The 230686-nt window shown below is 60.6% G+C and carries 198 protein-coding genes and 4 pseudogenes (2 of these 202 cut by a window edge); 116 read left to right on the top strand and 86 right to left on the bottom strand.

Going from position 1 to position 230686, the window contains the following annotated elements; genetic code table 11:
* Both RCCGE510_RS27210 and RCCGE510_RS27205 read right to left on the bottom strand, forming a co-directional pair.
* Positions 1-59 carry the beginning of an SDR family oxidoreductase gene (locus tag RCCGE510_RS27210; RefSeq protein ID WP_007635494.1) on the bottom strand. Its footprint begins 688 nt before the window's first position, so 59 of the gene's 747 nt are visible here — the first part of the coding sequence; the start codon lies at positions 57-59; its stop codon lies beyond the left edge, outside the window.
* Complete coding sequence (locus tag RCCGE510_RS27205; RefSeq protein ID WP_007635493.1) at positions 52-492, bottom strand: DoxX family protein; 441 nt, start codon at positions 490-492, stop codon at positions 52-54. The genes RCCGE510_RS27210 and RCCGE510_RS27205 overlap by 8 nt, the downstream gene beginning before the upstream one ends.
* A gap of 158 nt (positions 493-650) precedes the next feature.
* Here RCCGE510_RS27205 and RCCGE510_RS27200 point away from each other — a divergent pair, with 158 nt between their 5' ends.
* Positions 651-1022, top strand: coding sequence for a helix-turn-helix domain-containing protein (locus RCCGE510_RS27200; protein WP_037079814.1), 372 nt, complete (start codon positions 651-653; stop codon positions 1020-1022).
* 169 nt (positions 1023-1191) lie between these two features.
* On the opposite strand, the gene RCCGE510_RS27195 is transcribed toward RCCGE510_RS27200, so the two are convergent.
* Complete coding sequence (locus tag RCCGE510_RS27195; protein ID WP_007635489.1) at positions 1192-1686, bottom strand: Lrp/AsnC ligand binding domain-containing protein; 495 nt, start codon at positions 1684-1686, stop codon at positions 1192-1194.
* A 175-nt stretch (positions 1687-1861) separates the two neighbouring features.
* Between RCCGE510_RS27195 and RCCGE510_RS27190 the strand changes: the two genes are divergently transcribed.
* The 3 genes from RCCGE510_RS27190 (at position 1862) to RCCGE510_RS27180 (ending at position 8556) form a co-directional block, all read left to right on the top strand.
* On the top strand, positions 1862-2065 hold the full coding sequence (locus tag RCCGE510_RS27190) for a hypothetical protein (RefSeq protein ID WP_007635487.1): 204 nt from the start codon (positions 1862-1864) through the stop codon (positions 2063-2065).
* Between the two features lie 28 nt (positions 2066-2093).
* Positions 2094-5801, top strand: a complete 3708-nt coding sequence (putA, locus tag RCCGE510_RS27185; protein ID WP_007635485.1) for a trifunctional transcriptional regulator/proline dehydrogenase/L-glutamate gamma-semialdehyde dehydrogenase — start codon at positions 2094-2096, stop codon at positions 5799-5801.
* Between the two features lie 217 nt (positions 5802-6018).
* The gene (locus tag RCCGE510_RS27180; RefSeq protein WP_007635482.1) at positions 6019-8556 is read left to right on the top strand and encodes a methyl-accepting chemotaxis protein; all 2538 of its coding nucleotides are present in this window, start codon (positions 6019-6021) and stop codon (positions 8554-8556) included.
* 38 nt (positions 8557-8594) lie between these two features.
* Here the strand turns inward: RCCGE510_RS27180 and RCCGE510_RS27175 are convergent, their stop codons facing one another.
* The 9 genes from RCCGE510_RS27175 to ltnD form a co-directional block, all read right to left on the bottom strand.
* Entirely contained in the window at positions 8595-9920 is a 1326-nt protein-coding gene (locus RCCGE510_RS27175) for an FAD-binding oxidoreductase (protein ID WP_007635480.1), read from the bottom strand.
* Positions 9921-9999: 79 nt separating this feature from the next.
* Positions 10000-11655 (bottom strand): ABC transporter ATP-binding protein, encoded by a 1656-nt coding sequence (locus RCCGE510_RS27170; protein ID WP_007635478.1) that lies wholly within the window; start codon positions 11653-11655, stop codon positions 10000-10002.
* Positions 11652-12518: an ABC transporter permease gene (locus RCCGE510_RS27165; protein WP_007635476.1), complete on the bottom strand. Its 867-nt coding sequence runs from the start codon at positions 12516-12518 to the stop codon at positions 11652-11654. The genes RCCGE510_RS27170 and RCCGE510_RS27165 overlap by 4 nt, the downstream gene beginning before the upstream one ends.
* The gene (locus tag RCCGE510_RS27160) at positions 12515-13465 is read right to left on the bottom strand and encodes an ABC transporter permease (RefSeq protein ID WP_007635474.1); all 951 of its coding nucleotides are present in this window, start codon (positions 13463-13465) and stop codon (positions 12515-12517) included. The genes RCCGE510_RS27165 and RCCGE510_RS27160 overlap by 4 nt, the downstream gene beginning before the upstream one ends.
* Positions 13466-13548: 83 nt before the next feature.
* Positions 13549-15159 (bottom strand): ABC transporter substrate-binding protein, encoded by a 1611-nt coding sequence (locus tag RCCGE510_RS27155; RefSeq protein WP_007635472.1) that lies wholly within the window; start codon positions 15157-15159, stop codon positions 13549-13551.
* A gap of 34 nt (positions 15160-15193) precedes the next feature.
* Positions 15194-15907: an HAD-IA family hydrolase gene (locus RCCGE510_RS27150; protein WP_007635470.1), complete on the bottom strand. Its 714-nt coding sequence runs from the start codon at positions 15905-15907 to the stop codon at positions 15194-15196.
* A 464-nt stretch (positions 15908-16371) separates the two neighbouring features.
* Positions 16372-17652 (bottom strand): 3-oxo-tetronate kinase, encoded by a 1281-nt coding sequence (otnK, locus tag RCCGE510_RS27145; RefSeq protein WP_007635463.1) that lies wholly within the window; start codon positions 17650-17652, stop codon positions 16372-16374.
* A 3-nt stretch (positions 17653-17655) separates the two neighbouring features.
* A complete protein-coding gene (gene otnI / locus RCCGE510_RS27140) occupies positions 17656-18432 on the bottom strand; it encodes a 2-oxo-tetronate isomerase (protein ID WP_007635461.1) in 777 nt (258 codons plus the stop codon).
* Positions 18433-18446: 14 nt separating this feature from the next.
* Positions 18447-19391 (bottom strand): L-threonate dehydrogenase, encoded by a 945-nt coding sequence (gene ltnD, locus RCCGE510_RS27135; RefSeq protein WP_007635455.1) that lies wholly within the window; start codon positions 19389-19391, stop codon positions 18447-18449.
* A gap of 241 nt (positions 19392-19632) precedes the next feature.
* Between ltnD and RCCGE510_RS27130 the strand changes: the two genes are divergently transcribed.
* Together RCCGE510_RS27130 and RCCGE510_RS27125 are read left to right on the top strand one after the other, a co-directional pair.
* Positions 19633-20631 (top strand): LacI family DNA-binding transcriptional regulator, encoded by a 999-nt coding sequence (locus RCCGE510_RS27130; RefSeq protein ID WP_007635453.1) that lies wholly within the window; start codon positions 19633-19635, stop codon positions 20629-20631.
* A 16-nt stretch (positions 20632-20647) separates the two neighbouring features.
* Positions 20648-21316 (top strand): aldolase, encoded by a 669-nt coding sequence (locus tag RCCGE510_RS27125; RefSeq protein ID WP_007635451.1) that lies wholly within the window; start codon positions 20648-20650, stop codon positions 21314-21316.
* Between the two features lie 59 nt (positions 21317-21375).
* On the opposite strand, the gene RCCGE510_RS27120 is transcribed toward RCCGE510_RS27125, so the two are convergent.
* Positions 21376-22419: a tartrate dehydrogenase gene (locus RCCGE510_RS27120; RefSeq protein ID WP_007635449.1), complete on the bottom strand. Its 1044-nt coding sequence runs from the start codon at positions 22417-22419 to the stop codon at positions 21376-21378.
* A gap of 609 nt (positions 22420-23028) precedes the next feature.
* Positions 23029-23340 (bottom strand): hypothetical protein, encoded by a 312-nt coding sequence (locus RCCGE510_RS27115; protein WP_037079996.1) that lies wholly within the window; start codon positions 23338-23340, stop codon positions 23029-23031.
* Between the two features lie 255 nt (positions 23341-23595).
* Between RCCGE510_RS27115 and RCCGE510_RS27110 the strand changes: the two genes are divergently transcribed.
* The 8 genes and pseudogenes from RCCGE510_RS27110 to RCCGE510_RS35700 all read left to right on the top strand — a co-directional run bounded on the left by RCCGE510_RS27110 (position 23596) and on the right by RCCGE510_RS35700 (position 27827).
* A complete protein-coding gene (locus RCCGE510_RS27110; protein WP_007635447.1) occupies positions 23596-24498 on the top strand; it encodes a LysR family transcriptional regulator in 903 nt (300 codons plus the stop codon).
* 49 nt (positions 24499-24547) lie between these two features.
* A complete protein-coding gene (locus RCCGE510_RS27105; RefSeq protein ID WP_037079807.1) occupies positions 24548-25675 on the top strand; it encodes an HPP family protein in 1128 nt (375 codons plus the stop codon).
* Positions 25676-25716: 41 nt separating this feature from the next.
* A complete protein-coding gene (locus RCCGE510_RS27100) occupies positions 25717-25995 on the top strand; it encodes a DUF6522 family protein (RefSeq protein WP_037079804.1) in 279 nt (92 codons plus the stop codon).
* Between the two features lie 29 nt (positions 25996-26024).
* Complete coding sequence (locus tag RCCGE510_RS34885) at positions 26025-26252, top strand: hypothetical protein (protein WP_157179940.1); 228 nt, start codon at positions 26025-26027, stop codon at positions 26250-26252.
* Between the two features lie 64 nt (positions 26253-26316).
* On the top strand, positions 26317-26607 hold the full coding sequence (locus RCCGE510_RS27095) for a hypothetical protein (protein WP_007635444.1): 291 nt from the start codon (positions 26317-26319) through the stop codon (positions 26605-26607).
* Between the two features lie 129 nt (positions 26608-26736).
* Complete coding sequence (locus RCCGE510_RS27090; protein WP_007635442.1) at positions 26737-27090, top strand: hypothetical protein; 354 nt, start codon at positions 26737-26739, stop codon at positions 27088-27090.
* Positions 27091-27143: 53 nt separating this feature from the next.
* Positions 27144-27470 carry a DUF2934 domain-containing protein gene (locus RCCGE510_RS27085; RefSeq protein WP_007635440.1) on the top strand — a complete coding sequence of 109 codons (327 nt, stop codon included), beginning with the start codon at positions 27144-27146 and terminating at the stop codon, positions 27468-27470.
* 4 nt (positions 27471-27474) lie between these two features.
* A pseudogene (locus RCCGE510_RS35700) lies at positions 27475-27827 on the top strand (hypothetical protein).
* On the opposite strand, the gene RCCGE510_RS27080 reads toward RCCGE510_RS35700, so the two are convergent.
* Together RCCGE510_RS27080 and RCCGE510_RS27075 are read right to left on the bottom strand one after the other, a co-directional pair.
* Positions 27811-28080 (bottom strand): hypothetical protein, encoded by a 270-nt coding sequence (locus RCCGE510_RS27080; protein WP_007635438.1) that lies wholly within the window; start codon positions 28078-28080, stop codon positions 27811-27813. The pseudogene RCCGE510_RS35700 and the gene RCCGE510_RS27080 overlap by 17 nt on opposite strands.
* 45 nt (positions 28081-28125) lie before the next feature.
* Positions 28126-28389 carry a hypothetical protein gene (locus RCCGE510_RS27075; RefSeq protein WP_007635436.1) on the bottom strand — a complete coding sequence of 88 codons (264 nt, stop codon included), beginning with the start codon at positions 28387-28389 and terminating at the stop codon, positions 28126-28128.
* Positions 28390-28639: 250 nt separating this feature from the next.
* Here RCCGE510_RS27075 and RCCGE510_RS27070 point away from each other — a divergent pair, with 250 nt between their 5' ends.
* Positions 28640-29149 carry an HIT family protein gene (locus RCCGE510_RS27070; protein ID WP_007635434.1) on the top strand — a complete coding sequence of 170 codons (510 nt, stop codon included), beginning with the start codon at positions 28640-28642 and terminating at the stop codon, positions 29147-29149.
* Here RCCGE510_RS27070 and RCCGE510_RS27065 read toward each other — a convergent pair.
* The 9 genes from RCCGE510_RS27065 to RCCGE510_RS27025 all read right to left on the bottom strand — a co-directional run bounded on the left by RCCGE510_RS27065 (position 29146) and on the right by RCCGE510_RS27025 (position 38088).
* Positions 29146-29568, bottom strand: coding sequence for a type II toxin-antitoxin system VapC family toxin (locus RCCGE510_RS27065; protein ID WP_007635432.1), 423 nt, complete (start codon positions 29566-29568; stop codon positions 29146-29148). The two genes, RCCGE510_RS27070 and RCCGE510_RS27065, sit on opposite strands and share 4 nt — an antisense overlap.
* Entirely contained in the window at positions 29568-29810 is a 243-nt protein-coding gene (locus tag RCCGE510_RS27060; RefSeq protein WP_007635429.1) for a type II toxin-antitoxin system prevent-host-death family antitoxin, read from the bottom strand. Before RCCGE510_RS27060 ends, RCCGE510_RS27065 begins: the two co-directional genes overlap by 1 nt.
* 168 nt (positions 29811-29978) lie before the next feature.
* Positions 29979-31829, bottom strand: a complete 1851-nt coding sequence (locus RCCGE510_RS27055) for a DUF2264 domain-containing protein (RefSeq protein ID WP_007635422.1) — start codon at positions 31827-31829, stop codon at positions 29979-29981.
* Positions 31830-31906: 77 nt separating this feature from the next.
* Positions 31907-33181 (bottom strand): sugar ABC transporter substrate-binding protein, encoded by a 1275-nt coding sequence (locus RCCGE510_RS27050; protein ID WP_007635420.1) that lies wholly within the window; start codon positions 33179-33181, stop codon positions 31907-31909.
* 31 nt (positions 33182-33212) lie between these two features.
* The gene (locus RCCGE510_RS27045; protein WP_007635418.1) at positions 33213-33947 is read right to left on the bottom strand and encodes a YesL family protein; all 735 of its coding nucleotides are present in this window, start codon (positions 33945-33947) and stop codon (positions 33213-33215) included.
* A 20-nt stretch (positions 33948-33967) separates the two neighbouring features.
* A complete protein-coding gene (gene ugpC / locus RCCGE510_RS27040; RefSeq protein WP_007635416.1) occupies positions 33968-35077 on the bottom strand; it encodes a sn-glycerol-3-phosphate ABC transporter ATP-binding protein UgpC in 1110 nt (369 codons plus the stop codon).
* 15 nt (positions 35078-35092) lie between these two features.
* Positions 35093-36265: a glycoside hydrolase family 88 protein gene (locus RCCGE510_RS27035; protein WP_007635414.1), complete on the bottom strand. Its 1173-nt coding sequence runs from the start codon at positions 36263-36265 to the stop codon at positions 35093-35095.
* A 3-nt stretch (positions 36266-36268) separates the two neighbouring features.
* Complete coding sequence (locus tag RCCGE510_RS27030; protein WP_007635412.1) at positions 36269-37105, bottom strand: carbohydrate ABC transporter permease; 837 nt, start codon at positions 37103-37105, stop codon at positions 36269-36271.
* Entirely contained in the window at positions 37102-38088 is a 987-nt protein-coding gene (locus tag RCCGE510_RS27025; RefSeq protein ID WP_007635402.1) for a sugar ABC transporter permease, read from the bottom strand. Before RCCGE510_RS27025 ends, RCCGE510_RS27030 begins: the two co-directional genes overlap by 4 nt.
* Before the next feature lie 130 nt (positions 38089-38218).
* On the opposite strand from RCCGE510_RS27025, the gene RCCGE510_RS27020 reads away from it, so the two are divergent.
* The 4 genes from RCCGE510_RS27020 to RCCGE510_RS27005 all read left to right on the top strand — a co-directional run bounded on the left by RCCGE510_RS27020 (position 38219) and on the right by RCCGE510_RS27005 (position 43103).
* Entirely contained in the window at positions 38219-40012 is a 1794-nt protein-coding gene (locus tag RCCGE510_RS27020; protein ID WP_007635400.1) for a heparinase II/III family protein, read from the top strand.
* A 124-nt stretch (positions 40013-40136) separates the two neighbouring features.
* On the top strand, positions 40137-40985 hold the full coding sequence (locus RCCGE510_RS27015) for a hypothetical protein (protein ID WP_007635398.1): 849 nt from the start codon (positions 40137-40139) through the stop codon (positions 40983-40985).
* Positions 40986-41044: 59 nt separating this feature from the next.
* The gene (locus tag RCCGE510_RS27010; RefSeq protein WP_007635395.1) at positions 41045-41713 is read left to right on the top strand and encodes a response regulator; all 669 of its coding nucleotides are present in this window, start codon (positions 41045-41047) and stop codon (positions 41711-41713) included.
* Positions 41703-43103 carry a sensor histidine kinase gene (locus tag RCCGE510_RS27005; RefSeq protein ID WP_037079799.1) on the top strand — a complete coding sequence of 467 codons (1401 nt, stop codon included), beginning with the start codon at positions 41703-41705 and terminating at the stop codon, positions 43101-43103. Before RCCGE510_RS27010 ends, RCCGE510_RS27005 begins: the two co-directional genes overlap by 11 nt.
* A 101-nt stretch (positions 43104-43204) precedes the next feature.
* On the opposite strand, the gene RCCGE510_RS27000 is transcribed toward RCCGE510_RS27005, so the two are convergent.
* The 5 genes from RCCGE510_RS27000 to RCCGE510_RS26980 all read right to left on the bottom strand — a co-directional run bounded on the left by RCCGE510_RS27000 (position 43205) and on the right by RCCGE510_RS26980 (position 48343).
* A complete protein-coding gene (locus RCCGE510_RS27000; protein WP_007635393.1) occupies positions 43205-44086 on the bottom strand; it encodes an ABC transporter permease in 882 nt (293 codons plus the stop codon).
* Positions 44087-44097: 11 nt separating this feature from the next.
* A complete protein-coding gene (locus RCCGE510_RS26995) occupies positions 44098-44916 on the bottom strand; it encodes an ABC transporter ATP-binding protein (RefSeq protein WP_007635392.1) in 819 nt (272 codons plus the stop codon).
* Between the two features lie 96 nt (positions 44917-45012).
* The gene (locus RCCGE510_RS26990) at positions 45013-46026 is read right to left on the bottom strand and encodes an ABC transporter substrate-binding protein (RefSeq protein ID WP_007635391.1); all 1014 of its coding nucleotides are present in this window, start codon (positions 46024-46026) and stop codon (positions 45013-45015) included.
* A gap of 203 nt (positions 46027-46229) precedes the next feature.
* Positions 46230-46964: a FadR/GntR family transcriptional regulator gene (locus RCCGE510_RS26985; RefSeq protein WP_240539686.1), complete on the bottom strand. Its 735-nt coding sequence runs from the start codon at positions 46962-46964 to the stop codon at positions 46230-46232.
* Positions 46965-47335: 371 nt separating this feature from the next.
* Positions 47336-48343: a LacI family DNA-binding transcriptional regulator gene (locus RCCGE510_RS26980; protein WP_007635383.1), complete on the bottom strand. Its 1008-nt coding sequence runs from the start codon at positions 48341-48343 to the stop codon at positions 47336-47338.
* Between the two features lie 204 nt (positions 48344-48547).
* Between RCCGE510_RS26980 and RCCGE510_RS26975 the strand changes: the two genes are divergently transcribed.
* The 6 genes from RCCGE510_RS26975 (at position 48548) to RCCGE510_RS26950 (ending at position 56349) form a co-directional block, all read left to right on the top strand.
* Positions 48548-49861 (top strand): alpha-L-fucosidase, encoded by a 1314-nt coding sequence (locus tag RCCGE510_RS26975; protein ID WP_007635382.1) that lies wholly within the window; start codon positions 48548-48550, stop codon positions 49859-49861.
* A gap of 49 nt (positions 49862-49910) precedes the next feature.
* On the top strand, positions 49911-51131 hold the full coding sequence (locus tag RCCGE510_RS26970; RefSeq protein WP_007635381.1) for a sugar ABC transporter substrate-binding protein: 1221 nt from the start codon (positions 49911-49913) through the stop codon (positions 51129-51131).
* A gap of 129 nt (positions 51132-51260) precedes the next feature.
* Positions 51261-52187: a sugar ABC transporter permease gene (locus tag RCCGE510_RS26965; RefSeq protein ID WP_037079796.1), complete on the top strand. Its 927-nt coding sequence runs from the start codon at positions 51261-51263 to the stop codon at positions 52185-52187.
* A complete protein-coding gene (locus RCCGE510_RS26960; protein ID WP_007635375.1) occupies positions 52177-53061 on the top strand; it encodes a carbohydrate ABC transporter permease in 885 nt (294 codons plus the stop codon). The genes RCCGE510_RS26965 and RCCGE510_RS26960 overlap by 11 nt, the downstream gene beginning before the upstream one ends.
* A 197-nt stretch (positions 53062-53258) precedes the next feature.
* The gene (locus RCCGE510_RS26955; protein ID WP_007635373.1) at positions 53259-54188 is read left to right on the top strand and encodes a substrate-binding domain-containing protein; all 930 of its coding nucleotides are present in this window, start codon (positions 53259-53261) and stop codon (positions 54186-54188) included.
* A 16-nt stretch (positions 54189-54204) separates the two neighbouring features.
* Positions 54205-56349, top strand: coding sequence for a methyl-accepting chemotaxis protein (locus RCCGE510_RS26950; RefSeq protein ID WP_007635371.1), 2145 nt, complete (start codon positions 54205-54207; stop codon positions 56347-56349).
* Between the two features lie 90 nt (positions 56350-56439).
* On the opposite strand, the gene RCCGE510_RS26945 is transcribed toward RCCGE510_RS26950, so the two are convergent.
* Together RCCGE510_RS26945 and RCCGE510_RS26940 are read right to left on the bottom strand one after the other, a co-directional pair.
* Positions 56440-57702 (bottom strand): DUF3422 domain-containing protein, encoded by a 1263-nt coding sequence (locus RCCGE510_RS26945; RefSeq protein ID WP_007635369.1) that lies wholly within the window; start codon positions 57700-57702, stop codon positions 56440-56442.
* A gap of 410 nt (positions 57703-58112) precedes the next feature.
* Positions 58113-59399 (bottom strand): ABC transporter substrate-binding protein, encoded by a 1287-nt coding sequence (locus tag RCCGE510_RS26940; RefSeq protein ID WP_007635367.1) that lies wholly within the window; start codon positions 59397-59399, stop codon positions 58113-58115.
* A 191-nt stretch (positions 59400-59590) separates the two neighbouring features.
* On the opposite strand from RCCGE510_RS26940, the gene RCCGE510_RS26935 reads away from it, so the two are divergent.
* The 8 genes from RCCGE510_RS26935 (at position 59591) to RCCGE510_RS26900 (ending at position 71638) form a co-directional block, all read left to right on the top strand.
* On the top strand, positions 59591-62113 hold the full coding sequence (locus RCCGE510_RS26935) for a hypothetical protein (protein ID WP_007635356.1): 2523 nt from the start codon (positions 59591-59593) through the stop codon (positions 62111-62113).
* 18 nt (positions 62114-62131) lie between these two features.
* Positions 62132-63226, top strand: coding sequence for a glycoside hydrolase family 88 protein (locus RCCGE510_RS26930; RefSeq protein WP_007635347.1), 1095 nt, complete (start codon positions 62132-62134; stop codon positions 63224-63226).
* The gene (locus RCCGE510_RS26925; RefSeq protein WP_007635346.1) at positions 63223-64587 is read left to right on the top strand and encodes a glycoside hydrolase family 28 protein; all 1365 of its coding nucleotides are present in this window, start codon (positions 63223-63225) and stop codon (positions 64585-64587) included. Before RCCGE510_RS26930 ends, RCCGE510_RS26925 begins: the two co-directional genes overlap by 4 nt.
* A complete protein-coding gene (ugpC, locus tag RCCGE510_RS26920; protein ID WP_007635344.1) occupies positions 64575-65681 on the top strand; it encodes a sn-glycerol-3-phosphate ABC transporter ATP-binding protein UgpC in 1107 nt (368 codons plus the stop codon). Before RCCGE510_RS26925 ends, ugpC (RCCGE510_RS26920) begins: the two co-directional genes overlap by 13 nt.
* Before the next feature lies 1 nt (position 65682).
* A complete protein-coding gene (locus tag RCCGE510_RS26915; RefSeq protein ID WP_007635342.1) occupies positions 65683-66678 on the top strand; it encodes a sugar ABC transporter permease in 996 nt (331 codons plus the stop codon).
* Between the two features lie 13 nt (positions 66679-66691).
* Complete coding sequence (locus tag RCCGE510_RS26910; protein WP_007635340.1) at positions 66692-67738, top strand: carbohydrate ABC transporter permease; 1047 nt, start codon at positions 66692-66694, stop codon at positions 67736-67738.
* A gap of 589 nt (positions 67739-68327) precedes the next feature.
* Positions 68328-70250 (top strand): methyl-accepting chemotaxis protein, encoded by a 1923-nt coding sequence (locus RCCGE510_RS26905; protein ID WP_007635331.1) that lies wholly within the window; start codon positions 68328-68330, stop codon positions 70248-70250.
* Positions 70251-71074: 824 nt separating this feature from the next.
* Positions 71075-71638: a hypothetical protein gene (locus RCCGE510_RS26900; protein WP_007635329.1), complete on the top strand. Its 564-nt coding sequence runs from the start codon at positions 71075-71077 to the stop codon at positions 71636-71638.
* Here the strand turns inward: RCCGE510_RS26900 and RCCGE510_RS26895 are convergent.
* On the bottom strand, positions 71627-72577 hold the full coding sequence (locus RCCGE510_RS26895) for an IS481-like element ISRel12 family transposase (protein WP_007635327.1): 951 nt from the start codon (positions 72575-72577) through the stop codon (positions 71627-71629). The two genes, RCCGE510_RS26900 and RCCGE510_RS26895, sit on opposite strands and share 12 nt — an antisense overlap.
* On the opposite strand from RCCGE510_RS26895, the gene RCCGE510_RS26890 reads away from it, so the two are divergent.
* Entirely contained in the window at positions 72569-75778 is a 3210-nt protein-coding gene (locus RCCGE510_RS26890) for an EAL domain-containing protein (protein WP_346426507.1), read from the top strand. The two genes, RCCGE510_RS26895 and RCCGE510_RS26890, sit on opposite strands and share 9 nt — an antisense overlap.
* 537 nt (positions 75779-76315) lie before the next feature.
* Here RCCGE510_RS26890 and RCCGE510_RS26885 read toward each other — a convergent pair.
* Complete coding sequence (locus RCCGE510_RS26885) at positions 76316-77467, bottom strand: ROK family transcriptional regulator (RefSeq protein WP_007635324.1); 1152 nt, start codon at positions 77465-77467, stop codon at positions 76316-76318.
* A 266-nt stretch (positions 77468-77733) separates the two neighbouring features.
* Here RCCGE510_RS26885 and RCCGE510_RS26880 point away from each other — a divergent pair, with 266 nt between their 5' ends.
* Complete coding sequence (locus RCCGE510_RS26880) at positions 77734-78762, top strand: AraC family transcriptional regulator (RefSeq protein ID WP_007635322.1); 1029 nt, start codon at positions 77734-77736, stop codon at positions 78760-78762.
* 142 nt (positions 78763-78904) lie between these two features.
* Here the strand turns inward: RCCGE510_RS26880 and RCCGE510_RS26875 are convergent, their stop codons facing one another.
* Positions 78905-79942: a LacI family DNA-binding transcriptional regulator gene (locus tag RCCGE510_RS26875; RefSeq protein ID WP_007635314.1), complete on the bottom strand. Its 1038-nt coding sequence runs from the start codon at positions 79940-79942 to the stop codon at positions 78905-78907.
* A 175-nt stretch (positions 79943-80117) separates the two neighbouring features.
* Positions 80118-80750, bottom strand: coding sequence for a TetR/AcrR family transcriptional regulator (locus tag RCCGE510_RS26870; protein WP_007635312.1), 633 nt, complete (start codon positions 80748-80750; stop codon positions 80118-80120).
* A 111-nt stretch (positions 80751-80861) separates the two neighbouring features.
* Here RCCGE510_RS26870 and RCCGE510_RS26865 point away from each other — a divergent pair, with 111 nt between their 5' ends.
* The 5 genes and pseudogenes from RCCGE510_RS26865 to RCCGE510_RS26845 all read left to right on the top strand — a co-directional run bounded on the left by RCCGE510_RS26865 (position 80862) and on the right by RCCGE510_RS26845 (position 89063).
* The gene (locus tag RCCGE510_RS26865) at positions 80862-81935 is read left to right on the top strand and encodes an efflux RND transporter periplasmic adaptor subunit (protein WP_007635309.1); all 1074 of its coding nucleotides are present in this window, start codon (positions 80862-80864) and stop codon (positions 81933-81935) included.
* Entirely contained in the window at positions 81932-83017 is a 1086-nt protein-coding gene (locus RCCGE510_RS26860; RefSeq protein ID WP_007635308.1) for an efflux RND transporter periplasmic adaptor subunit, read from the top strand. Before RCCGE510_RS26865 ends, RCCGE510_RS26860 begins: the two co-directional genes overlap by 4 nt.
* Positions 83014-86085 carry an efflux RND transporter permease subunit gene (locus RCCGE510_RS26855; RefSeq protein ID WP_007635306.1) on the top strand — a complete coding sequence of 1024 codons (3072 nt, stop codon included), beginning with the start codon at positions 83014-83016 and terminating at the stop codon, positions 86083-86085. Before RCCGE510_RS26860 ends, RCCGE510_RS26855 begins: the two co-directional genes overlap by 4 nt.
* 264 nt (positions 86086-86349) lie before the next feature.
* Positions 86350-87452 (top strand): annotated as a pseudogene (locus RCCGE510_RS26850) (alpha/beta fold hydrolase).
* Positions 87453-87611: 159 nt separating this feature from the next.
* Positions 87612-89063, top strand: coding sequence for an NCS1 family nucleobase:cation symporter-1 (locus RCCGE510_RS26845; RefSeq protein WP_007635290.1), 1452 nt, complete (start codon positions 87612-87614; stop codon positions 89061-89063).
* A gap of 58 nt (positions 89064-89121) precedes the next feature.
* Here RCCGE510_RS26845 and RCCGE510_RS26840 read toward each other — a convergent pair whose 3' ends face one another.
* Positions 89122-91005 carry a methyl-accepting chemotaxis protein gene (locus tag RCCGE510_RS26840; protein WP_007635289.1) on the bottom strand — a complete coding sequence of 628 codons (1884 nt, stop codon included), beginning with the start codon at positions 91003-91005 and terminating at the stop codon, positions 89122-89124.
* Between the two features lie 459 nt (positions 91006-91464).
* On the opposite strand from RCCGE510_RS26840, the gene corA reads away from it, so the two are divergent.
* Positions 91465-92508, top strand: a complete 1044-nt coding sequence (gene corA, locus RCCGE510_RS26835; RefSeq protein ID WP_007635287.1) for a magnesium/cobalt transporter CorA — start codon at positions 91465-91467, stop codon at positions 92506-92508.
* 14 nt (positions 92509-92522) lie between these two features.
* Here the strand turns inward: corA and RCCGE510_RS26830 are convergent, their stop codons facing one another.
* The 3 genes from RCCGE510_RS26830 to RCCGE510_RS26820 all read right to left on the bottom strand — a co-directional run bounded on the left by RCCGE510_RS26830 (position 92523) and on the right by RCCGE510_RS26820 (position 94632).
* Positions 92523-93296 (bottom strand): aminoglycoside phosphotransferase family protein, encoded by a 774-nt coding sequence (locus RCCGE510_RS26830; protein WP_037079787.1) that lies wholly within the window; start codon positions 93294-93296, stop codon positions 92523-92525.
* A gap of 25 nt (positions 93297-93321) precedes the next feature.
* A complete protein-coding gene (locus RCCGE510_RS26825; protein WP_007635285.1) occupies positions 93322-94200 on the bottom strand; it encodes an MBL fold metallo-hydrolase in 879 nt (292 codons plus the stop codon).
* A gap of 69 nt (positions 94201-94269) precedes the next feature.
* The gene (locus RCCGE510_RS26820) at positions 94270-94632 is read right to left on the bottom strand and encodes a hypothetical protein (protein WP_037079987.1); all 363 of its coding nucleotides are present in this window, start codon (positions 94630-94632) and stop codon (positions 94270-94272) included.
* Positions 94633-94849: 217 nt separating this feature from the next.
* Between RCCGE510_RS26820 and RCCGE510_RS26815 the strand changes: the two genes are divergently transcribed.
* Genes RCCGE510_RS26815 through glgB form a run of 3 tightly spaced genes read left to right on the top strand, consistent with a single transcriptional unit; the run spans position 94850 to position 103563 of the window.
* On the top strand, positions 94850-98074 hold the full coding sequence (locus RCCGE510_RS26815; RefSeq protein WP_037079984.1) for an alpha-1,4-glucan--maltose-1-phosphate maltosyltransferase: 3225 nt from the start codon (positions 94850-94852) through the stop codon (positions 98072-98074).
* Complete coding sequence (gene treS / locus RCCGE510_RS26810) at positions 98075-101356, top strand: maltose alpha-D-glucosyltransferase (RefSeq protein WP_007635281.1); 3282 nt, start codon at positions 98075-98077, stop codon at positions 101354-101356.
* Positions 101353-103563, top strand: a complete 2211-nt coding sequence (gene glgB, locus RCCGE510_RS26805; RefSeq protein WP_007635280.1) for a 1,4-alpha-glucan branching protein GlgB — start codon at positions 101353-101355, stop codon at positions 103561-103563. Before treS ends, glgB begins: the two co-directional genes overlap by 4 nt.
* Positions 103564-103583: 20 nt before the next feature.
* On the opposite strand, the gene RCCGE510_RS26800 is transcribed toward glgB, so the two are convergent.
* On the bottom strand, positions 103584-105212 hold the full coding sequence (locus tag RCCGE510_RS26800) for a thiamine pyrophosphate-dependent enzyme (RefSeq protein ID WP_007635279.1): 1629 nt from the start codon (positions 105210-105212) through the stop codon (positions 103584-103586).
* Positions 105213-105240: 28 nt separating this feature from the next.
* Positions 105241-106431 (bottom strand): amino acid aminotransferase, encoded by a 1191-nt coding sequence (locus RCCGE510_RS26795; protein WP_007635278.1) that lies wholly within the window; start codon positions 106429-106431, stop codon positions 105241-105243.
* Between the two features lie 154 nt (positions 106432-106585).
* Between RCCGE510_RS26795 and RCCGE510_RS26790 the strand changes: the two genes are divergently transcribed.
* Positions 106586-107053, top strand: coding sequence for an Lrp/AsnC family transcriptional regulator (locus RCCGE510_RS26790; RefSeq protein WP_007635277.1), 468 nt, complete (start codon positions 106586-106588; stop codon positions 107051-107053).
* Between the two features lie 18 nt (positions 107054-107071).
* On the opposite strand, the gene RCCGE510_RS26785 is transcribed toward RCCGE510_RS26790, so the two are convergent.
* The 6 genes from RCCGE510_RS26785 to RCCGE510_RS26760 all read right to left on the bottom strand — a co-directional run bounded on the left by RCCGE510_RS26785 (position 107072) and on the right by RCCGE510_RS26760 (position 111668).
* On the bottom strand, positions 107072-107833 hold the full coding sequence (locus RCCGE510_RS26785; protein ID WP_007635276.1) for an ABC transporter ATP-binding protein: 762 nt from the start codon (positions 107831-107833) through the stop codon (positions 107072-107074).
* The gene (locus tag RCCGE510_RS26780; RefSeq protein WP_007635274.1) at positions 107830-108870 is read right to left on the bottom strand and encodes an iron chelate uptake ABC transporter family permease subunit; all 1041 of its coding nucleotides are present in this window, start codon (positions 108868-108870) and stop codon (positions 107830-107832) included. Before RCCGE510_RS26780 ends, RCCGE510_RS26785 begins: the two co-directional genes overlap by 4 nt.
* Complete coding sequence (locus tag RCCGE510_RS26775; protein WP_007635273.1) at positions 108867-109892, bottom strand: ABC transporter substrate-binding protein; 1026 nt, start codon at positions 109890-109892, stop codon at positions 108867-108869. Before RCCGE510_RS26775 ends, RCCGE510_RS26780 begins: the two co-directional genes overlap by 4 nt.
* Positions 109893-110029: 137 nt before the next feature.
* A complete protein-coding gene (locus RCCGE510_RS26770; RefSeq protein WP_007635272.1) occupies positions 110030-110893 on the bottom strand; it encodes an alpha/beta hydrolase in 864 nt (287 codons plus the stop codon).
* Positions 110894-110895: 2 nt separating this feature from the next.
* Entirely contained in the window at positions 110896-111177 is a 282-nt protein-coding gene (locus RCCGE510_RS26765) for a hypothetical protein (protein ID WP_007635271.1), read from the bottom strand.
* A gap of 26 nt (positions 111178-111203) precedes the next feature.
* Positions 111204-111668, bottom strand: a complete 465-nt coding sequence (locus RCCGE510_RS26760) for a hypothetical protein (protein ID WP_192815358.1) — start codon at positions 111666-111668, stop codon at positions 111204-111206.
* A gap of 157 nt (positions 111669-111825) precedes the next feature.
* Here RCCGE510_RS26760 and RCCGE510_RS26755 point away from each other — a divergent pair, with 157 nt between their 5' ends.
* From RCCGE510_RS26755 to RCCGE510_RS26705, 12 genes are all read left to right on the top strand, one after another.
* Positions 111826-117849: a HAMP domain-containing protein gene (locus tag RCCGE510_RS26755; protein WP_007635266.1), complete on the top strand. Its 6024-nt coding sequence runs from the start codon at positions 111826-111828 to the stop codon at positions 117847-117849.
* A 10-nt stretch (positions 117850-117859) separates the two neighbouring features.
* Complete coding sequence (locus RCCGE510_RS26750) at positions 117860-119536, top strand: response regulator (protein WP_007635260.1); 1677 nt, start codon at positions 117860-117862, stop codon at positions 119534-119536.
* 94 nt (positions 119537-119630) lie between these two features.
* Complete coding sequence (locus RCCGE510_RS33785; RefSeq protein ID WP_007635258.1) at positions 119631-119888, top strand: type II toxin-antitoxin system ParD family antitoxin; 258 nt, start codon at positions 119631-119633, stop codon at positions 119886-119888.
* The gene (locus RCCGE510_RS26740; RefSeq protein ID WP_037079779.1) at positions 119881-120171 is read left to right on the top strand and encodes a type II toxin-antitoxin system RelE/ParE family toxin; all 291 of its coding nucleotides are present in this window, start codon (positions 119881-119883) and stop codon (positions 120169-120171) included. Before RCCGE510_RS33785 ends, RCCGE510_RS26740 begins: the two co-directional genes overlap by 8 nt.
* 133 nt (positions 120172-120304) lie before the next feature.
* The gene (gene treZ, locus RCCGE510_RS26735; protein ID WP_007635255.1) at positions 120305-122077 is read left to right on the top strand and encodes a malto-oligosyltrehalose trehalohydrolase; all 1773 of its coding nucleotides are present in this window, start codon (positions 120305-120307) and stop codon (positions 122075-122077) included.
* Positions 122078-122103: 26 nt separating this feature from the next.
* A complete protein-coding gene (malQ, locus tag RCCGE510_RS26730) occupies positions 122104-123969 on the top strand; it encodes a 4-alpha-glucanotransferase (RefSeq protein ID WP_007635253.1) in 1866 nt (621 codons plus the stop codon).
* A gap of 192 nt (positions 123970-124161) precedes the next feature.
* Entirely contained in the window at positions 124162-124323 is a 162-nt protein-coding gene (locus RCCGE510_RS35275) for a hypothetical protein (RefSeq protein ID WP_192815353.1), read from the top strand.
* 248 nt (positions 124324-124571) lie between these two features.
* The gene (locus tag RCCGE510_RS26725) at positions 124572-125447 is read left to right on the top strand and encodes a DMT family transporter (protein ID WP_007635248.1); all 876 of its coding nucleotides are present in this window, start codon (positions 124572-124574) and stop codon (positions 125445-125447) included.
* 130 nt (positions 125448-125577) lie between these two features.
* Positions 125578-126492 carry an ABC transporter permease gene (locus RCCGE510_RS26720; protein WP_007635246.1) on the top strand — a complete coding sequence of 305 codons (915 nt, stop codon included), beginning with the start codon at positions 125578-125580 and terminating at the stop codon, positions 126490-126492.
* 3 nt (positions 126493-126495) lie between these two features.
* The gene (locus tag RCCGE510_RS26715; RefSeq protein WP_192815352.1) at positions 126496-127422 is read left to right on the top strand and encodes an ABC transporter permease; all 927 of its coding nucleotides are present in this window, start codon (positions 126496-126498) and stop codon (positions 127420-127422) included.
* Positions 127415-129049 carry an ABC transporter ATP-binding protein gene (locus tag RCCGE510_RS26710; protein ID WP_007635242.1) on the top strand — a complete coding sequence of 545 codons (1635 nt, stop codon included), beginning with the start codon at positions 127415-127417 and terminating at the stop codon, positions 129047-129049. Before RCCGE510_RS26715 ends, RCCGE510_RS26710 begins: the two co-directional genes overlap by 8 nt.
* A complete protein-coding gene (locus RCCGE510_RS26705) occupies positions 129046-129993 on the top strand; it encodes a 2-hydroxyacid dehydrogenase (RefSeq protein WP_007635240.1) in 948 nt (315 codons plus the stop codon). The genes RCCGE510_RS26710 and RCCGE510_RS26705 overlap by 4 nt, the downstream gene beginning before the upstream one ends.
* 29 nt (positions 129994-130022) lie before the next feature.
* Here RCCGE510_RS26705 and RCCGE510_RS26700 read toward each other — a convergent pair whose 3' ends face one another.
* Positions 130023-130742: a GntR family transcriptional regulator gene (locus RCCGE510_RS26700; protein ID WP_007635238.1), complete on the bottom strand. Its 720-nt coding sequence runs from the start codon at positions 130740-130742 to the stop codon at positions 130023-130025.
* A 142-nt stretch (positions 130743-130884) separates the two neighbouring features.
* On the opposite strand from RCCGE510_RS26700, the gene araD reads away from it, so the two are divergent.
* The 12 genes from araD to RCCGE510_RS26640 all read left to right on the top strand — a co-directional run bounded on the left by araD (position 130885) and on the right by RCCGE510_RS26640 (position 142005).
* Positions 130885-132621 carry an L-arabinonate dehydratase gene (gene araD / locus RCCGE510_RS26695; protein WP_037079775.1) on the top strand — a complete coding sequence of 579 codons (1737 nt, stop codon included), beginning with the start codon at positions 130885-130887 and terminating at the stop codon, positions 132619-132621.
* A 9-nt stretch (positions 132622-132630) separates the two neighbouring features.
* Complete coding sequence (locus RCCGE510_RS26690) at positions 132631-133821, top strand: mandelate racemase/muconate lactonizing enzyme family protein (RefSeq protein WP_007635234.1); 1191 nt, start codon at positions 132631-132633, stop codon at positions 133819-133821.
* 22 nt (positions 133822-133843) lie between these two features.
* The gene (locus RCCGE510_RS26685) at positions 133844-134554 is read left to right on the top strand and encodes a ribonuclease activity regulator RraA (protein ID WP_007635232.1); all 711 of its coding nucleotides are present in this window, start codon (positions 133844-133846) and stop codon (positions 134552-134554) included.
* A gap of 65 nt (positions 134555-134619) precedes the next feature.
* A complete protein-coding gene (locus tag RCCGE510_RS26680; protein WP_007635230.1) occupies positions 134620-136137 on the top strand; it encodes an aldehyde dehydrogenase (NADP(+)) in 1518 nt (505 codons plus the stop codon).
* 17 nt (positions 136138-136154) lie between these two features.
* On the top strand, positions 136155-137060 hold the full coding sequence (locus RCCGE510_RS26675; RefSeq protein WP_007635228.1) for a 5-dehydro-4-deoxyglucarate dehydratase: 906 nt from the start codon (positions 136155-136157) through the stop codon (positions 137058-137060).
* 189 nt (positions 137061-137249) lie between these two features.
* Positions 137250-138770, top strand: coding sequence for an ABC transporter substrate-binding protein (locus RCCGE510_RS26670; RefSeq protein ID WP_007635226.1), 1521 nt, complete (start codon positions 137250-137252; stop codon positions 138768-138770).
* Positions 138771-138839: 69 nt separating this feature from the next.
* The gene (locus RCCGE510_RS26665) at positions 138840-139901 is read left to right on the top strand and encodes an Ldh family oxidoreductase (RefSeq protein ID WP_192815351.1); all 1062 of its coding nucleotides are present in this window, start codon (positions 138840-138842) and stop codon (positions 139899-139901) included.
* Positions 139902-140017: 116 nt separating this feature from the next.
* Positions 140018-140308 carry a hypothetical protein gene (locus RCCGE510_RS26660; protein WP_007635223.1) on the top strand — a complete coding sequence of 97 codons (291 nt, stop codon included), beginning with the start codon at positions 140018-140020 and terminating at the stop codon, positions 140306-140308.
* A 25-nt stretch (positions 140309-140333) separates the two neighbouring features.
* Positions 140334-140741 (top strand): hypothetical protein, encoded by a 408-nt coding sequence (locus tag RCCGE510_RS26655; RefSeq protein WP_007635222.1) that lies wholly within the window; start codon positions 140334-140336, stop codon positions 140739-140741.
* 67 nt (positions 140742-140808) lie between these two features.
* The gene (locus RCCGE510_RS26650; RefSeq protein ID WP_037079762.1) at positions 140809-141057 is read left to right on the top strand and encodes a hypothetical protein; all 249 of its coding nucleotides are present in this window, start codon (positions 140809-140811) and stop codon (positions 141055-141057) included.
* Between the two features lie 325 nt (positions 141058-141382).
* Positions 141383-141613 (top strand): hypothetical protein, encoded by a 231-nt coding sequence (locus RCCGE510_RS26645; protein WP_037079980.1) that lies wholly within the window; start codon positions 141383-141385, stop codon positions 141611-141613.
* Positions 141614-141741: 128 nt separating this feature from the next.
* Positions 141742-142005: a hypothetical protein gene (locus tag RCCGE510_RS26640; protein WP_037079977.1), complete on the top strand. Its 264-nt coding sequence runs from the start codon at positions 141742-141744 to the stop codon at positions 142003-142005.
* On the opposite strand, the gene RCCGE510_RS26635 is transcribed toward RCCGE510_RS26640, so the two are convergent.
* A complete protein-coding gene (locus RCCGE510_RS26635; protein WP_007635217.1) occupies positions 142002-143084 on the bottom strand; it encodes a LacI family DNA-binding transcriptional regulator in 1083 nt (360 codons plus the stop codon). The two genes, RCCGE510_RS26640 and RCCGE510_RS26635, sit on opposite strands and share 4 nt — an antisense overlap.
* 178 nt (positions 143085-143262) lie before the next feature.
* Here RCCGE510_RS26635 and RCCGE510_RS26630 point away from each other — a divergent pair, with 178 nt between their 5' ends.
* From RCCGE510_RS26630 to RCCGE510_RS26615, 4 genes are all read left to right on the top strand, one after another.
* Positions 143263-144090 carry an ABC transporter substrate-binding protein gene (locus RCCGE510_RS26630; protein ID WP_007635202.1) on the top strand — a complete coding sequence of 276 codons (828 nt, stop codon included), beginning with the start codon at positions 143263-143265 and terminating at the stop codon, positions 144088-144090.
* A gap of 64 nt (positions 144091-144154) precedes the next feature.
* The gene (locus RCCGE510_RS36000; RefSeq protein WP_007635200.1) at positions 144155-145690 is read left to right on the top strand and encodes an amino acid ABC transporter permease/ATP-binding protein; all 1536 of its coding nucleotides are present in this window, start codon (positions 144155-144157) and stop codon (positions 145688-145690) included.
* An 84-nt stretch (positions 145691-145774) separates the two neighbouring features.
* Positions 145775-146911 (top strand): FAD-binding oxidoreductase, encoded by a 1137-nt coding sequence (locus RCCGE510_RS26620; protein WP_007635198.1) that lies wholly within the window; start codon positions 145775-145777, stop codon positions 146909-146911.
* A 114-nt stretch (positions 146912-147025) separates the two neighbouring features.
* Positions 147026-147532 carry a hypothetical protein gene (locus RCCGE510_RS26615; protein WP_007635189.1) on the top strand — a complete coding sequence of 169 codons (507 nt, stop codon included), beginning with the start codon at positions 147026-147028 and terminating at the stop codon, positions 147530-147532.
* A gap of 69 nt (positions 147533-147601) precedes the next feature.
* Here RCCGE510_RS26615 and RCCGE510_RS26610 read toward each other — a convergent pair whose 3' ends face one another.
* Entirely contained in the window at positions 147602-148330 is a 729-nt protein-coding gene (locus RCCGE510_RS26610) for an endonuclease/exonuclease/phosphatase family protein (protein WP_007635180.1), read from the bottom strand.
* Between the two features lie 116 nt (positions 148331-148446).
* On the opposite strand from RCCGE510_RS26610, the gene RCCGE510_RS26605 reads away from it, so the two are divergent.
* Positions 148447-149409, top strand: coding sequence for a lysylphosphatidylglycerol synthase domain-containing protein (locus RCCGE510_RS26605; protein WP_007635178.1), 963 nt, complete (start codon positions 148447-148449; stop codon positions 149407-149409).
* Here RCCGE510_RS26605 and RCCGE510_RS26600 read toward each other — a convergent pair.
* Entirely contained in the window at positions 149356-150900 is a 1545-nt protein-coding gene (locus RCCGE510_RS26600; protein ID WP_007635175.1) for a phospholipase D-like domain-containing protein, read from the bottom strand. The genes RCCGE510_RS26605 and RCCGE510_RS26600 overlap by 54 nt on opposite strands.
* Positions 150901-151019: 119 nt before the next feature.
* On the opposite strand from RCCGE510_RS26600, the gene RCCGE510_RS26595 reads away from it, so the two are divergent.
* Entirely contained in the window at positions 151020-152321 is a 1302-nt protein-coding gene (locus RCCGE510_RS26595; RefSeq protein WP_052029499.1) for a DUF763 domain-containing protein, read from the top strand.
* A gap of 73 nt (positions 152322-152394) precedes the next feature.
* Here the strand turns inward: RCCGE510_RS26595 and RCCGE510_RS26590 are convergent, their stop codons facing one another.
* Together RCCGE510_RS26590 and RCCGE510_RS26585 are read right to left on the bottom strand one after the other, a co-directional pair.
* The gene (locus RCCGE510_RS26590; protein WP_007635171.1) at positions 152395-152844 is read right to left on the bottom strand and encodes a pyridoxamine 5'-phosphate oxidase family protein; all 450 of its coding nucleotides are present in this window, start codon (positions 152842-152844) and stop codon (positions 152395-152397) included.
* A 188-nt stretch (positions 152845-153032) separates the two neighbouring features.
* The gene (locus RCCGE510_RS26585) at positions 153033-153950 is read right to left on the bottom strand and encodes a DMT family transporter (protein WP_007635169.1); all 918 of its coding nucleotides are present in this window, start codon (positions 153948-153950) and stop codon (positions 153033-153035) included.
* 358 nt (positions 153951-154308) lie between these two features.
* Here RCCGE510_RS26585 and RCCGE510_RS26580 point away from each other — a divergent pair, with 358 nt between their 5' ends.
* Positions 154309-155520, top strand: a complete 1212-nt coding sequence (locus tag RCCGE510_RS26580) for an epoxide hydrolase (protein ID WP_081525794.1) — start codon at positions 154309-154311, stop codon at positions 155518-155520.
* Between the two features lie 135 nt (positions 155521-155655).
* Positions 155656-155973, top strand: a complete 318-nt coding sequence (locus RCCGE510_RS33780; RefSeq protein WP_007635165.1) for a YkgJ family cysteine cluster protein — start codon at positions 155656-155658, stop codon at positions 155971-155973.
* 101 nt (positions 155974-156074) lie between these two features.
* Here RCCGE510_RS33780 and RCCGE510_RS26575 read toward each other — a convergent pair whose 3' ends face one another.
* The gene (locus RCCGE510_RS26575) at positions 156075-156644 is read right to left on the bottom strand and encodes a nucleoside 2-deoxyribosyltransferase (RefSeq protein ID WP_007635163.1); all 570 of its coding nucleotides are present in this window, start codon (positions 156642-156644) and stop codon (positions 156075-156077) included.
* 248 nt (positions 156645-156892) lie between these two features.
* On the opposite strand from RCCGE510_RS26575, the gene RCCGE510_RS26570 reads away from it, so the two are divergent.
* Together RCCGE510_RS26570 and RCCGE510_RS33775 are read left to right on the top strand one after the other, a co-directional pair.
* A complete protein-coding gene (locus RCCGE510_RS26570) occupies positions 156893-157135 on the top strand; it encodes a DUF982 domain-containing protein (protein ID WP_037079755.1) in 243 nt (80 codons plus the stop codon).
* Positions 157132-157469, top strand: a pseudogene (locus RCCGE510_RS33775) (GMC oxidoreductase); the annotation flags it as partial. The gene RCCGE510_RS26570 and the pseudogene RCCGE510_RS33775, both read left to right, overlap by 4 nt.
* Before the next feature lie 178 nt (positions 157470-157647).
* On the opposite strand, the gene RCCGE510_RS26565 reads toward RCCGE510_RS33775, so the two are convergent.
* A complete protein-coding gene (locus tag RCCGE510_RS26565) occupies positions 157648-157851 on the bottom strand; it encodes a cold-shock protein (RefSeq protein ID WP_003572688.1) in 204 nt (67 codons plus the stop codon).
* Positions 157852-157961: 110 nt separating this feature from the next.
* Positions 157962-158474: a hypothetical protein gene (locus tag RCCGE510_RS26560; RefSeq protein WP_037079754.1), complete on the bottom strand. Its 513-nt coding sequence runs from the start codon at positions 158472-158474 to the stop codon at positions 157962-157964.
* A gap of 359 nt (positions 158475-158833) precedes the next feature.
* Here RCCGE510_RS26560 and RCCGE510_RS26555 point away from each other — a divergent pair, with 359 nt between their 5' ends.
* Positions 158834-159928 carry a hypothetical protein gene (locus RCCGE510_RS26555; protein ID WP_007635122.1) on the top strand — a complete coding sequence of 365 codons (1095 nt, stop codon included), beginning with the start codon at positions 158834-158836 and terminating at the stop codon, positions 159926-159928.
* Between the two features lie 62 nt (positions 159929-159990).
* Here RCCGE510_RS26555 and RCCGE510_RS26550 read toward each other — a convergent pair whose 3' ends face one another.
* Together RCCGE510_RS26550 and RCCGE510_RS35995 are read right to left on the bottom strand one after the other, a co-directional pair.
* Positions 159991-160599 (bottom strand): class I SAM-dependent methyltransferase, encoded by a 609-nt coding sequence (locus tag RCCGE510_RS26550; RefSeq protein ID WP_007635119.1) that lies wholly within the window; start codon positions 160597-160599, stop codon positions 159991-159993.
* A gap of 181 nt (positions 160600-160780) precedes the next feature.
* Positions 160781-163660 carry an AAA family ATPase gene (locus RCCGE510_RS35995; RefSeq protein WP_037079751.1) on the bottom strand — a complete coding sequence of 960 codons (2880 nt, stop codon included), beginning with the start codon at positions 163658-163660 and terminating at the stop codon, positions 160781-160783.
* 279 nt (positions 163661-163939) lie between these two features.
* Between RCCGE510_RS35995 and RCCGE510_RS26540 the strand changes: the two genes are divergently transcribed.
* Complete coding sequence (locus tag RCCGE510_RS26540) at positions 163940-164782, top strand: alpha/beta hydrolase (protein ID WP_007635115.1); 843 nt, start codon at positions 163940-163942, stop codon at positions 164780-164782.
* A gap of 31 nt (positions 164783-164813) precedes the next feature.
* Here RCCGE510_RS26540 and RCCGE510_RS26535 read toward each other — a convergent pair whose 3' ends face one another.
* Genes RCCGE510_RS26535 through RCCGE510_RS26495 form a run of 9 tightly spaced genes read right to left on the bottom strand, consistent with a single transcriptional unit; the run spans position 164814 to position 173505 of the window.
* Entirely contained in the window at positions 164814-165557 is a 744-nt protein-coding gene (locus RCCGE510_RS26535) for an ABC transporter ATP-binding protein (RefSeq protein ID WP_007635113.1), read from the bottom strand.
* Positions 165554-166411, bottom strand: a complete 858-nt coding sequence (locus RCCGE510_RS26530) for an ABC transporter ATP-binding protein (protein ID WP_007635111.1) — start codon at positions 166409-166411, stop codon at positions 165554-165556. Before RCCGE510_RS26530 ends, RCCGE510_RS26535 begins: the two co-directional genes overlap by 4 nt.
* Complete coding sequence (locus tag RCCGE510_RS26525; RefSeq protein WP_007635110.1) at positions 166408-167343, bottom strand: ABC transporter permease; 936 nt, start codon at positions 167341-167343, stop codon at positions 166408-166410. The genes RCCGE510_RS26530 and RCCGE510_RS26525 overlap by 4 nt, the downstream gene beginning before the upstream one ends.
* A gap of 4 nt (positions 167344-167347) precedes the next feature.
* On the bottom strand, positions 167348-168445 hold the full coding sequence (locus RCCGE510_RS26520) for an ABC transporter permease (RefSeq protein WP_007635109.1): 1098 nt from the start codon (positions 168443-168445) through the stop codon (positions 167348-167350).
* Between the two features lie 5 nt (positions 168446-168450).
* Positions 168451-170037, bottom strand: a complete 1587-nt coding sequence (locus RCCGE510_RS26515) for an ABC transporter substrate-binding protein (protein WP_007635108.1) — start codon at positions 170035-170037, stop codon at positions 168451-168453.
* A 42-nt stretch (positions 170038-170079) separates the two neighbouring features.
* The gene (locus RCCGE510_RS26510; RefSeq protein ID WP_007635107.1) at positions 170080-171033 is read right to left on the bottom strand and encodes a dihydrodipicolinate synthase family protein; all 954 of its coding nucleotides are present in this window, start codon (positions 171031-171033) and stop codon (positions 170080-170082) included.
* Between the two features lie 34 nt (positions 171034-171067).
* Positions 171068-171943, bottom strand: a complete 876-nt coding sequence (locus RCCGE510_RS26505; protein WP_007635106.1) for an SMP-30/gluconolactonase/LRE family protein — start codon at positions 171941-171943, stop codon at positions 171068-171070.
* Complete coding sequence (locus RCCGE510_RS26500) at positions 171940-172770, bottom strand: NAD(P)-dependent oxidoreductase (RefSeq protein WP_007635105.1); 831 nt, start codon at positions 172768-172770, stop codon at positions 171940-171942. The genes RCCGE510_RS26505 and RCCGE510_RS26500 overlap by 4 nt, the downstream gene beginning before the upstream one ends.
* A gap of 21 nt (positions 172771-172791) precedes the next feature.
* Positions 172792-173505 (bottom strand): FadR/GntR family transcriptional regulator, encoded by a 714-nt coding sequence (locus tag RCCGE510_RS26495; RefSeq protein ID WP_007635103.1) that lies wholly within the window; start codon positions 173503-173505, stop codon positions 172792-172794.
* Positions 173506-173806: 301 nt separating this feature from the next.
* On the opposite strand from RCCGE510_RS26495, the gene RCCGE510_RS26490 reads away from it, so the two are divergent.
* The 6 genes from RCCGE510_RS26490 to RCCGE510_RS26465 all read left to right on the top strand — a co-directional run bounded on the left by RCCGE510_RS26490 (position 173807) and on the right by RCCGE510_RS26465 (position 182143).
* A complete protein-coding gene (locus tag RCCGE510_RS26490) occupies positions 173807-175747 on the top strand; it encodes an ABC transporter substrate-binding protein (protein ID WP_007635102.1) in 1941 nt (646 codons plus the stop codon).
* Between the two features lie 126 nt (positions 175748-175873).
* The gene (locus tag RCCGE510_RS26485; RefSeq protein ID WP_007635101.1) at positions 175874-176860 is read left to right on the top strand and encodes an ABC transporter permease; all 987 of its coding nucleotides are present in this window, start codon (positions 175874-175876) and stop codon (positions 176858-176860) included.
* 9 nt (positions 176861-176869) lie between these two features.
* Complete coding sequence (locus RCCGE510_RS26480) at positions 176870-177991, top strand: ABC transporter permease (protein ID WP_007635100.1); 1122 nt, start codon at positions 176870-176872, stop codon at positions 177989-177991.
* A gap of 7 nt (positions 177992-177998) precedes the next feature.
* Entirely contained in the window at positions 177999-179735 is a 1737-nt protein-coding gene (locus RCCGE510_RS26475) for an ABC transporter ATP-binding protein (RefSeq protein ID WP_007635099.1), read from the top strand.
* Positions 179732-180943, top strand: coding sequence for a mandelate racemase/muconate lactonizing enzyme family protein (locus tag RCCGE510_RS26470; protein ID WP_007635098.1), 1212 nt, complete (start codon positions 179732-179734; stop codon positions 180941-180943). Before RCCGE510_RS26475 ends, RCCGE510_RS26470 begins: the two co-directional genes overlap by 4 nt.
* Positions 180944-180955: 12 nt before the next feature.
* Positions 180956-182143 (top strand): galactarate dehydratase, encoded by a 1188-nt coding sequence (locus tag RCCGE510_RS26465; RefSeq protein ID WP_007635097.1) that lies wholly within the window; start codon positions 180956-180958, stop codon positions 182141-182143.
* A 376-nt stretch (positions 182144-182519) separates the two neighbouring features.
* Here RCCGE510_RS26465 and RCCGE510_RS33770 read toward each other — a convergent pair.
* The 8 genes from RCCGE510_RS33770 to RCCGE510_RS26420 form a co-directional block, all read right to left on the bottom strand.
* Positions 182520-183465, bottom strand: a protein-coding gene (locus RCCGE510_RS33770) for an IS630 family transposase (protein WP_192815357.1) whose coding sequence is annotated in 2 segments (ribosomal slippage) — positions 182520-183125 and positions 183127-183465 — 945 coding nt in all. Because the reading frame shifts where the segments join, the coding sequence is not laid out codon by codon here.
* 320 nt (positions 183466-183785) lie between these two features.
* A complete protein-coding gene (locus tag RCCGE510_RS26450; protein ID WP_007635094.1) occupies positions 183786-184358 on the bottom strand; it encodes an NADPH-dependent FMN reductase in 573 nt (190 codons plus the stop codon).
* A gap of 85 nt (positions 184359-184443) precedes the next feature.
* Complete coding sequence (locus RCCGE510_RS26445; protein ID WP_007635093.1) at positions 184444-185109, bottom strand: nitroreductase; 666 nt, start codon at positions 185107-185109, stop codon at positions 184444-184446.
* 245 nt (positions 185110-185354) lie between these two features.
* A complete protein-coding gene (locus RCCGE510_RS26440) occupies positions 185355-185705 on the bottom strand; it encodes a metalloregulator ArsR/SmtB family transcription factor (protein ID WP_037079971.1) in 351 nt (116 codons plus the stop codon).
* A gap of 207 nt (positions 185706-185912) precedes the next feature.
* A complete protein-coding gene (locus RCCGE510_RS26435) occupies positions 185913-186605 on the bottom strand; it encodes a response regulator transcription factor (protein WP_007635091.1) in 693 nt (230 codons plus the stop codon).
* 1 nt (position 186606) lies between these two features.
* Positions 186607-186984, bottom strand: coding sequence for a response regulator (locus tag RCCGE510_RS26430; protein WP_007635090.1), 378 nt, complete (start codon positions 186982-186984; stop codon positions 186607-186609).
* Between the two features lie 2 nt (positions 186985-186986).
* Positions 186987-187628, bottom strand: coding sequence for a response regulator (locus tag RCCGE510_RS26425; RefSeq protein ID WP_007635088.1), 642 nt, complete (start codon positions 187626-187628; stop codon positions 186987-186989).
* Positions 187625-191260, bottom strand: a complete 3636-nt coding sequence (locus RCCGE510_RS26420; protein ID WP_007635086.1) for a PAS domain-containing protein — start codon at positions 191258-191260, stop codon at positions 187625-187627. Before RCCGE510_RS26420 ends, RCCGE510_RS26425 begins: the two co-directional genes overlap by 4 nt.
* Positions 191261-191600: 340 nt before the next feature.
* Here RCCGE510_RS26420 and RCCGE510_RS26415 point away from each other — a divergent pair, with 340 nt between their 5' ends.
* The 12 genes from RCCGE510_RS26415 to RCCGE510_RS26360 all read left to right on the top strand — a co-directional run bounded on the left by RCCGE510_RS26415 (position 191601) and on the right by RCCGE510_RS26360 (position 204299).
* Positions 191601-192353, top strand: coding sequence for an SDR family oxidoreductase (locus RCCGE510_RS26415; protein WP_007635084.1), 753 nt, complete (start codon positions 191601-191603; stop codon positions 192351-192353).
* Between the two features lie 262 nt (positions 192354-192615).
* On the top strand, positions 192616-193386 hold the full coding sequence (locus RCCGE510_RS26410) for an alpha/beta hydrolase (RefSeq protein WP_007635082.1): 771 nt from the start codon (positions 192616-192618) through the stop codon (positions 193384-193386).
* 195 nt (positions 193387-193581) lie between these two features.
* A complete protein-coding gene (locus RCCGE510_RS26405; protein ID WP_037079739.1) occupies positions 193582-194463 on the top strand; it encodes a DUF72 domain-containing protein in 882 nt (293 codons plus the stop codon).
* Positions 194464-194708: 245 nt separating this feature from the next.
* Positions 194709-195902: a plasmid partitioning protein RepA gene (repA, locus tag RCCGE510_RS26400; RefSeq protein ID WP_007635077.1), complete on the top strand. Its 1194-nt coding sequence runs from the start codon at positions 194709-194711 to the stop codon at positions 195900-195902.
* A 3-nt stretch (positions 195903-195905) separates the two neighbouring features.
* A complete protein-coding gene (gene repB, locus RCCGE510_RS26395; protein WP_007635075.1) occupies positions 195906-196922 on the top strand; it encodes a plasmid partitioning protein RepB in 1017 nt (338 codons plus the stop codon).
* A gap of 154 nt (positions 196923-197076) precedes the next feature.
* A complete protein-coding gene (gene repC / locus RCCGE510_RS26390) occupies positions 197077-198381 on the top strand; it encodes a plasmid replication protein RepC (protein ID WP_007635074.1) in 1305 nt (434 codons plus the stop codon).
* A gap of 107 nt (positions 198382-198488) precedes the next feature.
* Positions 198489-199373 carry a dihydrodipicolinate synthase family protein gene (locus RCCGE510_RS26385; RefSeq protein ID WP_007635072.1) on the top strand — a complete coding sequence of 295 codons (885 nt, stop codon included), beginning with the start codon at positions 198489-198491 and terminating at the stop codon, positions 199371-199373.
* A 7-nt stretch (positions 199374-199380) separates the two neighbouring features.
* Complete coding sequence (locus tag RCCGE510_RS26380) at positions 199381-200058, top strand: GntR family transcriptional regulator (protein ID WP_192815350.1); 678 nt, start codon at positions 199381-199383, stop codon at positions 200056-200058.
* 56 nt (positions 200059-200114) lie between these two features.
* Entirely contained in the window at positions 200115-201443 is a 1329-nt protein-coding gene (locus RCCGE510_RS26375) for a sugar ABC transporter substrate-binding protein (protein ID WP_007635068.1), read from the top strand.
* Positions 201443-202384 carry a sugar ABC transporter permease gene (locus RCCGE510_RS26370; RefSeq protein ID WP_007635066.1) on the top strand — a complete coding sequence of 314 codons (942 nt, stop codon included), beginning with the start codon at positions 201443-201445 and terminating at the stop codon, positions 202382-202384. Before RCCGE510_RS26375 ends, RCCGE510_RS26370 begins: the two co-directional genes overlap by 1 nt.
* Complete coding sequence (locus tag RCCGE510_RS26365; protein WP_007635064.1) at positions 202384-203199, top strand: carbohydrate ABC transporter permease; 816 nt, start codon at positions 202384-202386, stop codon at positions 203197-203199. Before RCCGE510_RS26370 ends, RCCGE510_RS26365 begins: the two co-directional genes overlap by 1 nt.
* Positions 203200-203315: 116 nt before the next feature.
* Positions 203316-204299 carry a sugar kinase gene (locus RCCGE510_RS26360; RefSeq protein ID WP_037079968.1) on the top strand — a complete coding sequence of 328 codons (984 nt, stop codon included), beginning with the start codon at positions 203316-203318 and terminating at the stop codon, positions 204297-204299.
* Between the two features lie 172 nt (positions 204300-204471).
* Here RCCGE510_RS26360 and RCCGE510_RS34880 read toward each other — a convergent pair.
* A pseudogene (locus tag RCCGE510_RS34880) lies at positions 204472-204628 on the bottom strand (inorganic phosphate transporter); the annotation flags it as partial.
* Between the two features lie 174 nt (positions 204629-204802).
* On the opposite strand from RCCGE510_RS34880, the gene ugpB reads away from it, so the two are divergent.
* From ugpB to RCCGE510_RS26325, 7 genes are all read left to right on the top strand, one after another.
* Positions 204803-206125, top strand: a complete 1323-nt coding sequence (gene ugpB / locus RCCGE510_RS26355) for a sn-glycerol-3-phosphate ABC transporter substrate-binding protein UgpB (RefSeq protein WP_037079735.1) — start codon at positions 204803-204805, stop codon at positions 206123-206125.
* Positions 206126-206189: 64 nt separating this feature from the next.
* Positions 206190-207074 carry a sn-glycerol-3-phosphate ABC transporter permease UgpA gene (ugpA, locus tag RCCGE510_RS26350; RefSeq protein ID WP_007635059.1) on the top strand — a complete coding sequence of 295 codons (885 nt, stop codon included), beginning with the start codon at positions 206190-206192 and terminating at the stop codon, positions 207072-207074.
* 12 nt (positions 207075-207086) lie between these two features.
* The gene (gene ugpE / locus RCCGE510_RS26345) at positions 207087-207935 is read left to right on the top strand and encodes a sn-glycerol-3-phosphate ABC transporter permease UgpE (RefSeq protein WP_007635058.1); all 849 of its coding nucleotides are present in this window, start codon (positions 207087-207089) and stop codon (positions 207933-207935) included.
* Between the two features lies 1 nt (position 207936).
* Entirely contained in the window at positions 207937-208983 is a 1047-nt protein-coding gene (locus RCCGE510_RS26340) for a sn-glycerol-3-phosphate import ATP-binding protein UgpC (protein WP_007635057.1), read from the top strand.
* Positions 208984-209038: 55 nt separating this feature from the next.
* The gene (locus RCCGE510_RS26335) at positions 209039-209788 is read left to right on the top strand and encodes a glycerophosphoryl diester phosphodiesterase (protein WP_007635056.1); all 750 of its coding nucleotides are present in this window, start codon (positions 209039-209041) and stop codon (positions 209786-209788) included.
* Positions 209789-209797: 9 nt separating this feature from the next.
* A complete protein-coding gene (locus RCCGE510_RS26330; protein ID WP_007635055.1) occupies positions 209798-210583 on the top strand; it encodes a DeoR/GlpR family DNA-binding transcription regulator in 786 nt (261 codons plus the stop codon).
* The gene (locus RCCGE510_RS26325) at positions 210580-211401 is read left to right on the top strand and encodes an HAD-IIB family hydrolase (RefSeq protein WP_007635054.1); all 822 of its coding nucleotides are present in this window, start codon (positions 210580-210582) and stop codon (positions 211399-211401) included. The genes RCCGE510_RS26330 and RCCGE510_RS26325 overlap by 4 nt, the downstream gene beginning before the upstream one ends.
* Positions 211402-211489: 88 nt before the next feature.
* Here the strand turns inward: RCCGE510_RS26325 and RCCGE510_RS26320 are convergent, their stop codons facing one another.
* The 3 genes from RCCGE510_RS26320 to RCCGE510_RS26310 form a co-directional block, all read right to left on the bottom strand.
* Positions 211490-212335: a carbohydrate ABC transporter permease gene (locus RCCGE510_RS26320; protein ID WP_007635052.1), complete on the bottom strand. Its 846-nt coding sequence runs from the start codon at positions 212333-212335 to the stop codon at positions 211490-211492.
* Positions 212336-212340: 5 nt separating this feature from the next.
* The gene (locus RCCGE510_RS26315) at positions 212341-213279 is read right to left on the bottom strand and encodes a sugar ABC transporter permease (protein WP_007635051.1); all 939 of its coding nucleotides are present in this window, start codon (positions 213277-213279) and stop codon (positions 212341-212343) included.
* A 103-nt stretch (positions 213280-213382) separates the two neighbouring features.
* Positions 213383-214630 (bottom strand): sugar ABC transporter substrate-binding protein, encoded by a 1248-nt coding sequence (locus tag RCCGE510_RS26310; protein WP_007635049.1) that lies wholly within the window; start codon positions 214628-214630, stop codon positions 213383-213385.
* A 566-nt stretch (positions 214631-215196) separates the two neighbouring features.
* Here RCCGE510_RS26310 and RCCGE510_RS26300 point away from each other — a divergent pair.
* Positions 215197-216231 (top strand): LacI family DNA-binding transcriptional regulator, encoded by a 1035-nt coding sequence (locus tag RCCGE510_RS26300; RefSeq protein WP_007635048.1) that lies wholly within the window; start codon positions 215197-215199, stop codon positions 216229-216231.
* Between the two features lie 19 nt (positions 216232-216250).
* Here the strand turns inward: RCCGE510_RS26300 and RCCGE510_RS26295 are convergent, their stop codons facing one another.
* Positions 216251-217186 carry an alpha/beta hydrolase gene (locus RCCGE510_RS26295; protein WP_007635047.1) on the bottom strand — a complete coding sequence of 312 codons (936 nt, stop codon included), beginning with the start codon at positions 217184-217186 and terminating at the stop codon, positions 216251-216253.
* Entirely contained in the window at positions 217183-218331 is a 1149-nt protein-coding gene (locus RCCGE510_RS26290) for a Gfo/Idh/MocA family oxidoreductase (protein WP_007635046.1), read from the bottom strand. The genes RCCGE510_RS26295 and RCCGE510_RS26290 overlap by 4 nt, the downstream gene beginning before the upstream one ends.
* A 271-nt stretch (positions 218332-218602) precedes the next feature.
* Here RCCGE510_RS26290 and RCCGE510_RS26285 point away from each other — a divergent pair, with 271 nt between their 5' ends.
* Entirely contained in the window at positions 218603-219421 is an 819-nt protein-coding gene (locus RCCGE510_RS26285) for a sugar phosphate isomerase/epimerase (protein WP_007635045.1), read from the top strand.
* Between the two features lie 92 nt (positions 219422-219513).
* Here RCCGE510_RS26285 and RCCGE510_RS26280 read toward each other — a convergent pair whose 3' ends face one another.
* Positions 219514-220275 (bottom strand): DeoR/GlpR family DNA-binding transcription regulator, encoded by a 762-nt coding sequence (locus tag RCCGE510_RS26280; RefSeq protein WP_007635044.1) that lies wholly within the window; start codon positions 220273-220275, stop codon positions 219514-219516.
* A gap of 251 nt (positions 220276-220526) precedes the next feature.
* Here RCCGE510_RS26280 and RCCGE510_RS26275 point away from each other — a divergent pair, with 251 nt between their 5' ends.
* The 8 genes from RCCGE510_RS26275 to RCCGE510_RS26240 all read left to right on the top strand — a co-directional run bounded on the left by RCCGE510_RS26275 (position 220527) and on the right by RCCGE510_RS26240 (position 228276).
* Positions 220527-221327, top strand: a complete 801-nt coding sequence (locus RCCGE510_RS26275) for a class I fructose-bisphosphate aldolase (RefSeq protein ID WP_007635043.1) — start codon at positions 220527-220529, stop codon at positions 221325-221327.
* Positions 221328-221330: 3 nt separating this feature from the next.
* Complete coding sequence (locus RCCGE510_RS26270; RefSeq protein ID WP_007635042.1) at positions 221331-222272, top strand: PfkB family carbohydrate kinase; 942 nt, start codon at positions 221331-221333, stop codon at positions 222270-222272.
* 327 nt (positions 222273-222599) lie between these two features.
* Positions 222600-223748 carry a sn-glycerol-3-phosphate ABC transporter ATP-binding protein UgpC gene (ugpC, locus tag RCCGE510_RS26265; RefSeq protein ID WP_007635040.1) on the top strand — a complete coding sequence of 383 codons (1149 nt, stop codon included), beginning with the start codon at positions 222600-222602 and terminating at the stop codon, positions 223746-223748.
* Positions 223749-223880: 132 nt separating this feature from the next.
* Entirely contained in the window at positions 223881-224957 is a 1077-nt protein-coding gene (locus RCCGE510_RS26260) for a Gfo/Idh/MocA family oxidoreductase (RefSeq protein ID WP_007635039.1), read from the top strand.
* Complete coding sequence (locus RCCGE510_RS26255; protein WP_007635038.1) at positions 224957-225802, top strand: sugar phosphate isomerase/epimerase; 846 nt, start codon at positions 224957-224959, stop codon at positions 225800-225802. The genes RCCGE510_RS26260 and RCCGE510_RS26255 overlap by 1 nt, the downstream gene beginning before the upstream one ends.
* Positions 225799-226608 carry an alpha/beta hydrolase gene (locus RCCGE510_RS26250; protein WP_007635037.1) on the top strand — a complete coding sequence of 270 codons (810 nt, stop codon included), beginning with the start codon at positions 225799-225801 and terminating at the stop codon, positions 226606-226608. The genes RCCGE510_RS26255 and RCCGE510_RS26250 overlap by 4 nt, the downstream gene beginning before the upstream one ends.
* 4 nt (positions 226609-226612) lie before the next feature.
* On the top strand, positions 226613-227314 hold the full coding sequence (locus RCCGE510_RS26245; RefSeq protein WP_007635035.1) for a ribulose-phosphate 3-epimerase: 702 nt from the start codon (positions 226613-226615) through the stop codon (positions 227312-227314).
* A gap of 14 nt (positions 227315-227328) precedes the next feature.
* Complete coding sequence (locus RCCGE510_RS26240; RefSeq protein ID WP_007635033.1) at positions 227329-228276, top strand: ROK family protein; 948 nt, start codon at positions 227329-227331, stop codon at positions 228274-228276.
* 25 nt (positions 228277-228301) lie between these two features.
* On the opposite strand, the gene RCCGE510_RS26235 is transcribed toward RCCGE510_RS26240, so the two are convergent.
* The 3 genes in view from RCCGE510_RS26235 to RCCGE510_RS26225 are tightly spaced (at most 57 nt apart) and all read right to left on the bottom strand, a layout consistent with a single transcriptional unit that may run on beyond the window.
* The gene (locus tag RCCGE510_RS26235; protein WP_037079727.1) at positions 228302-228694 is read right to left on the bottom strand and encodes a DUF4112 domain-containing protein; all 393 of its coding nucleotides are present in this window, start codon (positions 228692-228694) and stop codon (positions 228302-228304) included.
* Between the two features lie 57 nt (positions 228695-228751).
* Positions 228752-229825 (bottom strand): alcohol dehydrogenase family protein, encoded by a 1074-nt coding sequence (locus tag RCCGE510_RS26230; protein ID WP_007635029.1) that lies wholly within the window; start codon positions 229823-229825, stop codon positions 228752-228754.
* Between the two features lie 14 nt (positions 229826-229839).
* Positions 229840-230686, bottom strand: partial view of an aspartate aminotransferase family protein gene (locus RCCGE510_RS26225; protein ID WP_007635027.1) — the 3' portion only. 533 nt of this gene lie beyond the right edge of the window; 847 of the gene's 1380 nt are visible here — the last part of the coding sequence; the start codon falls outside the window, past its right edge; its stop codon occupies positions 229840-229842.

The following is a 230686-nucleotide window of genomic DNA, read 5'->3' as shown; positions in this document are numbered from 1 at the left end:
CGGCCGATGCCGCGGCTTGCGCCGGTGACGATGGCAACTTTTCCATTGAGTCTACCCATGTACATCTCCATTCGATAGTGTTTGGGATTCATCGAGACAGCGCGCGACCGCGGCCTGAACGTAAGGGGAGGGAAGGTCGCGTGCGTCGTTCTGCGTGGTGAACGAGGCGACCAGTAGTGCCAGGCCGATCGCCGCCGGCAAAGCGCCGAAAGGTTTTCGAGCGCCGATATGCGCGAGGCCCGACAGCAGTAGGTGAAAAAAGATGCCGGCATAGGCGAGATCGCTGAGCGGCACGCTGACGCGCGAAAGGATCGCAATCGGGCCGAGAACCTTGATGGCGATCATGAGTGGAATGAGATAGGGAGCCTTGAATCCAAGGTCCGTCAGAGCCCCACGAACCCAGTCTCCCTTTGTTGCATACAGGTAGGCTGAAGCAAGGTAGAGCGCGGATAGAAGTGTCGTGCTGATCCAGTACACGTAAAATTCAAGCATAAGCTTATCCCTGTCGCTGCTAGCGCAGCAACATTCCTCTCGTCGATTCTGTCGGTTGCTATGTTGAGAGCGCTATTTCGCTGCGCCCCCTGATGCACGGATGGAAAATATTGTCTAAGGTTTAATTTTCCAAGTAGGATGAATTATTTGCAGTTAGTATGGAAAAGCAGACTATGGCCGAAGATATGCATGAGGAAATGAGGCGCGCATTCTCGCTGCTCTCTGGCAAATGGAAGCTGGAAATCATGTGGCTGCTCAATCAGCGGATCTACCGGTTTGGCGAATTGAGAAAGGCTATTCCGGGCATCACGCAGCACATGCTGACGGTGCAACTCCGCGAGCTTGAGGCGGACGGCCTCGTGTCGCGCACCATCTTTGCGGAGGTTCCTCCGCGTGTCGAATATGAGATCACACCAAAAGCGCGGGGCCTCGCACCCACGATGGAAGCCTTAGCGGCATGGTGGAACGAGCATGGCAAAAGCGTACCGGTGAGACCAAGCGCACGCGGTCGGAAAGCGAAAGGCGGCTGAACTGCCGGTGGCTCGATTGCTACCATTCCCGCACCCGATGTTCGGATGACAAACAGCCGCTTCGGGCCACCAATCGACGGCAAATGACCGGATTATGCGTCGCTCGAATGTGGCCGCGTTGATTCGGTGCTGATAGCCGTCCGGTGACCATAATCTCCGCGGATGGCCTTCAGGAAAGACTAGAGCCGAACTTGTCCCAGCTTTCCTTGACCGTCTCCATCGCGACATTTGTCGACGTGCTGGCAACGTGAGGCAGTGTCGAGATCCGCTCGCCGAGAACGCGGCGGTAGCGGCCGATATCGCGGGTGCGGATCTTCAGGAGATAGTCGAACCTGCCGGCGATCATATGGCACTCTTCGACTTCCCTGATCTTCTTGATGGCGTCGTTGAAGCTTTTCAGCGCATCCTCGCGGGTATCGGAGAGCTTCACCTCGACGAAGGCGATGTGGTCGAGCTGCATTTTTGACGGATTGAGAACGGCCTTGAAGCCTTCGATGTAGCCGTCGCTGATCAACCTTTTGAAACGGATCTGGCACGGCGTCTTCGATAGCCCGACACGTGCCGCGAGATCCGTGATCGACAGCCTGCCGTCCTCGGCGAGTTCGGAGAGAATCTTCCTGTCGAACTGGTCCAATTCACTAAAGATGTCGGTATCGATAGCCATTTGAACTTTCTCTGGTGAGTTAATAAGTTCATACAGCCTTAAAAACGAAAAAATCAAGTGAGATCGCGATTTGCGACTGTGATAGATTGTGCAGCGGCAATCGGAGGAAGGGCACAACCACCTGGCATATAGTCAGATCGGCATTGGCTCGGCCCTCGAAAAAGGGGGATTATGCATGCACGGAGGTGAACCGGATGACGATCAAAAGCCGGACCTGCTCGTTCATTACCGGCCGCTGGCGATAAGGGTCGTGGCGGCGGCATTCACCGTCAAGCGCGACAAGCCGGATGTGCGCCCGCTTCGCGAGACGGAATATTCCGGCCCAGTTTTCACGGATGATGCCTGGGACGATGAGCCCAGTGTTCCATTTATCCGTTAGATCAGACACCGATTTGATAGGGACTCCCATGTTGAACGCAGCGATCGACCCCGCATCCTCCAATGATCCCGCCAATGGTGCGCCGTTCTCCGGTTTCGCCCCGCCGATCCGGCCGCAATCCGAGCTCCGCCAGGCAATTACGGCGGCCTATCGCCGCCCGGAAACCGAATGCCTGCCGCCACTCGTTACCGCCGCGCGCGTCTCCGAGGCGAAACGCTATGACATTCGCAGCACGGCCCGCACGCTGATCGAGGCCTTGCGCGCCAAGCATAAGGGCACCGGTGTCGAAGGTCTGGTACAGGAATATTCGCTCTCCAGCCAGGAAGGCGTGGCGCTCATGTGTCTTGCCGAAGCGCTGCTGCGCATTCCCGATACGGACACCCGCGATGCGCTGATCCGCGATAAGATTGCCGAGGGCAACTGGACCTCGCATATCGGCGGCGGCAAATCCATGTTCGTCAACGCCGCCACCTGGGGCCTCGTCGTCACCGGCAAGCTGACGTCGACGGTCAACGACCGCAGCCTTTCGGCAGCGCTGACGCGGCTGATCGCGCGCGCCGGCGAGCCGGTCATCCGCCGCGGCGTCGATATGGCGATGCGCATGATGGGCGAGCAGTTCGTTACCGGCGAAACGATCGAGGAGGCGCTGAAACGCGCTCGGCCGCTCGAAGCGCGCGGTTTTCGCTATTCCTACGACATGCTGGGCGAGGCCGCGACGACGGCCGCCGACGCCGAACGTTATTTCAAGGATTATGAAAAGGCGATTCACGCCATCGGCAAGGCCTCGGACGGGCGCGGCATTTATGACGGCCCTGGTATTTCGATCAAGCTTTCGGCCCTGCATCCCCGCTACGTGAGGGCGCAGGCCGGCCGGGTGATGGGCGAGTTGCTGCCAAAGGTCAAGGCGCTGGCCGTTCTCGCCAAGAGCTACGATATCGGCCTCAATATCGATGCCGAGGAGGCCGACCGGCTGGAGCTTTCGCTCGATCTGCTCGAAGAACTCTGCTTTGCCCCCAATCTCGCCGGTTGGAACGGGCTGGGCTTCGTCGTCCAGGCCTATGGCAAACGTTGCCCCTTCGTGCTCGATTATGTCATCGATCTGGCGCGCCGTTCGGGGCGCCGGGTCATGGTGCGTCTGGTCAAGGGCGCCTATTGGGATGCGGAGATCAAGCGCGCCCAGCTGGACGGTCTTAACGACTATCCGGTCTATACCCGCAAGATCTACACCGACGTTGCCTATATCGCCTGCGCGCGCAAGCTGCTGAACGCCTCCGACGCCGTCTTCCCGCAGTTTGCTAGCCACAATGCGCAGACGCTGGCGACGATCTATCATCTGGCCGGTCCCGATTTCGCAGTCGGCAAATACGAGTTCCAATGTCTGCACGGCATGGGCGAACCGCTCTACGACGAGGTCGTCGGCAAGGGAAAGCTCGACCGGCCCTGCCGCATCTATGCGCCGGTGGGAACACATGAGACGCTGCTTGCCTATCTCGTACGCCGGCTTCTGGAAAACGGCGCCAATTCCTCCTTCGTGCACCGCATCTCCGATCCGCACGTCTCCGTCGAGGCGCTGATTGCCGATCCCGCAGAGACCGTTGCCGCCATGCCGGTCGTCGGCGCCCCGCACGCGCAGATCGCCTCGCCGAAGGCGCTTTACGGCAGCGCCCGTGCCAATTCCGACGGTCTCGATCTATCGAACGAGGCGACCCTTTCCGATCTGGCGCAGACGCTTGTATCCTCGGCTGCGAGCCCATGGCATGCGGGTCCGATTCTTGCCGATGGCTCCACGGACGGGGTGACGCGTGACGTCCTTAATCCTGCCGATCACCGTGACGTCGTCGGAACCGTCACCGAATTGAAGGTCGAGGCAGCAGCCCGGATCGTTGCCATGGCGGCCGAGCATGCGCCGCAATGGGCGGCCGTGCCGCCGGCCGAACGTGCGGCTTGCCTGGAACGGGCGGCCGACATCATGCAGGCCCGCATCAAGACGCTGATGGGCATCATCATGCGCGAGGCCGGCAAATCAGCCGCCAATGCCGTCGGCGAGGTGCGTGAGGCGATCGACTTCCTGCGTTATTATGCCGAACAGGCGCGCAAGACCCTCGGGCCGTCGCATGCGCCTCTCGGCCCGATCGTCTGCATCAGCCCGTGGAATTTCCCGTTGGCGATTTTCACCGGGCAGGTTGCGGCAGCCTTGGTGGCCGGAAATCCCGTGCTGGCGAAGCCCGCTGGCGTCACGCCGATCATCGCTTCGGAGAGCGTCAAGATCCTCCACGAGGCGGGCGTTCCTGTGGCCGCCTTGCAGTTCGTGCCCGGCAGCGGGCGCCTCGGCGCCGGCATGGTCGGGGCACCGGAAACGGCGGGTGTGATGTTTACCGGATCGACGGAAGTCGCCCGGATGATCCAGGCGCAGCTGGCAGAACGCCTGTCTTCGACCGGCAAGCCGATCCCGCTAATTGCCGAAACCGGCGGCCAGAACGGCATGATCGTCGATTCCTCGGCTCTGGCCGAACAGGTGGTGGCCGATGTCATCGCGTCGGCTTTCGACAGCGCCGGCCAGCGGTGCTCGGCGCTCCGCGTCCTCTGCCTGCAGGACGATGTCGCCGACCGGACCCTCGCCATGCTGAAGGGCGCCTTCCGCGAGTTGACGATCGGCCGCACCGATCGGCTGAGTGTCGACGTCGGACCGGTCATCAACGATGGCGCAAAAGCGGAGATTGACCAGCATATCGAGCAGATGCGTGGCATCGGCCGCAAGGTGGATCAGCTGCTGCTGCCCGAAAGTGCCGCGGCCGGCACCTTCGTTCCGCCAACGATCATCGAAATCAAGTCGCTGTCGGATCTGACGAGGGAGATCTTCGGCCCGGTCCTGCATGTCGTTCGCTTCAAGCGAAACGGGCTCGACCGCCTGATCGACGACATCAATGCATCGGGTTACGGCCTCACCTTCGGGCTTCACACCCGGCTTGACGAAACGATCGCGCATGTGACCAGCCGTATCAAGGCCGGTAACCTCTATGTCAACCGCAACATCATCGGCGCTGTCGTCGGCGTGCAGCCTTTCGGCGGCCGTGGCCTGTCGGGCACCGGTCCGAAGGCCGGCGGTCCGCTCTATATCGGCCGGCTGGTGCAGCGTGCTCCGGTGCCGCCGCAGCAGGATTCGGTTCATACGGATCTTGCCCTTCGCGATTATATCGTCTGGCTCGACAAGAAGGGCTTGCCGGGCGAAGGGGAAGCAGCCCGTGGCTATGCGAGCCGTTCAGCGCTCGGGCTCGAACGTGAGCTCACCGGCCCGGTCGGCGAACTCAATCTCTATGCGCTCCATCCCCGCGGCCGCATTCTTGCCGTGCCGCAAACGGAAAGCGGGCTCTATCGCCAGATCGCCGCCGCCCTGTCGACCGGCAACCACATCGTCGTGGATGCGGGCTCCCTATCGAAATCGGCCCTGGCGGATCTGCCGGCGGCTGTCGCCGGCCGGATTACCTGGACGTCGGATTGGGAAAAAGACGGGCCGTTCTCGGGCGCACTCGTAGAAGGGGATCGCGACAGGGTTCTGGTCGTCAACCGGAGGATTGCGGCCCTGCCCGGTCCGCTTCTCCTTGTCCAGGCCGCGACCAGCGAGGAATTGGCGGGCGATCCCGAGGCCTATTGCCTGAATTGGCTGCTGGAGGAGGTGTCGACCTCGATCAACACTGCCGCGGCCGGCGGCAATGCCAGCCTGATGGCCATCGGATAACTGAACGGCGGAGGGCGCTGAAGCGTCCGCCGCCGGGGCTCCAAAAAAACTCGACACCATTGACCATTTTTTTAGCAGTTATCACTAGCGTGGTCATCAGGCGCCACTCTCGCAAGTCCAGCATAGTCATCGCTCCCCATATAGAGGTTTTGATGCTTGCGGAGGCGAGGGATCCGCGCCGGTAAAAGTGCCTATTTCCTGGCGCGGGGGCTTGCTTATGGCGTTGATTGATCGACTGTTGCAGCGTATGCGGATCGTGACGAAGGTCCTCTTTTTCGTGGTGCCGCTGATCGTCCTCATCGCCGGCATCGGGCTTTTCGGCTATTTCACCGCCGGTACGCTGAACGGGCAGATGACCCTGACCCGGCAGACGATCGAAGCCCTTTCCAGCTTTCAGCAGCTGCGATCCGCTCTGACCGCCTTTGCCGATCTTCCGAGTGCCGCCGCCCGCGATCGTCTGATCGCCAGCATCTCCGATCAGAAAAAGGGCGCTGCGACGCTCGATGCGATGTTGATCGATCCCGCGCAGAAGCAGCAGATTGCTGCGGTGCGCGAACTCGGGGCCAAGATGCAGGGCGGCGCCGACGCGCTCTGGGCGGTGGCGCAGGAGCGCGCCGGCAACGAACAGGCGATCGACGATGCGGTCACCCAGCTGATCAAGGAAAGCCAGACCGCCCGCAAACAGCTCGACGTTCTCCAGGATCAGGCGAATGGCAAGGAGGCCTTTGTCCGCGCGCTTCTTCTCGACGCCTCGGCCTATAAGAACCTCGCGGGACGCATTGCCAAACTGCGCAAGGCGACCGCAGGGGCGGCCGATCCGCAGAAGCTCGCCCAGGCCATCGGCAGCCTCCTGCCGCCGCTCGTCAAGGAGATGGGCGACAGCGGGGCGCTTGCGTCGGAGAAAGCCCAAAGCCAGATGTCAGCTCTAAAGCCGATGCTGGACAAGCTTGCGGTCATGGCCGAGGACAGCGGCCTGTCGCTCGAAAGTTACGCTCCCGTCGACCAGGACCTGCAGGGCCTTCGGGAGCAATATGCAAAACTCGCCTCCGGCAATGCGGACACCGCGATCGAGCGCTTCGCCGGCATGGATGCGAGCATATCAACGCTTCGCTCGATGGTGACGATCGTCAACGCCGCTTTCAAATCGATCGACGATCTGCGCCTGCATCTCAGCGAACTGAACAGACGCGTCGATGCCGCGGCGCGGGATGCGGCTCTCGCCGATCTCAAGGCGCTGCGCGAAAACGCCGCGAAGCTTGCACCTTTGAGCGGACGAAACGCCGCGCTGCAGGATCTCGCGAAAAAAATCGAGCCGTCGCTTGCGGCGATCGAAAAGGATACGTCGCTTCTGATTTCGATCGCGGATCGGTGGCGAGCAGAGAAGGGAGCGGCCACCGAGCTCGTAGCCTCGGCAAGCCACACGCTCGAGCAGTTCGTCAGCACAGCGCAGGAGAGCGGCAAGGAAATCAGCCAGCGCTCGGCGACGATGTCGCTCGCGGCGATGATTGCCGGCACCGTGCTTGCGATCATCGGCGGTCTCATGCTGATCGAAACCCTGCGCGGACCGCTGAAGCGGATCACCCAGACGATGATGCGGCTGGCTGACGGCGATCTGAACGTGCCGATCGGCGACGGCAAGCGCGGCGACGAGATCGGCGACATGATCCGATCGGTCACCGTCTTCCGCGATCAGGCACTCGAAAAGACCAGGCTGGAAGAGCTCGCCGAAGCAAACCGGTCGCGGGACGAATTGGAGCAGGCCCGCCGCGCGGCCGAGCAGGCGCGTGTCGAGGCTGAACAGAGCGAGGCTCTCAATGCTCTGTCGGACATGCTCGGCAAACTTGCGAGTGGCAACCTTGCCGCCGAGATGAGCGAGGATCTGGCCGCAGATTATGTCGCCATGGCGAAAACCTACAATCACGCCATCGATGCGCTGCGCCTGACACTCGCCGAGGTCCGCAACACGACCTACGAGATTGCCGAGGGCAGCACCAACCTTTCGGGAGCCGCCGACGATCTGGCGCGGCGCACGGAACAGCAGGCCGCGTCTCTCGAAGAAAGTTCGCGGGTACTGGGCGAACTGACCGTCAGCGTGCGGACGACAGCCGAAAACGCCCGTCAGACTTCGCTTTCGGTTGGCGAAGCCCACCGCCAGGCGGAGCATTCCGCAGCCGTCGTCGCCAAGGCGGTCGACGCCATGGGCGCCATCAATCGGTCATCCGAAAAAGTCAGCAGCATCATCGGTGTAATCGACGAGATCGCCTTCCAAACCAATCTTCTTGCGTTGAATGCGGGCGTGGAAGCGGCGCGCGCAGGGGAGGCCGGCAGAGGTTTTGCCGTCGTCGCCCAGGAGGTGCGCGAGCTTGCGCAGCGCTGCGCCAAGGCTGCCCGCGAGATCAAGGATCTGATCTCCACCAGCGCATCGCAGGTCGGCGCCGGCGTCAAGCTCGTCGAGGAGACCGGCCAGGCGCTTTCCTCGATCATGGAGCACTTCACCTCGATCAACGGGTTGGTGCAGGTCATCTCGACTGCCACGACCACGCAATATAAGGGGATCGACGAGGTGAACAACGCCGTTCGAGACGTCGAGCACATCACCCAGCACAACGCCGCCATGGTCGAGGAAAATACCGCGGAAATTCATCGGCTTCGGCAGCAGGTGGAAGTATTGAACGAAAGAATCTCCCACTTTCAAACGGCCGACGGTCGCAGGCCCTCGCCTGCGAGCAGCCAGCGGATGTCCCTGGCCTCCTGAGTGGTATATCTTTGCCTGTCCTGCGGACCGGGCCCTATTTAGAAATCGGCGACTTTGCCCCAGGCCGACGCCCCGAAGCGGTCGGGATGGTAGGGCCGGGGATCGACGATCGGCTCGTCGCCTGTGACGATATCGGCAATCAGGTGACCGGCGCCCGGCCCGATGCCGAAGCCGTGGCCGCTGAAGCCCGCGGCGAGGATGAAACCCGGAAGCGTGGCGATCTCGCCGATCCCCGGCACGCCGTCCGGCGTGCTGTCGATATAGCCCGCCCAGGCCGCGCTGATGCTCGTTTTCTTCAAGGCGGGCAGAAGCTCGAGTGCTCGCGCATGCGTGAGGGCAATGGTGGCCTGGTTGACCGCCGGGTCGAGGATGCGCATGCGCTCCATCGGCGTCGGCCTGTCGAGCCGCCAGCGTGCCAGAGACTCGTGACCGGAACGAAACCCCTCCAAGCCCCCGGGTGCGAGACTGCGCCAGCGCCGGGCGAACATCGGCAGGAACTGCGGCGCGAAGCGGAACTGTTGCGCGGTGGGATCGACGCGGCCGCGGCCGCTGATCGCCAGCGTGTAGCCGCCATCGCTGCGACGCGTGACCGAGACCGCAGCTGTGTGCAGCGCGTCCGGCAGGCCCGTGGCACCCGGTGCAACGGAAAGGATCGACGAACGGATCGATGCCTGCGGAAATCGAATGTCCATCTGGCGGCAGAAGGAGGAGGCCCAGGCGCCGCCGGCGAGGATCGCGATTTTTGTCCGGATGGTGCCATGCTCGGTGACGACGCCCGAGAGCCTGCCGCCTTCGATGTCGATGCCGCGGGCCGCACAGGACTGATGCACCGTGCCGCCGAGCTTCAGGATTGCTCGTGCGACGGCCGGCGCGGCACGTGCCGGATCGGCGGTGCCGTCGGTCGGCGAAAACACCCCGCCTTTCCACGCATTGCCGGTGGCGCGCCCGCGTTCGGTGGCCTCCGCGCCGCTCAGCATATGCGTCGTGACGCCGACCGAGCGCGCGAAATCCCGCCAGCGTGCCCAGCCGGACAGTTCCTCGTCGCTATTGCTGAGATAGAAGAGGCCGCAGCGGCGAAAGCCGGTGTCCTCCCCGGTCTCAGCGGCGAAGCGCTCCCACAGATCGAGGCTCTTCGTCGACATCGGCAGTTCACGAGCGTCGCGGTTCTGCTGGCGGCACCAGCCCCAGTTGCGGCTCGATTGTTCCGCACCGACAAGGCCCTTCTCGACAAGGGCGACTTTCAATCCGCGCCGGGCCAAATAATAGGCCGCGAAAACACCGACGATGCCGCCGCCGATCACCACCGCATCGGCGGTAGTGGGCAGCTCCGGCGTAGTGTCGATGCGATCGAGCGGTGCAGGCATGGCAGGGTCTCCGTTTATATTCTAGGTGGGCCGGTCACGAAGGCGAACGCTGCCGGACAAAACGATCGCTCGCCGACCCTTATTGCCGACAATAGGCCCGCACCAGTTCAGGATCCTGCTGGAGCCCATCAAGCCAGGCCGGATCGAGCGTCGGCACCGACGAGAACAGCAGTTGCGAATAGGGGTGCGTCGGCGCCTTCACCGTCGAGTGGGTGATTTCCTCGACCTTCCGGCCCCCATACATCACCACGATCTCGTCGCAGATTGCTTCCACGACTGAGAGATCGTGGCTGATGAAGATGTAGGAGAGGCCGAGTTCGCGCTGCAATTCCTTGAGCAGGTCGATGACCGCCGCGGCAACCACCGTGTCGAGCGCCGAGGTAATCTCGTCGCAGAGGATCAGCTTCGGATCGGCGGCGAGTGCCCGGGCGAAGTTGACGCGCTGCTTCTGCCCGCCCGAAAGTTCTCCAGGCCGGCGATGGCGGAGGCTGCGGGGCAGGCGAACCATGTCGAGCAGTTGATCGATCCGGGCGTTTCGGGCCCGCCGATCCATGCGGTGGTAAAAAACCAGGGGCCTGGCGAGGATGTCCTCAACCGATTTTGCCGGGTTGAGAGCGGTATCGGCATATTGGAAGACGATCTGCATCTCCCGCAGCTGGTCGCGCGAGCGCTCGCGAGCGTTGCGGCGCAGTTCCGTTCCGTCGAACACGATCTTGCCGACTGCGGCCGGCAGGATGCCGGCGATGGTGCGGGCGAGCGTCGACTTGCCGCAACCGGATTCTCCGATGATGCCGAGATTGCGCCCTTTTTCCACCTTCAGGCTTACGTGCTCGACCGCACGAATGAGGGGCAGGCCGTCGGCCTGGCGCTGTCCATAGCCCGCAACGAGATCGTCGATCTTCAGAAGCGGCGCCGTCGCACTTGCGACCAGTCCTGCTGCGCCGCGCGATTTCGGCTCGAAGGCTGCGAGCAGCTCTCTGGTATAGGGGTGCTTTGCATTGTTGAGGATTTCCTTGGTGGTGCCGGTTTCCTGGGTCTCTCCGCCTTTCAACACGACGATGCGATCGGCGATCTGCGCGACGACGGCAAGGTCGTGCGAGACATAGACACCTGATATGCCGCCCTTCTTCATGACCGACTTGAAAGCGCGCAGCACTTCGATCTGGGTGGTCACGTCGAGTGCCGTCGTCGGCTCATCGAAGATGACCAGGCTCGGGTCGCCGATCAGCGCCATGGCCGCCGCCAGACGCTGCAGCTGGCCGCCGGAAACCTGGTGCGGATAACGGCTGCCGATCGTTTCGGGTTCAGGCAGCGACAGCGCCCGAAAGAGCTCGACTGCCCGGGCACGCGCATCGTCCGGCGACATCAGTTGGTGAATGCGCGTGACTTCGATCACCTGGTCCATGATCGATATGGCCGGGTTGAAGGCGGCGGCGGCGGATTGCGGGACATAGGCGACTTCGGTTCCGCGCACCTTGGCGCGCTGCTTCTCGCTGAGCGTGACCATGTCCTTGCCGCCGACCGAAACACTGCCGCCGCTGATGCGACAGCCCGCGCGGGTATGGCCCATCAGGGTCAGGGCGATGGTTGTCTTGCCCGAGCCGCTCTCGCCGATCAGCGCGACGATCTCGCCTTCGGCAACGTCGAGGCTGACACCCTTGATGATCTCGACGCGTCGGCCGGAATCGGTGGTGGCCTCGATATTCAGGTCACGGATTTCAATGAAATTGCTCATGACACGCTCCGGTCGCGAATTTTATGCGGCAGGTTGTCTATCAGCAGGTTGACGCTGATCGTCAGGCTGGCGATCGCAAGGGAGGGAAACATCACCGCCGGCGCGCCGAACGGCAGGCCGCCGATGTTCTCGCGCACCAGCGCACCCCAATCGGCATAGGGCGGCTGGACGCCAAGGCCCAGGAAAGAAAGCCCGGAAAGCAGCAGAACGATGAACACAAAGCGGATCCCGAGATCGGCAAGCACCGGTCCGACGATGTTGGGCAGGATTTCGGAGCGAATGAGATAGAGGGTGCTTTCTCCGCGGATGCGCGCAACCGTGATAAAATCCATCGCATTGATGTTGACGGCGAGCGCCCGCGCGAAGCGGTAGGAACCGGGGATGTAGATCACTGATAGCGTCATGACCAGAACCGGGACCGAGGAACCGACGGCCGCGACGACCACCAGGCCGAACAGCTTGCTCGGGATGGAATTGAGGGCGTCGAGGAAGCGGCTGAGGATCGTGTCCAGCCAGCCGCCGGCAACCGCCGCGATCATGCCGAGTACGACGCCGCTGAAGCAGGCGATCGTTACCGCCGCCAGCGAGATGCCGACCGTGTACCGCGCGCCCATCAGGATCCGCGAGAGCATGTCGCGGCCGAGATAGTCGGAGCCGAGCCAGAGGTCCCGGCTCATCGGGCCGAAATAGTCGAGATCGATAATCTCACCGACGGGGTAGGGGATGATCAAGGGCGCGAAGATCGCGATGAGCGCCCAGGAAAGGATGACGGCAAGGCCGATCGCTCCGACGATATTGAAGCGATAGCCAAGCCGGGTTCCGGACAGCCGGCCGGACGTGGTTTCGGAACTGGTCATGGTCATCGGAGCCTCGGATTTGAAAGGATGGCGATGATGTCGGCGATGGTGATCAGCAGCAGATAGCCTAGGCAGAAAATCATCGCGCAGCTCTGGATCAGCGGCAGGTCGCGGGTGGCTACGGCATCCAGCATCAGCTTGGCGATGCCGGGATAATTGAAAATGGTTTCGACGATGATGACGCCTCCGAGCAGATAGGACAGGGAAAGTGCAACGGCATTGACGATCGGACCCAGCGCATTGGGCAGTGCATGGCGAAAGACGATGCGTGGCCGCGAGGCCCCCTTGAGCAACGCCATCTCGACGTAGGGTGTGTTGAGCGTCTCGATGACGGCCGCGCGCGTCATGCGGATCATCTGCGCCGAGACCACGAAGGTGAGGGTGATCACCGGCATGGCATAGACGCGCAACATGTCGGCCAGGCTGTGAATTTCATTGGCGAATGACAGCGCCGGCAGCCATTTCAGATAGACGGCGAAGATCAGCGCGGCGGAGGTCGCGACCATGAATTCCGGCACGGAGATGACGCCGATGGTGATTACGGTGACGATCCGGTCGTAAACGGTGCCGCGCAGCATCGCCGCGGTGATCCCGAGCGTCAGAGCAATCGGCACGGAGAAGAGCGCGGTGACGCCGGCGAGTTTCAACGTGTTGACGAAGCGGCCGACAATGAGGTCGGCGATCGGCATTTGGTTGGCATAGGACGTGCCAAGGTCGCCCTGTAGCAGTCCAACGGACCAGCGCAGGAAACGAAAGAGCGCCGGCTCGTCGAGATGCATGGCCGTGCGAAGGCCTTTGATGGCTTCCGGCGTGGCCGCCTGGCCAAGCAGGATCGTCGCCGTGTCTCCCGGCAAGAGCGTTGTCGCGAAGAACACGGCGAAGGAGACGATCACCAGGGTGATCAGGGCGATGAGCAATCTGCTCAGCACAAGGGATAAGACCTGGTTGTTCACGCGCGGCTCCCTTTTGGTGTTCAAAGTTCAAGTCAATGAAATGGAAGCCGGGCGCGCGATTGCAGCCCGGCCCCCGTGTTTTATCAGGCCTCGAGCCAGACATATTCGGCAAACGCGTATCCCATCTGACCGCCAAGCGGGCTGGGTTCCAACCCCTTGAGCTTGGCCGTGGTGGCGTCGACATTCGATATATAGGCTGGAATGATGGTGCCGGCTTCCTGGGCGACCATAGCCTGCATCTCATTGTAGATCGTCTTACGCTTCTCCTGGTCGAGCGAGCCGCGCGCCTCGATCAGCATCTTGTCGAACTTCTCCGACTTGTACTGGCTTTCGTTCCACGGAGCATCGGAAGAGTAGAGCAAGGAAAACAGGATGTCAGGGGTTGGCCGTGGGTTGATATTTCCGAAGTGGATCGGCGCCTTGAGCCAGTAATTGTCCCAGTAACCGTCGGAAGGCACGCGCTGGACATCCAGTTTCATGCCGATTTCAGCGCCGGCGGCCTGAATGATCATCGCCATATCAATCGACGAGTTCGCCGCGTCCGAAGCGATGATCGGAATGGATTGGCCGAGGACGCCTGCCTTTTCGAAGTGGAACTTCGCCTTTTCGGGATCGAAGCCCCGCGCTTTCAGGTTCGCGTCGTGATAGAAGTTCGCCGGTGAAATGGGTTGGTCGTTGCCAACCTCGCCGAGACCGCGCAGCGCCGACTTGACGATCTGTTCGCGGTTGACGAGGGACTTCATGCCTTCGATGAAGTCCCGCTTGTTGCCGGGCTCCATATCCATCCGCATATTGAGGTTAGTATAGTTGCCGGAGGTTGTCTTCGACAATGTAAATCCATCTCCCTGAGCCTCGATGAGGCGCATCGAGCGCGGATTGATCGATGCTGCGAGGTGGATATCGCCGGCAAGCAGGGCGTTGACGCGGGCATTGTCGTCGCTGATCGCGAAATATTCGAAGGAATCGATGTTCGGTCCGGATTTCCAGTAGTTCTTGTTCTTGATCCCGACCGAGCGCACGCCGGGTTCGAAGACTTCCTTGACGAAGGCGCCGGTGCCATTCGCCTTCGAAAAGTCGGTCGTCCCGTCGGCAACGATCATGAAGTGATGGATCGCCAAGATGGTCGGCAAGTCACCATTTGCGCTGGCGAGCGTAATTTCGACAGTCTGTTTGTCGATCGCCTTGAAGCCCGTCATTTGGGCGGCGATCTTGGCGACCTTCGAGCCGACGGAGGGGTCGAGATGGCGCTTCAGAGAGAAGATCACGTCGTCTGATGTCAGCGGCTTACCGTCGTGAAATGTGACGCCGCTCTTCAGCTTCACCGTCCAGGTCTTCGCATCCTTGGATTCGATCGCCTCGGCAAGCTCCATCTGCGGCTTGCCGCTCTGGTCGAGGATGGTGAGGCGGTTGTAGAAGGAGCAGCACCGGACATAGTCGGTCGAGAGCGACGCCTTGGCGGGGTCGAGCGTATCGGCTGTGGAGGACGACCAGCCGGCCGCCTTGAGCGTGCCGCCTGAAACGGGCGTCGCCGCGAGCGCCTTGCCGGCGCGGCCAAGTACCAGCCCGCCGGCGGACATGGCTACGCCACCCGCGAGCATCATATGCAATAGCTCGCGACGGGTCGCGCCACGACGGATGGCGGTTTCGACCATGGCGTCGTCGGAGCTGGTCCAATTGGTAATCTTGTTGTTCATCTCATTCCCCTTTTCTTCTGTGGCGGTTTTAACGTCAGGCGCGTGCAGCAGCCACGGCATCCGTAAGGCCTGCCATGGACGTGAAATGGAAATCGGGCTTGGTGAACTCGACCGGCTCGATCGTACCGCCGTATCCCTTTTGGGCATGTCGCCGCTCGATCCAGCAATTGGCCAGCCCCAGTTCCCTGGAAATCCCGATGTCGTGGTATTGACTCTGGGCGACATGCAGGATGTCGTCCTTCGAATGGCCTTCCGCGGCAACGTAGGCGAAGACCGTCTCGAAGAATGCGGGATCGGGTTTTTCGGTGCCGGTATCGTCGGCCGTGAAGGCGGCATAAAAGGGATTGCCGAGTTCCTTCTCGAACAAATCGAATGCCCAGCGGCGGGCATTGGTCATCGCAACGAGGCGGTAACTCTTCGCAAGTTTGGCCAGCGCCGCGGCGCTGTCTGCAAAACCCTTCCAGCTCTTGGCCGAGTCCCGTAGCCGTTCGCCATATTTTTGTTCGGCGGGCAGACCGAGCTTCGGCGCGATCGCGAGGTAGACACGTACGAGGTCGTCGGGAAAGAGGCCGGCATCCTCGGCGTAGCGGGCTGCGCGATAGAGGTTAAGCGCCTGCTCGCCGTCGATGGTGCCTCCCGCCTCGGCCGCGATCTCGGCGAGGCAGGTTTTGAGGCCGCTCTCGAAGTCGATCAGCGTGCCGACGACATCGAATGTCATGTATTTGAATTCCGGAAGGCTCTTGCTCACGTGAATTCCCCAGTGTTCGGCTCCCAGTGGGAGCGCGTTTCTCGAAGAAGAATATTCTGGTCCCGCAGGCAGGATCATTGTCCCGCTCTTCTTTGGAAGGCCCCGCATTTGCCGGGATCCGAGCCCTTCAGTGATTGTAGTTTGTCACCTGCACCGCGCCGGATTCTCCTGAAAGGCGCCATATGGCGGCACAAAATACCGAATCTGACCGTTTCTCGATATTCCGAGGCCTGCATCGCCCACGCGTCTGTCGGTATTGTTCCTGTTTTGTTCTGATGAAACGCCGGAGCGCTCGACGATCGTGTCTATCGTTTCGGCGCAGCACGCGGCAGCGCATGGCAAAGACGCCATGGCCGAATGCGGGGAATGACGAGGTCAAAGGCCGCGCGATCAAGCGACGTGATGGTAGAGGGGATCGTCGGTGGGTTCCGCTTCCGCCGGCGCTTCTGCAATCTGGAGATACGTCAGTGCATCATCGCCAGCGCTGCCGCAAAGAAATCCTCGCCTCCGAAGTTGCCTGACTTCAAAGCCAGAAGCATGTCGCCCTGAGTATTGCCGACCGTGCGCAGCACCGGCACGCCGGGCGCAATCTCCGGTCCGATCAGAAATGCCGGAATGGCGAGCCTATCGACCGCCGCCCCCGAGGTTTCGCCGCCTGCGACCACGAGCCGCCGCACGCCTTTTGCCACCAGTTCGGCGGCGATGAGCGATGTCGCGGTCTCGATCGCATGACCGGATGCCTCTCGTCCATAAAGGGATTGCAGCCGGGACACGGTTTCGGGTGCGGCGCTCGCAGCGACCACGACGGGGCCGGCGGCGATGCGGTCTCCGGCCCAGGAAAGCGCCGCGGCGATCTCATCTGGACCGGCAAGCAGCCGCTCCGGGTCGAGCCGCAGGACGGGCATCGAACGTTCGGCGATGTCCAGCTGGCGCAGCGTTGCCTTGGAACAACTGCCGGCAACGATCGCGGAAAGCCCGCCCACGGGGCGAATGGCATCCACCGGCGTTGCGCCACTGGGCGATATCCGACCGGAGCGGACGAGCGCGCGGGCAAGGCCGAGGCCGAGCCCGGATGCGCCGGTGGAGACCGGTGTTTCCAATGCGATCTCGCCGAGCGTTTCCAGATCCCGCTCGAAAATTGCATCGGCGATCGCTGCGGTGACGCCTGCCGCGCGCAAGGCCTCAAGCCTTGCTTTGACGGCGCCGGGTCCGGTCGCGATGGTCGCGAGATCAATCAGCCCGACAGAGCCATGCGATTGCCGGGTGAGAACCCGCACGAGATTGGCGTCGTGCATGGGATTGAGGGGATGGTCTTTGAGCGGACTTTCGTTCAACGGCTGTCCGCCGACGAAGAGATGGCCGAGATAGACGGTGCGTCCCGTTTCCGGGAAAGCGGGTGTAACCAGCACGATGCCGCCGCCCGCCGCGTGGCTCAATGCCTCGGTGACCGGGCCGATATTGCCGGCATCGGTGGAATCGAAGGTCGAGCAGATCTTGTAAAGCACGTGGCCCGCACCCCGCTGGCGCAGCCATTGCTGAGCACTGGTCGCGGCCGTCACCGCGTCCGCCGCCGGGACGGAGCGGATCTTCAGGGAAACGACGACGGCGTCGACATCCGGCAGCGCCAGCGACGGATCGGGAATGCCGACCGTCTGCACCGTGCGCAGACCGTTCTTCGTCAGCGTATTGGCGAGGTCGGAGGCGCCCGTATAGTCGTCAGCGATTGATCCGAGCAAAATAGCCATCGTCTAGCTCCGTGCAAAAGGTCTGAACCAGGCAAGGCCGTCCAGTGTGTGGCCGCGCGGGACGTATTCGCAACCGATGAAACCGTTGTAATCCAGGCGGTCGATTTCGCTGAACAGATAGGGATAGTTCAGTTCCTCCCCGTCCGGCTCGTTGCGGGACGGCACGCTGGCGATCTGGATATGGCCGATGATCGGCAGCAGGTGTCGCAACGCCATGGAAATGTCGCCATGGATGATCTGACGGTGATAGATGTCGAACTGGAGCTTCAGGTTGGGCAGGCCGCATTCGGCAATCAGGCTTTCCGCCGCGGCGAAGTCGTTGAGGAAATATCCCGGCATGTTCCGCCCGTTGATCGGCTCGAGCAGCAGATCGATGCCTTTCTCCGAAAGCCGCCCGGCAGCGTAGGTGATGGAACGCCGGTAAGAGGAGGAGGCGTCTTGATCACGAGGGTCGGCGATGCCTGCCATCAGGTGCAGCCGCTTGACGCCGGTCGCCGCCGCATAGTCCAATGCCCGCTCGACATCCGCCTTCAGCGCATCGAACCGTCCGGGAAGAGCCGCGATGCCGCGCTCGCCTGCTGCCCAGTCGCCAGGCGGCAGGTTGAACAAGGCTTGCTGCAGATTGTTACGAGCAAGCCGTTCGGCGATTGCCTCCGGCGCAGCTTCGTAGGGAAAGAGATATTCGACGGCCGAAAAACCGGCGTCGGCTGCGGCGTCGAAGCGGTCGAGGAATGCCCATTCGTTGAACATCATCGTCAGGTTGGCGGCGAAAACCGGCATGATCGGCGTTCCTTTTACAGGCTCTGCGGGTCTTTGTTGGAACCGGGCAATTCAGTGCCGGAAAGCTGGGCATAGAGCCGCGCGAGCGAGGAATCATCATCACGGCCCATGCCGGCGCCGGCGGCGGCCAGATACATTTGCAGGGCTGCTGCCGCCAGTGGCACTGGATAACGCTCGGAGCGGGCCATGTCTTGGACGATACCAAGATCCTTGACGAAAATCTCGATGCTGCTGAGCGGCGTATAGTCTCCGGCCAGCACATGCGGCACGCGGTTTTCGAACATCCACGAATTGCCGGCCGAGGCCGTTATCACCTCATAGACCTTGTCCAGGTCGAGGCCCTGCTTGGCGGCAAACGTTATCGCTTCACAGGCGGCTGCGATGTGCACCCCGGCGAGAAGCTGGTTGATCATCTTGAAGGCCGCGCCTTTTCCGGCCGCATCGCCGAGTTCGTAGACCTTGCCGGCCATGGCGTCGAGACCCGGACGGGCGGTGTCGAAGGCCTGTCTGGAGCCGGAAGCCATGATCGTCAACGCGCCCTGCGCCGCCTTCGCCGCGCCGCCCGAAATCGGTGCGTCGAGATAATGCAGGCCGAGGGCCTCAACCCTTTGCGCCAAATCGCGTGCGACGGCCGGATCCATGGTTGCTGACGAGATGAACACGGCCCCGGGCTTCATCATCCTCGCGACGCCGTCAGGCCCGAACAACACGGCCTCGGTCTGCGCGCCGTTGACGACGACGGAGACGACGATGTCGGCCTCTTTCGCCGCGCCGGCGGGGGTCGCAGCACCTCGTCCGCCATCGGCGATGAACCGGTCCACCGCTGCCGGCGTGATGTCATATCCAATGACATCGAGCCCTGCACGCTTCATCGACCGGGCCATTCCGAGCCCCATGGAACCGAGACCGATGACGGCCGCTACCACGGTGGAGCCCGAGTTTTCAGCAAGCGATGACATGAGCAAGTTCTCCAGTCTTGTGCGAAGATCGACGCCTCCGGATGCTCTCGCGGAGCGCTGTGCTGCTATGTTTGGCAGCGCTGCCATTTTAATTAGCGCATTTTGGCAGCGCTGCCAACAATAGATTGGTAGCGCTGCCAAAAAAACGTTGCTTCTTGGCGGGAGCAGTGAAAATAGTAACGGCCGGTCGGGAAGCGGGCGAACGCGCAACCACCTGAAAAACTGGATTTCAGACGTGACGATGGAATTGAAGCAGCCGGCGACCGTAACGCTTGCCGAGGTCGCGGAAGCGGCCGGTGTTGGCGAGAGTACGGTGTCGCGTGTGCTGCGCAATCACGGCTCGTTTTCCGGCAAGACGCGGGAGCGGGTAATGGCCGCGGTCGAGAGGTTGGGCTATGTGCCGAACCGGATCGCCGGGACGTTGGCCTCAACGGGTTCGCGTCTCGTTGCCTTCGTCATTCCCTCGTTGTCCAACATCGTCTTCCCCGATGTGTTGCGCGGCGCCAGCGCCGTCCTGGAGGAAAACCGCTATCAGGCGGTGTTTTCCGTCACCGACTATGATCCCGGCAAGGAGGAGGCGCTCGTCGCCGCGATGCTCGCCTGGCGGCCGGCGGCCGTTATGCTGGCGGGATACGAGCATAGTGACGGGACGGTGAAGATGCTACGCGCCAGCGGATGCCGGGTCGTGGAACTGCTCGATCTGGACGGAGATGCGCTCGATATCGCGGTCGGCTTCTCGAACCGCGCTGCCGGTCGGGAGAGCGCTGCCTTCCTCCTCAAGCGGGGCTACCGCCGGATCGGCTATGTCGGTCATGACCTCAATCGTGATACCCGCGCCGGCAAGCGGTTTTCAAGTTTTTGCGAAACGCTCGATGCCCGTGGCGCGCCCCTCGTCGCCCGTGAAATTCTCGTCGGCGCTTCATCAGTGGAAAATGGCAGGCTGGGGCTGGAGCGACTGCTTGCCCGGACGGCCGATCTCGATGCAGTTTATTTCTCCAACGACGATATGGCGCTAGGCGGCTATTTTCACTGTCTGGCTGAGGGGATCGCCATCCCCTCGAAGCTCGCCATTTTCGGCTATAACGGCCTCGATATCGGCCGGGCGATACCGCAGCCCTTGTCGACCGTCCGGACGCCGCGCGTGGCGACGGGAGAGATAGCCGCAAAACTGGTCGTCGCCAACGCGCCGTCCCAGGCCGTTGATCTCGGTTTTGAACTGATCGAGGGGGCAACCGCGTAATCTTGGAGGAAGTGTCATGTCCGACGCGCGCCAGCGTGAAGAAATTTGCCGATACGGCCGCTCGCTGTTCGAGCGCGGGCTGACGCCCGGTTCGTCGGGCAACATATCGTTACGGCTGGAGGACGGCGGTTGGCTGGTCACGCCGACCAACGCCTCGCTCGGTTTTCTCGATCCGGCACGGATCTCCAGGCTTGACGCCGAAGGCCGGCTCTTGTCCGGCGACAAGCCGACCAAGGAAATTCCGCTGCACACGGCTCTCTACGATACACGCGGCAGCGCCCGCGCCATCGTTCATCTTCACTCCACCCACGCGGTGGCGCTGACCATGCTGCCGGAGATCGATCCGCGCGCCGCCCTGCCGCCGATGACGCCCTATTATCTGATGCGCGCCGGCGAAACTGCCTTGGTGCCGTATTATCGCCCCGGAGATCCGGCGGTGGCCGACGCCATCCGTGGGCTGGCGGGCAAGTATTCGTCGGTGCTACTTGCCAACCACGGACCTGTCGTTGCCGGTGACAGTCTGGAGGCGGCGGTCTTTGCGACCGAGGAACTGGAGGAAACGGCGAAGCTCTATCTGCTGTTGCGCAACCTCAATCCCCGTTACCTCAGCCCGGGGCAGGTGGCCGATTTGGTCGACACGTTTGGCCTCGACCTTCCATCGCATCACGATCACGACGACCACTGAACGGCCAAACAGGATCCAGGTCGGGCGGCCAAACCCGCTCACTTTGTCGGCGTCATGTCCTAATCGAGCGCCGACAGCACCGATGCCGTGATCGCGTCCGTCTTGTCTTTGCCGGGAATTGCGCCGATGCCGCGTGCCGTCGTCGCCTCGATTGCGGCCATCACCTCTCCGGCAGCAGCCGTTTCTCCCAGATGCTCCAGCATCATTGCGCCCGACCAGATGGCGGCAATCGGATTGGCGATGCCGAGATGGGCGATATCCGGCGCCGAGCCGTGCACCGGTTCGAACATCGACGGCGCCGAGCGATCGGGATTAATGTTGGCGGAAGCCGCAAAGCCGAGCCCGCCCTGAATGGCGGCGCCAAGGTCTGTCAGGATGTCGCCGAACAGGTTGGAAGCGACGACCACATCGAGGCTTTCCGGCGCCATGACCATGCGGGCAGCCATGGCGTCGATGTGATAGCTGGTCACCTCGACATCGGGATATTCCGCGGAAAGCCTATGGGTAATCTCGTCCCAGAAAACCATCGAATATTTCTGTGCGTTGGACTTTGTCACCGAGGCAAGCTTGCCGCGGCGTACACGCGCTTGTTCGAAACCGAACCGCAGGATGCGCTCGACCCCCTTGCGGGTGAAGATCGATGTCTCTACAGCCACCTCGCTGTCGGTGCCCTGATGAACGCGGCCGCCGGCGCCGGAATATTCGCCTTCGGTATTTTCGCGAATGCAAAGGATGTCGAAGTTCTCCGACCGCAACGGTCCCTGCACGCCCGGCAACAGTCGGTGCGGACGGATATTGGCATATTGCACGAAAGCCTTGCGGATTGGCAGCAGAAGTCCATGCAGCGACACGGAATCGGGCACTTTACGGGGCCATCCGACGGCGCCGAGCAGGATGGCATCGAAGGGTCTCAACGTTTCGATGCCATCGCCGGGCATCATGCTGCCGTGCGCCAGATAGTAGTCACAGGACCAGGGATAACTTGTCGTCGCGAGCGAAAATCCGTTGCGTGCAGCCGCCTTTTCGAGCACTGCCATGGCTGCTTCCGTGACATCGCGGCCAATGCCATCTCCTGGCAGAAGGGCGATCTTGTAGGTCTTCATGGCAGGTCCTCACAGGCTGATGATAACTCTTCTGTTTGCGGTTTGGATAGGCCTTGCGTCCGAAGCTTGTCGACGCAGGACTGCGTATTGCGCCGCGCGGCAATGACTGTAGAGGGAGGCTCAGGCTTTATTTGCTGAAAGCGGCCAGGATTTGATCGATTGTTGTGTCTGCGCCGGCCTCACCAGTGAATTGTATCGAGCGATCTGTTCCGATCCAGGCGAACCCGTCGATATCGAAAAAATGCACCGATCCTCGTCGTCTGGTTATATCGCGCCAAGCCTTGAAAGATCCCGCTCAAGGCATACTGAATATATCGTGATACGATATATTCAGTATGCCCCAGTTGTTGGGAGCGAGTTCCATGGAAAACCGATGGCATTCGGAATCGCACTGCCCCGCGCCTTATCCTCCAAATAAGGCGTTCGAAGATCTGCGGCAAAGAGTTCGCGCCTAGCTGGGCAAGGAGGAAGCAAGTGGCTGGGAGCTTTTGCTCGGAGTGGCTATACGATGTAGCTCTGCCGGCGAATTATTTTTGTCTCTGGATGCAGCGTCTCGACCGGCTTCGATACCGTCAATAAGGCTGCAATGTCCCGTGGAAGCTGGACGGCTCAGATAATCGAACGCAGCCCAAGATAGCTCGCCAAACTGACGGCGGAGAGGGCAATTGTCAGCCTGGGCCTTGCATCGTCGAACATGGCCGCCAATAAAAGGCCGAGCATCACGATGACGGATATTGCCCAAAGATCCTGATCGGAGACAGTGAAAGCGATCGCCGCCAGGAAGACGGCGCTTGCGACGATCGTCACGGGCGCAGATTTGTCGGCGAGATTGCCGCCCGGGAAGTATGGCAGAAGAAAACGCCGCATGCTCAAGCCTGAAGCGACACTTAGAAGAAGACAGGTCAAGACAAGATGCAACATGGGGCCGTCGCCGATCGATCTGCAGATGGAATTGCAGACGCAAACGTCGTGCCAGCCGTAAGCCTTCAAATTACCGTCCGATAACGACAATGCCGGGCTCTGTGTGGCTATTTCCTCGGCGTCGCGTTGATTTTTTCGGCAACTGCTCCCCTTCGCTTGAACGGATGAATTATATCGCAATACGACTTGAGTGGCGGCGATGATTTTTGTATGGAGAATTATCTTCCTCTTTAATTCCGGAAATGAGATCGTTCATTGGACCTTTCGTCGATCGAAATATTCCTCGCTGTCGCCGGTGATCGCAGCGTTACAAAGGCTGCCAAGGCCGTCGGGCGGGTGCCGTCCAATGTGACGACGCGTGTCCGGCAGCTGGAGGACGACCTCGGTGTTTCCCTCTTCAGCCGCGACGGCAAGAAGATGACATTGACGCGGGAGGGGGAGACGTTCCTAACCTACGCCAACCGGCTGATGGCACTTGCGCTCGAAGCGCGCCAGGCGGTGCGACCTCTCGCCCCTTCGGGAACATTGCGGGTCGGTACGATGGAGAGCACGGCGGCAAGCAGGCTGCCGGCGGCGCTGAGGCAGTTCAACCAGATGTGGCCCGACGTGTCGCTTCATTTGACGATGGGGGCGTCCCGCGACCTAGCCCGCGACGTTTTATCCGACGTGCTCGATTGCGCGCTTATTGCCCGGCCGCCGAAGACGATGCGCTCGGAAGACGCAGGTTTCGATACCGAACTCAAGGCGCTCGAGATGGAGCCGGTCTTTGTCGAAGACCTGTTGATCGTCTTGCCATCCGGGCATCCCGCGATCAAATCCGCTGCCGACCTCCGCGTCGGCGCGCTCGCCGCTCTGGAGCCTGGCTGCACCTATCGCAGGATCGCCGAAAACTGGGCGCGCAAATCGAGCGCCCTGCCGACGAGCGAGCATGGCTCCTACCATGCGATCATGGCGAGCGTCGCGACCGGCAACACTGCCGGCGTCATGCCGAGATCGGTTCTCGAACTGATGCACTGGCCGACATCCGTCCAGACCCATCAGTTGGGGCTCGTGGAGACACTACTGGTCTACCGCAAGAACGATCGTCCCCGCGCTTTCAACGCATTCCACGAAGTCCTCAGCGCGACGAAAGGCAGGGATGTCAGGCTGGCAAACTAGCCCGCCCATCGTCTTCCCTCAGCCCTCCTCGCTTAAAATTGGTCTTGTCATGCCGTACCCCGTTTCCCCGAAGGTGGGATTAAGCCGCCTCCGCCGCTTCCGGTTGTTTTCACCGATCCTGGCCGGCGCGACCTTACGCGAGCGTTTGATTGCATGCCTCGGCGCTTTGCTGGCCATTGGTTTCACCGGCGTCATCAGCGGCTATCTGTTCGGGCAGGGGCCGCATCTTCCTCTGATCGTCGCGCCGATGGGAGCGTCCGCGGTGCTGCTTTTCGCGGTGCCTGCAAGCCCGCTTGCGCAGCCTTGGTCGATCATCGGCGGCAATACGATTTCCGCCCTGATGGGAATCGTTGCCGCTCACTTCATCCGCGATCCAATTATCGCGACCGGCGTCGGCGTTTCGCTTGCCATCGGCGCGATGTCCTTTACGCGCTGCCTTCATCCGCCTGGCGGAGCGGCGGCGCTGACCGCGGTGCTCGGCGGTCCGGTCGTTGCCGGCTGGGGGTTTTTCTTTCCCTTCGTGCCCGTCGCTTTGAACTCCTGCATCCTTGTCGGCCTTGGTCTGCTGTTCCACAAGCTTTCCAAGCGGAATTATCCGCACGTCGTTCCAAAGCCGGCGGAGAATACCCATCAGACGATCGACCTGCCATCAGCGGTGCGGGTGGGTTTTCGTGAGGAGGATGTCGATGCAGCCCTCGAAGCGCTCAACGAAACTTTCGATATCGACCGGGCAGACCTCGGCCGGCTGTTGCAGCAGGTCGAGCTGCAGGCGACCATCCGCTCGAACGACAAGATCAGTTGTGCCGATATTATGTCGCGTGACGTGATCGCCATTGGCGAAGCTGCAGGACCGGCTGCCGCGCGGCAACTTCTGTTGAAACATAATATCCGTACCCTGCCGGTGAAGGATCCCGAGGGTCGCCTCGTCGGTACCGTCGGCTTGCGGGAATTATCCGAGGGCAAGGAGACCATCGCGCACGCGATCTCGAGACCGGCGGTAGCGAGACCTTCGGATGCCGCTTTGTCGCTATTGCCCGTTCTGACCGACGGCCGTACGCATGCCGTCATCATTGTCGATGACGACTACCGCATCCTTGGCCTGATATCGCAGACGGACCTGTTGAGCGCAGTGGCGCGGCTGTTGCCGAACGACAGCACCCTGATCTCAGTGGCCTGAGCGGTGGTCGTGGATTGTCACGCAGCGGGGAAAATGAGCCGGTGTTGATCGAGCGCGATCCGAATGGGGATTTTATCCTGGAGTCATCCGAACTGGCGGAACGGTTCGGTTTGTCGCTTGTCGAACTCCGCCGCCACATGCGGCATGGCTCCGTCGTCAGCACCGTGGAAATCGGCACCGCTGAACACGAGGGTACCAAGCGGGTATCGCTTCGGCTTGGCAACAGGCTTTGGCGAGCCGTTGTGAATGATAGAAATGAAGTGCAGCAGGAGCAAATGACCGTTCTTCGGGGTAAATCCTCCGGACGGCACCCGCGCTGACACCGGTATGCGTCGTGCATGACGCGTGGATGTCCGAGCACTATTCGGATCCGACCTGCTTCACCGCGTCCGCTGGTCGAAACAGTCATGCGGCATCAAGGGAACCGATCATCGACTCCGGCGTTCGAAATAAAGATGATAGTTTAGTTGCCCCGGCCCAGGCGAATGGTGCCGTGTTGAAAGGCGAGTTCAAGCTGCGCTCAAGCTCGAATCCACATTTCAGCGTTCTTATCTCCGAAGTAATCGAGGCTGGATGAACTCGGTTACCGACCCATGTCTTTTGGCCCAAGTCTTTTGACACATGTTTTTGGAGTGCGCGATATGGAAGAGAAGACCAATATAATCAAAGGCCTCAGCATTGAGGAACGCGAGGAAGTCTTCGTCGATATCGCTCGCACGCTGGAAGACACGGCACGTGAGGCCCTTGTCGAGGGCGATGCGCAGTTTGCAGAACTTTCCATCAACATGGCCGAAGCGATCTGGGTCAATGCCGATGAACTGGCCCGTGACGATTCCGAGAATGCCGAGCGCGTGCTGTTGCAGGCAACGGCGATGATCTCGCAGTTCGAGGCCGTGCACCCCCATCGGATGGTGAGCATGGCCGTTCATTGATGGCTGGGATTACCAGCCGTGTGCTCCCGCTCGATTCTCCGCTTAAAACATTGCCGTAGGCGGAACTCTCGCTAACCGCGAGGGTTATCGGATTGCAACATCCTTTGAATGAACGGAAGGACAAGTAATATGATATCCAGATCCGCCGTGCCGCCGGAAAGCGGCACTGACGACGCGCGCTCCGCCGATACGCAGCAGGCCGCGAACGATCGTCGCAGGACGTTGGAGAATGCCCGCAGCAATGTAAGCGCGGTGATAAACGAAGACAGCGACACCGAAACCCCAAGCCTGAAACTTGCGAAGAAATATCTCAGCCTCGGCGGTCGCCGCCGGTCAAAAATTGACGACAATATCACCGATGTCCGCCAGTGGGATGAGGATCCGCCGGAGGCTGAGCGTTTCTGGAAGGACAGGGTGGAGACTCTTTCAAAGGATGAGCGCAAACAGGTGGAGGATTTTCTTCCTACCATCAATACGCCCTGAGCGGCAGTCCGGCCGTTATTCAAACGGCTCGCTGAATGCGCTTGGAGGAAGTCATGGCTACAGACAAGCATGAGCAGATACGTCGCCGCGCCTACGAGATCTGGGAGGCCGAGGGCCGGCCAGATGGCGCCGACCAGCGCCACTGGCTGCAAGCCTGGGACGAACTGGCCGGCGAGGATGAGCATGAGACGCTCCAGGACCTGCTTGATGAAGATGACAGGGATGATGCGGCGCTGCTTCAAGGCGCCGGTGAGAGCGGCGATCTCTATCCTCAACCCCCTAAGCCCAGCCGGGTCGCTGAGACTATCCTTCCCGATATCGAGATGACGACAGGTGAAAAGCCGTCTCAACGGAAGATCAGGAAGACCGAAGGGCCGTAATTCCATGCAGCATCTCGACCACGCCATCCATCGCTCTCGGGGCGCATGGAGGGCAGGCTGATAAGACCGCAAGGCTTCCCGCCGGCGATTATCTCGCCGGAGGACGCTTTGACGCGGCGGACGGACGAGCCGGATGACGACTTCGTCAGACGTGCGGCATCAAACCCGCTGGCCCTGCCGGTCAAACAGGCCGACCTCGAAGACAATCTCCGGCAGGCCGAACAGGCCGGAAAGAACACGGAAAAATACCAGCGCGGCCTGGATCTCCTGCGCGACCTGAGGGGCAATAAATTGGCCCGGTTCGTTGGCGATCATCACCGAGCTCGGCAATCGGCTGATTTCACGCTTTGTTGGTAAACCAAACCGTCGGGGCGCCGAGCACGCCTCCTGTACGCATCGCCGTTTTCAGCTCGTCAAGCTTGCTGAATGCCTGAGCCGCTTCCAGCGTGGCAAACTCGTGGGTGACGGTAATATCGTTCGGATTGTCGATCGCGCGATAAACGGCTTGCGCCATCACCCCGTTGGCCTTCTGCACCGGAGAAAACCCATCATATATCTTGCGCCAAGCGGCGTAGTCGGAGACCTCGTGCCGCACGAACAATGTTGTCATATCATCCTCCCGCGTTGAATTTTTCAGGTTTGGTCGGGACGCGTGTCACGATTGAACGAGTAAAACCAGGGTCTCGGGCAAGACGCCGTCATGCGCCATCGCGTCGGCCGCTGCCTTGGTCTGCATGAAGGCCATCAACTTTTCCATATCGGCGACGTCCATGACCAGGCCGACGCGGTTAGACGTTTGCGGGTCTATAAACGTGCGAATGTTGGTGACGCCGATCGGTTCGAATACCTGTTTTCGCATAGGTGAAGCGAGCCAGTGTTTTGTGTTCTTGACTTTGTGATAGGCCATTATTGTAGGCATTGCCTCCTCCTCTGGATTGGAAAATGAAAGCCGAGTACATCACTACGCTTTACTAAGTTGCGGTTCAACAATATTGCGTTGAGCGGACGTTTACGATCGGTGCGTCAATTATATAAATATAATTATCCGGAGTAATCCAAATATACTATAGTCCGCGGGTTTGGCCGCTGTGTTCGTTTCCCGAGAACGGCTTTTGTGATAGTTCCGGGGTTCGCGACCGCAGCCGCAGGTGAGATGGCAGAGGTTCAGAATGGTCGAACGCGAAGCATTTGATCTCAAAGCCTATGTGGACGACATCGGAACAAGGCCATGCTTTATCTGCGGCTTGGTCAGGAACGACCCCGCTTTTTTTCACCATCGCGTTTTTGAAGACGATGAGACGATCATTTTCCTGAGCAAGTACCCCACTTTACCTGGCTATTGCCTTGTCTGTCCGAGGGAGCATCGTGAGGATCTGGCGCGAGACATGTCGACCGATGAATACCTGCGACTACAGGAGAAGGTGCATATCTTGTCTCGTGCCCTCAAAAGGGTGTTCGATGCCGAGCGAATTTATGTCCTTTCGCTCGGCAGTCAGCAAGCCAATAGCCATTTACATTTTTACGTCGTTCCCTTGCCTTCGGGCGTGCCGCTTGGGGAGCAGCAATACCACGCGTTGATGGGCGAACATGGCGTTCTGCAGATACCCGACGATCAAATGGCAGAACTGGCGCAGCAGATCGCTGAAGCTTACTATTCCGATCTGACTAATCGCAGTTAGGCCTCACGACCGTCGAGTGGTCCGAGGATGGTGATGCCTTCCCTACGTGCGGCGTCCGCCATCTTTCGGTCGGCCGTCGCCAGAGGCAGGTCCCGTGTTTTCGCCAAGGCGACGTAACTCGCGTTATATCCCGTCAGTCCGTAGTGGCTCGCCAGATCAAGTATCAGGCTGTCGCCTCCCGATCCGGCGTCCTCCAGGGACAGTCCGCGTAATTGCGTCATGAGCAGGAGCGCCTCGCCGGATCGAAGCCGCCCCCGACGCTCGGCCATCAGAAATAGACTGCGGGTTTCGAACCAGAACAACGTCGGCACCAATCCAACCGTAGTGCTGAGATCGGACATCAGTCGGTCGGCTGCCTCGTGCTGTTCGTCTGGAAGAAACCAGGCGGCGGCGATGGAAGCGTCGAGGACAAAGGACATCAGTAGCGTCGGCCTTCGTCGCGCCACTCGCGGATTTCTTCCTGAGTCGTGAGATGACGGCCGGCGCGCTGCGCCTTGATCTCGGCGATCAGCGCGTCGATGTCGTTTTCGCGGCGAATGCGCGAAAGCCGGGCAACGGGTTTGTTGCCGCGAGAGATGATGACCTCTTCACCGGCTTCGACCTTGGCCAGCAATTCGGACAGATGGGTCTTTGCTTCGGCGACCTTGACTGTAACCGCCATGACGGTTCTCTCGTTGTTTGATCTATTATGCGCGGACAGCACTGGAGCGACCCTGCGAAATCTCAGTGATGATAAGCTTCAAACTGCAAGTTGGTCAACCGCTAACCAACTTGCAGTGGCGCGATCCATGATGTGATGCGCGAAAGCGCAATGAGGTGGGGGGTGCAGCTACATCAGCAGCGCAAAGGCCGGCACGCGCACGCCATTTTCGCGAAAGTGCCGCTCCAGTTCGTCAAGATGCGGGCAAACCGGCGGAACGGCGAGCGCCTCTGCCCAGTTCTCCTCGCTGGGCAAAGCCATCGCCGCGGTGACGAGTACGGTTGTCCCCGCGCCGATTTCGCCGCGCAACTGCGGCAGCAGGGTCTTGGCGTGGATGAGGTTGGTGTTTGGGATCGGGCTCATCGCGTGGCCGGCCCTCGGATGTGGAGACAGATCCACGATGGCGCTGACGTCGGTCTGGCCGTACCAGACAGCTCGGCCTTTTGCCTGTTCGGATCGATCGGCATTGAAATCCGCGCGTTCGATCGCAAAGCCGCCCTCGACTGTGCTCAGCGCCCGCGGCGTGGCGATGCGGTGGATGCGAATGTGCCAGGGTTTTGCGGGAACGAGCCAGGTCTCGATGGGGACATCGTTCCAGGGGCGCCAGCGCGAGTAGAGCCGGTCGCCTGCTATCAGCGCCTCTTCGAGGGTTTCCCGCATCCGGAAATGAACGCCGTCGTCGGAGAGGCCGAGCATGCCGTCGAAGCTTGCGGCCGAAAAATTCCGGTCGTCGGCTTCGATGTTGAAGGCGTAGCGCGTGGAGTAGACGAATTTCGAATATTTCTCGTTGGCGCCGCGCATCTTGTCGTGCTGCTGGCCGGAGGAGAGCACGACCACGTTTCCCGGCGTGTGCATGGCGACCATTCCCGCTTGCGTCAACGTAACCGGCTCCGGAAATTCGGGCTGCGGCGCTTCCTCGGCGGTCCAGAACGGATGATCCCCCGCAAGTGCGAGCGGCAGGAAGAATTTCAGCGCCCAATAGGGCGAGCCTGGAGAATTGTAGCTCTCGCTCATCAAGAGGTTCGGATAGCCGTAGCCGATGGAGAGCACGCCGTCGCGATCGGCAATCGGCATGGCCGACCACCAGCGGATATGGCGCATGTAGTAGCCCTTGATTTCGGCCCACGGCAACGCTTCGACGCCGGCAAGCGCAAGTGCGCCCCAGAAGCCGCCGGCTGCGAAGCGGTAGGCCTGGCTGCGGCCAAAGGCAAGTGCTGGGCCATCGGGGCCGAACCAATGGCGGATATCCCCGGCGAAGGTCCGGGCGCGCTCGCGGAAACGGTCCTTGCGCGCCTCGTCGCCACGCGCCAGCACGGCATAGATCAGGCCATAGAAATGCATGGCGAAGGGGATGTAATGATCGACCCGCCGCACTGGGCCGTCGCGATACCAGCCTTCGCCGAGATCGAAAGCCTCGAGCTCGTCGAGATAGGTCAGCGTTTTCGCACGGTCGAACGCGACACCCACGCGCTCCAGCCCGAGATCGATGAGGACGCGGAAGAACTTCCAATTGTTGTCGATGAATTCCAGCTCTCGTGCCGCGACGAGATAGGCGGCGACCGTCTTCTTCTGACTATCGCTCAGCGGCTCCCAGATATGTTCGGGAACCAGCGCCAATGCGAAGCCGACGGCAGCCAGCTCGACCAGCCGCTGATTGCGGTCGGCAAGATCGCCCCAATATTCAGGATGATTAGGATTGGTCCCGTTCGACAGCCCGCGCCGATAGAGATCCCAATGCGGGAAATGGCCACCGCCGGCCGCCAGCGGGACGATGCCCCACAGTGGCCGCGCAAATCCTTCCATATCCGCTGCCGCCCGGTCGAAGATCGCGCCGGTGGCACCCAGGCGGACACGCGCGCCGCCTTCGGAAAAATAGGGTAGAAGCGGCTCGACGAGGTCGTTGACTGCCTTTGCCAGATCATCGCGCGTCTTCAGGGGATTGCCGAAAAGCGGGTTGGCCCTGGTGGGATCATATATCATCGTCAGCTCGATTTTTCCTGAAATAGGATCGGCCGCGGGGCATGTGATGATCCGCGGCCGTTGACATTTTGCGAGGTCTACTTGATGGCCTTCACGCCTTCGGTCATTTCCTTCAAGCCGTCGTCGATTGAGGTGTTGTCGGTCATCATCGCGTCATGGACGCGGTTGAGCACAACCTCGATCTTGGCGGCATTCGGGTTGACCGCCATCTCCAGATAGGCTTTCGACGGTATCAACGCCTCCTTGCTGGCCGCGTCCTCAGGGAAGCCTGGCGTCGCGGCGATCTTTGCGCTGACGTCAGCGGTCTTGAGGGCCGGGAAGGTGCCCGTCGATGCGATGACTGCCGCGCCCTCGGGGCCGGTGACGAACTTGATGAAGTCGAGCGCGGCAGCCTTGTGGTCGGAATTGGCGTTGACCGCCAGCCCCGAGATCTGCGCAGCCGTGGTACCGGCCGCCACGCCGTCCGGATGCGGGAATTTCACGATTCCCCAGTTCTTGCTCTTCGATTCACCCGATTTCACCTTGGCGATCTGGGTGCCGACGAACCATGTGCCCATTGGCAGCATGCCGATCGTGCCGTTGAAGAAGAGCGCCGAATAGTGGGTGTTCGACGTCTTCAGGAAGGCATAGGAGGGAATGGCGCCGTCTTTCTGCAGGGTGAGTGCTCGCTCGTACCAAGGCTTCAGGAAGGCGTAGTCGCCATCGACGAGCGTGTGTTTCCCGTCGAGGATACCGGGCAGCTGGACCGTCGAACGCCAGGTGTGCAGCAGCGCGCCATAGGTCTTGTTGGCGCCCATGCCGCCGGAAAGCTTCTCGGCGGTCGCGTCGAACTGCGCCCAGGTCATGTCATTGGTGGGGTAGGGGACGCCTGATTTGTCGAAGATGTCTTTGTTGTAATAGACGATCCAGAAGTCGGATCGGAACGGCAGGGAATAGAGCTTGCCGTCGATGGTCAGTTCCTCGATCAGGCCGCCATAGGGCGCCGGATCGATTTTCTGTTCGGTGACGAAGCTGCTGAGATCGGCGATGTTACCGGCACGCACCAGATTGGTATAGCCTGGTACATCCTTGATGGTGACGATGTCGATATCTTTCGAGCCGCCGGTTAGCTGCGTCGAGATCATCTGCTGGTAGTCCTGCGAGCCGAGATCCATCGGCTCGAATTTCACGTTCGGATGCTTGGCCTGATAGGTCTCGATCAGCGGTTTGTAATAGGCGGTCTTGTCCCAGTCCCACAAAGCCCATTTCAGCGTCACCGCGTCTTCAGCAAGTGCAGCGCCGGCCGTTGCTGCTGCCAGCGTGAAGCCTGCCACGGCAAGTTTCACCGTCCTCCCGAATTTATCCATATACATTGCTGTTCTCCTTCCCTGGATCGTTTCTGCATCAGTTATCGTATGAAGCGTCTTGTGCATGCGGTTTACGGCGCGGCTGCGTCGCCTCCGGCAAGTCCAGCACCAACACCGCCGCCCGATGGACGCCGAAGGCGACGGCGAACATTCCGAGTGAAAAATTGAAGGTCGCCGGCATGAACACCGAAACCGGATAGAAGAGGATATGCGTCAGCCACAGGACCGAGGCGAAGGCGAGCGCTGCAAGCGCCGGGAACGGACGGATGACGGAGGCAAGCGCCGCGAGCCGCAGCAGTCGGAGAGCCGGCAAATCGCGCATCACCATCAAAACGATGAGATGGCAGGCGAATACCGCGACGAAGGCGGCGGCGGCGAGCCCGATCGTCAGCGGGGCGCTCAGCAGGAGGTTGCCCCGCGCGCCGGCGGCATAGGTCACGATCGCATATGTGCAGATTGCAAGAGCGCCCGTCAGTGTCAGGCCCCAGGCGGTGGCGCGCCAGAAGTAGCGCAGAAAAGCTTCCGTGAACTCCCTGAGGAGATAGGTGTTCCGATCCTCCACGAAGGCCACGGAGACGCGGGCCATGGCGGCGAGCGCGGCCGGCAGCGTTACGACGAAGAGCGAAGCCAGGATGAACAGGATGTTCAGCTTGACCATCTCCCACCATTCGCGGGCGAGGATCTCGGCAAACAGCGCAACACCGGTCCTCTTCGGAGCATCCTTTGGAATGCCCGGCCCCTCCCTCGTCCACATGTCCCGCAACCGCTGCATAGCCCTCTCCCGCAGGCGCCTCAGTAAAGAATCGAGCGTTCCGTTTCCTTGTCGAACAGCTGCGCATTGCTCATGTCGGCGACGAGCCTTGCCGTCTCGCCGATCGCCGGACGGAAACGCGGCGAGACCCGGGCGATGAGATTGCGGCCGCCCGCTACCATGTTCAGGTGCACTTCCGAGCCCATCGGTTCGGCAAGTTCCACGACCGCATCCAGCGGCGCCAGGTTCTCGGCGGAGATGTCGGCCGGCGGCAGTTCGTGAAAATTCTCAGGCCGGATGCCGAGCACCAGCTCGCGTCCCTCATAGGGTGCGATCCTGCCCTTGTCGAAATGATCAGGCAGCGGCAGTTCCCGGCCATCGAAGACGGCGATATAGCCGTCGCCCTGGCGCTGGATGGTCGATGGCAGCATGTTCATCTGCGGCGCGCCGATGAAGCCGGCGACGAACATGTTGACGGGACGGTCGTAGAGGTTCTGCGGCGTGTCGACCTGCTGGATGTGTCCGTCTTTCATGACGACGATCCGGTCGGCCATGGTCATGGCTTCCACTTGGTCGTGGGTGACGTAGATGAAGGTAGCGTTGAGCCGCTTGTGCAGCTTGGTGATTTCAGAGCGCATCGTGCCGCGCAGCTTGGCGTCGAGATTGGAAAGCGGCTCGTCGAGAAGGAAGACGGCCGGATTGCGCACCATGGCGCGGCCGAGCGCCACGCGCTGGCGCTGTCCGCCCGAAAGCGCCTTCGGCTTGCGGTTCAGCAGATGGCTGATGTCGAGGATCTTGGCGGCGTCCTGCACTTTGATATCGATGAAGTCGCGCGATACCCTTCTGAGCTGCAGGCCGAAGGCCATGTTCTTGTAGACGGTCATATGCGGATAGAGCGCATAGTTCTGGAAGACCATGGCGATATCCCGATCCTTGGAGGGGACGTCGTTCATGAGGTCGCCGCCGATCTTCAATTCTCCTCCCGAGATCTCCTCGAGGCCGGCGATCATCCTGAGCGTCGTCGACTTTCCGCAGCCGGAGGGGCCGACCAGAATGATGAATTCCTTGTCGGCGATCTCCAGGTCGATATCGTGGACGACGGTGAGCGCGCCGTAGGATTTGTTCAGCGCGTTAAGCGAAATGCTGGCCATCGGTTCCTCCTGAATTCACCAATAGGAAGACCAGCGACGCGAGAGGCGTGTCAAAGCTTCCATGTAATAATAATCTCCCCAGGAGACGCATTCATCGACGCCCTCGCCGCGGCAGGTGTTGAACGGCGATTTCTTCGAATAGGTGGCGTGCAGAACCAGGCCGTTGGAGACCGTGGGATCCTTGACCGCATAGTGGTCGGCCAGGCTCTTCATCATCCGCCGCGCCAGAGTGCGATAACGCTCGGCGGCTTCGGCTTCGACGAGATCGGCCATTTCAAGAAGGCCGCAGGCGGTGATCGACGCCGACGAGCTGTCGCGCGGCTCGCCGTCTGCGTCAGAAAAGACGAGATCCCAATAGGGCACCATGTCGGCCGGAAGACGGTCGAGATAGAAGGCGAGCAGCCGGTCGAAGGTCTGGCGATATTCCTCGATGCGCTCATAGCGATAGGAGAGCGCCATGCCTGAAATTCCCCAGGCCTGTCCGCGCGCCCAGGCGCTGTCGTCCCGGTACCCCTGTTTGGTGGCACCGCGCACTGGCGCTCCGGTGACCGGGTCCATGTAAAAGGTGTGATAGGTGGAATCGTCTGGCCGCACCGAATTGGCGAGGGTGGTGCGGGCGTGGATAAGCGCGATCTCGCGGTATTTCGGATCGCCAGTCTCGCGGCTTGCCCAATAGAGAAGCGGCAGGTTCAAAAGGCAATCGATGATATAGCGATATTCTTCTGCTTTACCCTTGCGGCCCCAGGCCTGGATGAACTGACCGATCGGCTGAAAACGCTCGATCAACTGGTCGGCGGCGAGGATCGCGGCTTGGCGGCCATCCTCGTCTCCGACGAGCTTCCAGGCAGCGATGCAGGAGGGCGAATAGAGAAAGCCCATGTCGTGATGGTCGGTCTCGATGCGGTTGACGATCCGATGCAGGAACGATTGGACCTGGATCCGCGCGGCATCCCGGAACACCGCCTCGCCGCTGTGCTCGAAGGCGAGCCACAGCTCTCCCGGCCAGAAGCCTGCGGTCCATTGGTCGTTGGCGACGGCGGGATAGAAATTGTTGACGCTCGAATGGTTCTGCGCGGCATGGGTGAAATCGGGAAGGTTGCGCCGGACCTGATCGACGGCGAGATCGAGCGCGGCTTTCACCTCCTCGTCGGTGATCGGCTGCGGCGCGACTGAGGAAACGGCGTTCATGGCTTAACCCTTCAACCCGGTCGAGGCGATGCCCTCGACGAAGAAGCGCTGAAGAGCAAGGAAGACAACGAGAACCGGGACGAGCGCGACGACGGAGGCCGCCATAATCAGCCCGTACTCAGCCGAATACTGCGAGATGAACATGCGCAGGCCGATCTGGACCGTTTTCAGCTCGGTCTTGGTCAGATAAATCATCGGGCCGAGAAAGTCGTTCCAGGTGGTGACGAAGGTGAAGATCGTCAGGGTCGAGAGCGCGGGCTTCGACAGCGGCAGCATGATGCGCGCCCAGATCTGGTACTCGTTCATGCCGTCGATGCGAGCCGCTTCGCAAAGTTCGGTCGGGATCGACATGTAGAACTGCCGCATCAGGAAGACGCCGAAGGCGGTGAAGGCCTGCAGGCAGATCAGCGCCAGATGGGTGTTGTTGAGGCCGAATTCGCGCATCAGCAGGAATTGCGGCACCATATAGACCTGCCAGGGCATGGCGATGGTGGCGATGTAGCCGAGGAACAGCGTGTTCTTATAGGGGAAATTCAGCTTGGCGAAGGCGTAGGCCGCAAAGCTGGAGGTCAGGAGCTGCAGCAGCGTGACGATGATCGTCAGCTTCGAGGTGTTGTAGATGAAGAGGGCGAGCGGGATCTTCGTCCAGATATCGACGTAGTTTTGCCACTGCGGCACGGACGGTATCCACTCGATCGGGAAAGCGAACACGTCGCGGCTGAGCTTCAGCGATGCCGAAATCATCCAGGCGAAGGGCATCAGCATGATCAGCGTGACGGCGATGACGATGGCATAAATCGCGATCGTCCCGACGGTCACCCTGCGTCCGGCGATCCTCATGCCTCGTCCTCCCTCTGGCGCCGGAATTGGAAGACGGTGACAGCGAGAACGAGGAAGAACAGCACCAGCGAAACCATGCTGGAATAGCCGAGATCCCAGGAAATGAAGGCCTCGTTGTAGATGTGGTAGACGAGGACCAGCGTCGAGGTGCCGGGTCCGCCCTGGGTGATCATGTAGATCTGATCGAATACCTTGAAGGACTGGATGGTCAGCATGACGGTGACGAAGAAGGTCGTCGGGCCGAGCTGCGGCACCGTGACATGGATGAATTTCTGCCAGGAATTGGCGCCATCGAGATCGGCGGCCTCATAGAGTTCGGCATTGATGCCCTGCAGGCCGGCCAGATAGATGACCATGTAGTAACCCATGTTCTTCCAGATGCCGAAGAGGATTACCGTCACCATCGCCCAGTGGCGATCGGCCGCCCATCCCGGCATGTTCTTCGGGTCGAGGCCGAGCGTGTAGAGGACCATGTTCACCGGTCCCATCTCGGGATTGAAGATCATGTTCCAGACGACGGCAACGGCGACCAGCGAGGCGACATAAGGGAAGAACATCGCCGTGCGGAAGAAATCGCGCCCGACGATCTTCTGGTTGAGGAGGACGGCGAGGCCGAGCGCGCAGACGAGCGTCGCCGGCACGGAGGCGACCGTGTAGATAACCGTGTTCCAGAACGCCGAGATGAAGGCCTTGTCCTCGAACAGCCGCCAGAAATTGTCGAGGCCCGCGAATGTGATCGCGTTCGAGCCGTCCCAATGCATGAAGGCGAGCGCGAAGGCGAACAGGATCGGGCCGAGCGTGAAGATGGCGAAGCCGAGGAAATTCGGCGCAATAAAGGAGTAGGCGACAAGCGCGTTGCGTATCCTGCGCTGGCGCTTGGACAGGACCGTGACCTTTCGGCCGGAGGCTGCCGGAGCGCCATCCACTATGATGACCGAATTCGATAGGGACACAGATGCCTCCTCTTCCTCTCGCACCGGCATAGCACATATCCCACATTGGTCAAACAAGTTCTGGACATGTCATATGAATGTTGTGGAAATGGAAAAATACATATGATAGGTGAGTAGGAAAGCAAACGCCCGTTGGTGCTTTTCCGGTACGGGGAGAGACATGTTCAGCCCAATTTCAGGAGAGCTGCCGGATGTGCTGGGCGATTTCACGCCCGGGGCGATCTGCTCCGATCGCGCCAGATGGAATTCCGTGCCCCAGGCGACACGCGAACTGGTCGTTCGGGAGGCCGAAGAGACTTTGGCGCGGGCCTGGCCTGTTATCACCGCGTCGGATTACCGGGAGTTCACCGCGACGGGTAACCGTTCGCGCTTCGAGGAGCTCTATTTCACACGGCGCCGGATGCTCAACAATCTGGTACTCGGCGAACTCACCCAAGGCGCAGCCCGGTTCCTGCCGAAGATCGTTGACGGCATCTTCCTGATCGCCGAGGAAAGCGGCTGGCAGCTTCCGGCGCATAATGCCTATGAACGCAGCGGTGCGCGTTTGCCGCTGCCCGACAGTTCGCAGCCCGTCGTCGATCTCTTCGCCGCCGAAACGGCCGCCCTGCTTGCCACCGCCGTCGCATTACTCGGCGATGAACTCGACGGCATCAGCCCCGAGATTGCGGCACGGGTGGAACGCGAGATCGAGGCCCGCATCCTTGCGCCTTATCTCGGCCGGCATTTCTGGTGGATGGGCCGCGGCGATGAGCAGATGAACAACTGGACGGCATGGATCACCCAGAACGTCCTCTTGACCGTCTTTTCGCTGAAGACAGATCAGGCTACGCGCCATGCCGTTGTCAGAAAGGCGCTCGGCAGTCTTGATGCTTTCCTGAAGGACTATGCCGCGGACGGCGCCTGCGAGGAGGGCGTCGTCTACTACCGCCACGCAGCACTCTGCCTCCATGGTGCGTTGAACATCCTCGATTCGGTGGCGCCGGGCCTGTTTGCCAGGTTCTGGCAGCAGCCGAAGATCCGCAACATGGCCGAATATATCGCCAACATGCATGTTGCCGGCCGCTACTATTTCAACTTTGCCGATTCTTCCGCGGTGGTCGAACCCTGCAGCGCGCGGGAACGCCTGTTCGGACAGGCGGTCGGCTCGCCGATGCTGTCCGAGTTCGCAGCAGCCGACCGGGCAGCGGCCGACAAACCGCACCTGCCCGGGGAATGGAACCTCTGGTATCGCGTACAGGAACTGCTGGTCGGTCATACGATCCCGGCTGCCGAACTGGAGCCGGCATCCGCGCGCGATATTTTCTACCCCGGCATCGGTCTGTTCATCGCTCGAGACGAGCAGTTTGCGCTTGCCGTCAAGGGCGGCAACAACGGTGAGGGCCACAATCACAACGATGTCGGAAGCGTGACGCTCTATAAGAACGGCCGGCCGTTGCTCATCGATGTCGGTGTCGAGACCTATACCGCAAAGACCTTTTCGGCGCGGCGCTATGAAATATGGACGATGCAGTCGGCTTTCCACAATCTGCCGACCTTCGCAGGCGTCATGCAGTCCGCCGGCGAAGCGTTTGGCGCGCGCGACGTCGAGGTCGGGTTTGACGAAGTGAGCGCACGCATCTCTCTCGATATATCTGGCGCCTATCCGGCCGAAGCGCAGCTGCACAGCTACCATCGCTTCGTTTCCCTGTTGCGCGGCCGCCATGTGGAGATCGTCGACACCTATGACGGCGGCAGGGCGGCCGTCCTGTCGCTGATGACATGCCTAGCACCGACCGTCATCTCGGACAGGATCGATCTCGCCGATCTCGGTAGCATTTTCGCCGACGGCACTGGGCCGATCGAAATCGATGAGATCGAAGTTGATGACATCAGGCTGAGATCGGCTTGGCCCGAAAAAATCTACCGGCTGCGCCTGCCGTTTGCCGGCAGGCTCCTGAGATTGCGCATTGTCTAGAAGAGGACGGTTTTAGGCCGGGTCGGCCTGAAATCCAAATCCTGTTCGAAATTAAACAGTTAGAGCATGATGTCGTCCGAAAACCGCTCATACTTTTCGGCATCATGTTCTGGAGAGGGCGAGCATGGAATTGACGCTAAAGATCACGGACGCCGATGGCTTCGTGCTGGCAAGCGCCACAGGGCAGGACGAGACGTTTTTGGTCTTTCGCCAGACCTATCGCGATGGCGACTGTGTCGTCGTGGAAGCTTCAGAGCCCGGGCATGTCTTCCTGGCGTTGGACAGCGCGATCCACCCCGGCCTCGTCTATATCAGGGAGAGCGACTATTGCCTCGCCGTGCCCTTCGGCGACAAGCGAAAGTCCTATTCGCCGAATGCCTTTAAGGGAGATATCCATCGGCTTTCAGCAAAAAGCGCCCGGCCCGACGAAATCGCCCCGCGGCGCAATCTCGCCCTGAATCCCTGGGACGATCACGCCAATCGGGCACTTTTTCCGCATGCGCGCGCCAACGTCGAAACCCGAGGCGAAGCGGTCTTTGCGGCGCGTAACGCGATCGACGGCGAAAAGGCCAACGACGATCATGGCTTTTGGCCTTACACCAGCTGGGGCATCAATCGCGATCCTGAAGCCGCGCTGACGGTGGAATTCGGCAGGCCCGTCCGGATCGACGAGATCGTCTTCTACCTCCGGGCCGACTTCCCGCATGATTCCTGGTGGGAGAAAGCCAGCGTCACCTTCTCGAACGGCAGAACCTCTTCTTTTCCGCTGGTGAAATCCGGCGCCGCGCAAGGTTTTTCCATCGAGCCATGCATCGTCGAATGGGTCGAGATGCACGGCCTGATCAAGGCGGAGGACGGCTCGCCCTATCCGGCGCTGACGCAGATCGAAATCTGGGGAACGGAGGCGCCGGGCGCCGGAGACCGGGACGTCGCAGCCGTTGCTATCAAGGGTGAGGCAGAGCACGGCCGATAGGGGCTCAGGGGAAACCGCGTCGCTTCCGTCAGAGCATGTGCCCATGCTAAGGAGGTCGGATGCGACTGCTTGTGGTGGAGGACAACAAGGATCTGGCGGCCTGGCTGGGGAAAGCCCTGCGACAGGCGCAATATGCTATCGATATCGCTCATGACGGCGAGGACGCCGAGCATATGCTCAAGGTGGCCGAGTATTCGGCAATGATCCTCGACCTTGCGCTGCCCAAGCTCGACGGATTGACGCTTTTGAAGCGATTGAGGCAGTCGGGAAGCAAGCTGCCGGTCATCATCTTGACCGCGAATGCGAGCCTGGATGGGCGTGTGGCGGGACTCGACAGCGGCGCCGACGATTATCTCGCCAAGCCTTTCGAAATCGCCGAGCTCGAAGCGAGAATCCGCGCTGTGGTGCGCCGCGGGCAGGATCGCGCATCGTCGGAAATCACCGTCGGCAACCTGCGTTTTTCCGGTGGGACGCGGCAGTTTTTCGTCGCGGACGAGCTGCTGCAACTGACGCCGCGCGAATATGCTGTCCTTGAGCAGCTCGTCATGAAGCTTGGCACCACGGTCTCGAAAGCCACGCTTTCTGAAAGCGTGTTCGGTTTCGACGACGAGGCGGATCCGAGCGCCATCGAAATCTACGTTCACAGGCTGCGAAAGAAGCTCGAGAGCAGCTCGGTTCAGATCGCCACGTTGCGTGGTCTCGGTTATCTCCTCAGACATGTCCAGTAGCCTCGTTACAAAAGTGGGGGCGACGATCGCGCGGCTCAGCCGGAGCCTGAGGGTGCAACTGCTATGCTGGGTGCTGCTGACCCTGCTCGGCGCCATCGGCTTCAATCTTTACGACAGCTTCTGGACGGCGGACGCGACGGCAAAGCTGGTGACGGATCGAACGCTTCTGGCATCGGCCCGGGTCATCGCCGAGGCCGTCCGCGTCGACGAGGGCGGCAATGTTCAAGTGGACGTGCCGCCGTCCGCGCTGGAGATGTTCGATACAGGCTTCGGCGACCGGGTGTCCTATCGGGTGATCACTGCGTGGGGCAGTCTTGTGAGCGGAGTTCCCGACTTGCCGTTGCCGGCCATCCATCGCGCAGGCGAGGATCGCGCGTTTCATGGCGCCGATGTGCGCGTCATGATGCTCGACCATCCTGTCGTCGGGCTGCCCGATGACGGCACCATCTCCGTGACCGTCGCCGTGACCCATAACAGCCAGTACGCGATGCGACGGCAGCTGTGGCTCTCGGACTTTTCGAAGCAGTTCGTGCTCCTCTTCGTCGCAAGCCTGGTGACCATCCTCGGGCTTCAACGGGGCCTGGCGCCGGCTCTGCGACTGCGGGACGCTGTGCGACAGCGCGGTCGAAACCGTCTCGATCCGCTGCCGCCGGAGATGGTGCAGAGCGAACTGCAACCGCTCGTTCACGCACTTAACGACTATATGGAGCGCGTCCAGAACCAGATGGCCGCGCAGCGACGGTTCGTATCGAATGCGGCCCATCAGCTGCGAACGCCCCTAGCGCTGATTTCGACCCAGGCGAGCGTGGCGGCACGCGAAGACGATGCGGCTCGCCGCGACGAGGCGCTATTTGCGCTCCGCACCAGCACGAAGCAGATTTCGCGTCTGGCCAGCCAACTCCTTACCTTGTCACGCGCCGAGCCCGGAAGCCGGCGCCCGCGCAGCGACGCCGCCGACCTCAGCAAGGCAGCCCGTGAGATCCTGGAGGCGCATGCCGAAGAGGCGCTGAGGCGCAACATCGACGTCGGTCTGGAAGCGGATGGTCCGGTCATCGTCGAAGGCGACGGGACGATGTTGCGCGAGATGCTGGTCAACCTCATAGACAACGCGATCCGCTATACCTGCACGAATGGACGGGTGACCGTCACGGTCGGGCAGGCGGACGGCAACGCCGTCGTTACCGTCGAGGACAACGGCCCGGGAATTCCCGAGGGGGAGCGCGAACAGGTTTTCGAACGGTTCTACCGGATCATGGGGACCGAAGCGGAGGGCAGCGGCCTGGGTCTGGCGATCGTCCGGGAGGTCGTCGAAGGTGCGGGAGGTTCAGTCTCGCTCGATGATGCGGATGGCGGCGGTCTTGTCGTCACCGTGCGGCTTCCGCTTACCTGAACCCGAGGCGAGGTTCCTTTCAAGATTGACTGCATCGATGAAAGAAGGCCGGGCATGGGGCCTGGCCTTCAGTACGATCTGCCCTGGGAGGATCGATCTGATTACTGCGTGTCGAGGTGCTGTTGCGGCCTCCATTTCGCCAGACGGTTCTCGACCAGCGTCATGATGTATTCCGCAATAAGCGTGACGACCATGACGAGGAGGATCGCGGCGAACATGCCGGCCGCGTCGAACGTGCCCTTGGCGATCGAGATCAGCTGGCCGATGCCATATCGGGCGCCGACGAATTCACCGACGATTGCGCCGATGATCGCAAAGCCAAAGGAGACGTGCAGGCTGGCGAAGATCCAGCTCATCGCCGAAGGAATGACCACGGTGCGGGTCACCTGCCAGTCCGAGGCACCGAGGATGCGGGCATTGGCAATCATATTGCGGTCGGCCTCGCGCACGCCCTGGAAGGCGTTTGCAAACACGACGAAGAATACCATGATAAAGGCAAGCGCCACCTTGGAGGGCAGGCCGAGGCCCATGATCATGATAAAAATCGGGGCGAGAACGACGCGCGGTATTGAGTTGATCGCCTTGATGTAGACCGAGAAGATGTCGGAGAGGAATCGATTGCGGCCAAGGCCGATGCCGACGAAAACGCCGGTGATCGAGCCTGCGAAGAAGCCGATCAGCGCCTCTTCCATCGTCACCCAGAGATTATACCAGAGCGACCCTTCGGTGGTGCCTTCCGTTGCCCATTCGTAGAGACGCTGAACGACGCCACTTGGGCTCGAATAGAAGAACGGGTCGATCCACTGCATGCTGGATGAAAGTTCCCACATGCCGATCGCGAAGACCAGGATGGCGATCTGCCAGAAACGCACCAGTAATTTGCGCCGCCGTATCGCCTTCAGCGCCGACGCCTCGATTTCTGTATCAGACGTACCCGGCCGAAACATGGTGGCCGAACCGGCCTCAAGAATGGTGTGTGCCATGATATCCTCCCTCAGGCCGCTTCGCTTGCGCGGCGGTAGCTGGTCTCGACCTCTTCGCGCAGGTCCTCCCAGATCGTCTTGCAATAGTCGATGAAGCTCTGCTCGTAGCGGATTTCCGACACGACGCGCGGACGGGGAAGATCGATCGTGTAGACCGATTTGACCGTCGCCGGGCCGGCTGTGAGCACATAGACCTTGTCGGCGAGCGCGACAGCCTCTTCGAGATCGTGGGTCACGAACACCACCGAGGCCTTTCGCTCCGCCCACAGCTTCAAGAGTTCTTCGTGCATGACGGTGCGGGTCTGTACGTCGAGCGCCGAAAACGGCTCGTCCATCAGCAGGATTTCCGGTTCGTTGATGAAGGTCTGCGCCAGCGAGACGCGCTTGCGCATGCCGCCTGAAAGCTGGTGGGGATAGTGATGGAGAAATTTCGAAAGACCGACACGGGCGATCCAGTCGCGGGCGCTCTTTTCCGCCTCGGCGCGCGACTTGCCGCGGAACAGTGGACCGGCCATGACATTGTCGATGACGTTCTTCCAGGGAAAGAGCGCGTCGGTCTGGAATGCGAAGCCGACACGCGGGTCAATGCCGGTGATTGGCCCGCCCATCAGCCGGACTTCGCCGGCACTTGGGCGTGCGAGGCCCGTCACGAGGTTGAGCGTCGTCGACTTCCCGCATCCGGTAGGGCCGACGACGGCGACAAACTCTCCGCGGTCAACCGTCATATTGAAATCGCGCAATGCTGTGAGCGATTTTCCGGTCGGCGAGACAAAGCGCCGGCTGACGTTGATCAGCTCGATCGCCGGGATCTGCTTGTTGTCATGTTGCATGATGATACCTGAGGCGTGCCTTGAGGGCGCGTGCACGCAATGCCCATGGATCGATCGGAGGCCGCTTCCGGCTGAAGCCGGAAGCGATTTCACCCGTTACCTGACGTTCTTGACGAATTCCGTCGTATAGGTCTTGGAAAGGTCGATCTGCTTGCCTTTGACGTTCTTGGAGAACTCCGAGAGCACGGCAAGCACGGTCTTCGGACCGTCTTCCGGCATGACGCCATCAGTGGTGAACATACCCTTGCCGTCGTTCAAAGCCTTGATGTAGCCGTCCTTGTCGCCGACGTAAAAGTCCTTCGGCATCTTGTCTGCGATCTCGGCGGCAGAATGCGTGTTGATGAAGCGCAGCGTCTTGACGAAAGCGCTGGCGAGCTTTTGGGCCTCGTCCTTATGCGCGTCGACCCAGGAGGCTTCCATGTAGAGCGAGGCTGCGGGATAGGTGCCGCCGAGCGCCTTTCGGGTCGATTCGACCGTGCGCATGTCGACGAGAACGCTGGCTTCGCCGGTTTTGACCAAGCGCGAGATCGTCGGTTCGGTCGTCATGCCGGCCTGGATCTGATCCTGTTGCATGGCAGCGATGAAGGTGCCGCCGGCGCCGACCGGAACCGTGACGACGTCGCCGGGCTTCAAGCCGGCCTTGGATGCCATGAAGAGGGTCAGGAAATTCGTGGACGAGCCGAGACCGGTGACGCCGAGGGTCTTGCCCTTGAAATCGGCCGGCGATTTGATGTCAGGATGCTTGCTCGAGACCATCTCGACTTCACCCGGCGCCTGGCTGAACTGGACGATGGATTCGACGAATTTGCCCTTGGCCTGCAGGTCCACGCAGTGGTCGTAGAAGCCGACCACGCCCTGGACCGCGCCGGCCAGGAGCTGGTTTTCGGCATCGACGCCGGCAGCTTCGTTCAGGAGTTCGACGTCGAGACCCTCGTCCTTGAAGTACCCGAGCGATTCGGCAAGCTTGGCCGGCAGATAGATCTGCTTTTCATAGCCGCCGACCATGATGGTGATCTTGTCGGCTGCGTTTGCGGCGCTCGCGGCGAAAGATGCTGCAGCGAAAAGCGTGGAAAGGGCTGCGGTTTGAAAAAGGCTGCGTGAAGAACGCATGGAAATCTCCTCCTGGTGCTTGCATCGTTGTCTGGCCACCTTGACCGTGCTCCTCCACGATGCTGCCCTTTCCTATGACGTCGAAGCTTTCAACTAGCTTTCAGCCGCGGAAGGGTCAAAATAGCGCGTCCAATCCATGCGTCACGCCCGAAAAGGCGCTGCGCGCGCTTCCCTACACCGTGCGGCGGAGCTTCTCGTTGGACTCAGGTCGCAAAACTCCGCAGGTCCTTCAGCAGGTTGCGGTACCTGGTCTGACTGCCGACCAGGTGCTCGCGCATGGCGTTGCGGGCAGCCTGGTCGTCCCTGTCGGAGATCGCAACGATGATTGCTTCATGTTCCCTGTGAATCAGCTTTCGGTAGGCGGTCTGCTCGGCCGTCCTTGTTTCCGGGACAAGCCTCGATTGCGGGATGATCGCTGACCCCTGGGATTGAAGGAAGTGCTTGAACAGTGGATTGTTGGTCGCCTCGGCGATCGCCACATGGAGTTCGAGATCCGCCTCGCGGATGGATTGATCCGACTCGATGCACTGGAGGATCTTCCGGTGGCATTCGAAGATTGCTTCTTCCTGCGCCGGCGAGCGGCGCAGGGCGGCAAGTCCGGCCGCCTCGATTTCGACAGGCGTCCGGATCTCCAGCACTTCCAGGTCGGAGGCGACGCGGGCCTTGTCCACCTTCCGACCAGATAGTGTCGGGTCAGGGCCGATCACGAAAATTCCTGCGCCTTGGCGCACCTCGACTAGTCCGTCGGAACGAAGTGCGGCGACCGCCTCGCGCACCACGGTTCGGCTGACACTATGCGTCTCGGTCAGCTCATGCTCGCTTGGAAGCTTGTCGCCGGCGGAATACTGGCCGCTGAGGATCGCTTGCCGAAGGCTTTCGCCAACTCGTGAGACCAGCGAACCCGAGCTTCTGCTGCGATCCTTCATATGAATAGCCACGCCTTGACCCCCGCATCGGCTTTGATCCGGATGCTGCCAAGATTGGCGGCATGCGAAATCTTCGATTCATCACACATGTATGACAAATCTCTCCATGTTTCAATGAAGTCCACAACTGCTTCTTTCCTATAACCTGTTTTGTCGACTGGAGCTGTGGTTGCGTATGACCGGAATTAATGGCTATGATCGCTAAAAATCGAGTGGGAGGTTTCGATGGACGTCGTTGCTTTCGCAGAAAGAGAAGCGTCGGCACTTGACGGTGGAGGCGCTGGTGAGCGTTGACGAGGGCAATACTGTCGACCATCGGTTTGTACGGGCTTGGGCCGATAGCCTCGATGGCGATAAGCCGGTTGTTGCCTCCGTGATAGAAGTCAGAGCCGCCTGGTCGACTCCCCGCGCACGAATCTTGGCGTCAGAATAAAATCCCGCGGCGGCTCGGCGGCGGCCTCGGGGCTGGCTATTCTTGCCAACAGACGCTGTGCCGCAAGTTCGCCGAGCTTTTGGGCATCCTGCACGACCATGGTGATGCGCGGCGTGATGACGTTGCTCCAGGGCACATCGTCGACCATCGCCAGCGACACGTCGTCGGGACAGCGAAAACCCATTTCCTGCATCACCTGCAGGGCAGCCAGCCCCGTCATGTTGTTGGCGCCGATGATGGCGGTCGGCCGGTCGCGGCGGGTTAAGAGACGCATCGCCTGCGCATGGCCGCCGGTCCTGGTGTAGCCGCCCTCGACGACGAGCGAGGGGTCGATGTCCGCGCCAGCGCCGGCCATCGTGTCCATGAAACCTTTCAGGCGTTCGTCGGCGGTGTGCAGACCGCTTGGACCGGAGATGAAGCCGATGCGACGATGTCCGAGCTGCAGCAGATGTTCGGTCAGGATAGTTGTCGTCAACGGATTGTCGGAGCCGACGAAATCGCGTCCCGCCCCCTCGACCTTCTGGTCGAACATCACGATCGGCGTCTTGAAATCGCGCAAGAATACGGCGTATTCCTCGCCGCGCCCGTTGGCTGCCAAAGCAATGCCGGCGATCTTCTGTGCCTCCAGCCGCTCCAGCAGCGCCCGTTCGAGATCGGCCCTGCCGGAGGAGTCGGCGATCAGGACGAAATAGCCGTGATCGAGCGCCTGGTGTTCGATTTCGCGGCGGATGTCTCCGAAGAACATGTTACCGAGATTGGCCGAAACAAAACCGATCAGCGAACTACGCCCACGCGCCAGCGTCTGGGCTACCGGATCGATACGGTAGCCGGTCGATTTTATCGCCTGCTGGATGCGATCGAGCGTCTCGGCGCCGACCCGCTTCGGGCTGTTGAGCGCGAGCGAGACGGTGGAGATCGAAACCCCCGCAAGGCGCGCTACATCTCGTATGGTCGTCATTCTTATCGAACCGGTTCTATAAATTGTTTATGCCAGATTTTATTTGCAGGTGCAACACGTTGCCGGAAAATGCCAGAGGTGCAGGCTTAGAACCAGACTGGAACGAGACGGATTCCGGCTTGACAGGCGAAAACTCGAGGCGGATGATCGCGCTACCGAACCGGTTCGATGGTGTAACGAACCGGAAACAGGGAGGAGAAACCTGTGACGATTGCGGCACGTCAGCTGGAAAATTCGGCATCGGACAGGCACGCTTGGTTCAGCCAGGACCGTTTGGGCATGTTCATCCATTGGGGCCTCTATGCGCTCGGAGCTCGCCATGAGTGGCTGAAAAACCGCGAGGAGCTGAGCGACGAGCACTACCAGCGCTATTTCGACAATTTCGATCCCGATCTCTACGATCCCAAGGAATGGGCTCGCCGGGCGCGTCTGGCCGGCATGAAATACGTGGTGGTCACGACTAAGCATCACGAGGGTTTCTGCCTCTGGGACAGCAAGGTCACCGACTACAAGGCCACCAACACACCTTGCGGCAAGGACCTGCTGACGCCTCTGGTCGAGGCCTTCCGCGCCGAGGGATTGAAGATCGGCTTCTATTATTCGCTGCTCGACTGGCATCACCCGGACTTTCCGATCGACGTCCACCATCCCTTGCGCAACCATCCTGACGCCGAGGCGCTGAATGCCGACCGCAAGATCGCCAACTACGCCGCCTATATGCGCGAACAGGTGCGCGAGCTTCTGACCGGGTTCGGCCGCGTCGACATCATCTGGTTCGATTTCAGCTATCCCGGCCGCAAATATCACGGCCTGCTAGGCAAGGGGCGCGCCGATTGGGAGAGCGAGCGGCTGATCGAGTTGGTGCGCGAGTTGCAGCCCGAAATCATCGTCAACAACCGTCTCGATCTGCCGCCGGGCGAGCTGCCCGATGTGACGACCCCAGAGCAATATACGCCGCGCGTGGCGCCAGCTATCGCAAGCCAGGGCGTACTCTGGGAGGCCTGCCATACCTTCAGCGGCTCCTGGGGTTATCACCGTGACGAGGATACTTGGAAGAGCCCGGAACAGATCATCCAACTGCTGATCGATTCCGTTGCTCTCGGCGGCAACCTGCTGATGAATGTCGGTCCTACCGGGCGCGGCACGCTCGATGCGCGCGCCATCGATGCGCTGCAGGTTTACCAGAACTGGATGGCCGTCAACGGGCGCTCCATTTATGGGGCCGGGCCATCAGAGCTGCCGGTGCCGGCCGGCTGCCGCTACACCCAGCGCGGCAACCGCCTTTATCTGCATGTCTACAACTGGCCCTACCGCCACGTTCATATCGAAGGCCTCGCCGACAGGATCGCCTATGCGCAGTTCCTGCACGATGCCAGCGAAGTGCGCTGGTTCAGCCACGCGAGGGATGTGGATTCCAATATCGGCGTGATGGTGCCGGAAGGGATGATCATGCTCGAACTGCCGGTCCGGCGACCTGATGTTATCGTCCCGGTGATCGAGATCGTGCTCAAGGCGTGAACTCGGTCGTACTCGCGTGTTCATTGCGTCATGGAGGGAGGAGAAACCCATGAAGGTTCTGAAGAAAACGCTTATGCTTGCCGCAATCGGCAGCAGCCTTTTTGCTGCAGCCGCATCGGCCGAACAGGTCAACCTGACCTGGCAGATGTGGACCGGCTCCGAGGCCGACACCAAGAGTTGGCAGCACCTGGCAGAGATGGTGACCGCCAAATATCCCGATATCAAGGTGACGCTGACGACGACGGGCTGGGTCGATTACTGGACGCGGTTGCCGGTGCTGGCGGCATCGGGACAACTCGCCGACATTGTTTCGATGCAGTCGCTGCGTATGCCGAATTTTGTTTCGCTGCTCGAGCCTCTGAATGACCGGATCGCGGCCGACAAGTTCGACGTTGGCGCTTTTACGCCATCGATCATCGGTGGCATGTCCGTCGACAAGCAGCTTTACGGCCTTCCCTATGACGTCGGTCCTTGGGTCATCTATTATAACCAGGACGCGCTCGAAGCCGTCGGCATTCCGCTGCCGAAGCCGGGCTGGACGCTTGCCGAGTTTACCGACGCTGCCAAGAAGCTGACGAAGGACGGCAAGTACGGTTTCGGCATCACGCCGCAGAACTATTCGGTTCTCGCCTCGGCCTGGGGCGACAAATACGTCAACGACGCCGGCGAGCTCGACCTCACCAATCCAGGCGCCATTGCCGCTGCCGACAGGGTGATCGGCTTTGCCGCCAAGGACAAGGTCGCGCCGCTGGTGCCGTCGAGCGCCGATGCCGGCACGGTCATCCAGGGCCGGTTCTACTCGGGCAATGTGGCTATGTATGTCGATGGTCCCTGGTCGATCATCGGCATGAAGGACAAGGTCAAGTTCAAAATTGGCTCCACCACCCTTCCGCGCGGAGAGGGAGAGCTTACCGCCGTCACGGCGGGCTCAGGTTTCGGTATCGCCACGACGAGCAAGAACAAGGACGCGGCCTGGAAGGCGATCCAGGTACTGACCAGTCCGGAGGCACTGCAATATCTCGCCGAACAGGGCCGTGCGCTCCCGGCGCGCACGGCCTCGCAAGCCTCCTGGTACAAGGTGGCGGCCAAGGACATTACCAATGGCGGCGAGGCCATCGACTATTCCCTGGCGCATTCCGTGCCCTACGTGATCACCAACAACTGGGCCGCAGTGGAAAATCTGTTCAATCAGTATTTTCCGCCGGCTTTCGGCGGCAGTGCCGACGCCAAGCAGACGATGGAGTCCATCCAGAGCCTTGCGCAACAATAGAGTGCCCGCGCGTCTGAGATGACGCGCCGTTGCTTTGGATCTGCGCATGATCGTTCGGACAATTGATTTCGATTCACGGGTCATGCGCCAGCTCTCGCCGCGGCAGGATTGCCACGCATGGAGGAAGACATGTCGCAAAGCGCCGTCGCCGAAATTCCGCTGCAGCCCGGTCAGCCGCGGCGCTTTCTGAAACCCGAGACGCAGACCGCCATGCTGTTCCTGCTGCCGAGCTTCCTCGGCTTCATGATCTTCATGGCTCTGCCGATCCTGGCGTCGCTGGCGCTGAGCTTCACCAATTGGCAACTGATCTCGACGCCGTCCTTCGTTGGCTTTCAGAATTACATCAAGCTCTTCACCGTCGATCCGGCGTTTTACACCATCTTGCGCAACACGCTGTTCTTCGCCGTCGAATATCTGGCGCTGAACATCGCCGTCTCGCTGACGCTTGCGGTGTGGATATCGAGCCTGAAGCGCGGTAAGGCGATCTTCCGGGTGATTTTCTTTCTGCCGACTTTCACCCCGACGATCGCCGCATCGGTAGTGTGGCTGCTGATCTTCACGCCGGACGGATTGGCTGACGCCGTCATCCGCTCCCTCGGCCTCGGCCTGCCGAATTTCCTGCTGAACCCAACCTGGGCCATGCAGGCGATCATCCTAGTCACGCTCTGGGCGAACGTCGGTTATAACGTCGTAATGTTCAATGCCGCCCTCGACCTGGTGCCGAAGCACTATCTCGAGGCGGCGACGATCGACGGCGCCAATGCCTGGCAGCGCTTCTGGCGAATCCGCCTGCCGCTGATCTCGCCGACCGTCTTCTTCGCCACCGTGATGACGGCGATCACTTCGCTGCAGGTCTTCGACGAGATCTTTGCGATGACGCGCGGCGGCCCGGGCTCGGCGACGGCCACACTCGGCTTCGCCATCTACCAGAAGGGCTTCACCAACTTCCAGATGGGCTATGCCTCTGCTCTTGCCTGGGTGATGTTCGTCATGATCATGGCGCTCACCGTCCTGCAGTTCCGCATTCAGCGCAAATGGGTGCATTATGACGACTGACCCGACCTCACGGCATCCGCATTCCGTTTCGGCGAACCGGCATCGCCTGTTGCGGCGCATCGGCCCGTTCGCCAGCTACGCCGGACTTTCGCTGGTCGCGCTGCTTTTCCTCTTTCCCTTCTTCTGGATGGTGTCGAACGCGGTGCGTTCCAATGCCGAGGTCATGGCTGTGCCGGTCCGCATCTTTCCTGAGGAGTATCAATGGGGCAACTTCGTCGAGGCGTTGGTTTCGCTGCCGTTTGGAACCTTCCTGTTGAATTCCATTATTGTCGCCTGCGGGGTGACGGCGATCGTGATCGTGGTGTCCTGCCTCTCCGCCTACGCTTTCGCCCGGCTGAAATTCCCCGGTCGCGAAGGGATGCTGCTCACCTATCTCAGTACGCTGATGATCCCGCAGGTGATGCTGGTGATCCCGCTCTTCCTCGTCGTCAGCAAACTCGGCTGGATCAACACCTATCACGGCATGATCCTGCCGGTCGCCTTCTCTTCCTTGGGCACCTTCCTGCTGCGCCAGTTCATCCTCGGCATTCCCAAAGATCTCGATGAGGCTGCAATGATGGACGGGGCCTCCCGCCTGCGCATTCTGGTCACGGTCATTGTTCCCCTTGCCATGCCGGCGATCGGCCTCCTGTCGCTCTTTACCTTCATCGCCCAGTGGAAAAGCTTCCTCTGGCCGCTGATCGCCACCAGTGGCATCGAAAAAGCCACGCTGCCGCTCGGCCTCACCCTATTCCAGACGCAGCAAGGCACGGCCTGGAACTACATCATGGCCGGCGCGACGATTTCCATGCTGCCGGGCGTCATCCTGGCGATCGTGCTGCAGAAGGTGATCTACAAGGGCATCAGCGTCAGCTCCGGCTTCGGCGGACGATAATTTATATAAACAGAGATTAAAGCGTGCCGCGCCAAGTTCGACGCGAAGCTGGTCAAGTTCGGCTGGTAGCCACCGAAGATGGCCCTCCCGCGCCGCAAGATCATACCCTCGCGCTTAACTTTTGCTTCGCGTCGAAAAGTAAAATTTAACCAAAATTTGAAATAACGCATTCATGTCCGAATTGCGCAGGGGAATTCATGAAAACGGCCACGCTTGCATCCATCGCCTTGGCGATATCGGTCTCTGTTGCCAATGCACAGACGATCGGGGTTTCGATGACCAATCTCGACAAATTCAGAGAGATGCTTCTGAACGGCGTCGTCTCGCACGGGAAGACGATATCAGGCCTCAAGCTTGTCACCGAGAATGCCAAGGGCGACAACGAACTTCAGAAGAAGCAGGTTCAGCAGTTCGTTGCCGACAAGGTCGATGCCATTATCATGATGCTGTCTGATGGTGATTTCGGGCCGCAAATGACCAAGATCGCAGCGGATGCCGGCATTCCGCTGATCTACATCAACACGACGCCCTCCAATCTCTCGGACTTGCCGGACAACCAAGTGGTTGTCGCCTCCGATGAGAAAGACTCCGGTACGCTGGAGACGAAGCAAGTGTGCTCTCTCCTCAAGGGCAAGGGCCGTGTCGTCGTGCTGATGGGGGAGGTCTTCCATGTGGCCGCCCGCACCCGCACCCAGGACATCGCCGATGTCATCGCGACGCCGGAATGCAAGGGCCTTGAGATCGTCGAGCAGCAAGCGGCCTATTGGTCACGCGATTATGCCGATCAGCAAATGCAGGAATGGCTGGCGGCCGGCGTCAAGTTCGATGCTGTTATCGCCAACAATGACGAGATGGCGCTCGGTGCGATCCGCGCCATGAAGAAGGCCAATATCCCGATGAAGGACGTCGTCGTCGCCGGCGTCGACGCCACCGACGATGCACTGGCCGCGATGGTCGCCGGCGATCTCGATGTGACCATTCTGCAAAGCGCCACTGGGCAGGGGGCGGCTGCCGTCGACGCTGCCGTCAAGCTCATCGGCAAGGAAAAGGTGCCGCGCGAAAACAACGTGCCCTTCGAACTCGTCACACCTGAGAATATTGCCCAATACCTGCCGAAGAGCCAGTGAGCAAAAGAGGCCTATGATGTTGCATTTCTGGAATAAATTCGGTATTCGCGCGCAGATCACCGCAGGCTTCGTGCCGTTGATCCTGCTGATGAGCCTGCTCACCGTCAGCGCGATCTCCGGCATGAACGGGCTCGCCTCGATTTTCGCGTCCTATCGCGCCACGGCAGGCCAGAGCCTTGCCATATCGGACTACAGCGACCAGCTGAACGAGATTCAGATGTCGGCTGAAGCTTTCCGCTCCACGCCGACGCAGGATGTCGTCGACCGCTTCCGTGCCGGCGTGAAGGCGTTCGACGCCGACGACCCGCGTTTTGCCGGCAACAAGGACCTGCAATCCGGCCTTGCGGCGATCCGCCAGGACATTGCCGCCTATGGCAAGGCCTTCGAGCAGATCGTTTCCCTCCAGGCCCGCCGTGACGCCTTGATCTCCAAGGTCACCGAGTTCGGCCCCTGGACCAGCATCGCTCTTAACGACGTCGTGCGAAGCGCCTGGCGCCAGAACGATGTGGCCGTATTGCAGATGACGGCGGCGACGCTGGAGGCGTTGAACCGCAGCCTCTATTTCTCCGAGCGCTTCGTGCATTCCAACGATTTTGCGGCCTATGACACGGCGCAGGCAGCGCTCGCCGAAGCGGTAAGCCTCAATGAGGCCGCCGCCAAGGCCGCGAAGAACGAGCTGCAGAAGAAGCGCCTGATGGGCGCCGGCCAGCTCATGCAGAACTACACCGCCCGTCTCGGCGACATGAAAGACGTCCTGCAGGCCTCGGGCAACATCCGCCAGACACAGCTCAGCGTGCTTGCGCCGAAAATATCAGGCGGTTTCAGGGACCTGCAGACAACTGTCACGGGTGCACAGAAGACCCTGGATGGTTCGGTAGACGCAACGGTTGCCTCCGCGACCCGCACGACGCTGGTCATCAGCGGTCTCTTGATCGTCATCGGCCTGGTGCTTTCCTACTTCGTCGGCCGGCTGATTTCCTCGGCCGTGCGTAACATGGCGCAGTCGATGGAGCAGCTTGCCCGGGGTGAGGAAGGGGTCGCGATAGCGGGCGTCGAGCATCGCCATGAACTGGGGGCCATGGCGCGTTCGCTGAAGGTGTTCCAGGAGACAGGCCGCGCCAAGCTGATCGCCGAAGCCAATGCCGAACGGGCTCGCCTGGCCGCCGAAGAAGAGCGGCTCCGCCAGGAGGCCGAGCGGCTCAGCGATGCGCAGGTGATGGAACATGCCTTCCGTCAGATCTCCGTTGGCCTCGACGCGTTGTCGAAGGGCGATCTCACCGTCCGCGTCGGCGACGTCGACCATCGCTACGTCCGGATCCGGGATCATTTCAACAATTCGGTCGCGAGCCTCGAGGAAGCGGTCGACTCGGTCATTCGCGCAGTCGCCACCATCCGGTCCGGTCTGTCGGAAATCTCCACGGCCTCCAACGATCTCGCCCGCCGCACCGAGCAGCAGGCAGCGTCTCTGGAAGAAACGGTGGCCGCACTCGGCGACGTCACCCGCGGTGTCAACGGCACGGCGGAGGGCGCAGGCCGCGCCCAGGCTGTCGTGGCGACGGCCCGTACCAATGCCGAAAAGGGCGGCGAGATCGTGTCCCGCGCCATCGACGCGATGACGGAGATCCAAAATTCGTCCTCGAAGATCGGCAACATCATCAGTGTCATCGACGAAATCGCCTTCCAGACCAACCTCTTGGCGCTCAATGCCGGCGTCGAAGCGGCGCGCGCCGGTGAAGCCGGCAAGGGCTTCGCCGTGGTCGCCCAGGAAGTCCGCGAACTCGCCCAGCGCTCCGCCAATGCGGCAAGGGAGATCAAGCAACTGATCTCCACCTCCTCGGCACAGGTCAAGACCGGCGTCCAACTGGTCGGCGAATCCGGCCTCTCGCTGGAACAGATCGTCGAGCAGGTCACTGCGATGAATGCGACCGTGGCCGAGATCGCCGTTGCCGCCCGCGAACAGGCGACGAGCCTGCGCGAGGTTTCGGCCGCCGGCGACCAGATGGACAAGGTGACCCAGCAGAACGCCGCGATGGTCGAAGAAACCACGGCGGCCGCCCAGAGCCTGACACAGGAAACCGAAGGCCTTGCGCAGTTGCTGCTGCGGTTCAGGACGAGCAGCGGCCGTGCTTCGGACCACCGCCATTACGCAATGGCATCGTGATCCTCTGCTGATGCAGATAATTTAGGAGCGCCGCCGCCTTGGATGGGCGGCGGCGCCTATTTCGGTGGACGCGGTGTGGCAGCCCCGGCGTCAGTGGCTTTCGGATGCCGGGCCGTGCGGCGCACCGGCAATACTCCTGCGAACGTGACGAACCGCGGTCCAGACGGCGAAGAGCACGAGTGGGATGGCGGCGAGAACGGCGAGTTTTGCCATATGTGGATCGACTCCCAGTTCGGAAATGCTTTCCAGGCAGATCTTCGCCAGACCGACGGTGTAATAGGTGATGGCGATGACCGAGAAGCCTTCGACCGCCTGCTGGATGTGCACCTGGATGCGGGCCCGCTCTTCCATCGACGTCAGCAGCGAGGCGTTCTGATCTTCGAGCTGAACTTGTACGGTGGTTCTGAGCAGGTCTCCGGCCAGGCTGACGCGTTCGGCCAGTTCGTCGAGGCGCCGCTCTGCCGCATAGACCGAGCGCACAGCCGGTTGGAAGCGCCGATCGATGAACGTCCCCAGTCGTTGTCTTCCCTCGACCCGCTCTTCGCGGAGCTCGGACAGCCGACTGGCGACGATCTCTGCATAGGCTTTCGTCGCACCGAAGCGGTGGCGAGCGAGCGCCGAGAAGTTGAGCACATCGGACGAGAGCCTGGTCACCTCGGACAACAGCGCCTTGTCCACTTTAACGGCACTCTGCATATGGGTGATCAGCAAATCGAGGCGCTGGTCGAAGGCTGAAAGCTTGGAGACCGTCTCGCGCGCCTTCGGCAGCGCCAAAAGCGCCATCATCCGGTATGTCTCGATTTCCAGGAAACGCCGGACCATCCGGCCGGTGCGATAGGCGTTGAGGCTGCGGTTGAAGAATAGGAATTCCACGAAACCATTATCGGTCAGGCGGAAGTTCGAATGCACCTCCGCGTCGCCGCCGCCGACCTGAGAGGCGACATAATCGAGCTTTGGTTTTTCCGGCCCCTGTCCGTCCATCTCGGCCCGCACCAGCACCCGAACGGCTGCGATGACCTTGCCGTCGATCTGACGGCAACAGGTCTGAAAGGCTTCAGGCGGGTTGCTGCCGGGTTCGGCGGATGCCGGAACGACGAAGGTGAGGGTCAGGAACTCGGTATGCGCCTCCCATTTCAACCGGCCGTCGCCGAAGCGGCCGATGCCGTGGTTACCCTCACGGGTGGCGGAGACGTCTTCCAATCCCGGCAGGAAAGCCGGCAGCGTAGGCGGGGCGTTCTCACCGACTATGGCGACGTGCCAGACGTCGGTGTCGGCCTCGAAATAAAGCGACGGCCGTGCATGCAGCTCGTCGTGAAGTTCCCTGCGCAGCGGATGCTCGGAACCCATCGGCATGGAGATGCACCTCTATACGGTAAACAGCCGCTGGGTCGCCGGACATAACCGGGTTGCCGGCGCTTATGATTTGACATGGCGCCTGCGGGCTGGCCCAGGCTGACAACGCCTATAGCCTCTCCCGAGGCTCGTGTCACGACGCCTCGCCATCGGAGCGGAGGAGGAGAAACGCGCTGCCGATTGCTGTTGTTAGGGCGACAGATGATGATTTTACTGAGGGAAGGTTACAGGGCGGCGAGGGATGCTATCCCAATCGGAAGACGTGGCGTGGTCAGGTCATCGACAATTAGATATCGATCGAACTGTTAGGGACGGCAATGTGAGCAGAGCAAGAGAACGATCAGCCACGGCCTGTTGCGAGACCGTGGCTGATGCAGCGCGCATTCCGCGGAGGGCGCAGGCGCGGCCGATTACTTGTTGGCGGCGAGCGCCACGTTGACCTTGTCGACGTCTGCACCCATCGCCTTGAAGGTCTCGTCGAGGGAAAGCTCGCCGACGATCAACTGGCTCATGCGCTGGACGATGAGCTGATAGACGGCGGAGGATCCCTTGAGGCGTTCCAGGTCGCGGGCTGCCTTCGGCGCGCTGTCGCGGCTTGCGAGGAAGACGGCCATGGCGTCCTTGGCGTTCTTGCTTTCGAGCTTGTACTGTGGGTCCTTGATGTCGGCGCCGGTCAGGATGACGTAGTTTTCGGCGATTTCACGCTGGACCTTTTCGGAGCCGAGGAACTCGATGAAGGAGGCGACGGCCTGCGGGTACTTGGTGCGCTTGAAGCCGACGATCGCGGTGCCGCCCGGCATCGCATAGCAACCGGCATCGCCGCAGGGTGCGCTGATCGCCGTCCAGTCGAAGCCGTCGCCGATCTTCTTCTGGAACGGATTGACCATCCAGTTGCCGGCGATATAGGTCACGACATTGCCGTTGACGAACTCGTCACCCATGTTTTTGTACTGGGTTCCGCCGGCCGCTCCCCACATTTCCTTCGGGAAAGAGCCGTCCTTCGTCCAGTTGTAGAGATCGGTGATGTAGTGCTTGGCGGCATCGTCGGGGAAGGCGAACTTGCCGTCCTTGACGTAGTTGGAGCCGTAGGAGAAGGCCGCGCCGGAAAAGCGGTGGCCCGAGCGGTCCATCGTGAAGGGGATCTGGGCACCGGTCGCCTTGGCGACGCGCGCGGACGCTTCGACGATGTCCTTCAGGGTGGCGGTCGACTTCGGAAGCGGTTCCTTAGCCTGTTCGAACAGCGTCTTGTTGACGAAGGGCAGGTTGAAGGTCTGTGACGCGACATAGCCGTTGATCGAGTTTGGATCGTTGACGCCGGGGAAACGAAGCGTATTCAGGCTGTCGCCGTGCAGCTTGGCGAATCCATCCGGATCTTTCATCAGGGGGCGCATATCGAGGTAGTAGGGCGCCAGCTGCCAGTCGGTGATCTTGGCGATATCTGGGCCTTCGCCGACGGCAAGCTGCACCGGCAGTTGCTTGGCGACGGCATCATAGCCCGACGAGACGAAATTCACCTTGATATCGGGATGCGCGGTCTCGAATTCCTTGCTCAGCGCTTCCATCCGCTCGACGTAAGCCTGGTCGTCGTCGGTGAAGAGAAAGGTGATCGTCTGGGTTTCGGCCATGGCTACGCTCGACCATGCAAAAGAAACGGTGGCAAGCGCCAGTGCGAAAGCCCCTGAAAGATAGGTTTTCATTTTCATCCTCCCATGAAAACATTTTCATTAATCGCGGCCTTAGCCATCGATAACCAAATTTCATATACTTGACATTCGTCCCGTCAAGCTATTTTCTACGCGAATAGCGATGTTTTTGGGCAATCTTCAAAAATTACGCACTCAAATAGGCTAATGAAAATATTTTCATTAGATTGCGGAGGAGGCGATCTGTGAAAACGGAAAGCATCAATCAGCCGGACGACATGGCGCCGGCATACAGCGTGGCCGAGGGCCAGACGATAACGGCATGGGCCGTTTCGGCCCTCATTTCCAGCTATTTTCCCGGCGATCCGGCGCTCGCCGAAGATCGCGTGAACTATCGCTTCATCAACGGTTTCGTCGATGTCGGCGACCTGCCCTGCCGCAAGGCCTTCTGGTCGACCATGGTAGGGCGGGCGCTTATCGCCGACACGTCCTGGCCGACCGAAAGCCTCTATCTCCCCGGTTCGAACCGCCGCGTCGAGTTTACCAGCTTCTGGCATGTGCCAACGCATGTCAGGCGATGGCTGAAGGGCACGTTCAGGACCCAAGCTCCGCGCACGCTCAATCTCGCGCTCAAGACCTGCGGCGGCGTTCGCATCTGGGTCAACGGCGAGGAGGCGGTACGCTTCGAGCCCTTCAAGCGCAATCTGGAAAGCGCTACTGAAATAGTGCTGCCGCTCGACGCCGGCGACAATGAGATCCTTGTCCATACAGAAGACCTCGCCGAGCGCGACACGACCTGGTTCTTCGAGCTCGAAATGCTGGATAAGGAGCCGGTCTCAGTGCTGCTGCCGGTATCGCTTGATCAGGACGAGGTGCGCGAGCTGGAAGCGCTTTCGCGCGGCGTGCGCCCGGCTCGCGACGTCTTTGTCAACCAGCCGCTGGAGATCATCTTCGACACGGCGCCGGAGCGCGACCTGCCGGTGGAACTCAAGGTCGTCGGCCATGGCCACGAGCGGCCCGTTCTCGCCCATTCGAAACTGACCCTGCGCGCCCATCAGAGCCGTCTGACCGCCGAAGATGTCTGCGGCATTGCGGATGGTTATCACGGCATCCACATGACGATCGGCTCCGGCCCTGGTTCGGTCACCCGCGTCATCGATGCCGCCTTCATGAGCAGCATTTCGCCGTTGCCGCCCGAGACGTCGCTTGCCGCCCGCAAGCGCCGCGCGTTGGAGTACAGCGCCCGCTTCGGCGCCAACCGCGCCGGCCGCCTGATCGCGATGATGGAAACCGGCCATCATGACCAGCAAAGCTTCGAGCGCATCGTCGATGCGACGCTCGCCTCGATCGATGCACGGGAGGATTGCTCGGATTTCATCATGGTGCCGCTCTTGTGGCTGCTCGGCGCCCATGGCGACCGGATGCCCGAGGCGACGGTCGAACGCATCCGACACTCCATTCTTTCCTATCGCTACTGGGTCGATGAGCCGGGCAATGATGCGATGTGGTTCTGGAGTGAGAACCACGTGCTCTGCTTCCACACAAGCCAGCTGCTGGCCGGACTTCTGCTGCCCGACGCAATATTCTCGGCTTCGGGACGAACGGGGCGGCAACAGGCGGAGCTCGCCGTCGCGCGCCTCGGGCGCTGGTTCGACAGCGTCGAGGCTCATGGCCTGGCGGAGTGGAATTCGGCAGCCTATTACCCGATCGATTTCATCGGCCTGCTCGCATTGGAGCGCTGGGCGGAAAGCGAGATTGCCGATCGCGCCCGCGGTCAGATCGATCTGATCTTCCGGATGATTGCCCTGCACACGCTGGCCGGCGTTCCGGCCGGCTCGCAGGGCCGCGCTTACGACAAGGAATTGCGCGCCGGCCCGCTGACCGAGCTCGCGCCTTTCGCTCAGGTCGCTTTCGGTACCGGCTGGCTCAACAATGGTGTAGCTGCATTGACGATGTTTTGCGCCGGCGGCTACGAGCCGCCCGCCGATCTGACCGAGCTTGCCGCGCTTTCGCGGGGGAGAAGCGTCGAAGCGCGCTACAGCCAGGGGCTCGAGAGCGGCAAACTCGTGCTGTTCAAGAACGAGGCAGCGCAGCTTTCGACGGTCGTTGATCACAAGACCGGCCAGAAGGGGCACCAGCAGCATGTTCTCGATATCAGGCTGGCTGGCCATCCAATGGCGAGGTTGTGGGTCAATCATCCTGGCGAGGACGACCCCTGGGGCAATCAAAGGCCGTCCTATTGGGCCGGCAACGGCATCCTGCCGCGCGTTGCCCAGCATCGCGACGTCGCCCTGCTGATCGAAGACACTTGCGACGCACGGCATGCCTGGACGCACGCCTATATCGGCCGCGACGGCCTCGACGATCTCATCATCGAAGACAAGTGGCTCATCGCGCGATCGGGTAGGGGATTCTCCGCTCTCTGGGCCTCGAACGGGCTGGAACTGGTGACCGACGGGCCGACGGCCGGCCGTGAGGTGCGCTCCTATGGGCCGATCTGCGGCTGGGCGGCCATCGTTGGAAGCGGCAATGACGACGCCTTCAAGGCATTTCGCGAACGCCTGTGCCAGACCGCGGTTTCCTTCGATCCTGCGCTTCAATGCGTTGCGCTGACGCCGCCGGGTGGCCCGGCGATCTCTCTCTCTTATGCCGACGGTCTTTCGATTGCCGGCACGCCCCGGCCGTTCACGCATGATCAGCCGCACCCGATCCTTACCCACGATAGTGCGGCCTCCGGCGCCGGCACTGACGGACCGTTCTACTCTTGAAGCATAGGGCTCTCCCGCATGAACACTACATCTGTCGACAACGCTGCCCTCCTGACGACGATCGATCGGGTGGCGACGGCTTTCAGCCGGCTCAGAGGCATCAAGGAAGGTCTGGTGACCGGAAGCTCCACCTCCGGGATCCAGTTCGACGAATGGGACTGGGAAGTCGGCGTCGGCCTCTACGGCTTCCTGCGGCGGGCGATTTCGACCAATGACCGGAAGGCGCTCGAGGAGCTCGTCGCCTGGTATGCCGGCCAGATCGAACGCGGCCTGCCGCCGCGCCAGATCAACAGCACGGCGCCGATGCTGCCGCTGGCAATCCTCGTCCAGCACGTCGACCGCCCCGATTTCCGCGCGCTCGTCGAGGACTGGGCCGAATGGCTCGTCAAGGAATTGCCGAAGACCGAGGAGGGCGGCTTTCAGCACGTCGTCAAGGAGCGCCTGAATGAGGGCGAATTGTGGGACGATACGCTGTTCATGGCCTGCCTGTTTCTTGCCCGAGCCGGTGTGCTTTGCGAGCGCAGCGACTGGATCGACGAGGCCGTCTATCAATTCGTGATCCACACCCGCTATCTCTCCGATCCGGTCAGCGGGCTGTGGTATCACGGCTGGACTTTCAACGGCCGGCACAATTTCGCCAATGCCTTCTGGGCGCGCGGCAATGCCTGGATCACCGTCGCCATTCCCGAGCTCTTCGATCTCGTTCCGACGCTCGGCGAAAAGGACCGGCGTTTCCTTTCCAACGTTCTCGTCAGCCAGGTACGCTCGCTGAAGCAGTACCAGAGGCCGGACGGAATGTTCACGACCCTTCTGGATGACCCCTCGTCGCCGCTGGAAACCTCGGCCACGGCAGGCATTGCCTATGGCATATTGCGCGCTGTCGATGCCGGCATTCTCGATGAGAGCGACAAGGCGTATGCGGAGCGTGCGCTTGCGGCGGTACTGGCGCAGATCGACGAAGAGGGCGTGGTCCACGGCGTCTCGGACGGCACGCCGATGGGCCACGATCTCGATTTTTACCGGCGCATCCCGAACGTGCCGACGCCTTACGGCCAAGCGCTGACCATGCTGTTGCTGACCGAGGTCATCCTCGAAAACGGCCGTCGCCAATGAGCGCGGTATCCCTCGTCTCGATTGAGGCGGTCGATGGCGACAACACGGCCCGCCTGCAGGCGGCGATCGATGCTCTATCGGCTTCCGGCGGCGGGCGGGTGGAACTGCTTGCCGGTATCCACATCTGCCGGGGGCTCCAGCTTAGATCCGGCATCGACCTGCATCTGGCCGCCGGCGCGATCCTGCGTCCCGTTCCGGATTATAGCGCCTACGGGCACACGACAGTTTCGGTGATCGCCGAGAAATCGGACCGCGGGATGATCGTCGCGCGGGCCTCGCGGCGGATCAGCCTGACCGGGCCTGGACGCATCGAAGCCGGCTGCGAGAGCTTCATCATTGGAGACGACGAGACGGTGGGGACCTTTATCCCGGCCGAATTCCGTCCTCGCGTCGTCGTCTTCGAAGGCTGCGACGAGGTCGAGATCAGTTCTGTCCATATCAGCCGCTCGCCGATGTGGACATTGCACTTCGTCGACTGCACGAATGTCGCAGTCCGGAACGTCACCATCGAAAACGACCGCCGCCTTCCCAATACGGATGGCATCGTGCTCGATGCCTGCCGCGGCGCCGTCATCGAAGACTGCGAGATTTCGACGGCCGATGATGGCATCTGCCTGAAGACCAGCATCGGCCCTGATGGTGTCGCCATCGGCCGATGCGAGAATATTCTTGTCCGCCGATGCGCCGTTCAGAGCCTCAGCTGCGCGCTGAAGATCGGCACGGAAACGCATGGCGACATCACCAACATCGTGTTCGAGGATTGCAGCATCTCATCTTCCAACCGGGCGCTCGGCATCTTCTCCCGCGACGGCGGCCGGATATCGAACGTGAGGTTCTCGCGAATTGCAGTAGACTGCAACGAGACGCCCGACGGCTTCTGGGGCTCCGGAGAGGCGCTGACCGTCAATGTCGTCGACCGTGTCACCGAGCGCCCCGCGGGCGCCATCGAGAACCTGATCGTCGAGGACGTCAGCGGGCAGATGCAAGGGGCGATCACCGTGATTGCGGCCGCGCCGGCCGGCATCCGCAACGTATTGCTGAGACGCATCGGCCTAGACCAGCAGCCAGGGCAACTCGGCACCGCGCAATCCTACGACCTGCGCCCGACGGGTGCCGATCTTGCCCCGAAGGCGGACGGCGGCGGCCGCGCCAATGCCTGGACGCGTGGCGCGGACGGGCGGGTGATCGGTCTTGAGGACTATCCGGAAGGAATGCCGACCGTCTACGTGGCGGGGGTTGCCGGAATTTTGATGAACGAGGTGCGGATTACGAGGCCGACACCGCTGCCGCAAGGCTGGAACGCAATAGACGTCGTCTTCGAAACGACGACACCCGATGGGAGTGGGGCATGGCAGAACTGAAGCTTTCCAACGTCAACAAGTCGTATGGCTCGGTCAAGGTCCTGCACGACGTCGAACTCGATATCAAGGACGGCGAGTTCGTCGTCTTCGTCGGTCCGTCGGGATGCGGCAAGTCGACCCTTTTGCGCGTCATCGCCGGCCTTGAAGAGGTCACTTCCGGCGCGATCGCGATCGGAGGCCGTGACGTCAGCGCACTGTCGCCGGCCGAACGCAAGATCGCCATGGTCTTCCAGTCCTACGCGCTCTATCCGCATATGAGCGTCCGCAAGAATCTCGCTTTCGGCCTGGAGAATCTGAAGTTCAAACGCGTCGAGATCGAGGCGCGGATCGCCGAGGCGGCCAGGATGCTGGCGATCGAACCCTATCTCGACCGGCGCCCGAAGCAACTCTCCGGCGGTCAGCGCCAGCGCGTGGCGATCGGTCGCGCCATCGTGCGCGAACCTGACATTTTTCTCTTCGACGAGCCGCTTTCCAATCTCGATGCGGCGCTGCGCGTCCAGACCCGGGCGGAGATCACCAAGCTGCACCGCGAGATCAAGACGACGATGATCTACGTCACCCACGACCAGGTCGAGGCGATGACCATGGCCGACAAGATCGTCGTGCTACGCGCCGGGCGGGTCGAGCAGGTCGGCGCGCCGCTGGAACTCTTCGATCATCCGTGCAATCTCTTCGTCGCCGGCTTCCTCGGCTCGCCGCGCATGAACATCATCAAGGGCAAGGTCTCGGCTATCGGCGAAAGCGGTGTGGCGATCGATGTCGACAACGGCGGCAAGATCGTCAGCGATGTCGATCCTGCCGGCATCGCAGTCGGGAAAACCGTTTTTGCCGGCATTAGGCCCGCGCATTTTTCACGCGTCGGCGAGCAGGGCCTGCCGTTCGTCGTCCAATATCACGAGGGCCTCGGCACCGAGACCTATATCTACGGCAACCTTGCCGGCCACGACGAGCAGATCATCATTCATGAGCCCGGCCATTTCGCGCCGGCGCCGGGTGACTGCATCATGATCGACGCCGCCCCGGGGCGGGTTCATCTGTTCGATCCCGAAAGCGGCCTGGCTTTCGCCCGGCGGCCCGGGCAGGGGAGGCGCTGATATGGCGGCTCTCAAAGCAGGTGCATTGCTGTCGCAGACAGGAGAAACGGCAATGAGGGTGGTCGAAGCCCCGATAAATGTGATCGAGCGGATCTTCGGTCGCAAACGAATGCCATGGCTGTTCCTGGCGCCGAATCTCGTTCTGTTTGCTATCTTCACGTTCCTTCCGATCGCGATCGCGGTCGGCTACGCCTTCACCGGCGGCACCAATCTTTTCGTGTCGGAGCGGCCCTTCGTCGGCCTGGACAATTTCCGCACGCTGCTTTCCTGCGGCAACTATCTGCAGCCGGGCACCTGCCAGGAATCGCTGTTCTGGACGGCGGTGTGGAATACGCTCTGGTTCGTGGGGTTCAACGTCGTCGCCACATTGCTGGTGGCGCTGATCACGGCGCTGATCCTCAATCGGGCGATCTTTGCACGCGGCTTCTTCAGGGCGATGTTTTTCTATCCGGTCTTGCTGTCGCCCGTCGTCATCGGTCTGATCTGGAAATGGTTCCTCGATCGCAACGGCCTGCTCAACGCCTTCTTCCAGATGATCGGCGTTCCCCCTGAAATCTTCCTGCTCGACGTCGGCTGGTCGCGCTTCTTCGTCGTCGTGGTGTCGGTCTGGTTCCATATGGGCTTCTACACCCTCATCCTGCTCGCCGGCCTCCAGGCGATCCCGAAGGAGCTTTACGAGGCTGCATCGATCGATGCCGCTTCACCGCGCCGCACCCTCTTCAGGATCACGCTGCCGCTTCTCGCCCCGAACCTGCTCGTCGTCTTCATCCTGCTGATGATCAAATCGGTGCAGATCTTCGACGAGGCCTGGGTTCTGACCAATGGCGGCGGCCCGGGCACGGCCAACAGCTTCATCGTCCAGTACATCTACCAGATGGCCTTCAGCAGCGACCTGCGCCTGTTCGGACTGGCCTCGGCCGCATCGGTTCTCATGGGATTGGTGCTTCTGGTTCTCACCCTCATCCAGCTGCGCCTCGGCAAGCGAATGGAGTCCTGAGATGAACAGCTCTATGAATCCGATCAGCTTCATGACGCGTACGCGCCGGACCGGACGCATCGACATCACCGATATTCTGTCATGGGTCTGGCTGATCGGCGGCACGCTCGCGGTGCTCGTTCCCGTCGTCTGGGCCGGCCTCTCCTCACTGAAGCCGGCAGCCGAAATCACCCGCTTTCCGCCAACGCTGCTTCCGCGCGCCGCCGTGGAGCGGACCGTGCCCGGCTTCGACAAGCCGCTCAGCCTCTGGCAGGTCACCGTCGACGGCCAGCAGCGCGAAATGGCCATGGTGAGGCGCATCGGCCTCAAGGCCCAAATGATCGATCCGGCAAATCCGGGACCACCCGTCAGCGTCGACGTGAAGGGGATGATGCCGGTGCAGCATCTGACGGTCGCCACCGAGAACTACACCGATCCGCTGACGCGCTTCAACTTCCTGACCTTCCTCAAGAATTCGGTGTTCGTCACCGTGGTTGCGACGCTGCTGACGCTGATCGTCAACGCCATGGCGGCCTTCGCGCTGTCGAAATACAAATTTCGCGGCGACACGACGGTTTTCGTCATCATCATTTCGACCTTGATGATCCCGCTCGCCGTCGTCATGGTCCCGGCCTATCTCGTCATCGTCGGGGTCGGGCTTGCCGATAATCTTTGGGGCGTCATCCTGCCGACGGTCGCCTCTCCGACGGCGGTCTTCCTGCTGCGGCAATATATGCTGACCATCCCGGATGAGCTGATCGAGGCGGCGCGCGTCGACGCGGCGAGCGAATTCTGCATCTTCTGGCGCATCATCCTGCCGCTGACGGCGCCTGCGCTCGCAGTGCTGGCAATTTTTTCGGTGCTCTGGCGTTGGAACGATTTCCTCTGGCCGCTCATCGTCCTCAACAGCCGCGAGAATTTCACGCTGCAGGTTGGCCTTAACGCCTTCCAGGGCGAGTTCTCGGTGCAGTGGCACTATATTCTGGCGATGACGTTCCTGAGCTTGCTGCCCGTCACCGTCGTCTTCCTGTTCCTGCAGAAATACATCACCACCGGCATTGCCGGTACGGGGATGAAGTGACCGACTTGGCGCACAACCCCGAAATCGGGGCCGGAGACGTGGAGCAATATCCTCCCGAGCGTTGAAGACCGCATTCCACCTCACCTCGCCAGCTAGAGCGCGCCGCATCGAACTTGATCGATCCGGCGCGCTTCAAGCCTTTATCTTTGCGCATGGCTGCCAACGCCGATGCCTGTTTTCTGAGCGAATTTCGTTGCTGTCAGGCTATACGAATTACACAGGCCTATCCGAAATGCGCATAATACAAAGCGCCGTTGGCGACACTGTTGTATCGTTTACACCATCTTAATTTTCGCATGCAATTTCTGGTATCAGGCAGGCATAACAATAATACGGCCATGATCGGCCGAATACTTCTGTCATTTCCCTGGAATCGTAAGTATCCGCGTCTGGATTGTTAAAGACGCCAGGTTGTCCGTGTCGGAAATTCCGAATCGTATCGTTCGGATATTCGATAATTCCGCCGATATATTATTTCGGAGCGAAGAATACGTGCTTCCGATGGGCTTTTCCGTCACCTCTGCATGTCGAGCAGGTACGATTCTGGATGTCATCAAATAGCTCACGCACACCACATTGGAACAATATTATGATCTCACTGAAGTCTCTCAAAATTGGCCCGAAACTGCTGGGATTGACGATTTTCATCGTCCTCGTCGGGGCTGGGGTCAGCGTCTATGTCTCGTCGAACCTGCGGTCGATTGATGATACCTACAGCGCGCTCCTGGACGTCGATGCAAGCGGAACGAATAAGCTGGCGGAAATTACCGGCAATTCCGACGCGATCGGCCGCGTTCTCTATCGCCTCATTGCTGAGCCGGATGTGGACAGCATGAAAAAGTCGGAAAGCGAGCTGGCGGAGGTGTTTGATGAAACCTCTGGATTCATCGATGATGCTGCAAGCCGCTATCCGGACGAAAAGGCACGATTCGACGAACTCAAATCGGATCTTCGCGCATTGCAGGCGACGACGCCGCCCATCGTGAAGGCGTCGATGGTGAGCGACAATGTTACAGCCTTGCAGCTGGCAACCGACAGTTTCAAGCCCGCGAGACGGAGTTTCGACGCGGATGCAACCGAGCTTTACACCTGGGCGAAGGTCGAGCTGAAACGGAAGAACGATGCCGCGAGCGACGTGACCAACGCGACGATCTCGACGAGCTATGTCGTACTGGTGATCGCCGCGCTGATCTCGCTGGCCATCGCAACCGCTATCAGCCTCGGGCAGATCGTGCGGCCGATCCGCCGCCTGACCGAAACCATGGCCGCCGTCGCCGGCGGCAACCTCGCCCTCGATATTCCCGGCGCCGACCGCGGCGACGAGATCGGCGAAATGTCGGCCGCCGTCGAAGTGTTCCGGGCCAACGCATTGGCCAATAAGCGGCTGGAGGAAGAGGCTGCAGCCAACCGCAACATGTCCGAAGAGGAGCGCCGTCACAAGGCTGAGGCCGACAGGCTGCGCGCCGAGCAGATGGCGCAGGCGACCTCAGGTCTTGCCGACGGTCTGAAGCATCTCGCAGGCGGAGACCTCGGCTTCCAGCTGAGCCAGTCTTTCGCGCCGGATTTCGAAAGCCTGAGGGCCGACTTCAACGCAGCCGTGGCGCAGCTTCAGCAAACCCTGCGTGCAGTCGCTCAATCAACCGGCCAGATCGATAGTGGCACGCGTGAGATCAGCATCAGTGCTCAGGACCTTGCCAAGCGCACCGAGCAGCAGGCCGCCTCGCTTGAGGAGACCGCCGCCGCTCTCGATCAGATCACCGCAAATGTTTCGAGTTCCTCGAAACGCGCTGACGAAGCCCGCACGCTGGCGGTGCAGGCCAATACCAGCGCTGTTCAATCAGGCAAGGTCGTTGCGGACGCCGTCCATGCCATGCAGAAGATCGCGCAGTCTTCTAATCAGGTTTCCAACATCATCGGGGTGATCGACGAGATCGCCTTTCAGACAAACCTGCTGGCGCTGAACGCCGGCGTGGAAGCGGCGCGTGCCGGCGATGCCGGCAAGGGCTTTGCAGTCGTCGCGCAGGAAGTACGCGAACTTGCCCAGAGATCGGCTCAGGCGGCAAAGGAAATCAAGGACCTGATCCGCAACTCCTCGGTCGAGGTGCAGAGCGGCGTCAGGCTCGTCAGCGAAACCGGCCAGGCGCTGAAGACGATCGAGGACTATATTGTCACGGTCAACCAGCACATGGATGCGATCGCCACATCGGCGAAGGAACAGTCCCTCGGGCTTTCGGAGGTCAATACCGCTGTCAACCAGATGGATCAGGTGACGCAGCAGAATGCGGCGATGGTCGAGGAAAGCAACGCGGCGAGCGCAACCCTTGCCACCGAGGCCGGCCGCCTTCGCGATCTGATCGGCCGGTTCCAGCTTGGCGACAGCGGCGCCTACCAAGCTACAGCCTTCCGCAAGACCGCTTCGGCCATGGCGTCGCCGACACGCAGCGTCAGCGCCAACCGTCCGGTCCCGCGCGGCAACGTGGCTGTGAAACAGGAAGAATGGGCCGAGTTCTGACATCGGCATCGCAGCGCGGGGCGTCTCCAGCCTCCCGCTTTGGATAGGAGCGGCTCAGGCTTGATCGCCTGGGCCGCCTCGCCTTGTATGCGGGGATCAATATCTGAAGCGCGTGGTATCGAACTTGATTCATGCGACGCGCGTTAGCTCATCGTTTTTGAGCACGTCGTTGTCCCCGAGCGGCTGCACAGTCGCTGAAGCCATCGGCGTCCCCGCTCGGGCGCTCGAAATGAGGTTTGGCAGCTTCAGGGAAACGACCCCAGCAGTTTATCTGCAGACCCTTGGATCACGCGCCATACCAAGCGACTTGCTCGACCCGTCGAACCAGGAGTCCGTGAAAGCAATCTGCCAGAAATGGAGATTGTTCCATTTCTGCAGCTTACCGGTCTACCTACGGAGGAAACCTGTCGGATACCAAAACACCATTGAATATCCACAACACGAAGCGCTGTACCGATTTACGCAGTTAAATGTATGCCGCCTGTTAAATCATAGGATTCGTTAATGAAACCAAACTCTTCTAAGACAGAAGGCGATAGCCAGAGATCGTATTGGGGCGTGCCATCTGCCCGAGCCATCTCTCAGATAAGAAGCAATGGGTCCCGGCACGGGGGGGCGCCTATTAAAATCTCCGGCGGAATGAACTCCCCTGGTGAAACATATTGCCTCTAGATCGAGGAAGACATGATGTCTTGCTGTGCTGTCTCACACGGGAAAGCTGAAAAGATGATGTCGCTTCAATATTCTTACATCGATTCAACCTACGCAAGTAGGCCAGCGATCGCTATTTGTGCCGCCGCAGCCTTCCTGGCGGAATATCTGCGATGAAAATGCGGTCGAGCAAATCTGCGCCTTCTTCCCCGGTGTACAATGTGATTGCCGCTCCAGCCCAACCCAGGTCGCCCGCGTTGTATGGCGCTTGGGCAGTTGATCTTACAACAGGCAATGTTTGGTGGTCCGAGGAGATTGAAGGCCTCTGGTCGGTGCGAAACGCAGTATCGCAAGGCATGGCTGTTAGTGACTGCCGCCAGAGACTGGCTGACTGGGCAAAGTCGATCTCGTCCAAAATGACAATTCCGGAGGATCGATACCAGCTGGATGTGCTGATATCAGCCGGCGAGGACACCAGCACTATAAGCTTTCTTTGTTTTGCCAATATCCAATCTGAACCTATCACCAGATTGACCGGTATCGCCTTCAGGAAGAATAGTCATGCGACGTCGGCTATTGCCACGCCCATTGGTTCGCTACGCCGAAAGCAGGAGATCAACACCTTTCGCCAGTTTGCTCTCGAGGCAGCTGAAATCGGTATCTGGGAATGGGATGTCGTTCGAGGCGAGGCAACACATATCGAAAATTGCCTGGAACTTCTTGGACTAGGTGTTTAGTCCCGGCATTTGATGGATCGGATCGATGATGAAACGATCTGGCTCCAAAGTCCATTGTTTGCAGATGAACTCGTAAGGCGTAAGGCCCTTTAGCGTCTTGAGCCGGCGCCCGAAATTGTAGGCGTCGATAAAGTCGGCCAGATGTTTTTTCAATTGCGCATGATCGTCGTAGTGGAAGCGCTTGACGGTCGCTTCCTTGATCGTTCGGTTCATCCGCTCGACCTGTCCGTTGGTCCAGGGGTGCTTCACCTTGGTCAGGCGATGCTCGATGCTGTGATCGTCGCAGACCCAGTCGAAGATGTGCTGGAAGGCATTTCGATCACAAGCTCGGTTGGTGAATTGAATGCCATTATCGGTCAAAACGGTGTGAATGGTGTAGGGCACTGCCGCGATCAGATTGCGCAAGAACTGGGCGGCATTCATCTTGCCGGCTTTGGTGTAGAGTTCTGTGAACGCGAACTTGGATGTTCGGTCAATTGCTACAAAGAGATAGAGCTTGCCCTCGGCCGTCTGCACCTCGGCAATATCGATGTGGAAATAGCCGATGGGATAACTTTTAAACTTCTTCTTCGGTTCCTTGTCGCCTCCGACCTCCAGCAGACGTGAAATGCCGTGGCGCTGCAAACACCTGTGCAACGACGATCGCGTCAGATGTGAGATGGTCGGCTGAAGAGCGTAGAGGCAATCATCGAGCGGCAGCAATGTATGCCGGCGGAAGGCGACGATGACGGCCTCTTCTTCGAGGGAAAGGGTCGTCGAGTGTGGGGCCTTCGGGCCTGTCGGAAGGTCGGCCAACGATGTCCGCTTCTTCCATTTAGCTACGGTCTTCTGGTTGATCCCGTATCGCTTCGAAAGCGTTCTCAGGCTCTCTTCACTATTTTGTATTGCTCGACGGATTGCCTCTGTCGTCGTGGCGCTCCCGTGTAGAACCTGGCCCATAGTGCTTCCCTCCATGCCAAGGAAAATAATGCACCATCAAATGCCGGGACTAAACAACTAGGTTCGGAAGAACTGCGGGCGCAGCATAAGGGGCTATCCTCCGAAGAATGGGCCAACCGAGTTCATCCCGACGAGCGGGGTGCCCATGAGGCCATGTTTGGTCAACGTCTCCAAGGTCAAGGTGGAGTGCTTGATGTTGACCACCGCATGCTGCATGCAGATGGCACCTACCGCTGGTTCAACACGCATGGAAAGGTTGTTGAGTGGGATGGTGAGGGCCGCCCGCTTCGAATGGCCGGCATGATGCGTGATATCCATCAACGCAAGACGGCAGAGTTGGGATCGCAGGAGAGCGAGGCCAGATTCCGTGGCATTTTTGAGAATACCAGCAGGCTGGTCGCCCTGCTGACTCCTGAGGGCAAGAACATCCTCACTAATCCTGTTGGATATGCCTTCACCGGACTGACGCCGGAGGGAACCAGCAGTCTCCATTTTTGGGAAGGCCACTGGTGGCTGAACGACGACGATCGCCGAAAAATCAAAGAAGCCGTTCTCAGAGCCGCAACCGGTGAAACGGTGCGCTTCGAAATCGTCCAGCGGGCAACAAACGGCGAACTCTTGACAAGCGACATTTCCATTGCGCCAATTTTTGATGCCGAGGGCAAGGTCGCGTTCCTGATGCCCGAGGCCAACAACATCACCGATCTGAAGCGTTTGCAGGACAAGCTCGAACGGTCAGAACGTTTTTTCCGCACGGCGTTCGAGAACACATCGATCGGCTTTGCCATTTACAGTGGCGACAGTACCCTCGTCGATGCTAACGCGGCGCTGTGCAAGATGCTTGGCTATGAGCGTGGCGAACTCATCGGCAAAACTTTTGTTGACTTAACCCCGATCGAGGATCGGTATCACGATCTCGAAACAGTCATATCGCAGCTCAAAGCAGGGGGCGGCCGGGCAACTCTTGTTAAACGTTACCTTCGCCGTGATGGCCAAGCAATACTTGTGAAAAGCCACGTTGTTCATACGGATTTTGACCCGGACGGAACGCCTGTGCAAGGGCTCTGCATCATCGAAGATATCACCGAGCAGGAGCGAATGAAGGCAGCCTTGAACCAGTCTGAAAAGCTGTTTCGCGAAGCCTTCGAATTTGGCCCGGTCGGTGCAACTATCTTAAATTCCGATGGCCGCTATCTTGAAGTCAACGAAGCCTTTGTCCGCATGCTTGGCTACCAACGGCATGAAATTGTGGGTCTAAATAATCGTGACATCTCGGTTGCTGGCGATGTCAGCGCCGATCTTTCTGCAATGTTTCAACGCATTGAAGCGGGAGGTGGCAGGGCAACACTGATGAAGCAATATATCCACCGTGACGGTAGAGCGATCGACGCCCGCTTGGAAGTTGCGACGATTTCGGGGGACATTCGGCGGCCGACTGAAGACTTGCGTTTCCTTTGTTTCGCTCAAGACATGACCGAGCTACGCACGGCGCAGCAGGCCCTGCAGACGTCCGAGCTTCGTGCCGATCTCGCGGTCACCAGTGCCGGCATCGGTGTGTGGGAATGGAACGCGCAAACCGATCTCGGCTTCTACTCGGAGCGCACGTGCGAAATTCTCGACATCGGCCCCACCGAAATCAAGACGGAGGAGGCATGGTTGGCGCTTATTCATCCCGAGGATCGGCCGGCTTATCAGCTCTCCCGCAGCGCTCATCTGGAAGGTGAAACAGCATTTCACAAGTGCGAATTGCGTATATTGCAGAAGAATGGAACCTACAAATGGATCGATGACTTCGGCAAGGTCGTCGAGCGCGATGACAGCGGCCGGCCGCTGCGCATGGTGGGTACACTGCGCGACATAACGCAAACGGTCGAACAGCATCAGAAGATACAAAAGCTTGCGTTTTCGGATCCGTTGACGGCGCTTCCCAACCGCGCGTTGTTCAATTCCAGATGCGAAAGCGCTCTGAACCGTGCATGTATCGACCAAGCGATATTTGCCCTCATCATTATCGATCTAGACAATTTCAAGGATGTCAACGACACACTCGGGCATCTGGCGGGAGACCAGCTTTTATGCGGCGTCTCGGCTCGGCTTTGCGACTGTCTGCGCGAAGCCGACATGCTTGCGCGTCTCGGCGGCGACGAATTCGCCGTCATTCTGGAAAGCTTGCCAGACCGTCGGACCGTGGCGGATATTGCCGAACGCCTACTCGCTTCGTTGTCGCCGCCATTCCGAATAGCCGGCGAGGATCTCTTCATTTCGGCCAGCATCGGCGTTGCTGCCTATCCCGATCAAGGCAAAACGGCAGATGAATTGTTCGCCCATGCGGATGCTGCACTCTACCAAGCCAAGGCCCGCGGGCGGAACAATTTCCAGTTCTATGACGAGGCACTCGCGGAGAAGACTGAGCTGAAGCTGAGACTGGGGAACGCGCTTCGTACCGCTTGCCTCAACAACGAGTTGGAACTTGCCTACCAGCCGAAGGTAAAACTCGAAACGGGACATGTCATTGGAGCCGAGGCATTGTTGCGCTGGCGACATCCGGAATTTGGTTTGTTGATGCCTGCCTCGTTTATACCACTTGCTGAAGACAATGGCACGATTGTTGACATCGGTCGCTGGGTGATCCGCAACGCAGCGCAAACCGCCGCCATCCTGAACAAGGGGCGCCAAGACGCGATAAAGATCGCTGTTAATCTATCACCCCGTCAGTTTATTAAGAACGATCTGGCCAGCCACGTACGGGACGCGCTGGAGGAGACCGATTGTCACCCGGCATGGATCGAGTGCGAGATCACCGAGAGCCTACTTCTGGAGAACGAAGCTTGCGTTCAAGAAACCCTTGAACAACTCCACACCCTGGGGGTCTCGATTGCCATCGATGATTTTGGGACCGGTCATTCGGCGCTGGCGTATCTCAACCGCTTCCCGGTCGATGTCTTGAAGATTGATCGGTCTTTCATCAGCGGAATGGATAGCAAATCGCGGGGTAAGGAATTGGTGACGGCCTTCATTCTGATCGCCAATGCTTTGGGTATGGAGGTGGTCGCGGAGGGTGTAGAAACGGAAGAACAGACTGCCGTATTGAAAACGCTGGGTTGTTGCACCGGGCAGGGCTATCTCTACGGCAAGCCGATGTCCTTGATAGACTTCAAACAATCTATCGGCAGTTCCGCAATCGTCGGAACACTCTCCTGATCCGGATATTTCCGGGGCCGGGCATCGTCAAGATTGAGATCCGCCCATAAATCGCGCCCTGTGTAACCAGACGGGCCGCGTGAACCGCAAGCGGTCAATAGACGCCGAGCGCTTTGAGTGCGCCATCGACTGCCTTTTTCTGCTCGTCCCCGAGGCGTTCCACCGCGGCGCGCGGAGGAATAGTCCTCACCTGGCGGGAATGAATGCACCTGGTGAAAAACCTGTAGGTGGTCGTGGAGGGCATTCCACAGAGTGCTGAGCTTCCACCACGGCTTCGAGGTGCCAGACATCATCTTTCGCCGGCGCCTTGTGATGCAAGCGACGGGCATAATCGGGGCCGCGTTTTCGGTACCATCGGCGGATGGTCTCGTAGGAAACGACGATGCCGGGATCGAGCAGTATTTCCTTGATCGGGCAGGCTCAGATTGAAGGGAAGTAGAGCCGGACAAGCACGACAGGCTTGATCGCGCGGGCCCCTTCAAAACCTTGGGCAACGTCTCGGAGTTCTCCGTCATCCAGGCGCTGCTGGCAAAGGTATCACAAAACCGTTTCGAATAGCGGGATCAAGGCCGCGCCGATTGCGCCTGGGGCATCGATGATCTGTGCCACGGCAAGGCTGGGAACGTCGCGCAAGACGCCGTGCCGAGGCAGATTATTGAATTCGGTCCGCTCGATAAGCATTCTCGCAAGCGAATGCGGAAGCTCGCCGCCAAGGACAATGAGTGCTGGGTCGAATATCGCACAGATCGCATTGATGGCGCGATTGTGGGCTGGGGTGACGCGGTCGATCCATTCGCGAACGCCCTCCCAATGCACCAGGTCTTCGTTCTTCAGATCTTTGAGGGTTAAGTCGGAGCGCCCTTTGCTGCGAAGATATTCAAGCAATTGGCCGAGTGCAGGGCGGTCGTCGTAGTCCTGACGCGCGAAGAGAACGGAGAATTCACCGGCGTTACCGAAACTGCCGCGAAACGGCATGCCCCCGGAAACCAGGCCGCCGCCATACCCGTGAAGATGGGCGATATAAGCGAAATCCGCGGCATCACGGCCAACGCCGAAGATCGCTTCCGCCAAAGCTGCGGTCCTGGCGACATTGTCTACCCAGACCGGCAAGCCAAGCTGCTTCCCGAGCAAAGGGGCCAGGTCGATCAATGACCAATGAGCGAGTGGGAGAGGACAATTGAATGCCGTCTCCAGCATGCGGTGGCCGGCGACCGCCAGGCCGACGCCGAGAATGTCGCGGCGTTTGGCGCCCCGGCGAGCCAGAATGTCTTCGACCGCCTCTTCGATCCGTTTCAGTTCAGCTGACAGCGAAGTGCCCGCCTGCTGGATTTCCAGGTTTTCCGAAGGTTCCCCGAAACCCATGAGGCAAAGGCCGATCGAGCCGACGTTGACCGAGATTCCGAGTGTCAGGCACCAGTCCTTTCGAAGGGTCAGCTCAGGGCTGGGTGGACCCGCTCGCCGGCCTTCAGAATGCGAAAAGACGATCATTCCTCGCTCATGAAGCCGCGCGACGATCCGGTGCAGGGATTGCTGGGTGAGATCGAGCGGCTCGGTCAGGTCGGAGCGCTCAATCCCTGGAGATTTCCAGATCAGCCGCAAGAGGTCCCGTTCGTTGCGGGACGCGACTCGGGCCGGTTGTGCATCGCGCAAAAAATGCGCGGCAACATGTTCTAGCGGATCATACTTCATTTGCAGATCGTTTTGATTTACACTGTGAGTGTGAAGCACATTGCAGGCGCGTGTTGCTTCTGTCAAATCAGGGGATCCGATCCCCCGTTTGCCGAGCTTGCTTAGCTCATCGAGATTGGCCAAGCCAGCCGAGATGAGCGCATTTTAGGGACTTGAAAAGCGGGTCCGTGCGTTTGGAAGAACCCATTCGCCATCACTGCAAGCTCGAGCGAGATGGAACGCTCGGACATGCGGGAGGCGGGTGCTGAAAGAGAGGATCGAGCTGCATGATTTCCTCGCGATACGACAATACGGCGCGCGCTCCTGAGCGCGAGGACTATGGGTTCGCACCGACGCATCAAGGCCGCGACTTTGAATCGATGGTTCAAACACTTTCGGCCGGTTATGGGGTTTTCGCCGCACAGCCGCTAGGCAGCGATCGAAACTTCGCCTGGGCGGCCGACTTGAGAAGAGGTGATGGGTTCACAGTCCTTCACTCCGCCTTTCAGAGTTCCTGGACAGTTCGAACGCTCGATGAAAGCCCGCAACACCTTGCCTTCTATCTTCCGCATACCGGATCCTTTCGAGTGTCCATTGGAAAAAGGACGGTTGAAAGTGGGGCGGGTCATCTTCTCATGGCCAACAACCATGAGGCCGGTGATCGTTTCGTCCAAGGTCCGCACGCTTCGGATGTACTCTTCCTCGACTGGAAAGTCGTGAAGCGAATGCTTGTTTCACTTATGGATACGCCGCTCTCCGAGTCGCTCGACCTTGAGCCCGTTCTGGATCTTGCGACACAGCCGGGCCAACTCATCGGCAATCTGCTTCAGACAATCGTCCAAGGCATGCGCAACGGCGGTCCGCTTCTGTCCTCACCTCTCGCCATGGCGACGATGAGCGAGACCCTCGCTCACCTTGTGATCCGATTTGGCCACCACCGTCTTTCCGGCCAGCTGGAAAAGAAGAAGGTGTCGCTGGTTGCACCTTGGCATGTCCGGCGTGCCATCGACTATATGCATGCCAATATCGCCGCGCCTCTCACGATGACGGTGGTTGCAAATGACGTCGGCGTGTCGCTTCGCGCGCTGCAGACGGGGTTCAAGGCATTCAGGGGAACTTCGCCGGCTGGGTACCTGCGCACCATCCGGCTGCAGGCAGCCCGCGAGCAACTGCGGGATCCAACGAACCAGCGGTCCGTCCGCGACATATGTGCGATATGGGGTTTTGGTCACGCCGGCAGATTCTCCATCATCTACCGCAGCACTTTTGGTGAAAGCCCGCGGGATACGCGCTTGCGGGCAGAGCGCTTGCGTTAATTTAATGCATGTCGCCCTGAAGTGTGCAGTGGTTCCGGGACAACGACATGCGTAAAAACAAAGGACTAGAGCGCGCCGCACGAATCAAATTTGCTATAGGCTTTCGAGCTTCTCGAGATCCGGAAACCCTTCGATAGGTTTTTTAGCGCGGCGGCGCGACGCTGCCGCGCAGGACGAGATGGCATCCGAGTTCCAGGCGATGGGCCGGCCGCTGCGGGTCGTTGGCGATCAGCCTCTGTTCGATGAGCGCCAGGGCGGCAGCGCCGAGCTTGTCGGTAGGAACGCTGACCGTTGAAAGCGGCGGACGGCTGAATTCCCCGGGGACGATATCGTCGAAGCCGAGCACGGATATCGCTTCCGGCACGCGTATGTCGCGATCGGCCAAGGCCTTCAGGCAGCCGAGCGCCAGATTGTCGGCTGCGCAGAAGACAGCGGTCGCCCCTTTCAGTGTAGGATCGCGATCGAGCAGGGCATTGATGGCAGCCTCGCCATGCCTCGGCTCATATCCCTCGGCCTCCAGAATCATATCGTCCGGTACGGCAAGCTGGGCAGCGAAATAGGCATCGGAAAAGCCGTCATATCTCCGCTGGATCGTCGTGCGGCCCTTCCAGGTCAGGTGCAGGATGCGGCGATGCCCGAGCGCCAGCAGGTGCGCGATGCCGAGCCGTGCGCCGAAGCGGTTTTCGGGCGTTACCGTATCGACCAGCATGGCGGGATCCTCGCCGTTGACGATGACAACAGGCATATCGGGGGAGGCGAGACTGCGGATGAGTTCCGGCTGATCGTCGTTGAGGACCACGATGCCGTCGGCACGCTCGGAAAGCGCGATCTGCCGGACATGAGCGCCGTCGATCCGCCGTCCGGTGCTGACGAAGGGTACGATCCGGATGCCGCGCCGCTCGCACTCCCTTCGAAGGCCGTTAAGGATCGTCCAGCTCACCAGGTTGAGGTCGCTCTCCGGCGCGGCATCGTCGGGAATGGCGAGCAGCAGAACGCGCAACGTCGCAATCGTCGCCTTCTTTCGCCGACGGTCGAGGTAACCCAGGCGTTTGGCCGAATCCAGAACCCGTTCGCGCACTTCTATCGTCAGTGACGCGGTTCCGTTCAGGGCGTGCGAGGCCGTGCTCAGCGAAACGTCCGCGTCGCGCGCGACATCCTTGAGATTGACTTTGCGTTCCACTTTATTCCGTCGCGAATTGAGGTCGTGCCTTCGAAGACACAAGCTAACGCGATGTTTTCACATAAAAACTTCAGAAAAGCTATGTGCGCCTTCGCCTATTTTTCCGCTTTCGGCGAAACCGGCTACAGCGCTGCCACAAGCGAGCGATGATCGCGGGCGCTGGAGCCATTGACGATCAGTGAGGCTTGGCGAGCAAGCCGTTGAACAGCAGGTCGAAATAGGTCCGCAGGAATGCCTCCTTGTTGGGAGTGGGCACGCGGCGGTCGTCGAATATCAGCCGCAGAACCGTCGTCGTCAGGATGGGTGCGACCACGATGTCGGAAAATTCCACTGGAACCTGGCGAAACTCCCCGGAGGCCACACCCTCCAGGATGAGAGCGTCGATCTTGGCGATGATCGGCGCAATGAACTGATCATGGTGGCGATCTATCAGCTCGGGAAAGCGCTGTCCCTCCGAAATGACGAGGCGCGTTAACTCGCGCGTCGCGCGGTCCTCGGGAATTTGCTCGTAGAAGAGGCCCAGAATCGAAGCCAGCCTGTCGGTAACGCTGCCACTGAGCCGATCGGCGAGCACGACCAATTCCTGAAACGGCACGGAGAAGTGGTTGATCATCGCTTCGAACAGCTTTTCCTTGGTTTCGAAATAGACGTAGACCGTGCCCTTGGTGACGCCGACCCTGTCGGCGATGTCTTCGATACGCGTTCCGGCAAAACCGCTTCTGACGAACTCCTCGAAAGCGGCATCCAAGATCTGGATGGGTCGCAGCGCCTTCTGTTCCGCGCGCGTGAGTTTCTTCTGAGCTGCCATTTTCCTCGTCTCCCTTTGTCGTGCACGCCCTCGTTCCCCGTGGCGCAAAGTTTAATTGACTAAAGCGTCAGTCAATTATATGGGGCTGCCGTTGAGAGCAAGAGGTCTACTATGAGAACCATTCTGGTCGCCGCAGCGATCGTATGCGCCATCGGTCTCGGATCATGCAGTGATGACAGCCGACCGGCCGAGCCAACCCCGCGAGAGGTCGGCGTTGTCGTTGCCAAGCCTGAGCCGCTGGTCCAGGGCGGTGCGATCACGGGAGAAGTCCGCGCTCGCGTTCAGACCGATCTGTCCTTCCGCATCAGCGGTAAGATCGTCGAGCGGTTGGTGGAGGTCGGACAGTCCGTGAAGGCCGGGCAGCTTTTGGCGCGCATCGATCCGGAAGAGCAGAAGGCCGATCTGGATGTGGCAGCGGCCAATCTTCAGTCGGCGCAAGCGCAGCAGACCCAGGCGCAGCTGGCATTCGATCGCCAGCAGAGCCTGTTTCGGACGCAGGTCACAACGCGCGCGGCACTCGACCAGGCGCAGGAGGCGCTTCTGACCGCGCAGGCATCGACCAAGTCGGCCCTGGCGCTGTTGGAAACCGCCCAGGACACCCTCTCCTACACGGAGCTGAAGGCGGACTCCGATGGGGTAATCACCGCCCGGAACGCCGAGGTCGGGCAGGTGGCGCAGGCCGCTCAGGTCGTCTTCACCCTTGCCCATGACGGCGACCGGGACGCCGTCTTCGACGTAGTCGAAAGCGCCTTCCTGCGCCCGATCGAAGGCGACGGGACCGTGGCCCTCCTGTCGGACCCGACGCAAAAGATCACGGCAAAGGTTCGCGAGATTTCACCGACGATCGACTCCTCCACCGGCACCATCAAGGTCAAGGTCGCGATCTCGAGCGACGCTCCCATTCCGCTGGGCGCTCCCGTCGTCGGAAGATTCAACTACGTCCCCCAGGACGTTATCCAGCTTCCCTGGTCGGCAATGACCGCCAAGGACGGCAAGCCAGCCGTCTGGATCGCCGATCCCGCATCCTCAGCGGTCTCTGTGCGGGCGGTCGATGTCACCGGCTACGAGACCGGCAGCTTCAGCGTGAAATCGGGCGTGTCGGCAGGAGAGGTCGTGGTGACTGAAGGGACACAGTTCCTCAGGCCCGGTGAAATTGTTTTTTATGTCAAGGAAGCTTCCAAGTGAGTATTCGTCCCAAGATAGTCGCACTAATGATGGGTACGGCCCTGATCTCTTCCTGCACGCGGCAAGAGGGCGACAAGGAAGAAGCGCCCCGTCCCGTGCTGTCGATGACGGTCAAGCAGACGCCTGCCACCAGTCTCAGCCTGACCGGTACGGTCGAGCCGACGATCGAGACCGAACTCGGCTTTAGGATTCTCGGGCGGATGATCGCCCGCAACGTCAATGTCGGAGATGTCGTCAAGAAGGGCGATGTCGTTGCCGCCATCGATCCGGTGGCGCTGGAGCTTGCCGTGCGCAGCTCCCAGTCTGACGTAGAAAACAGCGACGCCCAGTTGAGGAACGCGGTGACCACAGAGCAGCGCCAGCGCGCGCTGGTGGAAACGCGCTCCGGCACCGAAGCCTCACTCGAAGAGGCCGAGCAGGCCAGACGGTCGGCCACGGCTGCGGTCGCCAAGGCGCAGGCTAATCTCGACAAGGCCAATGAGCAGCTCGGTTATGCGCAGCTTCGCGCGGAATTCGACGGTGTGGTGACGGCGGCCTCGGCCGAGGTCGGGCAGGTCGTATCGGCTGGCCAGACGGTCGTGACCATCGCGCGGCCGGACAAGCGCGACGCCGTGGTCGACGTGCCGCAGGGCGCCGCCCAGAAACTGAAGATCGGCGCACCCTTCGAAGTGACGCTGCAGCTCGACCCCGCAATTCGGGCGTCAGGGGTCGTGCGCGAGATCGCACCAGAGGCCGAGACGGCCACTCGCACGAGCAGGACGAAGATCGCGCTTATCCATCCCCCCGAGGCCTTCAGGCTCGGCTCCGTTATATCAGCCTCGGCCACCCTCGCCGCCGATCTTGAGATCGTGCTGCCGTCCTCGGCAATCCTTGCCGGCACCGAGGGCCCGAGCGTCTGGATCGTCGACGTGCCCGGCAAGAAAGTATCGCTGCGCCGCGTGAAGATCGACGGTGACGTCGTCGAAGGCGGCACCGTGCGGATCGCAGAAGGGCTTGCCCCTGGAGATAGGGTGGCTGTGGCAGGAGTGCATAAACTTGAAGATGGCCAGGCCATCAGGATCGACCAGGAGATCAGCCAGTGAAGTCCTTCAACCTTTCCGACTGGGCGCTCGAACACCGTTCCCTCGTCTGGTACTTCATGATCGTCTTCATTCTCGCCGGCGCCTTCTCCTATCTGAACCTCGGCCGCGAGGAAGACCCGAATTTCACGATCAAGACGATGGTGATCACGGCGCAGTGGCCCGGCGCTTCGGCCGAAGAGGTGACGCGGCAGGTGACCGACAGGATCGAGAAGAAGCTCCAGGAACTGGAGTCGCTCGACTACACCAAGAGCGAGACCGTCGCTGGCCAGACGACCGTCTTCGTCGAGCTGCTGCCGACCACCAAGGCTAAGGATGTCGCGCCAACCTGGCTGCGCATCCGCAACATGATCGCCGACATCAAGGGGGATTTTCCGAGCGGTGTCGTCGGTCCTTTCTTCAACGATCGCTTCGGCGACGTATTCGGGAATATCTATGCCTTCACCAGCGACGGGCTGACCCAGCGGCAGCTTCGCGATCTCGTGGAAAACGCCCGCTCCGAAGTTCTGACCGTGCCCAATATCGGCAAGGTCGATGTGATCGGCGCTCAGGATGAGGCGATTTACCTCGAATTCTCCACACGCCAGATCGCAGCACTCGGCATCGACCAGCAGTCCGTCATCAGCACCCTGCAGGCACAGAACGCCGTTAGCCAGTCCGGCTTCGTCGAAGCCGGGCCGGAACGCATCGCATTGCGAGTGAGCGGACAGTTCACCTCCGAGGAAAGCCTGCGGTCGATCAACCTTCGGATCAACGATCGCTTCTTCCCATTGACCGACGTCGCTACGATCAAGCGCGGCTATGTCGATCCGCCATCGGCGCTGTTCCGCTTCAATGGTGAACCGGCGATCGGGCTTGCGATCGGCATGAAGCAGGGTGCCAATCTGCTGGAGTTCGGCGACGCGCTCGACGTGCAGATGAAACGTGTCATTGCCGATCTTCCGATCGGCGTCGACGTCCATCGCGTTTCCGATCAGCCTGCTGTCGTCGACGAAGCGGTTTCGGGCTTCACCCGAGCGCTCTTCGAAGCGATCGCTATCGTACTCGTCATCAGCTTCATCAGCCTCGGCCTGCGTGCCGGCATGGTGGTGGCGATTTCCATCCCCCTCGTGCTCGCCATCACCTTCGTGGTGATGGAATATTCCGGCATCTCACTGCAACGCATTTCGCTCGGCGCGCTCATCATCGCGCTTGGACTGCTCGTCGACGACGCCATGATTGCCGTCGAGATGATGGTGGCCCGTCTGGAGGCGGGCGACGATCTGAAGAAAGCCGCCACCTACGTCTATACATCGACGGCTTTTCCGATGTTGACGGGAACACTCGTCACCGTCGCGGGCTTCATTCCCGTTGGTCTCAACAACAGCGCCGCAGGCGAATTCACGTTCACGCTTTTCGTGGTCATCGCTGTTTCGCTGGTCGTCTCCTGGATCGTGGCGGTGCTGTTCACGCCGCTTCTTGGCGTCACCATCCTGCCGAAGACCATGAAGTCGCATCACGAGAAGAAGGGCCGCTTCGCCTCCTTTTTCTCCTGGCTTCTGGGGCTGGCGATGCGCTGGCGCTGGATCACCATCATTCTGACGGTCGGCGTCTTCGGCCTCTCGATCGGCGGCATGGGGCTGGTGCAGCAACAATTCTTCCCCAGTTCCGACAGGCCCGAGCTGATCATAGACTGGAATCTGCCGCACAACAGTTCGATTGCCGAGACCAACAGGCAGATGGCGAGGTTCGAAAAGGAGATGCTGGCCGGCAACAAGGACATCGATCACTGGACGACCTATGTCGGCCAGGGCGCGCCGCGCTTCATCCTCTCCTTCGACGTGCAGACGCCTGATGTCTCGTTCGGACAGACGGTGATCGTCACCAAAGGGCTCGACGTGCGCGACAAGGTGCGGGCGGAACTGCAGGGCTATCTGGCGAAAACCTTCCCCGGCACCGACGCCTTCGTCAAGCTTCTCGATATCGGCCCTCCGGTGGGTAAGCCGGTCCAGTACCGGGTCAGCGGCCCCGATATTCAGAAGGTGCGTGACATTTCCCAGCAATTTGCCGGCGTCGTCGGGCAGCACCCGCTTCTGTCGAACATGGTGCTGGACTGGAACGAGCCCTCCCGCGTGGTCAAGGTCGATGTGCTGCAGGACAAGGCGCGCCAGCTCGGCGTCTCCTCCGAAGATATCGCCACCGCCCTCAACGGCATCGTCGAAGGCTCGACGGCGACGCAGATTCGCGACGACATCTACCTGGTCAATGTCATCGGGCGGGCGGAGGCATCGGAGCGCGGTTCCATCCAGACGCTTGAGAATCTGCAGCTCTCGACCTCCAACGGCAAGGTCGTGCCGCTCTCGGCCGTCGCCAATTTCCGTTACGAGCTTGAGCAGCCGACGATCTGGCGTCGCGACCGGCTGCCCACCATTACGCTCAAGGCGGCCGTCATCGGCTCGACGCAGCCGGCCACGATCGTCGACCAGCTAAAGCCGAAGGTGGAGGAATTCCAGAAGAACCTTTCCGTGGGATACAAGGTGGAAATCGGCGGCGCGGTCGAATCCAGTGCCGACGCACAAGGGCCGATTGCGGCGGTCGCTCCGATGATGCTGTTCGTGATGGCGACGATCCTGATGATTCAGCTGCAGAGCTTCAGCCGCCTGTTCCTGGTCTTCGCGGTGGCTCCGACAGCTCTGATCGGCGTGGTTGCGGCGCTGTTGCTGAGCCATGCGCCGATGGGCTTCGTCGCGATCCTCGGTGTGCTGGCGCTGATCGGTATCCTGATCCGCAACTCAGTCATCCTCGTCGTGCAGATCGAGCATCTGCGCGCCGAAGGTGTCCCGGCCTGGCAGGCTGTCATCGAGGCGACCGAACATCGTATGCGGCCAATCCTGCTGACCGCGGCGGCGGCGACTCTCGCGCTGATCCCGATCTCGCGCGAGATATTCTGGGGTCCGATGGCCTACGCCATGATGGGCGGCATCGTCATCGGAACCGCGCTCACCCTGCTGTTCCTGCCGGCGCTCTACGTCGCCTGGTTCAGGATCCCGAGGGATAACGGCGTCCAGACCGGTGCCGCGGCAGAGGCGTGAGGAAGGCCAATGGCTACTTCATGCCGCCGTGGCTGCAACACGGACTGGAACGCCATGCGTGGGATGGCACAAGTGATTGCCATCCCACGCGGGAGCAGGAATGGCGTTCCGAGGGACGACATGGGCAAAGTCACACGCTTGGTCACCTTCGGCCTTTGGGAAAATGGATCGGTGGCTGAGCGGCATTCCCGAGGATTTTCGAAGGCAACTCCTGCTGGCTTGCCGGGAATTGCTGCGGCCATCATCGTCGGTATCGCTGTTGTGATGCTTGGCGGCTGCGCCACGCGGCCATCGCCGGATGTTCTGCAACCCGTTCAACTCAATAAATCCGTTTCGCTGAGCGAGCAGGTTCATGCCGAGAAAGCCCCGGACCGGGTGAGGGTGCTCGCCGCTACAAATCGGAGCCTCGACAGCGTGCGCGGCGGTTTCGGCAGCGCATGGGCCGGGACGCTCACCTATGAGGAGTACGAGTTTTCGGTTCCTCCCGACCGAAAGGATACTGCGATCAGCTATCCGACCGCGAAGCCGGATCCCGAACGACAGTTTGCTGTCATCGAGCGCGAGCAACTGCCGAAGGATGCCTTCGTGCAACAGGCGCTCGGTTCCGTGCAGGCCGACGGCACCATCGGCATTTTCGTGCATGGCTACAACTACAGTTACCAGGAAGCGCTTTTTCGCACTGCGCAGATCGCCGCGGATGCGAATATACCGGGTGCTCCAATTCTGTTTTCCTGGCCGTCGGCCGCGGCGGTCGCCGGCTATGTCGCCGACCGCGATGCGGCGCTCGCCTCGCGCACCGAACTCGCCTCGCTCGTCACGTCACTCTCGGCTTCGGGCAAGGTGAAGCGCATTGTCCTTTTCGGACACAGCATGGGCGGGTTTCTGGTTATGGAAACGGTGCGCCAGCTCAAGCTGCAGCATCGCGACGATGTCATCGGCAATTGGCGGTGTTGCTCGCCGCCCCCGACATCGATGTCGACGTTTTCCGCGCCCAGCTGAAGGACGTCGGGCGGATGCCGATCCCGATATCGCTTCTCGTTTCGAAGGACGACCGGGCGCTCGTGGCATCGAGTTTCATCGCCGGAGAGCGTCCGCGCGTCGGACGCCTCGATATCGACGATCCCGTCGTCGAGGAGGCTGCCGTGAAGGAAAGGCTTCGGGTCACCGACATCACCTCGATCCAAGCGTCCGACGGGCTGGGGCACGACCGCTACGCATCGCTCGCCAGGTTCGGCGCGCAGCTCGCCTCCTTCGAGAGCGGCAGGCGTTCGACCGCCGGTGACGTCGGCGCCTACGTCTTCGACGCCGCAGGCGCCGCGGTTGCAAGCCCGTTCCGCCTGGCTGGACGTGTCGTCGGCGCGCAGTGAACGCCTTCGGCTAATGACCGGTCCAGTTCCGGCGATGGCTAATTCTCAGGCATCGCCAAGAGATGTGCATAATGTGACTATTAAATTGTCAGATGCATAAAGGAGGAGCAGACTTCCGGCTGTGGTCGATTTGACCTCAGGGGATATGGGAGGGCATTCATGAGCATTCGAAATCCGTCTCCCTCGTTGTACAACGAGGATCTTGCACCCGCCGAGGAGCGCAAATGGGGTGCATTCAGTATCTTTAACGTCTGGACATCTGACGTTCACAGCCTGTGGGGCTACTATCTGGCGGCGAGCCTGTTCCTGCTGTGCGGCAGCTTCATCAATTTCGTCATCGCCATCGGCATCGGCTCCCTGGTCATCTTCGTGTTGATGAGCCTGGTCGGCAATGCCGGCGTGCGCACCGGCGTGCCTTTTCCGGTGCTGGCGCGCGCCTCCTTCGGAACTTTCGGGGCGAATGTACCGGCCCTGGTTCGGGCCGTGGTCGCCTGCTTCTGGTACGGGGCGCAGACCGCCGCCGCATCCGGCGCCATCGTTGCCTTGCTGATCCGCAACGACAGCCTGCTCGCTTTTCATCAGAACAGCCATTTCCTCGGCCACTCGACCCTCGAGGTCATCTGCTACGTGATCGTCTGGGCGCTGCAGCTGCTGATCATTCAGAGGGGGATGGAAACGGTTCGCAAGTTCCAGGATTGGGCAGGTCCGGCCGTCTGGATCATGATGCTGATTCTTGCGGTCTATCTGGTCATCAAATCAGGGACCTTCTCCTTCGGTGCCGAGATCCCGCGGGACGTGCTGATCGAGAAGACCAAGGATGCCGGCGTGCCGGGCGAGCCAGGCTCGGTCGCAGCGCTTGCCGCCGTGGCTGCCACCTGGATCACCTATTTCGCGGCGCTCTACCTGAATTTTTGCGATTTCTCGCGTTACGCAACGAATGAAAAGGCGCTCAGGAAAGGCAATCTTTGGGGACTGCCAATCAATCTCCTGGCGTTCTGCCTCGTCGCAGGTGTGACGACCACAGCCGCCTTCACCGTCTACGGGGAGGTCCTGCTGCATCCGGAAATGATATCGGCGAAATTCGAAAGCTGGTTCCTGGCGCTGCTTGCGGCACTGACATTTGCGATCGCAACACTCGGCATCAACGTCGTGGCGAATTTCGTGTCGCCGGCCTTCGACTTCGCCAATGTCTTCCCGCGCCAGATCAACTTCAAACGCGGGGGATACATCGCCGCCATGATTGCACTCGTGCTTTACCCGTTTGCCCCGTGGGAGACGGGTGCAGCGCACTTTGTCAATTTCATCGGATCGACGATGGGACCGATCTTCGGCGTGATGATGGTGGACTACTATCTCATCCGCAAGAGCCAGCTGAACGTCGAGGCGCTCTACCATGAGAACGGCGAGTTCCGCTTCCAGAATGGATGGCACGGCAATGCCTTCATCGCATTCGCGGTCGGCGCGCTGTTCTCCTCGATCCTGCCGACCTTCACCAGCATCCTGCCGGATTGGTGGGGTACCTATGGCTGGTTCTTCGGCGTCGGAATCGGCGGGGCGATCTATTTCGTGCTGAGAATGGGCGCGCGGCGCAATCCAGCCTTCGCGTCATGACAAACGAAAGGCGCCCGGCATTGCCGGGCGCCTTTTGTCGGCTGCTGTTACAGATAGTTCAGCGGCGAGCGGCAACCGCATGCACCGCTGCACGGGCCACTGGTTGCTCCATCGTTCTAGCGGTGGAGCGAAGGGCTGAGGATTGGCTGGAGGCGACGTCATCGAGCTTGAACTGGCTGATGAGCTCGCGCAGCGTCTGGGCCTGCTGGGCTAGCGAATCGGAGGCAGCGGTCGATTGTTCGACCATGGCCGCGTTCTGTTGCGTGGTCTGATCCATGCGATTGACGGCGATGTTGACTTCGCTGAGGCCGACCGACTGCTCTTTCGCCGAGGTGGCGATCGAATCCATGTGGTGATTGATCTGGGTGATGAAGCCACCGATGGTCTTCAGGGCCTGGCCGGTGTCGCGCACCAGCTTGACACCGCTTTCCACCTCTTTCGACGAGTTCTGGATAAGCCCCTTAATCTCTTTGGCAGCCGTTGCAGAACGCTGTGCGAGTTCGCGCACCTCCTGGGCGACGACGGCAAAGCCCTTGCCGGCCTCGCCGGCTCTTGCCGCTTCCACGCCGGCATTCAGCGCGAGAAGATTGGTCTGGAATGCAATTTCATCGATGACGCTGATGATGTTGGAAATCTGCTGCGACGAGGTCTCGATCCGCCCCATTGCCTCTTCGGCGTGGGACACGACCTCGGCGGAGATGCCGGCGCTGCGATTTGCCTCGGTAGCGACCGTGCGCGTCTCCTCGGTTCGCTTGCTGGAGTTCGACACATTCGCCGTGATCTCTTCCAGTGCAGCCGCAGTCTCTTCGAGCGACGCTGCCTGTTCCTCCGTGCGCTTGGAAAGATCGCCCGCACCCGAGGAGATCTCCCGCGAGCCTTCATCGATCGTGCCAATGCTTTCAGAAATCGCTCGAAGCGTTGTCCCAAGCTGCGTGACGGACTGGTTGAAGTCATGGCGCAGCGCCTCGAAGTCGGGAGCAAAGGCGTCGTTGAGTTGGAAGGCCAGGTCGCCCGCGGCCAACCGCTTCAGACCGGCGGCTAGGCCCGAGGTGGCGATGCGTAGCCGCTCCGAGGCGTCAGCTTCGGCCTGCCTCTGCGCGGCAACGCGGTCGGTCTCTGCTCTAATGCGATTCTCTTCGGCTTCCATTGCCATCCGCTTGTTGGTGATTGCGGCCTGGCGGAAGATTTCGACCGCTCCTGCCATCGACCCGATTTCGTCGGCGCGGTCAGCAAACGGGATCTTCGAACCGGTGTCCCCCTCGGCCAGCCCCCGCATCGAAGCGGTGATGCCCGTAATCGGATTGGCGATGCTCGTCAGCACGAAGGCGACAGCGCCGAGAACGAGCAATCCGGCAACACCGATCGTTGCAAGCAGATAGAATTCAATGGAGGCGAAGGTCTCCTTACTGAGGTCGGCAGCCGTCTTGCTGCCGCTGACGTTCAATTCGACCAGGGCCGCCGTGGCTTCCTTGAGCTTGTCCGAATAAGAGCGCATCCCTCCGCCAAGATATTCTCCGGCTTCTTCGGTCTTGTTGGCGCGAGAAAGATCGAGCAGCTGCGAACTACTGGTGATGTAGCCTTCGACGCTTTCCTTGATCGTCTTGATCAACTCGCGCTCGTGGTCGGATGAAACCAGCGGAAGGTAGGCGTCCGCCGATTTGCGAATCGCATCCTCAGCGACCTTGATGGCCTCTTCGCGTGTTTTCTTTTCCGCTTCCGTCTGCGCGATGATGTGATCGCGGTAAACGAGGCGCAAATTCGTCATGGCGAGATTGATCGCCTGCGAAGCCTGCACGCTCGGCAGCCAATTGCTGGCAATCTCTTCCGTCGAGCCGTTCGTATTCCGAAGACCATCGACGGCGAGATAGGCGACAAGGCCGAAAAGAAGAGCTATGCCACTGAAAATCAACAGTAAACTTGATTTGATGTTGGGGCGACGCATTGAAAGTCCTCGATCGAACTTCCGGCTTCAGGCCGGACTGGATGAGGATTTTCTAACAAAAACAATTTAACGATTTGCTCAATTTGTAAAACGCCGTTTACCACTTTTTGGAAAGCCGAAGCCGCTTTTGCGCAAAATATGAAGGCGCCGGAATGTTTAGCGATTCGTCGCCGGAGCTGAGTGCACTGATCATTCCGATGCAGGCCGCCGTTTCGCAACCTGTCGATGAGGCGCAGGCACGCACAGTCCGCTCCGTCGCCCAACTTCGATCGCAAGGCGTACCGACTATCGATCATCTCCAGCTCATGGATTGCTCCGCGCCTTGACACGATGAAGGCGCTAGGTCAGCCCTGGGTTTCGAGGCGGATGCATGTTTTACGAAATAGCATTATGATGGGTTGACCGTCTGACCGGCAGACGGATGGGTGATCCGTGCGGGAATAGCGAGGACGGCAGGATTTGGAACAGCTCAAGGATCTGGACAGTGTTTCCCCTCGGGCCGGCAGCGGTTCGGCATCGCCGCCCTATGAACGTCCAGGCGTCGTGGCCGCTGCCGTTTACCAGCATGGGCAACGCATTCGCGACATCAGGATAGAAGAGGCCGGCGAATGGCGAGGCCGGGACAATGCCGTCGTCTGGATCGGCCTGCACGAGCCGGATGAAGTACTGCTGCACCAGGTCCAGGCCGAGTTCAATCTCCATGCCCTGGCGATCGAGGACGCGGCTCAGCCCCACCAGCGACCGAAGCTGGAGACCTATGGGGACGCGATGTTCATCGTCGCTCGCACCGCCCATATGAAGGACGACGAAATCATTTTCGGCGAAACGCATTTGTTCGTCGGTCGCGGTTACGTCGTCTCGGTCCGCCACGGGGACTCATCCTCGTACCTGTCGGTGCGACAGCGGTGCGAGGCGACGCCAACGGCGCTGGCTCACGGCGAGAATTACATTCTTTATTCCATCCTGGATTTCATCGTCGACAACTACATGCCGGTCATCGAGGTCGTGCAGGAGGAGGTTGAAAAACTCGAAGATCTGGTGCTGCGCGAACAGCTGGCAAAATCCGACATCGAACGGCTTTACCTGTTGCGGCGCAAGCTGCTGCGGTTGCGCAATGCCGTGGTGCCGCTGGTGGATGTCTGCCAGCGATACGAGCATGTCGACCTTCCGGGCATGGATCCGACGCTGCAGTCGCTGTTTCGCGATGTCACCGATCACGTTCGCCGGGTTCAGGAGGATATCGATGCGCTGCGCGAAGTGCTGGCCTTCGCCTTCGAGGCGAGCGTCATGATCGGTCAGACGGAGCAGACGGCGATTGCCCGCAAGCTTGCCGCCTGGGCGGCGATCCTCGCTGTTCCCACCGCGATCGCCGGTATCTACGGCATGAATTTCAGCGATATGCCGGAACTGAAATTCCAGTATGGCTATTTCTTCGTGCTGGGTGTCATTGCCGTCTTGTGTCTGGGCCTGTTTGGTTTCTTCCGCCGAAGGAAGTGGCTGTAATTGTTGGAGGCGCGTCATCGCAGCGCGCGCAGCAGCCGATCCCGATGGTTGCTGATGTAGTCGATGTCGCTTAGATACAGCCGAGCGTCTCCTGCCGCTACGTCTTCCACGAAGGTCTTGTCTCCGGCCGAGGCCCTTGTTTGCATGAAATCGACGAGCGCCTGAAGCCGCCTGCAGATCGTCTCCGGCAGCTGGCGCCGCTCTTCTGCCGTCGTGCCGTAGGCCTTGCAGAAGATCTCTGCCCGCCGCAGCTGTTCATCGAGGCCCGATATCACGCCGGGGTTGGAGGGATCGGACAAGGGCGCCCAGCGGTAAACCCCATAGGCCAGATCCCATAGGCGCGGCGCGGGATGAGCGGCGTCGAAATCGATGATCCCGACAGCCTCATGCTGCGCCGTGGCGACGTTGTAGGGCGCATAGTCTCCGTGACAGACGATCTCGCGTGGTTCCTGCGGCGGCAGCATCCATGTCTGGACCTCGCCATCCCCCTCCAGAAATCCGTGAGATGCCGAATGAAAGTCGCGCAGAAGCCTGGCCGCAGAAATCAGCATGGTCTCCGATCCGACAAGCGGGTCACCCAGGTCTTCGCAGACGCGCCCGGCGACGAAGCTAACGACGTCCTGGTTTTCCGCAGAGATTTCGATGGGCTCCGGCGCCGCTAGAAAGCCTCCGCTTCTGAGGTGCCGCAAAAACCGGTGCACCGTCGGCGTCCATGCGCCTGATGGTCTGATGACAGTGTTGCCGTTGCGCCAGATCTGCCCGGCTCGCCCGCCCTCCAATGGTTTCACGTCATGGTCTCCTGCATGCGATCCCCTATGCGTGATTCCGTTTTTCGATATGGGCCTGAACCGTGGCGGCAAGATTGGTCTGGTGGCAGTTCCGGTAGAATGTCAGTGTATCCAAAGGCATCCCGTCGGGAATGGTGACGAAATCTTCAAGCTGCAAGCCACTTGAGCGACTGAGTTCATCCGCCAGTTGGCTTTCGCTCAACCCATCGACACGAGCAGCGAGGGCTTCGAAATAGCCGAGGTTCACCTTCACCGTCGAAGGTGAAGACGTCTGGCCATGCGCCGGGATGACCAGTGTTGCATCAAGGTCACGGATCCGCTCCAGCGAGGAGCGGATCAGGCGAAGGTCTTCGGCACTTTTGCTCCAGACTTCGGGAATGGGGTATTCGACCGCGTCGACCGCCAGGCAGATGCGAAGTTCGGGGATCCATACGGCGATATGGTCGGGCGTGTGCCCGGGCGTATGGATCGGTTCAAGCGTCAGATCGCCACCGTTGAGCACCATCGAGCCGGAGAAGGTGATATCGGGTCCGACGAGCTCGACATTCCGAAACCTTGAATCTTGGCTCGCCTTGTCTCTGAGGATCTGCTGCGCCGAGGGATCACGCAAGCGGTCGAGCGCCCCGGCATGCGCTATGATGGGAGCGCGGCCGGCAATGGCCTCATTTCCCCAGAAATGATCCCAATCCATGTGCGAATTGATGACGATCAGCGGGCGAGCCGCAGCCTTCTCTTCGAGCAGATCCAGGGCCATCCGGCATAATTCGGGCGTCCCGAGCGTATCGATCAGAACGTTGAACCTCTCGGTCCGGACAAACACGCCATCGACTTCGTCGCCCGCCCGAACGATCACGATCCGGTCGTCGAGTTCGGGATAGGAGCACAGTTCTACCGATACATCCACGTCTGGTTGCCTCTATTGCAATCGGAGTGTTTTCATTCAGTACATCAAATCTTGCTCAGGTGCCTGCCCTTAAGGATGGTGCGGCTTCCGCTTTACGGCGACATGCACATCCCAAGTTTTCATCACCGTGTTCGGCACCGCGGCTGCGCAAATCACCATGACGCTGGGTTTCGAACGGCCGAGGCTCTTCGGCGTCCATTGTGTTTGGAGCGGGACCGCGCATCGAGGAACCAGCACCTTCGCGTTGGGCTCCAACGCTTGCCATTGCTCGCTCCCCTTGGCGTTCTCAAGCGAGATGAAACGCCTGGCCTCCTCGCGGATCTCGAACAGGCCCTGCTTGTCAGGGGTAGAGCGATCGGTGTCGATGCTCCAGGCGGCGAGGCACGGGACGCACGCTGCAAGGGTTGCAGTGAAGAGTATCGTTCGAAGCACTGATGCGCCGTCAGCAGCCAAATGGGTAACCCTCCTGTGAGAGGCAAGACTACCCAAAAACGGCATGAATCCTCAAGTATTCTCCGCAGCATTGAGGGCCGTTGATGAGCGAACGTCGATGCGGTCGGTGATCTTGGTGCATCGCGAATTGGCGGTTTCGGTGGAACAACCACCGCCAAGGGAAGTTTGCATGGAAAGCAACTCGAGGCGGCGGCCGATGCCATTTTCTACGAACCAGGGTGTGTTGAGCACCCCACCCCGGATCTATTATGTCAATCCGCTTCTACTCCAGGGCATCGATGCATGGCGCGAGGTTTTCGACCATGCGGCGGATACGGGTTTCGATCGTGTGCTGACGGCGCCTCTCTTCGATCGGGGCGGGGAGCGCAGCGTCTTTGCCACGCGGGACTTCGATCGCCTCGATCCTCAACTGTCGCTCGGGAGCGCCGTCGAGGATGGGGTGGCGCGCTTGGCGGAGGCTGCCGGCAAAAGCGGCGTCGCCTTGATGATGGACCTGATGCTCGACGGCAAGGCTCGGGCTCCCGAAGCGGGCTTTCATCCTGTCGACCCCCGTCTCTCACCATTAGACCCGGCGGAGCCGATGTCCGCGATGGCAGCGGGGTCTCAATCCCGGCTTTTGGAAGAATGGACCGAACGGCTGCGAAAACTGGCCGGTCTGGGCCTCCCCGGCTATCGGGTGCTCGGGATCGATCGCGCCGCGCCGACGCTTTTTAAGTCGTTGATTTCGGCGGTGCGCGAGAAGGCGGACGCGCAATTTTTCGCCTGGACACCCGGCACCGATTTCGGGGCAAGGGATGCGATCAAGGATGCAGGCTTCGATGGATGTTTTTCATCGATGGCCTGGTGGGATCTCGACGAGAGATGGTTTATCGACGAACACCGTGTGCAGGCGCCGCTCGGCCGGCAGATCGCCTTTCCGGAGCCGCCATTCGCCCGGCGGATCGCGCACGGAACCGAGAGCCGCGAAATCCTCGAACGGCGCGCCGTCCGAGCGCTGCACCTTGCCGCCGCGCTCGGCGGCGGCGTGATGGTTCCGATGGGCTTCGAATATGGCGCAGCCACGCCGCTCGATCCGACCCATGGGAATGGAATGGGCTTGCGGGGCCTGCGCCATGATCTCGCTTTCGATATCTGCTCTCAAGTTCGCCTTGCAAACACCGAAGTCGGCAAGAACTCAGATGCGTTTGCCGCAACGCTTCGGCTCATCCGCAACGCCAATGGCCCGGTCTCAGCGCTTCTGCAATCCGAGGCGGAAGACCTTCGCAGCGCGGAGAATGTGCGCTTCATCCTAATCAACAGGGACCTTCGGAAAAGCGCGCCGGCTCCGGTTACGGCACTTCGCGAAGCGGCTTCGGGTTTTCTTCCCGTGGCTGCCGATAGCGCGGCTCTACGGCTGCGGGCAGGGGAGACGCTGGTTATCGAAGGCAAGGCACCGGCGCCAATCACATCCCGGCCCATTCTCGATATCGAGCAGGCGACGGCGTCGCCACGGCTGGCCATTGAAAACATTCTGCCGCGCGTCGATGAGGGGCGCTTCCCGGTCAAGCGAGTGGTCGGCGATATCGTCACCGTCGAGGCAGATATATTCGCAGACGGCCACGACCCGATCGCCGCAGTCCTGCTCTGGCGGCCGCTCGATGCGGCAGACTGGAACGAAACGGAGATGCAACTGGTCGAAAACGACCGCTGGCGCGGCGAATTCCTGCTGGAGCGCACCGGCCGCTATGAATTTGCCGTCGAGGCATGGAAGAATCTGTTTGCGATCTTTCGCTACGAACTGACGAAGAAGAACGATGCTAGGCTGGACCTGAAGCTCGAGCTGCAGGAGGGGGTGAACCTCGTCCGTTCGGCTGAGACGCAGGCCAGCACAGCGCTCGGCGCCGAATTGAAAGCCCTCGCCGGCCGGCTCGAACAAGCGCCGGATGCCGAGCGCACGGCGATCCTGCTTGATCCCCAAACATCGGAACTGATGAACAAGGCCGACAGGCGGCCGTTTCGGCTTCGCTCCGTGGCGAGCGCCGTCGATGCCGAACGCAAGGCCGCCGCCTTTGCCAGTTGGTACCAGATCTTCCCGCGCTCGCAGAGCGGCGATCCGGACCGGCACGGCACATTCGACGATGTCATCGCAAGATTGCCCGCCATTCGCGACATGGGCTTCGACGTGCTCTATTTCCCGCCGATTCATCCGATCGGTTCGACCAACCGGAAAGGCCGCAATAACAGCCTGAAAGCCGGGCCTGACGATCCCGGAAGTCCCTATGCCATCGGGTCGGAGGAGGGCGGCCATGACGCCATCCATCCCGAGCTCGGTGAATTCGAGGATTTCCGGCGTCTGGTCGAGGCGGCGGGCCGGCATGGCCTGGAGATTGCCCTCGACCTCGCCATCCAGGCGTCGCCGGATCACCCCTGGCTGAGGGAGCATCCTGGCTGGTTCGACTGGCGTCCCGACGGCACGATCAAATATGCCGAAAACCCGCCGAAGAAATACGAGGACATTGTCAACGTCGATTTCTACACCAGGGATGCGCTGCCTTCGCTGTGGGTTGAGCTCAGGGATGTCGTTCAGCTTTGGGTGGACCAGGGCGTCAAGCTGTTTCGCGTCGACAATCCGCACACCAAACCCTTTCCGTTCTGGGAATGGCTGATCGGCGATATCAGGGCGCGTCATCCCGATGTCGTCTTCCTGTCGGAAGCCTTCACCAAGCCGAAGGTCATGTACCGGCTGGCAAAGATTGGCTTCTCCCAGTCCTACACTTATTTCACCTGGCGCAACGCCAAGTGGGAGCTCGAGCAATATATGCGCGAGCTGACGCAGACGGCGGCGAAGGAATTCTTCCGCCCGCATTTCTTCGTCAACACCCATGATATCAATCCGGATTTCCTCCAGAACGCGCCGCGGTCGGCCTTCCTGATCCGCGCAGCCCTTGCCGCCACCCTCTCGGGCCTATGGGGCGTTTATAACGGTTTCGAACTTTGCGAGGGGCGGCCCGATGCCAAGCGCAAGGAATATGCCGACAGCGAGAAATACGAGATCCGCGCCTGGGACTACGACCGACCGGGCAACATCATCGCCGAAATCAGCATGCTCAACCGCATCCGGACCGAAAATACCGCGCTGCATTCGCATCTCGGGCTGACGCTGCTGAACGCGCGCAATGACAATATCCTGTTCTTCGAAAAGGCAAGCCGTGCGCGTGACAACGTCCTGCTGATCGCCATCAGCCTCGACCCCCACAATTTCCAGCAAAGCGATGTCGAGCTGCCGCTCTGGCAGTGGGCACTCGGGGATGGCGGCACGCTGGATGCCGAAGATCTGATCGGCGGGCATCGTTTCAAGTGGAGCGGAAAATGGCAGAGCATCGGGCTTAATCCCCACGTCCTGCCCTATGCGATCTGGCGTATTCGCTCAAAGGAGGCATGAATGGACACGACGAATACCGATGGTTCGCATCAGCCGCTGTGGTACAAGGATGCGATCATTTACCAGCTGCACATCAAGTCGTTCTACGACGCCAATGGTGACGGGGTCGGCGATTTCGCCGGGCTGCACCAGAAGCTCGATCACATCGCAGCGCTCGGCGTTAACGCCATCTGGCTGCTGCCGTTCTTTCCCTCTCCGCGCCGCGACGACGGCTATGATATCGCCGACTACGGCAATGTCAGCCCCGATTACGGCACCGTTGAGGATTTTCGCGCCTTCGTCGATGCCGCCCACCAGCGCAATATCCGCGTCATTATCGAGCTCGTCATCAACCACACCTCCGACCAGCATCCCTGGTTCCAGCGCGCTCGCCAGGCGCCGGCGGGATCGCCGGAGCGCGACTTCTACGTCTGGTCGGATACCGATCAGAAATTTCCGGAAACGCGCATCATTTTCATCGATACGGAAAAATCCAACTGGACATGGGACGCCACCGCCGGCGCCTATTATTGGCACCGCTTCTACTCCCACCAGCCCGACCTGAATTTCGACAGCCCGCTCGTCATGGAGGAACTGCTGAAGGTGATGCGCTTCTGGCTGGAAACCGGCATTGACGGTTTCCGCCTCGACGCAATCCCCTACCTCGTCGAGCGTGAGGGGACGATCAACGAAAACCTGCCGGAGACCCATGCTATCCTCAAACGCATCCGCGCAGCCCTCGACGCCACCCATCCCGGCGTGATGCTGCTTGCCGAGGCCAATCAATGGCCGGAGGACACGCGGGAGTATTTCGGCGAGGGTGACGAATGCCATATGGCTTTTCACTTCCCGCTGATGCCGCGCATGTATATGGCGATCGCCAAGGAGGACCGGTTTCCGATCACGGATATCCTGCGGCAGACGCCTGAGATTCCTGAAAATTGCCAATGGGCGATCTTCTTGCGCAACCACGACGAGCTGACGCTCGAAATGGTGACCGACGCAGAGCGCGACTATCTCTGGGAAACTTACGCATCCGACAAGCGTGCCCGTATCAATCTCGGTATCCGGCGGCGCCTGGCGCCGCTGATGGAGCGCGACCGCCGGCGGATCGAGCTGATGAACGCGCTGCTTCTCTCGATGCCGGGAACGCCGGTCATCTACTACGGCGACGAGATCGGCATGGGCGACAATATCTATCTCGGCGACCGGGATGGGGTGAGGACACCGATGCAATGGTCTCCGGACCGCAACGGCGGCTTCTCCAGGGTGGACCCGGCGCGTCTCGTCCTGCCGCCGGTTGCCGACCCGCTTTACGGTTTCGAGGCCGTCAACGTCGAGGCGCAGAGCACGGACGCGCATTCGCTGCTCAACTGGACGCGCAAGATGCTGGCGCTGCGCGGCAGGCATCCGGCCTTCGGCCGTGGTTCGCTGCGGTTCCTCGCACCGGAGAATCGCAAGATCCTCGCCTATCTCAGGGAATATGAAGGCGAGACCCTGATGTGCGTCGCAAATCTCTCGCGGCTGCCCCAGGCCGTCGAACTCGACCTGTCGAGCTTCGAGGGCCGCGTGCCGATCGAATTGACCGGCATGTCGCCCTTTCCCCCGATCGGGCAGCTGACCTATCTGCTGACACTGCCACCCTACGGCTTTTTCTGGTTCCAGCTGGAAGCCGATGCCGACCCGCCGGCCTGGCGGACCGCGCCGCCGGAGCAGCTTCCCGATCTGGTGACGATGGTCATCCGCCGTGGCCTGCTCGATCTTGTTGACGAACCCAAGCTTAGCCGAGTCCTCAGTAATGAAATTCTGCCTGCCTATCTCGGCAAGCGGCGGTGGTTCGGGGCGAAGGACCAGCCGTTGCAGGCGGCGCGTCTGATCTCCGCAACGCCGATCCCGTTTGCCGAGGGGATCGTTCTCGGTGAATTGGAGGTCGTGCTGCCGAACCATAGCGAATCCTACCAGCTACCGCTGGCGGTCGCCTGGGACGATGCGCAACCCTCCGTACTGACCCAGCAGCTCGCGCTCGGACGGATTCGCCAGGGCAGGCGGGTCGGCTTCCTGACGGACGGATTTGCCGTGGAAGCGATGGCGCGCGGCATCCTGCGCGGGCTTGGCGACCGCTCGCGCAGCACCGGCCGCACCGGCACCCTAGAATTTCTCGGCACGGAGCGCCTCGACCGTCTCGCTGTCACCGACGACCTTCCGGTGCATTGGCTCTCGGCCGAGCAGTCCAATAGTTCGCTGATCGTCGGCGACCTCGCGATGATCAAGCTGATCAGGCACATCTTCCCCGGAATTCATCCGGAAGTCGAGATGACGCGCTATCTCACCCGCGCCGGCTATGACCACACCGCGCCTCTGCTGGGCGAGGTCGCGCACACGGATTCCAGCGGACGCCGCTCGACATTGATCATCGTTCAAGGCGCGATCCGCAATCAGGGCGATGCCTGGAACTGGATGTTGAACAATTTGCGCCGTGGGGCAGACGAACTCGTGCTAAACGACCCGGCCGTCCAACCCGGCGACGACGTCTTCCAGCCGCTGATCAGCTTCGTCGCCATGGTCGGCATGCGGCTCGGGGAACTGCATGTCGTGCTCGCCGGCGAGACCGGCGACGAAGCCTTCAGCCCGGTCGTCGCTGGCGACAATGAGGTCGACGCGATGAAGAAGGCGGTTGCCGGCGAAGTCGCCTATGCCATGTCGAAACTATCAGAACGCGAGGAGAATGCCGATCCGGCGATCGACCTGCTCGCAGCCCCGTTGCTCAAGCGCCGCTCCGAACTCGCCGAGCTCGCCGCGACGCTGGCGGAGGCCGCACGCCATACGCTGATGACACGCACGCATGGCGATTTCCATCTTGGCCAGATCCTCGTCAGCGAGGGCGATGCCGTCATCATCGACTTCGAGGGTGAGCCTGCAAAAAACCTGGCCGAGCGCCGCGCCAAGACGAACCCGCTGCGCGATGTCGCCGGGCTTCTGAGATCGCTGAGTTACCTCGTGGCCACCGCCCAGCTCGACAACGACGCCATCATCGAGCACGAAAACGACGTCCGGCGCGACGCCATCGCCCGCTTTGGGCGCCAGGCGGAGGAAGCTTTCCTTGGCGCCTATTCGCAAGCGGTATCGGCATCGAAGGCGCTTGACATGCCGCCCGGTCAACGACGGAGGGTTCTCGATGCCTTTCTTCTCGAAAAGGCCGCCTATGAGATCGCCTATGAAGCCCGCAACCGGCCGAAATGGCTTCCGATTCCGCTCTCCGGCTTCACCGAAATCGTCTCGCGTCTGGCAGGGGTGCCGGCATGAATGTTGAGCGCTCGGAACTTCTGGCAGGCATCGGACAGGATGAGCTCCACGCCCTGATCGACGGACGCCACGGCGATCCCTTCTCGATCCTCGGCCCCCATGAGAGCAGCGGCATGACGATTGTGCGGGTTTACCTGCCTGGCGCCGACGCGGTCGATCTCATCGAGGCGGCGAGCGGTCGAGTGGTGGCGCCTTTCAGCACCACCCACCCGGCAGGCCTGTTTGCGGCGGCGACGGTCGCTAGGGCTGGATACCGGCTACGGATCACCTGGCCGGATGCCGTTCAGATCACCGAGGACCCCTATAGTTTCGGCCCGCTGCTTGGAGAACTCGACCTCCATCTGATCTCGGAGGGCACCCACTATAGCTTGAGCCGAACGCTCGGCGCCGTGGCGATGTCGATCGACGGCATATCAGGCGTCCGTTTCGCCGTCTGGGCTCCGAACGCGCGGCGCGTTTCGGTTGTCGGCGACTTCAACGCCTGGGACGGCCGGCGCAACCCGATGCGGCTAAGACAGTCGGCGGGCGTCTGGGAGCTGTTCATTCCCCGGCTGGCGCCCGGCGAAAGATACAAATTCGAGATCGTCGATGCTGCGGGAACCTGCCTGCCACATAAGGCCGATCCGGTGGCGAGGGCGAGCGAGGCCGCCCCATCCACAGCATCCATCGTCGCATCGTCGACGCCATTTCGATGGAGCGATGACGGCTGGATGAAGGGCCGATCCCGGCAGGCGAGGCTGGAGGGGGCGGTCTCCGTTTATGAGGTGCATGTCGGCTCTTGGCTCCGCGACCAGAAGGATGGCAACAGGTCGCTCGACTGGGTCGAGCTCAGCCAGCGGCTTGTTCCCTATGCCCGGGACATGGGCTTTACCCATATCGAGCTGCTGCCGATCATGGAGCATCCGTTCGGCGGCTCCTGGGGCTATCAGCCGCTCGGGCTGTTTGCCCCGACCGGCCGATACGGGACACCTGAGGACTTCGCCTATTTCGTCGACCGCTGCCATGGCGCCGGGCTCGGCGTCCTCCTCGACTGGGTGCCGGCCCATTTTCCCACAGACGTCTGGGGTCTTGCCCGTTTCGACGGCAGCGCGCTCTACGAGCACGAGGATCCGCGCGAGGGCTTTCACCGGGACTGGAACACGTTAATCTACAATCTCGGCCGCAACGAGGTGAAAGGCTTCCTGATTGCCAGTGCGCTGGAATGGCTCGAGCGATACCATATCGACGGGTTGCGCGTCGATGCCGTGGCCTCCATGCTTTATCGCGACTACAGCCGCAACGAAGGCGAGTGGATTCCCAACCAATATGGCGGCCGGGAAAATTTGGAAGCGGTCGAATTCTTCAAGCACTTGAACAGCATCATTCACGAGCGTTGCCCGCATGCGATGATGATCGCCGAGGAATCGACGGCATGGCCTGGGGTGACCAAGCCGCCCGAGCAGGGCGGCCTCGGTTTCGACATCAAGTGGAACATGGGCTGGATGCATGACAGCCTGAGCTACATCGAGAAAGATCCGGTCTATCGGAGCCATCATCATGGTACGATGACATTCGGCATGATCTATGCCTATTCCGAGCGTTTCATGCTGCCGATTTCCCATGACGAGGTCGTCTATGGCAAAGGCTCGCTGCTGACGAAGATGCCGGGCGACGAATGGCAGAAATTCGCCAATCTGCGCAGCTATCTGGCTTTCATGTGGGGTCATCCCGGCAAGAAACTGCTGTTCATGGGGAGCGAAATCGCCCAGCCGGGCGAGTGGAACCACGATGCTTCGGTGACCTGGGATGTCCTGGATCGGCCTCAGCATGTCGGTATTCAGCGGCTGCTGAAGGATCTGAACGGCCTTTACAGGGACGAAGCCGCCTTGCAATTCGGCGACTTTCATCCCGAGGGCTTCGAATGGGCGGTTGCCGATGATGCGGTCAATTCCGTCCTCGGCATGCTCCGTTTTGCCCCGGACCGCACTTCCTCGCTCCTGGTCGTCTCGAACTTCACGCCGGTGCCGCGTTACGGCTACAGGATCGGCGTGCCTAATGATGGCGTGTGGGTCGAACGGATCACGACGGATGCGCGGGAATATGGCGGCTCCGGGCTCGTCAACGGTGCGCTGTCGAGCGAACCCATACCTGCCCACGGCAGGCCAACCTCCCTGTCGCTGACGCTGCCGCCACTGGCGACGATCTTTCTCAAAGGACCGTCGTCCTGAAAAGGCTCAGGACCTCTGCCTCATTCGGCGTGCGGCGCCGGATGGATGAAAGGCCAAGGGCTTGCCTCCGATCCCTTTTCGATCGGAACCTCGATGAGAACCGGTTCGTCGAGAGATAAGGCTTTCTCGATGGTGGTTTTCAGTTCGCCGGGGCTCGTCACCTTGAATGCGCGGATGCCGAAGCTCTCGGCAAGGGCGATAAAATCAGGATTGGTCAGGTCCGAGCCGAGATAACGGCCGTGATACGCCTGTTTCTGGTCGCGCAACACGTTGCCATAGGCCGAATTGTTGAAGACGATGGCGACGACATTGATCTTATGATGGACGGCGGTGGCAAGCTCTTGGACCCCGAACATGAAGCCACCGTCGCCTGAGACAGAGACCACAGCTTTGTCGGGATTGGCGACCTTCACACCCAAGGCGGTGTTGAAGCCAAAACCCAGATTGTCCTGATAACCACACGTCACGTATTGGCGCGGACCGTAGACCGGGAATGCGAACCGGGCGGTGAAGCCCATCTGGCTGACCTCCTCGACGAAGAAGCCGTCCCGCGGCAGCGCTTGTCGAATGGCATCGAGATAGGCAAGCTGCGGCTGCACCTCCTCGAACCGGGACCTGGCGTCTTTGTTGAGAGCGGCAAATTCGCGGGTGCGATTCTGGCTCGATGAGTCTGCCAAGGCATCGAGCAGAGCTTGCGTCCCTGACTTGGCATCCGCGACAATGCCGACATTCGGTCTGAGGCGGACCATCTCGGTCGGATCGATATCGATGCGGATCACCTTAAGGCCCTTAGGGAGCCACTTCCATCGCATGAACTGCAATTCGAGGCGGCTGCCGATGCCGATCAAGACGTCGGTGTTCTTCCAGTATTCATAGGCGGCGACGAAATTCAGGGTGTTCGGGTGGTCGTCGGCGATGATGCCCTTGCCGGAGCGATGGGAGGTGACGGGCGACTGCAGCAATTCTGCAAGCGCGGCGATCTCGGCGCCGGCACCCACGGCACCGCCGCCAACCATGATCATGGGGTTCTTGGCGCCCGATATCAGCGCCGCCGCGGCAGCGACCTGATCGGAGTTAACGGCCGGATGAGACGCTCTCGCCCCCAGGGGAAGATCGGCCTCGGGGCCGGATTGCCCAAACACGTCCCATGGGGCTTCGACCGCCCCCGGACCCTGGCGGCCGGAAAGCATCTTGCTGACGACGTCGGCCATGACAGGACCGGCCTCGGACGGGTGATTGATGCGCTCCGCCGTCTTGGTAATGCCGCGCAGCGTTGCGAGTTGATCCGGCAGCTCGTGCAACTGTCCTCTGCCCTGGCCGATCAAATGGGACATGATGTTGCCGGTGATACAAAGCACCGGCGCGTTGGCGCCGTAAGCCGTGCACAGAGCTGCGCCGGAATTGAGAACGCCGGGGCCAGGGACAACGGTATAGGCGCCGATCCGGCCGGTGGATTTGGCATAGCCGTAGGCCATATATCCGGCGCCCTGTTCGTGCCTTGTGTGGATGAACCGAACTTTGTCGCGGGCACCGTAGAGGGCATCGTTGAAATCATACATGTGGGCGCCCGGGATGCCGAAGACCGTGTCGATCCCATGGCCGATAAGCGAACGGGTGATCGCCTGGCCGGTCGTTTCTTTCCTGCTCATTTTTTGAACCTCAAAGGCTTGAGTTCGCTTAGGCCGCCGTCGATGATTTCAGGCAGCCTTCGGTTCGGAGCGCCGCGACAATGGCGCCGGCGTCATCCGGCTGCATGCCCGCAAGGTTCATACGACCGGAATCGGCCATGTAGATGCCATGCTTGGCTCGGAGCGCTATTGCCGTTTCTTTCGACATGGAGAGATTGGAAAACAGACCGCGCTGCTGGCGGATGAACGCCAGATCGGGAGCAGCGGCGGCAAGCGCCGCACGATTGCCGTTGACGCGCAGGCACATTTCTTCGAGTTCGGCGCGCCACATTATCGTCATCTCGGGGCTTTCGAGAATGGTTCTGACGATCGCGGCGCCATGGTCGGGCGGCATCGACCAGTTGACACGGGCGAGCGCCGCCATGTTGCTTTCGGCTTTCCTGAGGTCATCCCCATTGCGGGTCATGACGTAGAGTGCGCCGACACGCTCGCGATAGAGACCGAAATTCTTGTCGCAGGAATAGGCGATCAACGCCTCGTCGACGGCATCGAGGATCATGCGGGTCGGTGCGGCGTCCTGCTCGAGGCCGTCACCAAGCCCTTGATAGGCAAGATCGATGAACGGCACCAGTCTGTGGGTAACGAGCAGCTCGGTAATTTCTAGCCACTGCTCGATGGTGAAATCGATGCCGGTCGGGTTATGGCAGCAACCGTGAAGAAGCACGACGTCGCCTTCCCCGGCGGAAGACAAGGCAGTGATGACGCTGTCGAATTTGACCCGTTGCGACGTCAGATCCACGAAGGCGTAGTCCTTTACGGCCAGATGCGCCGAGGCAAAGATCGGCGCGTGGTTCGGCCAACTCGGCGTCCCGAGCAGAACCTTCGCCGACGGATTTGCCGTTTGGGCGAGTTCGGCGCCGAGACGCAGCGCACCGCTCCCGCCCGGTGTCTGAATGCCGACAAGGCGGTGCTCGAACTTCGGCGACTTGCCGAAAATGATGGGCTGCAGCAACCGCACGAATTGCAGATCGCCTTCCGGGCCGAGATACTTCTTGCTGTCCTGGGTCTCGAGAAGAAACTGTTCCGCCGCTTTCACGGCTCGCATCACCGGCGTGCGTCCCATGCCGTCGCGATAGACGCCGACGCCGAGGTCGATCTTTCCGGCGCGCTCGTCGGCCTGAAAGGCCTTGATAAGGGCAAGCAGGCTGTCGGCTGGCCGGCCATTCAGTTTCTCAAACACAAGTCCACCTCCGTTGCGATGTTTTATCCGGAGACTAACTGAACTCTTACGGCGAATTTCTGCGATTATCTGCCTATCGTGGCGCATCCATGCAGACATTCGGCATCATTCGGTTATTCTATGCGGAAATTCTCCTTCTCTGAGCGCGTGGGCCATGCTTGACCAATTCGATATCAAATTGCTCGCTGCGCTCCAGCAAAACAGTGAGGTGACGCAAGGTGAGTTGTCGCAGAAAGTCAATCTCTCCGCGACCCAATGCGCCCGCCGTTTGGAAAGGCTGCGCAATGAGCAGTACATCCAGAGCGTCGTCGCCATCCTCAATCCCGCAAAACTGGGTTTTGCCGTCGTCGCTCATACGCTCGTCAGCCTGCGCGCGCATACGGAAGGCGGAAACGAGCGGCTCCACCGCTTCGTCGAAACCGCGCCTGAGATTCTGGAATGCTATTCGCAGACGGGCGACGCTGATTTTCTGATGAAGGTCATGACGCGCGACCTCGACCATCTCAGCCAGTTTCTCGAAAGAATGATCCGGGTCACCGACAATCTGGCTTCGGTGAAGTCAAGCATTGTCCTCAAGACGATCAAAAAAACGACTGCTTTACCGCTGCAGATCGTCACGTGAAAGCGGCTTCAGCTACTCTCATCTGAGATAGTGGATGTGCGGGCGCGAATGATAGGGTGAGGCTTCGATGCGGGCCTCGACGGAAAAGACATCGCGCAGGAGGTTCTCGCTCAGCACGTCCTGCGGCGCGCCGGAGGCGACGATCCTGCCCTGCTGCATGATGATCAACTGATCGCAGAACATGGCGGCATGGTTGAGATCGTGCAGGGCGACGATGCTGGTGATCGGCAGGCCGGAGACAAGCCGCATCAGGCCGATCTGGTGCTGGATATCGAGATGGTTCGTCGGCTCGTCGAGGATCAGCTCATGCGGCGACTGGGCGAGCGCCCTGGCGATATGGGTGCGCTGCTTTTCGCCGCCAGACAGGCTCTGCCAGCGATCGTCGCGTTTCTCCGCCATGCCGGCACGCGTCAGCGCGCCTTCGACCGCCTCTTCGTCGGCCCTGGTCCAGCCCGAGAACATCGACCGGTGCGGGAAACGGCCGAGCTTGACGACGTCGACGACCTTCAGATTGGCATTCGTTGTTGCATGTTGCTCGACGAAGGCGATGCGCCGGGCGATCGAGCGGCGGCTGATCGCGCCGATATCGTTGTGGTCGAGCGTGACGCGGCCGGAATGCGGCCGCTTCAGGCCGGCGAGAAGCCGCAGCAGCGAGGTCTTGCCCGAGCCGTTCGGACCGAGCAGGCCGAGCATTCGGCCGGGCTGCGCCTCCAGGGAAACACCGTCGAGAATGGTCTTCCTGCCAATTTTCCAGGTGAGGTTGTCGGCCTTGATGCTCATGACGCGCGCTGGAACCGGTAGAGGATAATCGAGAAGAAGGGAACACCCACCAGTGCCGTGACGACGCCGATCGGCAGAATTTGGCCGGGAATGAGGGCGCGCGCGGCAATGTCGGCGAACACCATGAAGATCGCTCCCGCGATGGCGCAGGCCGGCAGCAGGCGGATGTGGAGCGGTCCGACGACGAAGCGGGCGACATGCGGCACGACGAGGCCGACGAAGCCGATCGAGCCGACCATGCTGACGATCGTCGCCGTCATCATCGCCGTCAGCGCGAAGAGCACCAAGCGGGCGCGGCCAACATTGACGCCGAGCGAGGATGCGGCCTCGTCGCCGAAAGCGAAGGCGTCGAGCACGCGGGCGTAAAACAGACAGGCGGTAAGGCCGAGGCCGACGATAATCGAGACCAGCGCGAATTCCGGCCAGCGCACGCCGCCGAAACTGCCGAGCAGCCAGAACATCACGTCGCGGGCCTGCTGCGCATTGGCCGAGGTCGTGACGATATAGGAGGTCGTAGCGTTAAAAAGCTGTGAGGCGGCGACACCGGCAAGGATGGTGCGGTCCGCGCCGCCGCGCGTGCCGTTCGACAGCAGCGCCACGAAGAAGAAGGCGGCGAAGGCGCCGGCAAAGGCCCCGGCCGACAATGATACCGCGCCGGAGCCGATGCCTAAGATGACGATTGCGACAGCGCCTGTGGAGGCGCCGGCGGAGATGCCGAGCACGTAGGGTTCGGCGAGCGGATTGCGCAGCAGCGACTGCATGATGGCGCCCGACAGCGCCAGTCCCGCGCCGCAGAAGGCGGCGACGAGCGCCCGGCTGAGGCGATAGTCCCAGATGACAGTCTCGTGGATGCGGTTCAGTTCGACTGCGGTCCATCCGAGCCGGTTGGTGACGGCCGAAAATGTTGTCGTAAGCGGGATCGGCAGGTCGCCGATCCCGACGCTGACGCCAATGGCGACAGCGACGAGGCACAAGGAGGCGAGGAGCAGCGCGACGGCGGTTCCCAGCTGCCGGAAGAGACGGCCCGCTTCCGTCACTTCAACAGACCGAGGGCCTTCAGCTGCTCGGCCACCTGCTCGGCGCCGTAGATCGTGCGGATGGTCGGGTTCATCGCCTGGCCGTCCATGACGATCAGCGCCTTGTTCTTGACGGCCGGGATCTGGCTGACGGCCGGATCGGTGTTGAGGAAGTTGATCTTGGCCTCGGGCTTGTCGAGCTCCCAGCGGTTGCGGTCGAGGCTGGCGACGACGATCACGTCGGGATTGGCGGCAATGATGCCTTCCCAGCCGATGGTCGGCCATTCCGCTGCCGCGTCGATTGCATTGTGCCCACCGAGCAGGTCGGCGATGAAGCCGGAAGCGCTGTTCTTGCCGCCGACATAGGCATCGGCCTGCGGGCTTGGGCCGGAGAACCAGAAGACATAGGACAGGTTCTTGCCGTCCTTGGACACGCTGGAGCGGAGCTTGGCCTCACGCGCCTTGAAATCGGCGATCAGCGCTTGGCCGCGATCGGCGACGTCGAAAATCTGAGAGAGTTCGTCGATCTCTTTGTAGAGAAGATCCATGTTCCACAGCTCGCCGCGGCTGCCATACTGGTCCTTGACATCCTTGGTGCTGAGGCAGGTGCTGGGCGAGAGATAGGTGGCGACGCCGACCTTGTCGAAATCGTCGCGCTTGGCGATCTTGCTGTTCGGCCCGACCAGGCTCGGCAGGGCCACCGCCACAAAGTCCGGATTTTCGGCAAGCATCGACTCGAAGGTCGGCATTTCGACTGTGAGAAGCTTGACCTTGGCATTGGCCTCGGCGAGTTGCGGCAGGACCTTGCTCGGCCAGAAGGCGGTGCCGACCATCTTGTCCTCAAGGCCGAGCAGCAGCAGGATTTCGGCGCTGTTCTGGCCGAGGCCGATCGCCCGCTCGGGCGCCTTCTTGAAGGTCACTTCAGCGCCGCAGTTTTCCAGCGTCAGCGGGTAGGTCGTCGAACTGGCCAAAGACGGATTTGCGGCAAGGCCGATCAGGGCGGAGAGGCCGCAGGCGGCCAGAATGGATTGGAGGCTGGTCACGAAGAAATCCCCGGTGCGTGAGTGTATGCGGCCGGGGTATAGCCTCAGGAATGGCCGGAAAACAAGACTAAATAAATCAGCTTATCGCGAAATCGCCATAGTGACCTTGCTGATGGTGTAATGCGCCATCACGTGTTTCAACGCATTTCGAGAAACTCTCGAATGGCTTGCGAGAGCGCGGCCGGGTTTTCCTCGGCGACGTGGTGGCCGCTGTCTATCCCGAAGCCTCGCACGTCATCCGCCCAGTTTTGCCAGATGGCGACGGGATTACCATAGATTTGTTCCAGGTCGTCGCGCAGCGACCAGAGACAGAGCATGGGGCAGGTAACCTTTCTGCCGGCGTCGCGATCCTCGCGGTCATGAAGATGGTCGATGCGAAGGCCGGCGCGGTAGTCCTCGATCATCCCATGAATCACACCAGCGTCGTGGATGACGTCGACAAGGTCGTCATAAGCCTCCGTACCCATAAGGCTGGGCGAAAGCTTGTCGTACCATGCCAAGGGATCGGCTGAGATCGCCCGCTCCGGCTTTTCCGGCTGGGCAAAGAAGAACCAGTGGTACCAATCGCGGGCAAATTTCCAGTCGGCGCGTTCGAGATGCTCGATGACCGGGAGGCCGTCGATGATCACGAGCTTGCGCACGCAGGCCGGATAATCCATCGCCATGCGGAAGGCCGTCAGGCTGCCTCGATCATGCCCGGCGACGAAGAAGCTTTCGTGCCCCAGTCGCTGCATCAACTCGACGAGAGCTACAGCCTTGGCGCGCTTGGATGAATTACGGCTATCTGGAGCGTCAGTCGGCTGGTAGGAGCGGCCGAAGCCTGGGAGGTCGGGACAGACGAGCGTGAGGTGTGGTGATAGAAGATCCGCCACCTTGCCCCAGGTCATATGCGTGCGGGGATGGCCGTGGAGAAGTAGAACTGCCGGCCCCGAACCTCCGTGCCGCACTCGCAGTGAGCCCGAGCCGACTTCGATATGGGCGAGAGCAAAGCCGTCGAACATGTTCAGGTGAGCTTTCCCACGAGCTTTGCATAGTCTGAAAAGGTGAAGTGCTCGCCCCTCTTGTTTGCCTCGTCGGCGAGCATCAGCACACGGATGGGAAACAGGATGGCGGCGCGGTTGGAGTCGGACAGATCGTTGTCGTCATCATCCTCGACGGCCTTTCTGGCTTTCGCGAGCGCAGCATTGAGTTCCTGATGGGTGAGCAGTTCTTTCTCGACGATCGCGTCGCATATCGAGACCATTGCCATGATCAGGCCCTTGAGCTGCAGGTTGGCCGTATTCATGAGAGCTCCAATGGAGAGAGGGGAATTCAATCCGATTCGACCGGGCGGATCGTCTCGACCGAAACCACACCGTCGACGATCCCCCGTTCGACGTCGCGTCTATCCCGATCGATCTCGATGACGGTGTAGAGCTTGTCGTCGCGGAAGGCGCTGGCATTGACCGTGGTGACATCTTCGGCGGGAGCTGCATCCACTTCCATGAAGTCGAGCTCGCGCGCCGCGGCGACGATCCTCGCATCACCCGCCGTTCTGGCGGCCACCACGATAGTGCCGTGTCCGGGAGCGTTGGCCCATCTCGGATCGTCGGGCTTAGCGATCGGTTCCAGCCGGTAGATGTTCAGCATTTCGCCGCCGATGTCGGGCGAGGCTTGCGCGGCCGCATCCTGCATCTGGGCTTGGCTCTCGACCGACCTTCCGAAGGTGGTCGGGCTGGTCGCGTTGTTGATCTCTTCCTTGCCTGTCCTCGAGACGTTCGACATGTCGCTCTCCATTATCAGGTTGGAAACGACGGCCGGCCGGAAACTGTTCCAGCGCAGGCAAAGTTTGATGGCTGATGCCCGATACGGCGATCTCCGCAACCGCGCGCCTCAACCATACCCTTTTTCCACTTGAGCACTAATTTACCTCCTGTCGAACAAGGGGGATTTCGTGAGCAAGCAGACCAGTGAATTTTCGCGCGACGTCGTTGCGGCCGACGGCGTCAATGGGCACGACCATAAAACGATGGCGTTCGATGACGCCAGCGCCCTTCTGGAGGTCCTTGTCGCGGTCCGGCGCGGCGACTTTTCCGTGCGGATGCGATCGGATCTGACCGGCGTTACCGGCAAGGTCGCCGACGCCCTCAATGACATCATCGCTGCCAATCAGCGCATGGCCCAGCAGCTCGAGCATGTCGGCCAAGTCGTCGGCCGGGACGGGCGGACGAGCACGCGGGTGCGCTTCGGCTTGTCCGATGGTTCCTGGTCCGAGATGGAAGGATCGATCAATGGTTTGATCGACGATCTGCTATGGCCGACGACTGCCGTCACCCGCACGATTACTGCGGTCGCCAAGGGGGATCTCCTGCAGACCGTGCCGCTCGATGTCGACGGGCGGCCGCTGAAAGGCGAATTCCTGCGCTCGGCCGATATCGTCAACACGATGATCAAGCAGCTGAGCGTCTTCACGTCGGAAGTGACGCGTGTGGCGCGCGAAGTCGGCACCGACGGAAAACTCGGCGGACAGGCGCAGGTGCCTGAAGTAACCGGCGTCTGGAAAGACCTCACCGAGAGCGTGAACTCGATGGCGTCGAACCTGACGGCGCAGGTGCGCAACATCGCCGAAGTGACGATCGCCGTTGCCAACGGTGACCTTTCCAAGAAGATCACCGTCGATGTGCGCGGCGAAATCCTGCAGCTGAAGGAAGCCATCAACACGATGGTCGACCAGCTCCGGTCCTTCGCCTCGGAAGTGACGCGCGTTGCCCGCGAGGTCGGCACCGAGGGCAAGCTCGGCGGACAGGCTCTGGTGCCCGGTGTGGCCGGCACCTGGAAGGACCTGACCGACAGCGTCAACGCCATGTGCGGCAACCTGACGGCCCAGGTCCGCAACATCGCCCAGGTGACGACGGCGGTGGCGCGCGGCGACCTGTCGCGCAAGATCACCGTCGACGTCTCGGGCGAAATCCTGGAGTTGAAAGAGACCATCAACACGATGGTCGATCAGCTCAACGGCTTTGCCGGCGAGGTGACGCGCGTAGCGCGTGAAGTCGGTACCGAGGGCCGGCTCGGCGGACAGGCGCAGGTGCCGGGTGTCGCGGGCACCTGGAAGGACTTGACCGACAACGTCAATTCGATGGCCTCGAATCTGACCGCGCAGGTGCGCAACATCGCCGAAGTCTCGACCGCGATCGCCAATGGCGACCTGTCGAAGAAGATCACGGTGACGGTGTCGGGGGAAATCCTCGAGCTGAAAGAAACCATCAACACGATGGTCGACCAGCTGAACGCCTTTGCATCGGAAGTGACCCGCGTTGCCCGCGAAGTCGGCACCGAAGGCCGGCTTGGCGGCCAGGCCAATGTGCGCGGCGTTGCCGGCACCTGGAAGGATCTGACCGAAAACGTCAACTCGATGGGCGGCAATCTGACGGCGCAGGTCCGTAACATCGCCGAAGTCTCGACCGCGATTGCCAATGGCGACCTGTCGAAGAAGATCACCGTCGACGTGAAGGGCGAAATCCTGGAGCTGAAGGAAACCATCAACACGATGGTCGATCAGTTGAATGCCTTTGCTTCGGAAGTCACCCGCGTCGCCCGCGAAGTCGGCACCGAGGGTCGGCTCGGTGGTCAGGCCAATGTACGCGGCGTCGCCGGCACCTGGAAGGATTTGACCGACAGCGTCAATTCCATGGCTTCCAACTTGACGGGGCAGGTGCGCAATATCGCCGAAGTCGCGACTGCTGTCGCCCAGGGAGACCTATCTAAGAAGATTACCGTCACCGTGTCCGGTGAAATCCTGGAGCTGAAGGAGACCATCAATACGATGGTCGATCAGCTGAACGGCTTTGCCGGCGAAGTGACTCGCGTGGCGCGTGAGGTCGGCACCGAAGGCCGGCTTGGCGGGCAGGCGAACGTGCTCGGCGTCGCCGGCACCTGGAAGGACTTGACCGACAGCGTCAATTCCATGGCGGGCAATCTGACGGCGCAGGTGCGCAATATTGCCGAGGTCTCGACGGCGATTGCCAATGGCGACCTGTCGAAGAAGATTACGGTGTCGGTCTCGGGGGAAATCCTCGAGCTCAAGGAAACGCTGAACACCATGGTCGACCAGTTGAACCGGTTCGCCTCGGAAGTGACGCGCGTTGCCCGCGAGGTCGGAACCGAAGGCAAGCTCGGCGGCCAGGCGCAGGTGCCGGGTGTCGCCGGCACCTGGAAGGATCTGACCGAGAACGTCAATTCCATGGCCTCCAACCTCACCGGCCAGGTGCGAAACATCGCTGAAGTGACGACCGCCGTGGCGCGCGGCGACCTGTCGCGCAAGATCACCGTCGACGTGAAAGGGGAAATCCTCGAACTGAAGAACACCATCAATACGATGGTGGACCAGCTCAACGCTTTTGCCGGTGAAGTGACGCGTGTCGCTCGCGAGGTCGGCACCGAAGGCAAGCTCGGCGGCCAGGCGCAGGTCTCCGGTGTTGCCGGCACCTGGAAGGACCTGACCGATAACGTCAATCTGCTCGCCGCCAACTTGACGACCCAGGTTCGAAACATCGCCGAGGTCACGACGGCGGTGGCGCGCGGCGACCTATCGCGCAAGATCACCGTCGACGTGAAGGGCGAAATCCTCGAACTAAAGAACACCATCAACACCATGGTGGATCAGCTGAACGCCTTCGCCGGCGAAGTGACGCGTGTCGCCCGCGAGGTTGGCACCGAAGGCAAGCTTGGCGGCCAAGCGCAGGTGCCTGGAGTCGCCGGCACCTGGAAGGACCTGACCGATACCGTCAACGTCATGGCCGCCAACCTGACCGAGCAGGTCCGCGGTATCGTCAAGGTGGTGACGGCGGTGGCGAACGGCGACCTCAAGCAAAATCTCACCGTCGCTTCCAAGGGCGAGGTGGCGGCGCTCGCCGAAACCATCAACAACATGACCAACACGCTCGCGACCTTCGCCGATCAGGTGACCACGGTGGCGCGCGAGGTCGGCGTCGAAGGCCGCCTCGGCGGCCAGGCGAATGTTCCGGGCACTGCGGGGACCTGGAAGGATCTGACCGGCAACGTCAACCTGCTTGCCGCCAATCTGACGACGCAAGTGCGCGCCATTGCCGAGGTGGCGACCGCCGTCACCAAGGGCGACCTGACGCGCTCGATCAAGGTCGACGCGCGCGGCGAAGTGGCCGAGCTCAAGGACAACATCAACACGATGATCGACAACTTGCGGCTGACCACCGAGCGCAACACCGAGCAGGACTGGCTGAAGACCAACCTGGCGCGCTTCACCAACATGTTGCAGGGACAGCGCGACCTGACGCTGGTCGGCAAGATGCTGCTCTCGGAGCTGGCGCCGCTGGTCGGGGCGCATCAGGGAGTGATCTACCAGGTGGATGCAGATGAGCGGCAGCCGGTCTTGTCGCTGCTCTCCGTCTATGCGCAAGGGGTCGAGGCGGCGCACCCGGCAAGGCTTGAATTCGGCCAGGGACTGGTCGGTCAGTGTGCCAGCGATGCTCGCCGCATCCTGGTCACCGACCTTCCCGACAATGTCGTTCCGATCAGCTCCGGCGTGTTCACCACCCTGCCGAGAAGCGCCATCGTGCTGCCGGTGCATTTCGAGGGGCAGGTGAAGGCGGTGATCGAGCTTGCTTCCGCCGGCGAATTCACCGAGCTGCAGCTGTCCTTCCTCGACCAGCTGACAACCTCGATCGGCATCGTCCTCAACTCGATCGAAGCCACTATGCAGACCGAAGGCCTGCTCAAGCAGTCCCAGCAGCTTGCCGCCGAGCTGCAGACGCAGCAGCGCGAGCTGCAGCAGACCAACGAGCAGCTCGGGCAGAAGGCGCAGCAGCTCGAAGAACGCAACGTCGAAGTCGAGGCGAAGAACCAGGAGATCGAGCAGGCCCGACGCGCGCTGGAGGAAAAGGCAACCGAGCTGGCGCTGACATCGAAGTACAAATCCGAATTTCTCGCCAACATGTCGCATGAGCTGCGCACGCCGCTGAATTCAATTCTCATCCTCGGCCAGCAGCTGGGAGAAAATCCGGATGGCAACCTCTCGGGAAAACAGGTCGAGTTCGCCAAGACCATCCACGGCGCGGGAACCGATCTCCTGAACCTGATCAGCGATATCCTCGACCTGTCGAAGATCGAGTCTGGAACGGTCTCGGTCGATGCCGAGGAGATTTTCATCAGCAACCTGCTCGAGATGATGGCCCGGCCATTCCGGCACGAGGCGGAAAATCGGAGCCTGTCATTCGCGGTCGAGGTCGGCGGCGATATTACCAAGAGCATCATTACGGATTCGAAGCGGCTGCAGCAGATCCTCAAGAACCTGCTGTCGAACGCCTTCAAATTCACCGCGCAGGGCGGCGTCACGCTTCGTGTCGGGTTGGCGGCGAGCGGCTGGTCGCCGGATCATCCCTCGCTCCGGCATGCGCCTTCCGTCATCGCCTTCGAAGTCGTCGATACCGGCATCGGCATTCCCCCGGAAAAACAGCGCATCATTTTCGAGGCGTTCCAGCAGGCGGATGCCTCGACAAGCCGTAAATATGGCGGCACCGGCCTCGGCCTGGCGATCAGCCGCGAGCTGGCAAACCTCTTGGGGGGCGAGATCCAGCTGCGCAGCACGCCCGGAGTCGGCAGCACCTTCGTCCTCTATCTGCCGCTCACCTATGTCGGTGCCGGCGCGGTGGCGCCGAAATCCGTCCCACCGGCAAACGTCGTGGAATTTGCCGAGGCGGCGGCCATCCGCCGTGCCGAAAAACCAACCGAACATGTCGAGGACGATCGTCATCGGATAGCGGCCGGCGACTCGGTGCTGCTCATCGTCGAGGACGACCCACACTACGCCCGCGTCCTAGTCGATCTCGCCCGCGACAACGGCTTCAAGGTTCTGGTGGCGATGCGTGGCGGCGATGCGCTGGCACTCGCGCAGGACTACAGGCCGGCGGCGATCTCGCTCGACATCTTTCTGCCCGATATGCTCGGCTGGACGGTGCTCAGTCAGCTCAAGCAAAATTCGCAGACGCGGCATATTCCGGTCCAGATCATCAGTCTCGACGAAGATCGCCAGCATGGGTTGACCCGAGGTGCCTTCGCCTTCATGAGCAAGCCGACGACGCCGGAGGGCCTTGGCAAGGCGCTGTCGCGCTTGAAGGCCTATGCGCAACCGCGCCGTAAACATCTGTTGCTCGTCGAAGACAACGAGGCCGAGCGGCTGAGCGTCACAGCTCTTCTCGGGCATGACGACATCGACATCACCAGCGTCGGCTCCGGATCGGAAGCACTCGAGGCTCTGAGGCAGGATCCGCCGGACTGCGTGGTGCTCGACCTTTCCCTTCCGGATATGTCTGGCTTCGAAGTCCTGGAGAAAATACGCGACGACGCCGAGATCGGTGAGATTCCGGTGGTCGTATTCACCGGCCGGGAGCTTTCCGCTGAGGAAGACGCAACCTTGCACAGCATGGCCCGAAGCGTCGTCGTGAAGGGCGTGGAATCTCCGGAGCGTCTTCTCGATGAGACGGCTCTGTTCCTGCACCGGGTCGTCGCCGACCTGCCCGCCGCAAAACAGGCAACGCTTCAGGAACTGCACAGCTCGGACGAGGATCTTGTCGGCGAGAGCGTGCTGCTCGTTGACGACGACGCTCGCAACATCTTCGCCCTCAGCAGCGTCCTCGAGCGTCGGGGAATGCGGGTTCTGACCGCGACGACCGGCAGCGAAGCCATCGACGTCATCAACAACGAAGCCTCTGTCGCGATCGTGCTGATGGATATCATGATGCCTGGAATGGACGGTTACGAAACGATGCAGGTGATCCGATCGGAGCCACGGTTCCGGCGGCTGCCGATCCTGGCGCTGACTGCCAAGGCGATGAAGGGCGACCGGGAGAAATGCCTGGAAGCGGGCGCCTCCGACTATCTGGCGAAGCCGGTCAATACCGAACAGCTTCTGTCGGCCCTTCGCATGTGGCTGCATCGCTGAGGATCTGGCTATGAACCCCGTCAACATCCTCCTCGTCGACGACCAACCCGCCAAGCTTCTGAGTTACGAGGTCATTCTCGAAGAGCTCGAAGAGAACCTCATCAAGGCGCAATCGGCGCGTGAAGCCTTCGAGCATCTGTTGCGCACTGAAATCGCGGTGATTCTGGTCGATGTCTGCATGCCCGAACAGGATGGCTTCGAGCTGGTCAGCATGATCCGGCAGCACCCACGGTATCAAAATACGCCGATCATCTTCGTTTCAGCCGTGATGCTGGCCGAACCAGACCGGCTGCGCGGTTATGCGGTGGGCGCCGTCGACTATGTGTCCGTGCCGATCGTACCCGAGGTGCTGAGAGCCAAGGTCAGGGTCTTTGCCGATCTCTACAGGAAGACACGGGAACTCGAGCGGCTGAATGCGGAGCTGGAGGTCCGGGTCCGCCAGCGCACCGCCGAGCTCGAGGCCTCGGCCACCCAGTTGCGAGAGCTTAACGAGGAGCTCGAGCATCGGATCGACCAAAGGACGCGGGAGCGCGAAGAGGCGCTCGCGCAGCTGTTCGAAGCGCAGAAGCTCGACACGATCGGCCACCTGACGGGCGGTGTGGCGCACGACTTCAACAATCTTCTCATGGCGGTGCTCGGCAGCCTCGGCCTTCTGAAGAAGCGGCTTCCGGCTGATGAACGCAGCGAACGGCTGCTGACGAATGCGATCCAGGCAGCCGAGCGCGGCACGGCGCTGACTCAGCGTCTGCTTGCCTTCGCCCGCCGCCAGGAACTCAAGCCGCAGGCGGTCGACTTCCTCAGGCTGTTCGAAAACGTCGAGGATCTTCTCGCCAAGGCGGTCGGGCCACGCATCGAAATCCGCAAGCGCATTCCGGCAGATCTGGCGCCGCTTTTGGTGGACAGCAACCAGCTGGAACTGGCGCTGCTCAACCTGTTCGTCAATGCGCGCGATGCACTCGAAAGCGGCGGAGCCGTGACGGTTGCCGCGGCGGTCGCTGAAGAGGGCCGGCCGGCCGGTCTCGCGGGCGGGAATTACATCAGAATATCGGTGTCGGACGATGGCGAGGGGATGGATGAGGCAACCGTCTCGCGCGCCGCCGAACCGTTTTTCACCACCAAGGGTGTCGGCAAGGGCACCGGTCTCGGCCTGTCGATGGTGCATGGTCTGGCGGCGCAATCCGGCGGCTCGATCCAGATATTGAGCGCGAGGGGCAGCGGCACGACCGTATCTCTTTGGCTGCCCGTCGCCGAGACCTTCGTCGAGATGCAACCGGTCGTCGAGCCTCCGGCGACGGAGCCGTTGAAACCGGCGTCGCGGCCGCTTGCCATTCTCGTCGTCGATGACGACGCGCTTGTCAGGACCGGAACCGTGGCGATGCTGGAGGATCTTGGGCACCTGCCGCAGGAAGCGTCCTCCGCTTCCCAGGCTTTGGAATTCTTCGCCGGTGGACAGGATTGCGATCTTGTCATCACCGATCATGCCATGCCGGGTATGACGGGCGCCGAGCTTGCGCGCCACCTTCGTTCCTCTTTTCCGGCCCTGCCCATCATCCTTGCCTCGGGCTATGCCGAGTTTTCCGAAGACCATGGCCTGGGGCGGATGCTCAGGATGACGAAGCCGTTTACACAGGAACAGCTTCAGACGGCGATGGATAAGGCGCTCTCCGGCAAGGTCGCGGCGGCGTGACGGTCCAAGCGTTTTGCAATCATTGGCCGGCGGTCAGTTCTATTTGTCGCGTTTATCAAAAACTGATAATGTCGCTTGAACGAAAGGTATCGATATGCCCTCCAGCTACAATATTGGCCCTCGCTACGAAGGGCTCGTCCGCGAGCTTGTCGAAAGCGGGCGCTATGCCAGCGCCAGCGAGGTCATGCGCGATAGCCTCCGGCTCTTGGAACAGCGCGAAGAACTTCGCGCGCTTGAGCTGGAAAAACTCAGGCGAGAGTATGCTGAGGGTAAAGCTAGCGGCGAACCCGAAGAGGTTGATCCTACGCGCTTCCTGCAAGAGCTGAAGGCAGAACGCGCAGCCCCTGGCTAAATACAAGTTGTCTCCGCGTGCGCAGCGTCAGATGCGAGATATCTGGCATAATATTGCCATTCACAACGAACCGGCAGCGGACAGGCTCCTGCAAAAGCTTTTCGATAAGTTCGAGCTGGTTGCCACCCATCCCGATATGGGGCCTGCTCGACCGGATATCAGCTCTGCTGCCCGCCTGGTTATCGAGGGGCGCTACATCGCCATCTATGAACCCACGAATTATGGTGCTGAAATTGTCGTGATTGTCCACGGGATGCGCGAGCCATCGACCTGGCTCGACTGAGGCGGCCCCTTGTAAGCCAGTGGAATATGCCATCCGGTGACGGCGGCCGCTTTCGCGTGTTCCGCGTGCGGACGAAACTTTTTGCTCCGGCAAAAGTTACCCAAATCCCATCCACTTCACCGAAGGCTTTCCCTTGACCAAAATGACGTTCGGTCCCGCATTCACCGAAGACGGGATTCTGTTTCGCCTCTGGGCTCCTCTGCATGAAAGCGTGTCGTTGAAGATTGAAGGCGCCGATCCGCGTCCGATGCAGGCGGCGGAAGGTGGTTGGCATCATTGCACGGTCAAAGACGCTCATCCAGGCACGCGCTATCGCTTCGCCCTGCCGACCGGCCTTGAAATTCCCGACCCCGCCTCGCGGTTCCAGCCGCAGGATGTGCATGGTCCGAGCGAAGTGATCGACCTCTCCTTCTATCGCTGGAAGACGAGGGACTGGACTGGCCGGCCCTGGGAAGAGATGGTGATCTACGAAATGCATATCGGCTGCTTCACGCCGGCGGGTAGTTTCAGGGCGGCGATCGAGCGGCTCGATCATCTGCGGGATCTGGGTGTCACAGCTTTGCAGATCATGCCAGTCAGTGAATTTCCGGGCCGTTACAGCTGGGGTTATGACGGCGTGCTTCCCTATGCTCCTGACAGCAGCTACGGCCGGCCGGAGGATTTCATGGCGCTGGTGGATGCGGCGCACCAGCGCGGCATCTCAGTGTTCCTTGATGTGGTCTACAACCACTTCGGGCCTGACGGGAACTATATCCCCTCCTATGCGCCGCTCTTTACCGACCACCACAAGACGCCCTGGGGCCACGGCATCAACTATGACGGCGACGGATCGCAGATGGTCCGCGAATTTGTCATTGAGAACGCCATCTACTGGATCACCGAATTCAGGCTCGACGGCTTCCGCTTCGATGCCGTTCACGCGATCAAGGATGATAGCGACGAGCATCTGCTTCACGAGCTTGCCCGCCGCGTCAGGGCTGCGGCCGGCGATCGTTTCGTGCATCTGATCGTCGAAAACGAGGAGAACGACAGCGACCTGTTGAAGCGTGACGAAAACGGCGAAGCGAAGCACTTCACCGCCCAGTGGAACGACGACATGCACCATGTGCTGCATATCACCGCCACCGGTGAAACCTTCGGCTATTATGCCGATTACGCCGGCGACGCCGGCAAGCTCGGCCGGGCGCTGGCGGAAGGTTTCGTGTTCCAGGGAGAGCACATGTCCTATCGCGGGGGAAGTCGGGGCAGGCCGAGCGACCACCTGCCGCCGACTGCCTTCATCTCGTTCATCCAGAACCATGACCAGATCGGCAATCGGGCGCTCGGCGACCGGGTTCTGGCTTCGAGCCCAGCCGATGCCGTCAAGGCGGTGACCGCGATCTACCTGCTGGCACCGGAGATACCGATGCTGTTCATGGGCGAGGAATGGGGCGCGGAGGAGCCGTTTCCGTATTTCTGCGATTTCGACGAGGATCTGAACGAGAAAGTCAGGAAAGGCCGTCGCGAGGAGCTTTCGCGTCTGCCGGGTTTCGACGCCGACGATCTTCTCGATCCGACGGCGCCGTCAACCTTTGCTGCGGCCAAACTGGATTGGTCGAAACGCACTACCTCTGACGTGCTTGAGTATTACCGGACACTTCTCGATCTCCGACACCGGGTGATCGTCCCTCTGCTGAAGGGTGTGGCCGGCGGAAGCGCGGTTTACCGCTCGGCGGGAAATGCGATCGCGGTGGATTGGAGCCTTGCAGAAAGCCGACACCTTCATCTGCGCGCCAATCTTGGCGACGCGGCGGCGGCGGCGTTTGACCCGCAACAGGACGATGCCAAGACGTTATTCCGTCTCGGGAGCAGCGACGGCGGCGATCTCGCGCCCTGGACAGTGATCTGGAGCATGAGCCAGGCATGACGGCGGTGCGAGGAAGGGATCGACTGATGACACCCGCTGAGCTGGACAAGCTCGCCCGCCTCCACGGCATCAGCCCGACCAGGCCCAGCCCCGACAGCCGGGAAGTGGCGATTTCCGCCGAGACCAAGCGTAAGATACTCTCGGCATTGAATATCGAATTGACAGCCGATCAAGGGACCGGTGCGCCGCAGCGGAAAGCAAAGCCGGACGGCAGGAAGATCCCATTGTCGTTTTTGCCGGATTTCCTGTGCGACACACGAGTCTGGGGCGTGAGCCTGCAGCTTTACGAACTCCGGTCGACGCGCAATTGGGGCATCGGTGACTTCCAGGATCTGGCCGATATCGCCGATCTGGCGGGGGCGCTCGGGGCCGATTTCATCGGCCTCAATCCGCTTCATGCGCCGTTCCTCGCCGATCCCGACCGCTGCAGTCCCTATGAACCCTCAAGCCGCCAGCATCTCAACCCGCTCTATATCGCAGTCGACCAGGTGCCGGGGTTCACCAACAGTCACGAACTCGAACGAGAGTTGGAACGCCTTCGCCAATCCGATCTCGTTGATTACATCGGCGTCGCGCGAACCAAGCTTGGAGCGCTTCATGATCTCTGGTCGGCATGGCGACAGGGTCGCGTCAGTGGCAAGGCCGCCTCTGACGGCCCGGCCGATTTCGACGCCTTTGTCGCGCAAGGCGGCGACAGCCTGCGGCTGCATGCGCTTTTCGAATGCCTTTCCTTTTCCATGGTCGAGCGCGGTGCGGGCGCTCGCTGGCAACGGTGGCCAGCCGAGTTTCAGCGTGTCGACAGCGCCGCGGTCACCGATTTCGAACGCGCGCACCCAGACGATGTTCGTTTTCACATGTGGCTGCAGTGGCTCGCCCACCGGCAATTGATGCAGGCGGCAGATCGGGCGCGCAAAGCCGGCCTGCGCATCGGGCTCTATCTTGATCTTGCCGTCGGGGAAGCGGTGGACGGCTCGGCGACGTGGAGCGAGCCTGATGTCTACGTATCAACCGCCACAATCGGCAGCCCTCCCGATCCCTTCGCCGTCGACGGCCAGGACTGGCATCTTGCTGGATACCTGCCTTCAAAAATCGCCGCAGGTGAGATGTCGCCCTATCGGCGTATGGTGGGTACTGCCATGCGGTACGCGGGTGCCATTCGCATCGACCACGCGCCGGCAATCCGCCGCCTTTTCCTGGTGCCATTGGGCGACAGGCCGGAGAGCGGCGCTTATGTCCGCTATCCCGAGGATCGGCTGCTGCAGATCCTCGCCGAAGTTTCCGCCGAACACCGATGCCTCGTGATCGGGGAGTCCCTCGGAATGATTCCGGAGGGATTGCAGGAAGATCTGGCGGCCGCCGGCATTCTCTCCTACCGGATCCTTTCCTACGAACAGGACGAGAAGGGCTTCAAGCCTGCCGATGCCTATCCCGTCCGCGCGCTCGCCTGCATTTCCACGCATGACCACCAGACCCTTGCCGGCTGGTGGCGCGGCGCCGATATTCAGGACCGCTGTGAACACGGTATCGTACCGCCCGATCTCACCCAAGAACATCTCAAACACCGCAAGCGGGAGCGGAGATACCTGAAAGCGGTCTTCAAGGCCGCCGGCCTCGATCTGCCGCCCCGGCTCACGGCGGCGAGGGCAAGCGAAGAGACGCTGAAAGATCTGACCGTCGGCGCCTACCGTTTCATTGCTCGGACTCCATCACTTCTGGCCGCCGTGCGGCTTGCCGACCTCACCGACGAGAAAAAACCGACTAATATTCCGGGCACCAGCGACAGCTATCCGAACTGGAAGCCGAAGCTGTCGGTTTTGCTGGAGGACCTGCTGTCGAGACCGCTGCTTAGACGCGTGGCGGCGGCAATGCAGGAGGAAAGGCAGCGCAAGTGAGAGTTCGAGCAAGCCGTCCGCTTCGTGATTGTCGTTCGATCGGGCCTGCCGCGCGGATGTAATCGATCGGGGAGGGAACGAATACGGAGCCGGCGAATTTGAAGGAATAGGGACAGGGATCACCGAGATGAATCCTCGTCCGCTTTCGCCGATTCACACGCGGCGCGACCAATATCGATGGAACATAAGACCATGACGAGCGCATTCATCCTTATCGCATTGGCTGTGATTATCGTCTACGCCGGTCCGACGTTGCTGTTCATCTGCGTCGGATATGCCGACTACGTGCTGGAACGGCGAAGGCATATGGTAGCTCTGAAGGATGCTGTGAGGCGACGCAGCGACGAGTTTTAGAGCAATCCCAGGAAACGGATTCCTTTCCCGGAATTAAGGTAGTCGGCTTTTGGTCGGGCTCGGACCTCATAGATGCGGGCTTGCGACCTCCCGGACATGTCCCCCAAAATCCCAATTGAAAAACAGCGGCCATCTGCGTCTGGTTTATACTAATATATTTGTATTTTAGTATGGACGGCAGCTATTTGGGCGGGATAAGACCTACGCTCCTAGGGCATAATTTCATTCAATCAGTTAGGAGAAGCGCGATGCTGCCCGGTCGCACCGGCCTTGCCGTCTGCATGATGGTGGCCGCCGCCGTTTTGAACAGTCTTGACGCCATCATCGTCCGCTTGCTGGCCGGTGACGTGCATCCCTTGATGATCGGCTTCTTCCGATCGTTTTTCGGGCTTCTTGTCGTCTCGCCGTGGATCGTGTCCCAGGTTTGTCTGAAAGCCTCTCCCTATCGTGTTCTGCATGCCGTGCGTGCGGGTCTGAAGCTTGCCTCACTGGTCGCCTTGTTCATCGCCTTTGCGCACGCGCCACTGGCCGATGCCACGGCGATCAATTTCACCATGCCGATTTTTCTCGTTCTTGGTGCTTGGCTCGTGCTCAAGGAACATGTCGGCCTGGCCAGCGTCGCGGGCATCGCAGCTGGCCTTATCGGCGTGCTGATCATCATTCGGCCCGGAGCGTCCAGTTTCGATCAATGGCTACTTTTTGCGCTGGCAGGAGCGGTCTTGACGGCGGCAAGCCAGTTGATGCTGCGGCGGATGGCGTTGAGGGACAGCGCGGACCGGCTGGTTGCATGGAATCTGATCACGACGGTGCCGCTTGGCCTAGTCGTCATGCTGCCGGTCTGGTCGATGCCGAGCTGGAGCCAACTCGGGCTGCTCGCCATGCAAGGGGCGCTCGGCGCACTCAACATGACGTTGATCACGCGTGCCTTCGGCATGGCACCCGCAAGCGTTCTGGCGCCGCTCGACTTTCTCCGGCTTCCGGTCGTGGCGCTGATGGCCTTCTTGTTTTTCTCGGAGGTGCCGGCGGCGCAGACATGGATCGGTGCGGCAGTTATCATTGGCGCGACCATCATTGGTACGGGTGGTATGGCGTGGCGACGGAAGCCGCCGGTTGATAAAAGCTGACGATTTGAGAATAGGGGTTCACAAAAATTCTAGATGAACTAATATTTCAGTTCATGGCATGGCGAGCGGATCGCAACACATGAAGATCTGACCTGACGGTCCGTAAGGATTTTCACTCGGGAGGAGTGGCATGAAAAGTTTCATCGGCAAACGCGCGATCGCCAGCGGCGTATCGCTCGTGGTGCTTATCGTCATCGTATTCTTCCTGTCCCGTCTGACCGGCGACCCGACGGACCTCTATCTGCCGATCGATGCGACCACGGAAATGCGCCAGCAATTCCGTGAGATGAACGGGTTCAACGACCCATTGATTATCCAGTTCGGCCGCTATGTCGCAGATCTCGCCCAGGGCAACTTCGGTCAGTCGCTGCGCCAAGCCCGTCCTGCCATGGATGTCGTGCTGGAGGCCTTCGTCTGGACCTTCTGGCTGGCAGCCATCACCATGGCGCTGGTCACGGTCGCTGCGATCGTCATTGGGTCGCTTGCAGCATTTCGCGTCGGTGGCGTATTCGACCGTCTTGCTACTTTCTTCTCGCTGATCGGCGCTGCGGCCCCGGATTTCTGGCTTGCCATCGTGGCAATCGTCATTTTCGCCGTCAAACTGCACGTCCTTCCGACGTCAGGAACGGGAACCGCCTGGCACTGGGTCCTGCCGGTCAGCGTGCTGTTCATTCGGCCCTTCGGCCTGATCCTTCAAGTGGTGCGTGGCTCGATGATCAGTGTCCTGTCTTCTGCCTATGTGAAGACGGCGCGCGCCAAGGGCGTCCGGTCGAACTCGATTATCTTCGTTCACGGGCTGCGCAACGCCATGCTGCCGGTGATTACTGTCATCGGCGACCAGGCGGCGGCCATCTTGAACGGTGCGGTCGTCGTTGAGACGGTGTTCGGTTTTCCTGGAATCGGCAAGCTGATGATCGATTCCATCCTGCTTCGCGATTTCGCCGTCGTGCTGGCCGTCATCATGGTCTCGGCGTTGGCGATCTTCATCATGAACCTGTTGATCGACATCGCCTATGCGCTGCTCGATCCGCGTATCCGGTATTGAGCGATGGCGATGACCGACACACAAATCCTGATCGAGAAAAAACCGAGTGGCCCGATTGGGCGTTGGCTGGCCATGCTGTGGGCGGACAAGCTGGCTTTCTTCGCCGCTCTATTCCTCTTGATTGTTCTTCTCTGTGCGCTGTTTGGCCCGTTCCTGCTGGAGGGCATAGCCACCAAGCAGAACCTGCGGGGCCGAAACGCGCCGCCCTTCGATATCACCCGCGGATGGCTTTATGTCCTGGGCGCCGATGCGCTGGGCAGGCCGCTTCTTGCCCGCGTCGTCGTGGCGGCGCAAAACACCATCCTGGTTGCCGCAGCTGCGGTGCTTGCATCCTCTGTCGTTGGCACGGCGCTCGGATTGGTGGCGGGTTACAGCCGTTCATCCGCCGCTCAATGGATCATGCGTCTCGGCGACGTGATTATGTCCTTTCCGTCGCTGCTTCTGGCGGTGATCGTGCTCTATATGCTCGAACCCTCGGTCACCAATATTGTCCTTGTCCTGGCGATCACCCGTATTCCCATCTATCTGCGCACCACCCGCGCCGAAGTGCTGGAAGTGCGCGAACGGATGTTCGTGCAGGCGGCGAAGGTCATGGGCGCATCGTCCCGGCGCATCGTCTTCCATCACATCCTGCCGGTGATCTTTCCGACGCTGGTCACCATTGCCACGCTTGATTTCGCCTTCGTCATGCTGGCGGAATCCTCGCTGTCGTTCCTTGGGATCGGCATTCAGGCGCCTGAGATCACCTGGGGCCTCATGGTTGCTCAGGGGCGGCCTTATCTCACCAATGCCTGGTGGCTGTCCTTTTGGCCGGGCCTTGCAATCATCCTGACGACGCTGTCGCTCAACCTTCTGTCGAATTGGCTGCGCATCGCGCTCGATCCGACGCAACGCTGGCGCCTTGAAATGAGGGACAGGAAAAATGGCTGAACATCTTTTGGAAGTCCGTGACCTCTCGGTCGAATTCCACACCCTCAGCGGCACCGTCAAGGCAGTGCAGGACGTCAGCTGGCATCTCGATCGCGGCGAGACACTGGCAATCCTCGGGGAAAGCGGTTCCGGCAAGTCGGTGTCCGCCTCGGCGATCATGAACCTGATCGATATGCCACCCGGCAAGATCACCAGCGGCACCATCCTCCTCAATGGGCGCGATATGCTGAAAATGACGCCTGAGGAGCGGCGGTCGATCAACGGCGCGAAGATCGCCATGATCTTTCAGGACCCGCTGGCGCATCTCAATCCGGTCTACACCGTCGGCTGGCAAATCACCGAAATGATGACCACGCATGGTCAGTCCGCCGAGCACGCCCGTGCCAGGGCGCTCGAACTCATGGCGCGAGTGGGCATCACCGATCCGCAGGCGGCGATGCGAAAGTATCCTTTCCAGTTCTCCGGCGGCCAGCGGCAGCGTCTGATGATCGCCATGGCGATCGCCTGCAAGCCCGACATCCTGATTGCCGATGAACCGACCACCGCGCTTGATGTTACGGTGCAGGCACAGGTGCTCGAACTTCTGCAGGAATTGCAGCAGGAAACCGGAATGGGCCTGTTGCTGATCACGCATGATCTCGGCGTCGTTGCCGAGATCGCCAACCGGGTCGTGGTGATGAATTCCGGCTGCGTCGTCGAAACCGGCAATGCCGCCGAAGTCTATAGCAACCCGCAGAACCCCTATACGAAGAAGCTGATTGCTGCCGCACCCGGGAAGGGCGCGATGGCGCAAGACCGAGGCCGACAGGGCGAACCGCTGCTACGGGCCATCGGCTTGAAGAAGAGTTTCGGCGCTTTCCAGGCGCTGAGAGGCGTGAACCTTGTTATCATGCCCGGCGAAACGGTTGCAGTTGTCGGCGAAAGTGGTTCCGGCAAGTCGACGCTTGCCCGGGCGATCGTTCGCCTCGACGATCCGCAGGAGGGCCAGGTGCTCTACCGCGGCAAGGATCTGCTTGCGATGAGCCCCAGGGAAATATTCGGGCTGCGTCGCGATTTGCAGATGGTCTTTCAGGATCCGACCCAGTCGCTCAATCCGAGAATGACCGTATTCAGGCTGATCTCCGAGGCATGGGTCATTCACCCCGATATCCTGCCGAAGGCGAAATGGAAGGAGAGAGTGGCCGAGTTGCTGGTCAAGGTTGGTCTGAAACCGGATATGGCGGACCGGTATCCACATCAGTTTTCCGGTGGGCAGCGCCAGCGCATCGCCATTGCCCGCGCGCTGGCGATGGAGCCGAAACTGATCATCTGCGATGAGGCGGTTTCAGCGCTCGACGTGTCGATCCAGGCACAGGTGATTGCCTTGCTCGAGGGCCTGCGTCGCGAATTCGGCCTGTCCTACCTTTTCATCGCACACGACCTGCCGGTGGTTCGGGACTTCGCCGATCGTGTCATCGTCATGAAGGCCGGCGAGATCGTCGAGGAGGGGCCGGTGGCCCAGATCTTCGACGCGCCCTCCCACCCCTACACCCAGGCGCTACTTGCTGCCAGCCTCGATCCCGATCCGGAGGTCCAGGCCACCCGACGCGCCGCACGTCGAACAGAGGAAGGACTCGTTCCCGCATGAAGCCCGATGTCATCGTCGCCTATCCGCTCCGGCCCCGTCAGATGGCGATGCTGGCGGAAACCTATACGCTGCACCGGCTGGATCTTGCAGAAGGAGGGGAACGGGATGCTCTGCTGCAGAAAGCCGGCCCGATCTGCACGGCCCTGGTCTGCAACGGCCATGTCACCATCGACGAAGCCCTGCTGTCGCAACTGCCGGCGTTGAAGCTGGCCGCCTGCTCCTCGGCCGGCTACGACCAAATGGACGTCGAGGCGATGACGCGGCGCGGCATCAAGCTCACCAACACATCCGAGGTGCTTTGCGACGACGTTGCCGACATGGCGCTGCTGCTGATGCTGGCGGCACGCCGGCGCCTGCCGGAAGGTGATCGCTATGTGCGCTCCGGCGACTGGGGGCAGAAGGGCATGATGCCGCTGACGACATCGACGTCGGGCAAGAGAGCCGGGATCGTTGGCCTCGGCCGTATAGGCATGGCGATTGCCAGACGATGCGAAGCTGTCGGGCTGACGGTCGGCTATTGCGGGCGGACGAAAAAAGCCGGTAACGATTTTGCCTATTTCGACGAGCCGGTAAAACTGGCTGACTGGGCCGATATTCTGATCGTGGCGACGCCGGGCGGGGCCTCGACCGAAGGGTTGATTTCGGCTGCTGTGTTGAACGCGCTCGGACCGGCTGGCAGCTTTATCAACATTGCCCGCGGCACCGTGGTCGATGAGCCGGCATTGATCCGGGCCTTGCAGGAAAGGCGGATCGCGTCGGCCGGCATCGATGTCTATCTCAACGAGCCCAATCCCGATCGGCATTTCGCAGCACTCGACAATGTCGTGCTCTATCCCCATCACGCCAGCGGCACCGAGGAGACGCGCGACAGGATGGCGCAATTGACGCTCGACAACCTTGCCGCCTTCTTCGCAGGCAGGCCGCTGCTGACGCCGGTCAATTGATCCCGGCGGAAACCCGCGGCGCGGCAGGTTCAGACGAAGTAGTCCGGGAATTCCTTCCTGAGGTCTTCGACTTTTGCAACGGTGCGGCTGAGATGCTCGCGGACCGCGTCGACAGCCCCCTGTTCGTCGCGGGCGGCAATCGCGTCGATGATGGCGTGGTGACCGTCGAGGATGCTCATGATCTTGCCCTTTTCGGGCAGGTGCAGACGTCGAATGCGCTCGAGATGGCCGGACCGCTCGCGAACCAGTTGGTGCAGGCTGCTGCGCTTGGCGCCTGCGAACAAGGTCTGGTGGAAGAGTTCGTCGAGTTCCTGGAAGATGGCAATCTGATCGACGTCGTCGGCCACGGCCGACTGCATTTTGATGATCGAGCGGGCGCGTGTGATGACGCTCGGGTCCGGATCCGGATCGGTCGCGAGGCGGCGGCAGACCTCCGATTCCAGCGCGACGCGAAGGAAATGCGCCTCGTAGATTTGCAGGACGTCTATCCTGGTCACCACGGTGCGGGATTGCGGGTAAATCCGAACCAGGCCTTCCTGTTTGAGAAGCTGTAACGCGTCACGAATGGGAGTTTGGCTGACCTCATAGGTCTCCGTAAGCTCACTGCGCGATAGCGTCGTGTCCGGAGGCAGCTGAATGGTGATGATGCGCTTTCGCAGATCATCGTAGACCCGCTGGACGGTGCTGCCGGCCGCGACTGGAAAGCCGGGTGCGGTCAGGCCGAATGTGGAGGCGAACTGAGAATTCATGTGCGGCAAATCCTTTTACACCATTCATAGCTTTGCGTGACCTAATGCACAAGAAAGCAAAGTTGCGGTTGATATATATGGCAAACTAAAATATCAGTTCGAGGAATTCGCAGATCAGCAAGCAAAATGGTGGGAGAAAGCCGTGACCGCGAGGAAAACTTACGAGCAATTGCGGTCGACCCGATGGATGCTGCCGGATGATCAGCGCTCGTTCGGTCACCGGTCGCGGACCATGCAGATGGGATATGCGCCGGAGGACTGGCAGGGAAAGCCGATCATCGCCATCATCAACACCTGGTCCGATGCCCAGCCGTGCCACATGCATTTCCGTGAGCGCGCCGAATGGGTGAAGCGGGGCATCCTTCAGGCGGGCGGGTTTCCCATGGAACTGCCTGCGCTTTCCCTTTCCGAGAACTTCGTCAAGCCGACCACGATGCTCTATCGTAATATGCTGGCGATGGAGACCGAGGAGCTGCTGCGCAGCCATCCTGTCGACGGCGCCGTTCTGATGGGCGGCTGCGACAAGACCACACCGGGCCTTGTGATGGGCGCCGTCAGCATGGGCATTCCCTTCGTTTATCTCCCTGCCGGCCCGATGCTTCGCGGCAATTATGCCGGCAAGACGCTCGGCTCCGGTACCGACGGTTTCAAATACTGGGACGAACGGCGGGCCGGCACGATCACCCAGGAGGAGTGGCAGGGCATCGAAGGCGGAATTGCCCGCAGCTACGGCCATTGCATGACCATGGGCACGGCGTCGACGATGACGGCGATCGCCGAGGCTATGGGATTGACGCTGCCGGGCGCTTCCTCGATCCCGGCAGCCGACGCCAACCACCAGCGCATGTCGGCAGCCTGTGGCCGCCGCATCGTCGAGATGGTGTGGGAGGATCTGACACCGGACCAGATCATCACGCCGGCAGCCGTCGACAATGCCGTGACGGTCGCCATGGCGACCGGCTGCTCCACCAATGCGATCATTCACCTGATTGCCATGGCGCGACGCGCCGGCGTGCCGCTAGAACTCGATGACCTCGATCGTATCGGTCGCACGACGCCGGTTCTTGCCAACATCCGGCCTTCCGGCTCGACCTACCTGATGGAGGATTTCTTCTATGCGGGCGGCCTGCGGGCACTGATGAAGCAGCTCGGCGACAAGCTGGATCCGGCTGCGATCACCGTCACGGGAAAACCCTTGGTGGACGGCCTCGACCAGGTAAAGATCTACAATGACGACGTTATCCGGCCATTGTCGAACCCGGTCTATCACGAAGGTTCGCTGGCAGTGCTCAAGGGGAACCTGTGTCCCGACGGCGCGGTCATAAAACCAGCCGCTTGCGACCCGAAATTTCACCGTCATCGCGGCCCGGCGCTGGTCGCCGACAGTTATGCGGAAATGAAGAAGATCATCGACGATCCCGATTATCCACTGACCCCGGACACTGTGCTCGTGCTGCGCAATGCCGGCCCGCAGGGTGGGCCTGGCATGCCGGAATGGGGCATGATCCCGATGCCGAAGGCGCTGTTGAAGCTCGGCCTGCGCGACATGGTGCGCATCTCGGACGCGCGCATGTCCGGAACCAGTTTCGGCGCCTGCGTGCTGCACGCCGCGCCGGAATCTTATGTCGGCGGGCCTCTTGCATTCCTGAGTACCGGAGACATGGTCGAGCTCGACATTCCGGCACGCAGCCTCAACATGCTGGTTTCCGAAGAGGAGATCGCAGCGCGGCGTGCCGCCTGGGTGGCGCCGACAAGGCACTACGAGCGCGGTTATGGATTTATGTTCTCCAAGCATATCGAGCAGGCCGACAAAGGCTGCGATTTCGACTTCCTGACGACGGAATTCGGTGGCAAGACTCCGGAACCGGCTATCAACTGAGGCGCCACGATGTTTGATCCCAATCGACGCTCGATCCCCGCTCAACCGCCCAAGGCTGGCTTCGCCGCCGGCCCGTCCAAGCTGGACGCCATCCGATCAGTCACCCTGTCGCTCGCCTATCTGCCGTTGGCGCGGCCGATCAGCGATGCCAAGGTGTTGACGGGCCGGCAGAAGCCGCTGACGGAAGTGGCGTTTCTGTTTTGCGAGATCGTCTCCGAGGCGGGCCATCGCGGACTTGGCTTCAGTTATTCGAAGCGGGCAGGCGGCCCCGCTCTCTATGCCCATGCCTGCGAGATTGCCGACAACCTGATAGGCGAAGATCCGAACGATACCGCGCGGATCTGGGACAAGCTCTGCTGGGCCGGAGCCTCGGTCGGCCGCTCCGGCATCGCAACGCAGGCGATTGCCGCGATCGACATCTGCCTTTGGGATATGAAGGCGAAACGCGCCGGCCTGCCGCTTGCGAAACTGCTGGGTGCCCATCGTGACAGTGTCGCCTGCTACAACACCTCCGGCGGCTTCCTGTCGTCGAGCGTCGAAGAAATCCGCGATGCCATCGATCACTCGATCGCCGCCGGTATCGGCGGCATCAAGATCAAGGTTGGGCAGCCGGACCCGATGGTCGACCTGCGCCGGCTCGATGCCGTGACCAGCCATATCGATGGCCGCGTGCCGCTGATGGTCGATGCGAACCAGCAATGGGACCGCACGACGGCGTTGCGCTTCGGCCGACTGGTCGAGCCACTCAATCTCGAATGGATCGAAGAGCCGCTCGATGCCTATGACGCCGAGGGCCATGCGGCACTGGCGCGCGAACTCGCCACGCCGATCGCCACCGGCGAGATGCTGGCAAGCGCTGAGGAGCACATGGCTTTGATCCGTGCCGATGCGGTCGATTTCATTCAGCCGGATGCGCCGCGTGTCGGCGGCATCACGCCCTTTCTGCGCATCTGCACGCAGGCAGAGGCGAAACGCATGCGCCTGGCGCCGCATTTCGCCATGGAAATCCATCTGCACCTGGCGGCTGCCTATGCGCACGAGCCGTGGGTAGAACATTTCGATTGGCTGGCGCCGCTGTTTAACGAGCAGCTCGACATCAAGGACGGCCGGATGATCGTGCCCGCACGTCCGGGGCTTGGTTGCAGCCTGACGGGCAAAGCCCGTGACTGGACCGTGGAAACGCGCAGTTTCGGCGGCTGATTTAGAACGAGGAGAAGGAAATATGAACCCCGCAACCCGTGAAAAGCTGATGGGTGTCTCCGTCGCGACGCTCTGCTCGGCGCTGTTCAAGCGTGGCCTGAGGAATCAGACAGTCCAGGATGTCCGGCCCGTGCAGCCCAAGGGCCGCAATATGGTGGGGCCGGCCTTCACGCTGCGTTATATGCCGGCGCGCGAGGACCGCAACGCGATGAATGTTTTTCGCAACCCGAAACATCCCCAGCGGCTTGCCATCGAGACGTGTCCCGACGGCCATGTTCTGGTGATGGACAGCCGCAAGGATGCGCGCGCAGCCTCCGCCGGCGACATTCTGATTACCCGTCTGATGATGCGCGGCGGCGCCGGCGTCGTCACCGACGGTGGCTTCCGCGACGCCGTGACCATCGGCGGCCTTGATATTCCCGCCTATCATCATCGTCCCTCCAGCCCGACCAACCTCACGCTCCACGAGGCGATCGACATCAACGTGCCGATCGGCTGTGGCGATGTGGCGGTGTTCCCGGGCGACATCATGGTTGGCGACGACGACAGCGTAATCGTCATCCCGGCAGAGATCGCCGACGAGATCGCCGACGAAGCTGTGGAGATGACGGCTTACGAGGATTTCGTCACCGAGCGCGTCAAGCAAGGACATACGATCATTGGCCTTTATCCGGCCACCGACGAAAGCAATCTAACGCTCTTTGCCGAATGGCGGAAGGTGAATGGCCGCTAAGGCGGTGTACTGAATAACGGATCACCGCATCAGGACGGAGCGAGGCTCCGCCGAGGAGGATAACAATGAGCTGGACCCCTTCAGGCAGGCATTTCATCGCCGGCGAATGGACCGTAGGAGAGACGACATTTCGCTCCGAACCGGCGCACGGGCCGGCACATGACTTCGCCGTCGGCACGACGGAACTGGTCGACCGTGCCTGCCGGGCTGCCGAAGCTGCTTTTGCCGCGTTTTCAGCAAAGACGCGTGAGGAGCGCGCGATTTTCCTCGAGACGCTCGCCGAGGAGATCGATAGGCGCGGCGAGGCCGTCACCCTCATCGGAACTGAGGAAACCGGGCTCCCCGAGGGCAGGCTCAATGGCGAGCGCGCCCGCACCACCGGCCAGCTCAAGCTGTTTGCCGAGCATATCCGCAAGGGCGCGCATCTTGATGCCCGTATCGATGCGGCGCAGCCCGATCGGCAGCCGGCGCCGCGGCCGGAGATCCGTCTGGTGCAGCGGCCGATCGGCCCGGTCGCCGTCTTCGGCGCCTCGAATTTTCCATTGGCATTCTCGACGGCCGGCGGCGATACGGCTGCCGCGCTTGCTGCCGGCTGCCCGGTCGTGGTGAAGGGACATTCAGCCCATCCCGGCACAGGTGAGATCATTGCCGAGGCCATCGCAGCGGCTATCGAACGCACAGGAATGCCGGCCGGCGTCTTCAGCCTGATCCAGGGCGGGCGCCGTGATGTCGGAACAGCTCTGGTGACGCATCCGGCTATCAAGGCTGTCGGCTTTACCGGATCGCTCGTCGGCGGTCGTGCACTCTTCGACCTTTGTGCCCAGCGTCCTGAACCGATCCCGTTTTTCGGGGAACTCGGCAGCGTCAATCCGATGTTCCTGCTGCCGGCCGCGACCGCTGCCCGGGCGGAGGCGATCGGTTCCGGCTGGGCCGGCTCATTGACGCTTGGCGCCGGCCAGTTCTGCACCAAACCCGGTATTGCCGTCGTCGTCGACGGGCCGGAGGCCGACAGGTTCACCGGTGCTGCGAAATCGGCTCTCGAAAAGGTGGCGGCGCAGACGATGCTGACCAACGGCATCGCCACTGCCTATCACGATGGTGTCGACCGCATGCGGGCAAGCAATGCAGTCGCACCGGTTCTTTCTGTAAAAAGCGATGGCCGGGACGCTGCCCCGAACCTGTTCGAAACCAATGGCTCGGCCTGGCTTGCCGATCATTCGCTCAGCGAAGAGGTGTTCGGTTCTCTCGGCCTCGTGGTGCGCGTCGGCTCGCCGGAAGAGATGCCCAGCCTTGCCGAAAGCTTCCAGGGACAGCTGACCGCGACGATCCATATGGACGACGCCGATCTTGGCTTGGCTCGCGACCTGCTGCCGATCCTCGAAAGGAAAGCGGGCAGATTGCTGGTCAATGGCTTCCCAACCGGCGTCGAGGTTGTCGATTCCATGGTGCATGGCGGACCCTATCCGGCCTCGACCAATTTCGGCGCGACCAGCGTCGGGACCATGTCGATCCGCAGGTTTCTGCGTCCTGTCGCCTACCAGAATTTTCCCGCCGGCCTGTTGCCCGAAGACCTGCGCAACTGAAATCGAGGAGCAGTAAATTGATCGCCCCGACGGAACTTCGCGAGATCATTCGCAACGGCCTGCTGTCCTTTCCCGTCACCCCGTTCGATGCCGATGACCGCTTTGCCGCCGGGCCGTTTTCAGCCCATCTGGAATGGCTGTCATCCTACCCGGTTGCCGGCCTGATCGTTGCCGGCGGCACTGGTGAACTGTTCTCGCTAACGCCGGGCGAGGTGGTCGAGGTGGTGAAGGCCGCCCGCGCCGTGTCCGGTGACGCGCCGGTCATTGCCGGATGCGGCTACGGCACGCGCATTGCCTGCGACATGGCCCGCGAGATCGAAGCGGCAGGGGGCGACGGCATTCTTCTGCTGCCGCATTACCTGACCGAGGCGCCGGCGGATGGGATCGCTGCGCGGGTACGGGCCGTGTGCAAGGCGACCAATATGGGCGTCATCGTTTATAATCGCGGCCAGGCGCGGGTTTCGGCCGAGCAGTTGGCCCAGCTTGCCGACGAATGCCCGAATCTGATCGGTTTCAAGGATGGGACCGGCGATATCGATACGGTGCGCCGTGTCACCATCGCGCTCGGTGACCGCCTTTCCTATATCGGCGGGATGCCGACGCATGAATTGTTTGCCCAGGCCTATCGCGGCGCCGGCATGCCGACATACTCCTCGGCCGTCTTCAACTTCGTCCCCGAAACGGCACTGAAATTTCACAAGGCATTTCTGGCCGGCGACGACGCAGCCTGTGAACAGATGCTGCGCGATTTCTACTATCCCTTTGCCCGCATTCGCGATCGCAAAGCCGGTTATGCGGTATCCGCCGTCAAGGCAGGCGTGCGGTTGCGCGGTTTCGAGGCGGGGCCAGTGCGTGCGCCGCTGACCGATCTCACCGAGGAGGAAGTCGAGATGATGCGCGAGCTGATGGCTTCGGCCGGGTAAGATCCGAGCATCGTGGATAGCGCGAAGGCTCGAGCGGCGAGCCCGCGCTTGATCGCCGATCTCAACTGGTATATTAGTGCGTTTGTGTATTAGAGTCGCGCTCGCAAGAGGAGGCGAGGGCCGGGATCGTCGGAAATAAGACGAAAATTCGCTGCAAGGAGCGCCAACGGCGCATGGGAGGAGAACGAAATGAAACTGCACCTGGTAGCAGCCTGCTTTTCAACCACGATGATGGCGCTGAGTGCTGCCTCGGCTCACGCTGAGGACGCCAAGAGCAACGTAACCGTCGTGCTTGCCGAAACCGTCGATGTCGTCGAACCCTGCATGGCCGCGCGCCAGGACGTCGGCCGGGTCATTTCTGAAAACGTCAACGAAATGCTGGTCGAATTCGACTACGTCAATGGCGGCCTGAAACCGCGCCTGGCGACGGAATGGTCGAAGATCGATGACGACACCTGGGAGTTCAAGCTGCGCCCGAATGTCAAATGGCACGACGGCAAGCCGTTTACCGCCAAGGACGTCCAGTTCACGATCGAGCGCAACAAGAATAAGAAACTCAGCTGTGAAACCGGCGGCAAATATTTCGGCGGCACTGAGTTCAGCTTCGAGACGCCAGATGCCAACACGATCCGCATTACGACAGAACCGGCGCAGCCGATTCTTCCGCTGCTGATGACGGTGATGGCCGTGGAACCCGCCGAAGCGACACCCGCCGATGAATTCACCCGCAAGCCGATTGGCACCGGCCCCTATACGTTCGACAAGTGGGAGGTCGGCCAGTCGATCGTGCTGAAGCGCAATCCGGACTATTGGGGGGAGAAACCGCACGTGGAACAGGCGACCTATCTGTTCCGTTCCGACAGCGCGGTGGCAGCCGCCATGGTCGATGCCGGCGAAGCCGATATCGTTCCGGCCGTGTCGGTGCAGGATGCCACCAACAAGGAAACCGATTTCGCCTATCCGAATTCGGAGACGACATCGCTGCGCATCGATACGCGTGCAGCGCCGCTCAACGACCGGCGCATACGCGAAGCCATGAACCTCGCCATCGATCGGCAGGCAATGCTCGGAACGCTGTTCCCCGAACAGGCAAAGATCGCCACACAGCTCGTGGTGCCGACGACGATCGGCTACAATGCCGATATTCCCGCCTGGCCTTATGATCCGGAAAAAGCCAAAGAGCTTGTCAAGGCGGCGAAAGCTGATGGCGTGCCGGTCGATCAGCAGATCCGCATCATCGGTCGCAATGGGCAATACCCCAACGCCACGGAGGCGATGGAAGCGATGATGGCCATGCTTCAGGAGGTCGGCTTGAACGTAAAGCTCGACATGTATGACGTTTCCGTGTGGAACGGCTACTTCGTTGCACCTTTCGTCGCCGATTCCGGTCCGACGCTGACGCAGTCGCAGCACGATAATGCGACCGGCGATCCCGTCTTCACCGCTTTCGTGAAATACGCGACCGACGGCTCCCACTCTATGGTTCGGGATCCCGCGGTCGACGCCCTCATCGCTAAGGCAACCTCAGCCACCGGCGACGAGCGCACGAAACTCTGGAAGGAGCTTTTCGCCAAGGTAAACACCGAGATCATCGCTGATATCCCGATGTTCCACATGGTCGGGTTCACCCGCGTTTCGCCGCGTCTCGACTTCAAGCCGACGATCGCGACGAATTCCGAACTGCAGCTGTCGCAGATCCGCTTCAAGTAAGCTGGTGTGCGGACTGAAGCGCGGGCCGCCTTTTTGGAGATGGCCCGCGCTTCCGAACATGACGGATGGATGCCTATGCCTCTGATTGACCGCATTGCCCTCACCCAATTCGCCGAACAGATATTGACCCGTGCCGGGATGGAGCCGGACAAGGCTGAAACGACAGCCGCCGTGCTGGTGGAAGGCGACATGATCGGCCACGAAACGCATGGCGTCAGCCTCCTGAACTGGTATGTCGAAGCGTTGGAAGACGGTTCGCTGGCGAAGTCGGGTAGCTATGAGGTGGTCAATGACCGCGGCGCAGCCTTTGTGTGGGACGGCAAATCTCTCCCCGGGGCATGGCTGCTGACCAAGGCGCTCGACCAGGCCTGCGAACGCGTACGCGATCATGGCGTCGTCACCGCGGCAATCCGCAACTGCCATCATACCTGCGCTCTTTCAGCCTTCATGCGGCAGGTTACCGAACGGGGCCTCATCGTTCAGCTGTCGGTATCGCATCCCGCGGCAAGCCGGGTCGCGCCCTATGGCGGCACAAAGCCGCTCCTGACCCCCAACCCGATGGCGGCCGGTTTTCCGACATCCGAGGATCCGATTCTCATCGACGTCTCCGCCTCGATCACCACCACGACCATGACGCAAAACCTGGCGAAGGCCGGCAAGAAATTCCCCGAGGCCTGGGCTTTCACCGCCGCAGGCGAGCCGACCGACGATCCGCGCGAGGTAACCGAACGCGGCGGCACGATGATGCCGCTGGGCGGCCAGCGGAAAGGGCATAAGGGCTTTGGGCTCGGACTGATCGTCGAATTGCTGGGGCAGGGGCTTTCCGGCAAGGGACGGGCCAACGCGCCGCCTGGTGTGTTTTCGCAAAGCGCATTTATTCAGATCATCGACCCTGCCTTTTTCGCCGGGCTGGATGCCTTCACGTTGCAATCCGATTTTCTCGCCGCTGCATGCCGCAGCAACCCATCCGCGCCTTGGAACAATGGCCCGGTCCGCATGCCGGGTGACAGCGCAGCAAGAAGGCGCCGAGCGGCGTTGGAAGAGGGCGTGCCGGTCGGCGATGTTCCTTGGGAGAAGCTCTGTAAATATGCCGAGCTCCTTGGCCTGCCTATTCCTAACGTCGCCGCCTGAGGGATACCTCTGGGACTGTCCTTGCGAGGCCTCCAGCCGAAATTTGGAACAATCTCTCTCGTCTCTTGTTACATCGGCGATGTGATGGCGAAAAGGCAGGAACAGCTGGAGGTTCCATGAAGCGGAGCATAGGGTTTGGGCTGGTCTTTGCCGTTATGCTAACGGGCTGCACGACCGGTGCAGGAGATTACGCGTCGGCGGGACTGGCCCCCATTCCCGGCAGCATCACCTATCATGGTCAGCCTCGCACCAAGCTGACGAAATCGCCCGTAGGTTCTTCTTTCCCGCACAGCTTTACAGATCAATGGGGACGCCAGGTTGAGGAGATTTACATCATCCGGCCTGACCGGAGCTTGCTGATTGCAGAGCGCCACTATCGGCCGGTCTTCGCGCTGGACGACGACTAATCCGCACTGGGAAGGAGAATTGATCATGCCGCGACGCAAGAGCAATGAGACGGCGACCCTCGACACCAAAGGAGCCAAGATCGGCGAACCGGTGCCGAAAGCCATCATCGATATGAAGACTGCCTCCGTTGGCATTCCACCGCAGCCTGATCAGGAGCTGCGCGAAGAATTGAGCGCGCTGCGACAGCAAATCGACGTGCTGCAGCAGCAGCTCTTCGATGGCGCCCGATCGTTAAAGGGAGGTGCCCGGAAAGCAATTCGTCAGACGGAGGCGGCTGTGAAGCTCTATCCGGCCTCGACGTTGCTCTTCGTTGCGGCCGTTGCGGGGGCGTTGGCCTTCGCTGGACGCCGCGCATCTTTACCACGCCATCGCCATCAATCGGCGCTGCGCGAATTTAGGGATCTCTACGACACGATCCGCGAGCGCATCTGACAAGATTTCAGGATTGTCAGCATTGCGATTATGCCCGACACTTGCTCATCGAAGCGAGGGCAACTGCATGCTCGACATCATTATACGGAGCGCTCTTGATATCGTTCAGCGTACTGAGCGCCTGATCGAGACAAGCAAGCAGTTGCTGAACAGTGAAGACCTTGACGAAGTCGATGTGTATGAGCTCGATTGCGAGATCGAACGGCTGGGGGATGCGGTTTTCGTCATAGACGAAGCCATTCGGGCACTTGCACGTACCGTCGACTGCTGGCCGCAGGCCGCCCGAGCCTACGGCATGCATAGGACAGTGCATTGATGGGATGTGCTGTCGCTGCCTAGACTAGGGGGAGGTGACAATTTACGGACCCCGTTCCAGACGGGTTTTCGAGCCGTGATGTGCGTGTCACGCCGATGTCACGCGACCATGGAAACAATATGTGGTTGATCGGTGTGGTTGGGATGAGGCCCGGGTCTCAGACCTAGCGACGGTCGTCTGATGGCCGGAACCGGCCGCTCTGTTGTTTGATCAATTTTTGAGCGCATTGGAGACACTCGATGAGGGATGTGCTGCCGACTATCACGCGTGTCCTGAGCCGTGGACGGCCGGGACAATCCTGTTTTTGTTCCGATGGGGCATCACGATGACCTCGAAGACCTCCAGGCGAAAATCTCAGCCCCACCAATTCATCTTTCAGGTTCACACACGCACGATCGCAGAGATCAGATATGACAGCGTCAGCCAAGTCATGACCGTGGTCTATCACGACGGCCGTTCGACGACGACGACTGGCATACAGGGCCCGGCGATGCTGAGGATCCTCGCCCAGCGTCCGCTGGAGCGCTCTCCGTTCCTGTTGCAGACGGTCATCTGACGCGGAAAAACCGTCGCCGCCTCTGCGCCGCGTGGACAAGACATTCGCTGGTTAAATCGGCATGATCTTGCATCCATTTCCCGCTGGCTGCGTTCATCTCCAACAGCCAACCCACGGAGGGAATGCAGATGAACTTTCCGCCCCCGATAACGGAAGCTCCCGCGCAACGCTTCGAACAGGCGACCGATGCTGCACGCGAAGCATTGGAAAGACTGATTGCAGCCGCCAATGAAGCGGGCTGGGCAACCGGAGAGATAGCCGCGGCGCTTCTTAAGGCCGCGCAGTTTCTGAGCGAAGCCAACAAGAAAGATCCCGATCCAGCCGACGACCCTGCCATCAGCGATGCTTCCGCCAGGCAAGAGCAGATTGGCCACGGAGAGCTCTACGATTAACCCGGTTCTTCCCGACTGATCCTCGCTACGGAGCCGCGCACAACGAGGCTTGTGGTGACGCGCAGACGTTCGACGGCAAGCGGGGTCCGTTCGATACGGGCGACGAGCCGTTCGCCGGCAAGCTTGCCCATCTCGTAGACGCGCTGGTCGACGATGGTGATCGGTGGAATGGTGACGCTGGTCCAGTCGGCGTCGAGAAATGAAATCATTGAGATATCCTGAGGGATCGACAGGCCGAGCGATTGCAGCGATTTGAAAATGCGCAGGCCCACGAGGCTGTCCGATGCCAACAGCGCCGTCGGCGGCGATGTTTCCGAGAGCAGCCGTTTCATCACTGCGTCTGTCTGTTGCTGGTTCGTGGCGCCGAGCCGGATATAATGAAGAGGGTCCGGCAAACCCGCCTCGGTCACAACGCTGACGAAGCCTTCCATGCGTTCGCGTACGGCGGAATTTGTTATCCGCCCGAGATCGGTGAGCCCGACGTCCTCGGCCTCCATGGCGGAGACGTAGGCGAGGCGGTGATGTCCTTGGCCGACCAGGTGCCGGGTCGCGCTGATTGCCGCATCCCGGTCATCCCCGGTCACGGCGTCGACATCCAGCTCCGGGATGGCCCTGTCGAACAGAACCAATGGCACGCCTGCGCGGCGGACGCGCTGCAGGTGATCTGGGCGATCGCAGCGAGCCGGCGTGACGATCAGACCATCGACGCGTTTGCCGATCAGGAGGTCGACCGCCGATTTTTCCGCATCGAGCTGTTCGCCAGAATTGGCGATGATGACGTTGAAGCCCGCAAGCCGGGCTGCATCGGTGATTCCGCGCACCGCCAGGCTGAAGAAAGCATTCTCTATGTCGCCGACCACGACGCCGATAATGCCGGAGCGTCCGGTGCTCATGCTTCGCGCGAGTTCGTTCGGGCGGTATTCGAGTGCGGCCGCCGCCGCCATCACCCGGTCCTTGATCTTGTCGCTGACGACGCCATAGCCGCCGAGCACGCGGGCTGCCGTCGCCTTCGAGACCCTTGCTGCCTTTGCGACGTCGGCAACCGTGACTGAACGTTTCTGGGCAGCGGAATCTTCCATGGGGCAGCACTACAAGAGTTGTTGACGACCGGTCAATTGACAGATATCAAATATACCGTGAGACCGGTCTCTTTATATGGAAGACCGGTCTCCTGTCCAGAAATCTTCGCCGCATAGGCGACGAGACCGGATGGTAACGAATGCCGAAAAGAGCATCCCTTCAGAGCGGAGAACGAACATGAGACCATTTGAATCAGTCGCGGCCGTCGCGGCTCCACTACGGGCCGGCCTTCTGACCTGCCTTCTGGCGATCGGCGCCGGCTCTGCGGTCGCGGCCGAAAATCCCTATAACCTCATCGAGCCCGGGACGATTAGCGTCGGCACGATGGGCGATGCCAAGCCCTATACGTTTGCGACGGCGGACGGCCAGTTCACCGGTTTCGATATCGAGCTGTTTCTCAACGTCGTCTCCCGCCTTGGCATTCCGAAAGACAAGGTTACGTTCACGGGCCAGGAATTCTCCGCACTGCTGCCGTCGGTGGCAAACGAACGGTTCGATGTTGCCGTTGCTGCGATCGGAACCACCGAAGCCCGCAAGAAGACCGTCGACTTCTCCGACGGCTATCTTGCCGGTTATCTCTCGGTCTTGACTGCGGATGCCGGCATCAAGGACTCCGTTGGCCTCAAGGGCAAGCGTCTCGGCGTCGTGCAGGGGACCTTGCAGGAAGTCTATGCGGCCAAGAATTTCGGTGAGACAGATCTCGTGAAATTCCCTGACAACAATTCGGCCGTCGCCGCCCTCAACAACGGCACGGTCGATGCGCATTTTCTCGACTATGAGGCCGCCAAACAATATGGCGAGCGCTACCCCGCGCTGAAGGTTGCGGTCAACATCCCGTCCTTCGATGCGCCGGCGGGTTTCGTGATCAGGAAGGGAAACGATGCCTTCCGCACGGCGTTGAACACAGCGCTTCACGATGCGATGCAGGACGGCACCTGGAAGACCCTCTACGAAAAATGGTTCCCTGGCTCGCCGATGCCGGACCAGTATCTTCCCAAGAAGTAGGACCGCGGGCCGTCCGCTTCGGCGGGCGGTTTCATGCCCGGCACGGGCTTCGATGGGGATCTCGATGAACTGGCTTGAAAATCTGCGCCGCAGCTTCCTGGATTGGGAGGCCATGGCCGAAGTGCTGCCGAGCATGATCAGCGTCGGCCTGAAGAATACCCTGATCCTGGCCGCCGCCTCGACCGTGCTCGGTGTTGGCATCGGCATGGCTCTTGCGGTGATGGGCATCTCGCAGTCCCGCTGGCTGCGGCTGCCCGCGCGCATCTATACCGATATTTTCCGCGGGTTGCCGGCGATCGTCACCATCCTGATCATCGGTCAGGGTTTTGCCAGGATCGGACGGGAGATCTTCGGTCCGTCACCATTCCCGCTCGGCATCCTGGCCCTCAGCCTGATCGCCGGTGCCTATATCGGCGAAATCTTCCGATCCGGCATCCAGAGCGTCGAGCGCGGCCAGATGGAGGCGTGCCGAGCGCTCAGCATGAGCTACGGGCAGGGCATGCGCTTGATCGTCATCCCGCAAGGTATTCGGCGCGTTCTGCCGGCGCTGGTCAATCAATTCATCGGAAACGTCAAGGATTCCAGCCTCGTCTATTTCCTGGGGTTGCTCGCCTCCGAGCGGGAGATCTTCCGCGTCGGGCAGGATCAAGCTGTCGTAACGGGCAATCTGTCGCCTTTGTTGCTGGCCGGCGTCTTCTATCTCGTCATCACCGTGCCGCTCACCCACCTGGTCAATTACATCGATGCGAGACTGCGCCTGGGAAAACAAGGCCGCGGCTCGGGTGTTGCGAGTGGATTGGTCGAGGTGAGCGAAATGCACGCCGCCGGTCCGCAACCCGCGGCAAAATCCGGCGAGGAGACCGAACCGCGTTTCAAGGGCGGTGCCCTGTACGTCCGGGATCTCACCATGGCCTATGGCGATCTCGATGTGCTGAAGGGCGTCGATCTCGACATCGCCGCCGGTACCGTCACCTGCATCATCGGCCCCTCCGGCTCCGGCAAATCGACGCTGCTGCGCTGTATGAACAGGCTGGTGGAACCGAAAGGCGGCGACATCCTGCTCGACGGCGACAGCATTCTGCCCATGAAACCGGAGCGGTTGCGCCGGCGCGTGGGCATGGTGTTCCAGCACTTCAACCTGTTTCCCGATCATACCGCGCTTGAGAACGTCATGCTTTCACTGACGAAGATCAAGAAGATGTCGAGCCAAGAGGCGCGACGCATCGCCGAGGCGCGTTTGGCCGAGGTCGGTCTTGCCGAGCGCAGGGATCATCGCCCGGCAAGTCTATCGGGCGGGCAGCAGCAGCGCGTCGCCATCGCGCGTGCTCTCGCCATGGATCCGGAGCTGATCCTGTTCGACGAAGTGACGAGTGCGCTGGATCCCGAACTGGTCAAGGGCGTTCTCGACCTGATGGCGGCCCTCGGCCGCCAGGGCATGACGATGGCCGTCGTGACGCATGAGATGGGATTCGCGCGCAGGGTTGCCGACCAGGTCGTCTTCATGGATGAGGGCCGCATCGTCGAGGCCGGCTGCCCGCAGCAGATCTTCGACAATCCCAAAAGCGAGCGGCTGAAGCGCTTCCTTGCGGAAGTCCTCTAGCCCCTGATGCGAGACATGCCGTCGCCGGCTCTCACGACGGATGCATGGAGTTCGTTCGACATAGCAGGAAACAAGGTTATCGACATGAATGCTTCCCCAAAACCTTCGAAGGTCGTCGTCATCGGTGGCGGAATATTCGGCGTCTCGACGGCTGTCCATCTCGCTCGCCTCGGCATTGCCACCTTGCTCGTCAGCGACGGGCCGCTTGCCAATGGCGCCTCCGGTCGTTCGCTCGCCTGGCTCAATTCGGCCCGGAAACGCTCCGATGCCTATCACCGGCTGCGCCTCGCCGGCATCGACCGTTATCGCACCCTCGCTGCCCGGCATCCGGATGCGCCCTGGCTGCGCTTCGATGGCGGCCTGACCTGGGATGCCGATGACGCCGGCAATGAGATCGCCGAGGTCTTCGACTTTGAGCGCGATCTCGGCTATCACGCGCGATGGCTGGCCCAGGAAAACATTGCCGGCGCGACGCCCGGTGTCGACGCCGGTGCGGTGACGCCGCAGGGCGCGATCTTCAATCCCGGCGAAGGCTGGGTCGATCTTCCCTCCCTGATCGGCCTTCTGGCGCAGGAATTCCGTTCGCTCGGCGGCGAGGTCGTGACGGACGCCGGGCGCGCGACGATTGATGTCGAAGGTGCCCGCGTCTGTGGCGTCAGCACGGCGGACGGCAGGCACTGGGACGCGGAGTCTGTGCTGCTTGCCGCGGGCGCCGCCGTTCCGGCGATCGTCGCCGAAGCCGGCCAGCATATCGACGATGCAACGCCAGTCGCGCTTCTCGTCAGGACCAAGCCGATCCGCCATTCGCTGAAGGCCGTGCTCAACACCCCCCGCGTCGCCATCCGGCCCATGCCGAATGGCGGCTTCGCCCTCGATGCCGCCTGGTCTGAGGAAGAGGTCGGAGTGAAGCCGGACGGCGGCTATGAAGTCAGACAATCGACGCTGGACGGGCTGCTGCGCGAAGCGTCGAAAGTTCTCGACGGCAATCCGACGCTCGAGATCGATGATTATGGGGTCGGCCCAAAGCCCATTCCGGGCGACGGCGAGCCGGTCTTCGGCGAACTGCCGTCGATCTGGGGCTACTTCGTCGCCTTCAGCCATAGTGGCGCCACCCTCGGCCTGATCGCCGGTGAACTGCTGGCGGACGAGATCGCCACCGGACGCCGCCATTCGCTGCTGGCGGAGTTTCGGCCCGAACGTTTCAACGCGTCGCGACGATGACGGGCGTGGAAGGATCGGAAGTCCGACGGCAGCCGTTGCGAACCGCGAGCGGCGGCCGATGCATCCTTCTGAGCCGTCGAGCGTTCTATCGCCAGGAACAACTGGAGATCCATCATGTTCAAGGACGAACTCGGGGACATCGGCACAAACATGAATAGGCGCGGCAGTGCCGGCACCGCACCGGCTGCTTTCGACGACGCAAACGCCAATCCCGATCTCATCAGGCGTGAGGGCTTTGCGAGCGAGGCCGAATATCGGGCTTATATTGCGACGCTCGGTGGTCACGCTCCGGTTGGAGGCACCATCGAGGACCCTCTGCTGGTCTCCGATGATCATGCCCTGGAAGGTCGTCTGCGAGAGCTGAGAGAAGAACTTGAAAGCCTCCGCGCCCGCCTTCAGGTGATCCAACATCAGGCCGCGACCGTCGTTGCGGAGAACGTCCGCTGGGCCGATGCAAGCGCCCACGCGCAGCTTGGCAATCAGCCCTGGCTCAAGCTGGCCGGCGCAATGGCGGCAACATTCATCGTCACCAGAGGCATCAGGCGACTGCCTCTCGGAACCGTGTCGACGACGGCACTGCCGTTGGTCGCGGCCGCGATGAAGCGGAAGTCCGCCAGGTGATCAACATCATCCTGTAACGAGGACCTCGGGCACGGCCACTTCTGCTTCAATTGCTCTCTCGGCGTCCGGTTAGGCGAAAGTAATTTCCGCAAGGAGAGGCAGGTGATCGGAGGCGACCCTCGTCAGGCGGTTGTCCAGGACCGTCGCCTGTTTGACGATGAGATCGTCGGAAACGAAAATGTGGTCTAGGCGCATCAGCGGGTAGCGGGAGGGGTAGGTCGCTCTTGGCCTCGCCTTGCCTGCGCGCTGGGCATCCTTCAATGACCGCGTGGCAAGTCGGTAAGTCGCCGATGCCGGAATGGCGTTGAAATCGCCGCAAAGGATGGTGGGAAGAGGCTCGTCCCCTTTCCCGCGCAGCCAGCCCGAGTTCAATAGCGTCGTCATCTGCCGCATGCGCTCGCGGCCGCGAAGGCCAAGATGGGTGTTGACGACCAGCATTTTTCTGTCGCCGACCAGTATTTCGACGGAAAGGGCGCCGCGCTGTTCGCCGATGGATGGCAGCGGGCCGGCCTTGACCGCGCCAGTCGGCAGCGCCGTGATGATAGCATCGCCATATTGCTCTTCGGCAATAGACAGTGCCGGATGAAAATGGGCCTGCATCTCCAGAAGCGACGCGATCGTATGGGCTTGATCGATGCCGCCGGTCCTGCGCCTGAGGACATCGACCTCCTGAAGAGCGATGATGTCGGCTCCCGCCGCGGCGATGACCGAAGCGATGCGTCCGGGATCGAGCTTGCGGTCGTTGCCGACACAGCTGTGCACGTTGTAGGTCAGGAGTTTGATCGTTTTTTCCGACATGGGCCTGCTGAAGCTTGTCCCTTGGGGACATGGATCTCGTTCGCGGGGGGAACACAAAACTCATTTAATCGTTCCAGATTATCGAACCATCGCGCTCGCACGCCTGAGGACAATCGATGAGCTTGAAAAGTATGATCTGGAATGGACTGCTCGTTGCTGCCCTTTGTCTAGCGGTCTTCCTCCTCTACCGAATCTTCCAACAATACAGCCTCGAGCAGATCGTCCAATCGGTTCGCAGCATACCTTTATCGAACTTCTGCGTAGCCCTTCTCTTTGCGGCGGCATCCTATCTATGTCTCGGATGTTTCGATCTCCTGGCGATCCGTTCACTCGGTAAATCCTTGCCCTATCCGAAAATCGCGTTGGCATCGTTCATCAGCCTGTCGCTCGGCCACAATATCGGTTTTGCCGGACTGAGCAGCGGCGCCTTCCGCTATCGTTATTATTCGCGCTGGGGGCTGACGACCGAGGATGTCGCCAAGATCATCCTGTTTTGTGGCGTCACCGTCGGGCTGGGGCTGATCACGCTTGGCGGCTTGGCGATGATCGTCAATCCCGGGGACGCCGGGCGTCTGCTGCGCCTTGATCCTGCCCGTGTGCGCATCTTCGGCCTGCTGGCGCTGATCGTGCCGGTCGTCTATGCGGGGCTGGCGTTTTTCATCCGCGGCAAGCTGCGGCTTTGGCGCTGGTCCTTTCAGTTGCCGCGATTTTCGGTCGCGGTCGCGCAAGTTGGGGTGGGGACAATCAATTTCGTCTTTGTGTCTGCCTGTCTCCACCAGATGCTCTCAGCCTTCGGCGACGTTGCCTTCTTCAGATCGGTAACAGCTTACGTGCTTGCCAACTCGGCAATTCTGGTAACGCATGTTCCAGGTGGTCTCGGCGTGCTCGAGGCGACCGTCTCCTATGCGGTGCCGAAGGAAGCATCCATCGGCGCGCTGATCGCCTTCCGCTGCGTCTATTTCTTCATTCCCCTGGCGCTTGGCGCAACGCTACTCGCGATCAGCGAGGTCGTTTTTCGCCGCCGGTCACGTGGGGCGAGCGAGACGGCGGACGAGAGCGCCGAGGCCCAGTCGGCTTAGCAGGGTCTTGGGCTTGCCCGGGTCGAAGAGCGCGGTTCCCATGACTGGCTTTGTGCTGCCGGCCATGTCGACGGTAAACTCGCGCAAGCCGCGGCGACCATCATTCAGCGTCTCGATCGCTTCGATCACCGATCCTGTGCGAGTGAAGGCTGCAGCAAAGGTCTCGGCCGCCCTTCCCAGGTATTCCGAAAGCAGGCGGTTGCGGAGATCCACGATCCCCTGGCGTTGATCTTCGCCGTCGGCCTCCAAGAGCATATCGCATTCGGTATCAATTGCTTCTGAGCGATTGTTGATGTTGGACGAGCCAATGCGCACCAATTTGTCATCGGCGATGATCAGCTTGGAGTGGACGAGCACCTCCACCTCCACCTCGGTGCTCGCGGGCGAGGCTCGCCCGGCGGCGGGGGGGCTTGGCACAGCCGGCCCTGGAACAACGGGATAGTAAATGCGCAGGCGATGAGCCCGGTCGGCGCGTGTGAGGCGACGGATGACGCGGTCGCGATTATTACCCATGACGAGCTTTTCGATCAGCCCGTGAGAGCTGCGCGTGCAGATGATGATGACTTCAGGCCCGTCGTCCTCCTCAAGCCGGGCGGCGATGGCGTCTGCGACCCGGAAGGAGGCGAGGTATTGTGCTTCGATGTAAAGTGATCGCTTCGCCCGGGAGATCACATCAAGTGTCATGTCGATGCCGTCGCTGACGCCGGTCCGCAAGGCCGTCGAGGGTTCTGTCAGCGCGAAGCTGACCGAAATATCTCTCATCGAAACCGGCAGATCATCCGGCCAGACGAAGGGCGCGCTCGTGGCCAATGGCGGGTGGCTTTCGCCGGTGGCTGCTTCCCAGCGCCGCCTGGCGATATCGCCGATCAGCTTTGCCGCGTCGCCGGTGACCATCGCTTGAACATCATGCAGGGGGTCGTAGGAGACGCCTGCGGGATCACGTCGCAGTTTGTCTTTGGCGCGATGAAGCCAGGTGTCCCACCGCCGCGCCGTCAGATCCATCCCGCCGATGAAGGAAACCGCGTCGTCGATGCAGACGAGTTTCTGATGATGGCAGCCGCCGAACACGCGCTGAAAATCGAAGCGCAGATCGATCCGTGCATTCTTCGGGAAATTCTTCTTGCGAAACAGCTGCAGGGACTTGTTAGAATAGAGAGGGCCGAGCGCCCAGACGAGGATGCGTATTTCCAGCTCGGGATTTTCCGCCGCGAGACCGTGCAGCAGGTCGGCGAGCGTCTCTCCGGATTTATCGGGTTCCATCAGGATGTCGGGATTGAAATCCCATCCGATGATCCAGACGGTGCGCCGCGCCTGCCGCAGCGCCCGCGCCAGTTCGGCAAAATAGCTGTTGCCGTTGATCAGGAAGGTCGCCTGCGCGGCACTCCCTTGCAGGTCAAGGTCCCTGTCATCCTGCCTTTTATGGTCGACCAATGGCGGTAATTTTGCCTGGGTCAGCGTCGAATGATTGAAGACGGTCTCAATTGCGGTCATGATTGCCTCGGCCTCTAACTGGGAAAACAAACGCTTGGAATATTTTTGGGTTCCGTGCGGTGCCGGAAGAGGCGGCCCGGACTGACTTTGTCCGGCGAGAGAAAGTGCAGGGACATCAGATGTCACAACGAGCAGGCAGTGCCGATCTTCCGCTTCACGGAGGACGTGTGCCGCATTGGCTGGGCGACCGGATGACGCGGCTGGGGACGCTGATCACCGAGGCGATCGTTCATCACTATGGCCGCGACGAATTCCTGCGCAGGCTCGCTCACCCCTTCTGGTTTCAGTCCTTCGGCGCCGTCATGGGCATGGATTGGCATTCCTCCGGCATTACCACCAGCGTTCTTGGCGCGTTAAAACGCGGGCTAAAGCCGCGCGCCGGTGAACTTGGCTTGCATGTCTGCGGCGGCCGCGGCGCGCAGTCACGCAAGACCCCGCAGGAACTCGTCTCGATCGGCGAGCGCGTCGGTCTCGATGGGGAGGGGCTCGCGATGACGAGCCGCCTCATCGCCAAGGTCGACAGCGCGGCTGTTCAGGACGGCTTCGATCTTTATCTGCACGGCTTCATCGTCGCCGATGACGGCCATTGGGTCGTGGTGCAGCAAGGCATGAATGGCGACAAGCGGCAGGCCCGACGCTATCACTGGCTCTCGGAGGGGCTGGAGAGCTTCGTCGACTCGCCGCATGCGGCCATCGAAGGAAGGAGCCAGGGCGAGATCGTCAATCTGGCCGACAGGCGCGCCGAGCGCTCCCGGCGTGGCCAGCTTGATCTGCTGGCGACGCTCGGTCCCGACCGGATCGTTCGCGAGGCCGCCGCGCTACTGCGTATTGAGCACCCGGCGCCCGAGCCTGCCGAACAACCGATGTTGCCGCACCTGATCATGCCGGCACATCACGATGTGCGCGAAAGCGACGTGATTATGCGGCGCCTGCACGGCAATCTGGCCGCAGCGGCGGACCGTGGGCCGGCGGATTTCGAACAACTGCTGCTCGTTCCGGGTGTCGGTGCCCGAACCGTGAATGCGTTGGCCCTGGTGGCCGAAGTCGTCCACGGCGCGCCTTGCCGTTTTTCCGATCCGGCGCGGTTCTCGATCGCCCATGGCGGCAAGGACCGCCATCCTTTTCCAGTCCCGCTCAAGGTCTACGACGAGACGATCGCCGTGATGAAATCGGCCGTACAGAAGGGCAAGCTCGGACGGGAGGAAGAGTTGCGGGCGCTGAAGCGCCTTGATGACCAATCCCGGCAGATGGAACGCTACGTCACAGGTCCTGACCTCAAGGAAATTATCGCCGGCGAATTTCGCCAGTCCGCCGATTTCGGAGGCCGGAGCGTCTTCGGCTGGGAGGAGCCGCCCGCAGTAAGCCACCCCTTTATGCCACTCGAACAGGATGATTTTAGGCCCGGTTGGCCTAGAATCTGAATCCTGTTCTAAATTAAAGAGTAGAGCATGATGTCGCCCGAAAACCGCGCACACTTTTCGGCATCATGCTCTCTTAACGCGCTGAGCCGGGTAGGGTGACCTCGCCGTTTTCCTCACCATCCCAGTACCGGATGGAGGACGCCGAAACTTTGATAAGAACGATCCCGGGAGTGTCCACACCTTCAGGAAACCACCGCTCGAGATCGGGCACCCAATGTTCTTCGAATGCCGCCTTATCCCGCACCAGCGAGGCGAAGCCCTCGACAGCAATGAAAATCCCCGGTTTGCCGAGGAGGCTGGGAGGTGCCGTGAACGTCAGCGAGACGATGTCGATGCCTTCGATCTCCGTGATTTTCCTGCTGTCCTCATACGAAAAGAACCAGGAATCCCCGTCATATTCGACGTCGCCATTATTGCTCATTGGTCGGGCCGAGATGCGGCCCGACCCGGCGTTCGTCGACAGCATGCAGAAATCGATCTTCTTCAGTTGTGAGGATAGGTCTTCGAGGGACATGGACGCCATTGCGATCTCCCGGGTTTGAGTGCTCGGGAGTAGCGTGCAGGCGTCCAAATTGTTCCGTGGAAAGCCTACGTGAATAAGCCTCCATCCTTTTGATCTATTCCCGCAAGGTTTAAGGATGGAAGTATGCAGGAATTCCAGGGGTTACAGCAGCGTCCTGTGCGAAGCTGAAGATAAGCGGCGCTGTACCCTCAATGGCCGTCGGGCGGGACGGCTTCGACCGGAACTGTCTCTTTCAGGCTCTTCCGATGGAAGATGAACAGACCGGCAAAGACGATGATTGCGGCGCCGACGACGATCTGCATATCGGGAATATCGTTGAAGAAGATGTAGCCGAGCACGATCGCCCAGAGCAGCAGCGTATATTGCAGCGGCGCCAACAGCGATGCCGGCGCGAGTTTCAGAGAGCGTGTGATCAGCAGGTGGGCGCAGGAGGCGACGATCCCGAGCAATAGCATGCCGGCCCAATCGACAAGGGTTGCCGGCTGCCAATGGCCGATGCTCAAGACGATGCCGGTGGCGAGCGCGGCCACCGTCTGCCATGTCACAAGCGTCGTGTCGCTGGTCGAACGCAGGTAGCGGCTCATCACCAGCGACAGCGCAAAGGCAAGACTGCCGACAAGACCGAAGAGCGACGGAAGCGACAGCATCGCTGTCGATGGACGCAGCGCGATGACGACGCCTGCAAAGCCAAGCAGAACAGCAAGCCAGCGGCGCCAGCCGATCTTTTCCCCGAGAAAAAAATGCGAGAGCGCCGCAATGTAGATCGGCCCGGCCATATAGAAGGTCATGACATCTGCGAGCGGCAGATAGGCGACGGCGGCGTAGAACAGGGCGACATCGGCGGTCGCCATGGCAACACGCATGAACTGGAGCGCCTTCTGGTCGACGCGGAACAGGGCCATCGGCCCTTGCCGCACGATCATCGGCCCGAGCACGACGAAAGCGCCGACGGAGCGGATTACCAGCACCTGGCCGACGGCAAAGCTTGCGACCAGCCACTTGCCCATCGCATCGTTCAGCGCAAAGAGCAGATCGCCGAGCAACATCAGCACGACGCCGGTCATGATCAGGTTTCCGGCATTGGCCGCGACCGTCTTGGTCTTCATATCGACATCCTTGCAAGAAAGGCGGCTTCGGCGTTAACACCGCCGATGTCAACGGTTAGTTTCGTCCGCGATTTTGTTTGATTCGCCGTCGTCGCTGGGGCCGCGATGCGCCCGTCAAATCCGTCCATTGGAATTGGAGAGTTTTCCACTTGCGTCCCCTAGGGGTGTCCTCGCTACTTTGCCAGACATCTGCGGATACAAATCTGCATGACCTCGGACATATCTCGGATACTTGAAAACGGCACCGTCTTGGGGCGCAAATTCAACGCTAAAACGGAGTATTCCTTTGACGTCCTTTCCTCTTGATATTAACCGCCGCAATTTTCTGGCCGCTGCCGCCATTGCCGGCACTGCAGCGATGTTAAAGCCTGCGATGTCATTTGCGACCGCCAGCGCAGCCGACGAGGTTCGACCTTTCAAGGTCAATATTCCCGACAGCGCGATCCAAGAGTTGAAGCAGCGCCTTGCTATCGCGCGATGGCCCGCCAAGGAAAACGTCGGCGACGACTCCCAGGGTGTACAGCTCGACCGTTTTCGCGCCCTTGTCAATTATTGGCAGGACGGTTACGACTGGCGGAAGGTCGAGGAAAAGCTCAATTCCATTCCGATGTTCATCACGGAAATCGACGGGCTCGACATCCATTTCATCCACGTCCGTTCCGGGCACGAGAACGCGCTGCCATTGATCATGACCCATGGCTGGCCGGGTTCGATCCTTGAAATGCTCAAGGTCATCGATCCGCTGACAAACCCGACTGCTCACGGCGGCACAGCCGACGATGCCTTCCATCTGGTCGTTCCGTCGATCCCGGGCTTCGGCTTTTCCGGCAAACCGAACGTGCGGGGATGGGATTCCGACCACATCGGCCGCGCATGGAGCACGCTCATGAACCGGCTCGGATACCAAAAATACGTTTCGCAGGGCGGCGATTGCGGCTCGGTCATCTCACAGCGCATGGCGCATCAGAACGTTCCCGGATTGCTAGGTATTCACCTTACCATGCCTGCAATCGTCCCAAGCGAAATCGTGCCTATCCTGGCTGCTGGCGCTCCCGCACCCACAGACTTCACCGAGGAGGAGCGGGCTTGCTTCGATAAGCTGGCGATTTTCTACCGAGATAGCGCCGCCTATGCGCAAATGATGGTCACCCGTCCGCAGACCATCGGCTATTCGCTGGTCGATTCGCCGGTCGGAATGGCCGCTTGGATGTACGACAAGTTTGCTGAATGGACATGCAGCGACAAACAACCGGAAAAGATCCTGACGCGCGACGAGATGCTCGACGACATTTCGCTCTACTGGTTCACGGAGACGGGGGCCTCGGCCGCCCAGATCTACTGGGAAGACCATACCAACAACTTCAATGCCCTCGACAAGATCCCGACGTTGCCGGTGGCGGTCAGCGTCTTCCCAGGGGAAATCTATCAAGCTCCGAGGTCGTGGACTGAGCGAGCCTACGGCAAGCTGATCTATTTCAACGAAGTTGATAACGGCGGACATTTCGCTGCTTGGGAACAGCCCGCGATCTTTACCAACGAAGTTCGGGCGGCGTTCCGTTCGCTACGCTAAGATGAGTGCTTGATGGCCGTCGCCATTGCGACGGCCATCTCCTTCAGCCGGAAGCGAGCGCATCGTCCGATATCCAATCCGAGTTCCGTTTCAAGCACTTTGCGTAGTCGGCAGGTGTCGTGGTAGGAACTGGGTATGAACTCACTAAGCGATGTAGATTGCCAAGCCTGCGGTGCGTGCTGCTCGTTCTCGGCTGATTGGCCGAGATTTTCCACGGAAAGTGATGATGCTCTTGACTTGCTGCCACCGCGCTTTGTTGCCGCAGACGAGACGGGAATGCGTTGTAGCGGATCGCGTTGCGATGCGCTGTCAGGTCGGGTCGGTTTTGAGACATCCTGTCTCGTCTACGAAATCCGGCCTGTCGTTTGTCGCGAATGCGTTCCCGGAGATGACGCCTGCCTGATGGCCCGCGCCGCCTTCGGACTAACGCTGCCGCAACAGATACTTGGGTAGACCAGCGCTTGAACGGGACCAAATCATAGCTTTGCGCGGATGATAAACGAATTCGGGCGATTCATCCTCGACCTCGACCTCGAACGCCTGAACCAAGCATTTTAGCGCAGCTTTTCAACGACGATGGCGAGACACGTCTTGAACGCGGCAAGGTCGGTATAGAGCGCATCCCGAGGCGCGTCTCCGACGATGAGGACGCCGCCGCGCCGCTCGATTCCGGCGTGCAGCATCAGATTGTCGGCCAAGCCGAAATCCTCAACCGCAATGCCGTTCGGGTCCCGCAGTCGACCTTCCGCATCATAGACGAGGGCCCCGCCATACAGATCGCTCACGCGTTCGCTGTGATTCCGGGCCACATTCGTGTAGGCGAATACCGGTTTGCCACTTGCGCACATAAAGCCGAGTTCGAAGGCCGTGCCCGCATCGGCCGCAATGCCACGAAAGGGCGTCAGATTGGCGATGATGGCGTCAGCCTCCATCATCATCTTTTCGTCCACCGCGTTTATCGCCGCTGCCCGCTCGCGCTTCGAGTTCGTCTGCGGGATTTCCAGATCACCCGGCGAAAGTGGGAAAAGTCCCGCCTCGCGGGCAAGCGCTGCCTTCCGGTCGAGCATTTCACGGGCGTTTGGAAGGAAGACCTCCGGACCGGCCAGATAAACTTTTTTTGTCATCGACGAATTGCACCTCAATGGGATGGGCTCGGAATACCTCCCTTGCTGTACAGCCAAGGAGGATCACAATCCAGTGGACGAGAACCGCCCACGACGCGCAGCGTGTACCGGCCAGATCGTTCGCCGATGGAATTTTCGCCAAGCGTCTTGGTCCGGCCGACGGCTGTTCATAGGACCAAAGCCCTATGCTGGAACGAGCCTGCGCAGATGACGTTCAGCCGATAGCCGAAAGAGCTGAGGAGACGTCGATGCGCCGCGATTTTTGGGACCAGCCGGTTGAGGTCATCATTGGGGATGGCGACCACCTTAAGAGTATCCGCAGTAGCAGGGACGCGCTTGCATATCTCATGACCTGTTGGCCGCGTAAGAGAGCAGCATCCTTCGCCGTCGCGAAGAAGATCTGCACGGACGCCGTCGACGGGCGGGCCGATTCATCCGCGGCCGCATTGGCATTCAAGATTGCGGCGGAAGAAGCCGGCGTCCTTCATTAATTGCGACCAAATCGATTCGGCATGCTCGTAGGCTCATGGAGGCTGGTGCCATCGCCAAATACCGGCCGCAGGAGATGCTGCCGGGCGCGGAATACCAAAGTGACGAGGATCTGATTCGCCGCGTCGGCGATATCGCCACAACGATCTTCCATCCGGTCGGCACCTGTAAGATGGGCACACGATGGCTGTCGTCGATTCGCAATTGCGGGTGCATGGGCTGGCAAAGCTGTGGGTCGTCGATGCGTCGATCATGCCGACGATCGTCTCGGGCGATACCAACTCGCCGGTGATCATGATTGCCGAGAAGGCCGCCGACAGTATCCTGTCAGGGTAATGACTCTTGGCATTTAAAGTGAATGCGTGAAACCCCTTGCCGTCCCGGTACCCCAAAACGACACGCGCAGCGCTTGATTACGGTCGTGACAGCCTATCGCGCCAAGGCGTTCTTGCCTGCAGACCGTGACAACGAGCCCAACCCGCTTAACGCGGGCTGGGCAATCTTCGACTTTTGATCAGAGGGTTGAGACGTTCTCAGCCTTTGATTTACCGGTCTTGCGATCCTGTCCGACGTCGAAGCTGACCTTGTCGCCTTCGCGAAGCGACCCGCCGCGCTGCAGCGCAGACACGTGTACGAACACGTCCTGTCCGCCATCCTCAGGGGTAATGAAGCCGAAGCCCTTGTCGTCATTGAAGAATTTAACCGTACCTGTCGGCATGAGATAACTATTCCTTGTGTCATTCGTCGATTTGCGAAAGCGAAACTATACCGCCGACGCATCTCTATCAACCTTCATGCCGATGACGCAATTCAAAAGCAGCGAAGACACTAGCTTCGTTGAAGGTCGATCAGGCTCGTGACAACCGATCGGCCTGTGGCGGGGTCGGTATCGACCGTGGTGAGGCGCATGCCCGACGCTCCGATTTTTCTGATCGTCATCTGCGCACGTCGATCGCCATTGACCTCCTTCGCCCACTTTATCGCGAGGTTTATCGCATCACCGTTGCGCTTTCCGCCAAGACCCGCGGTGCCGGTTCCCGCCCCAACATAGGAGCCGGTGTAGTTGTCACCGCTCGCCTTGAGATTGGCGCTGATAATGCGGGAAAAAACCATGAGGCTGGTGCAGCGCCCATTGAGTGCGAGGGAACTTGCGTTTGTGTCCGACTTAAAGCGGCACGTGACTTTGAGGGTGGGCGCATTTGTCCGCACTTTCACCGTCCCTTTACCGCTCCAACTTCCTGCAAGTGTTTTCAAGAATACTGATTCGTCGGCATGGGCACCGGCGGCCATGACCCCCGACCCGGTCGCAATGGCGATGGAGCATGTAAAGACCTTGATCATGTGGATAATTTTCGGCCCGCGGGACATCGGCATCATGACGCTCAGCTAATCGAGGAGGAGGGTTGTCATATAATCGCTCGGCGGTGATTTGGTTCCGTATGGGAAGCATTCAGGCTTGCAACATTACTCCTCTTGTTGTGGTGGTGTCATGCGAACACGTATCAACGGGATCGACTTAGGAATGCTGCCCACGCGTGCAAAAAAGAGATTGCGAATACCTCGCTTCAGGTTGTAGATCGGGATCACACAACGGGATTGTACAAGCCGATCAGAATGACGCCAACGCCGCTGTTCGTCATTGGTCGCTATCTGAAACTTTACCGGCGCGCGGCGCCGTCACATGAAGGGGTCCGACGCCATTGTCTTCGATTGTGCTCCCCAGTCGCCCGCTTTCATTGGCGCGCAACGTCATCTCCACGCCGAACGCTTACTTCTGGGCAACGCCCATTATCCTGGCATTGGCCGTCTTTCTATTCGTCTCGGAAGCACCGGGCGTGATCCGCGATTTTCAAATCAGCCAGAACCCTTTGGTACTCGAAGATGGCGACGTGCAAAACGGGAAATGCACGACACGCAAGGCGGTCTTTACCGACTGCGAGGCACGGCTTGTCTACAGCTACGGTGGACGAAACTACGACACCGAGGTCGAGGTCATGTTCGTCGATTTCCATACCGGCGACTACGAAACCGGTCTTGTGATTTCCGCCGATCATCCGGAACTCGCGACGATGAGCCTGGGTCTGGACATGCTCTGGAACAGGATCATCACCCTCACTCTGTTTGTGGTTCTGCTTGGCGGCATGAGCTTGGGGATGATTTTTCTCGGCATCCGCATTTGGCGGGTCAAGGGCCAATTGCGCCGGCCGGCCAGGCTGATCCCCGTGCCGGTTGAGATCAGCGCATTCGACCGCAAACGCGGCGTCCTTTCCATCACCTACAATGACAAGATTGCCGGCGACAAAACCGGCCGATCGGCTTACACGCGGATGACGAGCGGACAGGAGCCTCTGATCGTCGGTGAAGCCAATGGCAAGGCGATTGGACTGGCTGTCAGGCATGGCAATACAGCCCTGCCAGTGCTTCTGGACGACCGTCTGCAGCGCGTTGAACTTACGGAGGACGAGCGCACCGCTGCTCTTGCGCCTCTAGTGCACCAACAAGCAGGCGATCAGAGTGTGCCGGTGCTGATCGAAGGACCCAAAAAGACGCTGTCGATCTGGAAGCGGCTGCAGCTTTTCTTCGGTGTGTTGCTTCTAATCGTCGTCGGTGTGGTCGGCTTCTGGCTTTGGTACGTCATGAGCTCGTCGACGCCATTCCAATCGCCTGGCATGGACATCAACAATCTCATGCCGGCGCCGTTAAACGAATGGGGATGCGAGCAGCTCAAGAAGCGGTTTGGTCAGGACCGTGCGCCGTTCGGTTGCGTCGCCGCCGATTACACGAGCTGGAGATAGAAAGGGGCCAGCGCTGTTTGGTAGGCCCTTCACGCTCGCCGAAAACCGCGAAACGCGCGGCTTCATCCCGGCCGTCGTGCGAAAAACGTGTTCCACGCTTCGTCGTTACGACCCATGCGGTATGCGTCCCATTCAAGCTCCATACCGGCGGCCTTGATGCACAGCGCGAAGTCGTCCCGGCGCCAGTAGGTCATATGGTAGGCAGCGCTGGTCTCCCCGTCGCCATCACGCATCGTCACCAGGAAGACGCCTCCGGGGCGCAGCGCGGCGACGATCTTTTCGACGACTTGGCCGGTCTGGTCGCGAGGCACGTGGATGAGGACACAGAGAGCGATCACGGCGTCATAGGGGCCGCCGAGGTCGTCGGCGATGACGTTGAGGAACTCGCCCTGCTTGCCGCGCGCGGCCTGCAGTTCGAGAAAGCGTTGCGTGGCATCGGTTCGCCTTACCAAAACGCCCTGGGTCTCAAGGAAATCCGCATCCCATCCGAGGCCCGAGCCAATCTCAAGGATCCGGCCGCCATTGCCGGCGGCGACCGCGACCTGACGCAATGCCGCTTCCAGACTGGGCGAGGGAAACGGATCAACGATGCCACTATAATCATCGGCACACTCTTCATAGGAGTCGATCGTGCGTTGGGTGGCGGCCAAGGTGGCGGAAGAAATGGGCATTTTGACCTCCGAATGATGGAATACTAACGCCGCTCAGCGCTTCATATCGCCAAGCTCAGCGTAAGGCCGCACGAGCACATCAGGCAAAATGCCTAAGCACCGATAGAATTGAATGCGATGCCGGCATCGTGAGAGCGGCAAATATCGGGGTTTTGCCAGGCAACCTCCTGGAAGCTCAAATTTAGACGGGATCAACCATCCGCAGCCGGTGCGCCATCGCGGCTGCAGCGCCGCGGCTGGGGACGGAGAGTTTGCTCAAGATGTTGGAGACATGAACGCTCGCCGTTTTCGAGGAAATGAACAGGTTGTCGGCGATCTCGCGATTGCTTTGTCCGGCAGCGACAAGACGGAGCACCTCGAATTCCCGATCCGTCAGGCCAAGAGGTGGCTTCGGCATGCCGCCGTCCGTTCCGCCTCGAAGATCAATACGAGCCTTTGCGGCCAGCGTCTCGATCTGATCGCAGAGGAGGCGGGCGCCGATCGAATGGGCAAGATCTGCGCCTCGCCGGAAATGACCCGCACCCCTCGCGCGCTTGCCGGCATTCACCGCAGCACCGCCGGCCTGCATGAGGGCATAGGCCTGCCGAAAGGGCTGGCCCAAATCAGCCCAGTTTTGGGCAAGCGCTTCCCAGAGATCGAGGTCGGACCCCGCTATGCGCGAGATCTCGGCCGAAATGCCCAGCCTCTCGGCTTCCTCCGCTCTGTTGCGGCACGGCAACCGAGCGGCAAGGTCCGCGAGCTGCCGGGCGGCATCTTTCTGATTCGTATCGACGGCAACACGTATGGCCGAGGCCAGCAGCGGCCACGAGACGCTTTTGTGCTTCTCGAAATGGGTCGAAACGGATCCTATCAGTATCGCAGATTGATCCGTGTCGCCTGCCAGCGCGCCGCTTTCGATATCGAATCTCAGAAGGTTGGCCGCTACGCGGCTCGCAACCTGAGGACCCGGTGGCAGAGCGCGCAAGGACCTTGCGGCTGCGGAAATTCGATCCGAATCCCCTATGACAAGCGCAATCTCCGCCTGGCATTCGAAAACATGAACAAGGCCGAGCGGCAGCGGATCCAACGCCGCCATTCGTTCGCACGTCTCAAGGGCGTCGGAAACGCGGCCGACGGCGAGCAAGGCGCGGCACAAAGGCGAACCCACGATCGCCCCGATATACCGGGCCTGGCCGAACTCGACGGTCCGCGCAAAGATCGCCGGTCCGACTTCGATGACCTCAGCGTAATTTCCTGTCTCAAGCAGGGCTTGAAGCAGTGCTGCGCCCGCCAGCACCTCGATCCGGCCGATCGAGGCTTGCTCGGCGCGCTTGGCCACGCTCCAATGGGCATCGATGCGGGAACTGTCCGATGCCATGTCCACAGAGGCCGCGACGATCAGCGCCTCGATACGGTACTCCTCGTCATCGAGCCTCTCCGACAGATCCTTCAGTTCGTCTCCTAAGAGCCTGGCGCGATCGAACTCTCCCCGCAATATCAGCGACCGGGAAAACTGCCCCAGTCCGTCGGCGCGCAGCCGTGTCGGATCGGGCGCATGATCAAGCGCTCGCTCAAGGTCGGCGATCTCGCCTGGGATGAGTGTGTGCTGACGCATCACTGCGCGCTGCAGCAGAAGTGCCGCCAGCTGCGTGCCGTCGCGCTCGGCATCCACCTCGGCGAGTGCGCGTTCGACAAAAGCCAGTCCCTGTTCCGCTTCCGCCGCCCAGCAGGCGGCATCGGCAGCCAGTTCCAGCACCCTGCAATGCTCCACGCCGATCAGTTCGGCCGCATTATCGACTTCGGGCCAGGCCGCCAGCACGAGCTTCAGCATCTCCATCTGGTCCGCATAGGCGAAAGTGGCGGCGGCTTCTGCAGCAGATTGCCAGGCCCACCGCAGGCAATGTTCGGCTTCGTCGGCGCCGTGCCAGTGGCGGGCGAGCGCAACGGAATGCCAAACCCGGTAGCTTGGAACCGGGCCGCGTTCGAGCACCTCGGCATAGGCGCGATGAATGGCCATCCTCTCACCGGCAATCAGGTCGCCTCGCACCGCTTCGTGGATAAGGGCGTGGCGGAACGCATATCCATCACCATCTGGCACCAGGATCCCGGCCGAAATCGCAGGGCGCAGCAATTCTGCCAACGCGCGGTCGGACTTGTTCGCCACGCTGCGAAGAAGCGCATGGGCGATATGCGGGCCGCCGAGCGCCACCAATTTCAACAGCTCGGCCGTCAACGCCGGCAAATCCCTGACGGCTTTGAGCAGGTAGTCGATGAGCGAGCCGGGAAAATCCGTACGCAAGTTTCCGCTCGCATCGATAAGGGCCTCGGTGAAAAGCGGGATCCCGCAGCACCGCGCATGAACCTTATTGATGACAGCAGGTGTTGGCGGGCGCCCGAGCAGCCCTTCGAGTTGTGCTGCGACCTCCGCCCGCGTGAGGCGGGGAAGGTTTAACACCTCGGCACCCTCGGATAGCGAGAGGTCCGCAACGGTCGTCCGCAGTGCATTGCTGCCGCTGGTCTTCTCAGGTCGATAGGTGACGATCAGCATCAGCCGAATTTTTGCCAGCCGCGTCGTGAGGAAGCGAAGCAGATCGGACGTGGCCTGATCGGCCCAATGTATGTCCTCGACGACCAGGACGAGTGGCATTTCCCGTGCAAGCTCTTCGAACAATTTTCGCAGCGCCTCGAACAGCCGCGCTCTTGCGATGGCCGCATCGTATCTTTCAGAGGTCTCGCCGAATTCGGGAAGAAGCCACGCCAGCTCGCGCACACTTGCGGCGCCGACAAGCGACCTGACGGCCGTCCCGCCACGCAGCTGAACCAGTTCATGCAGCACAGCCGTTACCGGCGCATAGGGCAATGCCGATTCCCGCTGCTCGACGCAGCCGCCTTTCAAGACGAGAGCCCGGCCCGACAGTCGGTCGGCGAATTCTTCTACCAGCCGGCTCTTGCCGCCGCCTGCTTCCGCCCCGAGAAGAATGGAGCGTTGCCGCCCGCCGGAGACGTCCCGGAATGCGGTTTCCATCGCATCGAGTTCTGCTGCCCGGCCTGAGAACAGGGACCTTTTGAGGGATGTCGCCAACGAAGTCCTCCGATACGTGAAGTTCGAGATTAGCAGAGATGGAGGCATAGTCATCCTGCGCGCCACGAACACCGGCAAAGGAGCGATGTGCCTCCATGGCCGGAATAGTGATTTGATGGGAAAGCGCGCCGCCGACGGTTGCTGCCCGAGTGTTTTGAGCCGGTCCTACTCAAAACTCCCGATGCGGCACGCCTGCCTTAGCCCCATCATGGGGATGCCTGCCGGTACCCGGACCCAAGGCTTCGCCGCTTCACCCGATACAAATAAAGGATGCCACAAGTGACTGAACGCATTATCAGATTTGAGGACGTCGAGATCGCCACGCAGGCATTTGGTAGCCCGACGCATGAGCCGATCCTGTTGATCATGGGCGCCATGGCATCAATGCTGTGGTGGCCGGAGGAGTTCTGCCAAACACTTGCCGATCACAAGTTTTATGTCATTCGCTACGACAATCGAGACACCGGCCGCTCCACGATCTACAAGCCGGGGGAACCACCTTACACAATGGACGACATGGCTGAGGACGCCATCAGAGTACTCGATGGCTACGGCATCGCCAGCACCAATCTGATCGGAATGTCGTTGGGTGGCACGATCGCCCAGATCGCAGCGCTCTCGCATCCCGAACGCATCAAGACGCTGACGCTGATTTCCACCACGCCGATGGGTATTGATACCCGTGCTCTGCCGCATACCGTCGATGCCTACATGGCGCACGCAGCGACGGGCGAGACTGTCGACTGGACAGACAATGCCCAGATAATCGAATTCCTGGTCAAGGATACTCAGATGATTGCCGGTGTGGCGCATCCCTACGACGAACGGCGGGCGCGCGCCTTTGTCGAACGGGACGTCCGGCGGGCGAGAAGCTTCGTCAGTGCCACCAATCATTTCATGCTGAAGGGCGGCCAGGCATTGAAAGGAAAATTGGGTGAACTTGCCGCGCCCCTCCTTGTCATACACGGAACGGCTGACCCGATTTATCCGGTTGAGCACGGCGAACTGCTGGCGCGAACAGTCAAGGCAGCGAAGCTTGTTCGGCTCGAAGGTGGTGGCCACGAAATTCATTCCAATGATTGGGAAGAGATCGTTTCTGCTATCGACGCCCACTTGCGGTGACCCGAGAGAGCAGGGGCGTGCCGATCGATGGCTACGCCCTTCCGTACATCCGGCTCGCGCGCAGCAGGCGTTGCGAATAGGGATGTTCGACCGCGCCTCTTCGCAATGCCTCGATATCGACCTGTTCGACGATCTCGCCCGCTTCCATGATGGCGACACGGCTGCACATGTGGGAGACGACGGCGAGATCGTGGCTGACGAGCAGATAGGTAAGGCCGCGCTCGGCGCGCAGATCCTGCAGCAGGTTGAGGATTTCGGCCTGAACCGACACATCGAGCGCCGATGTCGGTTCGTCGAGAAGCAGGACGTCCGGGTTTAGCATCAGGGCACGGGCGATCGCCACGCGCTGGCGCTGCCCGCCGGAAAGCTGATGTGGAAATCTATAGCTCAGCGCCGGATCGAGGCCGACCGATCTCAGCACCGCGTTCAGATCGACGGAGTTGGTATCCAGTTGCTGGTTGCGAAGCGGTTCCTTCAGCTGTGAGCGGATGGTCTTGCGCGGGTGGAGCGATCCATAGGGGTCCTGGAACACCATCTGCACCCGGCGATAGAAGGGTCGGCTGCGCTGCCGGTCCAGCGTCTCGCCATGGAGTTCGATGCGGCCGTCATAATTTGCGTTGAGGCCGGAGAGAGCTCTAAGAACGGTGGACTTTCCGCAGCCGGACTCGCCGACCAGGCCGAAGGCCGTTCCCCTCTCGACGGTGAGGCTGACATCTTTGACAACCGGCCGCTGGCCGTGTCCGAAACGGATGGTGAGATTGTCTATTCTGATCACCGCGGCTGCTCCAATGCGAGGTCGTCGAGCCAGGTGGGATCCCGTTTCAGGATCGGCAGCCGGGCAGGGGGATTCTCGATCGTCGGCAGGGATGCCAGCAACCCTTGGGTATAGGGGTGTCTGGCCTTGTCGAGATCGCGCGCCTCGAGCACTTCCACGACGCGACCCGCATACATGATGAGGACGCGGTCGCAGAAATTCCTGATGAGATTGAGGTCGTGGCTGATAAAGATCAGGCCGAGATTGCGGCGTGCAACGAGTTCATCAAGCAGGGCCAGGATTTCAAGCCTGACCGTCACGTCGAGGGCCGATGTCGGCTCGTCGGCGATCAGCACTTCGGGCTCGGCAATCAGCATCATAGCGATCATCACACGCTGGCCCATACCGCCCGATATCTCGTGCGGATAGAGGCGGGCGACGCGCTCGGGATCGCGGATCTGGACGGCTTCGAGCATGTCGAGCGCTTGGGCGTAGGTTTTTGCCTTGCTGACCTTTGGATGATGGAAGCGGTAAGTTTCGGCGATCTGTTCGCCGATCCGCATGACCGGGTTGAGCGAATATTTCGGGTCCTGCAGGATCAGCCCGATCCGCCGCCCCCGGATCGTCATCATCCTCCGCTCGTCTGCCTTGATGAGGTCGACGTCGCGGAAAGCCATCCGCTCGGCTCGGACGATCGCGGTCGGCGGCAGCAGCTTCATGATCGCGCGGCCGACGGTCGACTTTCCCGATCCGGACTCGCCGACGATGCCGAGCTTTTCCTGTCCGAGTGCAAAGCTGACGCCCCGCACCGCCCGCATATGCCCGCCGCCATAGGCGATTTCGAGGTTACGAATATCGATCAGGGGCTCTGTCATTCCGAACCTCTCGGGTCAAGGACGTCACGCAGCGCATCGCCGACGAGGTTGAAGGCGAGGCTGACCAGCGCAATGGCAATGCCGGGCGCGGCGATCACCCACGGGCTGTCGAGCATGAACTCGCGCCCGCTGGCCGCCATCGAGCCCCATTCCGGCCAGGGCGGCTGCGCACCGAGGCCGAGAAAGCCGAGACCGGCGGCGGTGATGATGATGCCGGCCATATTGAGGGTGACGCGGACAATCACCGAGGGAATGCACATCGGCAGGATGTGACGGGTGATGATTGCGATCGATGTCGCGCCCTGCAGGCGAACGGCGGCGATATAGTCCGCCTTGCGCAGGCTGAGCGTCTCGGCTCGCGCCAGCCGGGCGATCGGCGGCCAGGCCGTCAGCGAAATGGCGATGATCGCGTTAGTGATGCCGGGACCGAGGGCTGCGGCAAAACCGAGGGCCAGCACCAGCCCGGGGAAGGAGAGGAAAATATCGGTGATACGCATGAGGATCTCATCGACGATGCCGCCGAAATATCCCGAGACGGTACCGATCAGCAGTCCGAGTGGTGCGACGATGATCGTCACCAGCATGATGATATAGAGCGTCGTGCGGGCGCCGTAGATCACCCGCGCAAAGACGTCGCGGCCGAAATTGTCGGTGCCGAGAAGATGGGCTGCCGAGGGCGGCGCCAGCCGCCCGGCCATATCCTGCACGATCGGATCGTAGCTGGTGAGCAGAGGGGCTGCCGTCGCCACGACGATCAACAGCACGATGATGAAGAGGCCTGCCAGGCCCAGCGGGTGCAGGCTGAACTTCAGCCAACCCTGATGGATCTGCTGCGTCGACGACTGAAACCAGCCCCGAGGCTCCGGCGCCAGCAGCCATTTTCGGAAGCCGCCGGCATCGGCGCTGTTTACATCTTCGGTGGAGATCGTCATGGCGTCACCGTGTTCTCGGATCAAGAATGCGATAAAGAAAGTCCGACAGGATGTTGATGGTCAGGAAGGCGGCGCCGATCGTCAGCACCGAACCCATGACGACGTTCATGTCATTCATCTGCAGCCCGCGGGTGAGATACTGGCCGAGCCCGGGCCAGCCGAAGACCGTCTCGATCAACACCGCGCCTTCGAGCAGTCCGCCGAAGGTCAGCGCCAGGATCGTCAGGAGCTGCACGCGAATGTTCCTGAACGCATGGCGCCAGACCACCTTGCGGGTGCCGAGCCCCTTGGCCCGTGCGGTGATGATGTATTCCTGGCTGAGCTGCTCCAGCATGAAGCTTCGCGACATGCGGCTGATATAGGCGACGGAATAATAGCCGAGGATCGCCGCGGGGAGGATGATGTGGCCGACCGCGTTTTGAAACACCTCCCATTGCTGCTGTATTGCCGCATCGATCAGAAGGAAGCCGGTCATTGGCGTGACAAGGCCTTCATAGAAGACGTCGATCCGGCCCGATGCACCGACCAGCTTGAGCTTGGCGTAGAAGATGAAGAGCGCCATCAGCCCGGTCCAGAAAATCGGGACGGAGTGTCCGGCAAGCGCAATGATCCGAGCTATGTGATCAATGATCGTTCCGCGTCTGACGGCAGCCGTGACGCCTAAGGGAATGCCGATAATGGCGCCGATGATCATGGCGATGATGGCAAGCTCGATCGTCGCGGGAAAGATCGACATCAGATCGGTGAGGATCGGCTGGCCCGTCGTCGCCGACGTGCCGAGGTCGCCTGTGGCAATCTTCCCGACATAGGACAGGAACTGCATCCAGATCGGTTGCCCAAGCCCCAACTCGTTAAAGACCCGATCATAAACCTCCTTGCTGACCTCCGGCCCGGTGATGGCGAGCACCGGGTCGGCGGGAAGCAGGCGACCCATCGAAAAGGTCAGGAAAAGCAGCCCGAGCAGCGTGGTGACGACAGCCACCACACGCCCCGCCAGGCGCCGCAGCAGGCTTCTCAGGGGGTGCGGAGCCGCATCGGCAAACCCACCCGACTGAGAATGACGGCTGCTCTCCTGCTTCGATGTCAGATCGGCGTTCGCCACGCGCTCTACTCCTTGGTCACGTCATGCCAGCGCGTCGACCAAGTCGTATGTCCGTGATAGCCTTTGACGTTGGCGCGCATGACATAGGGGTCGGTTCGCTGGAAGAAGATGACAAGCGGTGGGGCCATGTCGGCATAGATGCCATCCATCTTCTTGAAGATATCCGTCCGCTTGGCCGCATCACGCTCCTTCATCGATTGATCGATGAGGGTGTTGAGGTCATCGACCTTCATGCCGGTGCGCCAGAGGTAATAACTGCCGAGGCGCGCCTCGTCGCTATTATCGGGGTTAAAGGCATATTGCGTGGCGACGGCGAAGGGATCGGGCAGGCGGGCGCCTGAATTGCCGAGCAACACTTCGAATTTGCGCTCGCGGAAGGCGGGCGTGAATTCGCCGGGCACCAGATCGAGTTCGAGGCCGGCGGCCCGAGCGCTCGCCTGCAGCGCTTCGGCGAAGGGAAGGGTTGGGGCACCCGACGGATTGAGCACTTTCTTCAGACCGTTGGGATATCCGGCCTCCGCCAGCAGCTGCTTGGCTTTGGCGGGATCGTAGTCGTAGCGGGCGGTAGCCTCATCGGGCGCGCCGATCATGCCGCGCGGGATCATCGACTGCCAGGGAAAGCCGGTATGGCGCATGATGTTGCCGGAGATCGCCTTCCAGTCGAAGGCGTGCTGGAAGGCCTCGCGAACCTTCGGCTTCTGCAGGTCCGGGTCTTTCTGGTTGAGGGCAATATAATAGAAGCCGAGACCAGGGACATTGTCGATGACCATATCCTTGTTGGTGGACAGCGCATCGAGATCGCCGCTTGCCACATACTGGCCGACATCGACGTCGCCGGCTTCGAGCTGCAGCCGAAGATTGCCGGATTCCGGAATGTGGCGGGCAACGACGCGGGCCATGGCTGGCTTGCCGCCCCAATATTTCGGCTGCGCATTGAAGATCGCAACGTCGTTCGGCCGCCACTGCGCCAGGCTAAACGGACCGCTGCCGGCGGAATTCGCTGAAAGCCAGGCGCCGCCGAAATCTGCGTTCGCCTCATGCGACAGCACCGTCTTCTTATCGACGATGCCGATCGATGAGCCGGCCAGCGAATAGAGCACCAGGTCGGTATTCACCGACTGCGGCAGTTCGATCTCGAGCGTATGTTCGTCCTTTGCCCGAACCAGCTTTTCGACGTTTTCAGGCGTGAAACCCCAGAGTGCGACGTCGGTGGAACCGACCTGGCCCATTTTGATGACGCGCTGGATCGACCAAGCGGCATCTTCGGCGGTCACCTTGTTGCCGCTCTGGAAGACGGCGTCATCGCGTAAGGTGAGCGTGATGATCTTGCCGTCTGGCGAGACGCTCCATTGCGTCGCAAGCATCGGCTTCAGCGTCTTGAGATCCTCAGGCGACAGCTGCACGAGGTTGTCGTAAAGATTGGAGATCAGTTCGGAAACCGTGCGGGCGTTGTTCTGGGCCGGATCGAGCGTCCGGATACCGGTGAGATTGGTGCCGATCACCAGCATGTTGGGCGGCGATGCCGCGATGGCAGGCTGCGTCGTTACGAGGGCACCGGTAATTGCGATCGTTGTCAGTAGCTGTTTCAGCATCTCTAGACCTCCCAATCCTGTTGTTTGCGGAAATAGTCGAATTCAGCCGGCCGCCTTGGCAGGCTGCTGCCGGTCCGGATCAATTTGAATGGCGCCGTCGGCCTCCCAACCTCGAAGCAACCGATGAAGTTCCTCGCGATCATGCTGGTCGAGCAGCGGCAACCCCGGCACGCGCACGGGGCCGACATCGAGGCCGGAATAGATGACGGCTTCTTTGACGACCGTCACGTTCGCACCGTTGCGGAATTTGGTCCGCATCCGCTCGAACGGTTCGAGCCGGTTGACGATCGCCCTTGCCGCGGCGAAATCGCCTTGTTCGAGCGCAGCATGGACGGCAAGCGAAAGCTGCGGCGCAACATTGACGAGGCCTGAGGTGAAGCCGCGCGCGCCGGCCGCGGTAAATGTCGGCGCCCAGCTTTCCGCCAGGCCGCAGACAAACAGCGCCCCGGCCGGATCGGCCGCGGGAATCGCTCTCGACAGCAGCATCAGATCGGTCGTCGCAAACTTGATGCCGGCAATATTGCCGTGGTTGGCGAGACGGACGATATCGTCGACACCGAAACCCTCGGCTCTGACATAGGCGATGAGCGGCAGGGTGGAGGAATCGGCAAGATCGCAGAAATAGCCGATCTGGGCCGATGGTGCTGCGAAAGGATCGACGGGCTGATGCGACATGACGGCGGAGGCGCCGATCGCGGCCGCATCTTTTGCCATGCCGATCGCCTCGCGCAGCGACCGGCCGATCGCCGCCGTCACCGGCGCTCGGCCGCCAACACCCGAAACCGCCGCCTCGTGGACGATCCGAATCTCTTGCGGCGTCAGGGCGTAAAACTCACCGGTATTGCCGGCAGCAACGATGTTGTGAATGCCCGCTGCCGCCACCCGCTCATAGACTTTCGCCGTGATTCGGGGTTCAACTTCGCCGTTGCCGTCATAGGCCGTGACGGGAACCCCCGATACGCCGGTAAGCGCCTTGCGCATGTTTGCGATGCTCATTTTTCTTCCCCGTTAGTTTTCATCCAGATGATCGTCATCCGAAGCGGAAGGGCGGCATGCCCTCCGCATCCACGTCGAAGGCGATAACCATGCCAGCCTCGAAACGTCCGCTGCGGTCCGTCGACAGGCTGGTGACAAAGAGCGTGCTGAGATCCGGCCCGCCGAAACATGGCATTGTCGGTGCTGCGACCGGCAGGATGTAGATCTCGACGATTTCGCCTTCGGGCGATATGCGGTTGAGGCGACCGGCGGAAACGCCGGCGCTCCAGTAAAACCCGTCGCGATCGGTCGTCGCCCCGTCCGGCCGCCCGTCGTCTTCGGTGAAGCTGCGAAGCCGGCGCCCGTCGCCGAGATCGCCCGTCTTGGGATTGAAGTCGAATGCCTGCAGGAAACATTGCCGGCTGTCGGAGTGATACATTCGCCGGCCGTCCGGCGACCAGGCAAGACCGTTCGAGCTCGTCAGCCCCGTTGCGACGGTGCGCGTGCTGCCGTCGATGCCCACGCGGAAAAGTGCTGCGTCATTTACCTGCGGCTTAGCTTCGCTGATCGAGCCGATCCAGAAGTGCCCGTCAGGGCCGACCTTTCCGTCGTTGAGGCGGCCATTCATATCGCGCCCGACCGGGTCGCAGAGAAACTTGATTTTTCCCGAGACGGGATCGAAGAGATGCACACCTGTCTGGAGGCCCACGACGATCCTGTTGTCGCGGCAAAGCCCGAGACTGCCGATTGTCGCCGGCATGTCGAAGCGGTCGATTTGCCCGGAGGCCGAAAGCCGAACGACCGCCGGCGCTAGAATATCGACCAGCCAAAGGGTGCCCGTCGCATCGTCCCATACCGGCGATTCACCGACCGTCAGCGATGGCTCGATCACGGAACGGGTTTGCGGGTGGATGATCCGAGGCGCTGTCATTCAACCGCCTCCAGGCTCTTGGCCAAACCTTCGGCGTCACGCAGGCGGATGGTGCCGTCGTGATTGATCTCGCAGAACCCGCCGCCCTGGAACGCAAGCGCGACCGGCCCTTCGGATCCCTGTTCGATATGGGCGTGGTCGCGCGGCCGGTCCTGTGGCTGGTAGCCGAGCCTGGTCGCCAGATCGTTGTCCCACCATTTCTCGTCGGTATCGGAAACGCCGTAGACGACTGTCGCGGCGATCAACGGGTGGGACAGCCCGATCCTTACCAGTTGCGCCAGGTCTCGCGCGCTGATCCAGATCGCAACCGATCGCTCGCTATTAGGATAGGTGCCGGCATTGCCGATACGGATGGAAAGGGAGCGAATGCCCGACGTGTCGTAGTAGAGCCCCGCCACCAGTTCGCCCCAGCATTTGGAAAGTCCATACGGGCTGTCGGGGCGCATGGGATCGAGCGGGGATATGATTTCGCCACGCGGATAGAAGCCGGTCGCATGGTTGCTCGATGCATAGACGACCCGCTGGACCTTGTTGATCCGTGCGGCTTCGTAGAGATTGTAGGTTCCAAGCACATTTGCGTGCAGAATGGCGTTCATGTCGGTTCCGCTTGCAATGCCGGCCAGATGAACGACGCCGTCGATATCCTTCAGTGCGGCCATTGCCTCATCAAGCTTCGTAAGGTCGGCCCTGACGAACGTCTCGTTTTCGCTAAGCCCGGCAGGTTCCTGCAGATCAATCAGGCTGATGTGCTCGCCATGCGCGCGAAGGAGCGGGCGCAGCAGGGTCCCGACACGTCCAGCAGCACCCGTCACAGCGATCCGTTTCATCGTTCTTCCTCCCATTCTCGCTCAAACGCCCTGGAACATGCGGGCGCGAGCATTCAGTATGTGTTTCTTCATTGCATCGTGAGCTTCGGTTTCCCGCCGTGCGAAAATCGCCTCCACGATCACCGCGTGCTCATCCTGGACGCTGCGAATCTGCTCCAGCGTCCGTTTCAGGCTCAAGCTTCGTGTAACGGAATGGCCGATGGCGAAATGCGGCCTGAACCATTCGCGAACAGTGATATGGAACTGGTTACCGGTCGCCATCGCTATCGCATCATGCAGAACCTGGTCCTCCTCGGCGCCGAGCTCTCCGTTGCGCAGACATTGCTCGATCGAAACAAGCGCGGCGGTTATCCTCTCCCTGTCAGCCGGCTGCCAGTTTCGCGCGGCCAGTTCCGCCGCTTCGGCTTCGAGACCGGCGCGGAATTCGAAAAACCGCTGGACATCGGCGAGCGACCCGACCGGCACCATTTTTAGCATCGACGAATCCGGCCGCTGCCTGACATAGGAGCCGGACCCCTTGCGCGAAACGACTAGACCATCGGCCCTCAAGCGTTCGAGCGCTTCGCGCACGACCGGTCTCGATGCGCCGAAATCAGCGGCAAGCTTCGTTTCCGACGGCAGTCGCTCGTTCACCGGAAAGTTGCCGTCGGCGATCATGCCCACGATCTTCTCGTAGATGATGTCGCTGAAGCGCGTTGCGCCTCTGTTCGAAACGGCGTCGACCGCGAATGTCATAATCGTCCTTTTCTCTGAACGCTGTGGGTTGTTGCTGTCGCCGACATCATATCTCCATGGCAGCACACAGCTTCTGACAGATCGCCGTATTTTGTCCGCTATAGCCTTGTTTTCAGGGCGGGCAATTCAGGTGTTGATGTGGCATCGCTACAAAATTTGTAATTATCTGTCAACTCTTGTAATCATTTGGGAACGTGTCTATGGTTCGGTCCTAGCGCCGAGGAGGGCGCTGGCGGCGGGTCGGGAACCCGCCGCATCAGCCGGTCCAAACGCTGCGCCGGCATAAAAACGGAGGAACTCGATGCCTAATGAAATACTGTCGCGTGGCGTTACCCGCCGGGCCGTGCTTGGTGGCATGGCCGGTGTCGCAGCGCTGTCCGTCGCTGGTCGCGTCTCTGCCGCCGCAGGCGGTGAAGCCCCCGCACTTGCGCAGCTCGTAAAAGATGGAAAACTGCCCCCGCTCGCCGAGCGCCTGCCGAAAAAGCCTATGGTGGTCAAGCCGTTCGAAAAGGTCGGCACCTATGGCGGCTCGCTGCGCCGCGGCCTTCGCGGTTCATCCGACCATAACGGAATTTTGCGCATGGTCGGCAACCAGAGCCTGGTGCGCTGGAATCTCGAGTTCACCGCTGTGGAGCCGAACCTTGCCGAACGCTGGGAGGTCAGCGACGACGCAACGCAATTCACCTTCCATCTCATCGAAGGCGCGCGCTGGTCGGACGGTCATCCTTTTACTGCCGATGACGTTGTTTTTGCTATCGAAGACTGCGTCAAGAACACCGAGCTCTACAGCTCGACCCCGGCGCAGCTTGCTGTTGCCGGCAAGCCGGTCACCGTCGAGAAGATCGACGATTATACGGTGAAGTTCACCTTCGCGGCGGCCAACGCGCTTTACCTGGAAAACCTCGCCACGCCGCTTGGTCAGCATCCGACGCTCTTTCCGAAGCATTACTGCAGCCAGTTCCTGCCGAAATATAACCCCAATATCGAGGCTGATGCTAAGAAGGCCGGCGTCACCAGCTGGACGGAGCTGTTCCGCAGCCGTTGCGGTGATATCGAGATCCCGTCGCGGTGGGGCAATGTCGACAAGCCGACGCTCGATCCATGGGTGGTCAAGGAACCCTATGCCGGCGGCGCCACGCGCGTCGTCATGACCCGCAATCCTTATTTCTGGCAGGTCGATACCGAGGGCAACCAACTTCCCTACATCGATGAACTCAATTTCGGCATCTCGCAGGACGTCGAATCGCTGATGCTGAACGTCATCTCGGGAAAGATCGACATCCAGGAGCGCCATATCAGCGTGCTCGCCAACAAGCCGACGCTGTCCAAGAACATGGAAAAGGGCGACTATCGCCTGCTGACGCTCGTGCCCTCGGCCTCGCAACAATGCCAGATCTATTTCAATATCACCCACAAAGATCCGGCCATGCGCAAGATGTTTGCGGACAAGTCGTTCCGGCAGGCGCTGTCGATCGGTATCAATCGCCCCGAGCTCATCGATATCGTCTACTTCGGGCAGAGCGAGCCCTACCAGGCCGGCCCGCGTCCGACCCATCCGTGGTATAACGAGAAGTACGCGCGCCAATTCACCGAATTTGACGCCGACAAGGCAGGCGCGATGCTCGATCAGGCCGGCTACAAGAAAGGCGGTGACGGTTTCCGCCTCCGGCCAGACGGCCAGAAAGTGTTCTTCTCGATCGACGTCATCCCGACGCTTTATCCCGACCTCGTCGATGCACTGGAACTGGTCAAGACGCATTGGGCCCAGATCGGTATCGACATGAAGGTCAACACGATCGAGCGGGCGCTCTATTACACCCGCGGCGACGACAATGCCCATGACGCGCAGGTGTGGCCAGGCCCAGGCGGTCTCGATCCGATGCTCGATCCGCGCGACTTCTTCGCCTTCCATCCGCAGGGTTCGCGTTACGCCATTCCGTGGACGCTTTGGTACACTTCCAACGGTGCACGCGGCGAAGAACCCCCGGAAAGCCAGAAGAAGCGCATGAAGCTTTTTGACGAAGCGCGTTCGACGGCCGATCTCGACAAGCGCGGTGCGATCATGAAGCAGATCTTCGACATCGCGGCAGAGGAATTCGAGACTGTTGGGCTTTGCCTCGCCGTCGGCGGGTTCGGCATCATCCGTAACAGCCTGCGCAACGTTCCCGAGAAGCAGCCGGATAGCTGGTCCTGGCCTAATCCGGGGCCTGCGCTGCCGCAGCAATTCACCTTCACGAGCTGATTCGGATCTCCGGCGCCGTGCCCGACGGTACGGCGCTTTCTTTCAGTTCGCCCTCCGAAATGCCTTGTCGGCCCTGGCGGCCGACAAGGCATTTCGGAGGGCGGCGTTCAATGCAAGAGGCGCCCTATGCTGGTCTTCATCGCCAAACGCTTCCTTTGGATGATTCCATCACTTTTTGCCGTCAGCTTCCTCGCTTTCGTGCTGATTCAGCTGCCGCCGGGCGATTATGTCACTACCTATATCGCGACCCTGGCAGCCTCCAACGAGATCGTCGATCAGAACACTGCGGCGCAATTGCGCGAGCGCTTCGGTCTCGGCGATCCGATGCTTATCCAATATTTCAAATGGATATGGGGCATCCTCTCGCGCGGCGATTTCGGCATTTCTTTCGAATGGCAGCAGCCCGTCTCGGATCTGATCTGGGAGCGCATGGCTCTGACGCTTGTTCTGGCGCTGTCGACCTTGATCGCCACTTGGGCGATCGCGTTGCCGATCGGCGTCTATTCCGCCGTGCGCAAATATTCGATCGGGGATTATTTCTTCACCGCCTTCACCTTTTTCGGCCTGGCCGTCCCGTCCTTCCTGCTTGCGCTGGTGCTGATGTATGTCGCGGCGGTCGAATTCGGCCAGGATGTCGGCGGGCTGTTTTCGCCGGAATATGAGAATGCGTCTTGGAGCTTCGCCAAGATGGGCGACCTCTTCTCGCATCTCTGGCTTCCCGTCATCATCCTTGCCGTCTCTTCGACCGCCAGTCTCATCCGCGTCATGCGCGCGAATATGCTCGACGAACTGCCGAAGCCTTATGTGACGACGGCACGGGCAAAAGGTCTGTCAGAGTTCCGGCTGCTGATGAAATACCCAATGATGATCGCGCTCAATCCGTTTATCTCGACGATTGCCTGGCTGCTGCCCAATCTCATTTCCGGCTCGGTCGTCGTCGCCATCGTCCTCAATCTGCCAACGGCGGCACCGTTGCTGCTGCAGGCGCTGATGGCCCAGGATATGTATCTCGCCGGCGCCTTCGTTCTGCTGATCTGCGCGCTGACGCTGATAGGCTCTTTGATCAGCGACATTCTGCTTGCGCTGGTCGATCCCCGCATTCGGTTGGAATAGGAGCCTCACGTGGCTGACATCACCGTTACAAATATTCAGCCGGATCGCGCCGCCGTTGCATCGCAGTGGCAGCTCATCTGGTGGGCTTTCCGCCGGCACCGGCTGGCCATGGTGGCACTCGTCGTCACCGTGATGATGTATATCGTTGCCCTGCTTCCCGGCTTCTTCGCTATCAACGATCCGAACCTGCAAAATGCGCGGGCGACCTTTCACCCGCCGCAGAGATTGCATCTGATCGACACGCAGAACGGCTTCTCCTTCGGCCCGCATTATTATCCGATGAAGCTGACCCGCGATCCGGAAACACTCGCCGCCATCTTCAAGGAAGACACGACGAAGCGTGTCGACGTCCAATTCTTCGGGCGCGGCTACGAGTATTCGGTGTTCGGTCTGTTCAAGTCAAACATCCATCTGATCGCTTCGCCCGACAAGACCACGCCGCTGCTTCTCTTCGGTGCCGACAGGCTTGGGCGCGATGTTTTCAGCCGAACGGTGCAAGGCTCGCAGATCTCGTTGTCGATCGGCCTCGTTGGCGTCTTCTTCTCGCTGATGCTCGGTATCGTGCTCGGCGGCATCTCGGGGTATTACGGCGGACGCATCGATTTCTTCATGCAGCGCGTGATCGACTTCGTGCTGTCTCTGCCGACGATCCCAATCTGGTTGGCGATGGCTGCTGCCCTGCCGCAGGATTGGCCGGCGACGCTGCAATATATGATGATCACGATCATCCTGTCGCTGACAGGCTGGGCGCAGCTTGCCCGCGTCGTTCGCGGCCGATTCCTGTCGCTGCGCACCGAGGAATTCGTCGCCGCCGCGAGGCTCGATGGCGTTCGCGAAAGACGCATCATTTTTCGCCACATGCTGCCGAGCTTTGCCAGCCACATCATCGCGTCGATCACGCTTGCGGTACCGGCGATGATCCTTGCCGAAACCTCTCTCTCCTTCCTGGGGCTCGGGCTGCAGCCGCCGACCATCTCCTGGGGTGTGCTTTTGCGCGAGGCCCAGAACATTCGCTCGATCGCCACCGCGCCATGGCTGTTCATGCCGGGCTGCGCCGTCGTGATTGCCGTGATGGCGCTTAACCTTCTCGGCGACGGCCTGCGCGACGCAGCCGATCCGTACAACAAATGAGGCCGGCATGACCGATATCGTTCCCATCGCCGGCAGGCCGCTGCTCCAGGTGAAAAACCTGACCGTCGAATTTCCACTGCGAACCGGCATCTTTCGCGCCGTCAGCGATCTCTCTTTCTCGATCGAACCGGGCAAGACGCTGTGCGTCGTCGGCGAAAGCGGATCCGGCAAGTCGGTGACGGCGCGTTCGATCCTGCAGATTGTCGATGCACCCGGCCGCATATCCGGCGGATCGATCATCCTGAACGATCAAAATGGCGGCTCGACCGATCTGACCAGCCTCAATCCGCGCGGGCGCCAGATCCGGGCGATCCGCGGCCGCGACATCGCCATGATCTTCCAGGAGCCGATGTCGTCGCTGTCGCCGATCCACACGGTCGGCAACCAGATCGTCGAGGCGCTTCGCCTCCACACCAGGATGAGCAAGGCAGAGGCGCGCGCTGAAGCCATATCGCTGCTCAAGCAAGTCGAGATTCCCTCGCCGGAAAAGGCGCTGGATCGGTATGCGTTTCAATATTCCGGCGGGATGCGCCAGCGCGCGATGATTGCCATGGCGCTCGCCTGCAAGCCGCAGCTCCTGATCGCCGACGAGCCGACCACGGCTCTCGACGTGACGACGCAGGCCGAGATTCTCGACCTGATCGCCCGCCTGCAGAAGGCCAACGGAATGGCCGTTCTGTTCATCACGCATGACATGGGTGTCGTGGCGCAGATCGCCGACGATGTGCTCGTGATGCATAATGGTGTTGCCAAGGAATATGCGCCGGTCGAGCAGATCTTTCATGCGCCGCAAGACGACTATACCCGCATGCTGATCGGCTCGGTGCTGAAGCTTGAGCAGAAGGCCGAGATCCGCCTGGCGCGCGCGCCGCTCGACCGGACCCAAGCGCCGATTCTCGAACTGCGCAACGTCTCGATGGATTTCGGTGAAGTGAAGGCGCTCGACGATGTCTCGATTTCGCTGCTGCCGGGCGAGACGCTCGGCATCGTCGGCGAGAGCGGGTCCGGCAAGACGACGATGGGCCGCTCGATTATGCGGCTGCTCGATCCGACCGCCGGCGAAATCCTCTATCGCCGCGCCGACGGCGACATCATCGATCTGGCAACGGCAAAGGGTCCCACACTGGCCGCCGCGCGCCGCGAATTGCGGATGGTGTTTCAGGATCCTTTCGGCTCCCTCAATCCTCGCATGACCGTCTCCCAGATCATCGGCGAGCCGCTGCTCGTCAATGGCGTCGCCAAGGGGCGGGCGCTGGAGGAGCGGGTCTGCCACCTCATGGAGCAGGTGGGCCTGGATCCGAGGGCGCGCGAACGCTACCCGCATGCATTCTCGGGCGGCCAGCGCCAGCGCATCGGCATTGCCCGGGCCATCACGCTCAATCCGCGCGTCATCGTCGCGGATGAGGCAACCTCGGCGCTCGACGTCTCTGTGCGCTCGCAGGTGCTCGACCTCCTGATGCGCCTGCAGGACGAACTCGGCCTCGCCTATATCTTCATCAGCCATGATATCGGCGTCATCCGCTACATGTGCGACCGTGTCGGCGTCATGTACAAAGGTCAGCTCGTCGAAATCGGCGAGGCGGAGAAGGTCTGCAGCACACCCGAGCACGCCTATACGCAGGCGCTGATCTCAGCGATCCCACGTCCCGATCCGCGTGACCGCGATCATTCCAGGCGTTTCCGCTACGTCGCGCCCGACAATCTCAAGCCCGACAAACTGAAGAATGGAAGTTCTCAGAGATGAAAATCACCGGAATCCGCACGTTTCTCATGCAAGTTGGTCAGCCCGACCCTTCGAACTGGGCTTCCGATCATCGTCCCGGCGGCGCTACGTCCAAGCAGTTCGGCGGCACCAGAAACTGGCTCTTTCTGAAGATCGATACCGACGAGGGTATCACCGGTATCGGTGAATGCTCGGGCTGGCCGCGTGTCGTCGAGACCGCGATCCGTGACCTTGCACCTCTCCTCATCGGGGAAGATCCGGCCCATATCGAACGGCTGTGGCAGAAAATGCATATCGCCATGATGGGCCATGGTATGCTCGGAACTGTCGGAGGCGGTGCGATGACCGGCATCGACATGGCCCTATGGGACATCAAGGGCAAGGCGCTTGGCGTACCGGTCTGGATGCTGCTCGGCGGCAAGGTGCGCGACAAGATACCGATCTATTCGCATGCGAATACGCCCGAGCGAGCGCTTGCCCTCAAGGAACGCGGCATCAAGGCGATCAAGTGTGGGGGGGTCGCCGATCCCGTTCGCAAGGTCGCGGCGCTGCGCGACGCGGTCGGCGACGACATGGACATTGCCATCGACCTGCATGGGCCGCCGTGGCTGACGCCTGCGGATGCCTGCCGCCTGGTGCGGGCGCTCGAACCCTATGAATTGATGTGGGTCGAAGATCCAATCGCGCCGGAAAATATCGACGGCTACCGGCGTATCCGCGATGCAGCGCATGTGCCGCTTGCAGCCGGCGAGCGCTCGGCGACCATCTTCGGCGAGCGCGAACTCATCGAGAAGGAACTGGTCGATGTGATCCAGCCGGATACCGGCCGGGCCGGCGGCATCACCCAGATGAAGAAGATCGCGGCCATGGCCGAAGCCCATCATATCCAGATGGCGCCGCATTCCGGTTCGCTCGGGCCGGTGGCGGAATATGCGGCCTTGCATCTGCTTGCGGCAATCCCGAACGCTCTCATTCTCGAGCGCCTCGACGACGACTGGGACGGGCGCCGCCAGACGATCGTGCCGCATCCGCAACAGGTCGACGGCTTGATCGCCGTTCCCGATGGCCCAGGACTTGGCTGCGATATCGACGAGGCCTTCGTGGCGCGTTTCCCCAGTGGCGGCAACGTCTCGGTACCGGAAGCTGCCGGCGTCTATAATCCCGGAACCAGCAACGAGCACGTCTACGTGCAGACGCGCCTGGCGCGTCGCAACTATTTCAATCGCTAGAAGGACAGAATGATGAAGATCGACCGTATGCGGGTTTTCATGACCCGCGACAAGGACCGTCCGCGCGTGATCGTCGCGCTCGACACAGATGACGGGCTGACGGGCTGGGGCGAATGCTACAACCACGGGCCCGACAAGGCGCTGCCGCCGCTGCTCGATTATCTCTACGCCTTTGTGGCCGGCCAGGATCCGACACGTGTCGAGTATCTGGTCAACCTGCTGATCCAGCAGAGCCGGTTCCCGCCAGGTGCGCTTGGCCTTGCCGCCATCTCCGCGCTCGATCATTGCCTGTGGGACCTTGCCGCCAAGGCGGCGAATGTCCCGGTCTACAAGCTGCTCGGCGGCGAGGTGCGTGACCGCATCAAAGTCTATGCCGGGGTCTACACTGCACCGGATGCGCCGGCAGCCCGCGATGAGTTCGATCGTCTGAAGGAGGGATGGGGGTTCACCGCCTTCAAGCTCAGCCCCTGGCGGATCGACATGCACTCCAATCGCTGGGGCAATGTCGTAAAGGCCTCGGCGGATTATTTCCGCTCGCTTCGCGAAACGGTCAACGACGAATACGAAATTGCTTTCGACGCCCATGCAAAGATTTTCGAGCCGGTCGCCGCTCGCCAGCTCGGCAATGCATTGGCCCCTTACGACCCGCTATTTTTCGAGGAGCCGCTGCGGCCAGAAAACATCGAGGCCTGGGGCGACCTGAAGCAGGGTCTTAACTGCACGCTGGCGACGGGCGAGTCGCTCTACAACAGAAACGAGTTCCTGCGGCTGCTGCAGGTCAAGGGTGCCGACCTCATCCAGCCGGATATCTGCGTTGTCGGCGGCATCAGCGAAATGCGCCGTATTGCCACGCTTGCCGAAGCCTTCTTCGTCGGCGTCGCCCCGCACAACCCGATGGGGCCGCTGGCAACGGCGGTCAATGTGCATTTTTCGGCCGCGGCGCAGAATTTCCGCATCCTCGAATACCGGCTGCCGAAGGGGCAGGCCTACGTCTATGGCGGCAATGATATCGAGAAGCGGGAGGGGGAAACCCGTTACGTCGTCGATCCCTATCTGCCGAAGGACGGCTATCTCGAACTGCGCCCAGATCGGCCGGGCTGGGGCGTCGAGATGGACGAGAAGGCGATGGAGGAGGAAGGCTACATCCACTGGCAGCGGCGCGTGCCGAAGCGGCCGGACGGTTCTTACGCCTTCGCTTGATCCACAGAAAGAAGGACCGGCCGCTGTCCACATGGAAGCGGCCGGTCCTACAGCAAAAAAGTGGAGCCGGACAGGTGGGACGCTCGCCTGCCAATTCGTCGGCCACAGGGTGAAACCGAAAAAACCCCTGCGTTCATCATCCCCGTCGCGTTCGGTTAACACAGCTCACGGTCGGAAATTCCCAGAATGCGCAGCCTTTGCCCATAGAGCCAGTTGGCCGCGTTCTGCAAACCAAAGCCTATGTTCCCGGGATGATTATTTCGGGAAGAGGAGAGGGCCTTATCCACGCAGTCGGTGCGCACCAGCATATAGGCAGTGGAGTGTCGCCGGCATGTATATCGACCCGATACCAAAGCAAGCTTAGAGTCTGTCAGGGTTATTCTGAACCATACCCTGCATGTCTGAGGTAGTTGGAGCACTCCTGGGGACTGAACGCCTTCAAGAGTTCTCCAATGCGTCTCCATGTTGTTTCAACGGTTCGTTCGTCTGCCTTTCTGACGAGTGTCTTGAGCTTTGCGAACATCATCTCGATGGGATTGAGGTCGGGGCTGTAGGGCGGCAGGAAGAAGAGATGTGCACCGACATCTCGGATCGCGTCGCGGGCCGGCTTTCCCTTGTGGCTTCCCAGATTGTCGAGGATGACGATGTCACCGGATTTGAGTGTCGGGACCAGACATTGGCGAACCCATGCGGTAAAAGCGATGCCATTGATGGGACCATCGAGGACGAAGGGGGCAACGATGCTATCGCGGCGTAAGCCGGCCAGGAAGGTCAGTGTCTTCCAATGACCATGAGGGACTTTTGCAATGAGGGGCTCTCCCCGCTGACACCAGCCGCAGGTGCGCGTCATGTTGGTCTTGACCCAAGTCTCGTCGATGAAGACGAGACGGTCCGGATCAAGCCGGTGCTGATGGGTCTTCCATCGCATCCGGAACCGGGCCACCTTCGGGCGGTCTTGCTCGCTTGCCACCATCGTTTTTTTTGAAGGTCTTGCCTTCGCTGCGCAGAAAGCGCCAGACGGTGTCGTGAGACACGTTGATCCCCGCAGCCTTCAGGTCCGCCGACAGTGCGCGCACCGTCCAGTCGGACTTGACTTGTAGCCGCTGACGCACTGCATCGGCGGCCGCACCCCTCAGTGTCGGTTTGACATAGCCGCCGATCTTCGCCGGCACCAGGCCTTTACCTGAACGATCGAGTTGTCCGATCCGCACCGCTGTCGCAGCCGATATGCCGAACCGCTCCGCTGCGGCGCGAACCGTCATGCCATCACTCAACGCTGTCGCAATGCGCGTTCGCAAATCCAGAGAAAGAGGTCGCACCATCATTGCCGGCCTCCACACCAGCAATGACCTTGAATCACAAAATCAAAGGCAAGGGAATCTCCGCACGATTCCGATTAGCGCTGACAGACTCTAGCCGCTTCGATACCTCCCGATGATACCAACCGAAATTACCGCTCGCTAACCTTCCTGAATGCCCCCGCCAAGCGCCGGCGCACAAGGAGACCCGAGCTCATGTCACTCTTCCAAAGCGACTTTTCCGGCGCGAACGCCATCCGGCTCCCGACAGTGCGCCACACCGAAAATGGGGCAAATTCCATGCGGAAGGCAAAGGATATCTCGATCCTTGGTTCCAAGTGGCTCTAAGCATCTCTCGGCAGCACCGAGCGAACCCTTGCGATGAAGACATGGAAGTCCCGCATGAATGTGCGAAGGAAATCGGCCGTGGTGTCGTTCGTGACCTCGCCGTCATCGGTGATCAGCCCGGGTGTGAACTGAATATACGCTTCCGGGGCATTCATCTGTGGAGAGTTGCAGAAACTCAGCACGCTGCGCAAATTCTGCTGGGCGACTGCTGTGCCTATCGCGCCCGGCGACGTGCCGATCACCGCTGACGGCTTGCGTGTGAACGAGTTGGTGCCGTACGGGCGGCTCGCCCAGTCGATCGCGTTTTTCAGCTCGCCAGGTATGGATCGATTGTATTCGGGCGTGATGAACAGCACGGCGTCGACGGCCGCGATTGCCGCCTTGAATGCCCTGCCGGCCGGAGGATAGTCGGCGTCGTAGTCGTAGCTGTAGAGCGGCAGGTCCTTGAACGATATCTCCGACATTTCAAGGTCCGGCGGGGCGAACCGCACCAACGCCTTGGCGAGCTTGCGATTGATCGAGCCCTTGGCGAGGCTGCCGATGAGATAGCCTACTTTGTGCGTGGTCATGGCGTTCTCCAATATCACGCATGATGACGGACGTATCACGCGCAAGATTCATAAAAAGGGCCGCTTGTCCTTCGAGCGCGCGTCACTAATCGCCGACGAAGGTGACCGTCTCGGCGAGCGGGGCGCGGCCCGTATGGGCTGAACCTGCCGCGGTGTCCTCGTACCCGATCGACATGCCGCAGAAGAGGATGAGCCCGTCCGGGGGTGACAGGACCTCCGCGACCGTCTCGCGAACCTGTGACCACGCCATCTGCGGGCAACTGTGCAGTCCTTCGGCGCGCAGCAGCAGCATGACGGTCTGCAGATACATGCCGACGTCGGCCCATTGGGGTAGGCCGAGGTCACGGTCGATGTAGCAGAACAAGGCGGCGGGCGCGCCGAAGCAGTTCCAGTTGGCGATTGCTGCCCGCTGGCGCGCCTCCCAGTCCTCGCGCGCAATTCCGAGCGCGCTGTAGCGCTCTTTGCCGAAGGCGGATCGGCGCTCCCCGTAAGGGGACTTGAGCGCGGACGGGTACATCTCGTACTGCCGTTTGTCCCAGGCGTCGCCGTGGGCCACGCGCTCGACGGCTGATGTCTTGAGCTCGGCAAGCGTCGCGCCGGTCATCACGTAGGTATTCCACGGCTGGATGTTCGATCCTGACGGCGACCAAGCCGCGGCCGACAGCACGCGCTCGAGTATCTCCCTGGCCACAGGCTTGTCTTTGAATCCACGCACCGACCGTCGGCTTGTGACTGCCTCATATACGTCCATGATCGCCTCCTGCTGACTGTTCCGTTCCTGATGTGGTTGATTATCTCCATTCGCAATGGAGGCGTAATCACACCGTGGTCTAGGAGGCGTACATCAAACGTCCATCAGGGATCGATGTGTCGGACGGGCATGTGGACGAAAGCACCGCAGGAATCCCGTGCCACTACATCCCGGCCTTGCCTACAAGATCACCCTCAGCAGAATCGAAGACCAATCAGGCGGCAGGGGCAGGCTTCGTCATTTCGTCAGGTCTCGGCTCGGACGCATTCTGCCGGGGAGTGACGGCGCGATCCGAAGATGTCGGTGAGCGTATCGAGCATCGTCCTGGCTGTGCTGGATTGAAGTGAATAATAGATCGTCTGGGCAGATCTTCGCGTCTGCACGAGTCCTTGTTCCCGGAGAACTGCCAGATGCTGGGAAGTCGAAGATTGGCTCAATCCCACTTCATCCGCCAGGACGGTCACGGAGACTTCTCCCTCGGTCAACAGATGCAAAATGTGAAGCCGTTTGGCGTTCCCCATGGCCGACAAGAAGTTTGCTTCGATGTCGAAGGCGTTGGCTTCAGGGGAGGGCGAGGCTGGTGATTGATTGTTCAGGCGTGATCTCCTTTGTGAATCTAAGCCGGGCATGAGGTCATATCCCTGAGCTTTAATTTAGAGATAACGCATGGGCACCAAGGCGAAACCCATTGCCGGCGCCGCGCCGACTTTTTCAACGCAAATCGGATACGGCGCGCATCAAATGGATAGGCAACGGATGTTCGAGGCCGGATTCCTCGCCGTTAAAAAGTGCCCGGCAGAAAATCAACGCGAGCCAGCCTGCCGCATTTGCGCCGGCAGCGTCTCCCAGGCCCGGATCAGTTCGCCGATCGAGGCGGCCTCCATCTTGTGCATGACGTTGCTGCGATGCAGCTTGACCGTCACTTCGCTGATGCCGAAATCGAAGGCGATCTGCTTGTTGAGGCGTCCGCGCGCCACTTCGTGCAGAACTTCGCGCTCGCGTTGCGTCAGCGTCTCCAGCCGTTTGACGTTGCGTTTGGCGATTGCGGCTTCCGCCCGTCGTTCGGCATCCATCGCAATGGCCGCGGTGATGGCGTCGAGCAGCGTCTGGTCCCGCACCGGCTTGGTGAGAAAATCCACAGCCCCCGCCTTCATCGCCTGGACGGTCATCGGAATGTCGCCGTGGCCGGTCAGAAAAATGATCGGTTTGGAAATGCCGTTTTCGGCCAGATGGCTCTGCAGGTGAAGGCCGCTTGCTCCGGGCATGCGCACATCGAGGATCAGGCAGCCGGGGTTTTCCAAGATATCGGCATCCAGCAATTCGCGGGTCGAGGCAAAACTGACCGACTGAAAACCCGCCGACAGGATCAACTCCGACAGCGCCTCGCGAACCGATGCGTCGTCATCGACAATAATGACGAGCGGCTGATCCTCTTCATATTTGCACGGCGATGACAACTGCGCCGATCTCCGCAGCAACGGCTGGTCAACTCTCATGTTACCCTCCATTTCTCGATTGGTGTAAAGCATTGGCGATAGCCGCCAGCAGCGCCTGGGCATCGAAGGGCTTGCGGAAGAATCCACCGCCTCCCTGAGCGCGGCCCTGATCCGCGATCTCGTGGCGGCCCGTGATCAGGAATACCGGCAACTCGGGACGTGATTTTCTCACCAGGTCACGAAGCTCGAAGCCGTCGATGCCGGGCATTCCGATATCGGTGATGAGCACATCAAGGTCCGACAGTCCGCTGACGAGCAGCGAGCCCGCCGACGGGAAGCCGCGGGCCACATAACCCGCCGATTCCAGCAGGTCGCCCATCGATTCCAGCAGTCTTGGATCGTCATCGACAATTGCGACGACATGTCTTATCTCGTTCATGTTCAATTCCCCCCCACTCGGCGCGAGTGGGTAATCGGTATTTCCAATTTCTCCGCGATCCGCACGAGATCGGCGAGCGACGCCGCCGCCATTTTCTGCATCACATTTCTTCTATGGATCTGCAGCGTGACCTCGCTGATCCCTAATTCGGCTGCTGCCTGCTTGTTGAGAAGACCGCTGACCACGAGCGGCAGCACCTCGCGCTCGCGCGGCGTCAGGTCGAGATAGTGTCGTTTGAGCATATCGAGCTCGGCGCGTTCCGATCTCTTTACCCGATCTTGGGCGAGCGCCGCCTGGATTGCTGCCAGGAGATCCGCATCACTGAACGGTTTGGTCAGGAAATCCACGGCGCCGCTTTTGATCGCGCGCACGGAGGAGGGGATGTCGCCATGTCCGGTAATGAAGACGATCGGCGGATGATCGCCGTCGGCGATCTGCCTCTGCAGATCGAGGCCGTTGATGTCAGGCAGCTCGATATCGAGAATGAGGCAGGCAGCCACATCAGGCTTGTCGGCTCTCACGTAATCGCCGGCGGATTCGAAGGCGATGGCGCGCATGCCGTGCGCGTCCATGAGCTCGTTGAGCGCCTCCCGGACACGTCCGTCGTCATCCACGATGAAGACAATATGGTCATCGGCCGTCATGACGCCGCCTTCGTTTCTATCGGCAAGGTGAAGATCAACGTCGCTCCCTGCGGGTTGTTCTTCTCTGCCCACAAGCGTCCGCCGTGCAGCTCGACGATCGAGCGGCAGATCGCCAGACCCATGCCCATGCCGTTTTCCTTGGTCGTGAAGAACGGTTCGAACATTTTCTCGGGAAGCTCGATCCCCTGGCCGCGATCGCTGATTTCGGTCTGAATGGCATTCCCCATATGGCGCACGCGCATTCCGATCACCCTGTCGCCGGCGACAGTGTCCATCGCCTCGATGCCGTTGCGGACGAGATTGATCAGAACCTGCTGGATCTGAACGCGATCGATGGCGATCAGCGGAAGATTGCCATCGAACTCCACATCCATCCTGGCGCGCCGCCGCGCCGCTTCGTCGGCCAAGAGATTGCGGGCTTCGTCGACGACGCCGGCGAGCGTCGTGTAGACCCTCCGGTCTGCGGATTGTTTGAACAGGGCGCGGATGCGACTGACGACATCCGCCGCCGAGTTGGCGTCCCGGATGATGCGCTCGACGGTCCTCTGCGCCCGCTCCATATTCGGCGGTTCCGCCATGAGCCAGCGCTGACAGGCATGTGAGTTGGCGACGACCGCCGCAAGCGGCTGGTTCACCTCGTGGGCGATGGAGGCTGAAAGCTCGGCAAGGCTCGCCACTTGGCTCGCCCGTGCAAGCCCCTCTCGTGCCTGCCGCAGATCCTCCTCCGTCCGAACCTCACTGTCGACGTCAAGGCAGATCACATTCCACTGGACGATGACGCCTTCGGCGTTGCGCATCGGTGCCGCACGCGTCTCGACCCAGCGATATTCCCCATCATGGCGCCGCAGACGATGCCTGCGCGCATAGGGCTCGCCGGTGGATAATGAATGAGCATAATTCTCTTTGACCCCCGCCACGTCGTCGGGATGAACCCCGGCATCGAGTGTGCCGTCCAGCCGGGTTTTCCCGGTTCCATCAAGTTCTTCGAGCTTATATCCAAGGAAGTCGCGGAGCTGAGGGTTGCGGTACACAGGCTCCCCATCGGGCGCTGCGCAATCGATCATTGCCGGCAGCGTTTCAACGATCTGCCAGAGCGAACGTTCCCTCTCGCGCAACGCTTCTTCGATACGAAGTTGATCGTCAATGTCATGCGTGAGGCCGTACCACTGAATGATCCGTCCGCTCTCGTCCCTCAGCGGCTCGGCGCTGCCCTTGACCCACCGGTAGACGCCATCAGCGCGCCGCAGGCGATATTGTTTCGAAAAGCGCTCGCCGGTGGCGAAGGAATGTCTCAGCGCCTCGGCAAGGCTCTCTGCATCGTCGGGATGGACGGCGGCCTCGATGAGGGCTCCCAGCCGGGTGATACCCGGCTTTTCCATATCGATGATGTCGAGACCGAGAAACTCGATCAGGCGCTGGTTGAAGAAGGTCGGAGTGCCTTCCGGATCAAGCCGCCAGAGCAGACTCGGAACCATGTCCACCAGTTGCGAAAGCTCGCGCTCCCGGTCGCGCAACGCTTCCTGCGCGCGCATCTCATCATCAATATCAACTGAGATCACGTACCACTGCGTGATCGCGCCATTGTGATCCCGCAACGGCTCGGCGCGACCGTCAACCCAGCGATAGGCTCCGTCGAAACGGCGCATGCGGTATTTAATCGAGAAGGGATCGCCGCTGGCAAGCGACCGGTGGACCGTCTCCAGCAGCCTCGGTGTATCATCGGGATGCACGAGGGTATGAATGACAGCCGACAGACGGCTCACACCCGACTTATCCATATCGCCGACGTCGAGACCGAAGAAGTCAATCAGGCGCTTGTTGAAGAAGACCGGCTCGCCTGCAGGTGTCAGGCGTCTGATCTGGACCGGAACCATGTCCACGAGCTGCGAGAGTTCGCGCTCGCGATCACGCAATGCCTCAAGTGCACGCACCTCCTCGTCGATGTCGAGAGAAACGCCGTACCATTGCACGACCTTTCCATCGTCATCGCGCCGGGGTTCCACCCTGCATTCCGCCCAGCGGTAGACGTCGTCCTTTTCGCGCCAGCGAAACCGTATCGCGGAGCCGCCGCCGCTTTCGAAACAGTTCCGCAGCGTGCGCTGAACGTCGGGCGCATCTTCGGGATGGATCAACCGCTGCAGCAGGTCTTCAATGCGCGGTTCGCCGAGAGCGTCGAAATCGGTGATGACGGCGCGGAAATGGTCCTGATAACGTTTGTTGAAATAGACCGTGCCGCTCGCCGGCTCCACGCTCCAGACGCGAACCGGCACCGCGTCGATCATCTGCTGCAGCGCTCGCTCGCTCTGGCGCACCGCCTCTTCGGCACGGACTTGATCGTCGATATCGTGGCAAAGACCATACCACTGAACGATGTTTCCTGTTTGATCCCGCATCGGCTCAGCGCGGCTCGACATCCAGTGATAGATGCCGTCGGCGCGGCGCAGCCGATACCGCATGGCGAAGTTTTCGCCGGTGGCGAGGCAATGGTTGAGCGCATCCGTGAAGCCGGCTGCATCATCGGGATGAATGATCGCCTCGATGACCGCTTCCAGCCGGCTCATGCCCGGCCTGTCCGATTCCGCGACATCGAAACCGAGGAAATCGACCATTCGTCTGTTGAAGAAGGTGGGTTGGCCGCGGGGTGACAGACGCCAGACGTGGCTCGGAACCATGTCGACGAGTTGCGAGAGCTCCTGTTCCCGCTCGCGCAGCGTCTCCACGCTTTGGCGCAATGTGAGCACGGCCAGTTGGTGTTGCCTGGATATGGCGGCCACGATCAGTGCCGAAAATGCCGAGATGGCCAAAAAAAGCTGCAGCATGATCTGCTTGTGTTTCTGGGACTCGGGGTCGCCAACAGATTGGCTGGCGCCCGTTATCGTGAAGACGGCCGTGATCAGGGCGAGGAGCACGAGCGATATGGCAGCGCCTTTGAACTCGAAGCGGACCGCGGCCCAAAGAAGGGGTGGCATGATGATGTAGGCGAAGGGAAGGTAGCCGCTGAGCGAGAGAGCGGCGACACCGAGAAAGATCAACCCAAGGACGCATGCCTCCACCCACTGCGCGGGCGATAGCCGTGTCTTGCCGCGCCAGTTATGGACCACGGCGAGCGCCAGCGGCGCGACGATCAGGACACCGGTTGCATCGCCGATCCACCAGAGAGGCCAGGCCGTCACGAAGGATTGCGATTGGATGCCAAACCAGGCAAGCGTCGCACTTCCTACCGTAGCGCTCACGACCGGCGCAATTCCGGCACCCAGCACGACGAATGCGAGAACCGCCTGCAAGGTTTCCAGCTGTGCCGGCCGCTTCAAGGTCCGATTAATCAGCCATGCCGCGACCACCGCTTCAAGGGCATTGCCGACATACATCAGGAAGGCCGCAGGCAGCGGACTGTAGAACCACAGAGCATTGCTGAGCAGCTCGGCCAGGCAGCCCCCCAGTATCCACCATGGCCAGCTGCGCCCGGGGACCAGGATGAGCGTCGCGATGAAAAGGCCGGCCGGAGGCCAGATGGAAATACCCGTTCCCGGCACGATCGCGAGCAGCTGGGCGAAGCCGCAGGCGAGCACATAGGCAACGAAAAAAAGCGTGAGATAGAGGAATCGGGGGCGGTGCGACCAGACGCTCATCATCAACCGTTCCTGCCGCACGGACAAAGCCGGGGGATCGTCAGCATGGAGTGCAGCACTCGTTTTCGATGTCGGGATCGGCGAGCTCATGATTGAACCGTAACCCCGTGGAACCACAGCCGCAACTCATGGAAATCCATGCATTGCGCGGAGAGGTAGCGTTGCGCCGAGGCTGGATCTTCGACGCGAATGAGGAACCGGAGGACTGCTCCCGTTTCGGTGGGTCATCCTATACCTTGGGTCTGCGCCGCTATACCTAAGGCGAAGGCGCCAAGCCTCACGCATGGTGGAAGGATTTTGACTTTCCGGTCATTGTCGGTGCAATCGATCCGAGGATGCTGACATGAAAATTACCGTGGTGGGAGCAAGCGGTCTTATCGGAACGCGGCTCAGCGAAAGCCTGCGCCGGTCGGGCCACGAGGTCACGGCCGCATCCCTGTCGTTTGGCGTCGATACGGTTACCGGTAAAGGTCTCGACGCCGCTATAGCGGGAAACGAGGTCATCGTGGATGTGACCAATGCCGCATCCTTCGGCGACAGCACGGCACTGGATTTCTTCAAGGCATCGACAAAGAATTTGCTTGCGGCTGCGGCGGGGGCCGGCGTCGGGCATTATCTCGCTCTCTCCGTCGTCGGCACGCCCCGGCTTGTGGAAAGCGACTATTTTCGCGCGAAAATGGTGCAGGAAAATCTTATCCGGGCTTCAAATCGCCCCTATACGATCCTCCGCTCCACCCAGTTTTACGAGTTCATCAATGGATTGATCGACATCGGTGCGCAGGGCGACGTCTTTCGACTGCCGCCGGCATTGATGAGGCCGGTCGCAGCCGGGGACGTCGCCACCTTCTTGGCCGAATTGACCCTCGCTGCTCCTTTGGGCGGTGTCGTCGAAATCGGCGGTCCGGAACAATTCAGTGTCGACGAGGTCGCGCGGATCTATCTGGCCGCCAACGAGGACGAACGGCAGGTGATAACAGATCCGTCTACATCGTATTTTGGTGTCGAGTTGACCGATGACGCGTTGCTTCCAGACGCAGCCGCGCGGGTGGCGGCGCAGACGCTCTCCGACTGGCTCTACCAATCGATGGCGGATTAGTTCGGCCGGCGATCGGTGGCATTTCACCGGTGGCGAAAACCACGCCGAAATCCGTTGAGCCCCCCGGAACTTCGGAGCGACCTCGTCTATCGCCGCCATCGCTGCGCGACCGTCTTTGGACGTTTCTTACCGACCGAGCGAAGTTGACGTTACCTCGTGAACACGAGGGGATTTTCAAATGAAAGTGAACATGGATGTCGAGGCTTGTCTTCGTGAACAATCGCGTATAATTTAATCGTACACGATATAAAGGAGATTAGGAATGTTTAAGATGTTTGCCGTCGCCGCTGTGATCACCGCAGCTGGCCTTTCCAATGTCCATGCCGCCGAAAAGCCGACAATCGTACTTGTTCATGGCGCATTTGCCGATGCCTCCAGTTGGAATGGCGTGATCACACGTCTGGAAAAGGATGGATATCCGGTGTTGGCGGTCGCTAATCCGCTTCGAAGCGTCACCTCCGATGGCGATTACGTGCGCAAAGCGGTCGCCGGATTGAAGACGGACGTTGTTCTCGTCGGTCACTCCTACGGTGGCGCAGTCATCAACGAGGCGGCAGCACACAGCGCAAACGTTAAATCGCTGGTCTTCGTTGCGGCCTTCGCGCCCGATGTTGGAGAAACGGCGCTCGCGCTTTCAGGTAAGTTTCCAGGAAGCACGCTCGCACCGACCCTTGCCGAACCGGTGCTGTTGGATGGTGGAATAAAGGACCTGTACATCAAGCAGGGCGAGTTTCACGATCAATTCGCCGCAGATGTATCTAAGGCGGAGGGCAAGCTGATGGCCGCAACACAGCGTCCGATCACGGATAAGGCTCTTGGCGAGGCTTCGACTTCGGCGAGCTGGAAGAATATCCCTTCCTGGTTCGTCTACGGCGATGCGGATAAAAATATTCCGCCGGCAGCGCTTGCATGGATGGCGGAAAGAGCGGGCTCGAAAGAGACGGTCGTGGTTAAAGGTGCATCGCACGTCGTAATGGTCTCCCATCCCGATAAAGTTGCGAAGGTCATCGAGGACGCTGCGTCCAACAAATAAGCGGTACGGTTCCGCGGCCGGATCAACATTGGTCCGGTCGTGGTGTGACGACGATATTATCTCATGCTGGCCTGGCCGCGGTCTGCACGGAACAGATGATTTCCATCGACGTTAATCGCAATCTAGGCCGCCGCCAGCCGGTCGGTTGCCATACGCGCAGGATTATTGAAGCCGCCACACACATGGGCCCGTGACGTGCCGGAAATGTCGATAGATGAGCGGGAGAAACGGAAGGCGCGGCGAGCGGAGCGGCGTCAGAAGCAGCGCGAGGCGAACATCGAACGCGCTGCCAAGATGCACGAGGTCAGGATCCATTCTGAGGATCGAAGCATAGCGATATCCAGTGGCGGACCTGGGGGTAAGGTCCATATCGGCTGCTCCGGCTGGTATTACTGGCATTTGCAGGGTCTGTTCTACCCGGTCGATGCGCCTCGAAATCAATGGTTTTCCTTTTACGAACGAGAGTTCAAAACGGTCGAGCTGAACGCTCCGTTCTACTCGTGGCCGACGCTCGCCGCAGTGAAAACCTGGCTTCGCCAGGCGACCGATGATTTCGTCTATACGATCAAGGTATGCGAGCTCATTACCCATGTCAGGCGTTTCGAAGACTGCGACGAGTTGATCAGAGATTTCGGTTATATCGCCGACATGCTCGGCAAGCGAATGGGGTGTTTCCTCTTCCAGCTGCCGCCCAGCATCCGCTATTCACCTGAGACCCTGCAGCTGGTTCTTCGCCAGCTTGATCCGTGCCGCCGGAACGTCGTCGAATTCCGCCACAAAAGTTGGTGGAACGATGAGGTGTTCAGGCAGTTCAAGGCGACCGGTGCTATCTTCTGTTCATGTAGCGGGCCGCGTCTTCCAGACGAATTGGTGAAGACCGCAGACGAGATTTACATTCGCTTCCATGGCACCACGCAATGGTACCGTCACGATTATAGCGAAGCCGAGCTTGCGATCTGGGCCGACCGGATAAGGAGCAGCGGGGCTAAAACCGTTTGGGCCTACTTCAACAATGACAGAGACGCTTACGCCATCAAGAACGCCAGGATGCTGTCGCGACTTCTAGGTGATGTGTAAATCGCTACGGCCGCCGGTGAATTCATATGCACAACGAGGCCATTGGCCTTGCTCGTCTGCAGCTCGGGCAGCCGCCAATTCCAGCCGATTGCTCCGCAAAACCGGCAGGTTTCCGCAGCCGTTTCGCATGCCTCGACCCGCCTTTTTGTTAAGCATTTGTAATTCAGTCACGAATCGCGGCATATAGTAACTGCGCAACTGGGGCGCTTTCGTTCAAAATTGCGCAGTTTTTTGGGAAAAAGATCATGCAGCCGAGTCTTGCTCTTCAGGACGATCAAGAGCATCTCCCCTCGCTTCTGGCAACGGATGCGAAGGAGTTGTCCTATCAACTTCAGCAGCATCAGGCAAAAATCTTCCCGCCGCTTTCCCAAAAGACCATCAGAACATTTTCGCCGGCGGAAGCTGCGGCCTTCATCGGCATCGGCGAAGGTTATCTGCGGCAGGTGGCTGCCGATGGCCATGGCCCCGATCCGCTGGCAAACGGACGGCGGCTCTATAGCGCAACGGATATGGATCGGATTCGCCGGGTTCTTGACGAGCGAAACGGAACGCCGAAATATGTGCCGGCCCGCAGGCCGGGAGAGAAGCTCCAGATCGTCTCCGTCATGAATTTCAAAGGCGGCTCGGGCAAGACCACGACCGCGGCCCATCTGGCGCAGTTCATGGCGCTCAGGGGTTACCGCGTGCTCGCCGTCGACCTCGACCCGCAAGCCTCTTTGTCCGCTCTGTTCGGTCATCAGCCGGAGTTCGACGTCGGAGAGGGCGAAACCATATACGGGGCGATCCGATATCACGATCCGCGCCCTATCGCCGACATTGTGCGCGCCACCTATACCCCCAATCTGCATCTTATTCCGGGAAATCTCGAATTGATGGAATTCGAGCACGAAACCCCGAAGGCGATGACATCGGGCACGGCGGAAACGATGTTCTTTGCTCGGATCGGCGAGGTCCTGACGGAGATCGAAAGTCTTTACGATGTCGTGGTCATCGACTGCCCGCCGCAGCTGGGGTTCCTGACGATGTCGGCGCTCTGCGCGGCAACCTCGGTGTTGATCACCGTTCACCCGCAGATGCTTGACGTCATGTCGATGTCGCAGTTTCTGACGATGACGAGTGAGCTGATGTCGGTGGTGGAGAAGGCCGGCGGCCGCACCAGCTACGACTGGATGCGCTATCTCGTGACGCGGTTCGAACCGAACGACGGACCGCAGAGCCAGATGACCGGCTTCATGCGGGCAATCTTCGGCAATCGCATGCTCCGCAACGCCATGGTGAAGTCGACAGCGGTCGCCGACGCTGGCGTCACCAAGCAGACACTCTACGAAGTCGAGCGGTCGCAGTTCACCCGCGGAACCTATGATCGGGCGCTCGAATCCCTCAACCTCGTCAATGGCGAGATCGAAGCGCATATTCGCTCGACCTGGGGAAGGAAATAGTAGATGGCGCGCAAAAACCTCATCGAAATCTCCGCTCCGAGCATGGCAAGAGCTGAGCCAGCAAGAGTTGAAGCGGTGCAGCCGCGCGACAATCGTCCGATCGCCGGATTCGTGCCGCAGGAGCGCAGTGCGGCGCCGGTCGGCGGCATTACCAAGACGCTTGGCAATATTACGGAGAAAATGGAGCGGGCGAGTGAACTGGAACGGCAGCTCGCTGCCGGCCAGACCATCATCGAGCTTGACCCCAGCCTGATCGACGCCTCCTTCGTCAGCGATCGGTTGGCGATCGATGCGGCCGAACTCGCACAGCTTATCGAGCAGATTCGCGAGCACGGGCAGCAGGTTCCGATCCTCGTCCGTCCACACCCCGAAACCAAGGGACGTTATCAGGTTGCCTACGGCCATCGTCGCCTTGCCGCCGCTCGGGAAATCGGCATCAGGGTGCGCGCGGTCGTCCGCGAGCTCACGGACGGGCAACTGGTCGTCAGCCAGGGGCAGGAAAACAGCGCTCGAACCAATCTTTCCTACATCGAGCGCGCGCTCTTCGCATCGAGGCTCGAAGAACGCAGCTTCGGCCGCGATGTGATCATGGCGGCTCTCGCCGTCGATAAGGCGGCGCTGTCGCGAATGCTGATCGTCATACGGCAGGTCCCCCTCGATCTCGTCAATGCCATTGGCGCGGCGCCCGATATCGGTCGCCGGCGGTGGCTGGAACTGGGCGAGCGGCTTGAAGGTGCCGACATCGAGAAAATCATCGCCGAGTTGTCCGCGGACGACGCGCGGAAAATCTCAAGCGACGAGCGGTTTCACCGGGCACTTGTGCTGGCAACCAAGCGGACGGCGGCGCCGAAACAGGCGATTGCCCAAACCCAGGTTAGCGGCGTGCCGGTGATGATCAAAAAGACAGTGTCCGGTGCGACCTTCGTCTTTGACGGCAAGACAGCGCCCGGTTTCGATCGGTTCGTCCAGGAAAGGCTGAAGGGCCTGTTCCAGGAGTTCAACAAGGACAGAGGAGCGTAGCGCGCAAAAGAAAAAGGCCCCCAACGACGCCGTCGTGGAAGCCCTTCTCAGATCTTAAGCACATCGAGAATCGCATTTCCACGAATCACAGTCAAGCGTTTTAGGCACCAAATTGGTGGATGGTTTTCTTTTGCCTGAACGAAGGTGAAGGCAAATGGAGAGTGGATATGTGACGACGCCCTTCGGGCGCCGGCCGATGTCGCTTGGCATGCTGGCAAGCCAGCAACTGGCCGAGACCATCGAGCCGGGAGTGAAACGCAGCAAGTGGAAGCTGTTCAGGGCGATCTGCGAGGCGCGGCCGGCGCTCGGCGTAACCGATCGGGCGCTGACGGTGCTCGACGCGCTTTTGACCTTCTACCCCGACGATGAAATTTCCGAGGGAAATGGCCTGATCGTCTTCCCGTCGAATGCGCAGCTTTCGCTCCGCGCCCGCGGAATGACGCCGGCGACGCTGCGGCGACATCTGGCGGTTCTGGTCGAGGCCGGTCTGATCCTGCGCAAGGACAGCCCGAATGGAAAGCGATACGCCCGCCGCGACAGAGCAGGAGCCATCGGCGAAGCCTTTGGCTTCAGCATCGCGCCGTTGCTCGCACGCGCGGCCGAGATCGAAAGCCTGGCCGCCCTAGCGGTCGCCGACCGGGAACTGCTGAGAGCGACCCGAGAGCGCCTAACGGTTTGCCGACGCGATATCTCCAAGCTGATTTCGGTGGCGCTCGACGAAGCGATTCCGGGCGACTGGGAGACGATGACGCTGATGTTTCGCGCACTTGTCGCCAGAATTCCCCGTGTGGCGACGACTGAAAACCTGGCTTCATTGCTCGATGAGTTGGGCCTGTTGCGCGACGAAGTCGTCAACCTGCTGGAAAGGCATGTTAAAAGACAAAAAATAGACGCCAATGAGTCTCAGATTGAGCGTCACAAACAGAATTCAAACCCCAACTCCACCTATGAACTTGAACCAAGCTTCGAACCGAAGCAGGGCGAAAGCGCTGTGGCCGATAATGAACCGAACGCCGAACCGCTTGACGAGCGAAGGCTAAAGCAGCCGAAGCTTTCCGGCGGGATGAGCAACAGAGCAAGTGGGGTGATCGATCCGGCGGCCGGGCCAGGCCTGAAATCCTTCCCGCTCGGCCTCGTTCTGCAAGCCTGCCCGCAAATCCTCGACTATGGTCCCGGCGGAGCCATCGGCAACTGGCGTGATCTGATGTCCGCGGCGGTAATCGTGCGCTCGATGCTCGGCGTCAGTCCTTCGGCCTATGAGGAAGCCTGCTTGGGCATGGGGCCGGAAAATGCGGCGACGGTGATCGCCTGCATCCTGGAGAAGGGAGGGCATATCAATTCCCCCGGGGGTTATCTCAGAGATCTGACCCGAAGGACAGAGCGGGGCGAGTTTGCAATCGGCCCGATGCTGATGGCGCTCGTGCGGGCAAACGGGCCGACAGCCAGGCGTGCCGGTTGAGGGTGATCCCTGCGCGACAATCGTTTTATGTTTAGTCTGCGATCATCTCTTTACAACTAACATGTCACTCTGCTACGTCTCATCCTAGTAATCGGGAGGAAGTATCTTTGACCCAGAAATTCGGGCTGTCAGTCGCTCTCGCCACGCCGTTCGACAACAATGGTGATATCGCGATTGATGTTATGATCGCACAGGCAAAGCGAAGCCTCGCTGCCGGATGCTCGAGCGTAACGCTGTTCGGAACGACGGGTGAAGGGTCATCCATCGGAACGCAGGAACGTGAACGTGTTCTGGCTTCCATACTCGAGAGTGGGATAGAAGCGAACAAAATCGTCGTCGGCGTTCTGGTCGACGCCGCCGAGGATGCGGCGTCGCAGGCAGGTCATGCTCTTTCCAAGGGGGTTCGCAACATTCTGCTTGCTCCCCCTTCCTATTTCAAGAACGTCAGTGACGACGGCCTCTTTCAGTGGTTTTCGGCCGTGTTCGCCCCCCTCGGGGACAAGGCGCGAGACATTATCGTCTACAACATCCCCTCGGTCACCATGGTCCCGCTGACCGTATCGCTGATCGGTCGGTTGCGGATCGCCTTTCCCAATATCGTCGTAGGCGTCAAGGATTCCTCGGGCGACTGGCCTTTTACGGAAACACTTTTGAAAGCCCATGGCGATCTCGTCATCCTGGTGGGGGACGAACGTCACCTGGCGAAGGGCGTGCGGCTTGGCGGCCAGGGTGCAATCTCGGGCATGGCGAATTTCATACCGCGCGAAGTCAAGCTGATGGCGGAGGAAGGCAAGGATGATTCCCGCGTCGTGGACTTCGTGGCCGAACTTCTCAAATTTCCGGTGACAGCTGCGGTGAAGGTCATGGTCGCTCAACTGACGTCGGAAGATATATGGCTTGCGGTTCGTCCGCCTCTCGTTTCAATATCTGCAGAAGGGCAGGCGGAGCTCGCTCTCGCTTTCAATGGTCTTTTCCGCTCGAAGGCGGCATAGGGCACAGATGTTTCTGGGAGAGGCGATGGACGGAACGGACGAGCAGCCGACACTGCGGGAAAAGGCGTATGCGAGTTTCACGCGCCATCTTCTTGCGCGTGACGTGCGCCCCGGCCAGTTCGTTTCGCAACGTCGTCTCGTCGAGTTGACCGGGCTGACGCTGGGCGCCATCCGCGAACTCATCCCGAGACTGGAAGCCGAAGGGCTGATCAAGACCGTGCCTCAGCGCGGTTTGCAGATCGCCCATATCGACCTTAATCTCATTCGCGAGGCATTCCAGCTGCGTGTTTTCCTGGAGAAGGAAGCCGTTGCGCTTTTCACCCGCTCTGCATCTGACGAGACCGTCGCCAGACTCTTGAAGCAGCATCGCGATATCGCGGATGCCATTCGAGGCGGCGATGGATCGCACGAATTGGAGCAGCACGCGCAGGCCGTCGATTGGGGCATGCACGACGCCTTTATCGATGCCTTGGGAAATACCATCATTTCGAACGCCTACCGGGTAAATTCGATCAAGATGCGCCTGATCAGTCAGGACCGTTTTCGCATCGACGGCCACGTCGGACCTGTCATGGGTGAGCACCTGAAGGTGCTTGAGGCGATCGAACGACGATCGGCAGAGGATGCCGTCAACAGCCTTGTCGCACATATCAATCATGCAAGAGATCGTGCGCTCAGGATATAATCGGAAAATAAGCAGCCGGGGGTGAGGAGATCGCCGGCAAGAGGAGGAGCAATCAAATGTCATCGTTTTTGAATCCGACGAGACGCGGCTTTCTGGCGGGTTCGGCCGCTTTTGGGGCCAGCAGCATGCTTGGCATGCGCTCGGCGGCCGCTGCCGTCGACTGGAAGCGCTTTGCCGGGACAACGCTCGAAGTCAACCTGGTCAAGAGCCCACGCAGCGAGATACTTCTGAAGTACCTGCCCGAATTCGAGGAACTGACCGGCATCAAGGTCAATGCTGAAGCGACGCCCGAACAACAGCAGCGCCAGAAGACGACCATCGAGCTCAGCTCCGGCAAGCCGAGCTTCGACGTCGTGCACATGAGCTATCACGTCCAGAAGCGGCAGTTCGAAAAGGGCGGGTGGCTTGCCGATATCAGCGGTTTTCTCAAGGACCCGTCCCTGACCGATCCGTCTCTCACGGAAAGCGATTTCGCCGAAGCCGGCCTGACCTTCGCCAAGGATTCGGGCGGCGTTCTGCGCTCGCTTCCGTTCTCGGTGGACTACTGGATCATCTACTGGAACAAGGCGCTGTTCGAGAAAAAGGGGCTTTCCTATCCGACGACGTTCGAAGAATTGGCCAGTGCGGCCGAGGCACTCACCGATCCCTCGACCAATACCTATGGCTTCGTCGCCCGCGGCCTGAAGAACGCCAATACGCCGGTCTGGACGTCGCTGCTGCTCGGTTATGGTTCGAGCCCGCTCGGCCCTGATGGCAAGCTGCGCACGACATCGCCAGAAGCGGTCGATGCTGCCAAGCTTTACCAGAAACTGATGACCAAAACCGCCCCTCCCGGCGTCTCCGGCTTCAACTGGGCCGAGGCGCAGTCGGCCTTCCTGCAGGGCAAGATCGGCATGTGGCTCGACGGCGTCGGTTTTGCTCCGCCGATCGAAAATCCGGAAAAGTCGCGTGTCGTCGGCCAGGTCGGTTACGGCATCATGCCGAAAGGCCCGAAGGCACAGGCCGCAGGCACCTTCGGCGACGGCCTTGGTGTCGTTGCGGCAAGCAAGAGCAAGGAAGCGGCCTACCTCTTCTGCCAATGGGCGATTTCCCACGACATGGGCGCACGTCTGCTGCAGGCCGGCGCCGGCGTTCCTTTCCGCCAGTCGATCCTCGCGGATGCGAAGGTTCGCGAAGGCGTCAAGATGCCGGCCGCATGGCTTGATGCGGTTGCCGGTTCCGGCAAGATCTCGCAGCTCGCGCTGCCGGTGATCATTCCGGTCACCGAGTTCCGCGACATCTATGGTGTCGGTCTTACCAACATGATCGGCGGCGGCGATCCAGAGACCGAACTCAAGGCTGCGACGGCACAGTTCGAACCCGTCCTGGCGAAGAGCGAGGGATAATGGCCTCGGCAAGCATCGAAACGGCCGCAGCCGCCAAGGCCGCCTCGAAGGCAAGGAGCAACGCGGGTCGCGTTGCTCCCAACTACTGGCCGTTTGTCATTCCGGCGCTGATCGTCATTGCGGCCGTCATCGTTTTTCCATGGGTGTTTACCCTTTGGATGAGCGTCAACAGCTGGACGCTCGGCCAGTCGCAGGTCTTTGCGGGACTGGACAATTATGCTCGCCTGGCCGTGGACATGCGCTTCTGGGAGTCGCTCTGGCATACGGTGCTCTACACCACGCTCTCCGTGGTGGCGCCGCTTTTTTTAGGGACGCTCGCCGCGTTGATATTCGATACGCAATTTCCGCTCCGCGGTCTTTTGCGCGGCATATTCGTGATGCCGATGATGGCGACGCCCGTCGCCATCGCCCTCGTCTGGACCATGATGTTCCACCCGCAGCTCGGCGTCCTCAATTATCTTCTATCCTTGATCGGCATCGGCCCGCAGGAGTGGATCTATAATCAGACCAGCGTCATCCCCTCGCTGGTGCTGGTCGAGACATGGCAATGGACGCCGCTTATCATGCTGATCGTGCTCGGCGGCCTGGCGGCAGTTCCGCGCGAGCCCTATGAAAGCGCCGAAATCGACGGAGCCAATGTCTGGCAGAAATTTCGCTATTTGACGCTGCCGATGATCGCGCCATTCCTGATGATTGCCGTGATCATCCGCAGCATCGATGCGGTGAAAAGTTTCGATATCATCTATGCCATGACCCAGGGCGGGCCGGGCACGGCGTCGGAAACGATCAATATCTATCTGTACAACACAGCTTTCGCCTATTACGATATCGGCTATGGCTCCGCCATGGCAGTGGTCTTCTTCATCCTCATCGTCCTGCTGTCCTTCGTCCTTTTGATGCTCCGGCAGCGTGCGAACTGGTCTGACGGGGAGGCACGCTGATGAAGCGCAGAACGCTCGATCGCATCGGACTGCTGTTTGTTGCCCTTGTGATGATATCGCCGGTCATCCTGTTCTTCCTCTGGATGATCTCGCTGTCGCTGAAATACGAAATCGACAGCGGTGCCTATCCGCCGATCTTCATTCCTGAGCGTTTTGCCTGGTCGAACTATCTGAAGGTCTTCGAGGAGAACAACTTCTTCCTCTATCTGTGGAATTCGGTGGTGGTGACAGGCGCCGCCACACTTCTGGCCCTGCTGATCGGCGTGCCGGCCGGATATGGCATCGCGCGCCTGAAGGCCGAGAAGTCGGCGATGGTCATCATGATCGCGCGTATGACGCCGGGCCTTTCCTTCCTGATTCCGCTCTTCCTGCTATTCCAATGGCTGAACCTGCTCGGCACGCTCCTGCCGCAGATCATCATCCATCTGGTCGTCACAGTGCCGATCGTCGTGTGGATCATGATCGGTTATTTCGAGACGACGCCGATGGAACTGGAAGAGGCCGCCAGCATCGACGGTGCAACGCCCTGGCAGATTTTCCGGCTGGTCGCGTTGCCGATCGCCAAGCCCGGCATTGTCGTCGCCTTCATCCTGTCGGTCATCTTCTCCTGGAACAACTTCGTCTTCGGCATCGTGCTCGCCAGTCGCGAGACCCGCACGCTGCCGGTTGCGGTCTACAATATGCTTTCGTTCGAACAGGTCAGTTGGGGGCCGCTTGCTGCTGCGGCGTTAATCGTCACGTTGCCCGTGCTGATATTGACGGTGTTTGCGCAACGGCAGATTGTGGCGGGGCTGACGGCCGGAGCCGTCAAGTAAGCGGGTGAGACAACGGTTTTGACGATTTCTTCTGCCTTCGACCCGCCTGCAAGAACAGGATGATTTTAGGCGGCCTAGAATCTGAATCCAGTTCTAATTTAAAGAGTTAGATCATGATGTCGTCCGAAAACCCCACACACTTTTCGGCATCATGCTCTCGTCCGGCGCGCAGCGTTTTATGTGTCGGCGCTGCGGTGCTCGACACGCTGTTTCGTGTGCACTCGTTACCGACCGGCCAAGGCAAAATCCTCCCGTACGATATGCTGCAGGTCGCCGAGGGTATGGCGTCGAGCGCGGCTTTTGCGATCGCCCGGCTGGGTGGCAATGCCAGCCTCTGGGGTGCGGTCGGTGATGATGCCACCGGCGAACGCATCATTGCCGACCTCAGCAACAGCGGCATAGATACGAGCGGCATGGCGCATGTGGCAGGCGCCCGCTCGGCGGTCTCGACGATCCTTGTCGATGATCAGGGCGAGCGCCTGATTGTGCCCTTCTACGATGCGGGCCTGCACGAGATGGTCAAACCGGTGACAAAGCAGGATGTGTCCGCTTTCGATGCGGTACTCGTTGACGTCCGCTGGCCAAAGCTTGCGCTGCGGACGCTGCTCGCAGCCAGAGAGGCGGGCAGGCCGGGCGTTCTCGATGGCGACGTTGCAGGCGATGGCGTGATCGAGATGCTGGCACCGTCGGCCAGCCACATCGTGTTCTCACAGCCGGCCGCCGAGCGCCTTACCGGAGCTGCCGAGCCGCCGAAAGCCGTTGGCCTTCTGAAGCGAAAGTTCGAGCACGCCTTCATCAGCGTCACGTCAGGGGAAGACGGCTCCTTCTGGTTCGATGAGCGAGCCGGCGAAATCTTCCATCTTGCTGCTCCGAAAGTGAGGGCCGTCGATACGCTTGCAGCGGGCGATATCTTCCATGGCGCTTTCGCTCTGGCCGTCGCAGAAGGCATGCCTATTGCCGAGACGATGCGCTTGTCGTCAATGGCGGCAGCGCTCAAATGCCAGGTCTTCGGCGGACGCATCGGCGCACCGACCAGAGCCGAGGTCTACGATGGGCTGCGGGGTTGGGACGCGGCGGTGGCGAGGACGATTGATCGCTAGGCATATTTTGCCGTGTAAAATCCGCCAAACAGCGTCAATGCTCCGCCGGTTTCGGCACAAAAGCTCTGCATTGGCCCCCAGGGCGGCATTCGCCGTTGTCATCTGGATGCCCATCTTCCCGAAAAATGCGTGGAAGGGCTCTCAATATCCGTGCCCCTTTAATGTTCAGGGGCCGCATTGGGTTGAGGCGGGGGATCTTCGATCCCATGATGTGGACGATCCGCCATCCGCCATCCGCCGCAAAGCGTACCGAGCGCCATTCCGCTTTGGCATGAGCGAACGACCCAGAGCGGCACATGGAAGCCCCCGCCTTGCGAATATCGGAGAAGCCATGGCCAGTCCCAGCCGGATTGACAGAAACCGCAATCCATCGATGTCGGCGTCCCAACCCATTAAGGCAAATGTTCATTTGAACATTTGATGGTTGCAAAGTGAACCATGCCTGTTACCATTGCCTAACGTCTGGAGCGGGAGGCTGCGGACCGAGAGCAATGGGAGTGAAAATGAATAGGATTGCTTTTTTCCTGTCCGCAGGACTGACCAGCCTATCGTTAGCCGTTCCGGCAATGGCCGCCACAAAGATCCAGTGGTGGCACGCCATGGGCGGCGAGAATGGCGCGAAGCTTGAACAGATCGCCAAGGGGTTCAATGCATCGCAGTCCGATTATGAGATCGTGCCGGTCTTTAAGGGCACCTATGACGAGACGCTGACGGGCGCGATCGCCGCGTTTCGTGCCAACCAGCAGCCGGCAATCGTCCAGGTCTATGAAGTCGGCACCGGCACCATGATGGCAGCACAGGGTGCTGTCTATCCCGTCTACCAGTTGATGAAGGACGAAGGCGAGAGCTGGGATCAGAGCAAATTCCTCGCTCCGGTCGTCGGTTATTACTCAGACACCAGCGGCAACGTCTTGTCGCTGCCCTTCAATTCCTCGACACCGATCATGTATTACAACAAGGACGTCTTCACGAAGGCCGGGCTTGATCCGGAGACGCCGCCGAAAACCTGGGCCGAGGTGGAATCCTTCTCGCGGACCATCATGAAATCAGGCGCTGCCAAATGCGGCTTCACCAGCGCCTGGATCTCCTGGATCCAGACCGAAAATCTCAATGCGCTGCACGACAAGCCCTACTCCACCAAGGCCAACGGTTTTGGCGGCCTGGACGCGGAGTTCACTTTCAACAACGATCTTACGATCCGCCATTGGGACAACTTGAAGAAGTGGCAGGACGAAGGCCTCTTCAAATTCGGTGGTCCTGGCGGCGGCGACAACGCACCTCCGATGTTTTATTCGCAGGAATGCGCGATGTACATGAACTCATCGGCCGGCCGGGCCGGCGTCATCAACAACGCCAAGAGTTTCAAGGTCGGTTTTGCGCCACTCCCCGACTATGACGACGTCATCAACCAGCCGCTGAATTCGATTATCGGCGGTGCCACGCTCTGGACGCTGAAGGGCCGTCCGGCGGAAGAGTATAAGGGTGTGGCGAAGTTCTTCACCTACCTGCAGAAGCCGGAAGTTCAGGCCGATTGGCATCAGTTCTCCGGCTACCTGCCGATCACCGAAGCTGCCTATAAGCTTGGTCAGGATCAGGGCTATTACGAGAAGAACCCTGGCGCCGACATCGGCATCAAACAACTGACGCGGGTGACGCCCACCGACAATTCCAAGGGCATCCGCTTCGGCAACTACGTCCAGGTACGAGGCATCATCGACGATGAGTTTGCCGCATTGCTGGGTGGAAAGAAGACAGCGAAGGAAGCGGTTGATGCGGTGGTTTCACGCGGCAACGAACAGCTTCGCGATTTCCAGTCCGCCAACTAAGGAGCTCCGCAACGGGGACTGGTGAACACCGGCCCCCGTTTTCCATCCGTCAGTGTGAGGGCTCATGCAAACCAAACGGACCGTATTTCCCAACAAGCTTTTGCCTTATCTGCTCATTGCCCCGCAGATTTTCGTCACCGTCGTATTCTTTCTCTGGCCTGCGGCAACTGCATTCTGGCAATCCTTTCTGCGCCAGGATGCCTTCGGCTTCAAAACCAACTTCGTCTGGTTCGAAAATTACCGTCGGCTTTTTGCCGATCCGATCTACATCAATGCCTTCGGCCACACGCTCGTCTTCGCCATTCTGGTGACGGTGCTGTCGACGGCTATCGCACTGCTCCTGGCTGCCGCGGCAATGCGCGTGCTACGCACCTCTCGAATCTATTCGACCCTGCTGATTTGGCCCTACGCCGTCGCACCGGCGATTGCCGGCATTCTGTGGTGGTTCATGTTCAATCCGTCGATCGGTATCGTCGCCTATATGTTGCGCGCGATGGGCGTCAATTGGAACCATCTGATCAATCCGGACGATGCCATGATCCTGATCGTGATCGCCGCAACCTGGAAACAGATATCCTATAATTTCCTGTTCTTCCTGGCTGCACTGCAATCCGTTCCCCGCTCGCTTCAGGAAGCCGGAGCCATCGATGGCGCCGGTCCTATAAAGCGTTTCTGGACGATTGTCTTCCCGCTGATCTCGCCAACGACCTTCTATCTGATCGTCATCAATATCGTTTACGCGATGTTCGATACCTTCGGCATCGTTCATGCGACCACCCAGGGCGGGCCGGCGCGCGCAACCGAGATCCTTGTCTACAAGGTCTACTTCGACGGCTTCATCGGACTGAATCTAGGCTCGTCGGCGGCCCAGTCCGTCATTCTGATGGTGATCGTCGTTGCACTGACCGCTGTGCAGTTCCGCTTCATCGAACGCCGCGTGCAATATTGAGGGACCCCCAGGATGGTTGAAAATCGCCCTTTCCTAAATTTCCTGGCCCACCTTGTCCTCATCCTTGGCGTCACGATCGTCGTGTTTCCCGTCTACGTGGCGTTCATCGCATCGAGCCATGGGCCAAACGACTTCCTGTCAGGCGTCGTGCCGTTGACACCGGGAAGCCACATCATCGAGAACTATTCGACGATGCTGTCATCCGGGATGACAAGCTCGGGAGCGCCGCCGATCGGGCCAATGATGATCAATTCGCTGATCATGGCGGTTGGCGTCGCCGTCGGGAAGATCGTCATTTCGATCCTTTCGGCCTTTGCCATCGTCTATTTCCGTTTCCCGTTCCGGACCCTGGCCTTCTGGATGATCTTCATCACGCTGATGTTGCCGGTCGAGGTGCGCATTGTGCCGACCTACAAGGTCGTCGCCGATCTCGGAATGCTGAACAACTACGGCGGCCTCATCATTCCGTTGATCGCCTCGGCAACCGCAACCTTCCTGTTTCGGCAGTTCTTCCTGACAGTCCCTGACGAACTGATGGAGGCCGCGCGTGTCGATGGGGCCGGGCCGATGAAGTTCTTCCGCGATATTCTGCTGCCGCTGTCGATCACCAACATCGCGGCGCTGTTCATCATCCTCTTCGTGCTCGGCTGGAACCAATATCTCTGGCCGCTGATCATCACCACAGACCAGAGCTTCTATACCGTCGTCATGGGAATCCAGCGCATGGCAGCCGTCGCCGATGCCGAGCCGCGCTGGAACCTCGTGATGGCAGCAGTCATTCTGGCCGCCCTGCCACCCGTCCTCGTCATCGTCGCCATGCAACGCCTTTTTGTCAAAGGCCTGGTCGAAACGGAGAAATGAAATGGCCACGATCAATATCATCGACGTCAAGAAGAATTATGGTGCCGTTCCGGCTGTCAAAGGCATCAACCTTTCGGTTGCCGACGGCGAACTCATCGTGCTTGTCGGTCCTTCTGGCTGTGGCAAATCGACCCTGCTTCGCATGATCGCCGGCCTGGAAACGATCAGCGAAGGCCAGGTCGAGATTGCCGGCCGCAATGTGAACAAGGCAGAGCCGGCCGACCGCGACATCGCAATGGTCTTTCAAAATTATGCGCTCTATCCGCATATGACCGTGCGCGGAAATCTCGAATATGGTTTGAAAAACCGCGGCACGGAGCGGGCTGAGATCAACCGCCGCGTGGCGGAAGCCGCCGAGATCCTTGAAATCGGCCCGATGCTGGATCGCAAACCGCGCGAACTCTCCGGAGGACAGCGCCAGCGCGTTGCGATGGGGCGGGCCATCGTTCGCGAGCCGGCCGCCTTTCTTTTCGATGAGCCTCTGTCAAATCTTGATGCGAAATTGCGTGTGCAGATGCGCGTAGAAATACGCCGGCTGCAGCGGCGATTGAAGACGACCAGCATCTACGTCACCCATGACCAGCTTGAAGCGATGACACTTGCCGACCGGTTGGTTGTGATGAACGGCGGCCTTGTCGAACAGGTCGGCACGCCAGTCGCAGTCTACGACCGTCCGGCCAGCTTGTTTGTCGCAAGTTTCATCGGTTCACCACCCATGAACCTTGTGCCGATCGACATCCTGAGGGCCGCCGACGACGCAAGCACGCTCGCCTTGCCTGCCGGCACCGATGTGGTCGGCCTTCGGCCCGACGCGTTGCTCGTCGCTCGGCCGATAGAGCCTTCGATTCGTCTCAGTGCGACCGTCGAATTGCTTGAGCCCATCGGCGGAGAAAGTCATCTGCATGTGCGATTGGGTGAAAATCAGCAGACGGTCATCCTGACCGTGCCGGGACGCCCGGACTTTACCGAAAATGCCAATATCGACGTCTTCGCACGTCTTGGCGCCATGCACCCTTTCAATAGCAATACCGGAAAACGCACAGATTGACACCGGTTTGTTATTTCTCCATCCCAACCCCAGAAGCGTTGAAAGAGATGAGACAATGACGACCGTAGAGGCGCGATCTGGCCCGACACGCAATGAGGTACAGGCGCATCGAGGCGCCTCCGCGGTTGCGCCCGAGAATACGATTGCTGCTTTTCGGGCAGCCGCCGAACAAGGCGCGGAATGGGTCGAACTCGACGTTGCACTCCTTGCCGATGGGACCCCGGTCGTGATCCACGACGTTTCCATCGATCGCTGCTCGTCGTCAAAGGGAAATCTCGCCGACCTCACCGCGTCGGACCTCGACACTATCGACGCCGGCTCATGGTTCGGCCCGCAATTCGAAGGTGAGCCGCTGCCCACATTGGCGCGCGTGGTTTCCGCGCTCGGCGAACTCGGCCTCAACGCCAATGTCGAGATCAAGCAGCATGCCCATCACAAGTCGCTCGACCAGTTGGTGAGTGTCGTTGATCAACATCTGAAGGTGCGAGCGCCGCACACCAAGATCATGATCTCGAGCTTTGATGCCGCTGCGTTGAAAGGAATGCACGCGATTGATCCGAGCTACGAGCTCGCCATGCTGTGGAGCAAGGTGCCTGCCGATTGGTGGGATATCCTTCGGTCGATCCCCGCAAGGACCGTCCATCTTGACTACAAGGCCCTCAGTATCGGGCTTCTTGAAGAGGCGGTCCGTCGTGAAATCAAGGTGCGAGCGTGGACCTGCAACGATCCCAAGTGGCTCGCGTCTTTCTGGGACGCGGGTTTGACCGGCGTGATAACAGACGATCCCAGTGTCTACCTCACGTAAGGAGCGGCGATGGGGCAGCGGATCATATCGAGCCGACAACGCGAGATCCTTGCGCTGATCGAAACGGAAGGTGTCCAGTACATCGAGGAGCTGGCACGCCGGTACGATTTGACGACGCAGACCATTCGTCGCGATATCAATGCATTATGCGATCTTGGGCATGCGCGTCGCTTCCACGGCGGCGTCGACCTGCCGGTCGAGGGCAGCAACATCTCGCTCAATGCCCGCGCCCAGCTCAACCGGCGCGCCAAGCGGCTTATCGCGCGGCGCGTCGCCGCCGACATCGGGGCGGACGCGACAGTCTTCCTCGGGATCGGCAGCACGGTTCAATTTGTTGCGGATGCGCTACGCGACCACCAGGGTCTGACGGTTATCACCAACAACATCCACGTTGCCTTGAGCCTTTGCGACGCCCCGAATGTCGAGGTCCATTTGACCGGCGGTCTTTTGCGTCACGATGACCGTGACGTGGTCGGCACGGATGTAATCCGATTTGTCGAAAAATTCTATGCGACCCACGCAGTGGTCGGCGCAGGCGCTCTGAGCCCGCTCACCGGCCTGATGGATTTCAGCTATCACGAAGCCCAAATCACCAACGCGCTTCTCGAAAATTCAAAAATCCAGATTCTCGCCGCAGATGTCAGCAAATGGACGCGGACCGCCTCGGTGCGGGTTGCGCCATTCAGCAAACTCAGCCGTTTTTACACGGATCGGCTGCCCGGCGAAGCTTCGGCTGTCAACGCTCTCATCGAAAGTGGCTTGGACGTGGTCACATGCAGCGAGGAGATGACATGAGTTACGTAGACTTGGCGCCATCTGCGCGTGAGCTGCAGGATGTCCGCTACCTTTTTACCGACATCGACGACACCCTGACGACGAAGGGTAAGCTTCTGCCGCAAACCTACGAAGCTCTCTGGGATCTTTGCCGGGCCGGTATTGCCGTGGTGCCGGTCACCGGCGGTTCAGCCGGCTGGTGTGAACATATCGTTCGCGCTTGGCCGGTTGCCGCCGTCATCGGCGAAAGCGGTGCATATTGCGTTACCCGCCGGAGCGGCGAAGTCGTCTTCGACTATTGGGAAGACGGCGGGCTGCAGGGGGAACGCCAACGGCAGCACCTGCAGGCGATCAAAGAGCTGATCGCGCAACAGAGCAGGACGTTCAAAATTGCCCATGACCAGGTCTTTCGGCTCGCCGATGTCGCAATCGACATCCAGGGTCACGATCCACGTGAGGTCGAGGACCTGGCGTCCAGTATCAGAGCCATGGGCGGAACGGTGGCGATCAGTTCCATCCACATCAACACGTGGATCGGCAATTATGACAAGCGGTCGATGAGCGAGCGCGTTTTAACCGAGATGTTCGGCATCGATCCGGCTGACATGCCCGCCGTGACCGCCTTCGTCGGCGACTCTCGAAACGATGCGCCGATGTTCGGCTTTATCCGCAACTCCTTCGGGGTCAACAACATCATTCCGGTCCTTGCGCAATTGCAACACGCGCCAAGATGGATCTCCCTGCAGCCCGCCGGACTTGGATTTGCCGATATTGCCGGCTCGATCTTGCATGCGGTCGGCGAAACTGCACCAAATCGCTGGGTGCAGGCGGAGCAATAGGCCCTGGCTGATCTCAAGACCAAAAAGAATTGGTCCTACCTCGGTGGGCTGGGATCGCTCCTGTCATTGTCAAGCCCGCCACCATCCATCAGCTTTTGACCGAGCCGGCGGTCATGCCCGCCAGGAAGTAGCGTTGAGCAACGAGGTAAAGCACCAGGAGGGGTAGGGAGCCGAGCACGCTCATCGCCATCATTTCATTCCATTCGAAAGCATGCTGGCCCATTAGCAGCTGGATGCCGATCGGAACGGTTCTGAGATCCATCGATTTTGTCAGGGTCAGTGCGAAGAGGAATTCATTCCACGCCAGCAGAAAAGTGTAGACCGCGGTAGCAACGATCCCGGGGATGGAGACGGGCACGATGACGCGCCAAAGCGCCGTCCAGCTCGAACCGCCATCGACCAGAACGGCCTCGTCCAGCTCCTTCGGCAAGGTGTTGAGATAGCCGGTCATCAGCAGCACTGCGTAAGGCAGTGTGAAGACCATATAGGTGAGGATCAGTGCCAGATACGTGTCGAAGATCCTGAAGGCGACCACCATTCCGAAATAGGGGATCAGAAGGGTGATCGGCGGAACGGTCTGCGTGCTGATGATGAAGATGTTCAAGGTGTTCTTGAAGCGAAAGGAATAGCGGCTGAAGCCGTAAGCAGTCAGGATAGCGATGACGAGGGTCAGGCAGGTGACGACGCCGGCAACGAAGTAGCTGTTGATGAAGAACCGCACCTTCACCGGATCGTTGAAGATCGTCAGATAGGCGGCCAGGGTAAAATCCTTCGGCAGAAGCCGCGGTGGAAGAGCGAAGATCTCGGTATTCGATTTCAGCGAGCTGAAAAACATCCACACGATCGGGAAGGTCGAAAAGACCAGGCCGATCGCCAGTCCGAGATAGGTCAGGATGGTCGGCAATGCCGAGTTCTTGAAGGAACGCTTTGCCATGCCGGTCACCTACGCTGCTGGTGTTTGATGTAGAAATAGGTGACGCTCATCGAAATGATGAGGATGATCATTGCACTCGCCGAAGCCAGCGAAAATTCATATTGGGAGAAGGCAAGCTTGTAGGTGAAGGTGGAGAGCACTTCCGTCGAATAGATCGGACCGCCGCCCGTCGTCATCCAGACGAGCGGAAAAACCTGCATCGTCCAGATGAAATCGAGCAGCGCGATGCTGATGATGATCGGCATCAGTTGCGGGATGGTGATGTACCAGAATTTTTGCAGCTCGTTAGCGCCATCGATCCCGGCTGCCTCGTAGAGCTCCTTCGAGATGCCTTGGAGACCGGCAAGCAGGCTGACCATATAGAGCGGATAACCTGCCCAGATGTTTGCAAAAGTCAGAGCGTGAATGGCGGTGCGGGTCGAGGAGAACCACTCGACCTTGAAATTGATGATGTGGAGCGCCATCAGCACGCTGTTGACGACGCCGTTCGGATCGAGCAGCAGGCGCCAGATGATGGCAATGATCACGGCGGTGAACAGCCACGGCAGGATGAAGAGCACACGCAGGATGCTCCGGATAAGCGGGTCGACGCGGTTGGTGTTCAACAGCAGCGCGAAAGCCAAGCCGATGATGAAATGGAAGACGACGCTCATGATCGTGAAATACATCGTCTGGCCGAGCGACTGCCAGAATACCGGATTTTCGAAGATGGTCAGGTAATTCTGGACCCCTGCGAACGCAGCGTCCTTTTTCATGATGGCGCCGTCCATCAATGAATATTTGAAGACCATCACCATGGGGAACAGCATCAGCAGAACGAGCAGCAGGGTGGCCGGCGACACGTAGAAATACGGCACCAGCTTCCTCACGGTGCTGTAACGAAGTCTTCCTTTCCTTCGCGCTTTGCCTTGCGCAGCGACCAGAGCCGGAGCGGAATGAACCATGAGCTGTGACTTCCCATTCTGCGAAGATTTGACGACCTTCTCCGGCAGCGCCAGGTCGCGCTGCCGGAGATCTCGTGAAAGCGATCTCGTGAAAGCGACGTTCTTAGAACTTCGCGAGCCAGGCCTTCTCGGTATTGGCAGCCGCGTCCTTGGCCGACTGGCCACCGTCGAACATCTTCTGAACTTCGACGTTCATGTCCCGCATCAGCTCTTCGGCAACCGGAAGGCCGACGAATTCATTTGCAGGATAGCCGCTCTGGAAGATTTTGAAAGCTTCCGCGAAGATCGGGTCGGATGCCACGAAGTCCGGCTTGGCATGGACGTTGCCGGGGAAGGCGTTGGCAATCGAGACCAGGCGGCCGTTGACGTCGGGGCTCATCAGGTATTCCACAAGCTTCCAGGCTTCTTCCTTGTGCTTGCTGCCCTCGCTGATGCCGATGCCCCAGGAAGCATAGGGCATGCCGCGTTTGCCGGTGTAGCCGTCGGTTGCCGGCAGGGCCGAGATGCCGAACTTCAGCTTCGGATTGCGCTCGCGGATGAGGTTCACATGCGCGAGGGAATCGACCATCATGCCGACGCGGCCATTGACGAATTCCTCGACCTTGTCCTGTTCCTTCTTGGCGAAAATGCCGGGAGAAATAACGCCTTCCTTGTTGAGGGAAGCAAGATAGTCGAGCGTGCCGACGACGGCGTCATTTTCAAGATCGGGCTTGCCGTCCTTCATCATCGAGGCGCCGGAGGCCCAGACCCAGGACATCACGTCGTTCTGGATTCCGCTCGGGGACTGCAGCGATAGCGGCAGAACCCAACCATACTGGTTCTTCGAGCCGTCGGTCATCTTCTTGGCGGCTTCGGCGAATTCCGTGCGCGTGGTCGGCAATTTGTCGACGCCAGACGCCTTGGCGATATCCAGGTTGACGAAGACCGGGTAGACGAAGGAAGCCAGCGGGAACATCACGCTCTTGCCATCGACCTTGACGATATCGGTGATCTGGCTCTTGTCGTACTTCGCCTTCTCCATCAGTTCGTCCATGGAGGCGATCGCGCCCTGCTTGGCAAGCCCGTTGACCCAGGCGCCATCTAGGCCGACGACGTCGCTGAGTGTTCCGGAGGCGGCGCCGACGACGATCTGGTCACGCGTCGTAGCATAGGGACCGCTGACCAACGTCACCTTGATGCCGGGGTTTGCCGCCTCGAAATCGTTCATGATGCCGCGCAGCGCGCCGGAGGGCATCTCCGGTTCCCACCATTGAATGAATTCGATGGTGGTGTCGGCAAATGCCGATGTGGCGCAAAGCGCCCACACGGCCACGGCCGCCCGCATCGTCACGCTGAATTTTCTGATATTCATCTGTGCCTCCCATAGATTTCAGTTAATCGATCCTCCTCAAGACCGTGGACAAAGTAGGTTCCCTGATGCCCCTATCTGTCAACGAAGAACTGCGATCGAGAAAGGATGAGAGGTGCGCGCAGCCCGCAAATTTTAGGATAAAATACTGATAAACCGATATAAAATCTGTTTTCGTAATCAATATTTTTTTCGAGCATTTGTGTTGCTTGTGACTCATTTTTTCTTTACTTTCGTAAACAAATGAAAGTTTGCCCAACAAATCGAAACGTCGGAAGTCCGTTATCGTCACTGCGAATTTCCCGATTTTCGGCCTGAAGCAGGCGTTTTGCAACCACGAGGCGCAGGAGCCGCAAATCGCAGATGGAGGGAATATTTCGGTTTTCGAAAGGAGCCGAGGTGTGTGTCGAAAATATTAGGTAGCGCCAACTACCGGTGATCGTCGGCGATTCAGGGCGCCAAAATCGCTCTGTACAAATTGCCCCATGCGTGATTTGGCGCGTCAGTGGATTTGCCGTTGATGTGAAATCACTTTGATCCGGCGCCTCGTCCCGCCGATAAGGAACTGAATGGCCAAGAAAAGTTATAAATCGATGGACGATTTCGCGACCGCCTCCGGCGTATCGCGTCCGACGCTATCGAAATATTTTGATGATCCCTCGCAGATCAAGGAGGTGACCCGCAAGCGTATCGAGGCGGCGCTGAAGAAGTCGAATTTCGAGCCGAACCTTTTCGCGCGGCATCTCAATCGCAAGCGGACCAGAAATATTGGGATCCTGGTCCCGACCATGTCGGATCCCTTTTATGTGCAGGTCGTGTCGCTGATTGAGCTGGAGTTGCGCGAAAAAGGTTTCTGGCCAGTCCAGATCTCGTCGCACACGCGGCCGGAGCTGGAAGCCGAGGCGGTGCGGACCTTGCTCTCGCTGAAGGTTGCAGGTGCGATCGTGGCGCCGCTCGGAGCCGGCTTGCGCCGCTCCGCGCTGGAAAGGCTGAAGGACGCAATCCCCGTCGTCTGCTTCGACAATCCGGCCAGCGGCGACCTTCCTTACGTCGGCAACGACAACGCGCAAAGCATGGCAGCCATTGTGCAGTATCTCTGCCGGTCCGGTGAGCCGCCGATATTCCTGGAAATTCCGCATCTGACGGAAAACGCCGGCGAGCGGCAGGCGAGCTACCGTGCGACCATGGCAAGGGAGGGCCATCCGCCGCTGGTCATCGATTGTGACGCACCACCATCCTGGGAGTTCGAGCGTCTCGGATACGAGCAGATGCAGAGAATTCTTGCGCGTGGCGGCCTGCCCGGCAAAACACTCCTCTGCGCCAACGACCGCTTCGCTTTCGGCGCTATGGCGGCTGCATTCGCTTCCGGCCTGAAAATCGGCCGCAACGACGGCTGCGACGTGCGCATCGCCGGGCACGACGATCATCCGCTGAGCCGATATACCTGTCCGTCACTGACGACGATGGCTCAGAACGCGCCGGAGATCGCAGCGAAATCCGTGGAGCTTTTGCTTTCTCATATCGAAAGCGAAGACGAGGGTACGACCCCTCCGACAAACAGGGTGATCCTGGAGGCGACCTTGGTGATGCGCGACTCGGCTTGAGGCCGGGGGCCGTTTCGGTTCAACGCGTGAGTGCCGGGTCCATCGTGCGCCATGCCGTTGCAATGGCTTCAAGAGCCTCTTGCGCTTCCGGAATGGCCCGGCGCTTAGAGACGAAGCCATGGATCTGTCCAGGCCAGATGTGGCTGGTGGCCTGGGCTTCTGAACTCAGCCGCTCGGCATAGAGTGCCCCTTCGTCGAACAGCACGTCGTGGCCGGCAAGGATCACGACGGCGGGCGCCACGCCCGCCAGTGACGCCGCGCGAAGCGGCGAGGCCCGCCACTCGGACCTGTTAGCAGGGTCCGGCAGATAGTGGTCCCGGAACCATCTCATCGCCGCTGCTGTCAGGCCGAAACCCTCGTCGTAGCGCAAGTAGCTGTCGGTTGCCTGCAACTGGTCGGTCACCGGATAGATCAACACCTGACCGATGATATCAGGTACCTGTCCGTCGCGCGCCAGCAGAGCGATGACGGCGGCGAGATTTCCGCCGGCACTGTCGCCGCCAACGACAATTCGCGCCGGATCGATGCCGAGCGCAGCAGCCTGATCCGTCATCCAGATGAGCGCGGCCGCGCAGTCTTCGATCGCCGCCGGAAAGGGATGTCCCGGGGCGAGGCGATAGTCGGGCGAAATCACGACGGCGCCGGCCATATTGGCAAGCGTCCGGCAGATGTCCTCATGGGTTTCCGGCGCGCCGATCACAAAGCCGCCACCATGGATATAAAGCAGGGCGGGAGCCCGCTCGCGCGGCGCGGTGCGGCCGCGCCATATCTTCAACCGGATGGCGCCGGCATGCCTTTCCAACATCTCGGCCACATCCTCGAGCGGCCACTGGATGTCTGCGAAGCCGTCCAGATATTGTTGCCGCGCCAGCGCCGGCGTGCAGCTTTCCACTGGCTCCTGCGGATTGCCCGGCCACGCAAGTGCGCGTCTTGCGGATTCATCCAGTTGTGTCATGCGAGCAGGCTCCGTGCTTCGTCTTCCCGCAATTCCCTTGGCTGGACGACAGTACCCGGAATGGTCTGCGCGACGCCGGTTTCGCCTGCCCGAAGGATTGCTTCCATGACATCAAGCACATGCAGCGCGAGATCGCCCGAAGCGCGCGGCGTACGGCCTTCAATGATGGCGCGGGCGAGATCGGCAAGGCCAAGCATGCGATAGTTGGCACGGTCCGGTGCTGCGATCGGCCAGTTGACCGCACCGAAGAGTTCGCCTGATGTATCGGTTTCCTCCCAGGGCGCGCCACGACTGGAAAGCGCGACACGGCCGCCGAAATTGTCAGGGTCGGGCAGGCGCAGCGATCCTTCGGTGCCGTGAAGCTCAATGGGGTGGTTGGAGTGGCGGAAGACGTCCCAGGAGGTGCCGAAGGTGACTGTGGCGCCGCAATCGAATTCCAGTAGCGAAAGCACGCTAGTCGGTGTTCCCACTTTGAACCTGGTGCCTTGCTTCGGCCCCTCGGCGGTGATCAGCCGCTCTTCCTGCCCGCTTGTGGCGACGGCCTGCACACGCCGGATCGGCCCCATCAGATTGACCATCATCGTCAGGTAATAAGGGCCCATGTCCATCACCGGGCCGGCGCCGGCCTGATAGTAGAAACTGGGGTCCGGATGCCAGTGCTCCATGCCGCGGCCCATCATGAAGGCTGTTCCCGTCACCAGCTTGCCGATGGCGCCGGCTTCCATCTGCCGCCGAGCATGCCGTCCGGCCGCCCCCAGGAAGGTGTCGGGCGCCGAACCGAGCATGAGGCCCTTCTCGGCAGCCGCATCCACCAATCGGCGTCCTTCTGCGGCCGTGACGCCGAGCGGCTTCTCGGTAAAGACATGTTTGCCCGCCGACAGGGCCCGCATCGAAACGTCGAAATGGGCAGCCGGGATCGTCAGGTTGAGGATCAGGTCGATATTCCCGTCGTCAATGAGGGCATCGACGTCGGCCGCCCGCAGGTTGAACTCAGCGGCGCGGCGCTTGGCGGCGTCTGCATTGAGATCGGCACAGGCGGTGATTTCGACGCCGCGAAACAGCGGCGCATTGTGCATATAGGCGAGCGAAATATTGCCGCATCCCACAACGCCGATCCTGAGTTTCATTTCATTGGTCCCTTCCATTGAGAACCTGACCTTGTCGTTTGATGTTTGGAGAGTTGCGCGCAAGCAATAATTTATGTTGACGCACGATAACATTTTCTCCTACGAAATGACAAGACGTTGGGAGGCGTCGCAATCTCAGACGAAGAGGCCTTCGTTCGGGAGTTCGACATCCTCCTTGAAAAATGCTTTTCGGCAATTCCGGGCGCCAAGCGCCGCCAGTGATCGTCTGCGCGAAAAACATCGGCTTCGGTATAGCGGCTGTCACCATCGGATAGGTCAGGACCAAGAAATGAACAATGCTGCGCTGAAGATCGGCTGCCAGACATTCACCTGGGAGATGCTGGGCAAGGGTTGGGGCGGCGGGCCGGACGATCTGGTGCGCGCCATCACCGATGGCGGATATGCCGGTCTCGAAATCACCGACACGATGATCGGTCACTACGCGCTCGATCCCGCGGGTTTTGCCCGCACCCTCTCGGATGCCGGTCTGACGCTGGTGTCCTTTGCCTTTGGCTCCGCCAGCGGCTTCACGATGGCGGAAAATATCGTTTCCGATCTGGAGACGGCGCGGCGATGGGTGGATTTCGTGGCGAACTTTCCCGGTGCGATGGTGTCGATGGGGTCGGCGACCGTCGTTTCGGATGGCCCGCGCGATGAGAAGTTCGCCATCGCGGCGGAGTGCTACAATCGTGCGACCGAGATCGGACGGTCGGCCGGCGTCACCGTGGCTGTCCACCCGTCCTCGCACCACAATACGCTCCTCTTCACCCGGAACGATTATGACCGCCTGTTTGCTCTCCTCGATCCCCGGGTGGGTTGGGTTCCGGATACCGGCCATATCCTGCGTGGCGGCCAGCAGATCGACGATACGCTTTCGGCCTACCGGGACCGTATCCGCTACGTGCATCTGAAGGATGTCGACGCCGGCGGGACCTGGGCGATGCTCGGCGAAGGCGTCTGCGACGTAGCCGCCGTGATTTCGGCTGTTCGGGATGCGCCGGAGTTCACAGGCTGGATCGTGGTGGAGGAAGAATCGGACCATGCCGGAACCGATCCGGCCGCGGCTGTTCGCGTCAACCGTGAGACGCTTCGACAGTTGGGGTTCTAGCCGACCTCGTTTCCCCAGGCGTCGGTAGAAACCTTTCGCGCGTGTCCAAGCCTCTCCTGGCCCTCTATTAAACCGGAGGGGCTGGCTGCCGGTCACGCGTAGCGAACCTCCACGCCGAGCTTGTCCAGCCGGTGACGAATGCTGTGCGGCATGTTGCTGTCCGTGATGATCAGATCGACGCGCGACAGCGAGAAGGCTTTGGAGGAGGCGCCGATGTCGAATTTGCTCGAATCCGCCACAAGCACGACGCGCCGGGCCATGCGAACCAGGTTGCGCTTGGTCCGCGCAATGTCCTCGGAGACATCGACGACGTCGAAGGCCTGATCGATCGCGTGGGCGCTCACAAAGGCCTGGTGGGCGACGAGACCGCCGACCGCCTTGTCGGAGTCCGAGACGATCGTGCTCACGGTGCTGGGAAAAACCCGGCCGCCGATCATGTGCACGTCAAGTCCCGGCCGGTACATCAGATGCTGGGCGATGTTCATCGCCGTCGTCGCCACCACGACGTTGTTGACCGGCGGCATCTGCATGGCCACTTGCAGCAGCGTCGAACCGCTGTCGAACACGATCGACTGGTTGTCGATGATTTGCCGCGCGGCCATCTGGGCGATCCGTCGCTTCGCCTCGAAATTACGCTGCATGCGCTCCTCGAAGGCTGCGGCCGGCGAGTCGGACGGCAGAGCGATTGCCCCGCCATGGGTTTTGATCAACTGCTTCTTCGCATCCATAATCTCGAGGTCGGAGCGGATCGTGACTTCCGAGACCTCGAAGAATTCCGCGAGCTGGCGGGTGCGGGCCTGGCCGACCCGTTGGAGTTCCAGCATGATCTGCTGCCGCCTCTGTTCTGCAAGCATGTGCGATCCCGACTCCCGCGCGCGCCGTTGCGGTAACACGACTTTTGAAAAACGAAAGCAAGCCGCGTGTTCTTACGGCTTCTGCTGCAGAAATAGCTCTATGAAGGGAAAAAAGCACGTTAAAAATTTTCTTTCCGCGTGGAAACGAAAGAATTCGAAATATTGAACATTTGTTTGTTTTCGAGTTAGGGTTTTTTCCAGCACCAAAGTCGTCAATCGCAAAGCCAGCAATTGCAAAAGGAAATATCGCCATGGGTCTCGGAACCAAAATCCGCCTCGCACGCCTGTTCTCCAACCCATCGGGTCATTTGTTTGGAGGCGCGGTCGATCATTTCGTCGGTTATGGCAATGTTCGCGAGGGCGGGCTTGCCGATCTGCCGGGCGCGCTCAGACGCGTCATGGCGGGAGGCCCCGACTACATCAGCATCCAGCCGGGTGCTGCGCGCCACCTGTGGTCGGAATATGCCGGGAAGGCAGCCCTCGTCATTCAGGGTGGTTGCTTCACCGCCGACGACCGGATTCGCCAGCTCATTGCGACCCCGGAAGACGCGGTGCGATATGGTGCAGACGCCCTGGCTGTCGCCATTCCGGTGCGTGGCGCTACCGAAGGAGAGTACATCCGCTGGCTGACCGACACGGTCAACGCCGCCGCCCGCTACGAGATGCCGGTCGTCGCCCACGTCTATCCCCGTGATTTCTCCGATGGCGGCAAGATCGTGTTTACCCCGGATGAAATTGCTTATGCGGTTCGCATCGGTTTCGAAGCCGGTGTCGACGTGATCAAGGTCGGCTACACCGGAGATTTCGAGTCCTTCCGGGAAACCGTCGCGACCTGCCCGATCCCGGTGGTGATCGCCGGCGGCCCGAAGACCGATACGCTGCTTGGAGCGCTCGTCCAGACCTCGGAAGCGTTGCGCGCTGGCGCCAAGGGCGCGGTCGTCGGCCGCAACCTTTGGGGCCACGGCGATACGACCATGGCGGCGCGCGCCTTCAAGCTCGTCATTCATAAGGGGATGGCGCCAGAAGAGGCACTGGCGGCTGCCAGGGCGTGAGACATGTCGCGCTCCCTCCAGGTTCTGGGCTTCGGTGCCCTCGCAATCGATGACATCATCTATGTCGATCGGGGGCTTTCGGCCGGCAAGGGGAAGGTGACGAAGCGGACCACGGACCATGGCGGCAACGTGGCGACGGCTCTTGTCGCCGTCGCCCGGCTTGGCGGGCGCGCCGGCTTCATCGGATGGCTCGGTGATGAGCCTGCGGCCGATCTGGCCGGTGCCGAGCTCGAGCGCGAGGGTGTCGACATTTCCCTGGCGCCACGCCATGCCGCTGCCGCGCCGATCCGCTCGGTGATCACGGTCGGTCCTGACGGCGACCGGTTCATAGCCTATGACGACGATGTGCTGCATGGCACGTCGGACGCGCTACCCGACGATGTTTTGATGCAGGCCTCGGTCCTGCTGATCGACGGTTACGCGACGCAGTCGGAAACCGTTGTGGCGCGGGCGCGGGCGCTTGGCCTGGCCGTGATAGCCGATATCGAATGGACGGTCGGTGCGGCGACGGACCGAATCCTCGCCTTCGCCGATCATCTGGTGCTGCCGCTCGCTTTCGCTAGAGAGTACACCGGTGAAGATGATCCAGCGGCCATTCTTTATAGGCTCTGGGCAACGGACCGGTCCGCTGTTGTCCTGACCGACGGCGAACGAGGGAGCTACCTGCGCCAGAAAGGCGACACCACCCGATGGCATTTGCCGGCCTATCAGGTTCAGGCGGTCGACACGACCGGCGCCGGCGATTGTTTTCACGGTGCCTACGCTCTTGCGCTTGCTGAGGGTAAGAGCCCGCTTGATTGCGTTGCCTATGCGACGACGGCTGCTGCGATTTCCGTGACCGCACGGGGAGGGCGCAGAGGCCTGCCAGACAATCGGACATGCCTGGCATGGATGGCGGCGGAAAATGCACCCAAGCCGCGCCCGATCCCCGGATATCACGATTAACGCGAGGTAGTGCGTGCCGACGTCGTCCACCGCCTGAGCGGAGTCGCACGGCTGATTGTAAGGGTTGAAAGATCTTTCAACAGCTGCCGTGTTGATCTTAAAAATTACGCGCGTTAAAAAATATTATTGCGCAAAAAGATCATTTTTGCCGTTATAAAAATAAACAAATTCAAATAGATATAGTGAGTAATCGATAAAGCGTGGCGCTATGGCCTCGATTCTTTTGTTGACTTTTAAGCTCAGGCCTGAGCCTTCTTGTCGAAAGGATCGGCGACGGTGGGGAGCGCCGTTTGAAGACGTGAGCGGACTGATACGGGAGGATGAGACGTGGCAGTGGTTGTACTCGACAAAATCTGCAAGACCTATGGAAACAACTACCATGCGATCAAGGATCTGAGCCTGACGATCCATGATGGCGAGTTTCTGATCCTGGTCGGCCCATCCGGATGCGGAAAGTCGACCGCGCTCCGCATGATTGCCGGGCTTGAGGAAATCAGCAGTGGAACCTTGAGCATCGGCGGTCAGGACGTCGTGGATCTCGCACCGAAGGACCGGGACATTGCCATGGTCTTTCAGAGTTATGCGCTTTATCCGCACATGACGGTGTTCGACAACATCGCCTTTTCGATGAAGCTGGCCGGAAAGACCAAGGTCGAGCGAACCAAGCGCGTGCACGAGATCGCCAAGATCTTGCAGCTGGAAAGCTTGCTGGGCAACAAGCCCGCACAGCTTTCCGGCGGTCAGCGCCAGCGTGTTGCGATGGGCCGCGCCATGGTCCGCGAGCCCGCGGCATTCCTCATGGACGAGCCGCTTTCCAACCTCGATGCCAAGCTGCGTGTTCAAATGCGCGCCGAGATCGCGAGCCTGCAGCGACAGCTGGGCGTGACGACGATTTACGTGACGCACGACCAGACTGAAGCCCTGACCATGGGCGATCGCGTCGCGGTGCTGAAGGGCGGCGTGCTCCAGCAGGTGGACACGCCCAAGGCCCTATATCACCGCCCGGTCAATGCGTTTGTCGCAGGCTTCATCGGGTCGCCGTCGATGAACCTATTCGAAGGGCGTCTGGAGGGCATGCGGATCCATCTGCCGGGTTTCTCCATCCCCTTGTCCGACGGTGCTTTTGAGCGGGCTCCCGGCCTTTCCGCCTTCGAGGGAAAGGCGCTGATCTTTGGCGTCCGGCCCGAGGATCTCTACGACAGCCAGTTGCCGTCCGGGGCGTCCCATCCGACGATCCCTGTTCTCGTGAAGTCGATCGAGGAGCTCGGCTCGGAGTTGATCGTGCATTTGAAGATCGACGCGGTCCGGATCGACTCGGGCGATCCCGACGCCGTCGAAGACTTGAGCGGGGCCGCCAACGCCGTCGCCCGCTTCGAAGCTGTCAGTGCGGTCGAGACGGGCCAATCGATCAATCTGGCAATCGACCCGGCGAAACTTCATTTTTTCCATCCTCAAACACACATGGCTTTGAACTGACCAGGGAAAGCCAAGAGGCGCTGATGGCGGTTCGGCCGGCGAAAGACGTCTTCGGCGTTTGACGTCTTGAAAGCCACTCCATTCGGCGCCGAAACCGGCGTTCATCTTCAACATCCGACAAAGGGCTTATCGATGCCAGTAATACAGGAACGACGCCTCCGCATTGGCGTACTGGGAGCCGGCCAGATTGCCCAGTCGGCGCACTTCGAGAGCTGCACGAAGGCTGCCAATGCCGATCTCTATGCGATCTGCGACGTCGCCGCGGATCTCCGTGAACGTATGGCAATCACTCATGGGGCTGGCAAAACCTATGACGACTACGACAAGATGCTTGCCGATCCCGACCTCGATGCCGTGATCATCGCGACCGCCGATGCCTTTCACGTCCCGGCTTCCATCCGCGCCCTTCAGGCCGGCAAGCATGTGCTGTGCGAGAAACCCGTCGGTGTCACCGTCGAAGAATGCCTTGAATTGAAGGCGGCGGTCGATCGGTCGGGAAAAGTGTTTCAAGTCGGGCATATGAAGCGTTTCGACGCAGGGCTCCAGGCGGCGAAATCCTTCATCCGCGATGAGATGGGTGAGATGGTTGCTTTGAAAGCATGGTATTGCGACAGCACCCACCGTTATCCGATGACCGACGCGGTCCAGCCCCTGATCGTCAGCAGCGCCAATGCGCGAAAACCCTCCGCCAATCCAAAAGCCGACCTGCGCCGCTACTACATGCTTGCGCATGGTTGCCACCTGATCGACACGGCACGGTATTTCGCCGGCGATATCGTTTCCGTCACCGCTCGTCTGTCCGAACGAGCCGGTATCTGGTGCTGGTTCGTCGACGTGGAATTTGCCTCCGGCACGCTCGGCCACCTCGATCTCACCGTCCAGGTGCGCATGGACTGGCATGAAGGTTTCCAGATTTACGGCAAGAACGGCAGCATTTTGGGCAAGACCTATAACCCGTGGTACTACAAGAGCAGCGAGGTCGACATTTTCCGGGAAGCCGATGGCGCAACCCATCGCGTTCTCGGTGCTGACGGTCATTTCTACCGCCGTCAGGTCGAAGGCTTCGCCCGCACCATTCTGGATGGTGCAGTGATGGAAGGCGCCGACATCGATGATGGTCTGGCCTCCGTACGGGCGATGGTCGCCGTCGCGCGCTCCGTCGAAAGCGGCAAGGCGGTCGCGCTGGCTGACGTCACGGGTGGCGTTTGATGAAGCTCGGCATTTTCGCAAAGACCTTCGACGGAACGGAGCCCTCGACGGTCCTCAATTCGGTCGCCCAGGCTGGGTTTACCTCAGCGCAATACAATATGGCCTGCTCGGGCCTGCCGCCAATGCCGGAGACGATTACCGAGGCTGAGGCGCGCTTGGTCACTGAGGCGGCGCTAAGCAGCGGCGTCGAGATCGTCGCCGTATCCGGCACCTACAACATGATCCATCCCGATCCGGCCCTGCGCGAGGCCGGGCTTCGAAAATTGGCGACGTTGGCCGAACGTTGCGCCGGCATGTCAACGGGCCTGATCACGCTCTGCACCGGCACACGTGACCCCATCGACCAGTGGAAGGCGCATGCCGACAACGACACGCCGGCAGCTTGGCGCGATCTCCTCGCAGCCATGGAAGCGGCCGTCGCAATCGCCGAACGCTACGATGTGGATCTTGGCATAGAGCCCGAGCTTGCCAATGTGGTCAACTCGGCTGAGAAAGCCCATCGGCTGATCTCGGCGCTGAAGAGCCCCCGCATCAAGATCGTGCTCGATCCGGCCAATCTTTTCGAGGTTGCGACGCTAGACGATCAGCGGCGCGTCGTGTCTTCCGCGATCGATCTTCTGGCCGATCGAATCGTCATGGCGCATGCGAAAGACCGCAATCCAGACGGCAGTTTCGCGACCGCCGGCAAGGGCGTGCTCGACTATGCGCATTATCTCGGCCGCCTCAAGGCGATTGGCTTTTCCGGCAGTCTTGTAACCCATGGTCTCTCAGCCTCGGAGGCGGCGGGCACGGCGACCTTCCTGAAGAGTGCCCTCGACGGCGAAGGCGCGGGGAGACGACGATGAGACGGGTTCAATCGTTCGAAACCAGCGATGGGACCATTCTCAACGTCGATATGGCGGGCGAGGGTGTACCGGCAATATTCCAGCACGGCCTATGCGGCGACGCGGCGCAGACGGATGAGGTCTTTCCGCTCGACACCGGCTATCGCCGGGTTACGGTCGAAGCCCGCGGTCACGGCCGTTCGGGGGCCGGCAATCGGGAGCAACTGTCGATTTCGACCTTTTGCGATGATATCGCCGCCTACATCGAGAAAAACCTTGCGGTGCCGGTCGTGATCGGCGGCATCTCGATGGGGGCCGCGATCGCCTTGCGTCTCGCGGTCAAGCGGCCCGATCTTGTCAAGGCTCTGATCATTGCAAGGCCGGCTTGGTTGACCGCATCGGCGCCGGACAATATGGCGCCCAATGCTGAAGTCGGGCGGCTCATGAAAACCCTGCCGCCGGATGAGGCAAAGCAGGCATTTCTTGCCGGGCCCGTCGGCGGACGGCTCGCCGCAGAGGCGCCGGATAATCTCGCCTCGCTTGCCGGGTTTTTCTCCCGCACGCCTCTGGATGTGACCGCCGAACTGCTGACCAGGATCGCAAATGACGGCCCTGATGTGACCGACGCAGACGTCGGCAATCTCGCCTTGCCGACGCTCGTCATCGGCCATGATCGCGATAGCATTCATCCTCTTGGCCACGCGCGTGCTCTCGCCGCGCGGATTGACGGCGCGAGTTTCGTGCAGATCACGCCGAAAACGGAGAGCCGTCCGCAATATGTCGCCGACTTTCGCCTTGCCGTCGGCAATTTTCTGAAGGAGTTCTGAAGCAATGCCTACCCCTCAAAAAACCTGGATCGCCAATCTTCCTAAGGATCGGCTGATTGCCGAATTCTCCGTCTGGTCGGCCGACCTCATGCGTCTCGCCGATGACCTCGCGCGTGTCGATCCTTACGTCGACATCCTCCACATCGATGTCGCCGATGGCCATTTCGCGCCGGCAATGTTGTTTTTCCCCGATCTTGTCGCCGGTGTGCGCAAAATTTCCGCGCGCCCGATCCATGTTCATCTGATGGTTGCCGACAGCATCATCCTGTCGCAGATCGAGCAGTTCGCCGATGCCGGCAGCGACCTGATCAGTCTTCATGTCGAAAACGAAAGCGTCGCCGATGAGGCTCTCGATTTTCTCGATCGCCGCGCTATTGCAGCTGGCATGGTCCTCAAGATCGATACCCCCGTCGAGCGGATCGAGAAATATGTTTCCCGGCTGCGTTTTGTGACGCTGCTTGGCACGGCGATCGGCGTCAAGGGCCAGGGCCTCGACGAAAAGGCCGGCGCCCGGCTTCAACGGGCAAAGCAGATCATCGCCGGCTGCGGTGCGGCCGATCGGATCGTGCTGGCGGCCGATGGCGGCATTCGCGAACACACTGTGCCCCTCCTGCGCCAGTCCGGTGCGGAAACAGTGGTTCTCGGTTCCCTGGCTTTCAATGCGCCGTCGCTCGATGAGCGGATGGCATGGGTCCGCGCACTCTAACTCTTGGTCTTCACATGCAGCAGGTTGCCATTGGTATAGACCTCGGCGGAACGCAGGTGCGGGCCGCCCTTGTCGATGAGCAGGGCAGGATCCTGGCGCGCTTGGCTGAACCAACGGATGCGCTGGCCGGCCCCGACCGGGTGCTCGCTCAGATTTGCGGCCTCACCGATCGGCTGCTTGCAGCATCGAACCCCGCATCGGTGGTGGGCGTCGGCGTATCCGCTCCAGGCCCGCTCGATACGGTCGCAGGTATTGCGACTGATATCCCGACCCTTTCCGGCTTCGTCGATTTTCCGCTGAAGGCGGAGTTGCAGAAGCGCTTTCCGTTTTCGGTCGATCTCGAAAACGACGCCATTGCCGCGGCGATCGGCGAGTGGCAGTTCGGTATCGGCAAGGGCCTTGATAACCTCGTCTATGTCACGGTGAGCACCGGGATCGGTGGTGGCGTTATCTCGGACGGTCGCGTGGTGCGTGGCCGCAAGGGCATGGCGGCCCATGTCGGTCACATGTCGGTCGTACCGAACGGCGAGCCTTGTCCTTGCGGCAACCGGGGCTGTTTCGAGGCCTATGGATCCGGTCCGGCTTTTGCGCGGCGCGCCCAAATGCGGGCGATGGAAAGCCGCGAGACGACGTTAGGCGGCGCCATCGACAGCCGCAGCGTTTTCGCCGCAGCCCGAAATGGCGATCGTCTCGCCAATCAGCTGATCGACGAGGAAGCGGAAATTCTCGGTCGCGGCTTCACCAGCCTGATCCATATCTTCAGCCCCGATATCATCGTCATGGGGGGAGGGCTTTCCCACGAGTTCGACCGGCTGCAACCGGGCATTCAAGCCTATATCAGCCAATGGGCAATGCCGGCATTCAAGGACGTCAAGGTGATGCTGGCGGCATTGGATCAGAACTCGGGCCTTATCGGCGCGGCGGCTCTGGCGTTCTTGGCTGAGGATGTCGCTCGGCCGTGATCCAATCCCGAGACGTTCGGCTTCGTCAGATGCGCCGGTTCAGCTCGTCTTCGCTTATTCCGAAGTGGTCGAGGATGATGCCGACGTTGCGGCGGTGAGACTTGAAATAGACATCGAAAATATCGCCGATCAGCGGGACCGTGCCGCAGGCGGCGTCGACGCCGAGATTGACCGCCATGCGGGCGAGCTTGTGGGCGGGAAGGCCGAGCCGCCTTGCCTCGTCGATGATGAACAGACCGATCAGCGATCCGGCAATGTCGCCGACGGCCGGAATGAGGCCGAGGACCGAGTCCGCGCCGACCCGTACGCCGACGAAAGGCAATCGAACCGCCGTATCCATCAGACGGGCGATCCCGGCAGCGCGGCGAATTCGCCCGAGTTCGGCAGAGGTGAGGTATGTCGTTTTGCCCGTGTCCATGGCCGTGAAACGCCGCAAAACCCATAAGGTTCGCCTGCGGCCTGATCGGAGATCGCTCTATCTCTCGTCGGGAACCACGACCAATTTGCCGACGAAGTTCTTCGCCATGAAATCGGTCTGGGCGCGGTGGAATTCAGACAGCGGATAAACGCCGCCGACGAGGGGCCGGATTTTCCGGCTTTCGATATAGCCGACGAGCCGGCGGAAATCGACGCGGCTTCCCTGGCTTGAGCCGTGCAGCTCCAGCTGCTTCAGATACATTGTCCGCAGATCGAGCTGGACGACCGGGCCGGCGATGGCGCCGGCCGTCGTGTAGCGGCCTTCCGGCCGCAGGATCTTCAGGAGGTCGTTGAACAGCGGCCCGCCGACGAGATCGGCGACGACATCGATGGGCTGGCCACAGCTGGCGGAATGCACGGCTTCGACCAGATCGCCGTTGCCACGGGTCACCACAGCTTCGGCGCCGATCTCGAGCATTGCCGCCTCCTTGCCGGGACCTGCGACTGCGATCGGGACGGCGCCGCGGGCACGTGCGAGCTGAATGATCGCCGAGCCAACGCCGCCCGAGGCACCGGTGACGAGGACGCGTTCGCCGGCGGCAAGCCTTGCCCGTTCCAGCATGCGCTCGCCGGTCAGATAGGCGCAGCAGAAGGTGGCGAGTTGGATGTCGGTCAGATCGGTTGCGACGACATGAGCGTTCTCGGCCGGCAGCGCCATATATTCGGCATATCCGCCGTCACGGCCATGGCCCATGTAATCGATATCGGCGAGGCTGTCGTCGTCGCGGTTGTAGATCGAAAAGTCGACCATGACGCGTTGGCCGATCCGTGCCGGATCGACGCCGGCGCCGACGGCGATGATATGGCCGACCGTATCGGTGCCCTGAATGCGCGGAAAGGTCAGCGTATTGCCCTGCCGGCGCCAGGTGGAGACGGCGGACGGATCGTCCTCGGTGCCGTAGGCGCCTTGCCGAACCCAGACGTCGGTATTATTCATGCCGCAGGCCGTGACGCGGATCAGAACCTCGCCGTCCGCCGGCCTCGGGACGGGCACGTTCCTGTCATAGACGAGCTTCTCCAACCCGCCATGGCCGATCAGCAATACCGCCGCCATCTTTTCCGGGATCGTCATGTTGAACGTCTCCCTCAGATGTTCTTGAAGACGGTGTCGATGGCGTCCGCAGCCGCCTTCACCACGATGTCGGCCTCCTCGCGTGTCAGGCAGAGCGGCGGGGCAAAGCCGAGGATATCGCCCTGCGGCATAGCGCGGCCGATGACGCCGCGTTCGAGAAGAGCAGTGGCGACCTGCGGGCCGATCTTGCGGCCGGCATCGAAGAGTTTGCGGTCGTCCCTGTCCTCGACGAATTCGACCGCCGCCATCAGGCCGTCGCCACGGACATCGCCGACGTTGCGGTGGTTGCCCACCGCTTTTGCCAGTTCCGAGCGGAAATAGGCGCCGGTCGTGCCGGCATTCTCGACGATGCCGAGCTCGTCGATCAGTTCGAGATTGGCAATGCCTGCAGCAGCGCAGATCGGATGGGCGGAATAGGTCCAGCCGTGACCGATCGCCCCCAACTCGTCGGACCCCTGCACCAGCACCTGCCACATCTTCTCCGAAACGATCGTGCCGGAGAGGGGAGCGTAGGCCGAGGTCAGTCCCTTGGCGATGGTGATCAGGTCCGGCTTCATGCTGTAATGATCCGAGCCGAACATCGTGCCGAGACGGCCGAAGCCGGTGACGACTTCGTCGGCGACGAGCAGGATGTCATATTTGTCGAGTACCGCGTGGATCTTCTGCCAATAGCTCTTCGGCGGCGGCACGATGCCGCCGGTGCCGAGGATGGGTTCGCCGATGAAGGCGGCCACCGTGTCGGGGCCTTCGGCGAGGATCATCTCCTCGAGTTTGTCAGCGCAATATTGCGAGAACTGCTCCTCGTCCATCGACCGGTCGGGGCGGCGGAAGTAATAGGGTGCTTCGGTATGCAGCACCGGT

Source organism: Rhizobium sp. CCGE 510, assembly GCF_000292525.1.
Classification (GTDB): Bacteria; Pseudomonadota; Alphaproteobacteria; order Rhizobiales; family Rhizobiaceae; genus Rhizobium.
This window is presented reverse-complemented; position numbering and strand designations above follow the sequence as displayed.

Excerpts from the sequence above, each read along its gene's own strand:
- RCCGE510_RS26320 (WP_007635052.1), bottom strand. The coding sequence starts at position 212,335 with ATGGCAAAGCGTTCCTTCAAGAACTCGGCATTGCCGACCATCCTGACC.
- RCCGE510_RS26765 (WP_007635271.1), bottom strand. The coding sequence starts at position 111,177 with ATGAATACGGCCAACCTGCAGCTCAAGGGCCTGATCATGGCAATGGTC.
- RCCGE510_RS26370 (WP_007635066.1), top strand. The coding sequence starts at position 201,443 with ATGGCCTCGGCAAGCATCGAAACGGCCGCAGCCGCCAAGGCCGCCTCG.
- RCCGE510_RS26685 (WP_007635232.1), top strand. The coding sequence starts at position 133,844 with ATGAACCCCGCAACCCGTGAAAAGCTGATGGGTGTCTCCGTCGCGACG.
- RCCGE510_RS26240 (WP_007635033.1), top strand. The coding sequence starts at position 227,329 with ATGCAGCAGGTTGCCATTGGTATAGACCTCGGCGGAACGCAGGTGCGG.
- RCCGE510_RS26700 (WP_007635238.1), bottom strand. The coding sequence starts at position 130,742 with ATGAATTCTCAGTTCGCCTCCACATTCGGCCTGACCGCACCCGGCTTT.
- RCCGE510_RS26445 (WP_007635093.1), bottom strand. The coding sequence starts at position 185,109 with ATGGACGTATATGAGGCAGTCACAAGCCGACGGTCGGTGCGTGGATTC.
- RCCGE510_RS26770 (WP_007635272.1), bottom strand. The coding sequence starts at position 110,893 with ATGTTCGACGGCTTTGCTCTCGCCCATATCGAAGTCGGCTCGGGCTCA.
- RCCGE510_RS27175 (WP_007635480.1), bottom strand. The coding sequence starts at position 9,920 with ATGCCTGCACCGCTCGATCGCATCGACACTACGCCGGAGCTGCCCACT.
- RCCGE510_RS26465 (WP_007635097.1), top strand. The coding sequence starts at position 180,956 with ATGAAGATCGACCGTATGCGGGTTTTCATGACCCGCGACAAGGACCGT.
- RCCGE510_RS26330 (WP_007635055.1), top strand. The coding sequence starts at position 209,798 with ATGGGGCAGCGGATCATATCGAGCCGACAACGCGAGATCCTTGCGCTG.
- RCCGE510_RS26955 (WP_007635373.1), top strand. The coding sequence starts at position 53,259 with ATGAAAACGGCCACGCTTGCATCCATCGCCTTGGCGATATCGGTCTCT.
- RCCGE510_RS26560 (WP_037079754.1), bottom strand. The coding sequence starts at position 158,474 with ATGATCAAGGTCTTTACATGCTCCATCGCCATTGCGACCGGGTCGGGG.
- RCCGE510_RS26275 (WP_007635043.1), top strand. The coding sequence starts at position 220,527 with ATGGGTCTCGGAACCAAAATCCGCCTCGCACGCCTGTTCTCCAACCCA.
- RCCGE510_RS26565 (WP_003572688.1), bottom strand. The coding sequence starts at position 157,851 with ATGCCGACAGGTACGGTTAAATTCTTCAATGACGACAAGGGCTTCGGC.
- RCCGE510_RS26650 (WP_037079762.1), top strand. The coding sequence starts at position 140,809 with ATGCTCGACATCATTATACGGAGCGCTCTTGATATCGTTCAGCGTACT.
- RCCGE510_RS27080 (WP_007635438.1), bottom strand. The coding sequence starts at position 28,080 with ATGACAACATTGTTCGTGCGGCACGAGGTCTCCGACTACGCCGCTTGG.
- RCCGE510_RS26615 (WP_007635189.1), top strand. The coding sequence starts at position 147,026 with ATGTTCAAGGACGAACTCGGGGACATCGGCACAAACATGAATAGGCGC.
- RCCGE510_RS34885 (WP_157179940.1), top strand. The coding sequence starts at position 26,025 with ATGTCCGAGCACTATTCGGATCCGACCTGCTTCACCGCGTCCGCTGGT.
- repA (WP_007635077.1), top strand. The coding sequence starts at position 194,709 with ATGCAGCCGAGTCTTGCTCTTCAGGACGATCAAGAGCATCTCCCCTCG.
- RCCGE510_RS26715 (WP_192815352.1), top strand. The coding sequence starts at position 126,496 with ATGGCGATGACCGACACACAAATCCTGATCGAGAAAAAACCGAGTGGC.
- RCCGE510_RS26570 (WP_037079755.1), top strand. The coding sequence starts at position 156,893 with ATGCGCCGCGATTTTTGGGACCAGCCGGTTGAGGTCATCATTGGGGAT.
- ugpC (WP_007635416.1), bottom strand. The coding sequence starts at position 35,077 with ATGGCCAGCATTTCGCTTAACGCGCTGAACAAATCCTACGGCGCGCTC.
- RCCGE510_RS26785 (WP_007635276.1), bottom strand. The coding sequence starts at position 107,833 with ATGAGCATCAAGGCCGACAACCTCACCTGGAAAATTGGCAGGAAGACC.
- RCCGE510_RS26980 (WP_007635383.1), bottom strand. The coding sequence starts at position 48,343 with ATGACGACCATACGAGATGTAGCGCGCCTTGCGGGGGTTTCGATCTCC.
- treS (WP_007635281.1), top strand. The coding sequence starts at position 98,075 with ATGGACACGACGAATACCGATGGTTCGCATCAGCCGCTGTGGTACAAG.
- RCCGE510_RS27165 (WP_007635476.1), bottom strand. The coding sequence starts at position 12,518 with ATGACCATGACCAGTTCCGAAACCACGTCCGGCCGGCTGTCCGGAACC.
- RCCGE510_RS26500 (WP_007635105.1), bottom strand. The coding sequence starts at position 172,770 with ATGAAACGGATCGCTGTGACGGGTGCTGCTGGACGTGTCGGGACCCTG.
- RCCGE510_RS27190 (WP_007635487.1), top strand. The coding sequence starts at position 1,862 with ATGCACGGAGGTGAACCGGATGACGATCAAAAGCCGGACCTGCTCGTT.
- RCCGE510_RS27005 (WP_037079799.1), top strand. The coding sequence starts at position 41,703 with ATGTCCAGTAGCCTCGTTACAAAAGTGGGGGCGACGATCGCGCGGCTC.
- RCCGE510_RS26865 (WP_007635309.1), top strand. The coding sequence starts at position 80,862 with ATGAGAACCATTCTGGTCGCCGCAGCGATCGTATGCGCCATCGGTCTC.
- RCCGE510_RS26530 (WP_007635111.1), bottom strand. The coding sequence starts at position 166,411 with ATGACAGAGCCCCTGATCGATATTCGTAACCTCGAAATCGCCTATGGC.
- RCCGE510_RS26910 (WP_007635340.1), top strand. The coding sequence starts at position 66,692 with ATGAATCCGATCAGCTTCATGACGCGTACGCGCCGGACCGGACGCATC.
- RCCGE510_RS26720 (WP_007635246.1), top strand. The coding sequence starts at position 125,578 with ATGAAAAGTTTCATCGGCAAACGCGCGATCGCCAGCGGCGTATCGCTC.
- RCCGE510_RS26665 (WP_192815351.1), top strand. The coding sequence starts at position 138,840 with ATGCCTATGCCTCTGATTGACCGCATTGCCCTCACCCAATTCGCCGAA.
- RCCGE510_RS26515 (WP_007635108.1), bottom strand. The coding sequence starts at position 170,037 with ATGCTGAAACAGCTACTGACAACGATCGCAATTACCGGTGCCCTCGTA.
- RCCGE510_RS26425 (WP_007635088.1), bottom strand. The coding sequence starts at position 187,628 with ATGACGGCCGATGACCATATTGTCTTCATCGTGGATGACGACGGACGT.
- RCCGE510_RS27030 (WP_007635412.1), bottom strand. The coding sequence starts at position 37,105 with ATGAGGATCGCCGGACGCAGGGTGACCGTCGGGACGATCGCGATTTAT.
- RCCGE510_RS27170 (WP_007635478.1), bottom strand. The coding sequence starts at position 11,655 with ATGAGCAATTTCATTGAAATCCGTGACCTGAATATCGAGGCCACCACC.
- RCCGE510_RS26885 (WP_007635324.1), bottom strand. The coding sequence starts at position 77,467 with ATGAAGTATGATCCGCTAGAACATGTTGCCGCGCATTTTTTGCGCGAT.
- RCCGE510_RS26905 (WP_007635331.1), top strand. The coding sequence starts at position 68,328 with ATGATCTCACTGAAGTCTCTCAAAATTGGCCCGAAACTGCTGGGATTG.
- RCCGE510_RS26990 (WP_007635391.1), bottom strand. The coding sequence starts at position 46,026 with ATGCGTTCTTCACGCAGCCTTTTTCAAACCGCAGCCCTTTCCACGCTT.
- RCCGE510_RS26230 (WP_007635029.1), bottom strand. The coding sequence starts at position 229,825 with ATGACGATCCCGGAAAAGATGGCGGCGGTATTGCTGATCGGCCATGGC.
- RCCGE510_RS26415 (WP_007635084.1), top strand. The coding sequence starts at position 191,601 with ATGAAAATTACCGTGGTGGGAGCAAGCGGTCTTATCGGAACGCGGCTC.
- RCCGE510_RS26945 (WP_007635369.1), bottom strand. The coding sequence starts at position 57,702 with ATGCCGATGGGTTCCGAGCATCCGCTGCGCAGGGAACTTCACGACGAG.
- RCCGE510_RS26605 (WP_007635178.1), top strand. The coding sequence starts at position 148,447 with ATGAGCTTGAAAAGTATGATCTGGAATGGACTGCTCGTTGCTGCCCTT.
- RCCGE510_RS26310 (WP_007635049.1), bottom strand. The coding sequence starts at position 214,630 with ATGAATATCAGAAAATTCAGCGTGACGATGCGGGCGGCCGTGGCCGTG.
- ugpB (WP_037079735.1), top strand. The coding sequence starts at position 204,803 with ATGAATAGGATTGCTTTTTTCCTGTCCGCAGGACTGACCAGCCTATCG.
- RCCGE510_RS26690 (WP_007635234.1), top strand. The coding sequence starts at position 132,631 with ATGTTTGATCCCAATCGACGCTCGATCCCCGCTCAACCGCCCAAGGCT.
- RCCGE510_RS26550 (WP_007635119.1), bottom strand. The coding sequence starts at position 160,599 with ATGCCCATTTCTTCCGCCACCTTGGCCGCCACCCAACGCACGATCGAC.
- RCCGE510_RS26870 (WP_007635312.1), bottom strand. The coding sequence starts at position 80,750 with ATGGCAGCTCAGAAGAAACTCACGCGCGCGGAACAGAAGGCGCTGCGA.
- RCCGE510_RS27120 (WP_007635449.1), bottom strand. The coding sequence starts at position 22,419 with ATGAAGACCTACAAGATCGCCCTTCTGCCAGGAGATGGCATTGGCCGC.
- RCCGE510_RS26430 (WP_007635090.1), bottom strand. The coding sequence starts at position 186,984 with ATGAACGAGATAAGACATGTCGTCGCAATTGTCGATGACGATCCAAGA.
- RCCGE510_RS26750 (WP_007635260.1), top strand. The coding sequence starts at position 117,860 with ATGAACCCCGTCAACATCCTCCTCGTCGACGACCAACCCGCCAAGCTT.
- RCCGE510_RS26925 (WP_007635346.1), top strand. The coding sequence starts at position 63,223 with ATGAGCGCGGTATCCCTCGTCTCGATTGAGGCGGTCGATGGCGACAAC.
- otnI (WP_007635461.1), bottom strand. The coding sequence starts at position 18,432 with ATGCCGGTTTTCGCCGCCAACCTGACGATGATGTTCAACGAATGGGCA.
- RCCGE510_RS26915 (WP_007635342.1), top strand. The coding sequence starts at position 65,683 with ATGGCGGCTCTCAAAGCAGGTGCATTGCTGTCGCAGACAGGAGAAACG.
- RCCGE510_RS26580 (WP_081525794.1), top strand. The coding sequence starts at position 154,309 with ATGTTAAAGCCTGCGATGTCATTTGCGACCGCCAGCGCAGCCGACGAG.
- ltnD (WP_007635455.1), bottom strand. The coding sequence starts at position 19,391 with ATGTCATCGCTTGCTGAAAACTCGGGCTCCACCGTGGTAGCGGCCGTC.
- RCCGE510_RS26285 (WP_007635045.1), top strand. The coding sequence starts at position 218,603 with ATGAACAATGCTGCGCTGAAGATCGGCTGCCAGACATTCACCTGGGAG.
- RCCGE510_RS27205 (WP_007635493.1), bottom strand. The coding sequence starts at position 492 with ATGCTTGAATTTTACGTGTACTGGATCAGCACGACACTTCTATCCGCG.
- RCCGE510_RS27065 (WP_007635432.1), bottom strand. The coding sequence starts at position 29,568 with ATGTCCTTTGTCCTCGACGCTTCCATCGCCGCCGCCTGGTTTCTTCCA.
- RCCGE510_RS27115 (WP_037079996.1), bottom strand. The coding sequence starts at position 23,340 with ATGTTGCATCTTGTCTTGACCTGTCTTCTTCTAAGTGTCGCTTCAGGC.
- RCCGE510_RS26725 (WP_007635248.1), top strand. The coding sequence starts at position 124,572 with ATGCTGCCCGGTCGCACCGGCCTTGCCGTCTGCATGATGGTGGCCGCC.
- RCCGE510_RS26380 (WP_192815350.1), top strand. The coding sequence starts at position 199,381 with ATGTTTCTGGGAGAGGCGATGGACGGAACGGACGAGCAGCCGACACTG.
- RCCGE510_RS26410 (WP_007635082.1), top strand. The coding sequence starts at position 192,616 with ATGTTTAAGATGTTTGCCGTCGCCGCTGTGATCACCGCAGCTGGCCTT.
- RCCGE510_RS26800 (WP_007635279.1), bottom strand. The coding sequence starts at position 105,212 with ATGAGCAGGAAAGAAACGACCGGCCAGGCGATCACCCGTTCGCTTATC.
- RCCGE510_RS26490 (WP_007635102.1), top strand. The coding sequence starts at position 173,807 with ATGCCTAATGAAATACTGTCGCGTGGCGTTACCCGCCGGGCCGTGCTT.
- RCCGE510_RS26295 (WP_007635047.1), bottom strand. The coding sequence starts at position 217,186 with ATGACACAACTGGATGAATCCGCAAGACGCGCACTTGCGTGGCCGGGC.
- RCCGE510_RS26930 (WP_007635347.1), top strand. The coding sequence starts at position 62,132 with ATGAACACTACATCTGTCGACAACGCTGCCCTCCTGACGACGATCGAT.
- RCCGE510_RS26420 (WP_007635086.1), bottom strand. The coding sequence starts at position 191,260 with ATGATGAGCGTCTGGTCGCACCGCCCCCGATTCCTCTATCTCACGCTT.
- repB (WP_007635075.1), top strand. The coding sequence starts at position 195,906 with ATGGCGCGCAAAAACCTCATCGAAATCTCCGCTCCGAGCATGGCAAGA.
- RCCGE510_RS27095 (WP_007635444.1), top strand. The coding sequence starts at position 26,317 with ATGGAAGAGAAGACCAATATAATCAAAGGCCTCAGCATTGAGGAACGC.
- RCCGE510_RS26630 (WP_007635202.1), top strand. The coding sequence starts at position 143,263 with ATGAGACCATTTGAATCAGTCGCGGCCGTCGCGGCTCCACTACGGGCC.
- ugpE (WP_007635058.1), top strand. The coding sequence starts at position 207,087 with ATGGTTGAAAATCGCCCTTTCCTAAATTTCCTGGCCCACCTTGTCCTC.
- RCCGE510_RS26660 (WP_007635223.1), top strand. The coding sequence starts at position 140,018 with ATGAAGCGGAGCATAGGGTTTGGGCTGGTCTTTGCCGTTATGCTAACG.
- RCCGE510_RS33780 (WP_007635165.1), top strand. The coding sequence starts at position 155,656 with ATGAACTCACTAAGCGATGTAGATTGCCAAGCCTGCGGTGCGTGCTGC.
- RCCGE510_RS27015 (WP_007635398.1), top strand. The coding sequence starts at position 40,137 with ATGGAATTGACGCTAAAGATCACGGACGCCGATGGCTTCGTGCTGGCA.
- RCCGE510_RS27000 (WP_007635393.1), bottom strand. The coding sequence starts at position 44,086 with ATGGCACACACCATTCTTGAGGCCGGTTCGGCCACCATGTTTCGGCCG.
- RCCGE510_RS26495 (WP_007635103.1), bottom strand. The coding sequence starts at position 173,505 with ATGACATTCGCGGTCGACGCCGTTTCGAACAGAGGCGCAACGCGCTTC.
- RCCGE510_RS27020 (WP_007635400.1), top strand. The coding sequence starts at position 38,219 with ATGTTCAGCCCAATTTCAGGAGAGCTGCCGGATGTGCTGGGCGATTTC.
- RCCGE510_RS26645 (WP_037079980.1), top strand. The coding sequence starts at position 141,383 with ATGACCTCGAAGACCTCCAGGCGAAAATCTCAGCCCCACCAATTCATC.
- RCCGE510_RS27025 (WP_007635402.1), bottom strand. The coding sequence starts at position 38,088 with ATGCCGGTGCGAGAGGAAGAGGAGGCATCTGTGTCCCTATCGAATTCG.
- RCCGE510_RS26610 (WP_007635180.1), bottom strand. The coding sequence starts at position 148,330 with ATGTCGGAAAAAACGATCAAACTCCTGACCTACAACGTGCACAGCTGT.
- RCCGE510_RS26880 (WP_007635322.1), top strand. The coding sequence starts at position 77,734 with ATGATTTCCTCGCGATACGACAATACGGCGCGCGCTCCTGAGCGCGAG.
- RCCGE510_RS27180 (WP_007635482.1), top strand. The coding sequence starts at position 6,019 with ATGGCGTTGATTGATCGACTGTTGCAGCGTATGCGGATCGTGACGAAG.
- RCCGE510_RS26970 (WP_007635381.1), top strand. The coding sequence starts at position 49,911 with ATGAAGGTTCTGAAGAAAACGCTTATGCTTGCCGCAATCGGCAGCAGC.
- RCCGE510_RS26620 (WP_007635198.1), top strand. The coding sequence starts at position 145,775 with ATGAATGCTTCCCCAAAACCTTCGAAGGTCGTCGTCATCGGTGGCGGA.
- RCCGE510_RS26710 (WP_007635242.1), top strand. The coding sequence starts at position 127,415 with ATGGCTGAACATCTTTTGGAAGTCCGTGACCTCTCGGTCGAATTCCAC.
- RCCGE510_RS26595 (WP_052029499.1), top strand. The coding sequence starts at position 151,020 with ATGTCACAACGAGCAGGCAGTGCCGATCTTCCGCTTCACGGAGGACGT.
- RCCGE510_RS26475 (WP_007635099.1), top strand. The coding sequence starts at position 177,999 with ATGACCGATATCGTTCCCATCGCCGGCAGGCCGCTGCTCCAGGTGAAA.
- RCCGE510_RS26790 (WP_007635277.1), top strand. The coding sequence starts at position 106,586 with ATGCTTGACCAATTCGATATCAAATTGCTCGCTGCGCTCCAGCAAAAC.
- RCCGE510_RS26245 (WP_007635035.1), top strand. The coding sequence starts at position 226,613 with ATGCCTACCCCTCAAAAAACCTGGATCGCCAATCTTCCTAAGGATCGG.
- RCCGE510_RS26840 (WP_007635289.1), bottom strand. The coding sequence starts at position 91,005 with ATGCGTCGCCCCAACATCAAATCAAGTTTACTGTTGATTTTCAGTGGC.
- glgB (WP_007635280.1), top strand. The coding sequence starts at position 101,353 with ATGAATGTTGAGCGCTCGGAACTTCTGGCAGGCATCGGACAGGATGAG.
- RCCGE510_RS26270 (WP_007635042.1), top strand. The coding sequence starts at position 221,331 with ATGTCGCGCTCCCTCCAGGTTCTGGGCTTCGGTGCCCTCGCAATCGAT.
- RCCGE510_RS26525 (WP_007635110.1), bottom strand. The coding sequence starts at position 167,343 with ATGACGATCTCCACCGAAGATGTAAACAGCGCCGATGCCGGCGGCTTC.
- RCCGE510_RS26600 (WP_007635175.1), bottom strand. The coding sequence starts at position 150,900 with ATGACCGCAATTGAGACCGTCTTCAATCATTCGACGCTGACCCAGGCA.
- RCCGE510_RS26505 (WP_007635106.1), bottom strand. The coding sequence starts at position 171,943 with ATGACAGCGCCTCGGATCATCCACCCGCAAACCCGTTCCGTGATCGAG.
- RCCGE510_RS26470 (WP_007635098.1), top strand. The coding sequence starts at position 179,732 with ATGAAAATCACCGGAATCCGCACGTTTCTCATGCAAGTTGGTCAGCCC.
- RCCGE510_RS26705 (WP_007635240.1), top strand. The coding sequence starts at position 129,046 with ATGAAGCCCGATGTCATCGTCGCCTATCCGCTCCGGCCCCGTCAGATG.
- RCCGE510_RS26585 (WP_007635169.1), bottom strand. The coding sequence starts at position 153,950 with ATGAAGACCAAGACGGTCGCGGCCAATGCCGGAAACCTGATCATGACC.
- RCCGE510_RS27075 (WP_007635436.1), bottom strand. The coding sequence starts at position 28,389 with ATGCCTACAATAATGGCCTATCACAAAGTCAAGAACACAAAACACTGG.
- RCCGE510_RS26260 (WP_007635039.1), top strand. The coding sequence starts at position 223,881 with ATGCCAGTAATACAGGAACGACGCCTCCGCATTGGCGTACTGGGAGCC.
- RCCGE510_RS26995 (WP_007635392.1), bottom strand. The coding sequence starts at position 44,916 with ATGCAACATGACAACAAGCAGATCCCGGCGATCGAGCTGATCAACGTC.
- RCCGE510_RS26965 (WP_037079796.1), top strand. The coding sequence starts at position 51,261 with ATGTCGCAAAGCGCCGTCGCCGAAATTCCGCTGCAGCCCGGTCAGCCG.
- RCCGE510_RS26655 (WP_007635222.1), top strand. The coding sequence starts at position 140,334 with ATGCCGCGACGCAAGAGCAATGAGACGGCGACCCTCGACACCAAAGGA.
- RCCGE510_RS26250 (WP_007635037.1), top strand. The coding sequence starts at position 225,799 with ATGAGACGGGTTCAATCGTTCGAAACCAGCGATGGGACCATTCTCAAC.
- RCCGE510_RS26960 (WP_007635375.1), top strand. The coding sequence starts at position 52,177 with ATGACGACTGACCCGACCTCACGGCATCCGCATTCCGTTTCGGCGAAC.
- RCCGE510_RS26365 (WP_007635064.1), top strand. The coding sequence starts at position 202,384 with ATGAAGCGCAGAACGCTCGATCGCATCGGACTGCTGTTTGTTGCCCTT.
- RCCGE510_RS26510 (WP_007635107.1), bottom strand. The coding sequence starts at position 171,033 with ATGAGCATCGCAAACATGCGCAAGGCGCTTACCGGCGTATCGGGGGTT.
- RCCGE510_RS27060 (WP_007635429.1), bottom strand. The coding sequence starts at position 29,810 with ATGGCGGTTACAGTCAAGGTCGCCGAAGCAAAGACCCATCTGTCCGAA.
- malQ (WP_007635253.1), top strand. The coding sequence starts at position 122,104 with ATGACACCCGCTGAGCTGGACAAGCTCGCCCGCCTCCACGGCATCAGC.
- RCCGE510_RS26435 (WP_007635091.1), bottom strand. The coding sequence starts at position 186,605 with ATGAGAGTTGACCAGCCGTTGCTGCGGAGATCGGCGCAGTTGTCATCG.
- otnK (WP_007635463.1), bottom strand. The coding sequence starts at position 17,652 with ATGGCTATTTTGCTCGGATCAATCGCTGACGACTATACGGGCGCCTCC.
- RCCGE510_RS26815 (WP_037079984.1), top strand. The coding sequence starts at position 94,850 with ATGCCATTTTCTACGAACCAGGGTGTGTTGAGCACCCCACCCCGGATC.
- RCCGE510_RS27105 (WP_037079807.1), top strand. The coding sequence starts at position 24,548 with ATGCCGTACCCCGTTTCCCCGAAGGTGGGATTAAGCCGCCTCCGCCGC.
- RCCGE510_RS26900 (WP_007635329.1), top strand. The coding sequence starts at position 71,075 with ATGAAAATGCGGTCGAGCAAATCTGCGCCTTCTTCCCCGGTGTACAAT.
- putA (WP_007635485.1), top strand. The coding sequence starts at position 2,094 with ATGTTGAACGCAGCGATCGACCCCGCATCCTCCAATGATCCCGCCAAT.
- RCCGE510_RS26280 (WP_007635044.1), bottom strand. The coding sequence starts at position 220,275 with ATGCTTGCAGAACAGAGGCGGCAGCAGATCATGCTGGAACTCCAACGG.
- RCCGE510_RS26635 (WP_007635217.1), bottom strand. The coding sequence starts at position 143,084 with ATGGAAGATTCCGCTGCCCAGAAACGTTCAGTCACGGTTGCCGACGTC.
- ugpA (WP_007635059.1), top strand. The coding sequence starts at position 206,190 with ATGCAAACCAAACGGACCGTATTTCCCAACAAGCTTTTGCCTTATCTG.
- RCCGE510_RS27200 (WP_037079814.1), top strand. The coding sequence starts at position 651 with ATGGAAAAGCAGACTATGGCCGAAGATATGCATGAGGAAATGAGGCGC.
- RCCGE510_RS27125 (WP_007635451.1), top strand. The coding sequence starts at position 20,648 with ATGTCCGACGCGCGCCAGCGTGAAGAAATTTGCCGATACGGCCGCTCG.
- RCCGE510_RS33785 (WP_007635258.1), top strand. The coding sequence starts at position 119,631 with ATGCCCTCCAGCTACAATATTGGCCCTCGCTACGAAGGGCTCGTCCGC.
- RCCGE510_RS26760 (WP_192815358.1), bottom strand. The coding sequence starts at position 111,668 with ATGGAGAGCGACATGTCGAACGTCTCGAGGACAGGCAAGGAAGAGATC.
- RCCGE510_RS27085 (WP_007635440.1), top strand. The coding sequence starts at position 27,144 with ATGGCTACAGACAAGCATGAGCAGATACGTCGCCGCGCCTACGAGATC.
- RCCGE510_RS26640 (WP_037079977.1), top strand. The coding sequence starts at position 141,742 with ATGAACTTTCCGCCCCCGATAACGGAAGCTCCCGCGCAACGCTTCGAA.
- RCCGE510_RS26450 (WP_007635094.1), bottom strand. The coding sequence starts at position 184,358 with ATGACCACGCACAAAGTAGGCTATCTCATCGGCAGCCTCGCCAAGGGC.
- RCCGE510_RS27070 (WP_007635434.1), top strand. The coding sequence starts at position 28,640 with ATGGTCGAACGCGAAGCATTTGATCTCAAAGCCTATGTGGACGACATC.
- RCCGE510_RS26485 (WP_007635101.1), top strand. The coding sequence starts at position 175,874 with ATGCTGGTCTTCATCGCCAAACGCTTCCTTTGGATGATTCCATCACTT.
- RCCGE510_RS26895 (WP_007635327.1), bottom strand. The coding sequence starts at position 72,577 with ATGGGCCAGGTTCTACACGGGAGCGCCACGACGACAGAGGCAATCCGT.
- RCCGE510_RS26940 (WP_007635367.1), bottom strand. The coding sequence starts at position 59,399 with ATGAAAACCTATCTTTCAGGGGCTTTCGCACTGGCGCTTGCCACCGTT.
- RCCGE510_RS26375 (WP_007635068.1), top strand. The coding sequence starts at position 200,115 with ATGTCATCGTTTTTGAATCCGACGAGACGCGGCTTTCTGGCGGGTTCG.
- RCCGE510_RS26575 (WP_007635163.1), bottom strand. The coding sequence starts at position 156,644 with ATGACAAAAAAAGTTTATCTGGCCGGTCCGGAGGTCTTCCTTCCAAAC.
- RCCGE510_RS35275 (WP_192815353.1), top strand. The coding sequence starts at position 124,162 with ATGACGAGCGCATTCATCCTTATCGCATTGGCTGTGATTATCGTCTAC.
- RCCGE510_RS27050 (WP_007635420.1), bottom strand. The coding sequence starts at position 33,181 with ATGTATATGGATAAATTCGGGAGGACGGTGAAACTTGCCGTGGCAGGC.
- RCCGE510_RS26335 (WP_007635056.1), top strand. The coding sequence starts at position 209,039 with ATGACGACCGTAGAGGCGCGATCTGGCCCGACACGCAATGAGGTACAG.
- RCCGE510_RS26325 (WP_007635054.1), top strand. The coding sequence starts at position 210,580 with ATGAGTTACGTAGACTTGGCGCCATCTGCGCGTGAGCTGCAGGATGTC.
- RCCGE510_RS26300 (WP_007635048.1), top strand. The coding sequence starts at position 215,197 with ATGGCCAAGAAAAGTTATAAATCGATGGACGATTTCGCGACCGCCTCC.
- RCCGE510_RS27055 (WP_007635422.1), bottom strand. The coding sequence starts at position 31,829 with ATGATATATGATCCCACCAGGGCCAACCCGCTTTTCGGCAATCCCCTG.
- RCCGE510_RS26950 (WP_007635371.1), top strand. The coding sequence starts at position 54,205 with ATGTTGCATTTCTGGAATAAATTCGGTATTCGCGCGCAGATCACCGCA.
- ugpC (WP_007635344.1), top strand. The coding sequence starts at position 64,575 with ATGGCAGAACTGAAGCTTTCCAACGTCAACAAGTCGTATGGCTCGGTC.
- repC (WP_007635074.1), top strand. The coding sequence starts at position 197,077 with ATGGAGAGTGGATATGTGACGACGCCCTTCGGGCGCCGGCCGATGTCG.
- RCCGE510_RS26845 (WP_007635290.1), top strand. The coding sequence starts at position 87,612 with ATGAGCATTCGAAATCCGTCTCCCTCGTTGTACAACGAGGATCTTGCA.
- RCCGE510_RS27155 (WP_007635472.1), bottom strand. The coding sequence starts at position 15,159 with ATGAACAACAAGATTACCAATTGGACCAGCTCCGACGACGCCATGGTC.
- RCCGE510_RS27010 (WP_007635395.1), top strand. The coding sequence starts at position 41,045 with ATGCGACTGCTTGTGGTGGAGGACAACAAGGATCTGGCGGCCTGGCTG.
- RCCGE510_RS26315 (WP_007635051.1), bottom strand. The coding sequence starts at position 213,279 with ATGGTTCATTCCGCTCCGGCTCTGGTCGCTGCGCAAGGCAAAGCGCGA.
- RCCGE510_RS27035 (WP_007635414.1), bottom strand. The coding sequence starts at position 36,265 with ATGAACGCCGTTTCCTCAGTCGCGCCGCAGCCGATCACCGACGAGGAG.
- RCCGE510_RS26360 (WP_037079968.1), top strand. The coding sequence starts at position 203,316 with ATGTCGTCCGAAAACCCCACACACTTTTCGGCATCATGCTCTCGTCCG.
- RCCGE510_RS26340 (WP_007635057.1), top strand. The coding sequence starts at position 207,937 with ATGGCCACGATCAATATCATCGACGTCAAGAAGAATTATGGTGCCGTT.
- RCCGE510_RS26590 (WP_007635171.1), bottom strand. The coding sequence starts at position 152,844 with ATGGCGTCCATGTCCCTCGAAGACCTATCCTCACAACTGAAGAAGATC.
- RCCGE510_RS26235 (WP_037079727.1), bottom strand. The coding sequence starts at position 228,694 with ATGGACACGGGCAAAACGACATACCTCACCTCTGCCGAACTCGGGCGA.
- RCCGE510_RS27130 (WP_007635453.1), top strand. The coding sequence starts at position 19,633 with ATGGAATTGAAGCAGCCGGCGACCGTAACGCTTGCCGAGGTCGCGGAA.
- RCCGE510_RS27090 (WP_007635442.1), top strand. The coding sequence starts at position 26,737 with ATGATATCCAGATCCGCCGTGCCGCCGGAAAGCGGCACTGACGACGCG.
- RCCGE510_RS26290 (WP_007635046.1), bottom strand. The coding sequence starts at position 218,331 with ATGGAAGGGACCAATGAAATGAAACTCAGGATCGGCGTTGTGGGATGC.
- RCCGE510_RS26680 (WP_007635230.1), top strand. The coding sequence starts at position 134,620 with ATGAGCTGGACCCCTTCAGGCAGGCATTTCATCGCCGGCGAATGGACC.
- RCCGE510_RS27195 (WP_007635489.1), bottom strand. The coding sequence starts at position 1,686 with ATGGCTATCGATACCGACATCTTTAGTGAATTGGACCAGTTCGACAGG.
- RCCGE510_RS26255 (WP_007635038.1), top strand. The coding sequence starts at position 224,957 with ATGAAGCTCGGCATTTTCGCAAAGACCTTCGACGGAACGGAGCCCTCG.
- RCCGE510_RS27045 (WP_007635418.1), bottom strand. The coding sequence starts at position 33,947 with ATGCAGCGGTTGCGGGACATGTGGACGAGGGAGGGGCCGGGCATTCCA.
- RCCGE510_RS36000 (WP_007635200.1), top strand. The coding sequence starts at position 144,155 with ATGAACTGGCTTGAAAATCTGCGCCGCAGCTTCCTGGATTGGGAGGCC.
- RCCGE510_RS26670 (WP_007635226.1), top strand. The coding sequence starts at position 137,250 with ATGAAACTGCACCTGGTAGCAGCCTGCTTTTCAACCACGATGATGGCG.